General features: G+C 47.4%; 180 protein-coding genes and 1 pseudogene (2 of these 181 running past the window's edge). 90 read left to right on the top strand and 91 right to left on the bottom strand.

The window, feature by feature from the left end; translation table 11 throughout:
* The 5 genes and pseudogenes from FXO21_RS23640 to FXO21_RS23625 form a co-directional block, all read left to right on the top strand.
* Positions 1-272 carry the 3' portion of a Dps family protein gene (locus tag FXO21_RS23640; protein WP_149642390.1) on the top strand. The gene continues 208 nt to the left of window position 1, outside the view, so 272 of the gene's 480 nt are visible here — the last part of the coding sequence; its start codon lies off the left edge, out of view; the stop codon is at positions 270-272.
* A gap of 98 nt (positions 273-370) precedes the next feature.
* Positions 371-1,696, top strand: coding sequence for a cytochrome P450 (locus FXO21_RS23635; RefSeq protein WP_149642389.1), 1,326 nt, complete (start codon positions 371-373; stop codon positions 1,694-1,696).
* A gap of 3 nt (positions 1,697-1,699) precedes the next feature.
* On the top strand, positions 1,700-3,313 hold the full coding sequence (locus FXO21_RS23630; RefSeq protein WP_149642388.1) for a Na+/H+ antiporter: 1,614 nt from the start codon (positions 1,700-1,702) through the stop codon (positions 3,311-3,313).
* A 352-nt stretch (positions 3,314-3,665) separates the two neighbouring features.
* A pseudogene (locus tag FXO21_RS29245) lies at positions 3,666-3,779 on the top strand (hypothetical protein); the annotation flags it as partial.
* 30 nt (positions 3,780-3,809) lie between these two features.
* A complete protein-coding gene (locus tag FXO21_RS23625) occupies positions 3,810-5,498 on the top strand; it encodes a T9SS type A sorting domain-containing protein (protein WP_229245224.1) in 1,689 nt (562 codons plus the stop codon).
* A 70-nt stretch (positions 5,499-5,568) separates the two neighbouring features.
* Here FXO21_RS23625 and FXO21_RS23620 read toward each other — a convergent pair whose 3' ends face one another.
* Positions 5,569-7,155 carry a RagB/SusD family nutrient uptake outer membrane protein gene (locus FXO21_RS23620; protein WP_149642386.1) on the bottom strand — a complete coding sequence of 529 codons (1,587 nt, stop codon included), beginning with the start codon at positions 7,153-7,155 and terminating at the stop codon, positions 5,569-5,571.
* A gap of 15 nt (positions 7,156-7,170) precedes the next feature.
* Positions 7,171-10,755 carry a SusC/RagA family TonB-linked outer membrane protein gene (locus tag FXO21_RS23615; RefSeq protein ID WP_149642385.1) on the bottom strand — a complete coding sequence of 1,195 codons (3,585 nt, stop codon included), beginning with the start codon at positions 10,753-10,755 and terminating at the stop codon, positions 7,171-7,173.
* A 361-nt stretch (positions 10,756-11,116) separates the two neighbouring features.
* Here FXO21_RS23615 and FXO21_RS23610 point away from each other — a divergent pair, with 361 nt between their 5' ends.
* Positions 11,117-11,512, top strand: a complete 396-nt coding sequence (locus tag FXO21_RS23610) for a hypothetical protein (protein ID WP_149642384.1) — start codon at positions 11,117-11,119, stop codon at positions 11,510-11,512.
* A 41-nt stretch (positions 11,513-11,553) separates the two neighbouring features.
* Here the strand turns inward: FXO21_RS23610 and FXO21_RS23605 are convergent, their stop codons facing one another.
* On the bottom strand, positions 11,554-13,695 hold the full coding sequence (locus FXO21_RS23605) for a M43 family zinc metalloprotease (protein WP_225865834.1): 2,142 nt from the start codon (positions 13,693-13,695) through the stop codon (positions 11,554-11,556).
* Positions 13,696-13,853: 158 nt separating this feature from the next.
* Between FXO21_RS23605 and dinB the strand changes: the two genes are divergently transcribed.
* Positions 13,854-14,948, top strand: a complete 1,095-nt coding sequence (dinB, locus tag FXO21_RS23600) for a DNA polymerase IV (RefSeq protein WP_149642383.1) — start codon at positions 13,854-13,856, stop codon at positions 14,946-14,948.
* Positions 14,949-14,951: 3 nt separating this feature from the next.
* Here dinB and FXO21_RS23595 read toward each other — a convergent pair whose 3' ends face one another.
* Both FXO21_RS23595 and FXO21_RS28875 read right to left on the bottom strand, forming a co-directional pair.
* Positions 14,952-16,235 (bottom strand): putative sensor domain DACNV-containing protein, encoded by a 1,284-nt coding sequence (locus FXO21_RS23595; RefSeq protein WP_310586929.1) that lies wholly within the window; start codon positions 16,233-16,235, stop codon positions 14,952-14,954.
* A gap of 51 nt (positions 16,236-16,286) precedes the next feature.
* Positions 16,287-16,430 carry a hypothetical protein gene (locus tag FXO21_RS28875; protein ID WP_192579311.1) on the bottom strand — a complete coding sequence of 48 codons (144 nt, stop codon included), beginning with the start codon at positions 16,428-16,430 and terminating at the stop codon, positions 16,287-16,289.
* Between the two features lie 499 nt (positions 16,431-16,929).
* On the opposite strand from FXO21_RS28875, the gene FXO21_RS23590 reads away from it, so the two are divergent.
* The 5 genes from FXO21_RS23590 to FXO21_RS23570 all read left to right on the top strand — a co-directional run bounded on the left by FXO21_RS23590 (position 16,930) and on the right by FXO21_RS23570 (position 22,509).
* Positions 16,930-17,913, top strand: a complete 984-nt coding sequence (locus FXO21_RS23590; protein WP_149642382.1) for a glycosyltransferase family 2 protein — start codon at positions 16,930-16,932, stop codon at positions 17,911-17,913.
* A 114-nt stretch (positions 17,914-18,027) separates the two neighbouring features.
* A complete protein-coding gene (locus FXO21_RS23585; RefSeq protein WP_149642381.1) occupies positions 18,028-19,854 on the top strand; it encodes an ABC transporter ATP-binding protein in 1,827 nt (608 codons plus the stop codon).
* Between the two features lie 8 nt (positions 19,855-19,862).
* Positions 19,863-20,786, top strand: coding sequence for a glycosyltransferase family 2 protein (locus FXO21_RS23580; RefSeq protein WP_225865833.1), 924 nt, complete (start codon positions 19,863-19,865; stop codon positions 20,784-20,786).
* Positions 20,783-21,742, top strand: a complete 960-nt coding sequence (locus FXO21_RS23575; protein ID WP_149642379.1) for a glycosyltransferase family 2 protein — start codon at positions 20,783-20,785, stop codon at positions 21,740-21,742. Before FXO21_RS23580 ends, FXO21_RS23575 begins: the two co-directional genes overlap by 4 nt.
* On the top strand, positions 21,739-22,509 hold the full coding sequence (locus FXO21_RS23570) for a glycosyltransferase family 2 protein (RefSeq protein WP_149642378.1): 771 nt from the start codon (positions 21,739-21,741) through the stop codon (positions 22,507-22,509). Before FXO21_RS23575 ends, FXO21_RS23570 begins: the two co-directional genes overlap by 4 nt.
* Before the next feature lie 5 nt (positions 22,510-22,514).
* Here FXO21_RS23570 and FXO21_RS23565 read toward each other — a convergent pair whose 3' ends face one another.
* Positions 22,515-23,402, bottom strand: a complete 888-nt coding sequence (locus tag FXO21_RS23565; RefSeq protein ID WP_149642377.1) for a glycosyltransferase — start codon at positions 23,400-23,402, stop codon at positions 22,515-22,517.
* 117 nt (positions 23,403-23,519) lie between these two features.
* On the opposite strand from FXO21_RS23565, the gene FXO21_RS23560 reads away from it, so the two are divergent.
* From FXO21_RS23560 to FXO21_RS23545, 4 genes are all read left to right on the top strand, one after another.
* The gene (locus FXO21_RS23560; protein ID WP_149642376.1) at positions 23,520-25,475 is read left to right on the top strand and encodes a sialate O-acetylesterase; all 1,956 of its coding nucleotides are present in this window, start codon (positions 23,520-23,522) and stop codon (positions 25,473-25,475) included.
* Positions 25,476-25,526: 51 nt separating this feature from the next.
* Positions 25,527-27,641, top strand: coding sequence for an outer membrane protein assembly factor BamB family protein (locus FXO21_RS23555; protein WP_149642375.1), 2,115 nt, complete (start codon positions 25,527-25,529; stop codon positions 27,639-27,641).
* A gap of 134 nt (positions 27,642-27,775) precedes the next feature.
* Positions 27,776-28,423, top strand: coding sequence for a hypothetical protein (locus FXO21_RS23550; protein ID WP_149642374.1), 648 nt, complete (start codon positions 27,776-27,778; stop codon positions 28,421-28,423).
* A 127-nt stretch (positions 28,424-28,550) separates the two neighbouring features.
* Positions 28,551-29,183 (top strand): hypothetical protein, encoded by a 633-nt coding sequence (locus FXO21_RS23545; RefSeq protein ID WP_149642373.1) that lies wholly within the window; start codon positions 28,551-28,553, stop codon positions 29,181-29,183.
* 12 nt (positions 29,184-29,195) lie between these two features.
* Here the strand turns inward: FXO21_RS23545 and FXO21_RS23540 are convergent, their stop codons facing one another.
* The 6 genes from FXO21_RS23540 to FXO21_RS23515 form a co-directional block, all read right to left on the bottom strand.
* Positions 29,196-30,128: an aldo/keto reductase gene (locus FXO21_RS23540; protein WP_149642372.1), complete on the bottom strand. Its 933-nt coding sequence runs from the start codon at positions 30,126-30,128 to the stop codon at positions 29,196-29,198.
* 128 nt (positions 30,129-30,256) lie between these two features.
* A complete protein-coding gene (locus FXO21_RS23535; RefSeq protein ID WP_225865832.1) occupies positions 30,257-30,754 on the bottom strand; it encodes a hypothetical protein in 498 nt (165 codons plus the stop codon).
* 25 nt (positions 30,755-30,779) lie between these two features.
* A complete protein-coding gene (locus tag FXO21_RS23530) occupies positions 30,780-31,142 on the bottom strand; it encodes a hypothetical protein (protein ID WP_149642371.1) in 363 nt (120 codons plus the stop codon).
* A gap of 190 nt (positions 31,143-31,332) precedes the next feature.
* Complete coding sequence (locus FXO21_RS23525) at positions 31,333-31,671, bottom strand: hypothetical protein (protein ID WP_149642370.1); 339 nt, start codon at positions 31,669-31,671, stop codon at positions 31,333-31,335.
* A gap of 242 nt (positions 31,672-31,913) precedes the next feature.
* Entirely contained in the window at positions 31,914-33,794 is a 1,881-nt protein-coding gene (locus FXO21_RS23520; protein WP_149642369.1) for a RagB/SusD family nutrient uptake outer membrane protein, read from the bottom strand.
* A 9-nt stretch (positions 33,795-33,803) separates the two neighbouring features.
* Complete coding sequence (locus FXO21_RS23515; protein ID WP_149642368.1) at positions 33,804-37,016, bottom strand: SusC/RagA family TonB-linked outer membrane protein; 3,213 nt, start codon at positions 37,014-37,016, stop codon at positions 33,804-33,806.
* Between the two features lie 521 nt (positions 37,017-37,537).
* Here FXO21_RS23515 and FXO21_RS23510 point away from each other — a divergent pair.
* Positions 37,538-39,151 carry a tail fiber domain-containing protein gene (locus FXO21_RS23510; RefSeq protein WP_149642367.1) on the top strand — a complete coding sequence of 538 codons (1,614 nt, stop codon included), beginning with the start codon at positions 37,538-37,540 and terminating at the stop codon, positions 39,149-39,151.
* 99 nt (positions 39,152-39,250) lie between these two features.
* On the opposite strand, the gene FXO21_RS23505 is transcribed toward FXO21_RS23510, so the two are convergent.
* The 6 genes from FXO21_RS23505 to FXO21_RS23480 form a co-directional block, all read right to left on the bottom strand.
* Complete coding sequence (locus FXO21_RS23505; RefSeq protein WP_225865831.1) at positions 39,251-39,700, bottom strand: T9SS type A sorting domain-containing protein; 450 nt, start codon at positions 39,698-39,700, stop codon at positions 39,251-39,253.
* 63 nt (positions 39,701-39,763) lie between these two features.
* Positions 39,764-44,140 (bottom strand): M4 family metallopeptidase, encoded by a 4,377-nt coding sequence (locus FXO21_RS23500; RefSeq protein WP_192579310.1) that lies wholly within the window; start codon positions 44,138-44,140, stop codon positions 39,764-39,766.
* A 353-nt stretch (positions 44,141-44,493) separates the two neighbouring features.
* On the bottom strand, positions 44,494-44,763 hold the full coding sequence (locus tag FXO21_RS23495; protein WP_149642364.1) for a UBP-type zinc finger domain-containing protein: 270 nt from the start codon (positions 44,761-44,763) through the stop codon (positions 44,494-44,496).
* Positions 44,763-46,424, bottom strand: a complete 1,662-nt coding sequence (locus FXO21_RS23490; RefSeq protein ID WP_149642363.1) for a response regulator — start codon at positions 46,422-46,424, stop codon at positions 44,763-44,765. Before FXO21_RS23490 ends, FXO21_RS23495 begins: the two co-directional genes overlap by 1 nt.
* A 33-nt stretch (positions 46,425-46,457) precedes the next feature.
* On the bottom strand, positions 46,458-47,858 hold the full coding sequence (locus FXO21_RS23485; protein WP_149642362.1) for an ATP-binding protein: 1,401 nt from the start codon (positions 47,856-47,858) through the stop codon (positions 46,458-46,460).
* A 114-nt stretch (positions 47,859-47,972) separates the two neighbouring features.
* Positions 47,973-48,332 (bottom strand): hypothetical protein, encoded by a 360-nt coding sequence (locus FXO21_RS23480; protein WP_149642361.1) that lies wholly within the window; start codon positions 48,330-48,332, stop codon positions 47,973-47,975.
* A gap of 445 nt (positions 48,333-48,777) precedes the next feature.
* Here FXO21_RS23480 and ligD point away from each other — a divergent pair, with 445 nt between their 5' ends.
* A complete protein-coding gene (ligD, locus tag FXO21_RS23475; protein ID WP_149642360.1) occupies positions 48,778-51,486 on the top strand; it encodes a DNA ligase D in 2,709 nt (902 codons plus the stop codon).
* 260 nt (positions 51,487-51,746) lie between these two features.
* On the opposite strand, the gene FXO21_RS23470 is transcribed toward ligD, so the two are convergent.
* Positions 51,747-52,100, bottom strand: a complete 354-nt coding sequence (locus FXO21_RS23470; protein ID WP_225865830.1) for a DUF3592 domain-containing protein — start codon at positions 52,098-52,100, stop codon at positions 51,747-51,749.
* A gap of 156 nt (positions 52,101-52,256) precedes the next feature.
* On the bottom strand, positions 52,257-52,724 hold the full coding sequence (locus FXO21_RS23465) for a response regulator (RefSeq protein WP_149642359.1): 468 nt from the start codon (positions 52,722-52,724) through the stop codon (positions 52,257-52,259).
* Positions 52,725-52,882: 158 nt separating this feature from the next.
* Here FXO21_RS23465 and FXO21_RS23460 point away from each other — a divergent pair, with 158 nt between their 5' ends.
* Positions 52,883-53,275 carry a cupin domain-containing protein gene (locus FXO21_RS23460; protein ID WP_149642358.1) on the top strand — a complete coding sequence of 131 codons (393 nt, stop codon included), beginning with the start codon at positions 52,883-52,885 and terminating at the stop codon, positions 53,273-53,275.
* Between the two features lie 61 nt (positions 53,276-53,336).
* Here FXO21_RS23460 and FXO21_RS23455 read toward each other — a convergent pair whose 3' ends face one another.
* Positions 53,337-54,302, bottom strand: a complete 966-nt coding sequence (locus tag FXO21_RS23455; protein WP_149642357.1) for an MBL fold metallo-hydrolase — start codon at positions 54,300-54,302, stop codon at positions 53,337-53,339.
* A gap of 200 nt (positions 54,303-54,502) precedes the next feature.
* Between FXO21_RS23455 and FXO21_RS23450 the strand changes: the two genes are divergently transcribed.
* The 3 genes from FXO21_RS23450 to FXO21_RS23440 are packed head-to-tail and all read left to right on the top strand — an operon-like array spanning position 54,503 to position 57,010.
* The gene (locus FXO21_RS23450) at positions 54,503-56,137 is read left to right on the top strand and encodes an alpha-amylase family glycosyl hydrolase (protein ID WP_225865829.1); all 1,635 of its coding nucleotides are present in this window, start codon (positions 54,503-54,505) and stop codon (positions 56,135-56,137) included.
* 23 nt (positions 56,138-56,160) lie between these two features.
* Positions 56,161-56,673, top strand: coding sequence for a CinA family protein (locus FXO21_RS23445; protein ID WP_149642356.1), 513 nt, complete (start codon positions 56,161-56,163; stop codon positions 56,671-56,673).
* Between the two features lie 52 nt (positions 56,674-56,725).
* Complete coding sequence (locus FXO21_RS23440) at positions 56,726-57,010, top strand: hypothetical protein (RefSeq protein ID WP_149642355.1); 285 nt, start codon at positions 56,726-56,728, stop codon at positions 57,008-57,010.
* A 100-nt stretch (positions 57,011-57,110) separates the two neighbouring features.
* Here FXO21_RS23440 and FXO21_RS23435 read toward each other — a convergent pair whose 3' ends face one another.
* The 4 genes from FXO21_RS23435 to FXO21_RS23420 all read right to left on the bottom strand — a co-directional run bounded on the left by FXO21_RS23435 (position 57,111) and on the right by FXO21_RS23420 (position 59,939).
* Positions 57,111-57,572, bottom strand: a complete 462-nt coding sequence (locus FXO21_RS23435; RefSeq protein WP_149642354.1) for a ferritin-like domain-containing protein — start codon at positions 57,570-57,572, stop codon at positions 57,111-57,113.
* Positions 57,573-57,716: 144 nt separating this feature from the next.
* Entirely contained in the window at positions 57,717-58,313 is a 597-nt protein-coding gene (locus FXO21_RS23430) for a Crp/Fnr family transcriptional regulator (protein ID WP_225865828.1), read from the bottom strand.
* Positions 58,314-58,374: 61 nt separating this feature from the next.
* Positions 58,375-59,001: an alpha/beta hydrolase gene (locus FXO21_RS23425; protein ID WP_225865827.1), complete on the bottom strand. Its 627-nt coding sequence runs from the start codon at positions 58,999-59,001 to the stop codon at positions 58,375-58,377.
* Positions 59,001-59,939, bottom strand: a complete 939-nt coding sequence (locus FXO21_RS23420) for a ring-cleaving dioxygenase (protein ID WP_149642353.1) — start codon at positions 59,937-59,939, stop codon at positions 59,001-59,003. The genes FXO21_RS23425 and FXO21_RS23420 overlap by 1 nt, the downstream gene beginning before the upstream one ends.
* Before the next feature lie 373 nt (positions 59,940-60,312).
* Between FXO21_RS23420 and FXO21_RS23415 the strand changes: the two genes are divergently transcribed.
* Positions 60,313-62,298: a sialate O-acetylesterase gene (locus FXO21_RS23415; protein ID WP_149642352.1), complete on the top strand. Its 1,986-nt coding sequence runs from the start codon at positions 60,313-60,315 to the stop codon at positions 62,296-62,298.
* A gap of 67 nt (positions 62,299-62,365) precedes the next feature.
* On the opposite strand, the gene FXO21_RS23410 is transcribed toward FXO21_RS23415, so the two are convergent.
* Positions 62,366-62,689 carry a helix-turn-helix transcriptional regulator gene (locus tag FXO21_RS23410; RefSeq protein ID WP_225865826.1) on the bottom strand — a complete coding sequence of 108 codons (324 nt, stop codon included), beginning with the start codon at positions 62,687-62,689 and terminating at the stop codon, positions 62,366-62,368.
* Positions 62,690-63,069: 380 nt separating this feature from the next.
* Between FXO21_RS23410 and ytxJ the strand changes: the two genes are divergently transcribed.
* Complete coding sequence (gene ytxJ, locus FXO21_RS23405) at positions 63,070-63,402, top strand: bacillithiol system redox-active protein YtxJ (RefSeq protein WP_149642351.1); 333 nt, start codon at positions 63,070-63,072, stop codon at positions 63,400-63,402.
* Positions 63,403-63,561: 159 nt separating this feature from the next.
* Here ytxJ and FXO21_RS23400 read toward each other — a convergent pair whose 3' ends face one another.
* On the bottom strand, positions 63,562-65,169 hold the full coding sequence (locus tag FXO21_RS23400; protein ID WP_149642350.1) for an aminotransferase class V-fold PLP-dependent enzyme: 1,608 nt from the start codon (positions 65,167-65,169) through the stop codon (positions 63,562-63,564).
* 239 nt (positions 65,170-65,408) lie between these two features.
* On the opposite strand from FXO21_RS23400, the gene FXO21_RS23395 reads away from it, so the two are divergent.
* The 5 genes from FXO21_RS23395 to FXO21_RS23375 all read left to right on the top strand — a co-directional run bounded on the left by FXO21_RS23395 (position 65,409) and on the right by FXO21_RS23375 (position 72,357).
* Positions 65,409-67,829, top strand: a complete 2,421-nt coding sequence (locus FXO21_RS23395) for a TonB-dependent receptor (protein WP_149642349.1) — start codon at positions 65,409-65,411, stop codon at positions 67,827-67,829.
* A gap of 83 nt (positions 67,830-67,912) precedes the next feature.
* Complete coding sequence (locus FXO21_RS23390) at positions 67,913-69,265, top strand: sensor histidine kinase (protein WP_149642348.1); 1,353 nt, start codon at positions 67,913-67,915, stop codon at positions 69,263-69,265.
* Positions 69,266-69,539: 274 nt separating this feature from the next.
* Positions 69,540-70,883 carry a C10 family peptidase gene (locus tag FXO21_RS23385; protein ID WP_149642347.1) on the top strand — a complete coding sequence of 448 codons (1,344 nt, stop codon included), beginning with the start codon at positions 69,540-69,542 and terminating at the stop codon, positions 70,881-70,883.
* A 6-nt stretch (positions 70,884-70,889) separates the two neighbouring features.
* Positions 70,890-71,405: a hypothetical protein gene (locus FXO21_RS23380; protein WP_149642346.1), complete on the top strand. Its 516-nt coding sequence runs from the start codon at positions 70,890-70,892 to the stop codon at positions 71,403-71,405.
* 169 nt (positions 71,406-71,574) lie between these two features.
* Positions 71,575-72,357, top strand: a complete 783-nt coding sequence (locus FXO21_RS23375; protein ID WP_149642345.1) for a DeoR/GlpR family DNA-binding transcription regulator — start codon at positions 71,575-71,577, stop codon at positions 72,355-72,357.
* On the opposite strand, the gene FXO21_RS23370 is transcribed toward FXO21_RS23375, so the two are convergent.
* Positions 72,354-72,734: a response regulator gene (locus FXO21_RS23370; RefSeq protein WP_149642344.1), complete on the bottom strand. Its 381-nt coding sequence runs from the start codon at positions 72,732-72,734 to the stop codon at positions 72,354-72,356. The two genes, FXO21_RS23375 and FXO21_RS23370, sit on opposite strands and share 4 nt — an antisense overlap.
* An 83-nt stretch (positions 72,735-72,817) precedes the next feature.
* On the opposite strand from FXO21_RS23370, the gene FXO21_RS23365 reads away from it, so the two are divergent.
* Positions 72,818-73,048, top strand: coding sequence for a DUF4287 domain-containing protein (locus tag FXO21_RS23365; protein WP_149642343.1), 231 nt, complete (start codon positions 72,818-72,820; stop codon positions 73,046-73,048).
* A 36-nt stretch (positions 73,049-73,084) separates the two neighbouring features.
* On the opposite strand, the gene ypfJ is transcribed toward FXO21_RS23365, so the two are convergent.
* A complete protein-coding gene (gene ypfJ / locus FXO21_RS23360; RefSeq protein WP_149642342.1) occupies positions 73,085-73,933 on the bottom strand; it encodes a KPN_02809 family neutral zinc metallopeptidase in 849 nt (282 codons plus the stop codon).
* 131 nt (positions 73,934-74,064) lie between these two features.
* On the opposite strand from ypfJ, the gene FXO21_RS23355 reads away from it, so the two are divergent.
* The 4 genes from FXO21_RS23355 to FXO21_RS23340 are packed head-to-tail and all read left to right on the top strand — an operon-like array spanning position 74,065 to position 81,750.
* Positions 74,065-77,289: a DUF1553 domain-containing protein gene (locus tag FXO21_RS23355; protein ID WP_149642341.1), complete on the top strand. Its 3,225-nt coding sequence runs from the start codon at positions 74,065-74,067 to the stop codon at positions 77,287-77,289.
* Between the two features lie 3 nt (positions 77,290-77,292).
* Positions 77,293-78,804 carry a DUF1501 domain-containing protein gene (locus FXO21_RS23350; protein ID WP_149642340.1) on the top strand — a complete coding sequence of 504 codons (1,512 nt, stop codon included), beginning with the start codon at positions 77,293-77,295 and terminating at the stop codon, positions 78,802-78,804.
* A gap of 25 nt (positions 78,805-78,829) precedes the next feature.
* Positions 78,830-80,020 carry an esterase gene (locus tag FXO21_RS23345; RefSeq protein ID WP_149642339.1) on the top strand — a complete coding sequence of 397 codons (1,191 nt, stop codon included), beginning with the start codon at positions 78,830-78,832 and terminating at the stop codon, positions 80,018-80,020.
* A 17-nt stretch (positions 80,021-80,037) separates the two neighbouring features.
* Positions 80,038-81,750 carry a GMC oxidoreductase gene (locus FXO21_RS23340; protein WP_149642338.1) on the top strand — a complete coding sequence of 571 codons (1,713 nt, stop codon included), beginning with the start codon at positions 80,038-80,040 and terminating at the stop codon, positions 81,748-81,750.
* Positions 81,751-81,924: 174 nt separating this feature from the next.
* Here FXO21_RS23340 and FXO21_RS23335 read toward each other — a convergent pair whose 3' ends face one another.
* The 6 genes from FXO21_RS23335 to FXO21_RS23310 all read right to left on the bottom strand — a co-directional run bounded on the left by FXO21_RS23335 (position 81,925) and on the right by FXO21_RS23310 (position 85,714).
* A complete protein-coding gene (locus tag FXO21_RS23335) occupies positions 81,925-82,284 on the bottom strand; it encodes a DUF1304 domain-containing protein (protein ID WP_149642337.1) in 360 nt (119 codons plus the stop codon).
* A gap of 141 nt (positions 82,285-82,425) precedes the next feature.
* Positions 82,426-83,169, bottom strand: coding sequence for a ThuA domain-containing protein (locus tag FXO21_RS23330; RefSeq protein ID WP_149642336.1), 744 nt, complete (start codon positions 83,167-83,169; stop codon positions 82,426-82,428).
* Positions 83,170-83,282: 113 nt separating this feature from the next.
* On the bottom strand, positions 83,283-83,585 hold the full coding sequence (locus FXO21_RS23325; RefSeq protein WP_225865825.1) for a putative toxin-antitoxin system toxin component, PIN family: 303 nt from the start codon (positions 83,583-83,585) through the stop codon (positions 83,283-83,285).
* Between the two features lie 96 nt (positions 83,586-83,681).
* Positions 83,682-83,882: a hypothetical protein gene (locus FXO21_RS23320; RefSeq protein ID WP_225865824.1), complete on the bottom strand. Its 201-nt coding sequence runs from the start codon at positions 83,880-83,882 to the stop codon at positions 83,682-83,684.
* A 73-nt stretch (positions 83,883-83,955) separates the two neighbouring features.
* The gene (locus FXO21_RS23315) at positions 83,956-85,263 is read right to left on the bottom strand and encodes a BNR-4 repeat-containing protein (RefSeq protein WP_149642334.1); all 1,308 of its coding nucleotides are present in this window, start codon (positions 85,261-85,263) and stop codon (positions 83,956-83,958) included.
* 94 nt (positions 85,264-85,357) lie between these two features.
* Positions 85,358-85,714: a winged helix-turn-helix transcriptional regulator gene (locus FXO21_RS23310; protein WP_149642333.1), complete on the bottom strand. Its 357-nt coding sequence runs from the start codon at positions 85,712-85,714 to the stop codon at positions 85,358-85,360.
* Between the two features lie 80 nt (positions 85,715-85,794).
* On the opposite strand from FXO21_RS23310, the gene FXO21_RS23305 reads away from it, so the two are divergent.
* The 3 genes from FXO21_RS23305 (at position 85,795) to FXO21_RS23295 (ending at position 88,374) form a co-directional block, all read left to right on the top strand.
* Positions 85,795-86,685, top strand: coding sequence for an NAD(P)H-binding protein (locus FXO21_RS23305; RefSeq protein ID WP_149642332.1), 891 nt, complete (start codon positions 85,795-85,797; stop codon positions 86,683-86,685).
* 130 nt (positions 86,686-86,815) lie between these two features.
* Positions 86,816-87,874, top strand: coding sequence for a helix-turn-helix domain-containing protein (locus FXO21_RS23300; RefSeq protein ID WP_225865823.1), 1,059 nt, complete (start codon positions 86,816-86,818; stop codon positions 87,872-87,874).
* Entirely contained in the window at positions 87,871-88,374 is a 504-nt protein-coding gene (locus FXO21_RS23295) for a PIN domain-containing protein (RefSeq protein ID WP_149642330.1), read from the top strand. The genes FXO21_RS23300 and FXO21_RS23295 overlap by 4 nt, the downstream gene beginning before the upstream one ends.
* Before the next feature lies 1 nt (position 88,375).
* Here FXO21_RS23295 and FXO21_RS23290 read toward each other — a convergent pair whose 3' ends face one another.
* From FXO21_RS23290 to FXO21_RS23280, 3 genes are all read right to left on the bottom strand, one after another.
* Positions 88,376-91,819, bottom strand: a complete 3,444-nt coding sequence (locus FXO21_RS23290; RefSeq protein ID WP_149642329.1) for a PVC-type heme-binding CxxCH protein — start codon at positions 91,817-91,819, stop codon at positions 88,376-88,378.
* Between the two features lie 182 nt (positions 91,820-92,001).
* The gene (locus FXO21_RS23285; RefSeq protein ID WP_149642328.1) at positions 92,002-93,243 is read right to left on the bottom strand and encodes a GDSL-type esterase/lipase family protein; all 1,242 of its coding nucleotides are present in this window, start codon (positions 93,241-93,243) and stop codon (positions 92,002-92,004) included.
* A 90-nt stretch (positions 93,244-93,333) separates the two neighbouring features.
* Positions 93,334-94,617 carry an MFS transporter gene (locus FXO21_RS23280; protein WP_149642327.1) on the bottom strand — a complete coding sequence of 428 codons (1,284 nt, stop codon included), beginning with the start codon at positions 94,615-94,617 and terminating at the stop codon, positions 93,334-93,336.
* Positions 94,618-94,850: 233 nt separating this feature from the next.
* On the opposite strand from FXO21_RS23280, the gene FXO21_RS23275 reads away from it, so the two are divergent.
* Positions 94,851-95,546, top strand: coding sequence for a 3-keto-disaccharide hydrolase (locus FXO21_RS23275; protein WP_149642326.1), 696 nt, complete (start codon positions 94,851-94,853; stop codon positions 95,544-95,546).
* Between the two features lie 50 nt (positions 95,547-95,596).
* Here FXO21_RS23275 and FXO21_RS23270 read toward each other — a convergent pair whose 3' ends face one another.
* Positions 95,597-96,670, bottom strand: coding sequence for an alkene reductase (locus tag FXO21_RS23270; RefSeq protein ID WP_149642325.1), 1,074 nt, complete (start codon positions 96,668-96,670; stop codon positions 95,597-95,599).
* An 80-nt stretch (positions 96,671-96,750) separates the two neighbouring features.
* The gene (locus FXO21_RS23265; RefSeq protein WP_149642324.1) at positions 96,751-97,734 is read right to left on the bottom strand and encodes a helix-turn-helix domain-containing protein; all 984 of its coding nucleotides are present in this window, start codon (positions 97,732-97,734) and stop codon (positions 96,751-96,753) included.
* A 162-nt stretch (positions 97,735-97,896) separates the two neighbouring features.
* Between FXO21_RS23265 and FXO21_RS23260 the strand changes: the two genes are divergently transcribed.
* Complete coding sequence (locus FXO21_RS23260; RefSeq protein WP_192579309.1) at positions 97,897-100,359, top strand: TonB-dependent receptor; 2,463 nt, start codon at positions 97,897-97,899, stop codon at positions 100,357-100,359.
* A gap of 183 nt (positions 100,360-100,542) precedes the next feature.
* Complete coding sequence (locus FXO21_RS23255) at positions 100,543-101,736, top strand: sialidase family protein (protein ID WP_225865822.1); 1,194 nt, start codon at positions 100,543-100,545, stop codon at positions 101,734-101,736.
* Here FXO21_RS23255 and FXO21_RS23250 read toward each other — a convergent pair.
* The 3 genes from FXO21_RS23250 to FXO21_RS23245 all read right to left on the bottom strand — a co-directional run bounded on the left by FXO21_RS23250 (position 101,714) and on the right by FXO21_RS23245 (position 102,929).
* On the bottom strand, positions 101,714-102,193 hold the full coding sequence (locus tag FXO21_RS23250) for a hypothetical protein (RefSeq protein ID WP_192579308.1): 480 nt from the start codon (positions 102,191-102,193) through the stop codon (positions 101,714-101,716). The genes FXO21_RS23255 and FXO21_RS23250 overlap by 23 nt on opposite strands.
* A gap of 92 nt (positions 102,194-102,285) precedes the next feature.
* Positions 102,286-102,453, bottom strand: coding sequence for a hypothetical protein (locus tag FXO21_RS28870; RefSeq protein WP_192579307.1), 168 nt, complete (start codon positions 102,451-102,453; stop codon positions 102,286-102,288).
* A 107-nt stretch (positions 102,454-102,560) separates the two neighbouring features.
* Positions 102,561-102,929 carry a nuclear transport factor 2 family protein gene (locus FXO21_RS23245; RefSeq protein WP_149642323.1) on the bottom strand — a complete coding sequence of 123 codons (369 nt, stop codon included), beginning with the start codon at positions 102,927-102,929 and terminating at the stop codon, positions 102,561-102,563.
* A gap of 216 nt (positions 102,930-103,145) precedes the next feature.
* Between FXO21_RS23245 and FXO21_RS23240 the strand changes: the two genes are divergently transcribed.
* The gene (locus FXO21_RS23240) at positions 103,146-103,982 is read left to right on the top strand and encodes an alpha/beta fold hydrolase (protein ID WP_149642322.1); all 837 of its coding nucleotides are present in this window, start codon (positions 103,146-103,148) and stop codon (positions 103,980-103,982) included.
* Positions 103,983-104,144: 162 nt separating this feature from the next.
* Here the strand turns inward: FXO21_RS23240 and FXO21_RS23235 are convergent, their stop codons facing one another.
* The gene (locus tag FXO21_RS23235; protein ID WP_149642321.1) at positions 104,145-105,608 is read right to left on the bottom strand and encodes a Gfo/Idh/MocA family oxidoreductase; all 1,464 of its coding nucleotides are present in this window, start codon (positions 105,606-105,608) and stop codon (positions 104,145-104,147) included.
* Positions 105,609-105,754: 146 nt separating this feature from the next.
* Here FXO21_RS23235 and FXO21_RS23230 point away from each other — a divergent pair, with 146 nt between their 5' ends.
* A complete protein-coding gene (locus FXO21_RS23230) occupies positions 105,755-106,267 on the top strand; it encodes an O-acetyl-ADP-ribose deacetylase (protein WP_149642320.1) in 513 nt (170 codons plus the stop codon).
* A gap of 52 nt (positions 106,268-106,319) precedes the next feature.
* On the opposite strand, the gene FXO21_RS23225 is transcribed toward FXO21_RS23230, so the two are convergent.
* Positions 106,320-107,537: a hypothetical protein gene (locus tag FXO21_RS23225; RefSeq protein ID WP_149642319.1), complete on the bottom strand. Its 1,218-nt coding sequence runs from the start codon at positions 107,535-107,537 to the stop codon at positions 106,320-106,322.
* A 151-nt stretch (positions 107,538-107,688) separates the two neighbouring features.
* Between FXO21_RS23225 and FXO21_RS23220 the strand changes: the two genes are divergently transcribed.
* A complete protein-coding gene (locus FXO21_RS23220; RefSeq protein ID WP_149642318.1) occupies positions 107,689-108,384 on the top strand; it encodes a DUF2461 domain-containing protein in 696 nt (231 codons plus the stop codon).
* A gap of 9 nt (positions 108,385-108,393) precedes the next feature.
* Here FXO21_RS23220 and FXO21_RS23215 read toward each other — a convergent pair whose 3' ends face one another.
* The 11 genes from FXO21_RS23215 to FXO21_RS23165 form a co-directional block, all read right to left on the bottom strand.
* Positions 108,394-109,365 carry a hypothetical protein gene (locus FXO21_RS23215; RefSeq protein WP_149642317.1) on the bottom strand — a complete coding sequence of 324 codons (972 nt, stop codon included), beginning with the start codon at positions 109,363-109,365 and terminating at the stop codon, positions 108,394-108,396.
* 109 nt (positions 109,366-109,474) lie between these two features.
* Positions 109,475-110,047 carry a hypothetical protein gene (locus FXO21_RS23210; protein WP_149642316.1) on the bottom strand — a complete coding sequence of 191 codons (573 nt, stop codon included), beginning with the start codon at positions 110,045-110,047 and terminating at the stop codon, positions 109,475-109,477.
* A gap of 5 nt (positions 110,048-110,052) precedes the next feature.
* Entirely contained in the window at positions 110,053-110,556 is a 504-nt protein-coding gene (locus FXO21_RS23205; protein ID WP_149642315.1) for an RNA polymerase sigma factor, read from the bottom strand.
* A 104-nt stretch (positions 110,557-110,660) separates the two neighbouring features.
* Positions 110,661-113,219, bottom strand: a complete 2,559-nt coding sequence (locus tag FXO21_RS23200; protein ID WP_149642314.1) for a beta-galactosidase — start codon at positions 113,217-113,219, stop codon at positions 110,661-110,663.
* A 246-nt stretch (positions 113,220-113,465) separates the two neighbouring features.
* The gene (locus FXO21_RS23195; protein WP_149642313.1) at positions 113,466-114,092 is read right to left on the bottom strand and encodes a response regulator; all 627 of its coding nucleotides are present in this window, start codon (positions 114,090-114,092) and stop codon (positions 113,466-113,468) included.
* Positions 114,093-114,094: 2 nt separating this feature from the next.
* Positions 114,095-116,071 (bottom strand): tetratricopeptide repeat-containing sensor histidine kinase, encoded by a 1,977-nt coding sequence (locus FXO21_RS23190; RefSeq protein ID WP_149642312.1) that lies wholly within the window; start codon positions 116,069-116,071, stop codon positions 114,095-114,097.
* 9 nt (positions 116,072-116,080) lie between these two features.
* Positions 116,081-117,496 carry a S41 family peptidase gene (locus FXO21_RS23185; protein WP_149642311.1) on the bottom strand — a complete coding sequence of 472 codons (1,416 nt, stop codon included), beginning with the start codon at positions 117,494-117,496 and terminating at the stop codon, positions 116,081-116,083.
* A 32-nt stretch (positions 117,497-117,528) separates the two neighbouring features.
* A complete protein-coding gene (locus FXO21_RS23180) occupies positions 117,529-118,287 on the bottom strand; it encodes a MotA/TolQ/ExbB proton channel family protein (RefSeq protein WP_149642310.1) in 759 nt (252 codons plus the stop codon).
* 152 nt (positions 118,288-118,439) lie between these two features.
* The gene (locus FXO21_RS23175; protein WP_149642309.1) at positions 118,440-119,303 is read right to left on the bottom strand and encodes a hypothetical protein; all 864 of its coding nucleotides are present in this window, start codon (positions 119,301-119,303) and stop codon (positions 118,440-118,442) included.
* Between the two features lie 24 nt (positions 119,304-119,327).
* Positions 119,328-119,606, bottom strand: a complete 279-nt coding sequence (locus FXO21_RS23170; protein ID WP_149642308.1) for a hypothetical protein — start codon at positions 119,604-119,606, stop codon at positions 119,328-119,330.
* 19 nt (positions 119,607-119,625) lie between these two features.
* A complete protein-coding gene (locus FXO21_RS23165; RefSeq protein WP_149642307.1) occupies positions 119,626-120,354 on the bottom strand; it encodes a porin family protein in 729 nt (242 codons plus the stop codon).
* Positions 120,355-120,664: 310 nt separating this feature from the next.
* On the opposite strand from FXO21_RS23165, the gene FXO21_RS23160 reads away from it, so the two are divergent.
* The 5 genes from FXO21_RS23160 to FXO21_RS23140 all read left to right on the top strand — a co-directional run bounded on the left by FXO21_RS23160 (position 120,665) and on the right by FXO21_RS23140 (position 130,825).
* Positions 120,665-121,915, top strand: a complete 1,251-nt coding sequence (locus FXO21_RS23160) for an MFS transporter (RefSeq protein ID WP_149642306.1) — start codon at positions 120,665-120,667, stop codon at positions 121,913-121,915.
* Positions 121,916-122,047: 132 nt separating this feature from the next.
* Positions 122,048-123,547 carry an L-fucose/L-arabinose isomerase family protein gene (locus tag FXO21_RS23155; protein ID WP_149642305.1) on the top strand — a complete coding sequence of 500 codons (1,500 nt, stop codon included), beginning with the start codon at positions 122,048-122,050 and terminating at the stop codon, positions 123,545-123,547.
* Between the two features lie 51 nt (positions 123,548-123,598).
* Positions 123,599-126,790 carry a SusC/RagA family TonB-linked outer membrane protein gene (locus FXO21_RS23150; protein ID WP_149642304.1) on the top strand — a complete coding sequence of 1,064 codons (3,192 nt, stop codon included), beginning with the start codon at positions 123,599-123,601 and terminating at the stop codon, positions 126,788-126,790.
* A gap of 19 nt (positions 126,791-126,809) precedes the next feature.
* Entirely contained in the window at positions 126,810-128,243 is a 1,434-nt protein-coding gene (locus FXO21_RS23145) for a RagB/SusD family nutrient uptake outer membrane protein (RefSeq protein WP_149642303.1), read from the top strand.
* A gap of 47 nt (positions 128,244-128,290) precedes the next feature.
* The gene (locus FXO21_RS23140) at positions 128,291-130,825 is read left to right on the top strand and encodes a hypothetical protein (RefSeq protein WP_149642302.1); all 2,535 of its coding nucleotides are present in this window, start codon (positions 128,291-128,293) and stop codon (positions 130,823-130,825) included.
* 145 nt (positions 130,826-130,970) lie between these two features.
* Here the strand turns inward: FXO21_RS23140 and FXO21_RS23135 are convergent, their stop codons facing one another.
* Positions 130,971-131,315, bottom strand: coding sequence for a hypothetical protein (locus tag FXO21_RS23135; protein WP_149642301.1), 345 nt, complete (start codon positions 131,313-131,315; stop codon positions 130,971-130,973).
* A gap of 198 nt (positions 131,316-131,513) precedes the next feature.
* Between FXO21_RS23135 and FXO21_RS23130 the strand changes: the two genes are divergently transcribed.
* Positions 131,514-132,218, top strand: coding sequence for an SGNH/GDSL hydrolase family protein (locus tag FXO21_RS23130; protein WP_149642300.1), 705 nt, complete (start codon positions 131,514-131,516; stop codon positions 132,216-132,218).
* Here FXO21_RS23130 and FXO21_RS23125 read toward each other — a convergent pair.
* Positions 132,215-132,964: a GntR family transcriptional regulator gene (locus tag FXO21_RS23125; RefSeq protein WP_149642299.1), complete on the bottom strand. Its 750-nt coding sequence runs from the start codon at positions 132,962-132,964 to the stop codon at positions 132,215-132,217. The two genes, FXO21_RS23130 and FXO21_RS23125, sit on opposite strands and share 4 nt — an antisense overlap.
* A 150-nt stretch (positions 132,965-133,114) precedes the next feature.
* Between FXO21_RS23125 and FXO21_RS23120 the strand changes: the two genes are divergently transcribed.
* The 3 genes from FXO21_RS23120 (at position 133,115) to FXO21_RS23110 (ending at position 135,633) form a co-directional block, all read left to right on the top strand.
* A complete protein-coding gene (locus FXO21_RS23120; RefSeq protein WP_149642298.1) occupies positions 133,115-133,654 on the top strand; it encodes an RNA polymerase sigma-70 factor in 540 nt (179 codons plus the stop codon).
* Positions 133,655-133,736: 82 nt separating this feature from the next.
* Entirely contained in the window at positions 133,737-134,399 is a 663-nt protein-coding gene (locus FXO21_RS23115; protein ID WP_149642297.1) for a hypothetical protein, read from the top strand.
* Positions 134,400-134,412: 13 nt separating this feature from the next.
* Positions 134,413-135,633: a hypothetical protein gene (locus FXO21_RS23110; protein WP_149642296.1), complete on the top strand. Its 1,221-nt coding sequence runs from the start codon at positions 134,413-134,415 to the stop codon at positions 135,631-135,633.
* Here the strand turns inward: FXO21_RS23110 and FXO21_RS23105 are convergent, their stop codons facing one another.
* Positions 135,634-136,524, bottom strand: a complete 891-nt coding sequence (locus FXO21_RS23105) for an Rpn family recombination-promoting nuclease/putative transposase (protein WP_149642295.1) — start codon at positions 136,522-136,524, stop codon at positions 135,634-135,636. It lies immediately after the preceding gene.
* Between the two features lie 150 nt (positions 136,525-136,674).
* Here FXO21_RS23105 and FXO21_RS23100 point away from each other — a divergent pair, with 150 nt between their 5' ends.
* The 5 genes from FXO21_RS23100 to FXO21_RS23080 all read left to right on the top strand — a co-directional run bounded on the left by FXO21_RS23100 (position 136,675) and on the right by FXO21_RS23080 (position 144,586).
* Positions 136,675-139,068 carry a TonB-dependent receptor gene (locus tag FXO21_RS23100; protein ID WP_149642294.1) on the top strand — a complete coding sequence of 798 codons (2,394 nt, stop codon included), beginning with the start codon at positions 136,675-136,677 and terminating at the stop codon, positions 139,066-139,068.
* 38 nt (positions 139,069-139,106) lie between these two features.
* On the top strand, positions 139,107-140,312 hold the full coding sequence (locus FXO21_RS23095; protein ID WP_225865821.1) for a DUF4374 domain-containing protein: 1,206 nt from the start codon (positions 139,107-139,109) through the stop codon (positions 140,310-140,312).
* Positions 140,313-140,408: 96 nt separating this feature from the next.
* Complete coding sequence (locus FXO21_RS23090) at positions 140,409-141,539, top strand: PepSY-associated TM helix domain-containing protein (RefSeq protein ID WP_192579306.1); 1,131 nt, start codon at positions 140,409-140,411, stop codon at positions 141,537-141,539.
* Between the two features lie 39 nt (positions 141,540-141,578).
* Positions 141,579-144,029 (top strand): TonB-dependent receptor domain-containing protein, encoded by a 2,451-nt coding sequence (locus FXO21_RS23085; RefSeq protein WP_149642293.1) that lies wholly within the window; start codon positions 141,579-141,581, stop codon positions 144,027-144,029.
* A 134-nt stretch (positions 144,030-144,163) separates the two neighbouring features.
* A complete protein-coding gene (locus FXO21_RS23080) occupies positions 144,164-144,586 on the top strand; it encodes an SRPBCC family protein (protein WP_149642292.1) in 423 nt (140 codons plus the stop codon).
* A gap of 66 nt (positions 144,587-144,652) precedes the next feature.
* Here the strand turns inward: FXO21_RS23080 and FXO21_RS23075 are convergent, their stop codons facing one another.
* Positions 144,653-145,360, bottom strand: a complete 708-nt coding sequence (locus FXO21_RS23075; RefSeq protein WP_149642291.1) for a hypothetical protein — start codon at positions 145,358-145,360, stop codon at positions 144,653-144,655.
* Between the two features lie 727 nt (positions 145,361-146,087).
* On the opposite strand from FXO21_RS23075, the gene FXO21_RS23070 reads away from it, so the two are divergent.
* The 9 genes from FXO21_RS23070 to FXO21_RS23030 all read left to right on the top strand — a co-directional run bounded on the left by FXO21_RS23070 (position 146,088) and on the right by FXO21_RS23030 (position 158,191).
* Positions 146,088-147,155 carry a sterol desaturase family protein gene (locus FXO21_RS23070; protein ID WP_149642290.1) on the top strand — a complete coding sequence of 356 codons (1,068 nt, stop codon included), beginning with the start codon at positions 146,088-146,090 and terminating at the stop codon, positions 147,153-147,155.
* 46 nt (positions 147,156-147,201) lie between these two features.
* Entirely contained in the window at positions 147,202-150,261 is a 3,060-nt protein-coding gene (locus tag FXO21_RS23065) for a SusC/RagA family TonB-linked outer membrane protein (RefSeq protein ID WP_149642289.1), read from the top strand.
* Positions 150,262-150,375: 114 nt separating this feature from the next.
* Positions 150,376-150,801 (top strand): hypothetical protein, encoded by a 426-nt coding sequence (locus FXO21_RS23060; protein WP_149642288.1) that lies wholly within the window; start codon positions 150,376-150,378, stop codon positions 150,799-150,801.
* A 135-nt stretch (positions 150,802-150,936) separates the two neighbouring features.
* Positions 150,937-152,655 carry a RagB/SusD family nutrient uptake outer membrane protein gene (locus tag FXO21_RS23055; RefSeq protein ID WP_225865820.1) on the top strand — a complete coding sequence of 573 codons (1,719 nt, stop codon included), beginning with the start codon at positions 150,937-150,939 and terminating at the stop codon, positions 152,653-152,655.
* Between the two features lie 340 nt (positions 152,656-152,995).
* Positions 152,996-153,568 (top strand): hypothetical protein, encoded by a 573-nt coding sequence (locus FXO21_RS23050; RefSeq protein ID WP_225865819.1) that lies wholly within the window; start codon positions 152,996-152,998, stop codon positions 153,566-153,568.
* 103 nt (positions 153,569-153,671) lie between these two features.
* Positions 153,672-154,457 carry a hypothetical protein gene (locus FXO21_RS23045; RefSeq protein WP_225865818.1) on the top strand — a complete coding sequence of 262 codons (786 nt, stop codon included), beginning with the start codon at positions 153,672-153,674 and terminating at the stop codon, positions 154,455-154,457.
* 45 nt (positions 154,458-154,502) lie between these two features.
* Positions 154,503-157,181 carry a hypothetical protein gene (locus tag FXO21_RS23040; RefSeq protein WP_225865817.1) on the top strand — a complete coding sequence of 893 codons (2,679 nt, stop codon included), beginning with the start codon at positions 154,503-154,505 and terminating at the stop codon, positions 157,179-157,181.
* Positions 157,178-157,720 carry a hypothetical protein gene (locus tag FXO21_RS23035; RefSeq protein ID WP_149642286.1) on the top strand — a complete coding sequence of 181 codons (543 nt, stop codon included), beginning with the start codon at positions 157,178-157,180 and terminating at the stop codon, positions 157,718-157,720. The genes FXO21_RS23040 and FXO21_RS23035 overlap by 4 nt, the downstream gene beginning before the upstream one ends.
* Complete coding sequence (locus FXO21_RS23030) at positions 157,721-158,191, top strand: hypothetical protein (RefSeq protein ID WP_149642285.1); 471 nt, start codon at positions 157,721-157,723, stop codon at positions 158,189-158,191.
* A 9-nt stretch (positions 158,192-158,200) separates the two neighbouring features.
* Here FXO21_RS23030 and FXO21_RS23025 read toward each other — a convergent pair whose 3' ends face one another.
* The 6 genes from FXO21_RS23025 to FXO21_RS23000 all read right to left on the bottom strand — a co-directional run bounded on the left by FXO21_RS23025 (position 158,201) and on the right by FXO21_RS23000 (position 164,731).
* Positions 158,201-160,306, bottom strand: a complete 2,106-nt coding sequence (locus tag FXO21_RS23025) for an outer membrane protein assembly factor BamB family protein (RefSeq protein WP_149643602.1) — start codon at positions 160,304-160,306, stop codon at positions 158,201-158,203.
* A gap of 108 nt (positions 160,307-160,414) precedes the next feature.
* The gene (locus FXO21_RS23020; RefSeq protein WP_149642284.1) at positions 160,415-161,647 is read right to left on the bottom strand and encodes a hypothetical protein; all 1,233 of its coding nucleotides are present in this window, start codon (positions 161,645-161,647) and stop codon (positions 160,415-160,417) included.
* Positions 161,634-162,218 (bottom strand): RNA polymerase sigma factor, encoded by a 585-nt coding sequence (locus FXO21_RS23015; RefSeq protein ID WP_149642283.1) that lies wholly within the window; start codon positions 162,216-162,218, stop codon positions 161,634-161,636. The genes FXO21_RS23020 and FXO21_RS23015 overlap by 14 nt, the downstream gene beginning before the upstream one ends.
* Positions 162,219-162,260: 42 nt before the next feature.
* Complete coding sequence (locus FXO21_RS23010) at positions 162,261-163,214, bottom strand: hypothetical protein (protein WP_149642282.1); 954 nt, start codon at positions 163,212-163,214, stop codon at positions 162,261-162,263.
* 16 nt (positions 163,215-163,230) lie between these two features.
* Complete coding sequence (locus tag FXO21_RS23005; protein ID WP_149642281.1) at positions 163,231-163,899, bottom strand: hypothetical protein; 669 nt, start codon at positions 163,897-163,899, stop codon at positions 163,231-163,233.
* A 109-nt stretch (positions 163,900-164,008) separates the two neighbouring features.
* Positions 164,009-164,731: a 3-keto-disaccharide hydrolase gene (locus FXO21_RS23000; RefSeq protein ID WP_149642280.1), complete on the bottom strand. Its 723-nt coding sequence runs from the start codon at positions 164,729-164,731 to the stop codon at positions 164,009-164,011.
* 213 nt (positions 164,732-164,944) lie between these two features.
* Here FXO21_RS23000 and FXO21_RS22995 point away from each other — a divergent pair, with 213 nt between their 5' ends.
* Entirely contained in the window at positions 164,945-167,734 is a 2,790-nt protein-coding gene (locus tag FXO21_RS22995) for a vWA domain-containing protein (protein ID WP_149642279.1), read from the top strand.
* Positions 167,735-167,749: 15 nt separating this feature from the next.
* On the opposite strand, the gene FXO21_RS22990 is transcribed toward FXO21_RS22995, so the two are convergent.
* Positions 167,750-168,859 carry a fatty acid desaturase family protein gene (locus FXO21_RS22990; protein ID WP_149642278.1) on the bottom strand — a complete coding sequence of 370 codons (1,110 nt, stop codon included), beginning with the start codon at positions 168,857-168,859 and terminating at the stop codon, positions 167,750-167,752.
* 328 nt (positions 168,860-169,187) lie between these two features.
* On the opposite strand from FXO21_RS22990, the gene FXO21_RS29020 reads away from it, so the two are divergent.
* Together FXO21_RS29020 and FXO21_RS22980 are read left to right on the top strand one after the other, a co-directional pair.
* Positions 169,188-169,658: a DUF7678 domain-containing protein gene (locus FXO21_RS29020; protein WP_225865816.1), complete on the top strand. Its 471-nt coding sequence runs from the start codon at positions 169,188-169,190 to the stop codon at positions 169,656-169,658.
* A gap of 287 nt (positions 169,659-169,945) precedes the next feature.
* Complete coding sequence (locus FXO21_RS22980) at positions 169,946-170,266, top strand: hypothetical protein (RefSeq protein WP_149642277.1); 321 nt, start codon at positions 169,946-169,948, stop codon at positions 170,264-170,266.
* Positions 170,267-170,289: 23 nt separating this feature from the next.
* Here the strand turns inward: FXO21_RS22980 and FXO21_RS22975 are convergent, their stop codons facing one another.
* From FXO21_RS22975 to FXO21_RS22965, 4 genes are all read right to left on the bottom strand, one after another.
* The gene (locus tag FXO21_RS22975) at positions 170,290-171,867 is read right to left on the bottom strand and encodes a glycoside hydrolase family 43 protein (protein ID WP_225865815.1); all 1,578 of its coding nucleotides are present in this window, start codon (positions 171,865-171,867) and stop codon (positions 170,290-170,292) included.
* Positions 171,848-172,012: a hypothetical protein gene (locus FXO21_RS28865; protein ID WP_192579305.1), complete on the bottom strand. Its 165-nt coding sequence runs from the start codon at positions 172,010-172,012 to the stop codon at positions 171,848-171,850. The genes FXO21_RS22975 and FXO21_RS28865 overlap by 20 nt, the downstream gene beginning before the upstream one ends.
* A gap of 150 nt (positions 172,013-172,162) precedes the next feature.
* Entirely contained in the window at positions 172,163-173,311 is a 1,149-nt protein-coding gene (gene dgoD, locus FXO21_RS22970) for a galactonate dehydratase (RefSeq protein WP_149642276.1), read from the bottom strand.
* A 33-nt stretch (positions 173,312-173,344) separates the two neighbouring features.
* Positions 173,345-175,054 carry a PQQ-dependent sugar dehydrogenase gene (locus FXO21_RS22965; RefSeq protein WP_149642275.1) on the bottom strand — a complete coding sequence of 570 codons (1,710 nt, stop codon included), beginning with the start codon at positions 175,052-175,054 and terminating at the stop codon, positions 173,345-173,347.
* Between the two features lie 231 nt (positions 175,055-175,285).
* Between FXO21_RS22965 and FXO21_RS22960 the strand changes: the two genes are divergently transcribed.
* Positions 175,286-176,716, top strand: a complete 1,431-nt coding sequence (locus FXO21_RS22960) for a TlpA family protein disulfide reductase (RefSeq protein ID WP_149642274.1) — start codon at positions 175,286-175,288, stop codon at positions 176,714-176,716.
* A 114-nt stretch (positions 176,717-176,830) separates the two neighbouring features.
* Here the strand turns inward: FXO21_RS22960 and FXO21_RS22955 are convergent, their stop codons facing one another.
* From FXO21_RS22955 to FXO21_RS22930, 6 genes are all read right to left on the bottom strand, one after another.
* Complete coding sequence (locus FXO21_RS22955) at positions 176,831-178,495, bottom strand: FAD-dependent oxidoreductase (protein ID WP_409014782.1); 1,665 nt, start codon at positions 178,493-178,495, stop codon at positions 176,831-176,833.
* A 24-nt stretch (positions 178,496-178,519) separates the two neighbouring features.
* Positions 178,520-180,550: an FAD-dependent oxidoreductase gene (locus FXO21_RS22950; protein ID WP_225865814.1), complete on the bottom strand. Its 2,031-nt coding sequence runs from the start codon at positions 180,548-180,550 to the stop codon at positions 178,520-178,522.
* A gap of 97 nt (positions 180,551-180,647) precedes the next feature.
* Positions 180,648-182,321: a RagB/SusD family nutrient uptake outer membrane protein gene (locus FXO21_RS22945; protein ID WP_149642272.1), complete on the bottom strand. Its 1,674-nt coding sequence runs from the start codon at positions 182,319-182,321 to the stop codon at positions 180,648-180,650.
* Between the two features lie 20 nt (positions 182,322-182,341).
* Positions 182,342-185,674 (bottom strand): TonB-dependent receptor, encoded by a 3,333-nt coding sequence (locus tag FXO21_RS22940; RefSeq protein WP_149642271.1) that lies wholly within the window; start codon positions 185,672-185,674, stop codon positions 182,342-182,344.
* Positions 185,675-185,871: 197 nt separating this feature from the next.
* Complete coding sequence (locus tag FXO21_RS22935) at positions 185,872-186,993, bottom strand: FecR family protein (RefSeq protein WP_149642270.1); 1,122 nt, start codon at positions 186,991-186,993, stop codon at positions 185,872-185,874.
* Between the two features lie 117 nt (positions 186,994-187,110).
* Positions 187,111-187,719 (bottom strand): RNA polymerase sigma factor, encoded by a 609-nt coding sequence (locus FXO21_RS22930; protein WP_149642269.1) that lies wholly within the window; start codon positions 187,717-187,719, stop codon positions 187,111-187,113.
* 411 nt (positions 187,720-188,130) lie between these two features.
* Between FXO21_RS22930 and FXO21_RS28860 the strand changes: the two genes are divergently transcribed.
* From FXO21_RS28860 to selD, 4 genes are all read left to right on the top strand, one after another.
* Positions 188,131-188,286: a hypothetical protein gene (locus FXO21_RS28860; RefSeq protein ID WP_192579304.1), complete on the top strand. Its 156-nt coding sequence runs from the start codon at positions 188,131-188,133 to the stop codon at positions 188,284-188,286.
* A gap of 253 nt (positions 188,287-188,539) precedes the next feature.
* Positions 188,540-188,977 carry a rhodanese-like domain-containing protein gene (locus FXO21_RS22925; RefSeq protein WP_225865813.1) on the top strand — a complete coding sequence of 146 codons (438 nt, stop codon included), beginning with the start codon at positions 188,540-188,542 and terminating at the stop codon, positions 188,975-188,977.
* 7 nt (positions 188,978-188,984) lie between these two features.
* Entirely contained in the window at positions 188,985-190,025 is a 1,041-nt protein-coding gene (gene mnmH, locus FXO21_RS22920) for a tRNA 2-selenouridine(34) synthase MnmH (protein ID WP_149642268.1), read from the top strand.
* A gap of 7 nt (positions 190,026-190,032) precedes the next feature.
* Positions 190,033-191,067: a selenide, water dikinase SelD gene (gene selD / locus FXO21_RS22915; RefSeq protein ID WP_149642267.1), complete on the top strand. Its 1,035-nt coding sequence runs from the start codon at positions 190,033-190,035 to the stop codon at positions 191,065-191,067.
* A gap of 20 nt (positions 191,068-191,087) precedes the next feature.
* Here the strand turns inward: selD and FXO21_RS22910 are convergent, their stop codons facing one another.
* From FXO21_RS22910 to FXO21_RS22890, 5 genes are all read right to left on the bottom strand, one after another.
* Positions 191,088-191,981: an alpha/beta fold hydrolase gene (locus FXO21_RS22910; RefSeq protein WP_149642266.1), complete on the bottom strand. Its 894-nt coding sequence runs from the start codon at positions 191,979-191,981 to the stop codon at positions 191,088-191,090.
* A gap of 168 nt (positions 191,982-192,149) precedes the next feature.
* The gene (locus FXO21_RS22905; protein WP_149642265.1) at positions 192,150-193,619 is read right to left on the bottom strand and encodes a DUF1501 domain-containing protein; all 1,470 of its coding nucleotides are present in this window, start codon (positions 193,617-193,619) and stop codon (positions 192,150-192,152) included.
* A gap of 7 nt (positions 193,620-193,626) precedes the next feature.
* Positions 193,627-196,905: a DUF1553 domain-containing protein gene (locus tag FXO21_RS22900; protein WP_149642264.1), complete on the bottom strand. Its 3,279-nt coding sequence runs from the start codon at positions 196,903-196,905 to the stop codon at positions 193,627-193,629.
* A gap of 129 nt (positions 196,906-197,034) precedes the next feature.
* A complete protein-coding gene (locus FXO21_RS22895; RefSeq protein ID WP_149642263.1) occupies positions 197,035-197,718 on the bottom strand; it encodes a GNAT family N-acetyltransferase in 684 nt (227 codons plus the stop codon).
* A gap of 105 nt (positions 197,719-197,823) precedes the next feature.
* On the bottom strand, positions 197,824-198,681 hold the full coding sequence (locus FXO21_RS22890; protein WP_149642262.1) for a sugar phosphate isomerase/epimerase family protein: 858 nt from the start codon (positions 198,679-198,681) through the stop codon (positions 197,824-197,826).
* Positions 198,682-198,924: 243 nt separating this feature from the next.
* Between FXO21_RS22890 and FXO21_RS22885 the strand changes: the two genes are divergently transcribed.
* From FXO21_RS22885 to FXO21_RS22875, 3 genes are all read left to right on the top strand, one after another.
* Positions 198,925-199,650: an NUDIX hydrolase gene (locus FXO21_RS22885; RefSeq protein ID WP_149642261.1), complete on the top strand. Its 726-nt coding sequence runs from the start codon at positions 198,925-198,927 to the stop codon at positions 199,648-199,650.
* 116 nt (positions 199,651-199,766) lie between these two features.
* The gene (locus FXO21_RS22880) at positions 199,767-200,105 is read left to right on the top strand and encodes a type II toxin-antitoxin system RelE/ParE family toxin (protein WP_149642260.1); all 339 of its coding nucleotides are present in this window, start codon (positions 199,767-199,769) and stop codon (positions 200,103-200,105) included.
* Entirely contained in the window at positions 200,102-200,416 is a 315-nt protein-coding gene (locus FXO21_RS22875; protein WP_149642259.1) for a helix-turn-helix transcriptional regulator, read from the top strand. Before FXO21_RS22880 ends, FXO21_RS22875 begins: the two co-directional genes overlap by 4 nt.
* Here the strand turns inward: FXO21_RS22875 and FXO21_RS22870 are convergent.
* Positions 200,413-200,694, bottom strand: a complete 282-nt coding sequence (locus tag FXO21_RS22870; RefSeq protein WP_149642258.1) for a hypothetical protein — start codon at positions 200,692-200,694, stop codon at positions 200,413-200,415. The genes FXO21_RS22875 and FXO21_RS22870 overlap by 4 nt on opposite strands.
* A gap of 16 nt (positions 200,695-200,710) precedes the next feature.
* Positions 200,711-200,905 (bottom strand): hypothetical protein, encoded by a 195-nt coding sequence (locus FXO21_RS29015; RefSeq protein ID WP_225865812.1) that lies wholly within the window; start codon positions 200,903-200,905, stop codon positions 200,711-200,713.
* Between the two features lie 103 nt (positions 200,906-201,008).
* Here FXO21_RS29015 and FXO21_RS22865 point away from each other — a divergent pair, with 103 nt between their 5' ends.
* The 4 genes from FXO21_RS22865 (at position 201,009) to FXO21_RS22850 (ending at position 207,637) form a co-directional block, all read left to right on the top strand.
* The gene (locus tag FXO21_RS22865) at positions 201,009-201,608 is read left to right on the top strand and encodes a TetR/AcrR family transcriptional regulator (RefSeq protein ID WP_149642257.1); all 600 of its coding nucleotides are present in this window, start codon (positions 201,009-201,011) and stop codon (positions 201,606-201,608) included.
* An 85-nt stretch (positions 201,609-201,693) separates the two neighbouring features.
* Positions 201,694-202,875 (top strand): efflux RND transporter periplasmic adaptor subunit, encoded by a 1,182-nt coding sequence (locus FXO21_RS22860; RefSeq protein ID WP_149642256.1) that lies wholly within the window; start codon positions 201,694-201,696, stop codon positions 202,873-202,875.
* Positions 202,876-203,011: 136 nt separating this feature from the next.
* Positions 203,012-206,167, top strand: a complete 3,156-nt coding sequence (locus tag FXO21_RS22855) for an efflux RND transporter permease subunit (protein ID WP_149642255.1) — start codon at positions 203,012-203,014, stop codon at positions 206,165-206,167.
* Between the two features lie 48 nt (positions 206,168-206,215).
* Positions 206,216-207,637 (top strand): efflux transporter outer membrane subunit, encoded by a 1,422-nt coding sequence (locus FXO21_RS22850; protein WP_149642254.1) that lies wholly within the window; start codon positions 206,216-206,218, stop codon positions 207,635-207,637.
* Between the two features lie 84 nt (positions 207,638-207,721).
* Here FXO21_RS22850 and FXO21_RS22845 read toward each other — a convergent pair whose 3' ends face one another.
* From FXO21_RS22845 to FXO21_RS22820, 6 genes are all read right to left on the bottom strand, one after another.
* Positions 207,722-208,414 (bottom strand): DUF3823 domain-containing protein, encoded by a 693-nt coding sequence (locus FXO21_RS22845; RefSeq protein ID WP_149642253.1) that lies wholly within the window; start codon positions 208,412-208,414, stop codon positions 207,722-207,724.
* A gap of 7 nt (positions 208,415-208,421) precedes the next feature.
* The gene (locus FXO21_RS22840; protein ID WP_149642252.1) at positions 208,422-210,305 is read right to left on the bottom strand and encodes a RagB/SusD family nutrient uptake outer membrane protein; all 1,884 of its coding nucleotides are present in this window, start codon (positions 210,303-210,305) and stop codon (positions 208,422-208,424) included.
* A gap of 12 nt (positions 210,306-210,317) precedes the next feature.
* Positions 210,318-213,425: a SusC/RagA family TonB-linked outer membrane protein gene (locus FXO21_RS22835; protein ID WP_225865921.1), complete on the bottom strand. Its 3,108-nt coding sequence runs from the start codon at positions 213,423-213,425 to the stop codon at positions 210,318-210,320.
* A gap of 600 nt (positions 213,426-214,025) precedes the next feature.
* Positions 214,026-214,703, bottom strand: a complete 678-nt coding sequence (locus FXO21_RS22830; protein WP_149642251.1) for a hypothetical protein — start codon at positions 214,701-214,703, stop codon at positions 214,026-214,028.
* A gap of 426 nt (positions 214,704-215,129) precedes the next feature.
* Positions 215,130-215,495 (bottom strand): DUF4180 domain-containing protein, encoded by a 366-nt coding sequence (locus tag FXO21_RS22825; protein ID WP_149642250.1) that lies wholly within the window; start codon positions 215,493-215,495, stop codon positions 215,130-215,132.
* Positions 215,496-215,606: 111 nt separating this feature from the next.
* Positions 215,607-216,833, bottom strand: a complete 1,227-nt coding sequence (locus FXO21_RS22820) for a PQQ-dependent sugar dehydrogenase (protein ID WP_225865811.1) — start codon at positions 216,831-216,833, stop codon at positions 215,607-215,609.
* Positions 216,834-217,000: 167 nt separating this feature from the next.
* On the opposite strand from FXO21_RS22820, the gene FXO21_RS22815 reads away from it, so the two are divergent.
* The 6 genes from FXO21_RS22815 (at position 217,001) to FXO21_RS22790 (ending at position 228,114) form a co-directional block, all read left to right on the top strand.
* Entirely contained in the window at positions 217,001-218,281 is a 1,281-nt protein-coding gene (locus tag FXO21_RS22815) for a sensor histidine kinase (protein ID WP_192579303.1), read from the top strand.
* Between the two features lie 432 nt (positions 218,282-218,713).
* Positions 218,714-222,400, top strand: coding sequence for a T9SS type A sorting domain-containing protein (locus tag FXO21_RS22810; RefSeq protein WP_149642248.1), 3,687 nt, complete (start codon positions 218,714-218,716; stop codon positions 222,398-222,400).
* Between the two features lie 30 nt (positions 222,401-222,430).
* Positions 222,431-225,643, top strand: a complete 3,213-nt coding sequence (locus FXO21_RS22805; RefSeq protein ID WP_149642247.1) for a DUF6443 domain-containing protein — start codon at positions 222,431-222,433, stop codon at positions 225,641-225,643.
* A gap of 2 nt (positions 225,644-225,645) precedes the next feature.
* Positions 225,646-226,008, top strand: a complete 363-nt coding sequence (locus FXO21_RS22800; RefSeq protein WP_149642246.1) for a hypothetical protein — start codon at positions 225,646-225,648, stop codon at positions 226,006-226,008.
* Between the two features lie 54 nt (positions 226,009-226,062).
* A complete protein-coding gene (locus FXO21_RS22795; protein WP_149642245.1) occupies positions 226,063-226,875 on the top strand; it encodes a hypothetical protein in 813 nt (270 codons plus the stop codon).
* A 192-nt stretch (positions 226,876-227,067) separates the two neighbouring features.
* Positions 227,068-228,114: a hypothetical protein gene (locus tag FXO21_RS22790; protein WP_149642244.1), complete on the top strand. Its 1,047-nt coding sequence runs from the start codon at positions 227,068-227,070 to the stop codon at positions 228,112-228,114.
* 16 nt (positions 228,115-228,130) lie between these two features.
* Here the strand turns inward: FXO21_RS22790 and FXO21_RS22785 are convergent, their stop codons facing one another.
* Entirely contained in the window at positions 228,131-228,337 is a 207-nt protein-coding gene (locus tag FXO21_RS22785) for a hypothetical protein (RefSeq protein ID WP_225865810.1), read from the bottom strand.
* Positions 228,338-228,564: 227 nt separating this feature from the next.
* Here FXO21_RS22785 and FXO21_RS22780 point away from each other — a divergent pair, with 227 nt between their 5' ends.
* The 3 genes from FXO21_RS22780 to FXO21_RS22770 all read left to right on the top strand — a co-directional run.
* A complete protein-coding gene (locus tag FXO21_RS22780; protein ID WP_149642243.1) occupies positions 228,565-229,152 on the top strand; it encodes an RNA polymerase sigma factor in 588 nt (195 codons plus the stop codon).
* Positions 229,153-229,229: 77 nt separating this feature from the next.
* On the top strand, positions 229,230-230,318 hold the full coding sequence (locus FXO21_RS22775) for a FecR family protein (protein WP_149642242.1): 1,089 nt from the start codon (positions 229,230-229,232) through the stop codon (positions 230,316-230,318).
* A gap of 217 nt (positions 230,319-230,535) precedes the next feature.
* Positions 230,536-230,686, top strand: partial view of a SusC/RagA family TonB-linked outer membrane protein gene (locus tag FXO21_RS22770; RefSeq protein WP_149642241.1) — the beginning only. The gene runs 3,152 nt beyond the window's last position; only the first 151 of its 3,303 coding nucleotides appear in the window; its start codon is at positions 230,536-230,538; the stop codon falls past the right edge of the window.

The following is a 230,686-nucleotide window of genomic DNA, read 5'->3' as shown; positions in this document are numbered from 1 at the left end:
GAGTGCTGACACTCGGAAAGCCGCCGCACAGCCGTTTTGCGGACTACATCAGTGAATCAAAGATCAAGGAAATTGATACCATCGGGATGAAAGATCTCGATATGGTGGATGCGATCCTGGAAGATATGGCGACGCTGATCGGGCTGGAACGCGAGCTGCTGGAAGCTACTTCGCAGGCCAGCGACGATGGTTCCAATGATATGGTCAACCGTTTTATGCAGTTTAAAGAAAAGAATACCTGGATGCTGCGTTCCTTCGCAAACAAAAAATAACCGCAACAGCTTAATTTTTATCAAAACCATCCTTCAACCGGGTGGTTTTTTTGTTTGCAAATGGTTTAATTGTACCTGTCTTAAACATACCGGGAAGCATGCGCCCAATACCAGAATTCCGGATTGCCAGTTTCAGTTTGATCGGTGCGATCAAATTTGCGCGCGACCCGCTCCATTTTCTTAAACAGGGCTTTGATACCTGCGGGGATACTTTCAAAATCAGGCTGTTCCGTGAATTTGTGATCAGTCGCGAGCCAGGTTTTTTCAGGCATGTATTACAGCAGCATAGCAAAAATTTCAAGAAGGGCAGCTCATCCAAAATGTTGCAGCCAGTACTTGGAAATGGGCTTGTGACCAGCGAGGGCGACTTCTGGCTGCGTCAGCGCCGGCTTGTACAACCCGCGTTCCATCGGGAGCGTTTGCAGGAATTGTTCCTGACGATGGGCGGGCTTACCCGGGGTTTCCTGGACGAAATGGAGCAATATCGGGGCAAAGCCGCGATTGATATTGACGCTAAAATGATGAGCATTACCTCGGATATCGCCCTCAAAACATTGTTCGGCAATATGACCAATGAGGATAAGGCGCAGATATTCAAACAGGTAACGCGTACGCAAAAATACCTCGTTACCCGCGTGCGCCGACCTTACAGGCTGCCTTTAATGGCGATCAATGGGGAAGACAGGCAATTCAGAACCGACCTTAAATACTTCAATAAGCTCATTTTTGATTTTATCGAGCACCGCCGCCTCTCCGGGGAAGCGCCAAATGACCTGCTGCAACTGCTGCTGGATAGTATTGATGAAGAAACCGGAGCCCGGATGAATGACCTTCAGATCAGGGACGAGGCGATTACCATGTTTGCTGCCGGACATGAAACTTCGGCAACTGCATTGAGCTGGCTGCTGTGGGAACTGGCCCGACAGCCGGAAATGGTTGCGCGGATACGGCAGGAAAGTAAGCAATTTGAGACCGTGCCCACATTTGAGCAACTTATGCGCATGCCTTACACCAGGCAGGTTGTGGAAGAAGGATTGCGGTTATATCCGCCTGCCTGGACGATGACACGGGAGGCAATTGTTGACAATGATATCGAAGGTTACCATATCCCCAAAGGTACTTCTGTCTTCATGTCCGTTTTTGAGTTGCACCGTAACCCGCAGCTGTGGGAGAATCCGCTGGTTTTTAATCCGGATCATTTTAGTGCTGAAAATGTGAAGAACCGGGCCAAATTCAACTATCTCCCTTTCGGCGCGGGCCCCAGGATATGCATAGGGCTGCAATTTGCGATGATGGAAATGCAGCTGATCCTTTCCGCCTTGCTCAAAAGGTTCACATTCGAAAACGACCCTGCCCACGAAATTGGAATGCACCCGCAGATCGTGCTGAAATCGACCAACGGTATCAAATTATTTGTAAAATAACCTATGCACAACAACATTATTTTTTATATCTCCCTGATCGTCATTATCTTATTCCTGGTAATGCTCGCCCAGCGGATCAAGGTTTCCTACCCTATTGTGCTGGTACTTGGTGGTCTTTTATTAGGCTTCATACCAGGAATACCTACAATAGAGATTGACCCTGAACTGATTTTTCTGATCTTCCTGCCCCCGCTGCTTTTTGAGGCAGCCTGGCAAACCTCCTGGAAGGATTTCTGGAAGTGGCGGCGGATAATTGGTTCCTTCGCTTTTGGTATCGTCATTTTAACTTCCTGTGTGATTGCGTTCGTTTCCAACGCTTTAATTCCAGGGTTTACGCTTGCACTGGGCTTTTTGCTGGGCGGTATCATCTCACCTCCCGACGCGGTGGCGGCCACTTCAATCCTTAAGGATTTAAAAGTTTCTAAGCGACTTATCACTATTGCGGAAGGTGAAAGCCTGCTGAACGACGCTTCCAGTTTAATTGTGTTCCGCTTTGCGCTTACCGCCGTCATATCCGGGACTTTCATTTTATCGGATGCTGTTTCTAACTTTTTCCTGGTGATCGTGATGGGATTTGCGATCGGGATGGGTGTCGCGCTGATCTTTTACGCGATCCACCGCTGGCTGCCTACAACGCCCAGCATGGATACCATTCTTACTTTCGTGGCACCTTACACGATGTACATTGCCGCAGAAGAATTCCATTATTCAGGGGTGATCGCAGTGGTTACAGGCGGGCTTTTTCTTTCCGAACGCAGCCATAGCATATTAAGCCATCTCAGCCGGATCCAGGGTTTCAACGTGTGGGCAACTGTCGGCTTCGTTTTAAATGGGCTGGTATTCATGCTGATCGGACTGGAACTTCCGGTGATCGTCAACCAGCTTGGAAATATTTCCCTCTTTGCCGCGATTGGCTACGGGCTGATCATTTCCCTGGTCGTAATCCTGACCCGCATTGCCAGTACGCTCGGGGCGTCACTGTTTACTGTTTTTATCAGCAAGTTTATCAAAACGGCCGATAGCCGGCCAGGCTGGCGTGCCCCGCTTGCTTTCGGATGGACAGGAATGCGCGGGGTGGTTTCCCTGGCCGCCGCGCTTTCCATTCCATTAGTGATTCACGGTGGCCAGCCGTTTCCGCAGCGTAACCTTATTCTTTTTATCACATTCGTCGTAATCCTCGTCACACTGGTTTTTCAGGGTTTGACCCTGCCGTTTGTGATTAAATGGTTAAATATTGAGGAAATGGATTATGCGGTGCCTTCACAGGAGCAGGATGTGATGATCAGGAGGAAATTGGCCGAGGAATCTCTAAATATAATTAATGAACAATATGCAGACGAGATTCCGAGGAACGAGCTGCTGCAAAGTCTTAAATATAAGCTTGAAAGCGATATCGGCTTTTTAAACCACGTAAAAGAAAGCGATACAACAGACACCGGTCACGACTATATCACGAAATATCAATCCATTACCAAAGAGCTTCTCGAACGTAAGAGAACGCTTTTACATCAATTCAATAAACAAGAAATGTTCGAAGAAGAGGTAATCCGTCAGCACCTTGCACAGCTCGATCTGGAAGAGGAGAAAGTGAGGCAACAGTTTCTTCATATGGAATAGCAACCTTCCATTTAAAATCAAACCGTGTTCATAAACCGGATAAACCGCCATTGCTTTCCTGAATTTTTGTCAAATACAATGATCCGGCCACCTCAGGCTAATTCTCAAAGCCAGCCTGATTAATTATAGCGGGCTTTCTACTCAAATTCATAATCGTTTCGGGTGCTCACGCAAATGTGTGGGTATACCCTGCCGTTGTATCTATCCGAAATCCTTTGAGATTAAACATAGCACTTTTCTGAAATAAGCAAAGAACGTAAACCGACAAATAAAGGAAACGGGCGAATGGGACACTGAATGTCAAACCTTTGACGCTACACTGCTATTTTGATCTACACGAAAATCATTTCTTATGAGATCACTTATACTTTTGCAATGCATTCTGGTAATATCCTCACAAGTACTTGCGCAATCCGGTACGCTGGATCCGACTTTTGGTAATGGCGGCAAAGTAATTACCGATGTTGACCATTTCAGCAATGGCACAAATTCGGCTGTGGTACAATCTGATGGAAAGATTGTTGTGGTTGGTTACAGTTCTGAATTCAGTGACACTGGATATTTCAGCGTGATAAGGTACAATACAAATGGCACGATTGACTTGACTTTTGGGGAAAACGGCATTGTAAAAACTATTATCGGCCCCAATGAAGCTCTTGCCACTGCTGCTGCGCTACAACCTGACGGAAAAATAATTGCTGCCGGTTATTCATGGAATGGCGCCAGTTATGATTTCGCAATGGTCAGATATACCAGCGAGGGATTTAGGGATCTAACATTTGGTATAAGCGGCATCGTTACTTCGGACTTTGATGGTAATAGTGAAAAAGCTAATGCTATTATAGTACGCCCGAATGGCAAGATAGTCTTAGCTGGCTATTCAGATGATGCTGCCAATTTCGATATCAATTTTGCGATCGCTCAATACAACGCTGACGGTTCAATTGACACTGGGTTCGGAAACAACGGCGTATCTGTCATTAGTGTTGGGCAATTGGGACTTTGGCAGTCAGTCCGCGCTATCGCTGAGCAAGGTGACGGAAAAATTGTCGCAGCTGGCTTCTCAGAAGTGTTTGATGAAATCACTCAAAAATCATTCAACCAAATTGCTTTAATCAGATTCGGCACAGGTGGTTTACAGGATCCGACTTTTGGCGAAGAAGGTATCGTCACTACAAGAATTGGAGAAGATGATGTTGCAACGTCGATAGGTATTCAGGCAGATAATAAGATTGTAGTGCTCGGCCGGACAAGAACAAAAAAATACAGCTATCCAGACTTCATATTGGCGAGATACAGCTCTGAAGGTGATCTTGACAACACGTTTGGAAATGGTGGAATCGTAATAACTTCATTCGATAACACGGATGACGAAGGTTATGCAATGATCCTTCAAGCTGATCAAAAGATTTTGGCGGCCGGATTCAGCGCGATAAACAATGGTACAACCGTTGACTTCTCGCTCGCGAGATACTTGCAGAATGGATCTCTCGACAACACATTCGGAATTGGTGGAAAAGTTTTGACAGACGTCGGCGGGAATCTCGATTATGCATCGTTCGTGCTTTTACAAAAAAACGGCAAAGTGGTGGTCGGCGGCTATTCTAAGATTGGAAATGATTACGATATTTCACTCGTTCGATATCTGAATGACGCAACCCTGCCTGTTAAGTTACAAAGCTTCGATCTTCACAAAATCGACGCAGGAATAATGCTGAAATGGAAGACCAGCTTTGAGCAAAATTCCCACCACTTCGATATTCAAAAAAGTATGGATGCGAGAGCGTGGGCAACAATCGGCACCCTACCGGCTGGCTCAACGTCTGATTCTACATTGTCATACGAGTTCATTGATGCAGATGCCTGTAGTGGAAGAACATACTATCGGCTAAAAATGGTGGATTCCGACAGCACTTTCGCATACAGCGTTATCAGGAGCATTTTGGTAAATGACTTTACGGACAAGATTGCAGTGTACCCCAATCCGGCAGTTAATGAAGTAATTGTTAAAAGTGATTCTAACAAACCGGAGAGCTTCATTTTCATTGATAGCGCTGGAAAAGAATTTCGATTAATCAAATCTTCTTCTAATGTTATTGATATCAGTTCTCTCAAAAGCGGACTCTATACGATACTGTTGAATAAAGGGGAAAAAGCAGCGACCAAACTCCTGATTTCCAGATAATACACCTCACAAAAACGCCGGGCTCCCTGATTGGAAGCCCGGCGTTTTGACTTGTCAGTACTACCCAATTTTACCAACCCTGGTTCTGTACCAAATTCGGGTTGCCGTCAATCTGAGATTGTGGGATCGGGTAAATTTCCAGCCTTTCCGAATAAGGCAGCAATATATTGTCGACAATCTGATCTTCGCTCATGGCGGCGATCTCTTCCTTCAATGTACCCCAGCGGCGGATATCAAAAACAGTATTGAACTCGCCGGTCAGTTCCAGTCGGCGCTCTTTGCGGATTGCCGCGCGCAGGTCGGCGACGGTGGCTGTCTTGTATGCGGTGGCTTTTGCACGCGCCCGTATGCGGTTTACCAATAGCAGAGCTTCTGCTGTTTTCCCGGTTTCGTTCAGCGCTTCGGCCAGGCTCAAAATCACGTCCGGAAAACGCATTTCGATCATATCTGTGCTATATCCCTGCACCGCTGCGCCGGCGGGGCGGGGCACACGTGCCAGCTTTCCATAGGCAATTCCATATTTGAAATCGTCGTGTGCAAAGGATGTATTGGTACGTTTGATCATGTAGTTTCCAATAGTAGGATTGTAAATAATGCTGTCGCCAGGCTGGGCGTTTGCCCGCGCGGTTCCCTGAAAAACATACCTTGGCACGAGTGTAAAGTCTCTTCTCACGTCCGTTTTTTCATAAAGCTGATAGAAACTGTACAGCAAGCCGTAGTTCGTTTGCTCATCTCCATTGACCAACCCGGAAGGAAAGAGATTAAACGGCAGAATACTTCCGTTCGGTTGGGACGAATTGATAAAGTACCCGAACGAAAGTACTATCTCACGGTTTCTTTCATTTTCCAGAGAAAACACTTCTGAAAAATCAGGCAGGAGCTCAAAATCATATTTCTCCTCGTTCACCGGACCTACCAGCTGGCTGAACATATCCACTGCCTTCTGATAGTTCTCGGTCCTGTTGAGCGGTTTCCCCGCCATTGTCAGATAAACTTTTCCCAACAGCGCCTTCACCGTCCCGGCCGAAACGCGGCCCAGCTCAGCTCCTCCCCTGGAATCGGGAAGCCTGGTTTCAGCAAATGTCAGGTCGGCGATGATCGCTTCATAAACCTCCGCATCAGTAGATCGCGGCGCGAAGATCAGGTCTTCGCCTTCGAGCGAGTTGATCTCATCCAGGATCAACGGCACGCCGCCAAACAGTCTGACCAGATTGAAATACGCATAAGCCCTGAGCACGCGCGCCTCAGCAATGTAGGGGTCTGCCTCTTCCTCTTCGCCCGGCACCGCCATCGTCGCATTGGCGATCACCACATTAGCTCTAAAAATAATCTTGTAGAACCGGCTCCATACCGATTCAAATGCGGGCGACGTAGCATTGTGCCCGAAACGGTAATAAGGATCTGCTCCGGAACCCAAAATGCCGGCAGTAGCATATCTGTGGCCGGTTTCTGTGAGCGAAAAGCGATTGGAAATATCACCGAAATCCGGGGCTGTGTAGGCATGGTAAACACCTATGGTCGCCTGATTGAGCCCGTCTTCATCTTTGAAAACAACCTCCTTGCTCAGAGACGAATAAGGCGATTCTTCCAGATTGTCCTTGCAGGAAAACATTCCTGTCAGCAGGAGCAGTATTGCTATTTTAATATGACTTTTCATATTCGTCGATCGAAATTAGAAATTACACGAGAAACCAATGGTATACGAACGCTGCGTAGGATAGGCACCGTAATCAATCCCCTGCTGCAGCAGCGACTGGGCGTAAGAGCTAACCTCGGGATCGAAACCAGTATACTTTGTCAGTGTCCAGAGGTTGGTTCCGGTTACGAACAGCCGCGGGTTCTGGACCGGGCCCAGGCAAGGGAAAGTATAGGAGAGGCTCAGCATTTTAAGGCGCATAAAACTACCGTCTTCCAGCATAGTAGAATTGATGTCTCCCGACGGAATACCGCGCTGAATACCTGGATACTTAGGGTCATTGTGCGGATTCGACTCGGTGTAACGCTTGTTATACCATTCTTCGGATTGGTTGAACCCAACGCCGCTGTATTCCACTACCCCGTTCATGATGTAGAAATTGGTGAGGTTCAATACATCATTTCCAACTGAACCTGTGAAAAGCGCATTGACCGCAAAGTTCTTCCATGTCAGGTCGTTGCTCCATCCAAACGTGAAATCAGGGGTCGATTTACCAAGTACAGCCCTGTCATCCGCGGTGATGATATTATCCTTATTGACATCCTCATAAATCCAGGCACCATAAATCGGGGTGCCTTTGCTGCCGGCTGGTCTCGGACCTTCGAAAGTGGCGAAGGTTGGATTTCCGTCTGCGTCAAAATCAGTCGTTTGCGTCAGCCCCGCTACTTTAAAACCGAAAAACCGGCCTACTTCCTCCCCGGGAGTCAGTACCCCCATCACGCCGCCCAGCAGGTTTCCATTGAGAGATACGAAGTCAGACTGGGTCCTTTCTCCCAGATCGACCAGCGTGTTCACATTCCGGCTCAGGTTAACTCTGGTAGAGAACGTCACATTTTTTTTCTGGACGATATTTCCCTGAATGCTAAGCTCAAACCCGCGGTTTCGCATCGTACCATAGTTATCTATAATGGTACTGACGCCCGCCTGGGTAGGCACCCGTCTGGGTTGCAGGAGATCAGAAGTTACTTTGTTGTAATAATCAAAGCTCAAAACCAGCCGGTCTTTGGCCGTGTTGAAATCCACACCGAGGTTCAGCTGACGTGTCCGCTCCCAGGAAAGGTTAGGATTGGCGATGGTATTCGGAAAAATTCCAGTGTTGATGACCGCGCCGTCACCCTGCGGCCCCATTTCGTAAAAGCCGGAACCATATTGCGAAAGCGAAGAGTAAGGTCCGATCGCCTGACTGCCCGTTTCACCCCACGAGCCTCTGAATTTGGTATTGGAAATAAATGTGACCCCTTTCATGAATTCTTCCTGGTCGAGGTTCCAGGCCAGGGCGACGGAAGGGAATATACCGTACTTATTGTTCGCTGCGAATGCGGATGCACCGTCGATCCGGATCGAACTGTTCAATACGTACCGGCCTTTGAAGGAGTAGTTCGCCCTCAAAAATCCGGACTGCAGAATTCGTTTTTCCTTGAATGAACCGATAGCCTGGGACTGCGCACTGCCTATATTATCTATTCCAAAAAAAGGCACATCATAGCCCGAACCAGTGGTGTTGACGAATTCAACAGTCTGGTCGTTATATTCCACACCCAGCGTCGAATTGAGGTAATGGTCTTTTTTGAACGTTTTTTCATACTGCAGGTAAGCATTCACATTATAGCTGTATGTATTGGAAGTATTGTTGCTGCCTTTTCCCTTCACAGCATTTCCTTCCGCAGTGGACGGAGGCAAGAATACTTTTCTTCTCGTCAGATTCTGGTTTCCGGCCAGGCTGACCACCAGCTGCAAGCCTTCCGCCAATTTGAAATAATTCTCCACATTCAGGATAGAATAATCACTTTGCGTTACGTCCGTTTTCGACATCAGCTCATTCAGGGGATTGGAGAAATAGAACCCTGAATAGTTGGGAATACCCATACTGTTGTTTCCCAGGTAATCCAGTTCCAATGTAGGCGCAGCCCGCAGTCCGTCCATTAACCCTCCTGAACTCGGCCAGGCACGGGAAGCCGTGACCGCCCGGTTTGTCTTCTGGCGGCTGAAAGAAAACTGTCCTTTTACGTTATACCAGTTATTGATTTCATTATTAAGGTTGACGCGCAAACTCGCCCTGTTATTATCCGAATTCACGATCGTACCCTTTTCCTTCAAGTAATTACCTGAGATATAATACGAAGATTTCTCGCCGCCTCCAGATAAGCTCAGCGTAATATCTTCCCTGAAACTCGGCTGGGTAATAGCAGCTACCCAATCCGTGTTGGTGAACGCACTATCGAGGTTTCCAAACGGCGGATTACGGTCTGTCAGCGCGTAACTTTCGTTGATTATCTCGGCATACTGCCTGGAATTCATCATTTTAATCGGATTCGATACGGTACCGAAAGAAGTCTTGTTCACAAGCTCCACCCTGCCTTCTCCGCGCTTGCCAGATTTGGTTGTGATCAAAACTACCCCGTTCGCGCCCCTTGATCCGTAAATTGCGGTTGCCGAGGCGTCTTTGAGGATTTCCATACTTTCGATATCATTGGGATTAATACCGTATAAGCCATTTTGCGAATATGCGCCCGTGAAGTTGGCGCCAGCTTCCCGGTATGGGGGCATTGGAAAGCCGTCGATTACGTAAAGCGGTTCATTGTTGCCGCTCAAAGAGTTGTTACCCCGTATCCTGACAACAGAAGCTGCCCCCGGTTCACCGGAAGTTTCGGTAACCTGCACCCCGGTGGTCCTGCCCTGGATCGCCTGATCGACAGTATTGATGACAGCCGATTTGTACTCTGTTGAAGCTACCCTTGAAGTGGAGCTGGCCAGGTCACGCTTGCTTTGTGCTCCGTACCCCACTACCACCACTTCTTTCAATGCTTTCGACTCCGGCAGCAGCTGTACATTGAACTGAGTCTGGTTGCCCACGGGCGTTTCTTTAGTTGAAAAACCGATGAAACTGTAAACCAGTATCGCACCTTGCGCAGGTACCTTCATCTGGAAAGTACCGTCCGGCTCGGTGATCGCCTGTATCTTCGTATTTTTTACCAAAACACTCACTCCGGGCAATCCTGAGCCTTTTTCATCAATAACCTTTCCTTTTATAGATTTTGCGTCAGGCCCCAGCTCGGGCGTATCCTGGCCTGCAACTGCACTGTCGGCCGGTTGTGCGGCGGGTTGGCTGGCTGGCTGGGTTGGCTGAGGAGGGACTGCGTTACCTGTCTGAGGTTTCAGGTTAAGGCTGTCGGGCCGTGCCGTGGGAGTGGCTGTGGTATCTGTGGCGACAGCAGGTTTTTGAGTTGTATCGGGAGGGGTTGAAGGCTTGACCAGCGGATCAAAGTTCTGAGAGCTTTTCCCGGGGACGGTACCGGTGGCCGGCTTGTTTGCTGAGTCTGCCGGCGTTTTGATCGAGTCAGCTGGTATTTTAGTTTTGGGAAGGGTATCAGTTGCGGGTTTAATGACCGGTGCGATCGTAGTGTCCGGCCTGGCCTTGCGGCTTGAATCTGGAATCACCTGTTGTGCGTAAACGTCTGTTTTTAGAAAAAAGAATAGCAGCAGGAGAACCAAACCAATCCTCAGAAAAGTGAGCGTGCCCGAAACGGTTCTACGCCCACTTAATCGTCGAGTTTTTTGCATATTGATTTTTGGCTAAGTGGAAGGACATGGTCCCGAAAAGATTATTGAGTTAAACGGCCACGACAAAAATCGTACCGCTATGTTTCCAGCGGTGATAAAAAAGCCGGTTTGAGACCGCAAGTCGTCATTTTCCGGCAAAGACAAACAATCCGCCGTCAACTAACTGTCGTAACTATATGCAGGAAATTTGTGCAGGCAATTCAATGTATGCGGTATGTATTTTGTAGTTTCAGAAATATTGGTGAAACGCTCGCCATTATTTTTGGAAACAATAAGGTTCCGATTACATTTGCTAAACTCCCATCTCTTATTTGGGATTACATTGCTCTTCTGTTAGAGGATTAAAGAAAACAAATACCACATGCGCCAGGAACAACTGCTTACCGCCGATTATATTGATTCTCAGATAGGAAACGTCATTGAATATTACGTTCGGTGGGAATTTGAAGAAGATCCTTTCTACGGAAAGGCAAGAATAAAAGGCCTGGTTGACGGTGATTCGGGTGGTTTGAAGATTATTTGCGATGTAATTGAGGGAAGCGATCTCGAACTCGCGTACGAACAGGAAGAAGTTTTTATGCTGTCTGATAACCACCCCATTTACACCGGAGGACTCCCCGAAATTTATTCCGCGAACTGGGTCAGTACCGACGGGAAGAAGAAAAAACAGATCTTTATTGCCCCTGCAAACGAGAACGCAAAGGAATTCGCAATCACGCAGACCAATAGTAAAGTGATTGTCAAAAGGATATATTAAGTAAAAAAAATAGCCGGAGTTCGTTCCGGCTATTTTTTTGCTTAGTTCTTGATAATCTTTTTTGTCAGTACCCTGTCTTCAAATTCCGCTTTGACAATGTATAATCCGGAAGGGTAATTCGCGAGATCGAAATCATAAACATTGGTACTTACTTCCTCCGTTGCCACTTTTTCGGCAATTTTTTTCCCTCCGACCGTCAGGATTGAGACCGATTTGAGTCGCTCGGGATGCGGATAGAACTGAACCGAAACCATTCCGTCTGTCGGATTCGGCGTCACCAGAAACCCGGCTTCTTTCAGGTTTGGATTGATTGTGACTGTCCTCAGATTGATATCGTCCAGGAAAATATTGTTTCCGTTCCCACCGGAGTTAACAAATGCAACCAGGATCTTGCCCTGCCCGATAAACTCACTGATATCAATCTCCTCGCGTCTCCATTCGCTTGCATTGGGCGCAAATGCCACGCGCGTCGCTCCGCTCCTGGTCACCAGGCTAGATCCCCATTTTCTGTAAACACTTGTATAAGACAGTCCGCAATCTGTACTGATCATGACCTGCAAAGTGTCCCACACACTACGCTGTGAAGAATTTGTGTTTGTTGCCGCCGCAACCTGGAATGACACGAATGCGGAATCGGTTCCGGCGATATTCACAACCGGCATCCGCAGGTAATCCCGCTCACCTGTAACTTCGTTTTCAAAGTTCGAAATACGGACAGACGCACTGCCTGTTTTAGCTGCCTCCGTTGTTTTCTCCCAGGTTGTACCCCTGTCTGCATTGACAATATCCCAGCCCGTCGGGGGGAACAAGCTTTCAAAACTTTCGGTCACCGGCGCATCGACAGGCTCGTAGTAGATAAAATCAAGGGAAGCTGCGTCGTTGGAAGGATCCTCATCGGCGGCCCCGTTCGGGTTGGAGGTGGAGATACGCAGCACATGATTGCCTTCCGCCACTTCCAATTCCGACAATGTTACGGTTGCTTTCGCAAAGGTAGCCAGCGAGCCCGTCCAGGTGTAACTTCTTTCTGTACCATCATCAATGACAGCCCGGATAGTTACGGAAGTAAGTGTTTCAGCCCCACGGTTTTCCAGAATAACCTGCGGGGTAAATGTATTGTCGCAAAGCCGTTGCTCCGGCTGCGTAATGGATTGAATGGAAGCGTCTTTATTTTTTAAATTAACCGGCGTGCAGGCATTTGATGAAAGCAAAGAAACCCGGTTTCGAAGCAGCGCTGCTTCCATTGCGGCAACCTGCTCCCTCGTAAACATCAGCAGGCAGTTATCCGGCGTGTAATCCATATAGTTTTGATACATGATTCCGCTTCCACCGGGGGTGCACTGGTCAGTTTCAATGCCGGTAGGACAAATGGAGGTACTACCCTGTTGCCTCGGCGTATCAGCGATATCATCGTCTCCGGCGCAGGTATCATTGTCGTCTCCCCAGATATGAAACAGATTAAAATAGTGGCCAAGCTCGTGCGTGAGGGTTTTTCCACCGTTATAAGCGGCTAAATTTCCGCCGGGCAGACTCGAATAATCTACCACAACACCCTGTTCGTCGGGCACGCCGTCATCAGGAAAAGTTGCGTAGCCCAGTATTCCACCTGAAAGGTCACAGATCCAGATGTTAAGGTAACGATCCGGATCCCATGCATCCGATCCGCCCGATTCGGCGTGCTTTACCAGGTTAGTAGTATAGTCGAAAGCATTACGGGTAGTTGTAACCCGCTCTATTCCGGTCGTAGGCTTGTCGTCAGGCGTTCTCTGGGCAAGACAGAACTGAATACCTGATTGTCCGAAAAGTGATTTGAAATAGGACGGCACTTTTGCCAACTGGTCCTCCGTCCCCCGGTAATCTTTGTTGATCGTGTCAAGCTGGGCCAGAATCTGTGCGTTCGTTACCTGCGACTGATTACTGAGCACCACATGAAAAACCACTGGTATCACATTATCGGCGGCTGTTCTCAAAGATTTCCCAGTCCTTAACCTTTCATTGATAACTTCCTTTAAACGCGCATTTCGCTGCTCAAATGTCTGTTTGAGTGCTGGCTGATCGTTGAATCGTTTGTCAAGCAGGCCCATTGTTCCGCATTTTTCCTGGGCGTATGCGGTTGCGGGAAGAAAATTAAAAGCAAAAGCGAAAAGGAGCAGCAGATATTTGGCAGAACGTATAGTTTGTCGCATTATTTAGGTCGGAACAGTTGATAGAAGTCAGGCGCTTAAGTTTACAAATGGCGAAATCAATAGTGATTACGTAAAAAAAACCTTAAATGATGCGAATTGTAAGTTATTTAATTTGTTTTTAACCAGTAAAGCTATTCCAGTACACTCAAATTCCAGCTATGTCGGCGTCGCAAAGAAAGATCATTCATATCGATATGGATGCTTTTTATGCATCTGTGGAGCAACGTGACTTTCCCGAACACCGGGGAAAGCCACTTGCCGTAGGTGGCTCTCCGACCGGCAGGGGTGTGGTCGCCACTGCGAGCTATGAGGCCAGAAAATTCGGTGTGAGGTCGGCCATGTCGTCACGCAAGGCAATCCAGCTTTGCCCTCATATTATTTTCGTGTATCCCCGCTTTGATGTTTACAAGGCCGTATCCAAAAAAATCCGCGAAATTTTCTCCCGGTATACAGACCTGATCGAACCGCTCTCGCTCGATGAAGCCTATCTGGATGTTACCGAAGACAAGCTCAATATCGGTTCTGCCATGGAAATTGCCACTCTGATCAAAAATGCAATCCGTACAGAACTAAATCTGACTGCCTCGGCAGGGGTTTCAGTTAATAAATTTGTTGCAAAAATTGCCTCCGACCTCAATAAGCCAGACGGATTGACTTTCATAGGCCCTTCGAAAATCGAAAGCTTTATGAGCAGCCTTCCGGTAGAAAAATTTCACGGTGTCGGGAAAGTGACTGCGGATAAAATGAAGGGAATGGGCATATTCACAGGTGCCGATCTCAAAAAGTTAAGTGAAGAAGAGCTGGTGAGGCGTTTTGGGAAAACGGGCCATTTCTATTACAAAATCGTGAGAGGGTTGGACGACCGGCTGGTACAAACGCACCGGGAAACAAAATCGCTGGGTGCCGAAGATACCTTCACCTACGACCTGATCACGACTGAAGAAATGCACAAAGAGCTGGACAGAATAGGCGAAATCGTCTTCAACAGACTCCAAAAAAATCAGCTGCAGGGCCGGACGGTGACCCTAAAAGTAAAATTCAGCGATTTCACCCAGATCACGCGCAACCAATCATTTAACGAAGCAGTGACCGACATTGATTCAATTATCGACACTGCAAAAAACCTGCTGGGTAAAGTTGAAATGAGCGGGAAACCCGTCAGATTATTGGGTATTTCACTGTCTAATTTCCACGAACCCGAAGTCCGCAGCCGCAGGCCAAGAGATCCGGAACAACTGGAACTGTTTAATTGAACTTTACAAAAGTAATGCATCAACCCGGTGCGCCTGAACCTTTCCCTCGCAGGAAGACCAGGAAAAGATTGTGAAACGCCCGTCCTGAGAGGCGACCAACGCAATGGCATCGCGCTGATCGTAGACAAACTGCGCCGCCGACAAATGCCTCGTCCCCCCGGTTTGAACCGGATGTACCACCATGCCTACATTACCGATCACAGGTTCGGTCATAATTATTTCCTCAACTGGTATGCCATCCGCAGCCCGCCCGATCTTCGCCCCGAAAGCCAGCAGTTCATATTGATCGTTAATAATGGTCGCACCATCCACGGCAGTTAATCCGGCCAGATTATTGATCGCTGAGGCAAATTGCGTTTGCCAGGTAAGTGGATTGGGCTCTTCCAGATAACCTTTATAGAGCTCGGCAAGCTCCGAAAATGAAGGCTCGACCTGATAGGTGATCGGATGAATGATCGATTTCCGCCATTTTTCCTTTCCGGTAGGCACTACCAGCAAAATACCACCCCGTTCGTGGCTCCGCATAGAAACTGCAAGCTGTACTAATAGGTTGGGCGAGTTGTTCCATAAGGTAGGCGACTTAAAGCCCATCATAGAATTAACGACCGACGGGCAATCACGGTCCTTACCGCTTTCCTCGTTGACAACCTTTACCTGATCACCCTTCAAAACAGCCACATTGACAAATTTACCAAAGCCATCAACCCGGCGGTGTTTAACCACAAGCATCCCGGGCTCTATCACTTCCAGCACAAAGCACAAGCCGGGAATTACCCTGGTAGTGCCCCAAATGCAAAGTCCCTCGGCAGTTGGCCAGACGCCCAGATGAATTCCCGACCGCTCGACAGCCGGGGCCAGCTTTGTAAGTGTATTGGCAGTAAAAGGTAGTTTTTCGGCGAAAATAAGCGGATGCTCTGCATCTTCGGGGGAGAGGAATGCAATTGACACTTTCGGAGACCTACCCTCCTCCTTGCGCAGGCTTGCCCAAAAAGTTGTATCGATAATGGATTCAATCGTGCGCGCGTCCGGCCGCGGGGCCAGGTCCTGTTCGTAGTAGCGGCTTACGGCCTGGTAATGGCTCTCAAAATGGCGGGCTACATGATCTGCAACGGATGCAGCTGCCTTATAGGTGGTAAAAGAAGGTATTTCGCTTGCTTCGAAACGCAGTTCAGGATTGACCATTTTCAGGTGGTTTTGGTATTCGGACAAAAATCGCAGCTCGCAGTAATTGGGCTGGTTATTTCGTTTAACAAAGACGCTCCTGAAAAAGTTGAAAGACGAAGTCAATTAAACTCACTTTTAAACCTGCTGTTTTGGTTGAGTATTTTTTTTCACACATCACAAAACTTTGTTGCCCAAAATGTAAGTTTTTACCTCCTGATAATGAAGCATTTCGACAGAAATGCCGACCATTCCGGAGATATTTCCAACAAATTCCAACCCGAATTTCCAACCTTTTCCGGCGACCCCGTATCCTAGCATACATAAGTGAGAATATTAGCCATGAAAATTTTACTTTGAGTTTTAAGAGTATGAATAACGATCGATTTTTCAGATCTTGCCTGCTACAAACCCCTGATTTTTCTCGTATAGAACATCAAAACAGAAAAAATCAAGTTATGTGTTTGAATAATACAGGAAATCGGTTTGCTAACATTACAAACATTGCTGCGTTCCTAAATTATCCCCTTCTCTTCACTATTGACAGATTTAATTTTTCCGAAAATTTTCGAATCAAAATCTGATCAACTCATTCCTGAAACCGGCCAGCAAACAGTGCGGCGTATATGCTTTTCGTGAGAAGGCCGGATAACTTTTTATGATGGTTCAATTATTTAACGATTGCTCGACGAGTGCCAGAGACAATGAAACAAAGCGAGGTGCGTTTGAGAAACAGCCCGCCTGTCTGATTAACATCCATCAACATTAATGAAATCGCTATCGAAACACTATATACCCTACACTAAAACTGTAAGATTAAATGAGAAGCATCTCCGTAGTTATTCCGAATTATAACGGGAAACATCTGTTCGAAAAGTATTTTGAGAACAACTACAAAATATTGAAAGGACTCGGGCCAAATGTTCAGATTATCGTGGTTGACGACGCTTCTAAGGACGATTCGGTATCCTATCTGGAAGAACATTATGGCAACGATATTACGATCATCCGCAAGGAAAAAAATTCCGGGTTTGCAAACACCTGCAATCTCGGAATCCGAAAAGCAACAAACGATCTGATTTTTCTGCTGAATACCGACGTTACCCTGGAAGAAGGCTACTTCGAGAAGTTATACAAATACTTTGAGCTGGAAGACACTTTTGGTGTAATGGGAAGGATTATCGGCATGGAAGATGACAACATCCTGGATGCGGCACGTTCTCCCAAGATCCTGGGCAGAAAAATCAAGCCGAGCAATTTCTTCTATCTGAAAGATTCCGATACGCTGACCCCGACATTTTACCTTTCGGGAGCTATCGCATTGATGGATACGCGCAAGTTGAAAGCGATCAACGGCTTCAACGAAATGTTCAATCCTTATTATGGCGAAGACCAGGAAATGTCGATCAGGGCGTGGCGCCTGGGCTGGAAGTGTTATTACGAGCACAATGCGGTGTGCCGTCACGAAGTATCGGCCACAACCAAGGGGCACAAGGATAATTATTCTGTAAAGCGGATCTACTTCCGAAACAGATATTACATGCATCACCTTCACCTCCACGGCGCCGATCTCAACCTGTATCATTTGCAGGTGATCCTCAGTGACGTACTGCCGAGCATTCTCACGCTGCAATTTTACAAGGCCGAAGCCTATCTTGATTTCCTTCGGAATATGAATGAACTGAAGCAGAGAAAAACAGCTTTCAAGCGTCAGATGCGGACTTACAAATCCAACCTGGGCATCAACGACATTATAGAAAATATCCAGATCATGCTTAAGTACAAGCAGGTTGTTAAATTGTAATCTTAGCATTACTTTCACCTAATAACATTAATTTGCGCCCTGAACCGGAAATTGTGATGATTTCCGGCTATTTTACTTTCAGGTATATCCGAGCGGTTATACCATTCTTGACAAATGAAGACTTACTTCCGATTATTATCTTTTGCGCAGCCGATTTCAAGGTTTGCATTTCCGTATATTCTTTTTACAGTACTGGGAGTCGTTTTCAACACCCTCAACCTGGCATTGCTGGCTCCGCTTTTAAGTACTCTTTTTAACAATAGTAAAGAAGGTACTGCGCTGATAACCAAACCGGAAAGTGCATTTGACGTAACGGAATTTCTGAATTATTATGCACAGCAAGCTAACCTTGAATACGGGCCGCACGGAGCGCTTCAAATCGTGTGCGGTATTATTGTCGTATCGGTTTTGCTTTCGAATGTGTTCAAATATTTCTCTCAGCGGGTCATGGAAAATCTCCGGATCCATACCTTGCTCAATCTCAGAAAGACGGTTTTTAATAACGTAATGAATCTGCACGTGGGCTATTTCAGTAACCAGCGTAAAGGGGATATTATTTCAAAAATCGCTTCTGACGTGCAGGTTGTGCAGTTTTCAGTGACCGGTACTCTACAGGTTGTCTTCAAGGAACCTTTGCAGCTGATCGCCTACATTTTTATGCTTTTTGCGACTTCCGTAAAGCTGACCCTTTTTGCAATCCTGGTAATCCCGATCTCTGCGTTTTTGATCTCCAAGATCGTAAAAAGACTGAAAGAGCAGGCTACACAGGCTCAGCAGATGTTCGGGCTGATGATCAGTTACCTCGACGAAGCTTTGTCAGGGATTAAGATCATCAAGGCATTTAATGCGACGAACGATATCAAGGATAAATTCCACCAGGAGAACGTACGGTATTCGGATCTTGGCAAGAAAATGGCCAAACGCCAGCAGCTGGGCGCACCCGTTTCTGAGTTTTTGGGTGTGACGATGGTTGCGATCATCGTGCTGTACGGCGGCTCGCTAATCCTTGATAATCAGTCAGATCTTACTGTTTCGAAATTTGTTGCCTACATCGGTATTTTCTCGCAGGTAATGCGTCCCGCCAAGGCGATTACGGATTCTTTCAGTACCATCCACGCCGGTATTGCCGCAGGTGAGCGCGTTTTGGAATTGATAGACGAGCGTCCCGCGATCAAAGACAGCCCGGATGCGGTTGAAATTAACGCTTTCAACGAGGCGATAAGGCTCAATAACCTTTCGTTCTCCTACCCCGGCCGACCGGTTTTGCAATCTATTAACCTGACCATTCCAAAGGGGAAAACAGTCGCATTAGTAGGGCCGTCGGGAGGCGGGAAGTCAACATTGATGGATTTAATACCAAGATTTATCGAAGCGCACGAAGGTAACGTCACGCTCGATGGCGTCGATATCCGTAATGTGAAGCTCGAATCGCTATGGTCGATGATAGGGGTAGTCAATCAGGAGTCGATTTTGTTTAATGATACCATTTTTAATAACATTGCTTTCGGTGTACCGGACGCAACTATAGAGGAAGTGGAAGCTGCGGCGCGCATCGCAAATGCACACGATTTTATTATGCAGATCGACGAAGGATATGATAGTAACATCGGCGATCGAGGCGTAAAACTTTCGGGCGGGCAGAAACAGCGGATCTGCATCGCACGAGCGGTTTTGAAAAACCCGCCTATTATGCTTTTGGACGAGGCAACTTCTGCCCTGGATACCGAATCGGAAAAATTGGTACAAGAGGCACTGAATAACCTGATGAAAAACAGGACTTCGCTGGTCATCGCCCACAGGCTCAGCACGATACAGAATGCTGACATTATTGTGGTACTCGAAGACGGCCGTATTGTAGAGCAAGGCAACCATCCTGAGCTCATTGCAAATGAAAGACTTTACCGCCGGCTGGTCGATATGCAGCAATTTTCGGAGGCCTGATGGACAAAATGCCAGAAATATCAATCGCGTTGTGCACCTACAACGGACAGGACTTTTTGCCCGAGCAGCTCGATTCGATTCTTAATCAAAGTGTTACAGACTGGGAAATCGTAGTCATTGACGATTGCTCGACCGACCAGACCTGGTCGATTCTGGAGAAATACGCCGCGGCGGACACCCGTTTCAGACTTTACAGAAATGACGAGAACCTGGGCTATAACAAGAATTTTGAGAAAGCACTCATGCACTGCAAGGCTGATCTGATCGCGATCTGTGACCAGGACGACATCTGGCATCCGGATAAGCTCAGTACCCAGATAGAAGCCATGGAAGACCATCAATTGGTTTACCACGACTCCGAATTCATTGCGCATTCAGGTGAAAAAATGCATATCCGTATTTCAGATAAATTTAACTTTTACCGCGGGAACCGCCCTGAACCGTTTATTTTTTTGAACTGCGCCTCTGGTCACAGCATCATGATGCGAAGCGAGGTGGTAGCGAATGCTATACCTTTTCCTGACAATTTTCACTATGATCAGTGGCTCGCATTCGTAGCTGCCAGCAACGGTACGATAGATTACCTGAAACAACCGCTCGTACAGTACAGGCAACACCGGAAAAATAATACCGATATGCTTGCGCTGAATTCGGTGGCAAAGTCGAAGCAACAGAAGATCGCGGAAATGGAACGGGAAAAAGAGTGGCTTCGCTTATGCCTGAACAAAACGCACGATAAACCCAATGAGCTGATCGCCGAACTTTATGCAGCCTGCAGGAGACGTAACGCGTCCCTGCTAAGCATTTCCTACGCGATGATCATCTGGAAAAATAGGGATCTTCTGTTATATCTGTTAAAAAAACCGGAAACAAGTAAGTTCTTTTTCACCCTGCGTAAAATGTGGGGAATCTGGGCTAAAAAGTTGATATGAATCCACTGGTAAGCATCATTATCCCTTCCTATAACTACGGATTTATCATTGAGGAAACCCTGAGGAATCTTCAGGAGCAATCCTATCCTGCGTGGGAGGCACTCGTCGTTGATGACGGATCATCCGATAATACGGCTCAAATAGTCAACGAATTTGCAACCCGGGACAACAGGATACGCTTTTTTACTCAAAAGAATAAAGGTGTGTCCGTAGCACGGAATCTTGGCTTTGCACATTCGAAAGGAAATTACATTCAATTTCTTGACGCAGATGATTTGCTTAGCCGGGACAAGCTTGCAATCCAGGTTGCGTTCCTTGAGTCGCACCCGGAGGTGGACATTTCCTATACCGACCATCTGTACTTTGAGCACGAGAGGCCGGATATTGTGTATCCCGATTACGAAATGAATAACCATAACTGGCTTCCGAAAATTGATGCGAAGGGTTATGATGCCGTCAATACATTGATATACTCCAATATAGCGGTCGTCAGCAGCCCCTTGTTGAGGCGGGCGATTGTTGAAAAAGTGAATGGTTTTCCGGAGTTCAGTAATTACACCGAAGACTGGGAGTTTTGGTTCCAATGCGCAATTCAGGGTGCACGTTACACTTTTCTGGACAATGATCAGGCCAAAACGATGATCAGGATACATCACCGGAATACGAGCCGTAATATCCAGATCATGCAGGCGGGAGAACTTCAATTCAGGAAAAGGATTACCTCGCAGGTCCGCAATTCGCCTGTTTTGAATGCAGAAGAAAAAGAAAACATATTACAGCGTAATGCTGCGAGCACCCAGAAGCTGTATAAATACATGATGTACCATGCCAACCTGGGCAGCCTCCGTCAGTTGAAAATCCTTTACAATCTGGTTAGTCCGGGTACATTCGTTTCCTATTATTTCAAATCACTGAACTTCAAGCGGAAAGAGCTTTTTAAAAAGAAAAGAAGATGAACCAGGCACACGCGGCTTCACCTGTTGAGATTGATGTTATTATCTTGAGTTATGCACGCAATGAGGCGTTGCAAAAAGTGACATTGGACAGCATTGAAAGTCTGGTCGCGTCGGAAGACCCTACCAGATTTAAATTCAATATTGTGGTGGTAGAATCAAATAAAGGGCTGAAACCGTTCCAATATCCAAACAGTCGGACTGTATATCCGTGGCAGCGGTTTGGTTATCACCGCTATATGAACATCGGCATCAGGATGACCAAAAGTCCATTCGTATGCATCAGTAATAACGATCTGATCTACCATCCGGGCTGGGCAACCGAAATCATGAAGGCTTTTGAAGCAGACCCGGAGCTTTACAGTGTTTCTCCTGCATGCAGCGTACATCATCCCGAACAGGGTATTGCATTGAATACCGGCAACCTGTATGGTTATGAGGTAAGAAAAGAACTTGTAGGCTGGTGTATTCTATTTAAAAGGGATATGCTCAAAATAACCGGCAAGCTCGACCCTGCATTCAAGTTCTGGTATGCCGACAACGATTACAGTAATACATTGCAAAAGCATAAACTCAAACATGCTCTGGTTACATCTGCAATCGTAGAACACCTTGAAAGCCGGACGCTTAATACCAAAAGTGTAAAAGAACGCCTTGAACTGACCAGCCGGGAGCGCTTTTACTATGAATATAAATGGGAAGGACGGAGCTACTTTTCTTACCTGAACCGGCTGAGGAAATTTTACAAAGAGTTGAAAAAGATCAGGTAACGCAGCTATTGCTTCTTCATTTTCAGGAATTTGCGCATCAGTTTAAAAGGAAAAGAGAATGTCGCAACCCTTGATTTTCTTGTACTCCAGATCAGTTTCATAAGCTCCGGTTTCGGGTAATCCTCTGCATTAACCCGCTGTTGCAAAAAAACTTCCAGTGCGTCACGCTCGATCCTTTTCAGGTGTGTCTCAGGCAATTGGTCGACATTGACAGGCAGGATGCTGCTCCATTTCCTGTGCACTTTCAGGATTTCGTCCATCCACGATTTATTGAAATTACCTTCCGAAAAGTGTTTCAGCAAGACGTTAAATGTTACGATCGCTTCGTACTCCCGGCTGATGGCAATAGAAAAATCAAGATCGTAACCATGAAACCTGGTCAGTAACTTACTATCAAACGGGTATTTCAGGACAATATCTTTTTTGGTACAAAACCAACAGCCGTCAACGCAGGCTACCCTGGCGAATTGCTCGGTCCTGGGGTTGCGGTAATCATGCATTTCCGGTTTGCCCGTGTGCTTATAGCCCTGAATCAGGTTGCAATAGAAGCCTCCGTTTTCCTGCAAATAGTAATTATACCAGCTCGAAGGTGCCAGTGATTTGTACCCGCCACCGGCAATACCTATCAATCCAAGCCTCTCGTTTTGACCAAACAATTCCAGCACCTTACTACCCCACCCTTTCGTTTTCATTTCAATGTCCTCATGCATAAAGCACAGAACTGAATACTTCGCCAGGCGGGCACCCTCATTGTAAACTTCGCATATTCCTTTACCACTGAGCCTGTTATCGACCCCGATGATCTCATGCGGTACCCCGATCGTTTCCGAAATGCTTTTGCTGACCGCTTCGAGATCCGCCGGCTCCACCGAACAGATAATAACTGAAATCATATGAGAGTCACATTCGCGGGTTTTTCCTGTAAGTTTCGCAGGCTGGTAAAATTAACATATTAAGTAGAATCTGCCCCTTAAACGCATTTATTAAGATTCAACCATTGTCCCGCTACTATGAAGCTTTTGTATTTTGCACTCCTATTCCTGATTCAAACTTCCGCTTTCGCACAGGTCAAACTGGCCAGGCTTTTCTCAGATCATGTGGTATTACAGCGGCAAAAGCCGATCCCGGTTTGGGGTTGGGCTAAGGCCGGCGAAAAAGTAAAGGTTAATCTTGCCGGACAATCTGTTGATGTAAAAGCTGATAAATCAGGGAGGTGGATGGCCACATTCAAAGCGCTCGAAGCCGGCGGCCCGCACATACTTAGCGTCGCAGCTAAGTCGGGAAATGTGACTGTGAATGATGTGCTGATCGGTGAAGTGTGGCTTTGTTCGGGCCAATCGAATATGCAGTGGCCCGTGGCAGCAGCCAGGGACTTTGAGAAGGAAAAACAAAACGCGGATTTCCCGCAAATACGCCATTTCCACGTTGACCGGCAGGTATCGCTGAGCCCCGAAACAGATTTGAAAACGGGCGAGTGGGAAATTGCATCCAGCGAAACAGTGGGAGATTTTACAGCAATCGGCTTCTTTTTTGCAAGAGAAATTAATCAAAAACTCCATATCCCCGTCGGCATTCTGCATTCTTCCTGGGGAGGGTCCCAAATCGAAGGCTGGATTAGTAAGGAAGCAATGCTGGCCAGCAATGAATTGAATGCATATGCCCAAACGATGCCGAAAACCTGGGAAGAAGCGGATCAGGTAATGGATGTAAAACTCAGGGAGCAGTTGTTCAAAAGCGCAACTATCACACCGACTGCCGAGGGCGAGAACAAGTATATTTCCGGTAGTGCTAATTTTCAGACCTGGCAAAAAACAGCCGATGCCGTAGGGCAATGGGATTGGAAAGGACTGATGGGTTTTCGCGGTACCGGCTATATGGCGAAAGAAATTGAGTTGACCGGTGATTTTATATCGAAACAATCCGTTTTGTCAATTCCTGAAAACGATAGCCCTAACCGGATTTATGTCAATGGAAAGCTGATTTACGAAGGTGTTTCAAAAGGGGTCAGGAAAATCGAAATTCCTGCAAATACCTGGAAAGCCGGCAAAAACCAACTCGTGATACGGCTGGGGAACATGGTGGGAAATTCCTGGTTTGGTCCGGGGTTAATAGGGTCGGCAAATGATCTTTACCTGGAAGTGGATCAACAGAAAACCAGCATTGGAAAGGATTGGTACCTGATGCCGTCATTCACTGAAAAGCATGAATATGCGCATTTGATGAACAATGTGGGTACTTCTATTTACAATGCAATGATCGTACCGCTTATCCCTTTTGCGATACGCGGTACTTTGTGGTATCAGGGCGAAACCAATGCGCCAAGAGCATTTCAATACCGCCAGTCGTTTCCAATGCTGATCAATGACTGGCGCAAATTGTGGAATGATGAATTTTCATTCTACTGGGTACAGTTGTCGAGCTTTGGCAATGAAAACAGCAGTAATGAAGGCAGCAGCTGGAGTGAGTTGCGGGAAGCGCAGAACATGACCCTCAGCCTTCCAAAAACCGGAATGGCCGTCACTACCGACATTGGGAACCCCAAGGATATCCACCCCACCAATAAGCAGGACGTGGCGCACAGGCTTGCCGCCAATGCACTGAAACTGGATTATGGCCAAAACATCCCCTATGCCTCCCCCCTATTTGAGCGCGCGGAATTCCACGATGGAAAGGCGATAGTTTCTTTTAAAAATGCCGAAAACGGATTGACTGTAATAGATAAATATGGTTATCTGAAAGGATTTGAGATAGCAGGCGCCGACAAGGTTTTTCATTATGCTGCGGCACAGATCATCGACGGAAAAGTAATCGTCTCGCACCCCAAAGTCACAACACCGGTTGCTGTAAGGTACGGCTGGTCGGACGCTCCGGAAGATGCCAATTTATTTAACACCGACGGTTTCCCGGCAAGCGCGTTCAGAAGTGACGACTGGGCCGGTAAAACCGATCACGTCAAATTCAAGTGAGTCTGACCTCTTGTTAGAGAAACCCATTAAAACTCCTGTAAAATTCTTGTTATGTTAAAGCCAATTTTGGGAACTGTGCTGGCTTCCGTTTTTCTGCTGGGCTCGACTAATTTCTATCAGGAAAAGATCGCAGACGACAAAGAATGGCCGGAATACCTGGGCGGTCCCGACAGGAATCATTATTCCTCACTGACCCAGATAAATCCCGAAAATGTTAAAAACCTCAAAGTTGCCTGGACATATGCCATGCCGGATTCGGGGCAAACACAGGTGAACCCGATCATTGTTGACGGCATACTTTACGGGGTCACTTCAACAGTGCAGGCGTTTGCGCTGGATGCGTTTACAGGCAAGCAAATCTGGATGTTTGGAGACAAATCCAAAAATGGCTCCAATACAAGCCGGGGGCTGACCTATTGGAGTGACGGTGAAGACAAGCGGATCCTGCATGCAATGGGATCATTTTTATATGCATTGGATGCAAAAACGGGGAAGCCTATCACCAGCTTCGGCGATAACGGAAAAATAGATCTCCATACCGGCCTTCCCGAAATAGCGGCCAAAAAATACATGGTTTCCAATACCCCGGGCACGATCTATGAAGACCTGATCATCATGCCGTTGCGTTTGTCGGAAGAATCAGATGCCGCACCGGGCGACCTGAGGGCCTTCAACGTACGCACCGGAAAACTCGTCTGGACTTTCCATACCATTCCATATCCGGGCGAGTTTGGCTACGAAACCTTTCCGCCCGACGCTTACAAAAACACTTATACAGGTGCGGCCAACAATTGGGCAGGTACGGCGATTGACCGTGCACGCGGCATCTTGTATGTGCCGACGGGATCAGCGGGTTATGATTTTTACGGCGGAAAAAGAAAAGGTGCGAATTTGTTCGCAAACTGTCTGATAGCTCTTGATGCTAAAACAGGTAAACGGATCTGGCATTTCCAAACCATGCACCATGATATGTGGGACAGGGACCTGCCAGCACCGCCAAACCTGATCACGATTACCAAAGATGGTCAGCGAATCGATGCGGTAGCACAGGTCAGCAAGCAGGGATATGTATTTATATTTGACCGTGTTACCGGAAAGCCTGTATATCCGATCCGCGAGGTTACAGCCCCACAAGCCGCCCTTCCGGGGGAACACCCGTGGCCTACACAGCCGGTTCCTACCAAGCCGGCTTCGTTTGCAAGGCAAGCTTACACACTAACTGAAAATGATATAAGCCCCTATGCTCCCGACCGCGACTCATTGAAAATTAAATTCAAAAGCTATCAAAAAGCGCTTTTCGCACCGCCAACCAAAGAAGGGACGATTATTTTGCCAGGCTTTGATGGAGGGGCAGAATGGGGAGGTGCAGCAGCAGATCCCGATGACGGCATATTGTATGTGAACAGCAATGAAATGGCCTGGATCCTGACCATGAAGGATACACCGAAAGAAAGTGAATTGTCCAATCTAAGTCCGGGTGAGAAAGTGTATACTACCTACTGCACCACCTGCCACGGTCCGCAACGAAAAGGCAATGCAAAAAGCGGCTATCCTTCCCTGATTGACATTGGTTCGAGGCGCGACCGCGCTTTCGTAAATCAGCTGGTCACTTCCGGAAAAGGAATGATGCCCGGGTTTCCAATGCTGACAGCGGATGAAAAGCAGGCATTGCTCGCATTTCTTTTTGGAGACGAAAAGGTAGAAGCAGTTTCAGAAGTACCTGCGACAAATAAGACTATTCTACCTTATCAGAGCACAGGTTACAATAAGTTCCTGGACAAAAATGGGCTACCCGCGATCGCGCCGCCGTGGGGCACGCTAAATGCGATCGATCTGAATACCGGCAAGTATCTCTGGAAAATCCCGTTCGGCGAAACTGAATCCCTGAAAGCCAAAGGCCGGCCTGCTACCGGAAGCGAAAATTACGGCGGCCCGGTAGTTACAGCCAGCGGATTGTTGTTTATCGCTGCGACGAAGGACGGTAAATTCAGGGTTTATGATAAAAAGAATGGCAAACTTCTATGGGAAACAATGCTGCCTGCTGCGGGTTTCGCGACGCCGGCCACCTATGAAGTCAACGGCAAACAATTCGTCGTAATCGCTTGCGGTGGTACCAAGCTCGGAACAAAAAAAGGTAATCAGTATGTGGCTTTTGCGTTGCCGTGACGAACTCCTTAATAGAATACTATTTTCTTTCTACCGTCTGATAACCAAGGAAAGCCTATCAATAACTGTAATCCATGATAGAATGGAAATAATGCATGATTGTGCCTACAACCACTTACCTGCATTATTTCTTAATGTCAAACTTATCTTCAGATTTTAACGATCTTTTAAAACGCGCACCAAAAACATCCAAATATGATTTGCTTTTTTGTGATCAGTTGGAATTATATGAAAAACGTTTTAATACAACTCGGCATCCTTGGGACCTGATATTTTCGACAATGCCGGATCAAGACGAGTTGTCTCAGATATTGTGCAATCCCAACTTCGATGCCAGAATACGATTATTAGCAGCTAAAAAGTTAAGGCTTCTTAACTGCACTTCGGTAGCCAACCAACTACTTGCTGTCGTAATTGAAACCAACTTCGCCGAGGGAATGGAGGTGTTTGCCGCTTATAAAAATACCTGCGGTCTCTTTGTCCGAAAAACTGGAAAAATTTTATTCCAATCAACAGCGGCTGATGAATGTCTCGATCTATTGAACATTATTTTTCAGAAAAGTGATTCTTTTTTGCAAGAACATGGTCTTGAGAATATATTCAGAAACAGTCAGACAAGGTTAGGATCTTCCAGGATATCTTTTCTGACAATTCAAGGCATTTGTGCAATCGAAGCACCAATCATCGAGTTTTGCATCAACTCAGATTACAAAGATCTGGTTGAATCGATTTTCAGCCTCATGAACTTCATTATCGAAACTCACTTAGATCTCAAAATTTAGTAACGATGTTTTCAACTCCCAAATCATCTACGTTTACAAAGCCAATTTGACCATTCAATCATTTTATAACCAAAATACGGGACCAATGCACGATGTTTGAGCTTGCGCATTTCAAATCCGGTCTTTTATGTTTGGTGTTTCAAATAAATCCGTAACTGCGACTACGAGAGAATTGAGTTTCATCTACGAAATGCTTTTTTGCGATGAGCTTTCATTTTATGCTGAAACCCTGGACGATCTTACGCAATATCCCTGGTCAGTCCTGTTCAATCCAGCCGCTACTGCGGCAGACCTGTACGAATTGATCGATCAATCGGACAACTCACGGATCAAGTTACTCTGTTACAACAAATTAATGCAAGGACATCATCCTATATTAAAGCAAGAAGTCCTGGCAGTTGTGGTGGAAGTCGGTCTGCAAAAAGGTGCGGATGCGCTGGCCTGCTACCGCGACGGTACTGCCAGGTACATTAATCACACTGGCAAGATAGTTTTTTGGGAATCCGGTAATGAACATAGTACCGGACTGATCAACAGGCTGTTTGAAGAAAGTGAAAAAATGATAGCGCAACTTGGCCCCTGGCATTACGGAAGACTCAACCCTCCAAAATCAGGTCACGCCCGGATAACCCTGATGGCCTCCAACGGGCTTTACTTCGGCGAAGCACCCAGTGACATACTTTTCAGCGATGAGCTGGCAGCCCCGTCTTTACAGGCCGCAACTGCGTTTCTCGGCTACATTACTACAAAAGTCCTCTGAAAACCGGCAGCATTACAATGCTTCCATAGTTTTGACCATCATCTTCCTAGCATTGCTGTCCGGCAGCCGGCCAAGCCCGGCGCCCAGGTTATCGACCAAATGTTTCACATCGGAAGTGCCTGGAATTACACTAGTTACAGCCGCGTGGCTGACAATGTATTTCAGAAAAAACTGCGCCCAGCTTTTAATATCATATTCCGCCGCCCACCCGGGTAGCTGCTTTCCTTTTACCGCCCTGAATAATGCGCCCTGCTCGAAGGGTTCGTTGATCAATACTGCTACATCGTGATCTTTTGCAGCATTAAGTAAGCTCGTTTCCGCATTTCTGGATTTGATCGAATAATTGAACTGGACAATATCAACCGCTTTTGACTTCACGATCTGTTCCAGTCTCGCATGTGCAGAATCGGTGTAATGCGTGATCCCAATGTATCTTATTTTCCCCTCCGCCTTCCAGTCTCTGAGCGTTTTCAGATGCGTTTCCCAATCCAGCAGATTGTGTATTTGCATCAGATCCAGCCTGGTCCGTTTCATTTTTTTCAGCGACTCATTCATTTGGTCAACACCAGCCTGCCGGCCGCTTGTCCAGACTTTGGTAGCGAAGAAAAATTGATCATTAATTTGCAATTCGCTGGTGAGATCCCCGATTACCTGCTCAGCACGTCCATACATGGGCGAGGCATCAACGACTTTTCCTCCCATTTCTTTCATCTTTGACAGTACTTCCCGCAACGGATTTCGCTCTTCCTTCGAAGTCCCTACATCGAACTGCTGCCAGGAGCCCAGGCCAACGGCCGGGATCTTCTCCCCTGTTGCCGGTATCGTACGCTGTAATAACATAGGTGCTGCGTTGGTGGGATGGGCAGGAAAAGTGTCCAACAACATGGCAGCTCCCGCCGCTCCCATTCCCTGCAACATTTCCCTTCTTAACAATAATGCTTTCATGAAACTGGTGTTTTCAGTCAGTCAATTTACATAACAAAATGCATTGACGCTTTAAAACCGTCACAAATAGAAAAGGAGCCAGAATGTTCTGACTCCTTTTGCTAAAATTCACACCAAATTACAACCTTTTACTTTTTCTCTATAGTCAAGTCAACCTTGTAGTCTTCCAGTTTCGGCGCCTGGCTGGTGACGGGGTAAGGGGACACGTCGTTTACCCGCAAAATGTAGGTTATCTCACTCAAAGTGAATTCTTGAAAATCCGTCCTTTTGTCGCCCTTGAAGGTAGCCTTCACTTCCTTCTGATCTCCGCCATCGGAGATATTGAAACTCAACCTCGCATCGCCCATCTGGATGCATACCACATCTTTCGGGCAACGGCTGTCGACAACACCACGGAGCTCCACCGTAAGATTTTCACCGGCCGTAGAAACTGTGGTTGCCTTCCGATAGGGAACACTTGCCGACTGGATTTCCGGCTGCGGCGAAGCGTCGTCTTTTTTACTACAGGCAACGATGACCGCACAGATTAGCGCTAATAAAATTGTTTTTTTCATGGTTAATTGATTAAAGACGTTCAAAAGAAACATGGAATCAATAATTGGTTGCAAGCTTTCAATGCCGTTCAATATGTTTTATGAATCAAAAAACGGCTCAAACCTCAAATGGAAGTTCGTAATCCTTTGTGACCGGCCTGGAACTTCGCGTCTTAACACTCACTCTGGCTTTGAGAGGGCTACCTGGCAACAGGTAATATTTGATATATTCCTCTTCATTGCGCGCCCACGACTTTTCTTCAAGGAAATATTCGTCGGTGCCCAATTTCCCGGCTTTATATGCCCATTGTGCTACAATAGCCGGCTCGAAAGTGACGAACTGTCCCATACCAAGAATCTGAATGCCCGGAAGCCCTGCATTCCCGAGCTCGGTATTGTGTTCCACAGTCACATTTATAGAGGTGTTGTCTTCCAGGTCTTTGACAGACCATTGATCGATGATTGTCTTTTGATTTGCCATTTTACATGTATTTGTATGTTTGAAAAACGCTCAAAATACAGCCACACCAATCGATCAGGAAAATTGCTTATTTACAGGCCGGCGCTATTTAGTAGAAGGATTTTCTCTTAGATTCCAGAAGATAGGGCACGAAAAAAGCCGGAAAAAATTTCCGGCTTTTTTCACTTGAATGCAGGTTGTTAACTTACACTTACCCTACATTGTTTCCGTCTTTATCCAGTTTTACGCGGGCACTTTCACTGCCCTTCGCAACCTGTAATTCATAATATTGCTTGTTATCACCCTCTGTCACCAAAAAGGCCTTCTTTACAGTCCATCCTGTGAAATCATCACTCTTGATGGTTTTCTTGACACCTTCCGGCAAATCTTCCGGCTTTACCACCACCTTATCTTCCTTTGCACTCTTTTTCGTGTCTGCCGACGTTGTCGTCTCATGTTGGTGCGCAGCATCTTTCTGTGCAGTTTGAGCCTCTACCGAAGCAAAGGAAATCAGCGTTAAGGCAAATGCCGATACTATTAGCTTTTTCATAATCTTATGTTTGTTAGACAATTGATGTTTGAATCTGTGCATCCGCACTTGTAGCTTTTACTTTATTATCTCTGTGCCAAAATTCGTAAATTCCTGTATATAAACCAGTTAAATATATTACAATAATTTAATGTTGGTTAATCGACTCCACGTTTTGTAGGATTTGTCTGCAAACGCAGGCATTAAAAATAGAAAAACCCGCGCCGTCAGACGCGGGTTTTCATATTCCTGATCAGATTTTACTACTTATCGTAGCCAGGGTTCTGAATAAGCTTGGCATTCCGGTTCATCTCGTCGCGGCTGAAAGGACGGAAATACATTTTGTCCACCCAGGTTCTGTTCTCATGAGACTTCTCTTCCACCGGCGTATAAGTATAGTTGTACACCGTCGGGTCATAATGGTAAGGCTCCTTCATCGATTTGCCCGGTTTGAATTTACCTAATACCGTAATGTACTGAAGTGGGCGGCCCAAAGTTGCAGACGCGATCATCCAGCGTCTTGCATCGTGGTAACGTTGCTCTTCATAAGCCATTTCAATCCTTCGTTCGTGACGGTAAGCATCTCTTAATGCTGCGCCACTAGCCTTAATTGCAGGCATACCGGCCCGGAAACGGATCCTGTTCAGCCAGGCAAGTGCTTCCGCTTCCTGACCAAGTTCGATGCTTGCCTCGATATAGTTGAATACCAGTTCGGTAACCCGTAAGAATGGCCAGGGGATATTCTGCCTGTCCGTATTATCGTACAATGCAGGGTTAGGGTCAATAAATTTGCGCATATAATAGCCAGTGCGGCTTCCGTTCCAGTCTTCAATAGAGCTGCTGCGCGTGTCCAGACCCTTACGGTTGAACAATACTCCTTTATCGTCCAGCAGGTCGTAAGATCCGGTCTGGATTTGATTGGCGGGGTCGTTTGCATCGGAAGGGCGTGGTTTCCAGGGAGCACCATCGTACATAACGGTTGCATAAAGCCGCGGATCGCGATTCACGTAAGGGTTCGCTTTGTGAGTCGGATTTGTCCACGAAAAAGGAGTTCCGTCCATCATTTGATAATCATCCACCAGCAAACCAATAGGCGTATTACCTGCCCAGTTGTGGTAACCGTTTGGACCATTGTTCAAGCCCATCTGACGCGCAGCTTCGTTGAGACTTGGCACAAAATAGCGTCCAAAAATAATCTCATCGGCCCCCGACTGGTCTACTGTTTTGTCAAGGCTACCGCCTCCCATTGAAATAGCAATGTAGTTCAGCTTTCCCTGTTCAGCACTAACGGGCGCCGTCAGGTTGAGCTTATAACCTCCGCTGCTTGCATCCAGGGCCGCTTTTGCAGCTGTTTGCGCAGCCTGCCAGCGCGCTTTCCGGTCTCCCGAAACGTATCCCAAAAACTCAGGCTTAGGATAAGAAGAGATTACAGCAGATTTCGTTCTTGCCGTCGGAATATCGTGCAAATCGCTTGCTGCGTAAAGCAACATCCTCGATTTCAAGGCCAAGGCAGCATTTTCCGTTGCTCTTCCTTTTACTTCCGTCTTTCCTTTTAATAACAGGGCAGCACTATCGCAGTTCATAATCACAAACTTCACACATTCATCCCAGGTATTCCGTTCCACTGAATAATCTTCATTCAGATTATAAACCCGGTTGATAATGGGCACTGCGCCGTAGTAACGCAATAACTGCTGGTAGTAGTAAGCTCTCAGAAAGTACGATTCTCCAATCAACCGGTCTTTCAACGTCTGGTCTGTGAAAGTGGCGACCGGTAAATTCTGGATCGCAATGTTGGCAGCGCGGATACGCGTATACATAGGTCCCCAGCCATAGGTATCGTCGACCCAGCCCAGGTTGGACGGGCTCAAACTGCCTTCATTAACAGTATTAATGTTTCTACCGGTGTGGGTAAAAACGGCTTCGTCGGTCAATGAGGCAAGCATTTGCTCGCTAAATCCACCTTGTTGCAGTCCCTGGTAAATGCCGGTAACAAACCCCTCGGCAAGCGGGCCTTCTTTCCAGACTTCCTCACTCGGGATTTCAGTTGGAGGGGTTACATCCAAAAATTCAGTGTCGCAGGATACAAGCCCGGTTGTGGCAAGTGCTGCAAGAAATATCCAATTTTTATAACTCATTTTCATGATTGTTTCTTAAAAAGTTACACGTACACCAGCATTCAGCACGCGGGATTGAGGATAGTATTGACCGTTTGAAGAAGTCGCCTCAGGATCCCAGATCTTTATTTTATCAATGGTGAACAGGTTCAATCCGTTTACGTAAAGTCTCAGGTTACTCAAACCAACTTTTTTCCCCACTTCGGAAGGTAGGTTGTAACCAAGCTCGATATTCTTAAGACGCAGGTAGTTATTGCTTCTCAGGAAATAAGTGTTAGCGCCGGCAATGTCAAAGTTCGTATAGTAAGTGTTGTTCCTGTTGGCAAGACGTGGCTCCGTTGAACTCGGGTTATCAATGGTCCAACGGTTGTCGTAGGCATATTTAAGATAGTTACCAATATCACCCGACTCTGTTTGTCCGATGTACTGCAACCCACCCAGCGTTCCCTGAAACAGGAGCGACAAGTCGAATGCCTTATAGCCGAGGTTGATATTCATACCGCCCGTAAATTGCGGACGGTTGGTTTTTTCGGAACGTACTTTATCATCCGCTGTGATCTTGTTATCGCCGTTGATGTCCCTGAACTTCATATCACCCGGACGGATAGAGCCTGTGATCCCTGAGTAATCCAGTGGATTTGCATCAATTTCAGCCTGGTCGCGGAACACTCCGTCGTATTGATATGCAAGAAATGCGTTGTAGGGTCTGCCGGTAGTTTGCTGGTAAGAAGGCGCGCCGGGCGTTTCATCCCAATACTTGATTTTATTTTTAGCATAACCTCCATTCACACCAACTGAATACGTGAAGTCTCCCGCATTGCCATCGTAGCTCACTTTGAATTCCCATCCTTTGTTTTGTAGCTTACCCAGGTTTTGAGGAGGAAGCTTTCCGTCGATACCTGCCGAAGATGGAGTAGAACCTGCTTTCGGGATCAGGATATTAGAACGGTTGTTGATGAAATAATCAAATTCAAAAGCGACCCTGTCACGGAACAACGTACCCTCGATACCGAAGTTGGAGTTGTTGGCAACCTCCCAGGTGAAGTTCCTGTTTGCAACACGGGTTTCAAGAAGCGTTTTCGCAACCTGGTCATTGATGATGTAGGAACCAAATGCCATGGTCGACAGGTACTGGTACTCGGCCAGTGTTTCTGTGCCGATCAGATAAGGTTCGGCTCCCATTTGTCCCCACGAACCACGGATTTTCACATTATTTACGAAACGAATATTGTTCTTCCAGAAATCTTCTTCCGAAATTCTCCAACCGGCTGATACACCAGGGAAAAAACCAAAACGGCCTTCTTTCGGGAACACGTAGGAACCATCCACTCGCCACAAGAATTCAGCCAGGTATTTCTCTTTAAAATTGTAACCTGCACGACCGAAGTAGCTCAAACGAGCACGCTTGAACAGGTCGAAATTATCGATGTTCTGCTCTGCGGCAGCACCGGCGAACAGCTGATCCACAATCGGTGAAATGAAGTAGCGGCGGTAAGCAAAAAAACCATCCGCGTCGACAGTTTCGCGCTGGATACCGGCCATTACGTTGAAATTGTGATCATTAATGGCTTTTTCATAAGAAACCTGACCAGTAAGCTGGATCGACAATTCCTGAGATGCATTTTCGGTCAGCCTCGGATCGCTGAATGTAGAGCGGACAGAACCGACCAAAACAGGGGTCACACCGTCTGCTTCATAACTAACCTTATCCCAGTTATACAATGTCCAGGGTTTTTGGAAAGATTTCTGACGACGTAACTGCTTATCCAAAGCGGCCATCGCAGTTACCTTCAAACCTTCAACACCAGGAATAAGTACTTCCAGCGTACCATTTGTCTGAATATAGTCTCTCTTGTCGTTGTTGTAACCTGTTGCATTGGTCGTAATAATCGCCGGGTTCTGACCATTTTCAATATCACGGCCTGGGCGACCGTCGGGCCAGATTGCAATTTCGGTGGGCTTTCCGCGCATCAGCATCCGGAAAATATCACCGGCACCACCGCCATTCGGGAAGTGACGGAATTCTTCGCGCAGTGCAACACCGAGATTGGCACTTACATACTTGTTGATTTTTGTGTCGAGATTGACACGCATATCATATTGCTTATAGCCTGTGGCAGAATTGACATAATTACCGTCCTGATTGATATAACCCAGAGAAGCAAGGTACTTGATATTATCGCTTCCACCGGTCAATTGCAGGTTATGACGCTGCTGAGGTGACCATTTGCGGATCACTTCACTGTACCAATCCGTATTAGGATGGGTCAAAGGATCGGTTCCGTTTCTGAAAGCCTGAATATCAGCAGGTGTATAAACCGAGCTCAGTACATTCCCGTTGTCAGTCCTCGTATAAGCACCATTTGCATTAAAAGCCTGCAAAGCGCCGCCCCACTGCCCTACCGGTAAGTTGTCGTAAATCTGCAACTCGTTACGGATCGTCGCATACTCCGCAGCATTTGACATTTCGGGTAAACGCGTGGGTTGCGCGATACCCATATTCAAGTCATATGCCAGCTGCGGCTTGCCTGTTTTTCCTCTTTTTGTAGTGATCAGGATAACCCCGTTACCGGCGCGTGAACCATAAATAGCCGCAGCCGCATCCTTCAATACGGAGATACTCTCAATATCGGCAGGATTCAAACGGTCCAGACCGCCGCTACGGTTTGGAACACCGTCTACAACGATCAGTGCATTGCTGTTACCCAGCGAGTTAGTACCACGGATACGGATCGCGGAACCGTCGTAACCTGGCTCGCCGCTCGCCTGCACAGTGGAAACACCGGGCAAACGACCGCCAAGCGTGTTGGAAAGGTTAGCAGCGGGTGCCTTTTGTAACTCTGCACCTTTCACCGCTGTTACTGAGCCTGTCAGCGTAGCTTTTTTAGCAGTACCATAACCCACTACGACCACTTCATCGAGTGCTTTGGTATCCGCAAGCATTTTCACATCCAGGCTCGTTCTGTTTGCCAGCGGAATCTCCTGGGTTATGTAACCGATAAACGAAAATACCAGGGTAGCAGATCCTGGTACATTAACCGTATAATTTCCTTCGAGGTCTGTCACTGTACCAACCGAAGTCCCCTTCACAACCACACTCACTCCCGGCAGTCCCTGCCCTTGTTCATCATTCACTTTTCCCTTGACCGCCACATCCTGAGCGAACGCGCAGACGCTGACCAAAAAGGTCAATACAAGAGAATAAAAGCACCGTGTTAGGTTCCGGTCCCTTTTTTTAGAAATTCCCATAGGTTAAATTATAATTGGTAGATAATAAAAAAATAGTAAAACATTAAAGTTTGCTGTCACTCTGCGCCGTTAATCACCTCCTTCGCTCTGTGTCTTCTAAACACAATTAATTTAACAATTGGTTACAAATAGCATATATCCAAAGACGCTATCGCGTTTCAGAACAGTTAAAAATTAGAGTTGGGTTGAATCGATGGAAAGGAATACTCCAATCGAACTATCGGTTCTTCTTATTGTGCAAGACTATAACCGGGGTACAAAAAGATATGAAATAATTTACATAAACAAGGATTCCAGCTATCTGACAATGATTTCTTAGAAAATAACCATAGGTTACTTGACGTATAGTGGCAGTTGTCCGGTTGGTTGCAGCTTCATGTTGGTCCGATCCTAGTTTGCCCCTCGCGCTAAATCACCTTTGCCACCTGCTCATTAGTTTTCCGGTTCCTGCTCTGATACGATAACTTTAGAAGAAGCCGGCATATCGCGGGCATTTCCATCACTATTTAGTCAGAGCATAAATGAAAAAGCTACTTACAACATGCATTTTAAGTCTCCTCTGCCTCACTGCCAGGGCACAGAACGCACGGGACTTTTTTACTTTTCAGGGAGTCGCAAGGGATGAGCAGGGTCACATTTTAGCAAACCGGAACATTTCTGTACGTTTCGGTATTCACCCGTTTTTAGAAAACCATGTATACCGCGAAGAGCACAAGACGACGACTAATACGCACGGGGTATTTACAGTATTGATAGGCTCGGGCACGTTTATTAGCGGGAATTATAGCAGCATACAATGGGAGCATAATTATTACTTTCTGCAAATCGAAATCGATTCTAACGGTGGCAGCAACTACATCTCAATCGGATCAACCCAGTTGGTAAGCGTACCGTATGCCTTGCATGCCAAGCAGGCCGATAAATGGAAGAATAATGATCCGATTGTGCAAACCGGGGATTACGACTACGGACTATCACTACCTCTCCAATCACCGGGAATCAAATTGATATGGTATCCCAAAAAAGCAGCATTCAGAGCAGGGTATGCATCAGATAACAGTTGGGACGATGGAAATATCGGAATGTACACCACTGCGTTCGGCTACAATACAAAAGCCTTGCAGAATAATGCATTTGCTACGGGTTACAGCACATTAGCAAGTGGTTCGGCCTCCTTTGCGAGCGGGACGTTTAGCAAAGCCGCTGGCGCGGCCTCCTTTGCGGCGGGCAACGAAACATCGGCCAAAGGAGACAATTCGGTGGCCCTGGGCGACAGCTCGGTCAGCCACAGGCATAACAGTTTCGCCTTGGGATACAAAACTGAGGCGGGTGGAGATGCAAGTCTGGCCATGGGTGCCGGTGTCGTATCTAAGGCATACGCCGCCACTGCACTGGGCAGTTATAATAATGTGCAGGATAATCCGCAGGGGCCCACACAAAACCATGCAAGCGGAAGTGACAGAATTTTTCAGATCGGGAATGGATCAGATGAAAAAAGCTTGTCAAATGCATTTACAGTTTTAAGAAATGGAAATATCGGTCTTGGCAATGGTGCTCTCATTCCGCAATACATTCTTGATATCGGCGGCCGACCTCGCATCAGGCATTCAGCAGAGACAGCAGGGCTATACCTGGATAATTCCAACTTGGAACCAAAAGCTTTCATGGGAATGAAGACAGATGATCAGATCGGTTTTTATCTCGCGAATGCATGGCGTTTTTGGGTAAATGGTTCCGGAGGCGCAACCCTGATCGGTGGACTTGACCAGGTTTCCGACCGACGATTAAAAAGAGATTTTGCCAATTTGTCCAATAGCCTGGGTAAACTATCCCAAATTGATGGTGTTACCTATTATTGGAAAGACCAATCGCTTGCGCAAACGATCCAGACAGGCTTGATCGCGCAAAACGTAGAAACCGTCTTTCCGGAGCTTGTCACAACGAACGCAGAAGGCTTTAAATCAGTAAACTACATCGGCCTGATCCCCCATTTGATCGAATCGGTGAAAGAATTAAAGCAAGAAAATGCATCGCTCAAAAAGCAGCTGGAACGTATCGATGAACTCGAAGCGAAGCTGAATACACTTGCCGGAGATAGTACTTCAAAGGTGAGCATCTCGAAGGAAGTAAAATAGCATTCAACTCAGACAGGTGGAAACTTAAAGATTAACATATCAATGCAAAAATCCAGCCACCAAGAATAGGCGGCTGGATTTTTTGTTTTGGAATTGAGGCTATTGTCTTTTGACAATCAGCTTTTGGGAGAAGACCAGATCATCGCGCCGGACAGTGACGATATAGGTCCCTTCCGGGATCCTCGTTACATCCAGCCCCTGACCCGCAGACCAGGCCTGCTGATGCACCAGCCTGCCGTCCGTTGAATGGACCTGCAAAACGTATCCCTGCCCCACGGCATGGTCAGTCATATTCGTCACTTTCAGCTTGGTGACTGCCCAGGCAGGGTTGGGAAAGATTGTCAGCTCCCCTTTGAGCAGCGAGCGGGGCGCCGGCTGGTCGGGGTTAGCACGCTCACTCGGTTCAGCAGATAGCCTGCCACGCGATTTTTTTGCAGGATAACTAAGATTCGATGTGAATCCAATTCCACGCTCCAACACTGCACCTACATTTTCCTGGGCATAGGAGGAATGCCCGATAAGGATAGTGATAAAAAAGACAGTGATCAAACTAAGATACCTGTTGATATTCTTTAAACAATTTGCTAGCATAATTTCTCTATTGATTGGTGATTACTTCGTATACGTATACTTAAAAGTCGTTACCTGGCCATTTACGACCTGCCCTATCTCGGCCCCAACAAAGTATATATTACAAGGCACCTGGATATTATTACCGATTACCGCTTTTTCGTCCCCGTCTTCCAGTGCTTTGATGGTAAAGAATGCCGGACATTTGTTCGAATTGATTGAAAATATACGAACGGAAACTTCATAGAGACCTTCTTCGGGATCTGTAAAGAATGCAATATCTGGACCTGTACCATCTTGGGTATCTTGTACGTACTTGTCCGAATCAGTGAAGGTAAAAGTATAGCCGGAAGGTGTCCGGATAATCATATCAAAATCGTCTGTTGACAATTCCTCCAGCGTAAATGCCAAATCCGAATTAATTGGTTTGTTTTCTTTTTCTGGCTCAGCTTCCGTTTGGAAACTTGCAGTGACTGCCTTACTCAAACAAGCCTGGTCAGGGCTTTCCGCTTGAAGGGCCCAGGAGATATCATGGTCAAATTCAAGGTTTTCCAGCGTAATCTGGTTACCATTTACCATGAAGCCAGCAAGGGACTTCTGCGTATTTTCATCCCGGGCTACAAGACCTACCCTGGTAACGCCAGCAGGCATGTCCCAGGAAAGAAGCACCGAGTTGCCCTCCTGCAATGGGACTCCACTTACATTATTGGGGGTCAGGTTCGTAGGGCTGGGCGGAGTAATGCTATAATCCCCAACAGCCTCTGGCCCAAAGATCCATTCTCCGTTACCGCCCATAACACCGGCAGCCACTTTATAAATGTATTTATTGGGAAAAGTCGACATATTGGCCAGTTTGCCTCCCAGCTGCCCGGTCTGGTACGATCCCAGCTCTGCCTGGGTAGTCCCATTAACACCAGTCAATTTGTAGGTTTGCGCCCCTGCCACAGGCTTCCAATGCAGTACCGGCTCACTGCCAGCTTCCACGCAATCTATATTGTCCACCTCGGGCTTAGGCGCCAAATTCTTGGTAACAATAAATTGGTGCCATTTAGCTACTTCACCTTCTTCTTCCTCGACAATAAAAGGCGGCTCCGGCTTTTTGCGCGGCACGATCGCCCAGTGGTAGGCCTTTTTATCCTCAACACCCTGCAAGCCAGGAACATGGATAGCAAAGCGGGCAGAACCTACTTCCTCTGCGTTCGCGGGCGATTCATAAAAAGGCTCTTTCAGGTAAAACTGGTAGTAGTCGGCCACGTCCGGGCTGAGCCGCGTGGAACGCAAAACAACATCTTCGCCAAACAGGGGTATAGAATCCTGGTCAGCAGGGGATTTCAGCGTGATCGTCGGCATGTCGGTTTCAAATGAAACCTCCTCGGTCCAATCACTGTAAATCGTCGGGAACTGCTCTTTTTCAGCTTCCGTCAGCAGTTGCAGCAGCCCGCCTGGCAAGACATGTACCGCCTTTTCAGAGCCTAGTTTTTGCTTGCCCGCAACAGCATAGCTGTACGGCTTTTTGGCAGACAAAGCCAGCTTTTTCGTAACCGAACTTTGGTCGTCTTCGTCATAGGGTATATCAACAGCGATAGTATGCTCAGCAGCTGTACCCTGTGGGTCTTTCACATGCATATCATAGCCCATGGCGCCGGCCACACTGCCGAAGCTGAAAAAGCTCGACCATGCCGGCACCGTCTCCCCTTTCAGCGGCGAGATGGTTACCGGAGCCGGGACAGGCCCGGCAGTAAAAGGGTATGGAAGGGTCCACTTCTCTTTGCCCAAAAGCGATTCGCAGAACGCAGGGTCGTCCGAGGCTTCGCAATGCGCGCGCGAATCGGGGCCCTGCGCAAGGTGCGAGCGGACAAAATACTTGCCCGGTTCCAGGTTGATGTAACCATAGGTCATACCAGTTGCCAGATCAGGCGCGCTGCTGTTCACAAAACGGTAAACAGGGGCCACATTATCGTTAAAGGCCATACTTGTGCTCACCTCGAACAACCGGTAGCTTTCGTACTGCGGATATTCCGCTTCAACACCCACCTTCGCTGCCCAGGGATAAACCACCGCATCATCCTCAGGGAAATGCGCCAGTGTAGAAGCATAGTCCGGCAGGCCCAATACCGCTGCCCAAGCATCGTAAAACGCAATGTGCTCCTTGGATTTAGCGTGGTATTTAACAGGGTCCAACTTGTGAAGCTCCGACAGGGTCGCCATGCGGAATTCCTCGATGGTTGGGTCATAGGAGACAGTCCGTGACGCGTTCCATAGCACACGCAAAGCAAGCTCCCTGGGGATTTTGTTTACAAAATACGTCAGGCTCCCAGGCTCATCATTCGTGTATCCTTCTGCCCCTTCCGTGCCGTGCACAAGCAGATAATAGAAGAGCTGTAAAAAGCCTGCATTGTGCTTGGCATTGTTTGGTAACCAGTTTGCACCGTGATAAACGCTCGGCTGCCCATGCAGTTTTGGTTGTGAAAAATCAAGTATCTGCGTTGCGTCCTCCATTTCTTCATACAGTGTCCAGATATCCTCTGCCGCTGGATTTTGCTTGGCCCGTTCAAAATCCTTTTTGATTTCCAGTGCAAAGATGCCCGCGAGTCCCGCCTCTAAAATGTCCGCCTCTTCGCCATCCTCCGGATCAAAATTGAAAGGATAGTCCCGGCAGATACTGACAGCCCCCGCATATCGTCGAAAGATTTCATCCCGGCAGGCTACTATCGAAGAGAAATCATATTTCAGTTCCAGTCTTTTAAAAGACGACCAAATTTCGTGCTCTTTATTTATATTATTACCCAATGCATTCAAAAGACTAATTTCTCCTGCTCCGTCCATTCCTGTATGTCCAAACTTATCCCGGAACCAATCTCTCGCAATGCCGGAATGTGCGTGAACGCTGACGGCCATTTTGGATTTGACCGGATCATTATTTCTTCCGTAAATATTCAGGACAGGATCCATACTTGTGAAAGTCTGATAATCCTCCGCGTTAACTTCATCAATTTCAACTGTCTCGATATGATTTTCAGAAGAACAATCCACCAGCTGGGTGATTTTTGCACTACCGGGCTGCGGATTAACTGTCGTCTCCTTCGCGTTAAATGATATCGTTCCGTTTAGCAGACTTTCAGCGGACGCAGTTATGCATTTGCTATTGTACTCCGACTTTACATCAACAGCATCCCAGGCTCGTACAATCTGCCGATAAACATGAGACTCCGGCCCGTATCCCAGATCATTGGTCATTTGCAAAGTCGCCTCACGCAGGTCCGGGTAAGTTGCTTTATCATTATTCCCCAGTTTTTGTGTAAATGCGTTAAATAGTATCCTCAGAGAAAGCTTGAAAGTTTCTTCATTGTTTCCCGGGATCAGCGGTTCGACCGTGAAGGCACCTTTGGCGGGCTTGTCATCAACAAAACCCGACTTACCCTTATTGATCAGATAGAAAAAATACTGCATCACCGCTAGATTATGATGCACCCTGTAACCAGGCTCTGACTCATCTTTTTGCTCATAGAAGTCTCCGAAATAGGCCGAAGGATAGCCTTTCGCTTTTGGATTCCAAAAATGGACAGTCTTAGGCCCTTGAAGATACTCCCAATAGTATGACCAATGTGCCTCGGAGATACTAAAATTGGAAGGCCAGTGACTAAATGCAAAGCCAACAATATTGCAGATGCCTTCATTCAGTTCCTTTCTGGTTTGGCTCGCTAACGGATGGTTGTAACCGGTAAAATCGATGATCCCATGCGTCATTTCATGACCAATTGTAGCCTTAGCATACGATTTCGGAGAAAGTTTTGCAAAGTGGATCCGATCCTTTTCATTTTCGAAAATATCACTGGTCAAATCGTTGTTGATCATGCAAAACACTGGCACGTTTCCCTCTTTATCCCAACCGTTCCATCCCACGCCGTTCTCATCCGTTAAAATAGAATGAGAAAATCCGGTAAATTCCTGTGTATGTTTTAAAATTGTAAATGCCTGAATGTCTGTAGTTGTATTAGGTATAGTTAGGTTTTGATTTAAACCTTCGTATATTTTAACAGCACCAGCGTAGCTGTCTTTATCATTACCATACGGCACCGGAAATGCGACTGCTCCAAACTTATGAGCATTAAAATCTTCCCAAATCACCTGTACCGGCGCATAAAGACCTAGGCTAGGATCCTTTGGAGAAGCGATCGCGATATGTGTAGTGTAATGCGGCCCGAATAGTTTAGTCGGCTTGCTATTATCAAACTCTGTTTCAATATACGGGAGGAATGGTGTTGCATATACACTTTGATCTCCATACAGAACAATGGGCACATTGTTGATTTTTCTAGGCACCGCATTATACAAATTGCCGAGGATACCGTTGGGGCCCGCATTCCCAAACTGCTTAGGCTGATAAAAGAGCGTCTGAGCGACCAGAGAATCGGCCATCGAACCAAGAAGAATCAGACAGAATAGGATTTTGAAAAAGGAATTCGTCGAAAAGGGAGATCGTCGTCTCCAAGGAGGCTGTACATTTTTTCGCATAGTCAACTGATATTAGCGTTTAAAAACTCAGCGATAATACCTTGATATCTACACAAAAATTGCCCCAACAAACAAACGGCCTTAACCCGGTTATCCGCCGGATTAAGGCCTTGAAATAGTTGTATTTGTAAAAAAGAAGTTAGTTCATACCTGCTAAAAATAGCTTAGCAGATATTACAAAACCCTCCCACCTGTGACGTCTATACGTTGCACTCGTTTTACTTTGAAAAGATTTTAAATACAAAACATTATCCCTGCTAACTATACTGCACAAACGCCTCATCCGCATAACACCACAGCCACTTCTCACCGGGCTCGGCTGAGATGACTACAGGGTGCCCGGTTGCGTGGAAGTGCTGGGTCATGTGTTTAGCGGGCGAACTGTCGCAGCAGAGCGTTACGCCGCAGGTCTGACAAGTACGGAGGTGCAGCCAGCGGCCCTCTGCTTTTACGCATTCTTCACAGACGCGTTCGCCGGGTAATTTTAAGTCGGTAAGATCCTTGATATGCTCACAAATCTGGTCCATTATACTTCACTTAAATATTGATGTACAAAACTGATTGACATAGAGCCTTCGCCTACGGCAGAAGTTACGCGGTTCATCGCGCCGGCGCGCACGTCGCCGGCTGCAAAAATGCCCGGCGAGCTGGTTTCCAGCAGATAGGGGTCGCGGTCGGCTTTCCAGATCTGTTTGAAATTGTTATAACCCTTCATTTCCCGGCCGGTTTCAATAAATCCCTTGTTGTTTTTAATGATTTCCAGACCCACCCAATCGGTATAAGGCCGCGCGCCTATGAAGATAAAAAGTGCATCCGACGGCACTGTGCGCTCTTCACTGGTGTTCAGGTCAACCAGCTTCAATGATTCCAGGCGATCGCTTCCACCCGCTTCGACGATTTCTGTGCAGCCTAACACCGTAATATTGTCGGTACCCTTGATCTGATCTATCAGATAGGAAGACATGGATGAAGTCAGATCGTTTTTACGTATTAGAATGAACACATTACGTGCAAATTTAGACAAATACATGGCCGCCTGTCCGGCAGAATTGCCCCCTCCAAGTACGTAAACGTCTTTGTTCCCGCAGGAAGCCGCTTCAGTACTGGCTGCTCCGTAATAAATGCCTTTTCCGGTGAACTCCTCCACTCCCTTCGTTTCAAGTTTACGATAATCAACACCCGTTGTAATTACAACAGCTTTACCATTGACCTCGCTGCCATCGCCGAGCACAATCGTTTTATACTTATCCTTCAGTTTGATTTCCTTCACAAACTGAGGGGAAAGCATTTCCGTCCCAAACCGCGTCGCCTGCGTTACAGCGCGGCGCGTCAGTTCGGCACCGCTCAAACCGGTTGGAAAGCCAAGGTAATTTTCAATCCTCGAACTTGTACCAGCCTGTCCGCCGGGCGCTTTGCGCTCGATCAATAAAGTACTTAAACCTTCCGAAGCACCATATACCGAAGCAGCAAGTCCGGCAGGCCCTGCGCCGATGATAATTACGTCATAAATCTGCTGCTTGGTCTTTGCATTCAGCCCGATCCTTTCCGCTATATCAATCAGAGACGGGGTTTTCAACAGAGTACCATCCTCAAATATAACTGCCGGAAAATCAACGGGGCAAAGGTTATTCGTCGCGCTGATCTGTTTCCCCAGCTCATTCGACTCCGCGTCCAGCCAGGTATAGGGCATTAAATTACCGGCAAGAAAGTCTTTGATTTCGTGAGACTTAGGGGAAAATTGGTAACCTAACACTTTAATACCTTTAAAATCGGGACGATAGTTGCCCTGCCAATCGTGCAACAGCTCGTCTATTGCGGGATACAGCTTTTCTTCCGGCGGGTCCCATGGCTTCATCAGATAGTAATCCAGCTGCACGTCGTTAATTGCCTTGATCGCAGCTTCTGTATCGGAATAAGCGGTTAATAAAACTTTTTTGGCAAAAGGAAAAAGTACTTTGGCTTTCTCAAGAAAATCGACGCCCTGCATTTCCGGCATGCGCTGATCGGAGATAAAAATCGCTACTTCCTCGCCCTTGTTCTGTAATTCGAGCAGACTTTCCATTGCCTCAGCGACAGAAGTAGTGCTGAGTACCTTGTACTTATCTCTGTAATGTGATTTAAGATCGCGGCTGATTGCCCGTAAAACCTGAGGATCGTCGTCAATTGAAAATATAATGGGCAAACCCATAATAAGGAACGTTTTTATGATGCTGAAACTAAATTATCCATTAATCGGGAAACAAACCAGAAATTCGGTTTTCCCCGGCTCCGAGTTCAGGGTCACGGATCCGTGATGCTGCTTAATGATCCGCGTAACCACATCCAGCCCGAGACCGGTACCTTTCCCTACGGATTTGGTGGTAAAAAACGGATCGAAAATCTTGGAGCGGATTTCTTTTGGAATACCGGGCCCATTGTCGCAGATCGCCACTTTAACAAAATCCTTTTCGCGAAAACTCACAATTTTGAGCTCGGCCCCCGGCTGCCCTTCCAATGCATCTATCGCATTATCAATCAGATTTGTCCAAACCTGGTTCAGCTCGCCCACCATCGCCCTGATCTTCGGTAGGGTGAGATCAAATTCTTCGATGACCTTTACATTGGCTTTCTTAATTTTATAGTTGAGCATCACGATCGTATTGCGGATCCCAGTGTGAATATCGACCATCTCCCGCTCGCCCCCACGGTCCATATGCGTGAAGGTTTTTACTGAACCGACCAGATCTGCGATCCGCTTGGAAGCTTCCTGAATATCTGCTACCATTCGCTCAGTTGTCAGGTTATTGTTGATCCACAGCAAAATAGGCGACAAATCATCCTTATTGATTTTGCTTTTCAGTTCTTCCAGATCCTCTTCACTAATGCCAAATTCCACAAGGTTCTCGGCGATATCTTCACAACCGGCAATACTGTGTTCGTCCAGCCAATCCAATATTTCATCCTCCATTTCTGAACGTCTCATCATATTCAGCACCGGTCTTTCGGTTGTCTGCAAAATGGCGGTCATCTTATTATTGATAACATCTACCTCCTCGGGAGATAAATGAATGGATATCAGCTTTTTGAAATCGCCCGGCTGCATCAGCAGGTGCTTTTTAAGGGAGACCGACCCACGCACGATCGCCGCAGCCGGATTGTTCAATTCGTGTGCCAAACCTGCGGACAATTTACCCAGCGCCATCATTTTCTCATTCTGCTGTTCCAGCTCCGTAAATTCTCTCACGCGGGAAGTCATGACGATCACGAGCGCCTGCGTCAGCTCATAATTGGAAACGATCAGCTCCCGCATCAGCTCCTTCGGAAATGTCATTATCTGGGTCAGCTCGACACACTGGCCAAATGCAATGCCGATCTTGCCCCTGGAAAAAGGCAGCACACCCGTAATAGTCCCGGGCAGCAGCTCTGCAATGGTGTGTTTGGTATTGTTTTGAATGCGGTAAAGCTCAATCTTACCTGAAAACAAAATGTGAGTACCTTCCAGCTGATCACCAGGCCTGGACATGAAGTCGCCTTCCTGTAATTCGTAATGCCTGCTTTTGTCGATCATCCATTGGAGCTGGTCCTCAGGAACTTCCTTGAATACCTCTATTGATTGGAGGTCATTAACACTGATATCTTTCATAAAACGTTGGTATTGTCGTTTTGCCAGTCCCTAATTACGCTATAAAATCGCCAGGACAGGGAAAAAATTCACTGAACCTGACGAAAGCGACATCAAAAGTGTCCAAAAAGCAAGCTATGCGGCGCCGGACGATACAATGCGATTATAAATTTTGTATTCCGGAATTCCATGCAGCGGTTCGGCAAGACTGACTTCGACCCAATCGCGGTTATTCTGATGAATGAATGCGCCATTACACGTTGGAAAGAGCGATTTTAGGATTTCAACAGAATCCGGTTCCAGAATAATCTCCTCGTGGCCGAGGTCGCTGGCGTAGTAAAATCCCTTACAAAGCCCTATCGACGTTTCGAATTCCACCTTCACCAAACTTCCTGAGAGTTCCGGCTGCGCGGCTTCCACGACAATTTCCTCACGCAAATCCTCGGCTGTCCCCAGCGTCTCTTCCTGTTCACCCAGAATATCAATAACTCCCATGATTATAGCGGTCTGTTTAAATTCAATAGAGACTGTCATCGCAAAAACCATTCCCGAAACCTAGATCAATATGACAGCGGTATGATTATTTGTTCAGCCAAAATATGGAACAAGCACCTCATATTCACATCGCTACGTCCGGATTGAACTGCAAGTACCGGGCTGGTTTCGAATATCTTTTATCCGCCCGAATTAATACTGTGCCTCCTGGCGAAATATATTTTTATCCGTTTTCATGGCCCCAAAGAGTTGTACAGCTTTCCCCATCCGGAGAACGTCTTACAGAATTATACGAAGAAGTTTGTGGAATGAAAGCGACAGGGGCATGCTGCCGGGGTATTTTTTAACAATGACGTTAACAGGCATGCATTTAGGAACACAGCCTTGTCGCAGCGTTTGATTGATGACATTTCCTGATTCTATTTCAATCTGAACTTTGAAAATTATGAGCCTTTCAAAATACAATCAAAAGAGAAAGTTTGATAAAACACCGGAACCCAAAGGAGGCCAGACTCAATCGGAAGAGCTGATCTTCGTGATACAGAAGCATGACGCGTCGCGGTTGCATTATGATTTTCGGCTTGAAATGGATGGTGTCCTCAAAAGCTGGGCAGTACCGAAAGGCCCGTCGACCGACCCGGCAGTGAAGCGACTGGCAATGATGGTGGAAGATCATCCCTATGACTACAAAGATTTTGAAGGTATTATTCCGAAAGGCAATTATGGAGCAGGAACTGTTATGGTTTGGGATTTTGGCACATATGAGCCTCTTGAAAAGACCGGATCGAAAAAGGAAATGGAAAAGGAGCTTTTGAAGGAATTGAAATCAGGCTCACTGAAATTTAAACTAAAAGGAAAAAAACTGAAAGGCGAGTTCGCATTGGTCAAAACAGCTATGGAAGAGAATTCCTGGTTATTGATCAAGCATCGCGACAAGTTTGCCGATGAAAGTGATATTACCGAGAAAGACAGGTCGGTTTTGTCCCGCAGAACGCTGGAAGGAATTGAGAAATCACCTGAGCATATCTACGGAGAAGAAGACCCTGATCAGGATATTAAAAACGATAAAAAAGCAAAGCCCGCAGAGAAAAGTACAGCAAAGGCTAACGAAGCTTTGGAGAAAAGCAGTGAAGACAAGGACAGTGGAAAAGCAAAAAAAAAAGTAACCGCGATCCTGAAACAAGCGCCAAAAAGTAAGTTCCCGGAGACACTAATGCCCATGCTGGCGACGCTGGTAGACGGGCCTTTTGACGACCCGGGCTGGGAATACGAGGTAAAATGGGACGGTTATCGCGCGGTTGCGTACCTGAACAAAGGCGAGGCAGATCTAAAGTCCCGGAATAAAAAGTCGTTTAACGATAAGTTTTATCCCGTTTATGATAGCCTGAAAGCATGGAAAATCAATGCTGTGCTTGACGGTGAAGTAGTTGTGATCAAAGACAACGGACAGTCGGATTTTAATGCTCTGCAGAACTGGCGCAGTGAAGCTGACGGTCAGCTGGTTTATTATGTTTTCGATATTTTATGGCTTGATGGCAAAGACCTGACCGGTTTGCCCCTTTCGGAGAGAAAAGCTGTATTGCAAAGTATCATTTCGGAAGATGCCCCGGCAAAGCTAGGTTACAGCGTTGCCGCCGAAGGCACCGCATTCTTCGATGCGGCGAAAAACATGGGGCTGGAGGGTATCATCGCAAAGAAATCCGACAGCGTTTATTTTCCCGGCATCAGGACAAAGGATTGGCTGAAAATCAAGATTAATAAACGGCAGGAAGTGATCGTTGCCGGCTATACGCAGAATGCCGGATCATCGAAGTTGTTCAGTTCGCTGCTACTCGGTGCATACGAACATGGGAAGCTGCAGTATGTAGGTAAAGTGGGTACCGGTTTCAAAGACAAGCAGCAAAAGGAGATGCTCGCACAATTCAAGCCTCTGATCATCAAAAAAAGCCCGTTTGAAGAAGTTCCAGACTACAATAAGCCCTCGCGTTTCCGGCCAAATCCGCCCAAAGCAGATGCTACCTGGCTAAAACCTGAACTGGTGTGCGAGATCAGTTTTGCGGAGGTCACGGCAGACGGGGTTTTCAGGCACCCCTCATTCGAAGGTATGCGCGAGGATAAGGCGGCCAGGGATGTTGTCAGGGAAATAGAGAAACCTGCGGAGGAAGTCGTTGAAGATAATGACGAAAAAAATAAGGTGATCAGCAAGCCGGGGAAAGCGAAACGGAAGACACTCCTTAATCCCAAAGACGAAACTCAAACAAGAAAACTGAACGGGAATGAGCTTAAATTTTCAAACCTGAGCAAAGTATTCTGGCCGGAAGAAAAAATCACGAAACGCGATTTGATCAATTACTATTACCAGATTGCACCCTTCATCATGCCTTACCTCGAAAACCGGCCTATGTCGCTGAACAGGTTCCCGAATGGTATCAACGGGAAAAGTTTCTACCAGAAAGATGTAACCGGAAAGGTGCCGTCCTGGATTGATACTTTTCCCTATGAGGCTGACAATGAGAAGAAAAACTTCATGATTAGCAATGATGAAGCCAGCCTGCTATATATGATCAATCTGGGATGCATTGATGTAAACCCCTGGAATAGCCGCATTGAAACGCCCGATAACCCCGACTGGTGCCTGCTTGACCTGGATCCCGATACTTCCAATACGTTTGAGCAGGTGATACTTACCGCCCAGACTATAAAGCAGCTGCTGGATTCCATTCAGGTGGTCAGCTACTGTAAAACCTCCGGCTCCACAGGATTGCACATTTACATTCCGCTTGCCGCAAAATATACCTATGATCAATGCCAGATGTTCGCGAACTGGGTCGCATCCCAGGTACAGCAGGAATTGCCGGGCTTTACCAGTGTGGAGCGAATGACGAAAAACAGAAAAGGAAAGCTATATATCGACTATTTACAAAACAGGCCGAAAGCAACATTGGCCGCGCCCTATTCAGTCAGGCCAAAACCCGGTGCCACCGTATCCATGCCACTGCATTGGGACGAAGTCAGGAAGGGATTGCAGCTGAAAGATTTCACGATCAACAATGCGATAGAACGGGTCCGGCAGGAGGGTGATTTGTTTAAGCCGGTACTGGGAGAAGGAATTGATCTCGAAGAAGTGATCAGTAAAATTGAGATTGAAAAGTAGCTGTTGATTAGCTGAGAAAGGGAAAATTGCTTTAAACAAACCGATAGTTAACTGAATTTGACCTGTCAGTCAACAACTTTGTGAAAGCGGCCTAGAACTATTTTGTTTGTAACGGCTTAATAAAAGTGGGTATCACACACTATAACGTTAGACTATACACACACTTACTTTTTTCTTTACTCCGTTTTTCTGTCCGCAAGCTCCCCCATTTTTCCCAACGGACGCGCCCGGTTTTTCTTCAATCCTGATCTCACAGTCTTTTAATTGCAAAGAATTGCCCTCCTGACATATTCAGGATCATATTTTACCAATACACTGCTTCCCTGCCGTATCACTTCGTATCTGGAATAAGACAGTACCTCGGTCATTTCGGCCACAAATTCTTTTCCTTGCGCAGACTGTACTTTTACTTTTACCTGAAACTCCGGCTGATTGTTAAGGTACTCACCGGTAGGTTCGATTTTCAATACAGTTGCATTAGCTTCCACGCCTTCTTTGAGGATTTTCTTTTTTCTCTCTTCCCTGCGTCTTTTGCGGAAAGTGGAATAAATGGAGTACGCAACCATGCAGATCAGTATAATGGTGGCGCCAATTGCCCTGTCAGTGTCTTCCACAGCTTCTATAATTATGATTGTGTACCAAAGTAAGGTATAGAATACGCAAATTGGATTTTTTCACTTAGTGAACGGCTGCCGTTCTTATTTTTTGGTACAATTGGCGCGTAAAAGCACCTGTCGGACCATGTAAATCCCGCTAAACCCTTCGTACAATTAAATGATGTTCTCTTTTCTCGCCGGCATGGGCTGGGAATTGTAATCTATCCAGTAGTGACAGACCGTCTCGATCAGGAACCGAAGCTCTTCAAATTCTACCGGTTTAACTATAAACGAGTTGGCTCCGGCTGAATAGCATTTCTGAATATCCTGGTCCGAGGAACTGTTTGTGAGGATAATGATCGGCAGGGTTGACCACATTGTATACTGGTTATCCGGGGTTTTTCGAACAAGGCGTAATAGATCATAGCCGTTAATGTTAGGCATATGTAAATCCAGAATAATCAAACCTGGATGCCTGCCAGAATATTCGGGAGATGATTGCAGAACCATGAACTGGTAAAGTTCAGCGGCTCCCTGAAAAAAACGGACATGGTAATTAGGTAAAAATTCTTTGAAAATAGTGCGGATTAAAAGTCGTTGATCCGCTGAATCGTCGACCAGGTACACTTCACGTTTGTCCATGAATACTTAAAGTTATATTGCTATATTCAAAAAACAGCAAAAACCATACCATATACGCAGAATTTTATCCCGCAAGATTAATGATCGACTTTACCTTCCCTTAACTGGCACAGACTTTGAGCGAATCAGGTACCTGAACTTTCTAAATAGCTAATTCAATGGAAATCAAATCAAACCAATCAACTACCAACAGGCCCGACGGAGACAGGATCTTAAATGCTCCTTATGTTTTCACAGATATACCCATGTATCTGCAACAGCTTAAATCAGAGAAATCCTGGGAAAAGAATGACCGCAATGCGATCACAGTATTTAAATCGGATAAGATCACGATGGTTGTTGCTGCGCTGAGAGCCGGGGCTGTTGTGAATGATCACGCAATCGATGAATGCCTGACTTGCCAGGTATTGTCTGGAGAGCTAAAAGCAGAAACGGAGGGAAGAATATTTTACATCAGTGCCGGGCAGATGATGACTTTTCACGCGCACCTCGCCCATTCTATACAGGCTCTGGAGAATTCCGAGATCCTGATTACCACATTCAAGGGATAGGTTACTGGGGAAAAGTGTCGGTTGGATACGGCTACAAGTCAGCCGCATCCACCAGTTCACTTTAAACATAACTTTTTTGCATTTTATACCGGGAAAACAGCGCCCAGCCTAAGGCTGTGACCGCCGCAACTGCACTCACAGTCAGCAACATTTCTACCGGATTCGAACTTTCTTTCGGAAGTGAAACCACTCCGGAGCTGTCGGTAACCGCAGGCGACATTATATATCTTCCTCTTTTGGGTACGGCGAGTTGTTGAAAATAATAAGCCAGCTCCAACAATTCCTGCTGCATATCTTTTCCCGAAAGGGGCTTGCCGTGCCCGGTAGCAACTACATTCGGCAGCAATGATGCCAGTGTTTCCACAGAGCTTTCAGCCTTTAACCAGTCGCAGGTGAAGTATTTGGGCGGCCCTGAAATGATCTTGCTCTGGGTGAGCACTGAAAATACGGACTCTTGCGTCGTCGTGACAAATGCATCGCCGGCAATCAGAACTTTATCTCCTTCCCGCCAAAAACTCACGTGCCCCGGAGCGTGTCCCGGCGTTGGGATATAGGTCCAGTCGGGCAAAAACGGAACACTGGCATCAATACCCGGAAACGCCTCAACAAGTCCGGTCAAATCAATCGGATGCTTTGGATAGAATTCCGAAAGATAGGTCATCAAGCCACCTCCCACAGATGGATCTGGCGGTGGATACGCTGATTTGCCGGTTAAATAAGGCAACTCCAGATAGTGTGCATATACTGGTACATTCCATTCTTCTGCCAGCCGCTTTAAGGATCCGGTATGATCAAAGTGACCATGGGTGAGCAGTATGGCGGCCGGTTTCGCATTTTCCCCGAAGAGGCTCGCGGCCATTTTTTTGATCTTGGGATACGCTGTCTTTAAGCCGGCATCGATAAGGACCCACGAACCATCCGATTCGTTTTTGACAATATATACGTTTGTGAACATATCCGTCAAACCCCAGACCCCTTCCGCCACCTCAAAATAGGACTTATCCCGCTGAATCGCTTTTTGTTCCATTTTAAAAAAGTTTCGTATCAAGAATGTTTAGGCCGGTTTAAAAACCATGCCATAAAGCGGCTTCGAGCCGGGAAGATTTTCTGCATTCTCCTAGCACCCAAAATCCCTGTCTCATGTTGTTGTCAATCGAAAACGTTTCAAAACCGGTTAGGCGCGATTTTTGAGTGCCGAAATCAAATCATTGACCAAACAGCAAAGACATGATTGTGGAACAAACCATGAATGAGACACCCGAAGAAACCAGATACCTGTGGTGGCAGCACGGGGTAATATATCAGATATATCCGCGCTCTTTCCAGGATTCGGATGGTGACGGTATCGGCGACCTGAAAGGTATTATCAGCAGGCTCGACTACCTGCAATGGTTGGGAATAGATTGCATCTGGCTTTCACCGGTATATCCTTCCCCGATGGCGGATTTTGGATATGATATTTCCGACTACCGCGGCATTCACCCGCTTTTCGGTACAATGGAAGATTTTGACGGGTTACTGAAAGAGGTACATAGCCGGGGAATGAAGCTGCTCCTCGACCTGGTCCCGAATCATTCTTCCGACCAGCATCCGTGGTTCCTGGAAAGCCGCTCATCCCGCGATAACCCAAAACGCGACTGGTACATCTGGCACGACGGAGGCGAAAATGGAGAACTGCCCAATAATTGGCTCAGCGTTTTTGGGGGCCACGCCTGGGAATGGGACGAGAAAACAAGCCAATACTATTACCACGCGTTTTTGAAAGAACAGCCCGATCTGAACTGGCGAAACCCGGAAGTTCAGCAGGTCATGCTGGATGTAATGCGTTTCTGGCTTGATAAGGGGATTGACGGCTTCCGCGTGGATGTGATGTGGCACATGATCAAAGACAGTCAACTGCGCGATAATCCTCCTGCGCCAAATTCTCCCTATGACGCGAAAGATCTCATTTACGACCATTATAACCCGGTTTATTCTACCGATCAGCCGGAAGTTCACGCGATCGTCCGCATGATGCGGGAGCTTGTGGATGAGTACGATGAGCGTGTCCTGATAGGCGAGATCTACCTGCCCATTCATAAGCTTGTAACATATTACGGTCAAAATAACCGGGGGGCACATTTGCCATTTAATTTTCAACTGCTCACCCTTCCCTGGGATGCCCCGCAAATTGCGATGGCCATCGATGAATACGAAGGAGCACTGCCTACGGGGGGCTGGCCCAACTGGGTCCTCGGCAATCATGATAAGCCCCGCATTGCAAGCCGTGTAGGCCGGGCTCAGGCAAAAGTGGCCGCTATGATGCTGTTGACGCTGCGCGGCACACCGACAATTTATTACGGTGATGAAATTTGTATGCGGGATGTACCCATTCCGATGGATGAAATCGTGGATCCACAGGGGCTGAATATGCCGGACCTGAATGTGAGCCGCGACCCGGCCCGTACACCAATGCAATGGAGCAATGAAATCCACAGCGGGTTTTCGAAACATAAGCCGTGGCTCCGGCTTCCTTACAATTCCGGGCGAGAAAATGTTGATAACCAGCGAAATGACCCTCATTCGATGCTTTCATTTTATCATAAACTGATTGCAGCGAGAAAAGAATACGCAGCCCTGAATGTGGGAGCTTATAGCCCCTGCTATTCTGACCAGCAGCTCATATCTTATATCAGGGAATTTGGGGATGAAAAATTTCTGATCATTCTCAACCTCAGCCACCGTCCGGGTTATTTCAAACCACGCACAGGAAACCATTCGGGGACTGTCATTCTAGGCACTGAAATGGAACGGATCGGAATGAGCGTATCGGACGTGATTACCCTGAGTGGTGACGAAGGGCTGCTTATTAAACTATCGTAGTATACACTTTTCAATGATCAGATATGCCGTCAGAAATTGTAAAAGAATGCAGTAAAGCATTGGCAGAAAGAGGACTATGCATTGCATTTGCTGAAAGCGCAACAGCAGGACGCCTTTCCGCAGAATTTTCGCTTTGCTCCGAATCGGGTACTGTATTGAAAGGCGGGCTGGTTTGCTATGATGCCTTTTTGAAGCAAACTATTCTCCACGTGCCAGCTGATATGATCCGGACGTTCACACCGGAAAGCGCTGAGGTAACGCAGGAACTGGCCCATCGCCTTCAGACCTTCATACCCGCGGATATTCACATGGCTGTGACTGGTCTCACTTGCCCCGGAGGAAGCGAAACAGCCGAGAAGCCTGTCGGGACTGTCTTTTTGCATGTCTATATAAAAGGAAAGTCAATCGGTATCCGGGAAGTTTTTAAAGGAAATCCGGAAGAGATTGTTCTGAAGGCCGTCGACAGGGCTGCGGAGGCGATTCTTGCCGAGCTACCCAAACATTTTCAACACACTGATGATCAATTACTTATTTAGCAACAAAAAGCAAACTATTAAATCAAGTCTTACATCAACAAAAACTGAAATCATGAAAAAGATAAGAACTAAAGGTGCATTACTCGGGTTGGCTTTTTGCCTTTTCTTCGCATCCTGCGGAAAGAAAAATGATGACCGCGAAGGCAGCGCAGGGTCAGGGAGTGCTACGGAAACCACGCCAAATGATAGCAGCGGCGCTGAAAGCCGGAAAGCATTGGGAGTCGGCGAGGATAATCAGGACGATTCGCTTGGGTATCCATCGAATCAATCCAACCTCAACGCCGATTCGACGAAAGTAAAACACGATGACCATCTTCCCGCGGAACCAAAAAAATGATCACTTTCCGCATTCGTTGCGGATTCTAAACTAAACCAGACACAAAAAAGCCGGCTTGAAAAACCGGCTTTTTTGTGTCTGTTGATGATGAAGTTTAATATTAATGCACCTTCTCAGCGTCACGCAACCTCTTTACTGTGTCGTGGCCGGATCTCAAAGTGGCTTTTTGTTTGGTGATAAGCGAACGCAGGTCTGGCGTAAGTGCGTCTGATTTCAGCGCGGATTCGTAAGCTTTCTGCGCCGCATCTTCTCCAAATTCAGAATTTTCGAGCGCAGTCTGCCTGTTTTCACTGGTGAATGCGGACTTGATATCCATCCAGGCCCGATATATTTTACCTGATACCATTGTTCCGGTTGCCGGCTCGCCACCCAGGGCATTGACCTCGGTGGTCAGCTCGGATACGTTTTGCCTGCTATGATCAGCAAGGTTGCTGAAAAGCGATTTAAGGTCTGTATCGGAAGCATCTGTTTCATCAGATGCCTTTTTATACCCTTCTATACGATCGTTATTGATTAATATAAGATCATTCAGTACTTCTACAATTTCTGAATTTTGTGCCATGACTATCTTCATGATTGGTTATGCCTCCTGTCCAAAAACAATCATTCCAATGCCTGATACTTCGACACCCAAGGCAGCAGGTCAGGATTTGTGGAGCTTTTTGCGCCGTATATTCAAAATCGGTCCGTTCTACCGAAAAGGGCCTTACCTGGCGCTGAGTTTTCTTCTTACCTTACTCAGGAATTCAGGCGAAAATCCAAGATATGAAGCGATATAATGCTGGGCTACACGTTGGGGAATGGTGGGGTAACGGTTAAGAAAATCAAGATATTTTTCAACTGCACTTGTTGAGATCGTCCGAAACAGCCTCTCCTGCGTCTGCGCCAGGTTCCGTTGCACCATTAGCCGGAACATCCGTTCAAAACCGGAAACTTCTGTCAGCAGCGTCTCCTTACTTTCCGGCGTAAGCAGGAGCACCTGGCAATCTTCCAGTGTTTCAATGTACACATGGCTTGGCGTCTGGTTCTGGAAACTTGTGATGTCACTTACCCACCAGTCTTCAATCGCAAACTGAAGTGTCACCTCCGCACCCGTCCCATCGATGTAATAGGTACGTATGCAACCTTTGAGAATGTATGCTTCAAATTGACAAACCTCGCCTTCCAGCAACAGGAATGTCTTCTTTGGAAATGTTTTGTATTGAAGTAAGGAATCAAAAAATTCCAGGTCCTGAGCCGAAAAATGCATGCAGCGCAATGCATAATCATTGATTTTTTCAAACATGCCGTTTTTCTGTTCCATTGCCCCAAAAGTAAAAAACCCGGCCTTTAATCAAAAGGCCGGGTAATTCAGGAAACATATATCAGGCAAGTATATGCTGGTTAGCAAGCTTGATTTCGCCGGGCAGGATGGTGTGCGCCCTGCCTGGATAAATGTTATAGGTTACAAATGCATTCAGTCGCTCTAAAACCGCAATGCTTTCTTTCACCCGCGAAACCGGAACGTGCGGATCGGGATCGCCCGTAGAGACGAACACCGGCGTATTGGCAAAATCACCGGTGTAATTGCTTTCATCCAGTATTTCGCCGATCAGCCCGCCCGTAAAGGCAATCACGCCTCCATACCGTTTGGCGTTGCGTGCCACGTATTCCAGACTCAGGCAGGCCCCCTGAGAAAACCCGGCCAGGTAAATACTTTCTGCCGGTATTCCGCTCGCCTCGGCCGCCGCCACTGCCTTGCCCACCACTTCCAGCGCCGAGTCCAGCGCAGGCTGATTTTGAATTGCAGGAACCATGAAACTGTATGGATACCAACTGTTATTAGTTGCCTGAGGCGCCAGGATTGCCATTTCGTCCAGATTCAGGTTCCGGCGCAGGGAAATAATATCCTGCGCCGAGCCGCCCCGTCCGTGAAGCAATATGATCGCTTTTTTGGCCTCTGCCAGTGGAACTCCTGCTTCAAGGATATTCAGATTATGCGTGTACATCATTAAATCAGTTTTGGGAGTACAGCTTCGATTTTTGCTCTTCTTGATTCGTATTGCGGCGGAAGCATCAACCCTGAACCAAGCTCTTCCACGGTTTCGTCTGTTGCAAAGCCTGGATTATCGCTTGCTATTTCAAAAAGTACACCACCCGGTTCACGGAAATAAAGCGAATAGAAGTAATTTCTGTCAATCTTATCAGTGATCTGATGACCGGCTTCCAGCACTTTTTTCCTGAATTCCATTAAAATATCATCGTTAGCTACCCTGAAAGCCACATGATGAACTGAGCCCGCTGCCACATGCCCGGCCCTCTCGCCAGGTGCCTCGACCAGATCAACAATCGCCGCATTTTCAACTGCGTCGGTGACAAAACGATATCTGTTGACGTGCTGTTCAAGCAAACGGTACCCAAATATATTAGTCAGAATTTTCGCAGTTTCCTCGATTTTATTGCTGGTGATCGTGACATGATGAAAGCCGCGGGTTGCATGCTCGGCCTTAACCTCGTCAGTTTCCCAGGGAGTCCTGCTATCCGGTGTTTTTGGAACAGTCAACTCAAATTTCAAACCGTCGGGATCAAGGAAGGTCAGATATTGCTCACCAAACTTTTCAGCTGCCTTGTTATAGGTCACCCCATTGGCCTCAAATCTTTTAACCCAAAAATCCAGACTGCCTTCCGGTACGGCATAACCAATCTCTGTGACCTGGCGGGTCCCTCTCCTGCCCGCCGGCATTTGACTGCCCCAGGGGAAGAATGTCAGGATTGTGCCCGGTGTACCGTTTTCGTCACCGTAATAAAAATGATACGTATTAGGATCATCAAAATTCACGGTTTTTTTGACCATTCTCAATCCCAGAATGCGGGTATAAAAATCGTAGTTTTTTTTGGCGTCTCCTGCAATTGCAGTAATGTGATGAATGCCGTTGATCGTATTTTCCATTTTCTTATTTGTTTAGATCTGCTTCGTTTTAATGATACAAAGCTACCACCTCAGGCCAGGGCAAAGCATTGAACTAGGACAAGAAAAGCCTGCGACATAACTTTTTTATCGGTTCTCATAATGTCTACTACAAGCAGTTGCAATTTGTTTATGTTGCTCATATACGTCCGGATCCGCATAATAAAATTTGATTTACGTAGCCCTGATATTGCTTGCTTCTTTAATATCTTCGCGCAAGTTCTCTTCTGATCTCCATCCAACTTACTTCAAGCCAGGTGGCATTTTTTTGCAGTCGAAATCAGTGTGCTTTTCGCATTGTATTAGAGCGAACGAGTCTCAAAATCAATCCATTAACTAACTAAACATTTTCTAAATGAAGAAAAATTTACTCTTTATTACCATTTTCCTGCTACACCTTTCAAGCTCGGCATTCGCCCAGATCGTGGTAACGTTTCCAAGCGAAAGAGCTGTCTTTCAACGTAATAAGGCTAATACTGCCAATGTATATATAGGAGGTTATGTCACGCAGGGGTTTGAACGGATTGAAGCACGCTTCACACCCTGGGTTGCCGGCGAAGGTGAAGCTGCTCCCGGCGGCGATGCGTGGGCTACGATTGATAATTCGATCGAAGCGGCGCAGTTTTACGGTTCGATGTCCGTCAAAGGCGGGTGGTACCGCCTGGAAGTCCGGGCTGTCCGGACCGGCAGCGACCCGGTAATGGTCACTGTTCAGCGTGTCGGAGTAGGAGAAGTATTTGTCGTGGCGGGCCAATCCAATGCAACCGGCGGCGATTCCAATCCAAACGGTCCGGCCGCCCAGCATGATCAGGTGAATAGTGTCAACTTTCAGAATCTCAATTCCGGAACAATCTCTCCCTACCCTTCCCTCGAATTGCCTTGCCCTGAATATGTACATCTGGATGCCAATGTCAAAACGGCTCCTTTTGGAAATTATGCCTGGTGCTGGGGATCATTTGGTGACAAGATTTATGAGAAATTCCGGGTGCCTGTCATGATCTTTAATGGCGGATGGTCGAGTACGGGCGTGGAGAACTGGAAGCAGTCGATCGACCCGAACGCAACACCGACGAGTGCTTTCGGCTATGTATTCCCAGCCGGCCTCCCATTCGGTCACCTCCGGATCGCCCTCAACTATTATATTGCCCAGCTCGGCGTGCGTGCAGTTTTGTGGCACCAGGGTGAAACAGACAATTACATCGAGCAGCCAGGTGATAATACTTACAGCCGTTATCTTTCCAATTTGTGGGATGTGGTGAATGCAACCCGGTCGCTTACCGGAAAAAATGATCTGGCGTGGATGGTTGCGCGGGCATCGCGCTTTACAGTGTCCGGTGCAACGCGCGTTTCTGCCAATGTCGTAAATGCTCAAAATGAGCTGATTAACAACGACGGCTCTTATCCGCACGTGTACCAGGGGCCAGAAACAGATCCATATTACGACATCAATTACCGCGGTGATGAAATCCATTTCAGGGGAGACGGCGTAACGCAGTCGCCGGACGGAAACGTCTATTCAGGGTTGATCTACCTGGCCGGATTCTGGGCAGACAAAGTGACGGCCGACTTTATAAACCAGTCGGAACCTTACGCCGCAACAGCACCTCCGGCGGTTTCTGCCGTTTACTCATCAGGGGGATCACAGATCACGTTTACCGGGCCGTCTATCAATCCGGGTGGACAGTATAACTGGCTGGGAATTGATTGCAACCAGGTACAGAATACTTCCCAGCAATGGTCGGTTGGACCGGGTACATATAAGCTGAAAGTAGTTGACGCAAATCGTAATACGGTGTTTTCTCCCCAGCTTTATGTGTCCGGGTCAGCGCTTCCTGTAACATGGAAATCATTTACAGCGAAAACGACTGAAACCGGCCGCGTTCTTGTGGAATGGGCTACGACAAGCGAGATGAATGCTTCTCATTTTGAAGTGGAAAGAAGTGCGGATGCAATGGTATTCACAAAAATTAAATCCATCGATGCAGCAGGAAATTCGGAAAGCGAAATCAATTATCGTTATGAGGATGAATTTTTAATGCCGGGAAACTATTATTACAGATTGAGGCAGGTCGATGCAGACGGCAGTTTTGATTTTACCCGTATTGTACCGGTCAAAATTTCGGGCACCGAAACAATCAGAGCATATCCGAATCCTGTGGCAGACAAAGTCACTGTTCAATCTGCGCTGCCGCTCGGCACGGTCGAAATATTCAACGCTGCCGGGATACGGATTTACAATGGCAATACGACCGCAACCAGCACCAGGATCGGGCTCGAAAAATATCCGAGTGGTCTTTACACGATACTAGTGAATGGCAAAAGCATTAAAATAGTAAAATAAACTACGTGGTCCTTTCTGGCGTGTTGTACAGCGCAATACGCCAGATCGGCACAAAATGAAAAGGCTGCTAGGTAGTATAATTTGTATTCCTTGCAGACACCTCGATCAGTTTACTATCCATAATCTTTTCGAGCTTACAAATTGTTTCCAGCGTCAGATTTTCCGACCCCTTCACAATTTTATTTATGTATTGAGGTGAGCAGCTCATTGCCTTCGCAAGGTCCTTCTGGCTCATCTTACGTTCCCGAAGTATCCGCAGAATTGCCAGACCGATACGGAACGATATATCGAGCCATGCAGCATTCGCCTCACGAAACTCAGCTGCCTTTTGCCACTCATTATCAGCGACAGCCTCCCCGATAATCTTCTCCTTCATTTTTTGAATACTCATATTCGTTTTTGGTTAAAATAACTCAAATACACCAAACTCGTCTTCTTCATCTGTCCTCATATAATCGTAAACCATCTCTATCTTCCGCAGCTCCCTCAGTAAATGTGCACGCTCGTTCATTGTCCGTGTGAGCTTGATTGCATGTGTTCAATTAGACGTCGGCTTCTAGAATAAGTAACAGGACTAGCAAGAAAAAGACGGCTGGATCATGCACCTATAAAATTAATTAGCCTGGATTAGCAGCTACTTCCTGGTCTTTTCCAAGAAAAAAACTTGCTGGCGAGACAGGCGTCTTTACATTTTTTTACGGGCAAAGGGAATGAAAAAGGTCAGATTCGTTGTTGATCTGACAACAGAAAATTACAACGTTTCGAAAACCTATGAATTGGATTGCGATTAATAGTGAAGAGGAAGTGGCGAAAATATCTCAGTCGGCAGAGTATGCCATTATTTATAAGCACAGTCCGCGATGCATGACAAGCCTGATGGCTTATCGCCAGCTCAAAATGGACGTTAATGCCGCTTCAAACGTAGAAACGCCTATATATATCGTCGACGTCATTAGTAACCGCAGAGAATCTCTGGCGATTGCAGATGCTTTTCGGGTTCAGCACCAGTCGCCCCAAATCCTGGTGGTCAAAGATGGGAAGTGCCTGTACGATGCTTCCCACGAAGATGTTTCCCTTCATGATACAATGAAACACCTCAATTGAATTACTGATTCTGATCTAGTTTATCTGAAAAAATAAACTGCAAAAATTACATGGATTATGTCCAATAAAATGGAATAAGTCCATATATTTGTAATGTTATTATCGAACACTTCATCTTCAACGCAAAAGAGCAGCGCAGGGCTGCTCTTTTTGCATTTATCAGGTTGCCAGTGGCGGGCCAGAGGGAATGAATACCTTCTCCCTCTTGTATTTAAACTTGTATTTCTTAGCAGTAAACTTCGCAGTCATATATTCGCCCATATAGATTGACCCGGTCATCACATCGTCCTTTACGGTTCCCGAAAAAAGGAAAGTGATCGCGTCGGCCGGCTGCCGGTCGGTGCTCCGGATCTTGAATTCATTCCCTTCCACAGTCCCCTGCAATTCCCGTACGCTGAATTCCCCCTTATGTGAACCGTTCAGCCAGTTACCATCCTGCTCGATGATCAGGGTATGCTTGCTCGTACTTGAAAAAAATTCAATGTCAGCTTCCCAATGCCCTTTCAATGATATGGTTGCGGCCGCCATTTCCAGTTTTGGCGCCGAACGTTTTTGAGATAAAACCTCAACAAGGCGGTCGGATACAACTTTTTCATCTCCCGGCTGCATTTGTCCGGTGGTAATCGTAACAAAGGTTTCACCATCCCTGCTACCTCCTCCCAATGCAATGCGAGGCTTGGTACGACCGAAAAGCTCTGCAACTTCCTCACCGGTAATGTGCAATTTCGAGGCATCCCAGGTCACCCGCAGTACCGGCGTCCGGTTGGACAGGTCTTTCGGCTCGATAACCGTCGTTTTTACAGACTCGACACTTGAAACCCTTTTTGAAATACTGTCCAGCCAGGAAAGCCACCGCTTCCATTCCGCCGCATGGTCTCTTTTTACCCAGGCTTCCACCGCCGCAACCATCCCCATTGTTTCTTCCCTGCCTACCTTATTATCGCGGCCAGGACCATGGTGAGGGGCGCTCGCCTGCCAGGCAGACATCAGCAAATCTTTCCTTCCCAATACCAATCCGGCACATTGCGGACCGCATAGTGCTTTGCCACCGCTGTACACTACCACGTCCGCGCCCATTTTGAGGTGTACGTTCGGGATCGTCAGGTCCTCGGCAGCGGCATCGATCATCACCGGGATATTTTTCGGTTTGGCTATTTTGGAAATGGCTTCAAGCGACATCGGCCCGCTCATTGATTCCCTGCCTGCCATCAGGTAAATCATCGCAGTACGGGAGCTCATGGCATCCGATAGTTCTTCTATTGAATCAACTGTGATCAGCCTCACGCCCACATTGCGCAGGGCGTGATCGTATACATTTCTTGAATACCGGGGAATAATCACTTCGGTTTTTTCGAATCCGGAAAGATCAGGGATCCGGATCAGCTTTTCCGGATTTCCACCAGTCACACAGGCGACGGTCACATGCTTCATCCCGGCTGCGCAACCGGCCGATACCAGGCCCCATTCGGCACCGGTAAGTTCCGCGAGGCGCTTTCCTGCACCGAATGCCAGCTCATCATACTGGACAAAAACCTGCGCAGCCGCATCCATAGCAGCACGTACTTCCGGCCGCTCAATCGACCCGCCGATGATGGTAAACGTACCGCGGCAATTGATAATCGGCTCGACGCCAATGGCCTGGTAAATCTGCTTGCCGGCAGCGGCATCTGTTTCGGTGGAAAACTTTTGTGCGGATTTGGAGGGAAGAGCAATCCCGCCTGCCAGTGGCAGCATAGACAGATCCTTTAATGCATCTCTACGTTTCATTAATTTTTCAGGTAAAAGGTAGGATATAAGCTAGTGACTAAATTTTGCAGAAAGCCAAAAATACAATGGGATTGAGCCATTTATTTTAACAATATCCAAATATAATAATCCTTTGCGTGTACGATAACGAATTTATCAAAACCCTTCACTAAATCTCGTTAAAGCGAGAATATTTCGCAGCAGATGCAACGTAAAGCTATTTTCTCCCCCCTTATGCCAGTTTACAATAAATAACAGCCATGAAAAAAATTTTATTAGCCACATTACTTCTTTTAAATGCAGCCTGCGCCTTCTCTCAAACTTTCAGCGTAGGCGGTACTGTGAGAAACCAGCAAGACCAGCCGCTTTCCTTTGCCGCAGTTTCCGTTAACCAATCCAAAGATTCAACCCTCATCAAGGCCGATATTGCCGACGAAAACGGCGCATTCAAAATCGCCGGTATCGCACAGGGAACATACTTTCTGAAAATCTCAGCTGTTGGTATAAAAACATTTCAATCACCCGAATTCGGAGTAGTCGATTCTGACGTTACACTATCCCCCTTCCGGCTGTTATCTGACACAAAACAGCTAAATGAAGTGAAAGTCACGGCTGCAAAGCCACTGATCGAAGTAAAAAGCGACAGACTTATTTTTAATGTCGAATCCAGCATCAACTCCACGGGCTCCAATGCATTGGAACTTCTCCAAAAATCACCTGGTGTTCAGGTAGATAGAGACGAAAATATCCTGGTAAAAGGAAAAACCGGTGTGCGGATTTACATCGACGGACGCCCGTCACCGATGAGCGGGAAAGATTTGGCATCTACATTAAAGAGCATGAATTCGGCTGATATAGAGGCCATTGAAATTATCACCAACCCTTCCGCTAAATATGACGCGGCAGGCGATTTAGGCATTATCAATATCCGCCTCAAAAAAAATGTGAAGCTGGGGACTAATGGAAATGCGAGCCTGGGTGCGATGTTTGGCATTACACCTAAATACAACGCTAACCTTAACCTCAATCACAGAGACAAAAAGATCAACATTTTCGGCACCTACGGATTTAACCAGGGAGCCTGGCATAATACCACTTATGACAACCAGATTTTAAATCAGGTAGCGTATAACAAAGTCTGGCAGGGTATCTGGCGCGATACCACGCACAGTGGTAAAATCGGGGCCGATTACTTTATCAATTCGAAAAATACCATAGGGTTCAGCGCAAATGGGCGACTCAGCAACCACAATGGCGGCGGCTCCAGCGAAACGTTCATCAGCCGCAGGGGAGCGACTTCCGCAGATTCGCTCCTGCTCTCCTCCCGGACTTCCAATCCCGAAAAAAATAAAAATCTTAACCTCAATTTCAACTATCATTATGAAGACACGACCGGCCATGAGCTGAACATAGATGCTGATTACGGACGCTTTTCTTCACGCGGGATCAGTTATCAGCCCAATAAGTATTTTTTCAAAATGTCGGACGAAGTCCCGCTCGAAAGAAATTATGTGACTAAAACGCCGGTAGATATAACTATCAGATCCCTGAAAGCTGATTACGAGCAGAATGTAAAAAAAGGAAAACTGGGTTATGGTGTTAAATTTTCGGACGTAAAATCGGACAATACTTTTGATTTTTTCAATGTACTGGGTAATACCGAAGTGATTGATACCAACCGCAGTAACCGGTTCAAATATACCGAGCGCGTGTATGCTGCATATGCCAACTACAACGTTCCTTTGGGCAAAAAGTGGGATTTGCAGCTTGGCGTACGTGCCGAGCATACCAAATCGCTCGGCGACCTGACGAGCTTCAAACACAACGACCTCGACCGTGTAGATACCACCTACCTGAACTTCTTCCCGAGCGGCGCCATTTCGTTCAAGGCATCCAAGGACCACAATTGGAATATCAATTACAGCAGAAGGATCAACCGCCCCAGCTACCAGAATCTTAATCCTTTTGAATACCGCGTTGATGAGCTGGTTTATTCAAAAGGTAATCCTTTCCTGAAACCCGAATATGCTAACAGTTTTAAGCTGACACACGTTTACAAAGCCAAACTGACTACTGCGTTTGGTTACCGGCGTACGCGGTTTCCCGTAGTCGGGCTCAGAATACCCTATGACAGCAGCCGCACTTATTTTATCACTCAAAATCTGGACTATTCGCAAGGGTTCAGTCTGGATGTCAGCATCACTACCCCAATTACAAAATGGTGGGAGATTTATTTCAATGTGAGCGGTTACCACAATATCTGGAAAGCAGCGCTCGACAACGGCCTGATCATCAATAACCGGACAACTGCCGTTAATTTCAATGGACAAAATACATTCAAACTAAAAAACAACTGGACGATCGAGATGAGCGGCTGGTACAACTCACCCTACCGGAGGATCGATTACAACTGGGCGATGGGCATGATGGACGTGGGTGTCCAGAAAAAATTCTGGAAAGACAATGCGACGGCCAAACTTTCATTCAGCGACGTATTTGGTACTGCGCGAGGCGGCTACACTTCCAATTATGCAGGGATTGACACCCACCTCCGCTTTCGTTTCGAAGGCAGGATGTTGAAGCTGAACCTCAACTACCGATTTGGCAGCAAGGAGATCAAAGCTGCCCGCAGCAGAAGATCTGGATCAGAAGATGAGTTGAACCGTATCAAGGGTGGCTAAACGTCGGCAATCCATTAATATTAATTCTACTTTAATTTGACGGTGCCCCCGCTTATATTTGTGAGAACGAAAAGACTCACGTTTTGCCTTCTAAGCCGTATTTCTATCAAATTTGGGCCAAGCTTTCCGGAGATCCTAACCAGTTTCCTCTCAATGCCCGCATATTTCACTCCGTATGCCTGATTTCGATATTTGCACTTGGATATAGTGTTCCGTTCAATTATTTCATAGGGCTTCCAAATGTCGCGGTGGCAAGCTTTCTGGGCTTGCTCATCGCCTGCGGGGTTTTTTATGTATCCCGGTTCAAGAACCGGCCGGGAATAAGTATCCTGGCTGTGAACATGTCGGGACTACTTCTGTTCACATTCAATTACTTCCTGAATTCCGGCATCAGCGGGCCGACAGATCTGTATTTTCTGCTCTTCCTCCTGCTCAGTATTGTAATCAGCCCGGCAAATGAATATAAATTCTGGATCCCCGTTAACATTGGCATTTTCCTGATCCTTGGCGTGTCCGAATTTATTTCACCCGCGAATTTCCCGGATACCTATGATGACCGGTTTAGTAAATTCATTGACCACATGTCGTCCTATGTCGTCGTAGCGATGATTACTTACTTCTGCACGGATTATATCCGGCGCAGCTACGAGAACGAAAAGCTGATCACGGTAGAAAAAACGGAAGCTATTGAGAGACAAAACGAGCAGATCATAGAAAAGAACAATGAGCTGGAAAGGATCAATGCAGAGAAAAACAAGCTGATGTCGATCGTCGCCCATGACCTTCGTTCTCCGTTGGGGAGTATTCAGAACTTCCTGGAACTCCTTACCCAGCACGATCTGGAAGAACAGCAAAAACGGGATATTGAGAACGACCTTTTGAACGCTACCAAGAACACACTGGCCATGCTCAGCAAATTGCTCGACTGGTCCAAATCTCAACTCTACGGCGTTTCAGCCAGACTCGAAGCATTAAATCTGGATAAATTACTCAAGTCGACCCTCGAACTGGAAAAAGATATTGCGCTCGGCAAAGGTATCGTGCTGGATTATAACCTGAACCCCGCCCTCACCATTCTCGCTGACGGCGACATGATGCAGATCGTCCTTCGCAACATTATCGGGAATGCGATTAAGTTTACCAAGAGTGGTGGACTGATTCTCGTTCGTGCCAAAATAGTGGGAGATAATTGCGTGATCAGTGTTCAGGACGACGGTATCGGGATCTCACCGGAGAAAAGCCAAAGCATCTTCTCATTGCATGTGGAATCAACTTACGGTACCAAAAACGAAAAAGGGGTCGGTCTTGGATTACTGCTTTGCATTGAATTTATAAAAGCCCAGAATGGACGGCTATGGTTTGAAAGCCAGCTTGGCGAGGGCACCTGTTTCTACATCAGTATACCCACAACAGCTACCAGCAGTACTCCTGCGTAATACTGCATGAACGATCGGCCAGGCCGAAAGTTCGGTAAGATGCATTCGGATTAAGTCTGGCATCTCCTATCTTAAAACCTCATTCTTGATTTTTTGCACCAGTTCATAGGATGCTCTCCTATCACGGTATAAATATGAAAATTCACAAAATTTTCATATTTATACCCAATCATCCGCTGTAAGTAACCGACAAATAATTGTCTCGGTGGAAGTTTTGTCTACAAAAAATCAAGAAGTAAATTCAAAAACACAATCTTTTAAACCTAACTATTTTATGATGCACACTTGTAAACCACTACGATTATTACTTGGAATCGTCTTCTCTGTTTTAGCATGTTCCAGGGACGAAAACCCGAAGGCAGATCGCGGCGGGCTTGAAAAATTTGCGAACGATAAATTTATAGTTAGCCGGGACGAGGCTCTTTCCATGGTCGAGTACGCGCACAGAAACGCCCGGACATTAGATGATAAGAAAAAGAACAAAAGGGTTAAAAAAATAGAAGATTTTGTCGGTCCACAGGGAAAGACAATCTTCTACTCCATAACCTATGAAAACAATGAAGGTTTTTTATTAATGTCTGCGGATCGGCGAATGAAACCCTTGCTTGCATACTCAGATCAAGGAGCGTTTGATCTTAACACTGATAACCCTGGAATACAGCTTTGGAAGGACTTTATCGTTGAAAATGCAAAAGTGGCGGCAAACCTGGATACGGCCCACATCAACGTTGTCAACGAATGGAGGTTGTTCGAGCGAGGGGAAGGAGCCAATTTAAGAACGGCGGAACAACCCGTCTGGACTCCGGAAGCAAGCTGCGATTATTTCGTTAACCACCCGATTCCTGCAAATGTTACTGTTCAGCATTTGACACACGATGTAGCATTTTGGGGCCAGGGATCAGGTTATAATGCACATTGCCCCGATGGGATCAACACTCCTAATTGCAACGGATCGTTTGATTGCAGCAACGCACCGGTGGGGTGTGGCCCAGTCGCTATTGGTCAGGTCTTAAGGTATTACGCGAGAACGGTAAATATCGGAGGAACATCTTACACTACTCAAATGTTCAATGCAATGCCCAGGCTGCATTCGGGTACATGTGCTCCTGCCGACGGTACTCCTGAGGGAAACCTCTCACATTTATTACGGGATATAGGGAAGTCTGTTGACGCAACATATAATACGCTTGTACCGTTTTTAGGGATACCTATGTCTGGTTCCGGATGCCAAACCTGGAGCCAGCCCGGAAAGACCGATGACTTTTTTGCCACCCGTGGATTCACAGCATTTGACCTCGACTTTTTCAATGCATCTAACCAAACGACAATAAAAAACTCACTGCTGGCACGTAGACCAGTGATCGTATATGGGTCTAATTGCAGCACCTGTTTGCCAAACATGCATATTTGGGTTATTGACGGCGTTCAGGACCTTCATGCCATATATACGAACCAGCAGGGGTATTGCTACGAGCATTCTTCAGTTTTATATCAAATGAACTGGGGCTGGGCAGATGATCCTCAAAACAACGGTTGGTTCAGCTATACAGGTATCGTAGGAAGTGGCACACTATACAACAGTTCGAATATGAAGGCGTATATCATTACACCAAACTAAACTAACATGAAGGTGATTCTATTTGCTTTTCTAGCTCTGATTTCAGTAATCGGATGTGATAAATACCCGCCTGGCCCTTATGGAGATGTTTTTATGAATAATGCCAATGGGCAATGGATTTTAAAAGCCTATAAAGTAAGAGGTAAGGGAGTTTCTGCTGATCAGGTACCAGAAAAGCGCAGGCTAAACATTGAGAGAGCTCTTGTACAGGCGGACAGCAATTACGGAAGCAGTATTTTTGAAACAGGTCATACCTATTACACTTTTTCCTTCCTTGATTTAGATGGGAATAAAAAGTCATCATCCTTCTCTATCATGTACGGCACCGACTACAACCGCAAGAAAAAACAAGATAACCAGTGGTTCCGCATAAACGAGGATACAGGTTTTTTGGTGGCCGTCGAGTATGATGCACCGAGAGGGGTAACCACACGGATAGAGGTCAGTAATATTATGAAAGGAGAAAAATACAATCCTGACCTAGATACGCTGAGATACATTTATATCCCTAAATTTAATTAAGGACTGACCTGTACCTGCGTTAAACTAAATTTTGCCGCAGGATAAAAAAGAGAGACTTCTTAACCAGGAGTCTCTCTTTTTTTGCGTGGACCATGAGGCTGTTTCCATTTTCCTGTATGTAAGCCACTTTCAGCACATTTGATTAGTTTTGATCAAATATTGATCAAGAATGACTTTTCAGGAAAGGAAGAAAATAATAGTATCGGCAGTTTATGAAGCAGGCAGCCTGTCTGTTTTTGAACTGGCCGAAGTACTCGGAACCTCCCCGGCAACCATACGCCGCGATCTTCATGAAATTTCAGAAGACGGGCTGCTGATCCGAACGCACGGCGGCGCAATGAAACCCGAGAGCCAGGTGGTTACCAGCTTTGCAGGAAAGAAAGACCAATTTGACAACCGAAAAAGAATGATCGGCGAGGCGGCGGCTTCGTATGTGCAGGATGGTGATACAATTTTTATGGATTGCGGCAGTACCGTTTTCCAGATGTGCGCCCATTTAAAAAAGAAGGTAAACATCAGAATTATAACCAATTCATTGCCGGTTATAGCGGAGCTGATCGATATTCCTTCTATCCGCATTAACCTGGTTGGAGGAGAGTTGGATAAGTCCAGGAAAGCGGTCCACGGTGAAAAGGCGATCCAGCACGTAAACAGTTACCATGCCGCAAAGGCATTCATCGGCGTAGATGGTATATCACCCGAAAACGGCCTGACCGCACACAGCGAAGCTGAATCATCGATCACTACGGCTTATATCAAAAACGCAGATAATGTATTTCTGCTTTGCGACTCTTCAAAAATCGGCCGCAACAGCTATATCAAATTTGCGGCACTTAACGAGGTGTCGTGCCTTGTTACAGACGACCAGCTGGATAAACATGCCGTCCGGTCGTTAAAGGAAAATGGTATCGGTGAGATTGTGGCTGTTAGCCTTGCATTGCAGGCATTCTAAACAAATATTGTTTTCAGGATGCGGACGAGCTCGTCGTAGCTATCAGGCTTGGTGATAAAGTCGGCGGCACCAAGATCCTTGCTTTGCTGAGCAGTGCTTTGGCTGGCGGAGGTAGAAAGTACTATCACCGGAATTTCCCGCAAATCCGGCCTGCTTTTGATCTCGGCAAGAAACTCCTGCCCATTCATCAGAGGCATGTTCAGATCCAGGAAAATAAGGTCTGTTTTCAGTTCATTCCTGGTAAGCTTTTCCAGTGCAATAACTGCATTGCTTAATGTTACACAATTAACTGGATGTGAGACATTTTCAAGTGCGCTTAAAAATATTTCATGATCATCTTCGTCATCGTCAATGAGAAGAATATTCCTGTAAAGCATCGATGGGGGCGTAAAATCCTAACTGCAAATTAGTAATATCGCTAAATTTTATCAAGTGCTAACCAAGTCAAATCTTTTGGGATATGTCGTTTCAGGGGTATTTAAAAACCATCAAATCAAAAACGGGCAAAGAGCCTGCGGATTTCAGGAAAATTGCAGAAGAAAAAGGATTTACCACCGGCGGGGAAATTAGGCCCGAGGTTAAAGCCGGCGAGATTGTAAAGTGGCTTAAAGAGGATTTCGATCTTGGCCAGGGCCACGCAATGGCGATCTATGCTTTGCTAAAAGGACTGAAAGACGAAAACAGCGACTAGCTTACCGGGAAGAACGCATTCTTCCCGGTACCCTCCTCATTCAATATTCTCGTATTTCCCCTGGCTGAGATCGCCGGTTTCAAATCCTTTTTTGAACCAATACATCCGTTGTTCGGAACTGCCGTGCGTGAATGCGTCGGGCACCACGTAACCCTGCGATTCCTTTTGAAGCTTGTCATCCCCGATTGCATTGGCAGCTTTCAGCGCCGATTCCAGGTCGCCCGGTTCGAGGATATTTGCCATTTCCTGGGCACGGTTCGCCCAAACGCCCGCCAGAAAATCAGCCTGCAATTCCAGTTTTACCGAGAGCTTATTGTATTCTGCTTCGCTGATTCGACCGCGCTGCTGATGCAACTGGTCTGAAATCCCCATCAGGTTTTGTACATGATGACCTACCTCGTGAGCTACTACATAAGCCACTGCAAAATCTCCGGGCGCCTTGAAGCGGTCTCTCAACTGATCGCAAAACGAAAGGTCAATGTAAACCTTCTGATCGGCCGGGCAGTAGAACGGGCCCATGGCCGACGATGCCCCGCCGCAGCCGCTTTGAGTTGCATTTTCGAAAATCTGCAATTTCGGCTTTTGATATTGCGCGTCATTTTCCGCGTAGATATCACCCCAAACGTCTTCCGTACTTCCCAGTACCGCTGAAACAAAATCGGCAGTCCGGTCGTCGGGTCTCGGTCCTGGCGGGCGGCTTTGAACCTGTTCGCTTGTTTGAGTTCCCTGCAGATTCCCCAGGATTTCACCGGGATCCTGCCCTGTTAATAAGCCGATAGCGAGTACGATGATCATACCGATACCGCCGATCGCGATCTTGCCGCCACCGGACATGCCGCGACGGTCTTCTACATTACTGCTTCTTCGTAAATCCTGCCAGCGCATTTTACAGATCGTTTAAATTGATGACCGTTTTTTGCAATATATGCTAATTATGTGCCACTGTAAAAATAGAAATATGGTAATCTAAAGCGAATCTTAAATTATATTTATATGTAGAAGCACTTTACCTATTGATGAAAAAAGCAGCATTTTTTTCTTTTGCAGTGATATTCTCAGGCTTTTTCTACGCCTGTTCCCCTCAACTTCCTGATGATGTGGCGCTCGCGATGGAAGCGCTCCCGGAAAAACTCGACTATAACCAGCATGTAAAGCCAATACTTTCCGATAAATGCTTCGCCTGCCACGGACCCGATAAAGCCAAACAGAAAGGGGGTTTGCGGCTCGACATGGAGGAATCAGCATTTGCCAAATTTTCAAAAAACTCAGGACGTGTGGCGATAGCGCCCGGCGATTTGTCCGACAGTGAGTTTTTTCACCGCATTATCTCCCCCGATCCCGAATATGTAATGCCTACCCCCGAATCGCATCTTTCCCTCTCGGCGGAAGAAAAGGCGGTGCTCATCAGATGGATCGACGAAGGTGCGGAGTACAAGCCGCACTGGGCATTTGTAAAGCCGGAAAAATCGGAAGTACCCGAAATCCACCATAGTAACCTGGCTATTAATCCGATCGACCATTTTGTATTTAAAAAACTGGAAGACCAAAAGCTGCAACCGGCTGCCCGGGCTGAAAAAGATGTATTGCTGAGACGTGTTTCCCTCGACCTCACAGGCCTGCCTCCTACCCTGGAAGAAACGGACGCATTTCTAAAAGATAATAGTGCAAATGCTTACGAAAAGCAGGTCGACCGGCTGCTGGCTTCCCCGCATTATGGTGAAAAGATGGCGGTAGACTGGCTCGATCTTGCGCGTTTTGCGGACTCTCACGGCTATACAGTCGACCGCCTGCGTGACATGTCGCCTTATCGCGATTGGGTGATCAATGCTTTTAACAAAAATATGCACTACGATCAATTCATCGCCTGGCAGCTGGCGGGTGACTTAATGCCCAAGCCAACCCGGGATATGATGATAGCCACGGCATTTAACCGCAACCACCAGCAGAATATGGAGGGCGGGATTATCGAAGAAGAATTTCAGGCCGAATATGTGGTAGACCGTACCAATACCTTTGGTGACGCGTTTCTGGGACTTTCGGTAGGCTGCGCCAAATGCCATGATCATAAATACGACCCAATTTCGCAAAAGAATTATTACGAGCTTTTCAGCTTTTTTAACAATGTAAAAGAAGCCGGACAAATATCCTGGGACGACGCGCTGCCTACTCCTACCATGCTGCTGCCTACCGGTGAACAGGAGAAAATGCTCGCATTCATACAAAAACAGATCAAAAACGAGGAAGGAAACCTCGAAAAGGCGAAGCAGGAAGCAGAGCCGGGTTTTCAAAAATGGCTGACTACCGGCGCGTACAAACCTTTGGCCCAACAAGAAATCTCACAAAATGGCTTGCAGGCGCGTTTTTCCTTTGAAAATGGTTCACTCAAAAATTGGGTAAATCCGAAAGATGCCGGTGTCATGAAACGTGAATCAGGAAGTGCGGGCGGCGATCCTGAGTTCGTCGATAATGGTAATGGAAAGGCATTAAAACTGAATGGTGACGTTTTTCTGGATCTCAATCAGGCGGGTGTCTTCAAAAAATCAGAGCCTTTCAGCATTGGTATTCATGTAAAAATTCCGAAAAACTTAAAAGAAGGCGTGATTTTACACAAAAGTCAGGCGGAGCGGCTTTACAATTTCAGGGGTTATCATCTGTATTTAAAAAACGACCGGCTGGAAATCAATATGGCGCACACGGCTCCTTCCGATGCCATTACACGCATTTCGAAATCATCTGTCCCGCGGGATAAATGGATCCCGCTCACGATTACTTACGATGGGTCTTCACAGGCAAATGGATTTAAATTATACCAGGACGGCGTAGAACTGGCCATGGAAACCACGATGGACCAGCTGCGAAAGGAAATATTGTTCAGATCGGATGTGCAGCCCGGATTGCAGATCGGCGCATGGTGGCGGGGATTCGGACTGACGGATGGACAAGTTGACGACATTCTCGTTTACAACCGCGAGCTCTCGCCATTTGAGATTCAGATTTTGGCTAAAAAAGTAAGCTGGGCGACAATTGCCGGTAAAGAACCAGCCCGGCTTACCGGTACAGAAATGCAGATTTTGAAAAATTATTACCTCTCTGCTGTCAGCAAGGAAACCGCCCAGGCGCGACTCGCATTGCAGCACAAACGCGGCGAATTGACGGATTATACCGAAAACATCCGGGAGCTAATGGTGATGCAGGAAATGCCGAAACCCAAACAGGCACACATTCTGCTCCGCGGAAATTATGATGCGCCGGGTGAAAAAGTGTATCCTGCTACCCCCGCTTCTATATTGGCATTCCCCAAAAATTTACCCAAAAATCGCTACGGACTCGCGCAGTGGCTCACACAACCGGACCACCCGCTCACTTCCCGCGTGGAAGTTAACCGGCTGTGGCAGAACTTTTTCGGAACGGGACTGGTGAAAACGACCGAAGATTTTGGCAACCAGGGAGAAATGCCTACGCACCCTGAGCTGCTCGACTGGCTGGCAGTCACTTTCAGAGAATCAGGCTGGGATATCAAGAAAATGAACAAATTGATCGTCATGTCGGCAACTTACCGGCAGGATTCGCGGGCCACAAAAGAAACACGGGAGCGTGACCCGGATAACAGGATGCTTGCAAGAGGCCCGGCAAACAGAATGTCGGCCGAAATGATCCGTGACAATGCCTTGCTGGCGAGCGGGTTATTGAATACAAAGATCGGCGGGAAAAGCATCAAACCTTACCAGCCGGAAGGGTTATGGTCGATCAACAGCAGCAATTATGTTGCCGATTCGGGCGACGCAGTGTACAGGAGAAGCATCTATGTAATCGTCAAACGTTCGGTACCTCACCCTACCCTGTCGACTTTCGATGCAACTACCCGGAGCTTTTGTGTGGTACGGCGGCAGAAAACCAATACGCCGCTCCAGGCGCTGGTCACCTTAAACGATCCGACATTTGTGGAAGCGATGAAAGTGATGGGGGAACAAATGACGAAAAATCCGGATGATCGCCAGGCGGTTACAGTGGCTTACCGGAAACTGACGGGCAGAAAACCACCGGGCAAAGAAGTGGATCTGCTGCTTTCCCTGCAAAAACTGGAAAGGCAGAAATTTACCAAAAACCAAAAAAAAGCAGCTGGCTGGCTGGGTACCGGACAATATAAGGTCGATCCGTCGCTGGATGCGGCAACACTTGCGGCGAACAGCGTGGTAGCCAGTACTATTCTCAATTCGGAAGCCAGTTTAACCAAAAGATAAGCTATGTCACACCATCACGACGACGAGTTCAGGCTGCATTCGCCGGAATTTAACGAGCTGCACAAAAAGCTGGACAGGCGCCGGTTTCTGACCAAAACATCGCTTGGAATGGGTGCGCTGGCTGTGGGCTCTTTATTCGGGTTCGATAAGATCTACGGCTCGGCATCGCGGCAAAAATCGTCTTCCGGCGACATTGAGGCAGATATTCTGAAAGCATTGCCTCATATTGCCCCGAAAGCAAAACGGGTAGTATACCTGTTTATGGCTGGCGGGCCCTCGCAGTTTGAGACTTTTGATTACAAACCAAAACTCGTTAGTCTGGCGGGACAGAATCTGCCTGACTCAGTACGAAAAGGACAGCGTTTGACCGGAATGAGCGCCAGTCAGAGCGCATTGCCGATGGTACCTTCGATCTACGGATTCAATCAGCACGGAAAAAACGATACCTGGGTAAGCGACCTGCTGCCGCATACTGCGAAAGTGGTGGACGATCTTTGTATCGTTAAATCCATTTACTCCGAAGCGATTAACCACGACCCGGCTATTACGTTTTTTCAGACGGGAAATCAGTTGCCTGGGCGACCCTCCATTGGCAGCTGGGTAAGTTACGGGCTTGGTTCAGATAATAATAACCTGCCCACATTCATTGTTCTGGTTTCAAAAAATGCCCCGAAAGACCAGCCACTCTATGCGAGATTATGGGGAAATGGCTTTTTGGAATCACGGCATCAGGGTGTACAATTCCGTTCAGGCAAAGATCCTGTGCTATTTTTGAACAATCCCGAAGGCTACGATGGTGCCGACAGGAAGGAAATGCTTCAGTATCTGTCCAAACTAAACCAGCTGCAAAACGATTCTTACGGCGATCCGGAAATTAATAACCGCATTGCGCAATACGAAATGGCTTTCCGGATGCAGACCTCAGTCCCCGAAGTCATGGATACAGCCGGTGAACCCGACGAAGTATTTGAATTATATGGTCCCGACAGCCGCGACGCGGGCACGTATGCTGCCAACTGTTTGCTGGCGAGGAAATTACTCGAAAAGGATGTCAAATTTGTACAGCTCTATCACCAGGGCTGGGACCAGCACGGCGGGCTTCCAAAGGCCATAGCGAAACAATGCAAGGACACGGACCAGGCGACGGCCGCATTGATTATGGATTTGAAGAGGCGCGGTTTGCTCGAAGATACGCTGGTTGTTTGGGGCGGGGAATTCGGCCGTACGGTATATTCGCAAGGCAAGCTGACAGCCGACGATTACGGTCGCGATCACCATCCGAGATGTTTCACGATGTGGATGGCGGGCGCGGGTGTGAAGGCCGGGATCAGCTACGGAGAGACGGACGATTTTAGTTATAACATTCTGAAAGACCCTGTTCACGTGCACGATTTCCACGCGACTTTAATGCATTTAATGGGCGTAGACCACGAGCGGCTTACCTATAAATTCCAGGGCAGAAGGTTCCGGCTTACCGATGTGCATGGTAACCTTGTAAAAGATATTCTGGCCTGACAAACTCTTCCTATTACCTATTTAAATGAAAAAAATCAAATCGCTGCTACTGGTTTCTGCTATCATTTCCGCTACTTCCGCCAAGTTACTGGCGCAGCAGGCAAATGTTAACCTGGACTTTAATCCTCAAAAAAACACGCAAAACCTCGTGCCGTACGGAGGCAATGTGGTTTCCCCTGAAGTCCATGACGATCATAGGGTTACGTTCAGGGTAAAAGCACCGGATGCTCAAAAAGTGGCGCTGACCGGCGGGCCGATCCTGCTTGCATTGAAATCGAAAGAACCTGTTCCTTTTACCAAAAACGCAGACGGAATCTGGACGCTGACGGTGGGGCCGGTGAAGCCGAATATTTATGTGTACCGGTTGCTGATAGACGGCGTGGCGGTGGTGGATCCAGCCAATACATTGACTGGCGCCTCGAACCAGCCGGGTTACAGCAATTTGGTGGTGCATGATCGAGCGCCAGCTTATTACGATGCCAAACCGGTTCCGCACGGAAGCGTGACGCGGCATATTTATCACTCGGATGTATTGAATGGCGAGCGCGAAATGTTTGTGTACACGCCGCCGGGCTATGATCCCAAAAAGAAATATCCGGTACTATACCTTCTTGGCGGCAGCGGCGAGCTCGCAAACGGCTGGGAGCTCGATGGTAAAGCGAATCTGATCGCTGACAATTTGCTTTCGGAAGGCAGGATCGTACCGATGATCATCGCAATGCCCAACAACCAGGTTTTGCACCGGAATGACCCCAAACATCTTGAACAAACTTATAAATTGTTCGAAAGCGAGTTGAGAAAGCATATCGTCCCTTTCATCGACTCGCATTACAGCACCGCCAAAGACCGCAGGTCGCGTGCTATTTCCGGCTTATCCATGGGCGGGCGGCATACCCAGGCGGTTGGCTTTAATGCGATTGATCTGTTCAGTTCGTTTGGCATACTGAGCGCAGGAGATCTGGAACCTGAAAAGCTGAATCCTGCATTTTTCAGTGATCCCAAAATCAAAGATAAAGTGGATTATCTGCTCGTCGGACTAGGCAGCGGCGAGCTGGATTTTGTAGGTAAGAGATCCGAAGCGACGCATGAGGCGCTGAAAAAAATTGGTGTAGAACATGACTATTTCGTAGGCGGAGACGGCGCGCACGACTGGGGTACCTGGCGGCTCCTGCTGCACGACAAGCTCTTGCCCAATTTATGGAAAAAGAAACCCTAACCCTGTAATCGAAACAAATGGCAAATTTTAATATAGACGCAGAAAAGGCGCAAACCTACGATGCGATCGTGGTAGGAACCGGCATCAGCGGAGGCTGGGCTGCAAAGGAATTGACAGAGAAAGGTCTGAAAACGCTCGTCCTGGAACGTGGTAAGGATGTAAAGCATATTGTGGATTATCCGACGACGAATATGCTGCCATGGGAATTTGAACACCGCGGACAGCCTTCCCTGGCAATCCGTGAGGCGAATCCGATGGCGAGCAAGCATTACATTTTCAAGGAAGATGCGATGCATTTTGTGGTCAAAGATGCGGACCATCCCTACGTGCAGGAGAAGCCTTTCGACTGGATGCGCGGGTATCAGGTCGGCGGGCGTTCATTGCTTTGGGCAAGACAAACGCAGCGCTGGTCGGACTTTGATTTCGAAGGGCCGGCGCGGGATGGATTTGCTACCGACTGGCCTATTCGCTACAAGGATATTGCGCCCTGGTACAGCTATGTCGAAAAATTTGCGGGCATTTCGGGCAACAAAGATGGGCTACCGCAACTGCCAGACGGTGAATTCCTTCCACCGCACGAAATGACTTGCGTAGAAAAGCATTTCAGCGATCAGACTGCGAAGAATTACAAAAACACCAGGCCGATCATTATTGGTCGGGCGGCACATATCACCGATCCGAAGCCGGTTCATTTGGAACAGGGTCGTGCCAAATGCCAGCACCGGAATATGTGTCAGCGGGGCTGTCCGTTCGGCGGCTATTTCAGTACCAATTCATCGACCTTACCGTGGGCTGAGAAAACGGGAAACCTGACGCGAAGGCCACATTCCGTGGTACATTCTGTTATTTATGATGAGAAGAAAAAGCGCGCAACAGGCGTACGGGTGGTAGATTCGCTGACCAAAGAGATGACAGCGTATTATGCCAAAATTATATTTATCAACGCCTCTGCTATCAATTCAAACCTGATCTTGCTCAATTCAAAATCAAACCGTTTTCCCAACGGGCTTGGAAATGACAGTGGTATGCTGGGCAAATTCATCGGTTTTCACAACTACCGTGGCAGGGTAAGCGCGGAATTCGACGGTTTCCACGACCGTACTACTGACGGGCGCCGGCCGAATGGCTCCTATATTCCGAGATTCAGAAATGTGGCCAAACAGGAAACCGATTTCCTCCGCGGCTACGCAGTTTCCATGAACACTTCCAAATTGGGTAACCCCAATGCGGGCATCGGCGAGGATTTGAAAAACAGCCTTTTCGCGTCAGATACGAGCGGCTGGTCGATCGGTGCGCAGATGATGGGCGAAACTTTGATGAAGGAATCCAATATGATCAGCCTGCACCCTACCCTGAAAGACCAATGGGGCATTCCGCAGCTGCAAATGTCTGTCGTATTTGACGATAACGACATGAAAATGGTAGCGGATTTTTATACAGAACTCAGTGAAATGCTGTCGAAAGCAGGTTTTATCAATATCAAAACCTCAGATACCAAAAGAAACCCGGGCAGCGAAAACCACGAAATGGGCGGGATCAAAATGGGCAACGACCCAAAAACCTCTCTGCTCAATAAATGGAACCAAATGCACCACTGTGCCAACGTATTCGTCACCGACGGCGGCAGCATGGTTTCAACCGCCACGCAAAACCCGTCACTAACCTATATGGCATTAACTGCCAGGGCGGTAGATTATGCGGTAAAGGAAATGAAAAGGGGCTCGATTTGATTGGTTTCGGGAAGGAGGAGGAAGGTTGGAATACATTTGTCAGCCTGAATTTCATGATAAAACCAAGTGATCATGATAGGTTGCTTGATTTTATCATAAAAATCAGGATGACAAAAAGATGGAGCTCTGGGAATCAAAGTTTGGTCGTTGATGCAAAACAACCTTTTCCCTCTTCTAAAAATGCAAGACCACCAACGCCACAATCGCCGGCAGCGCCTGCACATAAAAAATCTTCCTGCTCGCAGTCACTGCACCGTAAATTCCCGCCACGATCACACAGGTAAGGAAGAAAATGGCTACGTGAAATGCCCAGTGACCGTCTAGAAAAAAGTACCAGATCAGACCAGCCGCCAGAAAACCGTTGTATAACCCCTGATTGGCGGCAAGCACTTTGGTAGGTTTGAACATTTCCGGGGCGAGGGAGCCTTTGAAAGTCTTTTTGCCAAGGGTTTCCCAGGCAAACATTTCTATGTACATGATGTAAAGGTGTTCGAGGGCAACAAGGCCGACGAGAATTTTGCCAAGGAGTTCCATGTTCAATGATTGAATGACCGGGTCGCCGGTGTGATGAATGACTGAATGATTGAATGTAGAAATGGAGGAAGGAGGAAAGGGAGGGAGGAAGAATTTAGTAAACTAGTTCCCTTTCCTCCTTCCTCCTTCCTCCATTTCCCCCTACTTCCCTTTCCCGGTCGCGGCCCAAAAAATACCGCCGTACAAATGATCCAAAAAAGATTGATCTGAGTAAACCAGCCCGATGTGGCCCAGACCTGTATAAAACGCGCGACCGCCATCGTAGTTATGGTACCACGCCATCGGATGTTCGGCGCCCATTCCGGTTCCCTGATTGGTTTTAGGATCGTAGGTCTTCTCGTCGATTGTGATCAGTATTTTAAGATCGTCGGCGTTGTAAGGCTTTTTATATTCGTACCATTCGTCGGTCCAGAGCATACGTTTTGGAAAACGTTCGAGGCCGGGGAAATTGCTGTCTTTTACGTCTAAAAACGCTGTTTGCTGTGCCGGATGCGTTTTGAAATACATACCGACGAGCTTTCCATACCAGGGCCAATCGTACTCGGTATCCGCGGCAGAGTGGATTCCTACCCAGCCTTTGCCGCTTTTAATATACTTTTCAAATGCGGTCTGCTGCGCTGCATTCAGGATATCTCCAGTTGTATTCAGGAAAATCACTACCTGATATTTTGCCAGATCTTTGTCATTAAAAACATCCGCATTCTCCTGCCAATCGACACTGAAACTGTGGCGGGAAGCCAGGTTACGAATCCCGGCTACACCTTCATGAATAGAAGTATGGTGAAAGCCAGCGGTTTTAGTGAATAATAATGCCTTGAATTGTTGTGCGTTGGCAGTTCCTGCAAGCAGCGTTACAAAAAGCAGAATTAGTAATTTTCTTGACATATTAAGTTGAATTGGAGTTACTGTTTCAAAAGTATTTTACCGCCTATTAAAACATAAAAGAGTAACAATATACCGTTGTGGGACAAGGAGCTTGGCAGACTTACTACCAGAAACTACGAAAGAAAATCGGCAATCGTTGAAATTTTAGTCACTTGAAACCTGCCAAGCTCGAGCAAATCTTTATCACCCGTCAGCAAGAAATCTGCATTACTATCCGCTGCCAAGGCCAGTAAAAAATTATCCTTTGCATCCCTGCACGTGTCAACTCTGGAATTTACCACCACAAAATCCGCGAACTCGTCAATGGTTTCTAGCAAATCCTCCACGTCTGATTGATTGAAGTATTTCCGGAATTTCGGTCTTTTCACGACTAACAAAAACTCGTCTAACAATTCTTTGCTAAAACGAGTTTGCATTGTCCCGAAAATAACATTGAATCCAGCCGCGAATAATCGTTTCGAATCAGAAAGCTAATCCAGAGATTGGTGTCAACAATAATTCTCAGAGGTTTCTCAGGCATGTCGCTTAGCTCTTGCCAACTCAACTTCGGAAGTAATTTCTTCTAACGTTGGTGCTGAGCTTGCCTTCGAACGGAGCTTTTTAAGGGCATCCTTAAATCCGTTTGAAGAAGGATTTTGAATTTCAATGAGCCTCCTGTCCGCCAGATCTTTTAAGAATCTGGCAGCTTTCGGATCCAATATGCTGATGCGCATTGTGTTCATATATCAAATATATTGAAAATGATCCATTTTCAATGTCTAATGGAAGCTCGCCAGAACCACTTTCCTATTCCAAAACCTGCCACTTAATACTCGTATCATAATCGGTGTAATGCACATACTTGCGGTTCTGCATCCAGAGCAGCACATTTTTGTCGGTCTTCTTCTTATATCTCGGCACAACCGGACGCACATTGTCGAACTCGGAATTCCGGGTCACGGGCGTAACATTCCACGTTTTTCCTGCGTTTCTGGTTTCGCCTTTCGAGATTTCGAAGACGTTGTCGATTTCATGTGAAAAGTAAATGATATCAGGATTTAGCGGATCAATGGTCAGACCGCCGGAGTAATTCTCTTCGCGCTCTTTTTTCCCTTCCGGAGTTTGCGGAAACCATTTTCCGGAATTGATAATGTGGTGATCGTTCCATTTTTTTCCATCAAAAACCGCATAGTGATATTGGTGCTTTTCGTTGGTCGGATAGCGCGTGTAAGCGACTACCGGCTGCCCTTTTTTATTGGTTACAATATCAAAAATCCATGCTTTTCCTGTTTCAGTATTTGCTTTGTAAATAACACTGGCGTCGGATGGATGAAAAGGCAAATGGTCCATATCCGCAATTTTAGAACCGTCGGCCCGCCAGAACGCATTTTTTTCATAATAACAATAATAAACCGAATTGAGCGGCTCTGCATTCGGGTGACCGTCGGTAAAGATCATGTGGATTTTCGATTTGCCGTCGGAATAGTACTTTACATAAGGTCGGTTGTTGGTATTCAATTCCTTCGAAGTGATCACTACTTTCGGATCTGACCACGTTTTTCCATTATCCGCAGAGGTAATTACATTGGGCTTAAAACCTACCCAGCGGCCAAAACTGTACACCTTATTATTTTCGGCACTGAGAATAAACGGATTTGCATAAGTGTAGGTCTCGCGTTTGAATTTGTCCAGCAATTCAGGCGTCTGTGGCTTGAAAACCAGCGCATCGGAAAATGAATTAATATCGCCCGGCTTTGCAGTAATGTGCTGGATCACACCCATTCCGTTCTTGCTGCCACCGTGCCACGTATATTGAGTAAGGATCTGCTGATCGGGTAATTCGAGGAAAGCCGGATTGTCGTGGTCGTCTATTTCCAGTTTACTGTAAAGTATTTTCTGCTGAATTCCAGCCGTTTGCGCATGGAGGGATGCTCCCACAATATCTCCCGATTTGGTCACCCAGCCGGTTACTATTTCTCCGTTTTTGGTATAAATAGCCCTGGGATCGCTGAACCAGCACCAGGCGCCGTCAGTGGTTATTGTTTGTTGTTTTTGGGCAAAAAGTGGGGTTGGAAAGCAAAAAAGCAGAAATAGAAGAGTGCTGATATGGTTCATGGTTTAGAAATAAAGCAGTGTACTTAAAGGCACAATTTAGCAAACTGCGCCGACTTCTGCCCGTATTGCATTAGCCGGATCAAATTCCTGCCGCCTATTGCCGGTTCATATCCTTAAATGCCCACGTCGACATTGCCTCGATCACCGTATCCAGTTCCCTGCCCGACTCCGTTAAAGTATAAGTCACATAGGGCGGCACAACTGGCTTGGCTTCGCGTGTCAGCAAATTATCGTTTTCGAGTTGCTTCAAATGCTGAATCAACATTTTTTCGGAGATGTGCGGCATGGCGCGTTTGATCTCGGAATACCGTTTGCTGCCCGAAAGCAAATGATATAAAATAATCGGTTTCCAGTGCCCCCCGATCTTATTCATCACATATGTAACCGGACATTGCTGCATTACAATTTCACGGTTCGCATTGTAAGTTGAGCTTTCCTTAATCTTTGTCATGGATACATACTTTGGGGTAAGTACTTGTCTAAAAGTAAGTACAAATATAGCTTTGTGCCAACAAAAAACAACTTACAACTATGAATTATATCATCACAGGATCACTTGGACACGTCAGTTTGCCAGTCACTAAAAATCTCATCGAAGCGGGACACGAGGTAACCGTCATCAGCAGCAATCCGGACAAAAAACATGAAATCGAAGCACTAGGCGCAAAAGCGGAGATCGGCTCTGTTACGGACGCAGACTTCATCAAAAGTACATTCAAAAACGCCGATGCAGCTTATCTGATGATCCCAAGCAGCTTTTCCCTTACGGATTATGAAAACTTCCAGCTCGAAGTTGCAACTATTTATCTGCAAGCATTGCAAGACAGCAATATCAAGCACGTGGTATTATTGAGCAGCCTGGGGGCGCATTTGCGCGAAGGTGCGGGGCCTATTGACGCCCTGGGCTACCTGGAAGAAAAACTCCTGGCAATCCCCGACCTCAACCTCGTTTTCCTACGCCCCTCCTACTTTTTCTCCAACCTGTTCAGCCTGGGCGGCTTAATACAAAATGCAGGAATCGCAGGTAACAATTTTGGAGATACCGACGAAAAACTGGTATTAACGGACACCGACCATATTGCGGAGGTCGCTACCGAGCAGCTTTTAAATTTATTTACCGGAAAATCCGTGATCAATATTGCGAACGACGAGCGTCACCCGAACGAAATCGCCGCAATCCTTGGAAATGCAATTGGCAAAGCAAATACGCCATGGGTAACATTTACAGACGAACAAGCCTACCAGGGAATGCTGGGAGCAGGTCTGAATGAAAGCTTTGCTTCCCTTTACCTGGAAATGGGCCAGGCTTTGAAAAACGGAAAAATGCAGGAAGAATACTGGAAAAACCGCCCCACCAGACTTGGAAGCTATAAGCTGGAAGACTTCGCGAAGGAATTTGCAGCAGCATTTGCGGAGGCTTAAATGCCCGATTTGATGCTTAAAGCTGAGCTAACATTAAAAAATAGATGGATTTTAATGTTAGCTTTTTTTTGAAATTTTGGTTGACAAACAATAGAAAAAATTTATATTTGTAAACCAAAACAGATTGATCATGAAAGAAGTATTCGCGGTTCGATTTAAATCAGCCCGTCTCAGAAGCGGGCTTTCCTTGCAAAGCCTGGCGGAGAAGCTGGGCAGCAAGCTCTCACGTCAGGCATTGCACAAATATGAAAAGGGAGATGTTCTTCCGAACAGCGAAATGCTAACCCTGCTGAGCAATGTGCTGAACGTTCGCCCTGACTATTTTTTCAGTGATCTTAAAGTTGAAATAGGTAGCGTTGAATACCGCAAAATGGCTAATCTCCCTGCCCGGGAAGAGCAAAAAGTCATTGAGCAAACCAGAGAATACTTATCCCGCTATCTGGAGCTTGAAGAAATTGTCGGCATGGAAAATGATTTCGCGAATCCACTCGGAGATATGGCGGCTGTTTCCAGCTTTGGGCAGGCAAACGCCGCTGCTGACTTACTCAGGGAGAAATGGAATTTGGGTGCGGATCCGCTTTATAATGTGTCCCAGCTTCTGGAAGACAAGCATATTAAAGTTGTAGAAATCGATGCAGACGTTGTTTTCGACGGAATGCAGACCTGGGCAAATGGCAAAATTCCGGTTTTAGCTATTAATAAAAATATCATCGGGAAACCAGACCGGATCAGGTTTACTCTTCTGCATGAGCTGGCTCACCTTTTGCTGAATTTTGAAAGTTTAGAAGAAAAGCAGAAAGAGAAGCTATGTCATCAATTTGCGGGAGCAATGCTTCTTCCTAAGCGTACTTTAATTGAAAAGATCGGGAAAAGGCGAAATCGTCTGTCGCTCATTGAATTGGGCAATATCAAAAAGCAATTTGGTATTTCGATCCAGGCAATCATTGTCAGGTCGTCAGAATGCGGCATTATCAGTGAAAATTACGCCAGGCAGTTTTTGCAACAAATCAAAGACGAAGGCTGGCGAAGCACTGAACCGATCGCGTACGAAGGCATTGAACAATCTGAACGCTTTGATCAGCTGATTTTCCGCGCGCTGGCAGAAGAACAGATTTCATTCAGCAAAGCAGCGGCGCTGAAAAACATGAAGCTGGCTGAATTTAAAAGCTTCGCTACTTTCAAAGAATGAAGGTTGCTGTTACCGATGCCTGTATTTTCATAGATTTAATCGGCTTAAATCTGCTGCATCAACTCTTCGACTTGCATCTGGAAATTCACACTTCCGCGGATGTTGTAGCGGAGCTTTACGATGATGGTGCGGAGCTGTATCAATTTGTCGATGCAGGTAAGTTGCAAATCCATTCAATCCAGGAGGCTGACCGCATTGTGATTTCGCAGGCCAAATACTCAAAAGCATTGTCTGAAAACGACAAGACTGTTTTGCATTTGGCAAATCAGATTAAGGCGACGGTATTAAGTTCAGATCAGGTTGTGCGAAAACACGCGGAGGCGCATGGGCTGGAATGTCGGGGAATGCTCTGGCTTCTCGATCAGCTTGTTGCACATCAAATCATTTCTGCCCCAATCGCTAAACAAAAATTACAGGCGCTTTTGGAAGCTAACGTCATGTATCGTAATAACATGAGACTGTCAGCAGAGATCCAAAAGCGCCTGCAAATATGGTCTTAGTTTATTTGCCCATCCTCAGCCTCGTCTGCGCTGCTCCCGGGTTATCTTTCAACTCGATTTTTAATGCACCTTTTACGGTATTGCGATCGATCATGAGCATAACCGGATGAATACCAACGGTTAAATCGGCTGTGAGATTTCCATCAGCGAGTTTCAGGTTTTTGCCGTCCAGCGTCGCTGAAATTCCATCTGCTGCATTTAAGCCCAGCGTAACTGGTCCTTTGGTCAATACTTCAATTTCAAAACGAACAATGCTGTAAGGTTTACCGCTTGCTGCTGCCAGCTCGGGTATCTCGCTCAGTGGCAACTCACCGGAAACCTTGCTGTAAACAGGCTGCCAGCTGGCCTTTGGAGCACTCTTCGCCGACGACGTTCCTTTATTCGCTTTCAATTCGGTAGAAGAAGTTTCCCAGCGTCTCACGAATCTGGTATTTGACACACGGAAATCGCCCGGTTCGCCCAGTTTTGTTAAAAATCCGACGAGGTTAATGAATTCAGTTTGATCCAGACTGGCGGTCAGTCCCGGAGGCATTAGTGAGCCTGGTACCTTTTCCATTACTTCCAGCTGACTTTTGGGAACCGAAACTTCCTTACCTGTGACATCGCGGATCACCACGTCATTCGCTCCATCTGAAGCGAGATAGCCCAGCAATTCGGAACCGTCTTTTTTAACAACCCGCTTCAAATCATAGCCTTCTTTAATGGACTCGCTCGGATAAAGCAGAGATTTGATAATCGTCTCCGCAGGCGAACTTGTCCCCAAACTGCTCAAATCAGGCCCGATTAATCCTCCCGCACCACCAATCGCATGGCAGGTAGTACAGCTGGATTCCACTTTCCGGAATATGAGCTCCCCTTTCGCAGGATCGCCTTTTTCACGGACCAGTTTCGCCAGACCAGCAATTTGCTGATCATTCAAATCCTGCGGCATTTTTTGAGTAGGTAATGTACCACCCGACGCTTCAAGTGCACTGACTAAAATCTTCATTTCATCAATGCTTTGCCTCGTCCAGCCGGCGCGCTGACGAACCAGTACCCGACCTTTTTTTGCAGCCGGTTCCGGGATTTTTTTAGCGGCAATAGCCTCGCCCAACGCGGCAGCACCAGGATTCGTTGAGATAAATGCCACGAACAGATCAGTCAAATCTACATCTGCTGGCAGTGTACGGATCAGGTCAGTCGCTAATGTAGCAGCAGCTTTGGGATCCACGGCAGCGAGTTGCGCAGCTGCGATCACACGCACTTCGGGCGCATTTTTCGGGCCTGCTAAATCAGTCATCAATTTTTGCGCCTTCGACTTATCTATCGCCGCCAGTGCGCCCAGTGCTGCTCTTTTCGTCTCTGGGTTTCCGGTTTGAACTAACTCGGTCAGTCGGTTATTCAGTGAATTCAGTTTCCACAAGCCTGCCAAACGCATCGCGCTCAAACTTACCGCCTCATCTTCACTATCAATTAGCGTAGCAATGCGATCTGCATTTTGATCCGGCTTCACATTGCGCTGGCGTGCAGCCTCTTCCAGCGCAGCCAGCTGAGCAGGAAGATTTTTATCTTTACTTTGAAGTGCCAGATCGAGCAGCATACTCAGGTCACCCGGCTGACCGGTGCGCGCGATTGAGCTTAATACATCTTTCTGATATTCGTCGGGTACCTGCCCTTTTTGATACAATTTCACCAGCAAATTAGCGGCGTCGGCACCTGTGGCTGACTTCAAAGCATAAGCAGTCTTTCTTGCATCTCCTAAAAACTGAGGATCCGATTTTGCCTTGGGCAGCCATACCGGCTCCAGTTCGCGGATCGTCTGCCACAATGCAAAGTCGAGAAACTCGTCCATTTGCGCATCCAGTGCGAGCAAGGCTGTTTTCGCAGCTTCCGGCGTTTTCGTTTTTCTTAGTGCAATAACCGCTTCAAGCCTTACCTGGGCATGCTCATCTTTAACAGCCTTGGCCAGTAATGCAGGCACATTCGCGATCTTGCCCGACCAAAGTTCCAGCGCCCGCAGTGCCGCAGCACGTGCATTATGCGTTTTTGCATTCAGCAGGCTGACAAGGATAGGCTCGTTAACCGTTTCTAAAGTTTGATATACCCATAAAGCTTCCAGCAGGTTGTGCTCGTAATTCACGTCGTTTTTGTCAAGAGCGGCTACCCATTTTTCCAGTGCAGGAATCACTTCTTTTGCTCCTTTTGCCTTCAACACCTGTTTCGCTTGAAGTCTTGTCCATTCTTCAGGTAATTTCAAAGACTCAAGTAGTTCGCCGGTTGTCGCTTTAGTTAGCTGCGGTTTCTTGACAAGCGGGCGGTTTTTAGCAACAATGCGCCAAATCCTTCCGTGCTGCTGGTCACGCCGAGGGTCATGAAAATCTACTTCGCCGTGCTGAATGATAGGGTTATACCAGTCTGCCACGTAAATAGCGCCATCGGGACCCACATTAATATCCACCGGACGGAATGCTACGTTATCTGTCCACATCAAATCGTCGGTTTGCTTGGACGCATAGCCTGCACCCTGCTCTTCGAGTTTGAAACTGTTGATCCTGTTCGCACGGAAATCATTCGTGATCATTCTCCCCTGCCAGGCATCAGGCAGATGTTTTCCTGAAACAACGTCCAAACCACTGTGCTTGGGCTGCCCCGGATTTAGTCCGCGCATGATGCGCGCTGCTCCCGGCGCCGTTACAAAAGTAGCGCCCGGAAATCCGTAGTTGATGCCTTCGCCACCGGCCCCGTCAGTCAAAAATGATTGTCCCCAGCGGTCAAACTGCAAGCCCCACGGGTTTACAAGACCCTTCAAATACACTTCCATATCAAGATTGCGCGTATTCAATGCCCAGGTACCTCCACCTTCCAGACGTTTGATCCCGAATGGGGTTTCTACGTGGCTGTAAATGTAAATAGACTGGTTGAAGTACATTCTTCCCTCTGGCCCCCAACGGAATGTATGGATCAAATGGTGGGTATCGCCTGTCCCGAAACCGTTCAGTATCCTGCGTTTTTTATCCGCTTTTCCATCTCCGTCGGTATCAGCAAAATGCAGGATTTCAGTTGAATTGGCCACGTAGCAGCCGCCGTCTCCCGGTAAAATACCAGTCGGCTGGATCAGTCCCTCTGCGAAAACGGTAGACTTGTCAGCCTTCCCGTCCCCGTCTGTATCTTCCAGGACAAATATCTTGTCATTAGCCGATTCCCCTGTTTTTAAATGCGGGTAAACCGTGCTGCTCACCACCCAGAGGCGGCCATCTGCATCCCAGTTCATTTGAATAGGCTTCGCTACCATCGGGTCGGAAGCGAAAAGCTGCACTTCAAATCCTTCCGCGACTTTGAACGAGGCAAGCTCCTTCTGGGGGTCCGGATCGGGATCTTCCTTTACATGTTGATACTGGCTGGAAGAGGTAGTCAGCAGGACCGCCGCAAAGAGCGTCGCTCCATATAGTAACCTGGTTGTTTTCATGTTCTGGCTTTCGGCTGTCGGCGACCGCTGTCGATCGCATGGCGCCGTTTGGGTTTAAGTATGTTATTATTTCTCAGATTTTTTGCTTTCACTATTGCTGGTGTTTGCCATTGCTGGTGTTGTCACCAGCAATATGCTTATCGCTTCAACTGTTGGTGACAACACCAACATAGGCTGATTTGTCAGTCAATTTTCCGCAATTCATATACCACTTCTTTTGGCTCGCTGTTGAGGATGATTTGTCCTTCCAACCATTTGATCAGAATGTTCTGCTCTTCCAGACCCTGTACGTGGCGGCCTTGCTCATATTTCCGGAATCCGATAATATATGTTTGGTTCAACGGCCGATATTGGAAGAAATGCAGTTCGTTCTTTTTCAAAATCATCGTTCTAACCTCTTCCGATTTCGCAAATTCCGGCCCTTGCTTAACCTCTACTCCTTTTTCCCACTGCTGCGCCGAGGCCGAAGCCACCAGATTGTTTTCAGAGGTCAATGCATAATAGCCTTTCTTCAACCCCGAAATCCGGATCGTCCGTGCATTATCACTGACATTGTCCGCAGATTTTGGCGAAGGTAAAGGCAGGTACTTACTTTCAACAGTAAATTTGGCAAGCGAATTTTCATCGTCTGCTGTCACCATTCTGGCATTTGACGCTTCGGATTTGCCTTTTGAAATCGTGATAGCCGTAGTGGCCTTCGCCGCATCCAGTCCCAACGCCTTTTCCAGGATCCCAGCCAGATGATAATAACCCAGCTCGTTCAAATGCACCGTGTTTTCCACGATATCTTCCTTCTTACTGATATTTAATATAGGGTTATAAATATCAATAAATTGCTTTCCACGCTGGGTAGCCACTTCCGAAATGACTTTGTAATACAATTCCAGATCTGCATTTCTGCGGGCAATCTGCTGGGTGGTGTCGCTGGAAACAACGGGAATCGTGGACAGTAAAACCGTTCTGGCCCCCAGCTGATCGATTTTGTCGAGCAGTTTGTTCAATCCTTCCTTGAAATGCGGCACACCAGCCTGCCCGTCCTGCGCTTCAACTCCCCCATAACCCAGAAATACAACCGTTGGCTGCGCCTTGGTAATGTCGTTCATCAAATGCTCATAAGGTGTAGGCGGGTTGGTGTAAGTACTCCGGCCTTCGCCCCACACATTATCTCCCGTCCATCCAAGGTTGCGGAAAGTGACGCCTTTATCCGGGAAACGGGTGGTAAGCGCGAGTTCCAGGTAACCGAACTGAAAATCGTTTTCAAAAATGGAGCTGCCCAGAAAAACGACCCGGTCTCCGTCTTTCAGCTCAAATTTGGAGGCTCCTGCATTTTTAGCGGCATCCTGGGCGCTGGAATATCCGCTGAGCAGGGTAAAAAACAATAAAATCACGTGACCGGCGAGAACCGGCACTTTCAAACTTCTCATGCACTTTGGGTTTAGGTATTAAAAATGTAAAAAGATAAGTTTGCGCAGAAATTAACCGCGCGACTACTAAAATAGCTTTCCTTGAGCAGCTCAATGATCAAAAGTCTTGATCTCTGCCGGAGTGACCATCGCCCGGACAGGCCCGGGAATGACTATAACGGTAATTACCGTTGCGAGCACAAGTGCCACCGACATCAATGTATAAGAAGCATTGAAATTTCCGGTCTCCGTATTGAGATACCCCACCAGGTACGACCCTGCAAATGAACCCAGTGCCCCCAGACTATTGATCAACCCGATCGCTCCGCCGGCCACGTTTTTAGGAAGTATTTCGGCAATCGCGGCGAAAAACGGACCGTAAGGCGTGTAAAGTGCCGCCCCTGCCGCTACCAGCAACGCATAAGCGAGCCAGAACTGATCCGGGCCCAGCCAAACGGCCCCGTATAAACAGATTGCGGCGATGAGCAGAAATGGCCAGACGAAGATTTTGCGGTTGCCGCTCTTATCCGAAAAATAAGAAGCGGAAAGCATTCCGATCACGGCAAAAAGGTAGGGAACCGATGACAACCAGCCGGTATTGACCATATTCATATTCGGCGCCGCTTTGATGATAGAAGGTAACCACATTACGAATCCATACACGCCCACACTCCAGAGCAGGTATTGGAGGCATAATAAAATGACTTTTTTGGATTTGAAAGCTTCCGCGTAGTTTTTGACAGGTTTAATACCCGCCTGCTCGGCCTTCAGCTTTTCTTCCACTTCTCTCTTTTCCTCTTCCGTGAGCCAGTTGGCGGCCATCGGCCTCTCATCGATCAGCCTCCACCAGATAAACGCCCAGACTATACCCGGTGCCCCCTGCAGGATAAACATCCATCGCCAGCCCATCGAATCGATCAGATAACCGGACAATACCGACATCCAGAGCACAGTAACCGGGTTTCCCAGGATCAGGAAAGTATTGGCACGCGAACGTTCTTCTTTGGTAAACCATTGACTAAGAAGGATGAGCATGGCAGGCATCACCGCACTTTCGACCACGCCGAGCATGAACCGGATGATGATGAGCGTAGTAGTATCATTGACCATCCCCGTTGCAGCAGCCAGCCCTCCCCAAAGTATCAATGATATGAATATCAGCTTTTTAGCAGTCCGGGTTGCAGCATAGTGCGCTCCTGGAATCTGGAAAAAGAAGTATCCCAGGAAGAACAGCGAGCTTAGTAAGGTAGAAGTATTGGGGGTAATGTTCAGGTCATCGGCCATTCCCCCCGCCACTGCGAACCCGAAATTGGCCCGATCCAGATATGCGAGGCTGTATGTGACAAAAACGACAGGTATGATACGGAACCATCTTTTCTGGGCCAGCGGCTTCATGGGAAGAAATTTGGTAAAGGAATATAATATCTATCCATTAAAACCTGACACAGGGTATTTCTACCGTAAATTCACTGCCTGTCATCTGTAATTTGACCGCTCAATTCAGCCCGCGATTCAAAAAAATTACCGCCGTAATGAATGAGAAAACACATAAATATACTTTTTAACAATAGGGACTGACTTCAAGAGCTTTGCCAAATACATCTTCTTACCACCAGACTCTGAAAAATATGAAACATTTTAAAATCGCCATTGCGGCATGTTTGATTTCGGGACTTGCAACCGCATTTGCACCCGGAGAATGGGTGACGCTCTTTGATGGTAAAAGTCTCAAAGGCTGGCACAGTTACAACCAGGAAACAGCTGTGGGCTGGCTTATTGAAAATGGCACGCTGACTTCCCAGGGAACCGGCGGCGACCTCGTTAGCGACAAAGAGTACGGAGATTTTGAACTGGAATTTGAATTTAAAATCCCCCCTGCAAGCAACAGCGGTATTCTGTACAAAGTCATGGAGAAACCGGAGATCAAACGGACGGTATTCTCGGCTCCCGAATACCAGATCATCGACGACACGGGCTACATATTAAGAGATGCTGCCGGCAAACAGACAGCCCTGAAACCTACCCAGCTAACCGGTGCCAACTACGACATGAACCCTCCTGCCGACGCCAGCGCGTACAAGCCAGCCGGCAGCTGGAATACGGGCAGGATCGTGGTGGAGGCTAACCGGGTAGAGCATTATTTGAATGGCAAGAAAGTGGTTGACTACCAGTATGGAAATGATACCTGGAAAGCGGAGGTGGCCAAAAGCAAGTTTAAGGACTGGCCCTACGCAGAGCCTCATCACAAAGGAAAAATCGCACTCCAAAGCCACAATCCGAAAGAGAAAGTCTGGTTTAGAAATATCCGGATTAGAGAATTATAGAAAATTACCCCGTCAACTGAAGTTGACGGGAATTTACTTTTGTGTTTTGGTTAAACTAGTGACAATTTTGGGTAGTCGGTGTAGCCTTTTTCGTCGGGGGTGTAAAAGGTATCATAATCTGGTTCGTTGAGTTCCCCTCCGGTTTCGATCCTGGTAACCAGGTCAGGGTTGGCTAAAAAGAGCTGCCCGAACGCTACCAGATCGGCGAAATCATCTGCTAACACGGCCTGCGCTGATTCCGGTGTCAGGCCGGCGCACTGGATAATGGCACCTTCGAAGTTGCCCCTGATCGCATAAAGTGCTTCCGGCAAAACATCCGGCGTCACCATAAGATGCAGATAAGCTATTCCCAGGCCGTTCAGTTTGTTTGCCAGGAACGCATAAGTTTCGGTTACCTCTCCCGCATCATAGGCCGGCAGGTCATTAAAAGTAGAAAATGGCGAAAAACGGATACCAACCTTTTCACGGCCAATCGCCGCAGCCACTTTTTCAACTACCAGTAACACTGCTCTTGCGCGATTTTCGATTGAGCCGCCATATTCATCGGTACGGTTGTTGGTGTGCGGGTTTAGAAACTGTTCCAGCAGATAACCATTTGCGGCGTGTAGCTCTATTCCATCGAAACCAGCCTCGATGGCATTCTGAGCTGCTTTTACATACCCTTCAATTACTTCCTCAACCCCAGTTTTTGAAAGTGGCTCCGGCTGGGAAAATGGCTGCATACCTTCCCCGTCCGTCCAGATCTGCCCTGCTGCACGAACGTCGGATACACCTGCCAGACGCGAACCTGTCGGCAGGTTGGATTCATGTCCTATGCGGCCCGTGTGCATCAGCTGCACAAAAATTTTTGCATCATTGGCATGCACAGCGGCAGTCACTTTTTTCCAGCCTTCTGTCTGCTCCGCGCTGAATATGCCGGGGATTCGTGCATAGCCGAGTCCCTCGGGAGCCGGAGAGGTACCTTCGGTAATGATCAGTCCTGCATTACTGCGCTGCGCGTAATACTCTGCCATTAATTCGTTCGGGATATTACCGATCGCCCTGGATCTCGTCATGGGGGCCATTACCACGTGATTTTTCAGTTGCAGGTTACTTTTTTCAAATTTTTCGAGAATCTTGCTCATCGTTTTTGTTCGTTACATGATGAGACAAAACTACCTTACCCGATTCGGTTAAAATATTCTCAAAAGACCGAAAAATAGCCCTATCCGGCAGACTGAAATTTCTTAGGTGTGTGCCCGTGGTGTTTTTGAAATAACCGGCTGAAATGGCTGAGATTTGAAAACCCAAGCTGGTACCCTACCTCGGAGACCGAAAGTTTATTTTGCTTTAAACGCAATGCAGCCTCTTCCATGCGCGCATTCTGGTAGTAGTTGTAAATACTGTCGCCAAAGACCTGTCTGAAAAGCAGCTTCATTTTCGTCTCGCTCATGTGCGCCAGCCTGGCCAGCGCGCTCAACTGGGGTGGGACGCTGAGATCTTCCAGTATCACGCTCCTGACCAGCATCAGGCGGGTGATATCTGAATTATTGATATTACTCTGTGGCTTATTTTCACGGAGGATCATTTTGGTGAAAAGCAGATAAAAAAGCTCCTGGATTTTCAGTTTATAAAAAAACAAACCTAACGGACCGGGTTCACTGTCTTCACTCAAATGCCGCAGGATTTTCTCAAAATCGGGGGTCATCGTGAAATGATAGAGAAACGTATTGCTTCCGTTTGTCACCGTTTCGATCACCCTGTTCGCATTCACTTGCCCCAGCATTTCGGCCAGCAGAGAAGCTTTGATCTCAACAGTAGAAAAATGGATTTCCAGCCCGGCAGGGAACCGTATTTCGGAGTTCAGGTCGTTGGAAGAAACTTCAATGCAGGAATTGTTAACTTTTTGGCATTCAAAGCTTGTCTCGCGGTTAGATAATGTATTGTTAGGTAAGGCCGAGCTGTGAAAAACCACAGTGACGAAGTCGCTCATTTCCGCCGGCGCTTTTCTTCGCAGCACGAAAGAGTCCCTGAATGTGCAGTGGTGGATCAGCAATTTAAAATCATCACTGAAATCGATTTTACGGATACTTCCCTCCCCCATTATATCCGGTATCAAAAGCTCATTGTCTGCTGCCAGGATACCGAACTGCTCCGAAAAGCTGGTCAGGAAGTCAAAATCAGGTTCTGCTGTGAATTCGAACGTCATGATTGTAGGCTTGTAATCAGCCGATATGCATTTTTAAACAACAAATACATAGATACGTTCCCCAAGTTCCCATTCACCTGGTATCATCCACCAAAAGCACTTATTCTTATTTGGATTTAATACAAACAGAGCATTTCTTTGCAGCCGCTTTAATCAGATACGATGGATCCTTTCTACAAAAAATACAGTACCAATTTATTCAGCAGAAGCCGGTTTGCACTGCTGCTCCTTTTTGTAACTGCAATGCCCGGCTTCGCGCAGCAAAATGTGAATGCTGTGGTAAAAGGGAAGATTGTAACATCCGACGGCCAGCCGGCTTTTGGAGTGAGCGTGAGGCTGCGCCCCGGCGGACTTGGCGCGGTTACCAATCCCGAGGGCGAATACCAGATCAGCCGGGTTAAAAAAGGCGCATATTCAGTTACTGCCTCGGCTGTTGGACTGAAACCGGCCCAGCAGTCGGTAGTTGTCGAGGCCGGAGATAGTTATGCAGTCGACTTCACTTTGACCATCAATGCAGAGGAATTGAAGGAGGTAGTCGTTTCCGCCCGGGTTTTGAACAAAGAAAATACCATCGTAGCCAAAATGCCACTGAAAAACCTGGAAAATCCGCAGGTTTATAACAGTGTTTCTTCCGAAGTCATGAAGCAGCAGGGGATTACGAACTACGACGACGCAATGCGGAATGTGCCCGGTATCAGCCGGACCTGGGAGTCGACCGGTCGTGCCGGCGATGGGGGCGCATATTTTGCATTGAGGGGATTTGATGCGCAGCCGAGCTTGTATAACGGGCTGCCTGGGCTTGTGAGCGGCAATCTCGACCCGGCAAATGTGGAAGAAATCCAGGTAATCAAAGGACCGTCGGGCACCTTGTTTGGCGGAAGTTTTTACAGTTATGGCGGATTAATTAATACAATCACCAAAAAACCTTATTACAAATTCGGCGGGGAAGTTGCCTATAATATCGGCAGCTTCGGGTTGAACAGGATTACGGCTGATGTGAATACGCCTTTAAGTAAGACAGAAAAAATCGCGTTGCGCGTCAATACCGCCTTCCATTCCGAGAATACTTTCCAGGACGCCGGCTTCAAAAAGTCGTTTTTCATAGCCCCGTCGCTGAGCTATGAGGTGAATGACAAACTTTCTTTCCTGTTCCATGCAGAAATTTTGGAGGAAGAAAGAGCCGTCCCGCCCGTATTTTTTCACTCCGACCGTCTATCTCCCCTGCCGTTCAAAACCATCGAAGAGCTCAACCTCAATAACAAACTATCGTTTACCAGCAACGACCTGACGATCAAAAACCCGAGGTATAACCTGCAAGGACAGATGGTTTATAAACTGTCGAACCAGTGGACATCGCAAACGGTGTTTTCGAGCGGAAATGTGAAATCAAATGGTATTTATACCTACATCTGGGATGATGTTTCGGGTGATAATGAATTCAGCCAATACTTTCACAAGGAACAGCAAACGACCAATACCATTGATATCCAGCAGAATTTCAACGGCGATTTTCACATCGGGCGGATGCGCAACAGGCTGGTTGTCGGCCTGGATTTTTTCAATCGTAATGTGATCGAAAACGGTTCGGGCTGGGGCTGGGCGAGAAGTGTTACCCCGCAGGGTGACGTCAACTATGTAGATCCCTTTACCGGTGATTCCCTGGCGCCTGTTTACCTTACGCAGCCTTCGGTCGACAACCTGCTGGCGGGCACAGGCAGCAGCAACAGCAATATTTCCAACAGCTCTTACAGCGCGTATATTTCGGATGTGATCAACATTACGCCAAATCTGATGGCAATGGCCAGCCTGCGTGCTGATTATTTTGATTCCAAAGGCGAAAAGAATACGTCGGAAGATGATTTCGATCAGTTCGCATTGTCCCCGAAATTCGGTTTGCTTTACCAGCCTGTTCTTGAAAAAGTGTCGCTTTTCGTGAACTATATGAATGCGTTTATCAATGTCGAGCCGAGACAGGTTGCTGATCCTGACGGGAACAATCCACGCATTAAGTCATTCAAGCCAGAGCATGCGGACCAGCTTGAATATGGTATCAAAACCAATCTTTTCTCTGACAAGCTGTTTGCAACGGTGTCTGTTTATGATATTAAGGTAACCAACCGGGTTACCGGCGACCCGGCCAATTTCTATAATTATCTGCAGGGCGGAAAGGTTGGCAGCAAGGGTTTCGAAATAGATTTGAATGCCCATCCGGTCAAAGGGCTGAGCCTGATCGCGGGATACAGCTACAACGAGACAAAGGTAATGTCGGGAGATGAAAACGATTTTTACGCACAACCCGGGCGAGCGCCCGGCGGTCAGGGGCCGCAAAATCTGGTAAATTTCTGGGGTACCTATGCTTTTTCCAAAGGTGCATTAAAAGATTTCGGATTGGGTTTTGGAGGAAATTATGCAGGCATTTATAAAGTGATCGACAATAGTGCTACCGGCGTGTTCGAGCTGCCAGCGTACACGGTGATGAATGCTACATTGTTCTATAGCTCCGCCAAATTCCGCATCGGCCTTAACATGAACAACCTCGCCAATAAGACTTACTATACTGGTTACTGGTCTGTAAATCCGCAAAAGCCCAGAAATGTGGTGGCAAGTTTTGCCTATAAGTTCTAGATTTATATAAAAATAAAGTAGCCGGTAAGCGTGCACCTGCATGTATACCGGCTATTTTTTGTGCAGTTCCCGGGTCAGTACAGCACAGGATGATGTTGCGGAATAGAAATGAAATTATTGAATTGTAATAAAAATTATTGATTAATTGATAATTTTAAATCTACCCCACAACGCCTACACACCATGAACCTAACAGTGATAAATAAGTTTGCACTGGCATTAAGCTGGTTTTTAATGCTTCCAGTGACAATATCGGCCCAGGGCTCCGACGGCGCGAAGGTGCCTGGCTCCATTGTTGCATATAGCCCTGCGGCATCAGGCCAGTATATCGGCTCACCCAGTATTGTGGTTATGCCCGACGGCAGTTACCTGGCCTCCCACGATTTTTTCGGCCCTAAATCGACCGAACATGTGAGTGCTGTTTCACGCATTTACAAGTCTGCCGATAAGGGAAAAACCTGGCGGCAAATAGCAGAGATCAATGGTCAATTCTGGTCAAAGCTGTTTTTTCATCAGGGTAACCTGTACCTATTCGGGACCAACCGGCACCATGGCAACACGATCATCCGGAAGTCGATCGACGGCGGCAGGTCCTGGACGCAGCCAACAGATGCCTCCCACGGGCTGCTGAAAGCGGGTGAATACCATTGCGCGCCCATGCCGTTTGTAGAGCACAAAGGAAGGCTATGGCGGACCATGGAAGATGCGGCGGGCCCTCCAAAGCAATGGGGAAAAAGATATAGTGCTTTTATGATGTCTATCCCGGTCAATGCCGACCCGATGATTGCCTCCAACTGGACCTCATCCAGTATAGTACGCTTCGACTCCACGTTTCTCAACGGCCATTTCGGCGGCTGGCTGGAAGGCAATGCAGTTGTGACGCCGGAAGGTACACTGGTAGACATACTGCGCGTCGACGACCGCTCTACATTGGAGGAAAAGGCCGCCATAGTCCGCATAAGCGGCGATGGGACTACTGCCAGCTTTGACCCGGAAAAAGACTTCATTAAGTTTCCCGGCGGGAGCAAAAAATTTACAATCCGTTACGACCCGAAATCCAAGTTGTACTGGACCATCGCTAATTACATTCCCGACGAAGTCAAGGCCGCAAACCAGGGAAAATCCCCTGCGGGTATCCGAAACACGCAGGGGTTATTCAGCTCGAAAGACCTGGTGAGCTGGGATTTTCGCAAAAAACTGCTCAGCCATCCCGATGTTATCAAACATGGATTTCAATATGTAGACTGGCTGTTTGAAGACAAGGACATCATTTTCCTGTCCCGGACCGCATTCGATGATGGATCAGACGGCGCCCACAATAACCACGACGCCAATTTTCTGACCTTTCACCGTATTAAAAACTTCCGAAAGAATTAACCAGGTTCTGGAGCTTTGGCTTGTTGCTGATGCCCCTGGCTACGACCGCGGCGGCCAGCCCGCCAAGCAGGTACCAGGCGACAGTCAGTACCTGTGTCTGAACAGTTTTGTTTACAGGCTCGTCATTCAGTCCAAGCGGCTTGGTGAGCGTTAATGCCCCTATACCTGCTGCGAGCCCGTAACCAGCGCCTCGCCACATGATATTTTCCTCCTTACCACTGCCCACCATGCTGTAAAACGCAGCATTGCTGAGCAGGTCGGTAGCGAGTGTAACCCCAAACAGCGTTTTACCTGTTGGCGGATCAATATTGATGGTTTTGAGCGACTTGGAAATAGCCTCCTCGCCTATTTTGTTGACTCTTGGCGCTTTTGAATAAAACTTTTTAGCACCCTCGTGGAGCAAGTTGAGGACGATCGCACCTGCTAATCCTGCTGCCATATTTTTTGTTGCATTCATAACTTCGGAATTTGATGGTTTTCCGGGTTATGATAAATATTTGTGCCAAAAACGCAGATTCTACAATTTACTCGGTGATTCCGAACAATGGCTTACTTTTTCAAGTGGCTCAAAGGAATGTAGCGCGACCGGAAATGCAGTACGCGGGAAATGATGTAGGGCTCATCAGGCTTTTTCGCCTGTATGTAATTTTCTGGAAACAACGTGTCCTTCACGCGTTGCCAGAAACTGTCTTTTGCTGGATTTTCGTTGGTTGTCATATCATGAAAAATTAAAAACGGTGGTTCCCTGGAAACAGCACCGAAGCCGCATGTTCATTCAGTGGGGTTTGGAGAAAGATATTCAGATTCAAACAACCTGACAATAACTAGCGCTTGGCTGGCGTGATCATCGTTGCCGCGCAGCGCCACGACTCACCCTGTCGCACGAATACATTGGTCGACCACTCGTAGAGATCAAAAGGCTGTCCATTAAAAGTCCCGGCACTTGTACCGCGACTGATTACTACCCCGGTATCTTCATAAATTCTTGCAATTACTTCGTCGGAATCCATCCGGTTATGAGAAACATGGCCCTGACGGATCGAATCAAGAAAGTCCTCCCGTGATGTAATTCCATCGGCACCCACGATAATCCAGTCGGCCGACATAAAGCGGCTGATCTGATCGACATCATTGGTTTCCATGGCCTTGTCCCAAAGCTGAGCAGTTTCTATCAGCTCTCTTTCTTCGTCCATTTTCTTCTGTATGAATCTGATAAGTGAGAAAGGGCGACCGTTTTAAAAAATACCCGGTTATGTAGTATCGGATTAAATTTCAATAGGCAAAAGTGGCCGTTGCTGAACTGTTGCACGAGATACCTCCCAGATCTTGTTCCTTATTAGTGTTATACTGAGGGCAATAGCGAAATTGGGGAAATCGCACTATATTAGTTCAGAATCAGCCTTTTTGTTATGCAGGTAATATTGTCCATCGCCATGCTTCTGGCTAGTTTGTGTTCAGCATTTTGCCAGGAAGGACTCATAAAAAGTCATCCGCAACTAGCTTATTGGAAACTCGGCAGCAAATCGGAAGTGGTGATAGTATTACATGGAGGGCCGGCAGCTCACCATGCGTACCTCCGACCGGAGCTTGATCTGTTAAGCGAAAGTGCTACTATCATTTACTACGATCAGAGAGGCTGTGGTAAAAGCGAGCGGGCTGACAGCTACACATGGCAGGATCATGTAAAAGACCTGCGACGGCTTATTATGACCCTAGCTCCCGGAAAAAAGGTATTTCTGGCAGGATCGTCGTGGGGAAGCTTCCTGGCATTACTGTATGTCCAGAGCTATCCGAAAAATATTAAAGGCCTTATTTTAAGTGGAACAATCAAATGGATGGGTCAGGGAAAACCTTACATACGGGATAGTGAATTTAAATATAACAAACCGCACAAACAGCCGATGCGAGAAAAGGCGCTTGCAGAATCTCCACAAGCTGATGGCACCATCGAATTGGACACCGTAGAAATCTCAAAGTCGATAGAAGCCGAATCCGGGATTCAATATCACGAGGCCATGGCCAGTTTAATCTCTGCGCCAATCGCCGACAGCCTGGCCAGAATTCAAGTCCCTATTATAATATTCAATGGAAAGCGCAGCTATCAGTATGATTGGGTTGACCACTACATGCTGCTATTTCAAAAAGCTGAACTACAAACTTTTGCCGTTGCCGGGCATGATCCCTGGCTTAGCGATCCCAAACAATTCGCAAAACGATGCAGTGAATTTATTCTCAAAAACAAATAGCTGCATCCACAACGCGGCAGGGAGGCCACAGCAATGAAACTCCATCATTCGTTCAGCCGAATCCGGGCCGTCATTGGCAGTCGGTCCTGCAACGTTCAATGTATTCCAAAAGCAAAAGCGGCAACCCGTTGAACAGGCTGCCGCTTTTGTATTATCAAAATCCTAAACACCCAGGCTCCAGCCTTCGCGGTAGTTCCTGCGCACCCACTGATTGACTTCATCGAAGTTGGTCACTTTCATATTCTGAGCGTCCCAAAGCATCTTCATGTTGCTTCCGGGATACGTAAAGCCTTTTCCGTCTTCCCTTGCCTTCGGCATATCCGCGCCTCTGATCGCCAGGTTCGCGCCGAGGATAGCTTCTGTCAGCGGACCAGCGAGTTCAAACGGCGAGCTGAGCTCCATTTTACCGTAACCGGCAATGCAGCCTTCCACCCACTGCGCATAATGCCCGTCGGCGCTTCCCGGCACACGCGCAAATTTTTGCTTTACCTTTACCTCCTCCATTCTGCTGAGCGGCAAAAGGCGTGGATTTGCAGCATATTCGCTTGCCATCATTTTCCCTTTCGAGCCAACAAACAAAATACCGCTGTTACCGTCGCCAAACAGTTCATTCGGCCCAAGTTCTTCCGGTCTTTCCGGCTTGATACCTCCATCCATCCAGTGCATGGTCACCGGGCCTTTCGTTCTCGGCGTTTTTGGGAACGTCAAAGTCGCGTGGCTGGATGGCGGGCAACTATCAGGGAATATCCCCCTTTTACCAAAACCTGTAAATACGCTTCCTACGCTGGCCTGCATATCCGTCGCATATTTCAGACCAAGTACGCGGAAGGGAGCTTCCATCAGGTGGCATCCCAGGTCACCCAATGCGCCTGTTCCGTAATCCCACCAGCCGCGCCAGCTTCCGGGGATCAGCCCTTCCACATAATCCTTCTGAGGCGCCGTTCCCAGCCAAAGGTCCCAGTTCAGTTCTTTCGGCACAGCAGGTTTATCAGAAGGCCAGGGAATGCCCTGCGGCCAGATCGGGCGGTTGGTCCAGATATATACGGTATCAACGTCACCGATTACGCCTGCATCATACCATTCGTGCAACTGGCGCACACCGTCACCCGATGATCCCTGGTTGCCCATTTGTGTTACCACTTTGTATTTCGCCGCCGCCTCGGTCAGTTTTCTTGCTTCCCAGATATCGTGCGTCATCGGCTTCTGCACATATACGTGCTTGCCCAGCTGCATAGCGGCCATGGCCACTACTGCGTGTGTATGGTCGGGGGTTGAGACAGAAACCGCATCGAAATTCTTGGCTTCTTTTTCAAACATCTCGCGCCAATCCTTGTAGTATTTGGCCTTCGGGTAAGTTTTGACCGTTTCTTCTGCGCGCCTGTCGTCCACATCACAGAGGTATCCTATATTGGCTTTTCCACTTTTGAAAAAACTTGCGATATCTGATCTTCCTTTACCGCCAACACCGACGCCGGCGACGGTCAGCATATCACTCGGAGCACGGAAACCCTTTCCCAGAACGTGGCGCGGGACGATCATAAATCCCGCCGCGGTAGCTGCCGAAGCCTTGATAAAGTCCCTTCTTGACGAAGCTGACTTGTCTTTTGGTGTATTCGTTTGGTCCATATTTTTTGGTTACAATTTGATTTCTGGTATTAAAAGGCAGAACTGACTTTATTTAATGTAGAATAATCGGGTAATTCCTGTTAAAGTGGTCCGCAGCCGCTGAAAAATCCTGCATTGAATATACTGGCATTCTAAAAAATGAGACTATGATACAGTTGAAACAAGGCGATATTACGGCAATGGAAGTTGAAGCCATCGTCAATGCTGCCAATTCTTCGCTGCTCGGCGGCGACGGTGTCGACGGAGCGATTCACCGGGCAGGCGGCAAAGCAATCCTCGACGCGTGCATTGAGATCAGAAACAGGCAGGGTGGCTGCTCAACCGGGGAAGCCGTGATTACAACCGGCGGTAAGCTGCCCGCACGTTACGTGATCCACACGGTGGGACCGGTTTGGAATGGCGGGAATCAAAACGAAGAAGCGCTGCTGGCTTCCGCTTATCGTAACAGTCTGAGACTGGCTGCCGAAAACCAGATTAAATCTATCGCATTCCCCAATATTAGCACGGGAATCTATCATTTCCCGAAACAGAAAGCCGCTGAAATAGCTGTCAATACGGTTCAGGGATTTCTGGCCAAATCCAATGCGATCGAGAAGGTGATTTTTGTCTGTTTTGATGCGGAGAATTACGGGATTTATGAAGAGATTCTGAGAGAATAACTTTTGCCGGAACTAGTATCTATTTTTTTACACAAAAATCTTTGCCAGGCTCTTAGAACCAATACCCAAGCGATAGTCCTATGGAGGTCGACCTTCCAGACAAATTGAAACGAGTGAAGAATGGCAAATGGTTTACCTTAGAGCCGCTTTCAACTGTTGGATAAATGAACGGCTGATACTTCAGAAAAACATTCACGACTATGTTGCTATTTATAAAGTAATCCAACCCAAGACCTCCATTGCCACCAACCATAAACCTCGGCTTTTCCGTACCAGATGTCCCTTCCGAATAATTTCCCTTCTGCAACTTTGCATGATATGATCTCAGTGAACCATGTAATGTATTTTGGTAAACTATTACGAAGCTTGGACCGATAAAAAGATAGGGACTGACCTTTCTTCTGAATTTATAAAAAAAAGTATATTTAACCGACCCATCCAGATTAATGTTTTTCGAATTGAACCGCAGCAGTTTTGATGTAAAAAGATAACCTGGGCTTCCGGACATTTCGAATACCAGGCTATCCGACAAATTCAGATGTGACATAGCGTTCTGATATATATCCATCTCAAAATCAATTGCATTCTTACCAGCCTGGGTAAACTTCAATCCAACAGACGATTGTTGACTATCATAGAATTTAGACTTTATCCCTGTTCTGTGCGGTTTTATTGCAATACTATTAATTCCTAAGGAAAAGTATGGAGCAACTTTGAAGCTTTGTTTCCTTCTTTTAAAGTTTTCTTTTTTTACAATCTGAGCGGTGTTTGACTTCTTGTTACTAAAGGTGGTCAATTTTTTTAGATAGGCGGCTGAATACCTTGGTTTTATATGGTAGAGAGAAACAAATTCATCAATTAAATCTCTTCCGAAAATGACTGGTAAGGCAAGGTTGATATGTTTTTTATTAATAATTTTTAAGGTATCATTTTGCTCAATATAAAACATGAATCTGTCTTGATTCAAAAGCAAGCTGTTTTTCCCTTTTATCAATTCGAGCATCAGGTCGGCCCGCCCATACAGCATTTTCTTTGTTAGTGTCCTTCCATTACTCAATTTAAGAGAGTCAATTTCATTAAATGAGATTTTTTGCTTTTTCGAGACCTTGTCCTTCCGAAAAAGTACTAAACCTTGCTTATAGTCGACATCAGCGTAGCCTTGTAACGATTCTTTTTGGTTTTCAAAAAAGATGATATCATGCCCGTAATCCTGTGCATTAGCGGCCAGGCAGACTAAAATAAATAACATCGTCGTAATAATATCGCGCATGAGAAGGGTTTAATTTACTGTCTTACTCCAGTTTGAATAACTTTCCCGAATATATTTTGATTTAATATAAAATCTAGGGAATTTCCCCGACCATTTTTTGTTTGCTCCTGATAACACTTTTCCGCATACATCCGATTAACAGCCTAATAATATGTCCGCACAAAACGTCACGATTCCAGCATCCGCTTTACAATTTTTAAAAACACTGAAAGAAAATAACAACCGTGACTGGTTCAATGCGAACAAGGATTTTTATCTCGATCAGCTGGGACATATTGAGCGGTTCGCAGATGCATTATTGGGGGAAATGAATGCGCATGATGTGATCGAGACGGTTTCAGGCAAAAAAAGCCTGCACCGCATTTACAGGGATACCCGCTTTTCGCAGGATAAAACACCGTATAAAACCAATTGGAGCGGCGGTTTTACGCGGGCGACGGCCCTGAGAAGAGGCGGCTATTACTTTAATTTTGAACCCGGTAACAGTTTCATCGCCGGCGGCTTCTGGGCGCCCGAACCGAAGGATATGAAGCTGATCCGCGATGACATCAGTTTCGATCCCAAACCGATCAGAGAGATTATTGGCAGCACTACATTCAGGGAAACTTTCGGATCTCTGCAGGGAGAACAGCTCAAAACAACTCCCAAGGGATTCGATCCGAATGATGAGGCGATTGACCTGCTGCGCTATAAACAGTTTCTGCTGCAACGACCATTCACCGATAAGGAAGTGACCAGTGACGGGTTCCTGGAAGCAGCAAATCAGACCTTTGTCAATATGCGTCCTTTTTTCGATTATATGAGCGAGGTTCTTGCCAGCAGCCCGGACGGTAGTTCGCTCACCTGAAAAGTACTGCTAATGCACGCGTCTGATGTAAAACTGCATTCCAGTAAGTTTTTCAACGTCTGATAATTTACGCTGTGTCTCCAAACTTCGCAACCCAAGTTCTTTGCGAAGTTCATTTGCTTTGATGGTCTCCGGCTGTGTCAGATCATTTTGCAGGATACCAAAGGCTTTTTGTTTATTCCCGCTCCTCACAGCGACATACCAGTCTTCCATAAAAGCGAATTCATACGGATTCATTTGTCCTTTACTGATGGCTGCCAGCAGTTGCGGCCGAATATAAGGATACAGCGTATCGGCAACCGTATGTTTTTCACTGATCGAATTGTGGTGAGAAATAATTACCGAAGCCCAGTTCTCCGTGCCGATCAGCCGCTCGCCCGGATAGCCGCAGGTTTTCATCATGGCTATCAGTTTATTTATTTGCTTTTTGCTGTGCGGCGCAAATTTCCTTTCTGCATACCTGTCCTGTGCAGCGGAAGTAAATGTAAATAGCGCGCCCAATGCCTTGCGCTGGTCTTTTCGAAACATTTCCCGCACAATCTCCCGGATCTCCGGGCTAATGCGTGTCAGATACACTGCCCGCAGCCGGGGATATTCAGCAACGGTTTGCTGCCAAAGCGGATGATTTCTGAATGATTTGGGCCACTTCTCCTTCCTTGCCGATTTCAGTTCCCAGCCATTCCTGAATCCTGATCTCAGAAAGTCGAAAGCCGCATCAGTTTCCCCCGCATGCAGTGCGACCTGCGTGGCGACTTTACAATCCCTCAGAAATAAAAAGTCGTAGGAATCAAAAACCAACCGATATACCTGAACTGCATCCGCATACCTCTGGTCCGCGATCAGTTCCTCAGCCTTCCTGATTTGCTGTTGATAGAAATTGTAATCTTTCTCCGTATCTGCGGAATTTTTTCTCGGGTTCAGGGAATTTTGGGCAGAGACATTCGTCGAGACCAGGAGCAACAGTAGTAAACAGATTTTCATTGCGATCGGCTAGCAGTAAAGCGAAGTAGTATCAATCATTACCGCCATTTATCAGCATTTGTTGCAGGGCTGTGGCTTACGAGAAAAGCAATAAAGAAGGCTTTGGGATTCAGATCATCTTAGCCATTTCATTTAGGATAGCGGCCTTTTGCTTTTCGATGCTGTTAAGCTGTTTTACCAGTTCCGGTTCGGTGTTGTAGCTGCCGATCGCCTCCTGTAGTTGTGCCGATGCGGCGTGGAGATCTTCAAACTCAGCGCTTAACTGTTTGTACTGGCCACTATTGCAGACAATGTTTTCCGTTTCACAGTAAGCTTTCAATTTTTCGTATTGCACATCGGTATCAAGCACGGGGCTGGCCTGCAGGCGCTGGTCTGCCTGGATCTGGGAATAGAGAACAGGCGGCTGCGTGTTCGTCCGCCATATCCAGATACCAGCAAAACCGGCCAGCAAGACTGCAGCCGCATAAGGCCAGCGAAATATCACTTTCCTCCCCGGCACCTTACGCTCGATCAGATCCCAAAGCTTTTCGTCCGGCTCATGTTGCGGCAGGTCACCGATAGCCGCCCGCAAAGGTGCCTCTGCCAGCTGCTCCTGCATAGCGTCCCATATTCCAGGCGCAGGGGTATATCCCGGCAGTCTGGCCAGGGCGTTTTTTAGCGTGTCATGATTTTTTTCTTCCATAATTGTCAGGAAAGCATGCCGCGCAGCTTCTTTTTAGCATAAAACAATTGCGACTTGGAAGTTCCTTCCGAGATATTCAGCATGCCCGCTATCTCGCGATGCGTATAACCTTCTACTTCAGCCAATACGAAAATCGTCCGGAATCCGTCTGGGAGAGAAAGAATGGCAGTTTCCAGGTGTGAAGCATTGATCTCTTCCTCACCCCAATTTACGCCTGCAAGCGGCATGTCGTCAATATTTTCCCAGATGACGATCCGCTTCTTTTTGGTCGAGCGCCGGACCACGATTTTCTTGATCCAGGCGCCCAATGTTGATTCGCCCCGGAACTGGTCCAGGTGACGGAATACGTCAAGGAATGAATCCTGCAACACGTCGTTTGCATCATCGAAATCCCCGGTGATCCGGTAAGCCAGGGTGTACATGGCATTTTTGTAGCGATCGTACAGTTGCCGCTGTGCGATCCTGTCATGCAAAAGGCAACCTGAAATCAATTCCGCCTCCGGGGCCATAGGAAATCCAATTTTACTTCAATGAGGCAGCAGGATCGCGAAATGGTTGTATCAGATCAAAATTATTATCGTTTTGGTCAAAATCTGTTTCGGCCCAATAATCCCTACTGTGCGGCTACCAGCACTTTATGCCTTACCTGGCGCGATCCGTAAGTGGCTGTCAGGATATACAGGCCGGGGTTAAGCTTTGTTCCTGCTTTTACAGCCAAACTGTTCGGTGCGTCCTTCTCAGTAGCTACGCGCACTTCCCGGCCACTCAGGTCTGTGAGACTGATAAGAGGTTCCTGACCTGCAAATTGCAGTCGGATTACCCCGGTAGTCACAGGATTTGGATAAAGGACCAATTCGGCCCCACCGTCCATCTTCACCGAAATAATTTTAGAGTAAGCAAAAGTGCTGTCCTGATCAACCATTTTCAGTCTGTAAAGATTGTCGCCTGATGCGGGGTTGGCGTCGTTGAACGAGTAGTTCTGATGTACCCTGCTTTCCATTGCCGCATTTACACGACCGATGTTCAGCCAGCTTTTTCCATCCATACTGCGCTGTACAGCAAAATGGTCACTATTCGATTCCTCGGATGTCTGCCAGCTCAGCTCTACCGAATTCTCCTGTTTTTCAGCAGTGAATGTTGTCAGTGAAACCGGCAGCGGGGCGGCTTTGTCGGCGGTGATGAAATAAGACGAAAGGCTGGTCGCGTTGAATGTAATTTTCCAAAGGCCTAATACACTGTCCCAGCGGATATCCTGGTCTGCAGGATCTATCGTGCTTTCGGCGGTACGCAAATTCGCACCTTCTTCACGCTGCCAGATACGCAGTTTGGATTTATTGGTGGCATCATTTGCGTTCAATGGAAGCTTTTGAGAACTCACTGCATTAAAAGCGTTGAATTCCGCCTGGCTTACATATAAAGTTACAGTTGCACTGGCACCATTAGAACCGGGCGTAAATTTCCAATGACGCTGGATGTAAGGCTGACCGTCCCTGCTTCTAACCTGATCTTCGATCGTTACCAAAGCCTTGAAAGGCCGGTTACCGTCAGACAATCCGCTTCCCTTTACCGTGCTGATCACACGGCAGTCGTCGCCGGTAAGGTGATAATCCACATTGTTGGGAATTACGCTTTCCGCTTCCTCCCCGTTGCGCGAGAGTTTCAGGTCTTTGTAAAAACATCCTCTCGTAGTCACATCATCATTCACGTAAATATTAACCGGCTTACCGCCCGAATTATCATAGGCACTGCGCCAGTTCTTATAGGCGTCACAATCACCCGACCAACTGTCGCGGTTCGTATAGCAGCCATCGCTGTTGATCATGTTGGACAATGCGAAGCTGTCGGAATTGGACGGAGCGGGTTTGGTGACTGATTTTCCTTTTACCCAATTGTTCGTCAGCGTTTTAATAGCGTTCACCGCCTCCTGGGATTTCATCGCATTTTCGAGGTAAAAGAGGGTAACTACCTGTGCGCCGTGCGTGTAGCTTTCCTCAGCCAATCTCACAACTGATTCAACACCAGTTACATAGGCCGCTTCGTTTACATATATCCTGCCCGGCAGGTTGGACCTAAGCAAGTCCATCGCGAACCGGTGGTCGTAGTGGATATCGTCGTTGACCTTGATACCGTCCAAATCCTCCCCGATCTCTTTGAAAGGCAGCGTACCTCTCGCCCGTGACAGCTTGTCGTAAACGGAGCCGTGGTGGCTGATCACTTTCACATTCGGGTTAACGCCTTTTACAGCTTCCTTGAAGATCCTGTTCGTTTCCTTCAGCGTGTGAGTCCGGAACAAAAACCAGTCGGTTCCGTCGGGCTGCGTGAAGGTACTGTTGGAAGGCTTTTTAGGATTTACATCATTGAAGGACGAATAACTTCTTCCCCAAACAGAATTCAGTGCCTCGATATTTCCGTATTTTCCTTTCAGCCACACCCGGTAAGCGGCCACCATTGGTTGGGAATAGTCTGTCAGCGCATTGGCCATATCCAATGCCTCTTCATAATGGTATTTGGTCGATCCCATTTCAAATTCACCCTCGCCCTGACGGGTATATACGAGGTTGACATACAGCAGATTGCCTCCCTGCTGAAGATATTTGTAACGCTCCATCACCTCCCTGGAAAAACTGGTAATCCTGTCTTTCGTGGACTGTGCCGCAAGCGAAGTCATGACAAATTGTAAACTGATATTCGGCCGTATCGGCCCGCCCCATTTTTGGAAAACGGCTTCTTCTCCATTGTAATTGGCCACAACCATCCGCTCTTCCTTTTTCCACCCGTCGCCTGTGGTGATCCCGTAGCGGTCAGAGGAACTGTTGGTCACATCATCGCCGGTGCTTACTGCAATATTTAGTGCCACCTTCATATTGAGTGACAGGGCCCGCTTGATCTGGTCATCGTACTGCTTCCAGACGTTATAACCACTACCATTTTCCTGTTTGAGGATCCTGGACACCTTTCCGTGAATGGCGCCCCATTGTACCGTCATCGCAATTGCATTACAGCCGACACTTTTAGCGTCATCGATCACATCCAGCGCTGGTTTGTCATTCTCGTTAACCAGCGAAACTGCGAAGTAACGTTGCTGTGCCGACAGAGTAAAAGCGCAAAAACAGAGGGATAAAATACAAGAAATCCTGAAAATACTTCTGTTGAAAAGTATCGGTTTTTTCATACTAAACTTTTAATAAATGTAAAAAAGTGATTACTGAACGAGGGATCCGTCGCGGGGGTAGATATATTTCTGTCGTAGCCAATCTAACACAATCCAAACTTACTTGTAGAAATTTTATACTAAATGTAAATTAATTTCTACCAAATAATATTTAAGACAAGTACAAAAAAGGTAACATTCTTCGAAAATTTATCTCGAAGTAGCGGAAAAGTCCAATTAATTGCCGGATTTTCTGGAGAGAGGAACTCAGTTTTGCATCAAACCAAACTCTGTAGCAAGCTTGATCACAGTTGCGGTATTGGGAGCTTCAAATTTTTCCATCAGGTTTTTTCGATGGCTTTCTACGGTATGCGTACTGATAAACAGGTCTGAGGCGATCTGCTGAGTGGTGTAGCCGCGCCCGATGAGTTCGAGGATTTCCTTTTCGCGGCGGGTAAGTCTGGGGACTTCTTTCAAATCGTTACCGGTACTGCTGTTCAGCACTTTCTGGGTACCGGCGCATAGAAAAATCTGTCCCTCCATAGCGGCGTGCAGGGCAGCAATTATATCGTCGCCAATGGCATTTTTCAAGACATAGGCACTCGCGCCGCTCTGCAGGATTCCCATAATCACCGTCCTTTCGTTATGAACGCTCAAAGCGACTACTTTGACCGCCGGGTAGCGCTGCCTGATCTTCTGGCAGAGAATAATGCCGCTCGTATCGGGCAGGTTAACATCCAGCAGGATCACATCCGGGACAGTCACAGCCAATGCGGCCAGTACCGTTTCGCCCTGGTCGAATACGCCGGTTACTTCAATTCCTTCACGCGCTTCCAGCAGGTTTTTTAATCCCTGCAAAACAATAGGATGGTCGTCGACGATGTATACTTTCATAATCAGATATCACATTCAACAGTCACCGAAGTACCATTTCCGGGTTTCGACTGCATATCAAATTTAGCATTTAAGAAATCGGCCCTCGCCTTGACATTTGACAATCCCGCACCAGCTTTTCCATTGATTTTTTCAGGATCAAACCCTTTCCCGTCGTCTTCAACCGTCACAAACAATCGTTCACCGCTTTGCTGGATAATCACCAAAATCTGCGCCGCAGTGGCATGTTTCACTGCATTGTTCACCAATTCCTGAATGATCCGGTAGAGCACGATCTGCTTTTCCTTCGGCAGCGAGTCCTTATAGTTGAAAACCTGGCAGACCAGATTAATACCGGTCTCTTTCAAATTTTTGCAAAATTCCTTCGTCGCCTCGGCCAGGCCGTAGTTCATCAAAATCTCCGGCATCAGGCTCCGCGCGATCCTGCGCAGCTCATTTACAGCATCGTCCAAATGTGAAAGTGTACGCCCCAGGCTCGTTTTCAACTTTTCGTCCGCCCCCACCGGCGCTTGCGACAGTTCTATCTTGATACTACTCAGCAAACCGCCCAGGCCGTCGTGCAAATCGCGCGCAAGCCGGGTACGCTCCTGCTCCTGCCCTTCCAGCATGGCGGACAACATCGAGATCCGGTAATCTTGCTTTATTTTCTGCATTTCCAGCTCGTGGAGCTGCTTTTCCTGCGTCCATAGCCGCTTATTATTTCGATAAAAAAGGAGAACCAGAACAGTTACTGCCATCAGAAAAAGACAAACCACCGCCAGAAGCCAGTTGAGCAGCCGGTTATTTTTAATGGTCAATGCATCCTTTTCATTTTTCGATTGGAGTTGATAGATCTTTTTCTCTTTTTCAGAAGACTGGTATTTTGCTTCCAGCGCAGCGATCTCGGTTTTCGAATTTTCCATGAAAGAGCTGTCCGCCAGCTCGGCATATTGGTTCAGCCATTTAAAGGCATTCGCCATATCGCCCGTTTTCGCGGTCGTTTGCGCCAGCTCGTAATAGTACAATATCCTGTTCTTGCTGCTTGGAAATACATCATCCTGCTGTACCAGCTGCGTGATGATCTTCAAAGCCTTCGGATAATCCCCCATCGCTTTGTAGGCAAAGTATTTTTGCAGCATAAGACCCTGATAATCATAGTCACGTTTTAGTCTTCGGGCCTGTGCCAGGCCCTTATCAAAGCTGCTCAGGGCTGCCTGAAACTGGCGCAGCCGCGCGTAGTACATGCCTTCCGTGAGGTAGTAATCTGTGTAATGCGGCAGGTCAGGGTTGCCTGCGAGCAGGATTTTCGCACTATCCAGCATCGGCTTTACGGGCGGGTAGTCTTTGAGGTATATATAATTTTTTGCGCCAAAAATGTAGGCATCCGCCAGTTCCAGTGACCCTGGATCAAGTCTTTGCAGCGCTACAATGGCCAGATTAATATATTCCTCGGCCTTTTTATAATCCAGCTGATTGGAGAAAATAATACCGAGGTTGCGATAGTTACTCACCACGCGGGCACTGTCGCCGGCTTGTTGGGCGAGCGGGATCGCATGTTCGATAAGGATCTCTGCATATCGCTTTTCATTGTCAAGCCGCTGTTCAAGCGCACCGAAATTATGCCACGCCCTCGACCTGAAAATCAACGCTTCCTTGTTCCTGAACTTACTGAAAAGCTGCTCTGCCCGCATATAGGCAGCTTTACTTTTTTCAAAATTGGTTTCAAAATAGGCGCCGGCCCTGTAAAATTCGACCATCGCTTCCTGGTAAGAGCCGGGTTTTGCCAGGGCCGCCGCCTGCCGTACATATTGCAGGGATACCGCCGTATCCTTGTCGCTGAAATGATCCGATAACAATAGCAACGTCCAGACCCGGCTGGTATCAGGAAGTTGTTTCTTCAATACATTTTTCAGACTGTCAGGATAATTTCCTGCCCCGCTTTGCGCATGTGCGAGACAGGAAATCCGGATCAGTAACAGCAACAAGAGGTACTTTTTCATGATTTAAAATCAGGGCATGTCACGCAGCATCCGTCCGTCGAGCGCGGCCGGGGTATCTTTCAGAGGCGCAGGGCTGGCGGTTTCCAGGTCTTTCGCCGCGCCTATCCGCGCATTGGGCCCGGCAGCTACTCCCATATGCTGCAATGCTGCATTTAATAATGTTTCATTTTCATCGCCAAAAGGCAAAAACGGCATCGACAAATCTTCTACTTTACGCGTGGGCGTAATTCCGTCAACCGTGCCATAATCCGACGCTCCGTCGGCATTGGTAGTCTGGCCGAGCATTATGTAAATACCATATTTCCAGCGCTTTTTCTCGTCGCCGATCAGGCTGCCGAACAGGTTTTTGCCCGCTGTATTGGCCCCGATCGTAACTACCTCCATATAAGGCTTCAACCCATTGATGATTAGCTCACTTGCGGAGGCGGTACCACGGGAAGTCAGCACGTAGACGCGATCGAGCCGGTTGCCAATGTTACTATTTTCCTGCGAAAATTTGTAATTCAATGCATCCTGGCCGTTTTTTTCTTTCCAATACTTGATATACTTATCGTTCCATTGTTCCGTATAAAAGACATCGGAGGCGCCCGCGTTACTGACGATCAGCGATCCCAAAGTAACCGCAGAAGTCATATATCCGCCCCCGTTTAACCTCAGATCGAGCACCAGCTCATTTACACCCGCCGATTTAAACTGGCCAAAAACCGTACGGAGCTCATTATCATATTTCTGCTTATCGGCGTCGGTACCGGGTACAAACTGCGTATAAACCAGGTAGCCGATCTTTTTACCACCCTTTGAAATCACACTGGAAAAAGCGACCGGATTGGCCGCAAGCGCCGCTTTCGAAATGGTAACCGTTGATTTATCCAATTGCAATATATTGTTTTCAATAGCCCCGAGCGTCATTTTCGCGGTTTCTTTGGCGCTCATCAGCGAGGCATAATTGTCCTTCGTGAGCTGACTGCCATCGATTTTCGTTATGATATCCCCCCGCTGCAAACCCGCTTTATCCGCCGGACTATCCTTCGCAACGTGGCTGACAAAAAGGGCAACGTTTTGTTTTCCCTCGTCAATATATGCAGGTACATAACTCACCCCGAATGCTTTAACTACGCCATTGAATTGCTGCTGCAATGCATCAATATCCGCAGTGAGCATGGAAAACCGGTCATAGGTTTGGGGTTGATAAACGAGTTTGCCGAAATATTCTTCCGGGCTGGCCGAACTGTCAAGCTCCTTTTGATCAGGCATTTCATCGTACCAGAAATAGGCGTCGGCCATCATACTGTAAATCCATTCGTTGACCGAACCTTTGTCGCCCAGCTTTCCGGTGAGGGTATCAATGCTCTCGGGCTGGCAGGCGCAGCAAAATCCGGTCAGGGCGATGAGTAGTATTGCGCTTTTCTTTCTCAATGTTTTCATGATTACCATTTTAGTTGTGTATGAAATGCAGATTATTGAGGGTGGTAAATGCGGCTGATCAGGTTGTCGATGATGTAGGATTTTGTTCTGGAATAAAAAGTATCAAGATCTTCGAGGTAGCGGTGGTAAAAATAGCTAAGCACCAAACCCAGGAATAATGCTATAAAAGTCGTATCGAACGACACATTCAGGCTTTGGGTAATGAGCGGCATTCCCTCCTCGGTTTTGGCCAGGTGAAAAAGCCCGATCGAGCTTGCCAAATGCAGGATCGTTCCTATAAAACCGAGCGACGCAATCGCATTGATCAAAAACCGCGCGATCTCCAGCCGCCCTTCCATTTCCGTTTTACTGTTATCGATTTGTGCCGTAAGCACGTGCAAAGTATCGCCAATTGACTGGTTATTACGGTATTGCGTACAAGCCCTTTTCACAAAATCAGTCAGCAAAAAACTGAAACCGTGCTTTTCCAGATCAATCACATTCAGCTTGATACGCGCCACTTCGTCGGGCGACAATACCAGCTGATCCTGCACAGGCAGCAGATTGAGTTTGAAACCTTCGTTCTGTTTTTTGAGATACCGCTGATATTCCAGTATTTCCAGTACCCCAAAAATGAATGCCATGTAAATAATAGCGTGGACAAAACCTCCGAAAGAGCCACCAAACGCCTCAAAAAAGCGCTTCAGGCCCGGCCCCGAGGTAATGGTCGCGAGCAGTATCAGAGCAAACCAGATCATGACAGCCGCCACTAAACTGATTGCGAGGTGATATAGTCTTTTGTTTGTGATCATTTTTTAATGAATGATTGATTGAATGATTGAATTACTGAATGATTGAATTACTGAATGACCTAATGACCTAATGACTGAATGAGTGAATGACTGAATGACTGAATGACCCGCCGTGGAACGGGGAATGACCCGCCGCAGAACGGTGAATGACGTTACTTTCTTTCCAGGTCGAACTGGCCGTTTTCCTGCATGGTAACGGTGGCTACCAGGGCTTTGGGAGCTTTTAGTTGTAAGGTGGTGGAAAATGGTTCGCCCTTTTCTTCTCCCTCAGGACTTTTTGAATAGACCAGCCCGCGGACGTAAACCGACGTATTATTCTTCGTGCTCTCTTTGAAAACCGCGTAGATCTGGTATTCGCCGGGCAGGATTTTGTCAAATTGCCGCACTGCTTCCTGGGTCGTGCGCAGGTCGCTTCCGAAGAATTTGGTCTTCGCTTTACCGCTGTCCCACTGGCCGATGTCTTTTATCTCCCGGGAGCCGCCGGAGACACATTTATTGTTTTTGCAAACCAGCAAATCCACATTATCGCCCAGGTCGCCCCAGCTGATCTCGAACGAAACCTTGCAAGGCACACCAGGCGGGTCGCCCTGGTATTTGCTTTTCTTAAAATCGTCGGGCTTTGTTTCCGAGGCAATGACTGGCCTGGTAGCCGAGTCCTTCCTCGGTTCGGTTTTTGACAAAGGCGCCGGCGACTTGTAATCCCCCGCACTGGCAACCGGCGCCGGTTCAGGACAATCTGCACATTCAGGGCATTCGGCAATGCCCGGTATTGGTTTGTAATCGGTAAGTACCACCAGCAGCGTATCTCCCGGTCGTTTTGCTTTTAAACTGTCGCTGATCGTCGCGAAAAACTGGTTGTGCACGGTATCATACGACATACTGACCTGCTGCTTCTTTCCGGGGGCCGAGCCACCTTTGGGAACCGCGATGAACAGAAAGATCACCGCCCCAAGCGCCCCGCAAATCACATCCAGAAATGATATATTAAAAATCTGAGGTTCCCGGTTTCTTGCCATGTTTCAATGGTTTATCGTAAATTTTCAGCCGGCTTTTAAGCTGCCGAGCACATAGGTTCTGTCCACAGGGAGGCTTCCTGCGTGTTTTGCAATTTCTGCGTTTCGCACCGGGAAGCGGCATTCCGGGCATTTGGGTAAATGAGCCCCGATCATTGTTCCGCAATTCAGGCATTGCCGCGCCGGTTTTTCCTGATCCGTTGATTCCGAATCAGGAGCCTGAGAGAACCGGTCATTGATCCGGCAATGAACGCATGCGCCGGCGCCGCTTTCGTTGATCGTGCCGCAATTGTTGCAAACGAGCATAATCGAAGTGTTTAGGCGGTTAATACTTGTCCCCGAAAGTGAAATGGTGTGTATAGCTTACGCTCAGAATAGTAGAAACGTTGGCCACTTTTCCATCCGCCCCTATCGCCGCGCTGCTTCTTGTATTGATCGCATTGAATCCCAGGTCCCAGATGATATTGACGGCAAGCTTACCCTTTTCGCCAACCGGCATCAGCATTCCCGGACTAAGTATGAAACCAGGTTGAAAACGGCGGTAAGTATCATTAATGCCGCTCCCGAACCGAACTGTCGAAGATTCGCTGCGAGACCCTACCCCGGCTACTTCCAGTTCCAGCCGCTGATTTCCCGCTAGTCCGACATTCAGGGAAGGCCCTGCAGAGGCAGTAAGCCCGAATTTCTCACTCAGGAACCGGTACCTGAAAAGAATTGGCACCTGTATAAAAGAGGTATTCTCGCGCCGCTTCACGAAGCCAACATAATCCCCTTCGATCCGGTAATTGTCAGTCTCCGACTTGGTCCCTTTCTGAATAAAATTGACCCCCGAAACGATCGCCATCTTATTCATTTCCACGCCGAAAACCAAGCCTCCATTTAATCCCGGCTTGGGTTTGGAACTGGTCCACACATCTGCGTAATCAGATGTATATGAATACATTGATAAATTGGCACCGCCGGTTCCTCCTATAAAAAAGGAGCTGCTTTGCGCATGTGCAGCAAAACTGGCTGCGAGTAAAAAAGCGATAACGAGCAACAATGGCTTTCTCATGTTTTTGATGTTTTATAGTGTAGCTTCAAACTGACCAGCACTCATCCCGTCCAACGGTGATATTCTGGTCTTGCAAATTTCAGGCAAAGGGAAAAAGCAAACCATCCCTGTTTTCAGCCATTTTTTCCTCCCCCACCCCCCTCAACGGGGCTATTCGTTGCTAACCAAGTCAAATTTAAAGCTCCCTTGAAGGGCTTTGGGGGGAGGAGGAAGGGCGGTTATTATTTTTTTGTAAAAAATTTCGAAACGCTTGCATTTTGCATTTTGCCATTTTATTTTTGACAAAAAGTAAGTTAGTGCGTTAACCTACATGAAATATAACCCTACCCGCTGGTTTGTTGTGATATTGGTCTTCATTGCCACTGGTCTGAGCTTTCTGGACAGGCAGGTATTGTCGATTGCGGTCATTAAAATTCAGCGGGAGTTCCATTTCACGGATGTGGAATACGGGTGGGTGAATACGAGTTTTTTATTGAGCTATGCATTGATGTTCACGGTCGGCGGCTGGCTGATCGATAAAATCGGCGCGAAAAAAGGGTTGGGTATTGCGGTCGGCGTTTGGTCGGTGGCGAATGCATTGCATGGTTTGATGACCAATCTGCCTCAGTTACTGGCATTTCGCTTTTTCCTGGGAATGGGCGAAGGCGCCTGCTTTCCGGGAGCGGCCAAAACAGTTTATGATTGGTTTGATAAAAAAGAAAGGGGCTTTGCAAACGGTATCGCGATCGGCGGCTCGGCGATCGGTGCGGTAATCGCACCACCGCTCACGATCTGGATTGCAGAGTTCTACGGCTGGCGCGCAGGTTTCGTCATCCCTGGCCTGATCGGAATTTTATGGGTAATCGTCTGGTTCATGATACCCTGGAAACAAAACACCCAGGTGCCCTCCGAAATCCTGCCAGAAACTAGCGAATCGGTGATTTCTTTTGCTTCTATTCTAAAAATAAAAGAGACCTGGGTATTCATACTGATGCGTTTCCTGCTGGATCCGGTGATGTATTTTATGATGTTCTGGATTCCCAAATACCTCAGTGAAGTGCGTGGTGTGTCGTTTGAAAGGATCGGAAGCCTTTTCTGGATCCCGTTCCTTGCTTTGGGCATTTCCAATATACTAGGCGGCTTTTTATCAGATCGTTTGGTCAAAAACAATGCGAGCGTCAACAAATCCAGAAAGATCGTCATGGGCTGTGCAGCTGCACTGACGCTGGCTGTTCCGCTCACTGAATACACTTCCTCAGTGGAAATGGCGGTCGGTTTTATGGCGCTGTATATGTTTGCACACGGCTGCTGGATCACGAATTACATTACTGCTATTTCAGATGTTTTCGGGCCGAAAGCGACTTCCACCGTAGTCGGACTTTCAGGAACGGCGGGCGCTATTTCCAGCCTGGTACTTAATCCGATGATCGGCAAAATCATCCAGGACTATTCCTATAAACCCCTGTGGATCGCGTCGGGCCTCCTCTATCCTATTGCATTCATCGCGTTCATGATTTTGATCCCTAAGATTAGATTTCTATTTGAGACAGAACATAGACCATTAACGATTAACAACAATTGACAATAAATGACCAGTGACAACAAATGACCGATGACCACAAATGACAATACCTGACCACACCTGACACAAAAAATTTTTACCAAAATATACTTAGTGCGTTAAGAAATCAAATAGAAACCATATACCAATTCCATGGGAAATCCATTACAGAGTGAAAACCACATTGAACAGCAAGCGATCATTGAGAAACGCCAGCCGACCCGGCCGCGCATAGGCGTTTTTGGTGTGGGTTATTATAAATACTGGGTGCAGTTTGACGGGCTGCTCGATGATATGCTGCGTAAACAAGCCGTTTTCATCGAAAAAATCCAGACCGGCTCCCACGCGGAGGTAATCGATTTTGGCCTCGTCGATAATGTAGAAAAAGCGTACGAGCTCGTACCCAAACTCAATGCCGCCAATCTCGACCTGATCTTCTGCGACATGGTCACGTATGCAACATCCAATACGTTCGGCACGGTGATCCGAAGTGTGAACGTACCGATTGTGCTGGTAGCATTGCAACCGGACAAAGCGATGGACTATACCCGCGCTTCCACTTACATGCAGCTTTACAATGACGACATTTGCTCCCTCCCCGAGTTTGCCGGCGTGGCTGCGAGAATGGGCAAAAAGGTACCGGATATGATCATCGGAACCCTTTATGACGATCCGCAGGCCGACGCGGAAATCGAAGAATACTGCCGGATCGCGGCTGTTTTGCACGATGTGAAAACGTCGCGCATCGGCCACATTGGCCACCCGATCGAGGCGATGCTGGATATGCATTCAGACTCTACGATGTTTACCGCTCACTTCGGCGCACATATTGTGCAATGCGAGGCGCACGAGATCGTGTCGCATTATCAGAAAGCGGAACGCGCGGAAATTGAACCGGTCAAAGAAAGGATCCTCGACTTTTTCGACACCCCTGACCCCGTTTCCGACCCCATTTCCGAAAAATTGCGCGACTCCGACCTCGAAACTGCTGCCCGCGTGACGGTTGCACTGGAAAAATTCATTGAAGAGAAAAAACTCGACGGACTCGCCTACTATTACGAAGGCCCGGACAATAGCGAAACCAGGACGGTCATGTCTAATCTGATCGTTGGCAACTCACTGCTGACCGGTGCCGGATTTCCGATGTGCGGGGAGTCGGATTTGAAGACTTGTTTTGCGATGCTGATCATGGAACGTTTAGGGATTGGCGGTAGCTTCGCGGAGTTTCACCCGGTCGATTTCAAGGAAGGTTTTGTGCTCGTTGGCCACGACGGGCCGCATAATGTAGCGATTGCGCAGGGAAAACCAGTTTTGCGCAGCCTTACCAAATACCACGGAAAACCCGGATTTGGTGCCGGCGTGGAGTTCAAGATCAAAGAAGGACCGATCACGATGCTGAGCATTAACTCTACTTTTGATGGTAAGTTTAAATTCGTAATCGCTGAGGGTCAGTCTGTTGAAGGACCAATCCCTCCTACCGGCAATACGAATACCCGCGGCTACTTCAAGCCCGACGTGCGGACATTTTTGCAGCGGTGGATGAAGGAAGGACCGACGCACCATTTCGCGCTCGGCGTCGGACATCACGCGAAAGCTATTGAAAAAATCGCCAATTACCTGACCCTGGAATCTGTGATTATCAGAGAAGACTGACTTTCAATACTATCCAAACCCTTTTTACGAACTAACCCAAATTCACTGCTTATGAAACCTATTTTATTCCAAAAGCCAGCGCTGTGGGTCGGCGCGCTGTTGCTGAGTTTGCTGCTCGGAGCCGGCGAACTTCACGCTCAAACGGCTTCGAAAGTGACCGTTTCCGGCAAGATCATTGCGGAAAATGACAAAGCGCCGCTGATCGGCGCGACGATCACGGAGAAAGGTACCAACAATGGAACTACTGCCGATGTGGACGGAAATTATAAAATATCCGTGTCGCAGGGAGCCAGCATTGTTGTCAGCTTTATTGGCTATATTCCTCAGGAAGTGTTAGTTAATAATCAGTCTGTCATTGATGTAGCATTAAAAGGTGACCAGCAGCAGTTGCAGGATGTAGTCGTGGTGGGTTATGGTACGCAGCGTAAAAAGGACCTGACCGGCTCCATCGCCAAGATTTCCAACGAACAGTTTATCCAGCCTTCCACCGGCAGCTTCGACCAGATGTTACAGGGAAAAGCGCCGGGGGTGCAGGTTAGTCAGACGACGGGCGCGCCGGGCGGAAATGTGAATATCCTGATCCGCGGCGTAAGCTCGATTACCGGTGGAAATCAGCCGCTTTACGTAGTCGACGGTTTTGCGATTGGCTCTGGCGGTGGCGGTTCGGATATGCGGAGTTATGGTTCAAACAGCTTTTCTTCCGCAGGTATGGCGAGTAATACAGGCAACCGCGTTAACCCGCTGGCGTCAATCAACCCTTCTGATATTGAGTCTATTGAAATTTTAAAAGATGCTTCCGCGACTGCTATCTATGGTTCAAGAGGCGCAAATGGTGTAGTGATTATTACAACCAAACGCGGCGCGCTGGGCAAATCCCAGATCAGTGTCGACGCTTCCTACGGATTTCAGGAAGTAGCCAATAAGCTGGATATGATGAATGCGCGGCAATATGCCGACTATCTGGTCGACGGGCGCGACAATGCGTGGGTTTATGCCGGCGGTAAACTGACCGACCCGAATGAAGTACGATCCGTAGCAACAAGGGTAAGGCCGGAGTTCAGAAACCCGGAATCCCTGACCACGGATACCGACTGGCAGGATGTGCTGTTCCGCACTGCGCCGGTCCGGAATGTGCAGGTATCTTCGACGGGCGGCACTGAAAAGACCAAATACTTCATTTCTGCGGGTTATTTTTCGCAGGAAGGTGTGATCATCAATTCCGATTACAACCGTTTCAATTTGCGCGTAAACCTGGATGCGCAGATCACGAAATGGTTGAAAGTCGGCAGTTCTACTTTTGGTTCGTATGGTTTTGGCAGGTTTGCTAATACCGAATCGCATTACGGAGCGGGCGGTTTGCTGGCGAATGTATTGGCTGCGGCGCCTACTATCCCGGTTTACGATGATAATGGTGGCTACTATTTCAATCAGGCTGACGTGACGGATGGTTTGGGATTTTTGCAGAATGTATTGGCTGTCGCAAACGGCCAGGACGATCGCCGGAAGATTATGGACGTGGTGACGAACAACTTTTTGGAATTCAATTTGTCCGATGATCTCACCTTTAAAACTTCTATCGGTGTTAATTACGGCTCAAACAACATCCGCCTCTGGCGCTCCTCGGCGGTACCAAATTTCACCACATTGAACTACCCAGCCTCGGCAGGAACTTCAAGAACCGAATCAATCAACTGGCTGAATGAGAATACATTGAACTACAATAAAGTTTTTAACAACAAACATTTTGTAGGTGCATTGGTCGGTTTCACTGCGCAAAAAAACAGTGTAGACCGCGTAACAGTCGGTGCTTCTGATTTCCCGACTGAATATGTGCCATTTATCACAGCAGGTATTGTGAATGCAGGCTCACAGAGCGTAAGCGAATGGGCATTGTTATCGATGATGGCGCGGGTAAATTATTCCTATGCAGGCAAATACATGCTGACCGCGACGGTAAGACGGGACGGAAGTTCAAGATTCGGTTCTAATCATCGCTGGGGCGCATTTCCTTCTGTATCTGTGGGTTATAATATTTCAGAAGAAGAATTCATGAAAGATGTGCGGTTTATAAATAACCTGAAACTGCGCGCGAGCTATGGTATTTCAGGGAATAATCAGATCGGCGATTACACACATATCGGACTTTTATCAACTACCAGATATATTAAAAACAAGACGCTTAACCCCGGCTTGATACCGGCAACATTATCGAATGACGACCTTACCTGGGAGAAGTCAAAGCAGGTCAATTTAGGTTTAGATCTGGGATTGTTTCAGGACAGGATTTCGCTCACAGCTGATTTTTATCGGGATCATAAAACAGATCTTTTGCTCGCAGTGCAGCTTCCCGCAGCTTCGGGTTTCAATAGTTCTACCCAGAATATCGGCGATATCGAAAACAAAGGGTTTGAACTGGGCTTGCAGACGATCAATGTGCGTTTCAAAAAATTCCAGTGGAGTTCCAATGCGACATTCAGCCATAACCGTAACAAGGTGCTCAAACTGGCGACCGAAGGCGGACGTATTTCCAATTCTGCCTACCAGATCACCGAAGTCGGCTCCCCTATTTCCAGCTTTTTCCTGCTTAATAAGCTCGGCGTTTTCATGAATAGCGCCGAACTGGACGGGGCTGCATTGCAACATCCGAAAACGCAGGCAGGCGACCTGAAATTCGAGGATGTAAACGCCGACGGCGTGATCAACCAAAGCGACCGCAAGATTGTGGGTACTCCCTGGCCGGATTTTACGTGGGGATTTGACAACAATTTTACATTCGGTAACCTCAATCTGAATATCGGTCTGGTTGGCTCTAAAGGCGCCTATACTTATCTCGACGCCGGCGCTTCGCTGCTGGGCGCGAACGGGGTACAGAACAACCTGGCGCTTACGGACAAAAGGTGGCGATCGGAAGAAAACCCGGGGGATGGTATCATGCCGCGCTCTATCAGAAGCAACCACGCGCTCGGGTTCGGAACTTCGTCGCATTACCTGTTCGAAAATTCCTTTACCCGGATCAGGAATGTGAAGCTCGGATATGACCTACCCAAAGACCTGGTCAATCGCATGAAACTGAACGCATTGAACGTGTATCTCAATGTATCCAACTTGTACACTTTCACCGATTACCCGGGTTACGATCCGGAATCGAGTATTTCGGGGGATAATGTGGTGAGCGGGGGTATTGATTACCTCAACTATCCGCTGCCGCGCACCTACACGATTGGTTTAAAAGTCACTTTTTAAGGTCTAAAAATCTGCTGCAATGAAAAAATTTATCATTTGCCTGTTCATAGGAGTAAGCGTAACCTCCTGTTCTGATTTCCTGTCCTTACAGCCTGCACATCAGATCAATGAAAATATATTTTACAAAACCCCCAAGGATTTCGAAACCGCGCTGGTCGGAAATTATGCGGGATTGCAGGGCTTGCATAATGCGTCTATCGTCAATATCGGCGATTTGATGACGGACAATGCCGAGATTCAATGGACCTCGCCGACGGTTTCGGAAACGGAATTTGACGAAATGAACCCGACACCTTCCAACGATTTTCTGAATACGGTCTGGAGTACCTGTTTCGCCACGATCGCCCGGTCGAATAATATCCTTTCCAGGCTGGAATCGGTGGAAATGCCCGACGCACAGAAAAAACAATTTCGCGGAGAAGCACTGTTTCTGCGTGCTTACGGCTATTTTTATCTGGTCAGATTGTTTGGAAACGTCCCGATCGTCGACGTCGCATTTCGTGGGCCGGGCGAAATCATGAACTTCGATATGAGCAGAAAACCGGTGAGCGAAGTGTACAATGTGATCACTTCCGACCTGACCGAAGCGGCAACTTTACTGACAGGCGTCACACTTCCTAGCAAATCCCAGGCTTCGACCGGCGCAGCGAAAACGCTTTTGGGCAAGGTATACCTGACTACCAAGCAATATGATCTTGCCAAAACAGCATTGAAAGAAGTGATCGATTCGAAAGCATATTCACTTCATCCCGACTACAAAAAGCTGTTTACGAACGGAAACGACGAGTTGCCGGAATCGATTTTTGAGATCAAATATATGTCGGGCAATGTGGGCGAGGGGAATCAGTTTTCCAGCATTTTCACCCCTGCCCGCTTTGATATGGCCATTTTTCCGGGCAATATGCAAGGTTCCGGCCGGGTATTGCCTACTCCGCAAGTGGCTAAATCCTACGAAAAAGGCGATCTCAGAAGACCTGCATCCATCGGTGATTCTGTTTTATTGAATACGGGTAAATATGAAAAAGAGATATACGGACTTAAATTCGTTGATTTTACTACCGGTATAGTCGGTGACGGCGGCATTAACTTCACTGCATTGCGCTACGCCGATGTGCTCCTGATGTACTCCGAAGCATTGAATGAAACGAATGCCACTGTCGAGGCACTTACCTATATCAATATGGTACGCAGCCGTGCGGGCGTTCCGGCATTGGCTGGTTTATCCAAAGCAAACCTGGCTCTGGCATTGGAAAAGGAGCGGCAGGTTGAGCTTTTCCTTGAAGGCCACCGCTGGTTTGATCTGGTCAGGACCGGGCGCCTGCAAACGGTAATGAACAAATATTTTCAGGATGCGGGGCTGAGCTTTACCGTCGCCGATCACGAAACGTTAATGCCCATTCCATTGCGAGAAATCGATATTAACCCAAATCTGGGACAGAATTCAGGATATTAACGATCCTCTCCGGTCTTTTGCTGTCACAAGGATTTACAGAAATCGATATGAACTTAAAAACAACAAGATTACCCTGGTTTCTCGGCTCATTCTGGCTGCTGCTGGCCCCTTTTTCGGGTTCAGCGCAGTTACAGCCGTCCACGCTTCGGGGAAAGAATTTCAATAACATCACCCTCGAAGCTTCTCTGAAACCTTTCAAGAAAAACGACAAAGCCTATATCCGGGAAGTGGCGAAGGAAATGTTCGTGCAGTGGCACTCTTTACTTCGGCACGCGGACACAGTTTCGGTCATGCTCTGGACGGGCGACGGTTCCGAAATCCTCGAATACAAAGGCGACCCGAAACAGCGGCTCGAATGGGCGCGCTACATTGGGAACCCGAATACCAAGCATCCCGTCGGCTCGGGGCCGAAGGAACTCTCTATCCACGAACGCGCCTATCTCTACCTCGAAAATCCGCCCGAATTCACTTATGGAGACCTGAAATTCATCGTGCAGACTTTGAAAGAAGAAGGTCGGAAAGTGACAGGCAAACCAATCCGTGTGGGTGAAACTTTCGATCCGGGGCCTGAGTTTGCCAAATCCGATTTCAAATACAAGCTTCATCCGGAGATCCTCGGCGGAAGCGCAATGGGGCATAATACGATGGTAAGCTGCTATGCTGTTTTGAAAGCGGACAAGGAATCCTACGCGGGTTTTCCAAATGGCATTCCGGACAAAACGCCTTTTGGTACTTTCCTCGGGCGGCAAAGCCAGCGACTTCTGGAAGATATGGGGTTTGATTACATCTGGCTGAGCAACGGTTTCGGTTTTGGCGTCGAAGGCTGGTCCTCCACGGGTGCGATATTCGACGGCAAGGGTTTTGATCAACCCAAACTGGCGGCTACCAAATCCAAGATCTCCGATTTCTGGAAGTATTTCCGGGCAGAATGCCCTGATTTCCAGGTTCAGACAAGAGGCACTAATTTGTCAACCGGAGCCGACCTGGCGCGTGACGGGGTAGATTTGAAATCAATTTATCAGGATAAAAATATTCTGCCGCCGCCCAATTCTCCCTGGGCCGCGCTGGACGGTGATTTTGGTCTGGAAATGGTGGGTTATATGTCAAGAATGGCCGAGCTGCCCGACGAGCGCTATCTGTTCCGCTACTATACCCACGACCCCTGGTGGATCAATAGTCCCTGGCTCGACCGCTATGGGCGCGAGCCGCATGATATTTACCTGCCGATGTCCGTATCACGCATTAACGCAAAAGGGGAAGTGCGACTGCCTACACATTTAAACTTCCTGAGCATCGACGATTCTTTCGGAAATATGCCCACGCAGGTGCCGGACGAAGTAACCCCGCATATTTTGAAAGCCCGCTACGACTCGCCGACCGCGCCCGGACCGCTGGTCTGGGTTTACCCTTTCGACGAATACCACAAGTGGGCTTATCAACACAAGGACCGTCTGCCCGAAATCTATTACGGAGACTGGCTCATCCGGCAGGCGATCAACAACGGCTTTCCATTGAATACGATCGTTTCGACCACTTCCTTTCAAAAGGTAATTCAGAGCGAACCTCAGAAGTTTAAGGAATCTGTCCTTGTAACTATTGTTCCTGAGGCGGGTTCTGCATTAGAGCAAGCTCTGATTTCCTTTGTTGAAAACGGAGGTAAGTTAATGGTTTACGGTCCCGCGGGACATGCTGGAAAAGCATTTTTAGACTTAATAAACCTAAAAAACGTCGCGCCGCTGGAAGGGGAGTTTGACATTACCTCTATCAATTCCGGGGATGTGATGAAAACCCCTTATCCCTCCAAAATAATCCACACAGCACTTTTTTCTGGCGGCGGCATCAGTACACAATTGGCCGACAGTAAAGACGCGAGTACAAAGGTCTTATCAAAAATGACGCAGAATGGTCAAAGCCGCGACGCTGCCTGGACGCGCCAAAAGTCCGACTGGAAAGGCGGAAAAGTGGCCTATATCCGCGGCACCAATTCCAGCAAATTCACCGGAGGCAAATTGCTTACGCCTGATAATCCTTCAAAACTTTTCACGGGGCCACTTTTGCTCCGCTATGTTTTGCAGGAGTTTGGGATCGATCTGGGTATTTCAAAAGAAGATCCAGGCATTAAAAACCCGGTTTTGACGGTTTCACGTAGCAACAATGCATTCATTTTTTCGGGTTATAATCCGAACACGACCATTGTCAACCATTTCAAATTTCCGCAAGGCGCCCCGCTACTGAACGGGCTGGACACAAAACTGGACAAGGGAAGCTCTGTCTATTCCCTGCCAACTTCCTGGAACCGTGATTCCCGCGTTTTCATCGAGCAGCAGGAAGGTATCGTTTCCTTTAAAGAACTGCATTCAGGTGAAATGGGTATTTCGAAGCGATTTCGGGTGAGTGGCCTGCAAAATGCGACAGTACGTATTTACGCCGACGAGCACACCACGGCCAAAGATTTCCATGCCTATCTAAATGCCAACTATCCCTGGAAAGAAGGCAAAATCGCGTTTAAGGAAGGTGACGCGCGGTTTGGGAAGCACTTTGTGGTGGAAGGGGTTACGGGCAGCCTGGTCGTGTCGTGGTAGGCTAGCCTTGCGCCGGTGCGGGTGTTGTCACCCGCAGCTGTGCGAGGATGCCGCGTCGTGCTGGTTGTTGGTGAAAACACCAACAATGGCAAAGGGCAGCCTGGTCCTATCATGGTGAGCTAGTCTTGCGCCAGTGCGGGTGTTGTCACCCGCAGCTGTGCCAGGATGCGGCGTCGTGCTGGTTGTTGGTGACAACACCAACAATGGCAAAGGACAGCCTGGTCGTATCATGGTGAGCTAGGCTTGCGCCGGTGCGGGTGTTGTCACCCGCAGCTGTGCCAGGATGCGGCGTCGTGCTGGTTGTTGGTGACAACACCAACAATGGCAAAGGGCAGACGACGGTTATGAAATCCCTTTTAGAGGCTTTTACATTAAAATAAATCCTGAACCTCATGAAAAACCTGCGGCTAGTATTAACATTTGCGCCGGTGCGGGTGTTGTCACCCGCAGCTGTGTCAGGATGCGGCGTCGTGCTGGTTGTTGGTGACAACACCAACAATGGCAAAGGACAGCCTGGTCGTATCATGGTGAGCTAGGCTTGCGTCGGTGCGGGTGTTGTCACCCGCAGCTGTGCGAGGACGCGGCGTCGTGCTGGTTGTTGGTGACAACACCAACAATGGTAAAGGGCAGACGACGGTTATGAAATCCCTTTTAGAGGCTTTTACATTAAAAATAAATCCTGAACCTCATGAAAAACCTGCGGCGAGTATTAACATTTATTTCATTTCTTTCAATTTCCCTCCCATCAATTGCACAAGTTGCCGACACGAGTTATCTGGCGGCTGTTAAAAAGGAACTGAATACGGTTTGGCCGAAGAGCAGGCGCATTAACCTGGTCTTTCACGGACATTCGGTGCCGGCCGGTTACTGGAACAACCACGAGGTACACACGCTGGAATCTTACCCAAACCTCGTCCTGAAAGCGTTGAAAGCTAAATATCCTTATGCGGTAATCAATGTGATCGTAACCGCCCTAGGTGGCGAAAATTCTTTGAAAGGTGCTGCACGGTTTCAAACGGAGGTTTTGGTACATCAGCCCGATGTTCTTTTCATCGATTATGCATTGAACGATCGTTTTTCACCTCTTGAAAAAACAAAAGAAACATTAGAAAAAATGGTCCGTACCGCTCAGGAAAAGAATATTAAAGTCATACTTGTCACCCCCTCGCCCGACCAGCGAATCGATATTTCCGACCCGAAAAACCCGCTTGAACCCTACGCAGTGCAGATCAAAGAGTTGGCAGTTCAGCATAAAACCGGTTTTGCGGATCCTTATGTCAAATTCCAAAAGATCGTGAAAGAAGGAAAACTGAAGGAAGTGATGTCGTCGGTAAATCACCCGAATGAAGCCGGGCATCAGATTATTGCGAACGAAATTCTCCCCTACTTTTAAGCGTCCTGGTAGTCGGGATTGGCGCTGATCGCGAATTTGTATTTGTCGCCGCGGTAGAAGGAGCGTTCTATTTCCACCACTTTATCTTCTCTGCAGATCACCGCGCTGTCGAGAATGAACATGGGTGTCGGGTGTGAAAGCTCAAAATTATTGAGGTCTGAATCCGGCGCTATAATTTCCGTGCTGAGTGTTTGCTTAACCTCTTCGATGCGAAGATGATAGGTATTTTCATAGACTTTGAAATACGAGATCTCCGTTGGCATCCTGTTGATCTTCGGACAAAGTTTGAGGGAAATATATTTGATTTCATCCTTGATAATCTCCTCGTCGGCATACCTCAGCTGATGAATTTTAAGCACGGGTCCATCCACGATAAAATGCTTCCCTCCTATTTCCGACGATATCCCGTCTTCCAGTACTATTTTTTCCAGCACGACATTGTGCGGCTCGAAGCCCTCTGCGATCAGACTTTCATGGAACCCGCGCCTGGTAGCATTGATGGATCCCAGGGTGCGGATCAGGTGATGCCCTACGGTACGGTTTAATACGAATGTCCCCTTGCCTTTAATACGCTTTGCCCAGCCCTGGTTTTCAATTTCCAGCAGACTTTTCCGGGCAGTTGTATTGCTGACCTTGTGATTCTTAATCAGCTCATTTTCAGATGGAATCTTGTCTCCGGGCTGTAACTCGCCGGATTTGATCCTGTTAATGATTTCATCACTTATGCTAAGAAACTTAGGTCTCATTCAATGGTGTCAGAGAGTTGATATAAAACTCTAAAATAGCAGATATTCTACAAATATTCTGTTTTTTCCTTCACACAAATTCCGATTTATTTGGACTTGTTTTAAATAACAAACTATATTTGCAGCTTTCCAATGTAGCGCATAGCAGGCATGAATCAGGATTTAGCCGATATAATTCCCATGCGGATCGATGAGACCACTTTCAGACAGATCTATCTGCTGCATTGGGAGAAAGTATTTGCTGTTTGCTACAACAATATCCGTGAAACGGAGCCGGCGAAAGGAATGGTTCAGGATATCTTCAAATCGCTGTGGGAGCGGAAGGATGAACTGGAAATTACGGTTTCAATAGAAAGATACCTGCTCCGCGCCGCCAAATTGAAGGTTTTTGAATATTTAAGAAATACAAAATCAAGGGCGGAACATAATGAATCGGCTTTTCGCAACTATTGCCATTCCAGCAACTGCACTGAGAACGAAGTATTTTATAATAACCTCAAATCGCAGGTCGAATGCCTGGTGGACACGCTTCCCTGCCAGTGCCGCAATGTATTCAGGATGAGCCGGGAAGAAGGTTTGACTAACCGGGAAATTGCCTCCCGGCTACTCATTTCCGAAAGGGCTGTTGAATACCACATTACCCGCGCGCTTTCGACGCTGAAAGCGAACCTCACCGAATATCTCGTTTAGTTTTTGTTACCCCGCTTACGGTAAAAGTTAATTTGTGCTACTTTTACCAAAAGCATTGTGCGAAAATTAAGCAAGCTCCTCCATGCGGGTCAGTAAAGAACTTATCGAACAATATCACGCGGGTCTGTGTACGCCGGAAGAGCAATTAGCCGTCGAGGAATGGCTCTTCAATGATGACACCGATGCGCTTTTTGCTTTGCCGGGGGGGGAAGAAAAGCACGGTGTCAGGGATGCGATGTGGAATGAAATAGCGGGTGCATTGCCAGCGAACAAAAGTTACCGGTACATATTCTTCAATAGTTTCTGGCGCCAGGCTGCGGCCGCGCTCCTGGTAGGACTAGCGGGTGTCTTACTATACAGCATTAACAATAAGCCGGTTACATCAGAAATCATCGTTATCAACAACGAATCCAACTCGATCAATAAGGATTTACACACGGGGAATTTCAACCTGTCCCTCGCACCGAAAAGCAATGTAGAGATTGACAGAAATAGCGGCAGGATAGATTTTTGCGGCGCGATGATGATCAAATCCAAAATGGACGTGGAATTTACAATACAAGGCACCTGCACGGATGAGAAGGAACACGGCGATAAGATAAAACTCAAAAAAGGCCTGAACTACATCGCCCTCAATTATGCAGGGCCGGGCGAGGCCACCGAGCTGCTGGTACTTGAAGAAAAATCCTTAATGGGGTTGCCGCCGCTCATGAAAAGGCAGCTCATGGACCGGTTTGATATTTGAAATTTCTCCATTGATGACTAAAAATACCTGGCGGATATCCTGGTACATGCTACTGGCGATGGTCGTCTTTACAGGCGGATGCGCGGAAAGGAAATCTGAAAAACAATCCCCATCTCATCAGAAATACAGCATTTATACGATGGCGAAGGACGGTCAGGAATATTTGCTGGCTGTTGATTCGCTGTCGGGCGGTAACACTGAGCCTGAGAAAACGGGAACGAAAGTAGTTCCGCAGCGGATCTTTTATGACCTGATTGTTCACAAGGGACATTACTACCGGCTCAATGCCAGGACCAGCGAATTTTTAAAAATCAGGATAGAAAACAATGCTTTCATTACGAAGGCAAAACTGAAACTTCAAGGCTTTTCAGCAATCGACAATTACAGCTGGATAACTCCGGATTCGCTGATGATTATCGGTTATGACGAAAAAAGATCGGCGGTAACATATGCCAAGATCAATCCCGACAAAATGACTGCCGTGCAGGGTATCTTACCATTGCCTGCTCCCACTGGTAAGTACAACTGGATGTCCGTCGGATTCTCGCAATTTTTGAATGGAGACCTGCTGCTCGGCTATACTTACCACGCTGCCCACGATCTGCTGGGCTATACTACAAGTGATACGATGTATGTGGAAACACTCAGCTACCCGGGGATGCAAGTGATTGATTCTTATAAAGACAATCGAACAACTTACCCCGGCGGTGTGAATACGAGGCAATCGCACTTTTTTACCGATGAAAAAGGTGATTTCTACTTCATAACCTGCCCTGGCATTGCCCTGGGGAATAACCCGGATAAGCCGACGGCAATCATGCGGATCAGGAAATCGGATGGAAAGATAGATCCCGATTATTTTTTCAATATTTCAGCATCTCCGATTCAAAACAACGGTTACGGATTCTGGTACATCGGAAACGGAAAAGCGATTGTGCGGACCGAGCGAAAGGATCTTTTCACCGGAATGAACGATCATTACAAGGTGCCTCATTTCGATTTTTTCGAGCTGGATCTTGCAACAAAGTCTGCAACCCGCATTGACCTGCCGCTAGACAAAGGCACAGCCAGACAATGTGTACTCGTTGAAAACGGAGTAGTGTATATTTCCGTAAATTCGGACGCAGCCGGAAACTACGTCTGGATGTATAACCCCGAAAACCGCACCGTTAAAAAGGGGCTACGGTTGCTAGGTGAAACAGACTACATACTGAGGATTGAGCGGCTTGATTGATTAAAGTGCGCCAATCTGTTCTGCGGACAGACCTGTAACGTCCATAATCAGTTCGTCCGACAAACCTTTCTGCTTCATTTTTCTAGCAGTCTCCAATTTTCCGGAATGAATGCCCTCCTCGATCCCCAGCTCTTTTCCTTGCTCAATTCCTGCTTTCAAACCTTCTTTGCGCGCATATTCAGTTACTGCGTACCAGTCTCTCGCCTGTTTCAGACTTGCATCGTATGCCATCTTCTCCTGCTTGTTTAAGTTGCTAACTTCCGCGATATCAAACAATTTTTTGAAAATCGGTCTTCTCAAAAACAATGGTAATTTATCAATATTATTCATGTGTTTCAACAAAAATAGCCAGTTGTCAAGTTCAGATTTGAGTTCTTCTTCCCGTTTAGTGAAATTGGGAATTTGAACATAAATGAATCCGAGCTTGTCGTAAAATGCCTGCCCGTTTTCGTCCTTCAGCGTCACCCTGGAAATGAAATCCAACTTGGTAGCACTATCAAAACAGAAATCCATAATACCGATCAAATACACCGGCTTCAATCTGTAATCCCATTTTTGCGTGGTGAGTGGTACCTGGTCCCGAATTAGCGAAGAGACGTAATACAGGCACCGATCTTTGAAAAACTCCTGCCGGATGCGCTGCATTTCGATAATAAACTGCTCTCCGTCAACTCCCGTGCAAAGCAAATCGAAAATCACTTTCCTGTCCGCCGACAGAGGCCCGCTTCGTTCGGTTCTGTCATAAACCAGGTCGACGATGCACTTTTCACCTTCAAAGAGCTGGTTAAGAAAATCGATCAGCAAATCCTTATTAGGCTCTGAGCCGAATATCCTCTTGAAACCGAAATCTGTGAAAGGATCTATGAAGCGGCCCGGCTTGAAAATATGCATGAATAGTATGTCTTTTTATCTTCTCAAAATTCACAAACTTTTTTTACGAACCACCTTCGGGAAAGGGGGTTTGGCGCTACTGGTTATCAAGCGGTGTTAAACGACATTTTGTCGACCACTTGAAAAACCAGCTTTTCTCCTATTAGAACAATGCGCTTCAGCAAATTACTTTTTTGCGGATTTTCAGTAATCCTCTGCACTTTATCTCCCCGGATCAATGCACAAACACGCTCTGTTTCAGGGAAAATCACTTCCAAAGACCACTCCGCACTTCCGGGAATTTCTGTTTCGCTAAAAAAAAGCAGCCACGGAACGACAACAGATGCCGATGGTTTATACAAACTGAGCGACGTTAAAACCGGCAATTATACCATTGAAATATCTGGCGTTGGTTTCACTACCATTACCCAAACGGTTTCTGTGAAAAGAGGCAAGCCGCTGACGCTCGACTTCACCATGCAGGAAAGCGAAACGGATCTCAATGAAGTTCAGGTGGTCGGCAAAACGCAAACGCAGGAGATCAGGGAGCTGGCGTTTGCCGTGAATGCAATTGAAACAAAACAATTTGCAAACACCACCGCCGACCTGAACCAGGTACTGAACAGAAGTGCGGGTGTGCGCATACGCGAGCAGGGCGGCCTGGGTTCCAACTTCAATTTTTCGATCAATGGGCTGTCGGGGAAAGCCGTCAAATATTTCATCGATGGCGTACCGATGGAAATCCTTGGCAGCGCCATGTCGCTCAACAATATCCCCGTTAACCTCGCCGAACGGATCGAGGTATATAAAGGTGTAGTGCCTGTTCAACTCGGTTCCGATGCAATGGGCGGAGCTGTGAATGTGATCACCAGTCAGAAACAGACCAACTACCTCGACCTCAGCCACAGCTACGGCTCGTTTAACACGCACCGTTCAGCGCTTACGGGACAGTACGTGCACAAACCTACCGGTATTACGGTCAAAGCAACGGGGTTTTTCAACTATTCAGATAACAACTATAAAATGAAGGGCGTAGAGATCCTGGAAGGCGGCAAAAGGAACGGCGACCAAATCACAGACCTGACAGGCGCTTCCTTTGTAATGACGAACACCCGCCGTTTTCACGACCAGTTCCGCTCTGCGATGGGACAAATCGAAGCGGGGATCGCCAACAAATCATGGGCTGACGTGCTACATGTAGGGCTGGGCTACACCGAAGGAAAACAGGACCTGCAAACAGGTTTTGAACAAACGATCGTGTACGGACAAGTCACCCGCAAAAGCAATGCATTGAGCGGCACAGTACGTTACCGGAAAAACAACCTGTTTGTCAAAGGACTCGATCTGAGCCTTTTCGCCTCTCAATCGAAAGACAAATTCGTAACCACAGACACGCTGATGCGCCAGTATTATTGGGATGGTTCGTGGACTGCGAAAGCTTCTGCGGAAATGGGCGGGATCAAGGCGATCGGCCACATTATCCGCCCCCGCACATTTGCCCGTGCCAATTTGAGCTATACGCTGAATGAAAAGCATTCTTTCAACATCAATTATATTTTTGATAAACTAAGAAATGAAAGCTACAATGAGCTGATCTCGGACAGCGACGATATGCCCGGTGTGATGAACAAGCAGATCCTTGGTGTTGCCTACCAGCAGGAACTGTTTGATAAAAAGTGGGTCAATACCTTTTTTGCCAAGTATTACGGACTCGGTTTGCAGCGGAAAAAGTATATGGACCTTGCCTATCAGGTCGTCGACAGCACTTTCAGAAACTACGGCTACGGCGTGGCTTCACGCTACAAAATCCTGCCAGATCTGGGTATTAAAATTTCCCTGGAACATGCCTATCGCTTGCAGGAAGTAGAGGAAGTGTATGGCGACGGTCTTAATATCCAGCCCAACCCCGACCTGAGACCCGAAAGCAGCGATAATGTGAACCTGGGCGGCTATTATGGTATCCGATTGAACAAGCACCGGTTTTTCCTCGAAGCTGCTGGATTTTACAGAAACGCAGTGGATTTTATCTATCCCGTTCCCGATCAGCGCTCGAAAGCTTTAAAGAATGAAAACAAGGCCAGCGTCCGCGTTACCGGTTTTGAAGCCGAGCTGCGGTATGATTATGCGGACCTGCTTTCATTTAATATCAACGCAACTTATCAGAATGCGGTGAATATGACCAAATTCGGTAGTACGACAAGCACGACCTACGAGGCTACTTATAAAAACAAGATCCCCAACCAGCCCTGGTTATTTGGCAATGCAAACTTGAGTATTGGCAAAAATGATGTGCTCGGGAAAGATTCACGCCTGCAATTCAACTGGTTTACCCAATATGTCAACTGGTTTTACCTCACCTGGGAAGCGTTTGGAAATGTGAACGGAAAATCGACGATCCCGACACAGGTAATCCACAATGCATCACTCAGCTATTCTTTCAAAAACGGCAGGTACAACGTATCCGGCGAGTGCCGCAACCTGACCGACGACCTTGCGTTCGACAATTTCAGATTGCAGAAGCCGGGCCGCGCTTTTTCACTCAAACTCAGGTATTTTCTAAAATAACCAAAACTCAATTATCCATTTATAACAATTTAGAAAAAATGAAAATAATGCGTTCTATGTCGTTGAAACCGCTTGTGCTAGGGCTGCTGGCTTTTGCTTTTACCAGCTGCGACGACAACAATAACAACGGCCCCGCCGAGCCGGAGGAAGAAGGTCAATACTCGGCAATTGTGTGCGTGGGAAGCTGGCCAAATACCGCTTACTACATCGCCAGCATACCCTCATTGAAAGAGGGGCAGATCAGCTTGCAGGGAAACGGGGCTGAAATGACCGGCAAAGTGTATGCGCAGGATATCATTCAGCGGGACGGATTTTATTATCACGCCAATTTCGGAAGCGGTCGTTTTGGTAAATACCATGTCGAAAACGGCGCACTGGTTGTTGACAAGGAGGTTCCTTTCACTCATTTGAATTGGAGCTCCTATGTCTGGGTAGACGATCAAACACTTGTGATTTTCGGAACCGGAGAAGGTGAGGCGCGGTACGCAATCGTCAAAGTTGCCGATATGACATTGACAACCAGTAAACTGAACCTGGAAAGCTTTCCCAAAGGATTTGATGAGTACGCGATCGGTTTTGCAGAGTACCGCGACAGCAAACTGTTCATCGGGTACAGCTTTACAACTTCTGCATATACACCTAATATGCCCGTTTACCAGAAGTTCGGCGTAGCAGTAGTGAATTACCCGGTGATGACGACCGAAAGCACGATTTCTGACACCCGCACTACCACTCCCGGCGGGCCAGTAGTGTATGCGCCTGCCTCTTTCCAGGACGAAAACGGGGACATTTACTTTATCACCGACCCCGTTTACAACTACGATTATAAGTCGCCTTCAATGGTTTACCGTATCAAAAAGGGTACTACCCAGCTCGATGCGACCTACAACTTCAATTTTTCTGCTGCGACCAGCAATGGAATGGGCGCTGCAATGTGGTACATCGGAAATGGGAAGGCAATCGTCCGGACACGAATCACTGGTGAGTCGATTGATGCTGACCATTCTTTCTCAGTGATCGATGTTAAAAACGGCACTTTTATCAAAAAGCTCGACCTGCCGGTTGACACAGGTGAGCGTATGGTGCAGGCAGTCATCGTTGAAGATGGCAAGGCATATATTTCCGTAAATGCGGCCGATAAGGATTACATCTGGGAGTACGACCCGGCCACCGAATCCTTGACAAAAGGAGCTGAGTTTGTGGGCGGTATTGATTTCATTCTTCGTTTGGAAAAAACGAAGTAAGGCCAATAGTCGCTTCCTCTAGTTCCTTTGCCACGCTGGGCGTACTTCACTTTGTTACGCTCAGCCCGGCAATTTTCAATATTCACCATCATTAAAATGCTAAAAAAAATAAATGCCTGGCTGCACCTCTGGCTGGGACTGGCGTCCGGGATTGTTGTTGTTATCGTTGCGGTGACGGGCTGTATCCTGGTTTTTGAGCAGGAACTGAAATCGCTTACCCAGCCCTGGACCCATGCCGAGCGGCCTGGTAATGCCGCATACCTGCCGCCTTCCGTCATTCGCGAGCATGTATCCCGGCAATTCCCGGGCAAGGAAATCGACGGCATCTGGTATTACGGACATGGAAAAGCGGCGAAAATGAGCATGCACTCGGATTCTGTGGTATTCGTCAATCCGTATACCGCAGCGGTGACCGGCATCGCTGATCAGGAAGATTTCTTCCATTTTATACTCGACGGTCACGTAGGTTTGTGGATCGAAGGAGATGTGGGCCACGCGATCGTTTCCTATGCGACACTGATATTTTTCGTTTTGCTGATCACCGGAATGGTATTGTGGTGGCCCAAAAAGTGGAACAAATCCGGGCGGAATAAAAGCTTCAGGATCAAGTGGAAAGCGAAATTCAAGCGGGTTAATTACGACCTCCACAATGTACTGGGATTTTATTCGCTCATCATCGCATTGATCCTGACGATCACCGGTTTGAATATGGGTTTCAGGTGGTTTAATGAAGGCTTTTATCTGCTTAACTCTGGTGGCCGGGAACCCGCACCTTTCGTCCGCGCTTTTTCCGATACTACCAAAATTTATCCGAATACCGTTTTGCAAAATGTCGACAAAGCATTCTGGAAGGGCATTACGGAGATTGGTACCTATAATAAAGATGCGATCATTATTTCTTTCCCGGAAAAAGCATCCGACCCCATAGATCTCTGCGTAGATATGTACAATGGATCGTGGCGTTACGTATATCTGGACCAGAATACCCTGGCCGAGCTACCTTCCACTCAGGTGCATATCGACGATTTGAAATGGGCGGACTGGCTTCGTCGTACCAACTATGCGTTGCATGTAGGCGCGATCGGTGATTGGCCCACCAAGATCATTTTCTTTTTGGTCAGCCTCATTTGCGCAAGTTTGCCAATAACCGGCTTTTACATTTGGTGGGGAAAACGCAAACCGGTAAAAACCAGCATAAAACGCTACGCAAATCTTAAACCGGCCTGAAATAAAATCGTATTTTTACCCGCCGCAACTTCATCTTCTATGAAAAACCCTTACACTGGCAAGCTTTATACGCTGCTGCTCTTCATAAACCTGTTTATCAATACAAATGCAGTATTTGCACAAAACCCCTCTCCTTTTCAGATCCGTGGGGTAGTAACGGATTCGAGTTCGAAAAAAGCGATAGAATTTGCCACGATCAGCATTCTTGACAGTGACAAGAAAGTAATCGCACTCACTTATACTGACGAAAGCGGCATTTTTAAATCCACCGATATCACTGCCGGCTCATTTTTCCTGAACCTTTCTTTTGTCGGTTACCGTCAAAAATTGATCCCGTTCACGATAAAACCGAATACACCGAACTTCGAATTCGGCGCGATTCAGCTGACTTCGGAGGTAAACCAGCTGAACGCGGTGACCGTCACCGGATCCCGCCAACTGGTTGAACAACAGCCAGGAATGCTCATTTACAATGCTGAAAAAGACATCAGTAACCAGGGAGGAACCGCCGCGGACGTGCTCAGAAAAGCACCTATCCTGAATGTGGATGCTTCGGGAAAAGTGACCATGCGGGGAAATTCTAATTTGCGGATCCTGATCAATGGAAAGTATTCCGGTCAAATGGCGCGTAGCCCGGGAGATGCTTTGAATATGATGCCAGCCAACTCGATCAAATCTGTGGAAGTGATTACCAGCCCCTCGGCGCGTTACGATGCGGAGGGCGCAGCCGGGGTTATTAATATTATTACAAAAAAGGGCAACCAAAGTACCAGCGGCACGATTGAGGTGGTCGGTGGAAACCTCGAACAGGCGATCAATCCCCGCATTGCGATCAACCGCGACAAATGGAATATGACCTCTACCCTTCACCTGCACCGTTTTCGCGACCGGGAGATTTCAGACCTGGACCGGATCACTTACGAAAATGGCGCCAGATCAGGCAGTATTTTACAGCATGTGGTGAAGGACAATGCCAAGCCGCATAGCTCCGGCGATTTGCAACTTGAGTACTCACCCGATTCCGCCAATCTTTTCAATTTTTCAGTCAATGGCTGGCTGGGAAGCTGGCCGCAGAATAGCGAGCAGTTCAACCAGCGTTTCAATGCAGACGGTATTTTGCTCAGCAAGTATCACCAGCGTGTTACTACCAAAGCGCCGAACCGGGGCATTGACCTGAATCTGGGCTACACACGAAAATTCAGGAAGCCGGGTGAGGAACTCTATATTATGGCCCAGCATAACAGTGCCAGCGAAGATTATAATTACAATGCTTTCCAGCGCGACGATGAAACGCTTACCTATCGCGAAAGAAACGACAACCGCACCGAAAACCGCGAATGGACATTTCAGACCGACTATATAATGCCCTTCTCCTATTCGTCTAAACATGCTTTGGAACTGGGTGCGAAAGCGATTTTGCGGAATGTGAGCAGTACTTACGATGTGGCAGCCAGCGACGGATATCAGCCCGAACTGCTGCAACCGGTACCGGCGCGGTCGGATGTGTTCGACTACCGCCAGGATGTCACCGCTGCCTATACCCAGCTCAAATTCAAATGGAGCAGCGGCTGGGCGATCCATGCCGGTGCACGCGTGGAAGGTACATTTCTGGAAGGAAATCAGCTCAGACTGGGCACGCATTTTACCAATACATTCTGGAATTTCGTACCGAGCGCGACAGTTTTCAAAAGGCTTAATCCGAACAATAACCTGACGCTAAGCTATACCAAACGGATCTCGCGCCCGTCGATCTGGGACCTGAACCCGAACCGCGACAGTCAGGATCCGCAGAATATTTTTATCGGTAACCCCGACCTTCGCCCGGAGGAAGTAAATCAGGTAGAATTCACCTATGCATTGCAAACCGACGCCGAGTTCTTTTTTAATGCTTCGCTTTTTGGTCGCCGTACCAACAATTCCATCGAAAGCATCGTCACGATCGATAACGCAGGAGCTGCTACAACCACGAAACAAAATCTGGCTTCGAACGAACAATATGGTATCAATTTTTCGACTGCAATCCCCATTTTACCGGGCTGGAAGATCAATAGCAATGCCAATGTGCGCCACGCCCGGTTCAGCAGCGGTGCACTCAATATCAAGAACGACGGAATGGCCTGGGGAGTGAATGTGAACAGCAGCTGGAAACTGCGAAACAATTTCAGTGTACAGTTTTATGGAGATTACAACGCGAAAGAAGTGACGCTGCAAGGCTACCAGAGTTCGTGGTTCTATTATAGTTTTTCGGCAAAAAAAGAGATCCCTTCGAAAAAACTGTCGATCACGCTTACTACCGTCAGTCCGTTCAGCAGCTATATTTCCCAGCAGGAAGTGGTACGATCCAATGACTTCACGTCTACTTTCAGGAATCAGTACCTGCAACGTTCTGTCCGGCTGTCGCTCAATTGGGAATTCGGCAATATGCTGGGCGGCGGAAAAAGCAGGAAGATCAACAATGACGATCTTAAAAATGCGAAGCCAAACGGTTAATAGGGCCGGTTTTTGATAGTATGGACGCATTTGACGCAATCCACCCTCAGGATTGTCACGATTGCCACCTGCTCGTTTCGGTAACTTGTGCCACCTTTGTAACATACTAATTCACAAAAAAACCGAAACAAAAAATGGAAACTCAAGCTCAAAAAATTACCGTAGAAACAACCGTTAATGCACCTGTTGGAAAAGTTTGGGAATATTTCAACGCGCCGGAGCATATCAAGCAATGGTGCTTCGCTGCTGACGACTGGCACGCCCCATTTTCAGAAAATGATCTGAAAACCGGCGGTAAATTCACCACCACCATGGCAGCCAAAGACGGCAGTTTCAGTTTCGACTTCGGAGGCGTGTATTCGAATGTCGTACCTGAAAGTCTGATCGAATACGGTATGACTGACGGCAGGACGGTTAAGGTTACCTTCGAGGATCATGGCGACAGTACTACGGTAACCGAGGTTTTCGATGCAGAGCAGACCAATCCTGCGGATATGCAGAAGGCTGGCTGGCAGGCAATCCTCGACAACTTCAAAAAACATGTAGAAGCCAATTGATTTAGCTGACATTAAAAACGCCCCCTCTCGTTTCGAAAGGGGGCGTTTTCAGTTTGCGTAAATATCCTAATTGGAAATACCGATCTGTAACTTCTCGTAGTAAGCCTCCACCACACTGCCCACATAAAAATAAGGAAGCGCAGTACGGTTGAATTGCAGGGTGGTCACATCATTATCAATAAAAAACGAAGTCGACCCAAACATGGCAGAAGGCCTGATCCCAAAAGAGCCTGCATCAACGATTGTGTAAGGAACAGACATAGTCACGGTAACGTCGCGGCTTTCCCCTATCGGCATATCGATGGCAACCGGCATCCCTAACTTGCTCCTTTCACCGTAAGTATCCCCCGCAAAACTTGGTGTATGCAATATGCGCTTACCCGACGCATTATTTGTGTACCCGATCAGATAACCTGCACTAACGGGAAAGGACGGTGCGGCTACCCTTTTCAGTGTAAACCTGAAATCGAATGTGGCAGAACCCGAAGAACCTACTACATTACCGGTATTGGTGTTCGCTTTGGCCAAAAACCGGGAGACTGAAAGCGACTGCATCGAGCCCGTGACAACACCTAATTCGGCCCCTCCGGCCCCCAGGATTGAAATCTTTTCGATGATAAACTCACAAGGATACAGCCGGTCGGACCCATCTGTGGCCTTGCACCTTGATTCAGGCAGATTTTCGGGAACGACGTGATCTGTGCAGGAAAGCGCACATGCCAGCAATGCGTAAACAAGCGGCAGACAAACTGGAGAAATTAAATGTTTTTTCATTATACAAGCCTGGTTTGGAATGAGTGCGTTGAATAGAACCTGTTGAAAGTCTGCTATCTATACTAAAATTAACGATTGTAGCAGGAAGACAATTTTAAACTTATTCAACGGAAACGAGGCGACGGTCGAAGGGCAGACACTCCGCTGCGGAGAAGTGGAGAAAAAGCATTCAAAAAGTGAGAAAGCCTTTTTTTATCAAAAATTTGCAGCAGTCATTTGTTTATTCCAAAACTATAAATTTACTTTGTCTATCAGTTTAATAGACTATGGCATTTGAACCACCCGAAAGCCATATTAAAAGCAACATTTTTCGCCAATGAAAGCGATGGTTTTACGTTATCCGCGCCGTGAAATGCGGGCGCGCAAGGTGGTTTACCTCACAACAGGCTTCCCGCAAAGCAGTTGTTGTAGTTGCTCCGACTCGATCTTGTCTTAATTAATTATCCGGAAATATCCCGGCTGGCAGTGTGCCGTCGGGTGAAGGTTTTCGGTGGTTGGGAATTTTCTGCCCGACAATCGCGCTGCCGCGGGATATTTCCGGATATCCTTTCTTCTCCCAAATTCAAATCCAGCATCCATGACGCAGGCTGACATTACCCTTTTGGTCAAAAAAATCGCGGTCGGCATCTTTCTGACACTTGTCCCTTTCCTGCTGATCGCAGGTGGAATCTGGCTTGCGTATACACTATTAAGTTAGGATAGAATTATCACAAATAACCGTTCTGGAATGAAAGCAGAAAAGGAAATTACGCAAAAAATAGCGCGCGACGCAGGTATCAGTGTATTGCTTTACCTGGCTCCTATTGTCCTGATGTTCACGGCCTTTTACATTACCGGCTACCAGCCCTGGGCCGGCGGCAGCGGATTGCCGTTCAAAGTTCCCGGCTTTCTGGACGCTGTTTTTAAAAACCTGAGCTCGTGGGGTTTACCGGTGATCGTCTTGGCGATCGGCGTCATCGAGTTTTTGGCTGGTATGTACGAAAACAAGTGGACGAAAAACGAAAGTACGCTCGATATTATCTGCTTTATTGTTCCAAAAATCGTGGTGAGACCAGTGGTTACCTATTACAGCCTGCAGCTGCTGCCGCAAATCCTTCCCGATGCGAAGGGAATATTCACCTGGGTACCTTTCTGGTGGGCATTTCTGATTATAGCCGTGGCCGACGACCTGACCCAATACTGGTACCACCGGCTGCACCACCAGCTGCCATGGTTGTGGCGTTTTCACCGTACCCACCACAGTGCACCTTATATGGGAATGGCGATGGCGAGCCGCCAGAATATCATTTACACGATATTCTTTTCACAAACCTATCTGACTGCCGCCCTGACGTTTGTGGGGCTGGGTTATGCTGCCCTTTTCGTAAAAGTGATCAAATCGCTGATCGTGACAGGAGCGCACTCAAGCATTCCCTGGGACAAGCCTTTTTATACTATTAAATGGCTTAATCCGATAGGTTGGGTATTGGAAAGACTGATCTCAACCCCCGCAACGCACCACGCGCATCATGCGGATTCCACGGATGACGGTATCGGCTATTACAAAGGAAATTTCGGCAACATGTTTTTCCTGTGGGACGTGATCTTCGGGACAGGAATTATCACCAGAAAATACCCTTCCTCATTTGGTATTAAGCACTATAAGGAAGAAGAATGGTACGCACAATTCCTGTGGCCCATTTTCAAATCGAAAAAAGACGGCAGCGAACTTTCCGCCGAAGGCCCGATGGTTGGCGACGAAGTCAGAGAGACAATCGTTGAGCCTATCCATCTGGAAACCCGTGCCGCGGGCTGAACAGGCGTATCCCCTATTGCCGCATTTACATTTTATTAAAATTCTGATGGATAAGAAAAAATTTTACCCTTTATGGTTATTGGGTGCACTCCTGTTAATTGTTTCCCAGGTTAAAGCGCAGGACGCCATTACCGGCGTTATAAAAGACGATACCGGCCAGGGACTTCCTGGCGCCACGGTTGTAGAGAAAGGTAGTTCGAGATATGCTTTGACCGACGTAGACGGCAAGTTCAGCATTGCCGCAGCCAAAGAATTTCCATTCACCCTGCAGATCAATATGACCGGCTTTCAGACTCAGGAGATCGAAATCTATGAACTGACGGCCGAGGCTGTGGAAGTCACGCTTAAAACGGCCAACCTGCTCGACGAAGTAGTGGTGGTGGGTTATGGCGAGCAAAAACGGAAAGACATTACCGGATCAGTTGCATCGGTTCCAATTGAGATCAAAAGCCAGCCCGTAGCCTCTGTCGAGCGTTTGCTGCAGGGCTCGGTGGCGGGAGCGGTGGTGACGCAGACTTCCGGCCAGCCTGGAGGCGGCGTGAGTGTCCAGATCCGCGGTAACAACTCCATCACAGCAGGGAGCGATCCGCTTTACGTGATAGACGGCTTTCCGATCAATAACGATTATTCATTAACCGACGCGGGAGTCACGAACGGTTCGAAGATCAACCCACTTTCCTCTCTCAACACCGCGGATATTGAAAATATCGATGTATTGAAAGACGCTTCTGCGACGGCGATTTACGGTTCCAGAGGTGCAAACGGGGTGGTGATCATCACTACGAAAACGGGCTCGAAAAACAAATCGTCTGTTAATTATGATGCATTTTACGGTACACAGGAAGTGATCCGGACGCTGCCGCTTTTAAACGCAGCCGAATGGTGGTCGCTGCGCAAAGATGCAGCAGCGAACTCAGGTAAAATAGCCACCATACCATCGGTTTCCGGCTATACGCTCGATACGACCGGCGCGGGTACCGACTGGCAGGCAGCCGCATTCCGAAAAGCCTCCCAGCAAAGTCACAACATTTCAATCCTGTCGGGCTCGGACAAAACGCGACTGGCGGTTTCAGGTAACTATTTCAAACAGAACGGAATTTTACAGAATACCGATTTCAGAAGATATTCGGCGCGTATCAATGTCGATCATCAATATAGTGACCGTTTCAGGATACTTGCGAATTTGAATGCCAGCAATATCAGGTCAAATGTAGCCCCGGCTAATATTGTCAGCAATCTTCTGCAAACCCCTCCTGCCCTGCCGGTTTACCAGAATGACGGTTCATTTGTGATCAACAGCCCATTTGAGTCCGCATTGCAAAATCCGATCAATTCACTGTACAACCAGCTTAACGAAACCATTACCAACCGTTTCCTGGGCAATATTTCAGGAGAATACACGATCACAGACGGTTTGAAAGCGAAGATACTGGTGGGCGCGGATGTGGTGGGTAACAAGCAAAACCGCTATCTCCCCAGCAGCACGGCGGAAGGTCAGGCTTTGAGCGGTAATGCAATAGTAGGAACCGTGTCAACTACCAGCTGGCTGAATGAGAATACACTGAGCTACGACAAGGACATTGATGATAAAAACAGGGTGAATGCGGTGATTGGGTTCACTGCGCAAACTTCGGAATCAAAAGCGACAATCGCGGAAGCCGCCGGCTTTGCAACTGATGCATTCAGTTACAATAACCTCGCCACCGGGATCACCAGCATTGCTCCCCGCTCTTCGGCAAACGACTGGTCGCTGGCTTCCTACCTCGGCCGGATCAATTATGCATTCGACGATAGGTACCTCGTGACTTTCACACTCCGGGCCGACGGTTCGTCCCGTTTCGGGGCCGGCAATAAATGGGGGTATTTCCCTTCTGCGGCTTTTGGCTGGAATTTGAACAATGAAAAATTCTTTCAGCAATTTAAAAAAATCAGTCTGCTGAAACTGCGTGTGAGTGCGGGGACAACAGGAAACCAAAGTATTCCGCCTTATCAGTCTTTGTCGCAGCTTGCCTATTTCCGCTACAATTTTTCCAATACCACTGTTTCGGGTTATGCGCCAAATACGGTACCGAATCCTGACCTCGGTTGGGAGAAAACCTTCCAGGTGGACGCGGGTTTCGACCTCGGACTTTTCAAGAACAGGCTCAATATCATTTTTGACTATTATTATAAAAGAACGTCGGACCTGCTGCTGACCAGGACTGTTGCGGGTACCTCTGGTCTGTCTGACTTCTACAACGGGCAGGCGTCTACCATCTACCAGAACATCGGCGAGGTAAGTAACCAGGGCATTGAATTGTATGTTAATTCTCAAAATACGACTGGTCCGTTTAAGTGGAATACAATCTTCATTTTCGCCCGTAATACCAACAAGATCCTCAGCCTCGGCGGTGGCGTGAACCAGATCATCCCGAATATCAATATGCCTTCGATCGCGAAAGTAGGTTATCCTCTCGGATCGTTTATCACCTACCAGGCCGACGGAATTATTCAGCAGGGTGAAACGCCCCTCACCCCGCAGCAAAATAAGAGCCCGGGCGGACAGAAATACAGGGATGTCAACGGCGATGGGATCATCACACAAACCGGCGACCGCGTGGTAATATCCAACCAGCCGGGCTTTACAACAGGACTTACCAACACTTTCGGCTTCAAAGGTTTTGATCTGACAATATTCTTTCAGGCCTCCATCGGCGGAAAACTATACAACCAGAACCGGGCAAACCTGGAATTAGGTACAGGTTATGTAAATGGTTCCAAAGTGCTGCTCAACCGCTGGACACCTACGAATACGAATACCGACGTGAAAGCTGCTTTCCAGGATCCGGCGATTACCATTTCCGACCGGTTTATCGAAGACGCGACCTATTACCGGCTCAAAAACCTGTCGCTTGGCTACAATATTCCCAAAACGCTGCTGTCGAAAATCCGCATCGAAACATTGAGGGTGTATGTATCAGCTCAAAATCCGGTCACGTGGACGAAATACACCGGTTATGATCCGGAGGTCAGTCTGAATGGGCAGTCGCTGATTAATAAGGGTGTGGATTCGGGCGTGTACCCGAATAATAAGTCTTACCAGGTCGGGTTGTCGCTTTCGTTTTAGTCCGGCCGCCAGTGTCGGCGTTGTTGTTGCTTGTGTTGGTGTTGTCGTTGCTTGTTGGTGTTGTCGTTGCCTGTGTTGGTGTTGTCACCGACACAATGCCTAACCGCCCCGTGTTTGCCTGTGCTGGTGTTGTTGTTGCCTGTGTTGGTGTTGTCATTGCCTGTGTTGGTGTTGTCACCGACACAATGCCTAACCGCCCCGTGTTTGCTTGTGCTGGTGTTGTTGTTGCCTGTTGGTGTTGTCGTTGCCTGTGTTGGTGTTGTCACCGACACAATGTTTGATGCCGCCCCCGTGTCCGCCTGTGCGGGTGTTGCTGTTGCCCTTGTTGGGATTGTCGTTGCCTGTATTGGTGTTGTCACCGACACAATGTTTGATGCCGCCCCCGTGTCCGCCTGTGCGGGTGTTGCTGTTGCCCTTGTTGGGATTGTCGTTGCCTGTATTGGTGTTGTCACCGACACAATGTTTGATGCCGCCCCCGTGTCCGCCTGTGCTGGTGTTGCTGTTGCCCTGTGTTGGTGTTGTCACCAACACGATGCCTGACCGCCGCCGTGCGTGTCCGCCTAGATTGGTGTTATTGTTACCTGTGTTGCTGTTGTTACCAACACAGTGTTTGTCGCAACATAAATTTCGTCTCCGCCTGTGTTGGTGTTGTCACTAACATATGTTTGTCGCAACATGATTCGCAGCATACTGCCGGTTGTTGGTGACAACACCAACAAGGGCGGGAGTTGTGACAACACCAACAAGGGCAGGAGTTGTGACAACACCAACAAAGGCCGGGCGACGTGCAAAGCTTTTTACTATCAAAAAAACTCAATAATTCAGATGAAAAATATCCGCTATATATTCCTCCTGCCCCTCGCCCTCGGACTTGCTTCCTGCGAGGAGTTTCTGAAAGAGGAACCCGAATCTTTTCTTTCGGAGGACCAGTATTATAAAACTCAAAATGACGCTGTGAATGCAGTCAATGCCGTTTACTTCTTCCTGAATGCCGGGGGAAACAATATTCAGACACCTTATAATACCCTTTTTAATACGGGAATGAATATGGCTGGCGACGACGAAGATCCGGGTCCCGGAGCTACAAATGCAGATGTTCGCTCCCTATCCGTGCTCGCACATTCGTCCGGCAACCTTCGTATCTACGAAATATGGCAGCAGCATTACGCAGCGATCAAAAAGGCAAACGTAGCGATTGAAAAAATCCCGGCCATTGAATTTGACAATGCATTGAAAGTACGACTGATCGGCGAAACTAAGTTTTTGCGGGCGTTATTCTACTTCAACCTGGTGAGACTTTACGGCGACGTGCCGCTGATCACGGAGTACCAGAAGTTCGTGGATGCAGGCGGTTACGAGATTGCCAAATCGCCTTCGGCGGAAGTATATGCACAGATTGAAAAAGATCTCACCGAAGCCGCAGCCGCACTTCCTGCAACCTACGCGTCCCCCAACGCGGGCCGCGCCAGTGCAGGGGCAGCCAAGGCATTGCTTGCCAAAGTGTACCTGACCAAAGCTTCCTACCCGCTGAATATCGCAGCTCACTATCAAGATGCTGTTGCCAAGGCAGAGGAAGCACTTTCTCCGGCAGACGGCGGGACCGGAAACTATAACTACGACCTGGTTGCCAACTACGCGGAGGTTTTTTTGCCTGCATTTAAAAACAACAAAGAGCACATTTTCTCTGCCCAGTTCAAATCCAATTCGCTCAACCAGGGAAACAATGAGTATCCACGGGGTATTCTGTCCGGTGTACCCGGCCTGAATGGAAATTATGCGCATATGGTGCGGTTTTACACCGTCGGAAACGATAAGTTTTTCAGCATTTACAAACTTTTCAAACCGACAGATAAAAGGCGCGATGTGACATTTGTCCGAAGCTTTACAAGTCCGAGTAACGGCAAAAAATATGCATTGCCAATCGCTAACAGCACTGTCCCCGGCGACTCCACGCCGTTCTGGAATAAATGGCTTGATCCTGCGAGTGCTGCGGTTACCAACCAGTCGGCTGCGAATGTGCCTATTTTGAGATATGCCGAATTGCTGCTCATCCATGCAGAAGCAGAAAATGAGGCCAACGGTCCTACTGCGAAGGCCTACAAATCTTTGAACCGCGTAAGAAACCGGGCAGGACTTCCCAACCTGACCCCCGGTTTGTCCAAAGAGCAATTCCGGGATTCGGTATACCTGGATCGCCGCCTAGAACTGACCTACGAATACCAGCGCTGGTTTGATTTGATCCGTCAGAAAGACGCGACTGGTAAACCGAGCTTCGTAGCCAACCTGCACAAAGTAGGTAAGACCAATGCGGCCGACAAACACCGGCTTTACCCTTTGCCACAATCGGAAATTGATAATAACAAATTACTGGTGCAAAATCCGGGCTTTGATTAATAAGTTTTCCAGCAAAAAAAGCAGGCGGCCGGATCGTATCCGGCCGCCTGCTTTTTTTGCTGCGTAGCTCCGGTTACCGCGACATTGTTAAGAAATCAACTTCTCACTGTAAGCTAATTGCACTTTTCAACATTTGTAACTTTTAAACACATGCAAAGTAGTTTGAAATAGGCAAAACGCCATTTTGATTATTTTGATGCACTTTAAGTGATAACCTTGACGGTCAAATGCTTATGAGAAAAAAAAATTTCCCATAAGCTTGAAAAATTTGTAATAATACTTCTACATTTGCAGTGTTTGTTAAAAACATTATAATTCCCATCCTCTATCATCATTTATTATGAAAACAAAATTCTTTACTTCCGCCTACCTGTGTGCCTTTTTTTTGACCTTCGGCGCAGTCGCTTCGGCATTTGCACAAGATGATGCAGATGACTCACATCAGATTATTGTTGAAATCCCGACAGTTGCATTGATTGACATCGAACCTGCCGGCAACAAAAATATCACCGCATCCTTTATCCAGGCAATACCCCTGGAAGCCGGTGAGAAAATCACCGCGCCCGCGAACAATAACACGCTCTGGCTGAATTACTCATCTATCCAGACAGGCGCAAAAACAAAAAGGGTGGACGTAAGCGCCGACGAGCTGGTTCCTGGTGTTGATATTCACGTAGTTGCTGCGGCTGCGGCTGACGCTGGCGCAGGTACAAAAGGAACCCAGACAGGCGGTTTTAACCTGACTACCGGTCCACAAATCCTGATTAATGGTATAGGAAGTGCATATACTTTATCTGGTAGCGGAAACGGTCACCAGCTGACATACTCATTTAGTGCTGACGATGCCAACTATGCAAACCTTCGGTCAGGCCCTAAAACAGTCGTAGTTACTTACACGCTCGCTGAAAACTAAGCACAAAACACGGATCTGACTTTCAAACTAAGCCAGGTTGGCCGGATTCCGGCATCCTGCCTGATAGGCCAACCTGCTTTTTCAAATTTCAGAAAGCCTCGAAATGATGAGATCAGCTATTGTAATCGTATTAACCGTACTGTTGCCGGCTTCGCTGCGCGCCTCCGTTTTGATTGTCAACGGTTTGTCACATGCACACACGCTTAACCAGACAAATGGAAAAGCGCAGGGGACGATCCGGGTGAAAAACGAGGGTGCCAAAGCATCGCGTATACTTATTTACCGTCAGGACATGATTGCTGCCTGTGAACAGCAGGTTCAGTATGTCCAGCCCGGATCTCAGCCCCGTTCGCTGGGTAATGCGCTGAAAACAAACGTGGACGAGCGCACAATTGCCCCGGCAGAGGAATATGATATCCGGTATTCGGTCGAGCCGGACAAAAGCCTGCCTTCGGGTACCTATTGGCAGGTTGTGATGGTAGAAGTAGCCGAGCCCGTGCGCGAGCAGCCGAAAAACGGTGTGCAGGTCGACTCCAAGGTACGTTATGCCATCCAGGTGATTGTGGACGTTGGTAATTTTGAGGGGCCTCAGCTATCTTATGAAAAAGTAGCCTACGAAAAGGTTTCCGATCAGCTATCGCTTTTAAAAGTCACTCTGAAGAATAACAGCGGTTTTGGAGCGCGTACCAATGTAATCGTCGAAATATACGATTCCAACGGAAACAAACTCAAAACGACGGAGCCAAATTCGCGAATGCTCTATCCTGGCTTTTGCAGCACTTTCGATGTTGCAATATCAGATTTGCCGAAAGGTAAGTATGACTGTGTAATCATTGCCGATACAAAAAAAGACCTGTTCGGCTCCAATATTGCCCTGCAAGTTGAGTAACCCTCCCCTATCAGTTTGATCAGGTTTGTATTCATATTGGTTCTGATGATCAACGTGAAAGGATTTTGCCAGGCGCAGATCCAGGTTACGCTGCCCAACACGCCCGGTCCAGTTGCTCCGGGGGGGCATTTTACGTTGTTTTTCACTGTAAAAGCGGAAACCGGGCTACCTGACACGCTATCAGAATCATTGCGGTTGCCTGAAAAATGGCAGCTGCTCTCGCAACGCAAACCTGAGCGGGCCGCCGGGCAGACGACACTTCGGTATTTTTTCGTCGTGGGGACACCAGAAAACACAGCTTCCGGCGACTATCAGGTCGCACTGGATATCAAATCCGGCAAAACTTCCTTTTCGACTCCGGTGACCGTTACCGTATCGCAGGTCAGAAAAATGGAGATATTCGTCGTTTCTCAGCCTGAATTTGTCCGGGAGGGCGACACCCTTCGGGTTACGTACCTGGTACAAAATTCAGGAAACAACCCTGAGAAGTTTGCATTAAAAACCACGCACGGTAAAATTGAAGAAGGCAGCGACAGTCTGACCATGCAGCCAAATGAAAAGCGCAAGGTAACTGTTACCCAAGCTATCCCGGTTACCGACAACAATGCATGGCAGGGCACTTCGGACCTATCACTTGAATTGGGCGGCACATTTCCTGCTGTTCACGAGGCTGTTTCTATCCCGGTGTTTTCTTCCAGAATTAAAAAGACAGATCCCCTTTTTCGCTTTCCGGTTGAGATTGGCGGAGGATATATGTCGTACCGATACGGAGGGCGGGCAGTCAACGCCTTTCAGTATAATGTAACCGGGAAGGGTTATTTGAATGAAAAAAACACACATTACCTCGACTTTACCTTACGTGGCCCCAATCAGTTCATTTTCCCGGCAGCAAGCAGCTACGACCAGTACTCTGTGGAGTATCAGTACAAGAAGACGTTTTCGTTTGTAGCGGGCGACTATATTTTGCAGCTTAATAACCTCATGGAATTCGGAAGGTTTGGGCGCGGCGCGAAGGTGGAACAGGAATTCCCGAAAGTCGGGTATACGGTTTTTTATCAGAAAGCACGCTTTTACCCCAATCAGAAAGAAGCTGCGGGTGGAAAAGTGTATTTCAAGTTCGGCCAGTCCTCTCAAATCGGTATTAACTACCAATCGAAATATGTAATCCACCACAATCAGGATTTCTGGTCGCATATGGTCGGGCTTTCAAGTAATATCCGCACCAATACGATTCAGGTAGAAACGGAAATAGCGGGCGGCAAGTCCGGATCACTTTTAGACTTTGGTGCTTATAACAGATTGACTGTTAACCGAAAATGGCTCAACTTTACCAGTACGCTGATTTACGCGGGTAAGGAATTTTACGGCTTTTACAATAACAGCCTGCTGCTTTACAACAACATTGGGTTCGCTATCACACCGAAACTCAGCATCGGGCTGACCAGCAATTTTTCGAATATCAACCCCAGCCTCGACGCCAATTTTTACAGTATTTCGCCCAAAGACAATAGTTACTCCGCATTCAGCGCCTACCAGCCCAACCGCCGCACCAGGCTTTTCCTGTATTATTCGGTACAGCAAAGGCAGGACAGACAAGCACCTGCTTCATTTAACTACACAGAAGATTTCGGCAATGTCTCCTACAACTTTTCCGGTGAACACTTCACTATGTTTTATCAGGGCAGGTACGGTCATACCAAAAACCACCTTGTGGCAGATAACAGCGGCAAAAAGCAGTCTTTTTCCAATATCCTGCAACCTGCGGTACGATTGCGCCCATGGCTCTGGATCGGCAGCTATTTCGAACACATGCACACCAGCAAATTCTCCGCAGCTGACGTTGTGGAGGACTTGTTTTATTACGGCGGAAATGCGCGGGTGAATGTGAAAAGAAATCTGTACGCCACTTTTATGTACCGCAACAACTACGCACCCGACGAGTTGTACGTCCGAAGGAGCTATCTTGACCTTTCGTGTGCACTTGACCTGCGGCGGCATTTATTCACCGTCGCGGGCGGCAGGTCCTACGTTCCCAATGTGCGGAACCAGGATCAGAATACATTGTTTTTTACGGTCAAATATGCATTGCGGCTGAATGTGCCGCTCGGCAAAAAGAAAAACATCGGGCGTGTTCATGGCAGGGTCACCGGCAGCGGCTTTTCAAAACAGGGTAACCTCATCCGGCTCGGCAGTCACCAGTTCCTGACCGACAGCACCGGCCGGTTCTATTTCGAAGGCATTGCGCCGGACCAGTATTACCTCAGCATTACTCAAAATGAGTCAAAAAATGACGGCGTCGTGCCTGCGTTAAAAATGCCCATGTTTTTAAATGTCAAGGCGGACAGTGTACGCATCGTAGACATACCACTCACGCGGACCGGCAGTATTGTCGGTAAAATAGATTACATCCAGCCTTCTAAGGCAGGACTTTCTACTTTATTAAGTGAAAAACCCGTGGTACTGATCAAGATCTCGAACGAAACAACCAGCTTGCTGACAGAGCCAAATGAAGAGGGCGCATTTTCATTCAGGGAAATCAAACCCGGTAACTGGAAAGTATCGGCATTCATCCCAGGTGACCAGGACCGGTTTGTTATAGACGACCACAGTATAAGCCTTGACCTTGCCACCGATCAAACGATGGAAATTGTGTTCAAAGTGAGGCCAAACGAGAAACGTATCCATTTTTCAGGTAAAAGTTTTGACCTATTGATAAAAAAATGAAACTGGCTGCGCTCCTATTGCTTCTGCTGAAAACCATCGGCGCACTTGCGCAGACGGCGAGTGTCAATGTGGGCCTGACAATGCCTTCTGTTGCGTTGGTCGATATTTTGACGGATGTGTCTCCCAATGTTAATCTGAAAATGACAGCACCTGCGGAGGCTGGTTCTCCGATTGTTTCCGGCGCAGCAAACTCATCTCAATGGCTGGTATTCACCTCCGCGGTGACACCTGGCGGCTCGCGCAACATCAGAGGGCAAGTAACAGGCTCGGTACCGGCAGGGATTCGTCTCAAACTGGTTGTTTCTCCTTATGTCGGTGCCGGCCAGGGTTTTACAGGAGGCAATAGCTATATAACAGGCAATACTTACCTCACGTCTACGCCCGCCAATTTTATCAGTAGTATCAAAGGGGCATTCACCGGGACAGGCTATGGCACAAGCGGTTTCAAACTCACCTATTCACTTGAAATAGAGAACTATGCCAATGTCAGGAGCGGTATCACCAATCTTACAGTTCTGTACACGATTGCCGACAACTAAATGAAAAACATCATTTGTATATTGATCCTGCTCAGCGGCCCTGTTTTCGGACAAAGTATTTCCATTAACAGCGGAAATACATGGACACTGCCTTCGCCATCAGTACTTGTAACCACGGCAGGAAAAAATTACGAACACATTGAGACGAGCCCCACTTCGCAAACGCTCATCAGGGTTACGTCGCTGCTATTATGGTCGGTAAGTGTGCAGATGACGAATACTTCCAACTGGGACCCGTCGCTTAAACTGTTCGTACGCCGCACGGGAGATGGCACGGGATCTGCGATATTGGGTGGTTCGAACAATTATATTCAGCTTACGACCGCCAACCAGGCATTCTTCTGGGGACTTCTCAGCCTCGGATTCAACCGCGACAATGTGCCGGTACAATACAAGATCGAAGGATTATCGGTAACTCTTCCGGTGAAAACCTATACAACCACCATCCAATATACCATTACCGGATTATAATCAGCACATTTACTCTTCTACGCTGAAAGCCACATACTTATCTCCCGACTTTGTTTTAAGCTTTCCTCCACCGCAGGCGATCACGACATATTGCCGCCCGTTCACAACATACGTACTCGGCGACGCATAACCCGCAGCGGGAAGCTGGCTCTCCCACAGCACTTTACCTGTTTTTTTATCGAATGCACGGATTTTCTCGTCCCTGCTGGCGGCCACGAAAATCAGGCCGCCTGCAGTTACCAGCGGGCCTCCGTAGTTGTCGGTACCGGTAGGCGGCAGCCCTTTTTTGATCAGTTCGGGATATTCACCCAGCGGTACCTGCCAGCGCCTCTGCCCTGTGTTAAGGTCTACGGCGGTCAACGTGCCCCAGGGCGGTGCGCTGATCGGGTAGCCATTTTTATCGTACCAGCGATTATAACCTGTATGCTGATAGGGAATGGTCAGTTTTTGAGATATAGCGACATTACCCTCGGTTTTTTGGTCAAATAAAAAATCCACGACGGCGTCTCTTTCCGCCTCGGATATATGCGAAAACGAAGGCATCATTCCTCTGCCTTTCAGCAATATTTCCTTCGCCTGATCCTGTTTCAGCCGGTTGCCAAGTTGCAGCAGCGAAGGGTACGAACCATCATGATTGCCCTTCTGATCAGCACCGTGACAGGCTGCGCAGTACAGGCTGTACAAACGCTTACCCGGCGAAGCTTTACCATCATTTGCCGCAACCTTCTTTCTCGGAATAAGTGTAGTGTACACCGGAATTTCCTTGGCCGGGATATACATGATTCCATCCGGGTCAGTTGCCGCCCCGCCCCATTGCGCTCCCCCGTCAGTGCCGGGAAAAAATATGGTTAATGTCTCCGTAATCGGAATATAGGGTTGTCCGGTTCTTGCTTTGCGGATCACTTTTGTCAGTGAATCCCTGTCGGCCACGAATGCATTCAAATCCTTTTCGGTAAAACCCTGCCGCGTAAACGGGACGGGAAGCTGCGGGATAGGCTGCGTTTGGCTAACTTTTTCACCGGCCACCGCCTCCTGAGGGAATGCCGTTTCCTTAATGGGGAAGATGGGTTTGCCGGTAACCCTGTCGAATACAAATATGTGTCCCTGCTTAGTGATAATGCTTACCACATCTATCTTTCTGCCATTTCGCGTGATTGTAAGCAAATTCGGCGGAGCGGGCGGGTCACGGTCCCATACATCATGATGAACGAGCTGATAATGCCACAGTTTTTTGCCGGTAGCGGCATCAAGCGCCAGCAGGCAGTTTGCATACAGGTTATCACCGATCCTGTTGCCTCCGTAAAAATCATATGCGGCGGAGCCGGTTGGGGCATAAATGATGCCACGCTGCCGGTCGATGGCCATACCCATCCAGGCATTTGCACCGCCCAGCCTTTCCCGCGGATTACCAGGCAACCACGTTTCATAACCGGCCTCGCCTGCCTGCGGGATTGTGCGAAATGTCCAGACCAGCTTGCCAGTTCTAGTATCGAATGCGCGGATATCACCCAGCAGCGCCGTTTCGCCTTCCGACAACCTGGAACCCGTTATAATCAGGTTTTTGAAAATCGTATTCGGTGTGTTGGCTGTCACATAATCATCTGCGCCCGGCCGGTCTATACCCGTTTTCAGATCAATGCGGCCTTTTTCGCCGAATGTTTCTATCAGTTGTCCCGTGCCCGCGTCCAGGGCGTGCAGCCATTTACCCGCACCAAAGAAAATCCGCCTGTCTTTCCCCTCAGACCAGTAACTTACACCGCGACTTAACGTTCCGCCCACATCTGTCAGACTGGATTTCCAAAGTTGCCTTCCGGTACCCGCTTCCAGCGCAAAAACTTGTATATCAGCCGATACGCCAAATAATATACCATCCACAATGATCGGATTACATTGCATCTGGCTGCGGCTCTGTGTCGTGTCTGCACCACCTGAAGCATAAGTCCAGGCAACTTTTAATTTGCTCAGATTTCCGGGATGTATTTGTTGCAACGGTGAGTAGTGGCTCCGCGCGCCGTCGCCGTTGTACTCCGGCCAGTCCTTACGAGTGTCCGATTGCCGGAATGTGAGCGCCAGGGCGAAAATCAGCGCGGTTGTGGCAAACAGCATTCTTGCCATCATATCCTGATCAGTTACAGTTTATCTGAAAAACTTCTTTGGATATTTAAGCAAACATTGGGTTAAGACTACTTGGAAAAACCGGCTGCCAGCCGGAAATGTGCCATATTATTTGAGAAACTTGTTTTTTAATATCACCGACAACCCTACCTGATAGGGTTTCACCTGAAATGCACCTTCTGCGCTCAGGAACTTTGTGAAACCATATTCAAGGTAAGGGCCAATTTGCAACGTTGTGTTTCTACCAATTCCCACTTGTCGCCCGATTCCTGCATTGAGCCAAACCATATTGCTTCCCTGTGTCAGTTCACGGCTGAATTCGGTACCGAGAACCGCATAAAAATCGCGAAAAGCCGGGGCCCGTGGCACAAATTGTTTCCGCACGCCAATCCCTGCCAGCTTCAAGACCCGGTCAGAGTCGATTGTACTAAATTTTCGCCTGATTTTGGCGTCGTTGGCGCTTCCGGGCACAACTTCAAACTCGTTACCGGCCTTTTCGTAGCGAACCGACTGTTTGTATTGTGAAAAGCTGACCACAAATTCAAATCCATTGTTAGCAATTCCTGCGTTCGCTTTAAAGCCCAGCGTTTCCAGCGAAGCAGAGCTGGGGAATCGGAAATTTTGGTAAATAAAACCGGGATTCGAGATCACATTCAGTACCTGGAAGGTTTTAACAGGTGTAACCCCAGCCAGGATTGTCCAGCCGCGGCCTGTAATATTCGGTCTTTCTTTATTTGAAACCTCCGCTGTACCAGGCTTCGGTACAGGCATTTCCAGGTTGTTGAAGTGAGCAGGCAGGTTGTCGAGGAGCACAAAGTCATTGTCCAGGATTACTTCCGTCCTTTCTTCCGCTTGCCCAGTCCCTATCAATTCATCCGGGCTTTTTTCATCAGCTTCCTGTAAATCGACTGTTGCCTCAACGGACCGGCTTAATTCCGCCTTTACTTTTTTCAGCGAAACCGCCTTACTTTTCTCTATCACCAACCTCACCGGCCCCGCGGGCGCGACTTCATTTGTATTAATACCCTTCGCATCGACTGCCGCCTCTTCCAATCCGGATTTAGTCGAAACTTTCGAATGTACGGAAACTAACCGGCCGGACGGTATTTGTTTGGCGACCGAATCCCGGGTTGTGCGGTAAAAAAAGGCTCCGGTCAAAAAAAGTACAAGTGTAAGACCAATGATCCAGTTCCTTTGAAAATTGTTGTCTTTCTGCCATATTTTCAATTCTGTGAAAATATTCTTTTTCAACGATGGGTCCGGCTTCATTTCGAAGTCGTCAAACCTTCGTTTTAAAGCGTCGCGCAATCCGTCATCTATATGGTCCTCAGGAGATTTCATATTGCGTAATTCCTTGTTGTTCTAATTTTTTGATCAGTAAATTCCTTCCCTTGAAAAACTGGGAACGCGAGGTGCTTTCCGTGATCTGCAAAAAGTCGCCGATCTCTTTGTGCGAAAAACCGTCGATCAGATAAAGGTTAACCACCATTCTGTAACCGTCGGGCAGGCTGTTGATGACATTCAGCAGGACTTCCATGTCCATTTGGTTGATAATCCGTTCGTGTTCCTCCGATCTGAACTCTATCAATACATCTTCCACACAGGAATTGAGCTGCTCCTTCTTTGTAGTGCGGTTATAATAATTGATAGCGGTCCGGATCACGATCGATTTTACCCAACTTGCTACCATATTAATATCCTTCAACTCGCCGAGATTTTTAAATACCCTGATCAGGGCCTCCTGGAAAATATCCTCTGCTTCGGCGCCCGTTTTCGCATAACGAAAGCAAATACCTAGCAGCTTCGATTTGTACAGATCGTAAAAAGCAGTCTGCGCGCTGGGATCCTGCCTTTGACAGGCTTTGACCAGTTCTTCCAGCGAGCTGTATTTCCTGCTCTTGAAAAGCCTCATTGAATTATTTTATAATTTGGATCGGGATGTTGAGTCGGTTATTCAATCTATGTATTTAGTGTGGACTGTCTCTAATTCCTTTGCATTTTGGTCCAATATTACTTCCAGAGTTTGCCGATTTGAGTTACTTAGGTAAATCCAATATCCGTTGTTAATCCGCATCTGATAACCCAGCTGAAAAGTAAACCCTCCTTGAGCATTCAGTCGGTCCAGATATTGCCTTACGCTCTCGGGTACTTCATTGGCGCTTGCGAAAGTTTTAGCCGGTTTGTAATTCGTTGAAATCAAATTCCCGTCCTTGTCAAACACATAGTCACCACCTGGCATTCCATCCCCGTTTGAAGCGCTGACCTGATACCTTCTTTCATTTTTTTCATTGATAAAAACAAGCCCTCCAACGTGAATGAATTGCTCGGAATCAATTACCGCAAGAATGTTAGCCGGCAAGTCAGCTCTCGAATTGATGGGATATTCAAATTTGTAAAAAGGTTCGCTTCGAATCATATACGAGCGGCTCCCCGCAACCCAGCCCATCAGGTATTCCTTATCCTGAGACCTGTACCTGGCAGTGTACATGTTATAGTTCCTGTGAAATGATTCCACCTCTTCCTGATAATTTGAAATCATAACCCCTGTCGCAGGCGCAGCATTGACGTACTGTTGGACCGAATCGGGTATCGAGCCCGCAATCAGCCTTGAACGTCTTAGTATTCTGTTCGAATCCATTCCGGCGTAAAAGCGCTGATCATCCACTTTGTAATTTACCTCCCAAAGCCGGTCCTTTTCAACGATCCTGATTGTTGTCTCAGTAGCATTCGGGAAGCGGGTACTAAACATTTTCACCACTTTTTCGGGTATCTCCGATAGTACAGGAGGTTCATTCGGCTCCACAACGCTATTGCATCCAAACAGGAAAAGCATACAGCCAAGGGCTGCCAGGACACTGTATTGAAAGGTGTGTGCAGGGAGAGTTTTACGTACAAGTCTGCGGTTCATACTATTTTAACTGAAATCAATACGTCACTTTGTGAAATGCCTGCCTGCCTCCCGGGGTAGTCTCCCTGATCCATGCTCCCCGTAAAGAGAGGGTATATTTCACTTTTCCCAACTGCGAATTCTCTTCATACAAAACCACACTGACACGTTCGGGAGATGCTGCCTGCAAGGCGTCACTCAATGAAGTGTACAGCAAAGGCTGAACGCTTTCCAGGTGGGCGTTAAGTGGCATAAACCTTTTTTGGGAAGCCGCGCGAATGATCGATCTTATACTGCCCGGAACTACCATAGTGACCGTCTGCTTCTGCTCGTCCCAGCCGCAGGTTCCGTCTTCGGTAAGCCCCATAACGGTCGACCACATGGTTCGGTTGGTCGGGTAATCCACATCTCCATAAGGCCCTGAACTGATGGTTTCCTTCACCGAACTGCCATAAAAACGCAGGCTGATATTGTGCACAGGTCCGTCGAGGACTTCCCATGGAATGGCTGTGATGGCGGTATCATGAAAATTAATTTTCGAACTCGAATCGCGATACTGGATTGTCAGGGTTTCAAATCGCCAGAACCGGTCGGTGGCATTTAGTCCTTTGAGAAAATTATCTTTATTGGCGATCAGCGCTTTTTCAACCTCTCCGTTCTTTTCGGGCGTATCGTCATCACAGCCGGAAAATAAAATAAGTAACAAAAAACAAAATGGTAATATCCTATACATGGGAACGTGACTAAGCTTACAACTAATCAGACACAAGTTACTGACTTCCCGCTGCCTTTCCGCCGACTTTTTTCGAGAAAACTTACAATTTGCGCAGCTTAATGTTCCTGTACCAGACTGTACTTCCCCAATCCTGCAATCCGAACCGGCCTTTGTAAACGCCTTTGCCGATCGGCGCTGCCTTCAATCCGCTGTTGGCCACCCTTTGCTTCCAGTTGGAGCCGCCCAGGTCGTGTTCCTGGACCATAAATTCGTTTTGATAAACGGTAAGCTTGCCTTTCTTGACGATGAAATGAATTTTGTTCCACTCTCCCTGCGGATTTCCTTCGCGGAGCCGGGCATTGGCGATCCCGAAAAAATCGCTCGCCCGGTGTGTATTTTCTTTGGCACCTTCATAGATTTTATCATCGATAACCTGCAATTCCAGCCCGGTATCGTGCATATTTTTGTTTTTCGGGCTTTCATCAACAAAAAAGAAAATCCCGCTGTTGGCGTACTTGCTTACTTTCCATTCCGCCTTGAATTCAAAATCGCCGGTAACCATTTCGTCCGAGACAATATCCCCGCCGTTTTTCGCCTTGTTACCCGCCCTTTCCGGCACATTCAGTTTCACGGCGCCGTCTTCGACAATCCAGGCCGAGCCGGGTGTTTTGCCATTATAGGCATGCCAGCCTTTCAGATTTTTTCCGTCAAAAAGCAATTTCCAGCCGTCCTTCTTTTCGGCGGCCGAAAGCACATTAAGGGACTGTGCGTGAGCGGCTGTAAGCAGTATCTGGAAAAGGAATAACAGAGCGGTCCGAAGCATGGTTGTGCAAGTTTTAGGGTTAGACAAGGACAAGCTGCAAGTATAAATAAAATACTGATCAGCCGATGTCAATTTTCCTTTTGACCCAGATCTGCCGGATGAAAAACCGTTTACTAATCCGCGCGGCGTGTCCGGCTAAATACTATCGAGTATTAAAGACAAATCACGAACTTTGAAAATGTACTCAGAATCAGGCCTTCACCAAGTCACACTATGAAATTTTCTTTTCTTATCATGTTTTTCCTTCCATTCAGTTCCTACCACGCAATGGCGCAGCAGGAGGCAGCGCCTACTGCCCTCAATCACTATGTAGACTTTCTGAGCCATTGTTCCAAAGTAGTTACCGAGCGCTTCGATATGCTCCGGAAATACCAGTCGGAGGTGGACGCTTATCGTCGAAAACCCGGTTTCGGACTCCGGTTGCCTTCCTCAGGCCCGCTGGAAGAATACTATTATAAAACATGCCTGGAAGGTAAAGGCCTCGATCCCGTCTCGAGACAAGAGCTGAACGCAGAAACCGGGAAGATTTGGAAAACCCTGAACGAACTGGACGAAGCTGCAAAGACACTCGAAACCTATGTCAGGCTGAATACTTATGAAAGTGACCAGTTCAAACAATCCGATGCCCACGTGGCGAAGATAGCGTCGCTTTTCACTGTTTTCAGGAACGAAAAAAATGATTTCTATAAGAAAATTCTGCAATCCTACCGCAAAAATCAGCCCTACAAATCGGCCGATCCTTTTTTGAGCACTGAGCGGGAAATGGAGCAGGTTATAGCCAGTCAGCAGGCCTTGCTGGATTCACTTCCCTATTATCTGAACGAAGGCACAAAGGCTGACTGGCCGGTTGCACGCATACAAAGGAGTATGCTCTCCGACGAAAAATGGCTTGCCAGCTTCGGAAAAGCGCAGGAAAAACTGCCCTACCCTGCTTCGAGCGCCGTGGGTGACTTTAAAAATGCGATCGCGTCCATGCAGGATGTCAAGCGGCGCGCGCTGGATGACCACAATTTCGCTGCAAAACAATCCGCGAAGCATGGCAATAGCGTCTATGTTTCCCTGCTGCAATATTTCAATCAGGATTTGCTGGTAATGCAAAAGTCATTTGTCAATTACAGCAAGTCGCTGAAAAAATTGCTCACTTACCCGTCAGACAGTCCTGTAATAACCCCCGAACCGACTCAGGATGAGCGTGATCAGAATCAGAAAACGAAACCTTTTAAGGATCAGCCGGTTCCCGCGTTATCAGTCAGCCGCGCGAAGGCACCAGCAGAAAAAGCCACTGTCCGGACATTAAACGGCTACATCGATTTCATCAACGAATCGCTCAGGCAAATGCATTTGCTGCAATTATTGACACGCAACTACCAATCCTCCGCAGAATATTATCGGGATCCCGAGCGTGCTGCAAAACGAGCCGATCTCACCTATTCGCATGCTGACTTCAAGCTGCCGCTATCTGCCTATCAGTTGCTTTCCAACGCTGCCGAAACCATCCCCCAGGCTTACCGTGCGCCTGTTGTTGCACAGGCAGAAGTATTGCTCCATATATTAAAGGAAATGGATGGATTGAGCATTGAGCTCGTCAACTACACCTCCGAAAAGCGCTATTTGAAAGACCAGCTCAAACGATCGGATGCAATTTTGGACCGGTATGCAATGCTTTTTGAAATTTTCGATCAAAAAAAAGAGCAGCTTTACAGGGATATCCGGCGTATTCACGAGAGCTTCCCTAATGCCAATCCCGCCAGCTCCTGGTATGTTTCGGGTAATGCATTGTTGCAGACGCTGGACGGGGATAAAGATATTTTGTTCGGGATCAGGTCATATCTGGGAGGCAAGTCTGACAAATTGCCTGAAACCTCCGGTGTGGAAGCAGGTGCAAAACAACTTATTGCCGACGAATACAAGAATATGAAGGGCTTGCAGCGATATGGCCGCAGCAATGGGCTTTGCCCCTACACACCCTATGAAGACCTGGCCGCCAATTCCCTGCGTTTTTCAGTAATGTCTCAAAAGTTGAAACCGGTCTCAAATGGTTTCTCCAATCACCCTTACCAATCGTTCTATTACCTCTATAATGGCGAGCTGGTGTACCTCTATAACAAATTTGTGGAGCTTGCCAATGCAGATTTACTGAAAGCAGTCAACCAGCCGGATTTGTTTGCTTTCCGGCGATTATCCGCAGAAAAAGGCACCGAAAAGCCCGCTGAAAAACGCCCTGAAAAACCCGCCGAAAAAAGTAAAACACCTGCTGATGTGGCTGAAAAGAAGCCAGTTGCCGATCCTGTTGTGGCACAAGTTGCATCCCCACGAAACGATGACAAAGAGGTTACCTTCGAAAACAATACCATAATCGAAAGTCAGCGGGATACCGTTTATGTGGAGCGCCTAAGAGTAGATACGGTATTTATTGAGCGAAATGCGCAGCAAAATGTCACCCGCTCGCTGGAAGGTTTTGCGGCAAATAACATGATCCTGCTGCTCGATGTCTCTTCGTCGATGAACTCTCCTTTCAAAATGCCCCTTTTGAAACGTTCGATTAAATCACTCCTCACACTTTTGCGGCCGGAGGACCAGATCACGATCGTATTGTATTCCGGCAAAGCGAGGGTAGTACTGAAACCGACTTCGGGCTCCAAAGCGACTGAAATTGCCCGAATGATCGATCTGTTGCAATCCGACGGCGATACGGACGGAAATGAAGGACTTCGGCTGGCTTACAAAACAGCCAATAAAAGCTATATCCGGGGCGGTAATAACCGGATTGTCCTGGCTACCGACGGCGAATTTCCGGTGAGCGATGAGGTGATGCAAATGATCGAACAAAATGCGCGACAGGATTTGTACCTGACGGTTTTCACATTTGGGAGGCATGCGCATACCGGGCAAAAGCTCAAAAAACTCAGTCAGCTGGGTCAGGGAACTTACGCGCATGTGACCGAGGAAAGTGCAGATCTGCAACTGATCATCGAGGCCCAGTCGAAGAAAACAGCCCGATAATATTAGCCAGAAAAATTAACCGATCGCCTCGTTAATAGATGGCATACCGAACCGGCGGAGGCTGGAAATATGTGATTTTAAAGCAGCGGTAAATGATTCATTTTCCAGGTAAGGCAGATCGAACTCTTCGGCCGTCTGCTTCACGATAACCGCAATTTTAGGATAGTGAACGTGACAGATCTTGGGGAACAGATGATGCTCGATCTGAAAATTCAATCCCCCCAAAAACCAGGTCAAAATACGGTTCCGAGGAGCAAAATTGACCGTCGTTTCCAGCTGATGGACCGCCCAGTCCTTTTCAATGTTTCCCTGACTATTAGCCACCGGATAATTAGTACCTTCCACCGAATGCGCCAGCTGAAACACGACTGTCAGTACGAGTCCGGAAGTAATATGCATCACGCAAAAACCTGCGAGCACATGTAAAAAAGGAATCCCGGCCACAAAAATCGGTAAGCCGAACAATACCATGAAATATGCCAGTTTCATTGCGATCAATCCCATCAACAGGCTGTTGTTTTCCTTTTTGCTCTGGCGGTTGACCCCGGACTTGATAAATTCATAATACTGTATAAAATCCTTGAAAGTGACCCAGTATAAAGTCAGTATTCCGTAAAAACCGAATGCATAAAACCACTGGAACCGGTGCAAGGCTCCGGTTGTGGCATGCGGCGAAAGTTTCACAACACCCCGGTCACGGATATCTTCATCGAGTGAAGCAATGTTGGTATACGTATGGTGAAGCACATTATGCTGTAATTTCCAGTTGGTAACTCCGGCGCCGGCGAGGTAGATCGTATAGCCCAGCCATTTGTTCACCCAGGGTCTCATTGAATAAGCCCCATGATTCGCGTCGTGCATGATACTCATCCCGATCCCGGAAATACCCAGGCCCATGAAGAACCAGAAGAAGAGGCTGACCCAAAACGGCGGAGTGAACAGCATCAGCGCTGCGAACGGAAGAATGTAAAGTGCGAGTAAAGCAATTGTTTTTACCACCATCGTCCCGTTGGCGTGGCGGGAAATTTCGTTGGCCACAAAATAATCTTCAATCCTGCTTTTTAAAGTAGGGAAAAACTGGCTTTTGACCTTTGGGGTGAATTTGATTCTTTCTTTGGGCTGCATTGAATTGATTCAGATGAGGGTTAGAACTAACTGGTCGAATGACCATTGGAGAGAGAAGTTATAAGCCTAATCTGCACAGGAAGCCTTTCATAGTAAATAACGGATTTTTTGGCGACACCGTATAGACTTCACCTATTGTTTTTTTATTAACATTCTAAATAAGGACGTAACAAACGAGGAAAATCAAAGCGGGAACCTGGCGCTTTTCCTTCAATCTATACTAAGAATAAATACAAATTTTATACTTCTGCACGCAAATCGGTAGCCGGCTGAAATAACCTCTGCGAAGCTGCGTATTTTTGATATCAAGCCAAGAAATTAGCCAGACATGCGGAAAGTGTTGCGTAAAAGTATTCGATTAAATGATCAGCAAATCAGGAAACTGGGCGACCTGAGCGCCTTCGACGGCTCCGATCCGATCGAACATGTGACCAGGGCGATCGACGAATATCTCAAAAAGCAAAAGACAGACGTGGGCATTCCTGCGGAAAAAGAAATCCACGCTGAAATTACCGAAAAAACGGGCGATCCGCTCAACCGGGGCGCATTCTGGATATCCGGGGTCGTAGACCGCTACGAATTTTCGGCACTCATCCTGAAAGAACCTTCCCGGTCAGGAATAGAAAAGGGACGCATTTCCAAACTGTCCATTCTCGACCCTACCATCCGCGAAAGCACCAATAGCTTCATTGATTCCTGTATTGTCAATTACGACCGGGGCTGGGATATCAAGCCGAGTAAACTGGCAGAGCCGTATTATAACAAAGTGCGGTCGATCCTGGATAAGATGGCAAAATAATAGCGGTCAGCACACACGCTCCCATCACCCCGATGCACATTTTGCCATTTACCATGAAACAGACGCCCCCCGAACATGTACTATTCAATTACATCGGGCAAATCGGCCAATATTTCCCTGACCCGGTCATTCAATTTTTCATCGTAAGGCATTAGCTATTTTTTAACTCAAATTACACCCTCAAAAAACCGTTAAATAAGTTTTCTCTAAACTAGTTGTCCCTGGTTTACTTTCGGACACAAAATATTTCGAATTTCAGGCCATTACTACCTAACCTGATTTGAAATATGCATCAGAATCCTTACTATCGTCAGGAATATATATGTCTTTTGAGGGAGCATTCACAGGAAATCACCAGACAGTCAGCGAACTTCCAGGAACAAAGAAAAGCGTTAAAACTCCTTCATAAAGAACAGATCAACACCGGCGATAACGGACCGGGATTTTTGAAACGCATTTTTATTCAAATGAGGCACATCAGGGAAATGCGAACCCTCAATGAAAGGATTGAAGCAAAACTGGCTTCGATCAAATCGGCGCAACAGAATGAAATACATGACCTTAAATCGAGCTGGCAGCTCCGGCACACCCTCAACGATGCGAACTAGTCCTGGTCCGGTGCATACCCGAATCAATCATATTTCATCCTGATCGCATTGATTTCGCTTTTTCCGTTGCCATTACCAGACACGTTCACGCCCACGCGCGGCGCACGGTCCCAGCGCGGCAGCCACGGCACCTCTACTTTGACAGTATTGGTAAGCGAATCGACTTTTTGCCCCTTTATTTCCCAGCTGAATTCATAAAACCGGCCAAATTGACTCCTTACTTTCAGATTCATATTCTTATACCGATCAGGTATCTGCTGCGATCTGATCACTTCTCGTTTTCCGTCCCTGATCTGCCACAGCTCCACCAGTTCCTCCTGCACGCCCAGTCCGACAGCATTTTCAGAATCGCCGTAAAGTACAATATTCTGCATCAGCTCATTCAGCCGCATCTCCGCTGAAAAAGTATAATTCCCGTTTTTCAACACCAAACCCAAAAAATTGCCGGCTGCATGCGTGGCACTGTTTTCAATACGAAGCGCGCCCCGATCTATGGCATACACCGGCCTGGGGAAATGAACATCGTAAACCCAGGGAGCCTGCAAAGTGTCCCGGTCATAATCAAGTGAAAAGCTTGGATTAGTGAGCATTGTGGCACCTGATGGTGCCTCTGCTTGCGCCGGGGTTGTTTTTCCATACCGGAAAGACGGCCATTTCGAGGTTTCGTCCCAGATCAGTTCACTCAAAACTCCTTGCCTGCCTGTGAATGTAAAGCCCATACCACTATAGGCATGGTGCAGATAGAAATAACGCTTATCAGCAGTTACGACCACCGTACCATGTCCCGGGCACTTCCAAGTATCATCCCCGAAAAGTACAGGATTACCCCTGTACTTGGTCCATGGGCCTTTCAGGTTTTCTGCTCTTGCAAAACCAACCTGATAGTCGCAATTTTCGCCGCAGCAGGCATTTCCGGAATAGAGCATATACCAGTAATTACCACGTTTAAATATGGCCTGACCTTCCGCCCCACCATTTTCCCATCCTCCCGGATCGGCTTTGATCATGGTGAACTCTTTGCCGGTCATTTTCAGACCGTCAGCAGAAAGTTCGGCGCCGAGTATTTCGATTCCCCTGTCCTTGTCGAGCCCGTACGCTTTCCAGGTTATAAAAAGTTGGTCCTTATCTTCCACGATAAACGCATCGATCGCTTCATTGGTCCACTCGATAATGACGCCGTGATCCTTGAAGCCCTTTTTCAGATCTTTTGTACTCGCTACGCCGATAAACGATTTTTTGTCCGATTTTCTGCGTGCGGTGTAATAGACATAAAAAGTACCGTTGCGAAAAAACAGTTCAGGCGCCCAGTAACTGCCCATGGTCCACTTCGGCAGCTCGTTAAAAACCGGACCCACGTACTCCCAGTCGACCAGATTTTTAGAAGTATAAATCGGATAAGCAGGTCCCCATTCTGAGGACGTGCCCGCTGCATAATAAGTATCCCCGACCCGTATCACAGAAGGATCGGCGAAATCGCCGGCAATAACCGGGTTGCGATAAGTGATCACCGGACCAGGAGGCACTTTCTGCGCATTCGATTTGATACTAAAAAGAAGCGATAACAGTGCAAATACAAGTGCATTAAACTTCATCTCTTTCATTCAATTGATAAACCAATGTTAAAATTGCTGTGCTGCCCGCCGGTGACAACACCGGCACTGCCGCCATTGTTGGTGTTGTCACCAACAACATGCCAGTTGCCCGGTCGCAACGGTTGCCGGTGACAACACCGGCATAGGAAGCCATTGTTGGTGTTGTCACCAACAACTTGCCAGCCGCCCGGTCGCAACCTATGCCGGTGACAACACCGGCATAGGCGGAAGGTCCGCCGGTGACAATACCGGCATAGGCAGCCGCTTCGCCATTGTTGGTGTTGTCACCGGCATTGGCAATTGCTTACCACTCGGCCGCGCTGCCGTCTTCGTGCTGCCAGAGCGGATTTTTCCAGTTGTGACCTACGGCTGCCATTCTGCGGACCTGATCCTCATCGACCTGAATCCCCAGGCCAGGGCCGGAAGGAATATTAACAAAGCCGGTTTCGTAACTGAACACCGATTTGTCTGACAGATAATCCATCAGATCGTTCCCCTGGTTATAGTGAATGCCAAGACTCTGCTCCTGAATAAATGCATTGTGACAGGTAGCATCGACCTGCAAACAGGCGGCCAGCGCGATCGGCCCGAGCGGACAATGCGGAGCGGCTGCGACGTCGAAAGCCTCGGCCATAGAAAGTATCTTTTTGCATTCGGTGATGCCACCCGCGTGCGACAGGTCGGGCTGGATAATGTCGGCGTAGCCCTGGGTCAGGAGGTTCTTGAAATCCCAGCGACTGAACATCCTTTCGCCGGTTGCGATCGGAATGCAGGTGTGGTTCGCAATTTCTCGCAGCGCCTCGTTGTTTTCCGGCAGCACAGGCTCTTCTATAAACATCGGGCGGAACTGTTCGAGCTCCTTGGCCAGCACTTTCGCCATCGGTTTGTGCAGCCTTCCGTGGAAATCTACGCCAATTTCGAGCCCGTACCCTACCGCCTCGCGGATTGAGGCCACGCGGAGCAGCACCAGGTCTATTTTTTCGTACGAATCGATATACTGCATCTCATCGGTCGCATTCATTTTAATCGCCTTGAAACCGCTGTCCAATGCCAGTTTGGCTGCACTCGCTACATCAGCCGGCCTGTCGCCACCGATCCACGAGTACACCTTGATCTTGTCCCGGCACTTTCCGCCCAGCAGTTCGTACACCGGCGCATTGAAAAATTTACCCTTGATATCCCAAAGTGCCTGGTCAATCCCTGCGATCGCGCTCATCAGGATCGGGCCGCCGCGGTAAAACCCGCCCCGGTACATCGTATTCCAATGCCCTTCAATGTCCATCGGGTCTTTTCCGATCAGCGTATCCATCAGCTCGATCACAGCTGCTTTCACCGTCGCCGCCTTGCCTTCTATCACTGGTTCGCCCCAGCCCACAATGCCTTCATCCGTTTCAATCTTCAAAAATAACCACCTCGGTGGCACCTGAAACAACTCGTAACTCTTGATTTTCATTTCGATATTTTTAATTAAATAAAAGACAATGACTTACTTGGTCGCCTCAACAAATGCATTTTTGATCCGTCGGATTTTCCCGTCGGGTTTCGTCATAATGTACATTTCCTTCGTTAGCCGATCATATTCTATCCTGACATCCACCCGTTTCGATCCGGTTATTTCCACCAAACTTTTATTTTTTCCTTCCACTGAAATACCCAGTTCATATATCGCCGGATCACTCAGTTTTTTATCCATATTGATGTAAAAGAGCTTGCCCGATGTAATATCCCCGAAAATATACTTGTTTTTGAGCGCGGCGATATTCCCGTCATACACATGCCCGCCGCTGATCGCATTGCCGTCATAATGATCGTATAATGCAAATGGCTTGATAAACTGAAGCGAATCAGGGTTATCAATTTTAAAAACATTTTTGAGGTCTTTGAAGGAAATTCCGTAATTCCCCTCGCGGATGTTCCATCCGAAATCTCCCCCTTTCACTACCACATTAATCTCCTCAAAGTTGGCTTCACTTACTTCCGCGCAGAATAGCTTGCCATTATACCAGGTCATACGGTGTGGGTTACGGAAACCGTACGCGTAAATCTCTTTGTAGATATCTCGGTCCTTTTTTGTCACAAATGGATTGCTTTTGGGAATTCCATACTGTTTATTCCGGCTGTTTCTCCCCAGCGGATCGATTCTTAAAATTGTTCCCAGCGGCGATTTCAATGTGTGACAGAGTTCCGGGTAACCGCTGATCGTTGAAGAACCGTCGCCTATGCCGATATACAGTAAACCGTAATCCGGGTGTTTCTTGTCTATCCCGGGCTGAAAAGCGATCTCCTGGATTCCGTGAACGGCGCCTGGTACATTGATACGCAGCAATTCGCGTCTCGTACCTTCGAAAACCGTACTTTTTACATCATTGATCTTCCATTCGGAAACGACCCACTGCATTGCTACTTTGATGGTGTCATTGAATTCGTAGTCGGCTGGCTTTCCTTTAAATGTTTCGGTATGGGTAATGTAAATCAACCCATTACGTAAATAATCAGGGTGAAATGCGAAGCTGCCTAGCCCGGTACCCAGGCCGGGCTCGTTGATAAAATCAGCTACCAGCGGACGAATGTCGAGAAACGTATTTATCTGTTTGTTCTGCAGTTTGTAAATGATCCCACGCTGGTCGCTCACATATATCGACCCGTCGGCCTGTGGGCCGGGGCGGGTAAATGCAATACGGGTACGAGGCATTTTCTCACTCGAAAAAGGGATTGTAACAAAGTCTTCCAGCTCGATCTTCAATCCTGACTTAGTAACAGGTGCGGCCAGCCGTTCGGGCTTTGCTACGGCTTCTTCCGTATTTACCGCGAGCGGTTTCAGGTCGAGCGATTTTGTTTCAGCGTCCAGGTAAGCAATGATGGATTTGATCTCCTCGTCTTTCAAAAAATCAAAAGGCGGCATGATCATTTTGTAGCGGCGTGCAAGCGCAGCGGCCCGTTTGTTACCTCTATCAATAACCGCACTCGGGTTTTTGATAAAGGTAACCAATTCGTCGCCTGAGAAAATCCGGGTTACCCCGCCTAGTCGCGGCCCTATTTCTTCCGCCTCCAAAGCATGACAGGAAGCGCAATAAGTAGTAAAAATTTCTTTGCCGGCGGTTGGGGAAACGGTCGTCGCCGGACCGACCTGACTGAAAGCGCTGTTAAAAAAACCCGCGGTAAATACAAGGGAAACGAGGTACTTCTGGATTATCATAACGATCGAAAACGGCCTTAGGAATTTGGAGCCGCTATATTAGCTAATATTTTCGATCCTGCGCGCGTATCGGTTTCAACAAGCGTTGGAATTGTTCTTAATTCACGAAATTACTTGAAAAGTATTCCAGTGTGCTAACACATTTATTTTCATCTAAAATTAGCGACAAAAAGACATTATTTATCAGGGACTTATGATTAAATTGGCTCATAGCAACGAAGACCAGAAGTCATGAAAAGATATATATTTCTCCTTTGGCTATGCGCCACCACTGCATTTTCTCAGCGTTCCGATTTTCTGGTCACTATCTCAGGTACGACAAATGATAGTACAATCAATGAGGTTGTTTTATCAAAAAATAATCCTTTTTTAGATATTTATCAACCCGTTATTATTTCTAAATCATATAAAAATAAGCGCAATGAATTTACTCTGAAATGTAATATCGAAAATGCGCAAATCCTCAACCTCTATGCAAACAGAAAGAGCTGGAAAATATTTGTTTCACCTGGCAGCAATCAACAATTTTCAATATTAAACGATGGCAAAAATAAGACGATCACATTCTCCGGAAAGGATGCCGGTAACTCTACATTCTTGAATGAATTGAATGACTATTTAAAAATAAATAAAATTAAGGCACCCTCATTTTCATTGGGTTCTGATGAAGGGGATTACCAAGTGAGGGTAGACAACTTTTACAATAAAATGAGTGATTTCTTAAAAAATTTCACTTCCGCTGCACCCATTAATAAAGCTCTGATAACAAAATTGTTGGCTTATCAATATCAATCTTTATTAGAAGCTCCACTACGAAAAAACCCGCAAGCAAAGTTATCGGCTGGCTATGTTAAAGACTTGCTCAACTTGCAAACGAGTGACAGTAAAATGATTGACTACGAATATTTTACAGATCTTTTACGTAGCAGATTCATATTATCCAAGTCTAAGCCAAGCGATATCCGTGCCAATTTCGGCGCTTTGCATAAAGATATAAACCAGCATACCAAAGGTAAAGCAAGAGATTTCCTGCTCTCTTCACTGATTGGTTTCTATGTGACAAATGCATCATCGACAGACACTTCTAAAATTTTTGAGAGTGTTTTTAAGAACGCGTTGGATACAATCAAAGACACGACCTACCACAATTATTTAGAAAGCAAATATATCGAGTACAGCTATTTGAATAAACAATTTCCGGATAAGGTTTTGGACGAAACAATTTTGATCAGGTACAGGGACAAAGAGAAAATGACGCTCAGGAAAGTGCTGAATGAATATAAAATGACAAGTGTATATGTCGACTTTTGGGCGAGTTGGTGCGCACCTTGCCGGTATGACATACAAGAATCCAAAGAGAGTAAAGCTTTCTTGGCGGACAAGAAAATACATTTAATTTATTTGTCAATTGATAAAGACCAGAAATCGTGGGAAAAGGCCGTGGAAGAAGAAAATATTATGGACAATCAATACCTAGTTCAAAGTGCTCTCAAATCTGAAATTGTAAACCATTACAGCATATACGCTATCCCCCGATATTTCTTTCTGGATCAAAATCATCTGTTGCAAAACGCATTTGCGCCGCGGCTTGGCAAGGCACATCTTGAAAGTGTGCGAAAAGCAGTGGAGAATGAGAAAATTCAAATTACAACCTACAAGTGAAGCAACTAATTATTTGAACAGATGCGCTTCCTCCGATTGATTGTAAATGAAGAGTAAAGATATACACATTAAAAAGGCCCGCCGTTGATAAAGGCGGGCCTGATTTGATGCCTGTTACTTCACCGGCGCTACATATTCAAGCCTTTGCTTATCCTTTAAAAGCTGCTCACGCAATTGGGCATAATCGACGTCCTGCACGGCAATATTCTTATCGATCGCCAATATCGCCGCGGAAGCTGCACTTTGTCCCAATATCATGAAGACAGGTTCCATTCGTATCGATCCAAATGCAATGTGCGAACTGGAAAGACAAACAGGCACCAGCAAATTCTCACATTCCTCCTTTTTCGGGACCAGCGAACCGTAGGAGATCGCGTAAGGCGTTTTGGGGTGAACGCCGATATCTCCCTCATTTTGCACAAAACCATCTTCCTTCACATACCGATGCGCATTATGCGCATCGAGCGAGTAAGAACCCATTCCTACGGATTCATTCACCGCTTTTTTACCCAATGTCTCGTTCTCGGTCATCACTTCCTTCCCGATCATGCGACGCGCCTCGCGGATATACAACTGATGCGGCCAGCCGCCATTATCTTTAAATTCGTCCTTAGGAAGTCCCCATTTCGACATTTCCTTGCGCACATCCTCGGGTACATTCTTATCATTGGTCAGATAATACATCAGACCTTTCTGATACAATTCGTGCTCTTTGATGATCTGCTTTCTCCGCTCGTAAGTCGCCTCGGGATAGTCGTAGTTCTGGCCGATGAAGTCAGTGCTGAACGGGCCGTGGTTGTTGGTATCCGTTTTTTTATTGGGGATCGGATCGTATTTGTCGAAAGTTTCTGTCCAGCCTGCCTTGTAAACCCGGGCCAGCAGCTCATATTTCGCAGGATCGTAACCCGCAGGCTTCTCGAAAGGAATGCGGTTGTCCGGGTTCATTGAAAGACACATCCGGAAACAGTAAGCCTGGATCTTGTTATCCCCCTCGCCATTTTTACCAATTTTCTCAGCAGAAACATAAGGCAGCAAACCGCTTTTCGGGTCGCCTTCAATTTTGTACGGACTTACATTCTTTTTAAAGTAATGTCCATGCTGAAAAACGCCCGCCTGGATACCATTCCACTTCTCATCATACACACTGTTAGCTTCCCTTCCGACGTGAAATTTAACGTCGGCAGCTGCCATCAAATCACCTTCATAGGTTGCGTCAATGAACATTTTACCTGTAAATGTCTTGCCGCTCAGCGTTTTGATGGAGACAATCTTACCGTCCTTTTTCGTCACCCCGCCTTCTCGGTCGAGCCACTCGTCGCGGTAGATCTTCACATTGTTTTCTTTCACGAAATCCTCAAAAACCTTTTCAGCAACTTTGGGTTCGAAGATCCACATGGTCCTGTCTGCACCGTCCATGGCCGGGGTTCCCTGGCCTTTATTGCCGTACTCCTCCTTTTTTTGCCACTGCCAGGCTTCCGGCGTGTCGTAGTGCATATAAACGCGGTGGTAAAACTCGCGGGCAAGTCCGCCGATCACCGATTTATTTCCGGTGTCTGTAAAGCCCAGCCCGCCGGAACTCAGTCCTCCCAGGTGTTTATCGGGTGACACAACGAGCACAGTCTTACCTTGTTTTACCACCTGAACAGCGGCAGTGACAGCGCCGGAGGTACCACCGTAAACGATCACATCGGCGGTATATTCATCGGTTTTTTGACCGTCCGACTGGCAACTGGCCAAAAAACCGGCCAGCAAGAGCGAAAAGAATTGTTTCATCAGCATTGTAAGGATTATAGGAAAAAGAAACTATTTTGAAACCGGGACCAGCAAAACGGCGTCTGCCAGGACCAGCCCGTCGGCATTTTTATTCGAAACTTCCACATAAGCAGATTTACCTGCGGGCAGATCGAAGGTGCCCAGTGAAACCCACTCGCCCGAAGTCTGCCCTACTACCTCGATGTCAGCGGTTTTGAGACTTACATCCTTCGTTGTCTTTCCGTTTGAAACAACAATCGGGTAATGCGAAGAAAGTCCGGCTAACTTAGGAAAGTAAAAGTAGGCTGCATATTTACCGCTCTTCGGCACATCCGGCGTGAACCTTACCGATTGAGGTGCCTTGTTTTGAGGATCTGATGAAAGTAAAGAAGGCCCATAGCTACCGCGTTTACCACTTTTCCAATCACCAGTCACTTTAACCTTGCTCTGGTCCTCATTATCAACCAGCAATTGCTGGATCGAACCATTCGCGAGCGGATCGGCGGCAAGTTTTTTGATCAGTTTCTGCGCATCAACCTGCTGTACGCTCACTTTTCCGTCGATCGCCATCACCGCAGCCGCTGCGGCAGACTGGGACAAAACCATAAATACCGGCTCCATCCGAATCGATCCGTAAGCAATATGGGTAGCAGACAAACAAACCGGTACGAGCAGGTTTTTGCATTCAGTTTCTTTCGGGATAATAGAACGATACGAGACCGGGTAAGGCCCAAATCCGCCTACTTCCACATTACCTTCATTTTTCGTATTCCCATTCACAATAATGCGCTGGATATTGTGCGAATCCATGGTGTAGGCGGCCATCCCAACCCCATCATTCACTTTTTCCTTTCCTTCGCAGTTCGCCTGCGTCATCACGTAGCTTCCTACCATTCTCCTCGCCTCCCGGATGTACAATTGCGGCGACCAGTTGCCGGTTTCTGTATATTCGTCTTTCGGGTATCCCCATTTCAGCATGGAGTTGCGCAGTTCCTCGGGTACACGCGGATCGTGGCCAACGAAATAAAGAAGACCTTTCGTGTAAACTTCGTGGTCTTTGATGATGCGTGCCCTCACCTCGTAGCTGCCGTCGGGATAATCGTAATTCATGCCGATCATGTCCGTCGAAAATCCGTTACGGTTATTGATATCCGTTTTGTTGTTGGGCATCTTGCTCCATATGAAGAAATCGTTCAGCGTTTTTCTGTTTGGCTGCTTTTGCATGAGCCTTACCAGCAGCTCGTAATGCGTGGAATCGTAGCCTTCCGGTCTTGTAATCGGTACCTGGTTGGCCGGGTCAGACGTAAGGCAAATGCGGTAATTATAGGCCTGCACCTTTTTATCGCCACTACCGGTAGCAGCCAGCTTTTCGTTTGAAATACCCCACAACAAGCCGCTTTCCGGCTTTCCGGGGACTTTATACGGATCAATACCATTGGGAAGCTGGTGACCGTCCATGAGCTGAACGCCGTTGATCGTTTCATTATATTCCGAATTTGCTTCCCTGCCTACTGCGTAAGAAACGCCTGCTTTCGCCATCAGGTCGCCTTCGTAGGAACAGTCGATGAACATTTTCGCTTCAACGCTGACATTTGTAGTGGCGTCAGGTTTTAAACTGTTTTCCAGACTGATCGATTTGATCGTGCCGTTATCCTTACTTGCCGAAACGATCCTGTGGTTGTAATCGACTTTAATCCCCGCCTCGTCCAGGTATTGCTGCAAATACTTTTTGGCGACTTTCGGCTCAAAAATCCATTGCTCAAATTTTCCGTAATGCTTGCCCAACCTTCTGTAAAAATCGAGTGATAATCCTGAAATAGCGTACTTATTACCGATATCAGTCTGCCCCAGCCCCCCGGAGGTCATTCCTCCCAGGTGCATGCCCGGCTCGATCAGCATAACCGATTTGCCCATTTTTTTAGCTGTATAAGCCGCGATCACGCCGGCCGCAGTTCCGCCATAAATGCAGATATCGACCGTTTTCGTTGCATTTCGAACCGGCGGTCGTTGAGCTGGCAGTACTGTTAGCATTACTACGGCCAGTGGCAGCGCCAGGATTTTACGCATATTGAGTGTTAGCATTTCTTTTTATTTAAATAAGAATCAAAAACAGGATTTCTATTGTCAGGGATGAATTGAAAAAGGCGCAGGCAGGTCGATTTTCTGCCTGCGCCGATGGTTAATAGTTTGGATTTTGTGTTAAGGTTGGGTTCACTTCCCTTTCCAACCGAGGGATCGGCCAAAGATTGTCACGCTCGTTACTATACGCCCGTGTTTCAATTACACGCATTTGCGACGCATTGGTTACATTCTCATAGTGCGGCGTCGCGTTTTCATCAATGCGCGGCGCATTCGACAAAAATGCATTCCGTATCCTTCCTCTCAGCGGCCCCTTCATTACATCCTCGCCGATGTTCCAGCGACGGATATCGAATAACCTCAGACCCTCACCGGCAAATTCCGATTTCCTTTCAAAACGAATGACCGACCGCAATTCTGCCTGCGTTTTACCGGCCGCAACCGGCGGCATGTTTACGGTTGCCCGCTGACGAACTGCGTTAATCGCCTCATAAACAGAAGCGTCGATCTGGTTCAGTTCGATTTTAGCCTCGGCGTAGTTGAGCAATACCTCGGCGTACCTGAACAGGATCAGGGGCAGTTCGCTGTTGTCGATTTCTGGAAAATCCGTAGCGTCCGCATACTTGCGCCACAAATAGCCGGAGAAGGTCGCATAGGCATGCGTCGCCTCCACATTCTGCACGCGGCGCGCGGGAGTCGTCGAATAATCCCAGGTCATCAGGCTGTCAGGGTGCGTTTCAAACATGTAATTGATGAAGCGCGTTTGCGGCAGGACCACCGTCTGTGTCAGCCTCGGGTCACGGTTGGCGAAAGGCTTTTTAGGATCAAAAAGGGGCGATTTATCGATCGGCAATCCGTCGGTACAAGCGTAGGAATCCACCAGCGCCTGCACGGGGATTTTATTGGAATGCCCCAGGGCAATGCGCGAGAAAAAGAATCTTGGCAAGCTGTGCACTTTGGTACCTTTCATATACTGGACAGAGAAGATAATCTCCTTCGAATCCTTTCCGCCGTATTGAAATAGCTGGCCAAAATTATTGTGCAGCGCGTAAGTACCGAGCTTCATCAGCTCCGAGGCAGCCTGTGCAGCTACTTCCCAGCGCTTGTTGTAAAGCGCCACGCGTGATTTCAATGCCAGGGCTGCCCCTTTGTTGACGCGGCCCTTATTGGTAGTACCTGTTTCGGCCAGCAGCGAAGGCATTGCCGCATCGAGTTCCGCCAATATAAAATCGGTCACCTCATCCCTGGTATTCCTCGGCAGCTGCGCTTCGCCCAGCAATACCGGCCTGGTCAGCAGCGGCACGCCGCCGTAGAGCTCGTTGATCAGCGAATAATAGTAAGCCCTGAAAAACCGCACCTCCGCAAGAACACGGTTGTACTTGGCTTCCGGTACGATCGCGGCAAGCGGTTCCGCTTTGGAAAGAATGTAATTGCACCGTGCGATCCCGCGGTAAAAACCACTCCAATAGCTGGAAATCGTTGAATTATCTGCGTTGGCAATACCCATTCCAAGATTCTGGAGAGAACTGGTATTCCGCTCCCAGCCGATGTCGGTAGCAGCATCGAGCATATGAAAAAACGGGCCGTTGACGTCTCCTGCGCCGCCAAACCAGAGCATATTATAAACACCCGTCACAGCAAGGTCAAGCTCTGCCTCAGTCCTGAGAAAAGTTTCGTCCGATGGGTTGTCGAGTGGAAATCTTTCCAGATAATCGTCGCAGGAAGTGCCGGCGATACAGCAAAAAACGAACAGTATATATTTTGTGAATTTCATTGTGTCAAAATTTTTAAATACTAAAACCTTACATCTATTCCCACTGTATACACTTTCATTTGCGGGTACCAGCCTGCATTTCCTATCGGCGCCTCCACGTCGAAACCAGGCCAGAATTTGTCGAATGTGAACATGTTCTGCCCGCTTGCATAAATGCGCATTTTCTGGATCTTGTTTTTCAGGATCGATTGTGGGATCGTATAGGCCAGTTGTATATTCTTGACCCGCAGATAAGCCGCGTTTTTGAGCCAGAATGAAGAGTTTTGAATATTGTTCGTTTCGTTAAAAGCGAGCCGTGGAAACTCCGCGCCGGTGTTGTCAGGCCGCCAGCTGTCGCGCTGACTTTCCTGAATGGTGCTTCCTTCGAAAAAAGGCATAATACCGTGGCCGGTCAGATAACCATCCACTTTTCCAACTCCCTGCAGGAAAACCGACAGATCGATACCCTTATAACCAAAATCAAAGTTCGCGCTGTAATTGTACCGCGGGATATTGCTGCCGATTACCTGCTGATCAAAGTTGTTGATAATGCCGTCGCCATTGAGATCGCGGTATTTAATATCGCCCGGCGCTACATTACCAAATTGCTTCGCATGTTCCTTTACCTCCGTTTCCGTCTGGAAAAAACCATCGGCCACATATCCATAGAAAGAGCCGATCGGGTAACCTTCGTTGTTCACCTGCAAACCAGAACGCTTCACGCCGCGCATATCGACCACCTTGTTTTTAACATCGGAGAAGTTCAGCGATACATTGTAGCTGAAATCGCCGACGCGGTCGCGATAGCTCATTGAGATATCCCATCCCTTATTGCTCACAACGCCTGCATTCTGGTATGGTGCCGTCAGGCCGATCATGGTTGGAATATCCAGACGGAGCAGGATATCGTCGGTCCGCCGCATGTAATATTCGGCGGTCACATTCAATTTAGACCACAATGTCAGGTCAAGGCCGAAATTGGTAGCGGTCGTGGACTCCCAACGGATCGCCGGGTTCGCCATTTCGTTGAGCGAAGCGCCGGTCGTGTTTTTTCCGTCAAAAATATAATTGCTGCTTCCGATACCAATAAAAGCTGCAAAAGGATAAAGCCCGATGTTCTGGTTACCCAGCTTTCCCCAGGAAGCCCTCAGTTTCATATCCGTAATTACATGCGAAAGATCGCTCATAAAAGGCTCTTCAATAATCCTCCATCCGGCAGAAAAGGAAGGAAAGATTGCATACTTATTGCCTTTCGCAAATCGCGATGAGCCGTCGTAGCGCGCATTCGCTTCTAAAAGATACTTTTCTTTGAAATTGTAGTTCAGCCTTCCGAAGTAAGACTGCAAAGCCCAATGTTCCGCAGAACCGCCTGTCAGCTCATTCTCACGGTTACCTGCATTGATTTCCTGGTAATCGGGCAGCAGAAACACTTCGCGGTAAACCGAAATCCAGGCATTGCGCTGGTCTTCACGCTGGAAACCACCCAAAACGGTCAGCTGGTGGCCGCCCTGAAAGGTTTTGTCGAAAGTTACCAATGCGCGAAGGTTGTTGTACCACTCCCGGCTCGAACCTTGTGAAAGTGAATTCCTGGCAGGGACCGCGTAGCTGGGTGAACCGTCCCAGCGGTAGGTTTGTATGGTATTGTTGAATTTTTTGTTGAAAGGCAGATTAAACTTTGGGGCATAGATCAGGTTCGCCGTCAGCCAGGAAGTGGGTTTGTAAGTAAGGTTAAGGTTGAGAATAGAGCTCAGGGAAGATTCCTGGTTTAGCCCACCGTCCTTTGCCCGCGCTAGCGGATGATCACCATTCCAGCCTTCTCCGTATTTGCCGGAAGACAATATCCCCGCCTGGTTTGCAGGAATGCGGCGCATCCAGTGAAATACATATCCGGCACCCGACGAAGGCTCCGTCAGGTCGGTCCGTCGCAGAAAGATGTCCATGGAAGTACTCAGCTTCTTCCCGATCTTCGCGTCCGTGTTGATCCGCAGGTTATAGCGTTTGAAGTTCGTGTTCGGGATAATCCCGTCCTGGTCCAGATAGCTGAACGAACCGAGCACCTTCACTTTATCATTCCCGCCATTGACCCCAATGTAGTGGCTTTGCATAAAACCGCTGTTTTTGAGGGTCATTTTCTGCCAGTCCGTATCGGGGAACTGGTCCCTGTCGGCTGGGCCTTTGGTAACGTAATCCTGAATGTATTGCTCGGTATACAGCGGGCTTCTTCCCGTATTGGTATATGCTTCGTTGATCAGGTTCATGTGATCGAGCCCGTTCACTTTGTCGGGTGTATCGGTCGGCGTCTGCCAGCCTGCGTACATATTGTAGTTGACGCTCATTCCCTTTTCGCTACCGCGCTTGGTAGTAATCAAAATCACCCCGTTTGCAGCGCGAGAGCCGTAAATAGCTGCGGAAGAAGCATCTTTTAGTATAGATATATTTTCAATTTCGTTCGGATCAATGTTGTTAATGGCAGATTCTACACCGTCGACAATGACCAGTGGGTCAGGATTTCCGGTTGTTCCTACACCCCTGATGCGAAGACCCGCGCCGTCACGTCCGGGCTGCCCCGACCGCTGGGTTACCGTAAGTCCCGGAACCACCCCCTGCAATGCAGCAGAGGTCTGGCCTACCGGCCTTCTGGTCAGCTCTTCCGACGTTACTACCGAAACCGAGCCGGTCAGGTTCACCTTTTTCTGCGTTCCGTAACCAACTACCACCACTTCCGACAGGCTTTTGTCCTCAGGTACCATATTCACGGTGAATGCGGTCTGGCCATCGATCGGCAATTCCTGGCTTGTGTAACCCACAAAGCTGAAAACCAGCATGGCATCTGCTTTCGTATCATCGGGGATATTAAGCTGAAAATAGCCTTCCGGATCAGTTGTAGCGCCGATCTGCGAGCCTTTCAAAACCACGCTCACACCAGGTAGCCCACGCTGCGTTTCGTCCAGTACCTTTCCCGAAATATTCTTTTTAGGAGCGCCATCCGGTGCTTTTTCGTCAGGGAAATTTCCTATTCTTTTCAGGATAATGATTTTGCCCGAAACTTCGTAATGCAGGTTCAAAGGCGTGAGCACATTGTCCAGCACCTCGTACAAGGGCTTTTGATTAACCTCAACTGAAACTTTTCGCGCAGATTTGATCAACTTGGAACTGAAAACGAACCGCACATCCGCCTGCTTCTCAATCTGGCTCAATACTTTCTTCACCTCGCTTCCGTTTGCGCTCACAGAAATCTTCTGACTCAGCAGCGATTGCGCATTTCCTTCACGTGCATAGCCGGTCCCCATAAATAACAGGGCAAAAATGAGTTGGGTAGCTGTTATTCTCATCGTCCACAACAGTACCTTACGGTACATAAAAGTTTTTTTCATAGATTTGATTGTTTTGTTAAGTAGAAATCAGGCAAAACAGACCCCTGCCTCCTTTGCGGAGGATACATGACGCCAATCATTCAGGGGGAGAATCCGGAGCCGGTGATGCGGGAACATTGCCGGCTCTTTCTTTTGGGGTTGGTTGAGTTCCTTTCTCGTATATGTTGTCAGTTTAAGTTAGATATGGTGACGGCATTTTAGTTCTTGCATCCTTTACTGTGAATCACAATCTGACCATCCAGTATTTCATAATTGGCCTCGATCGCTTTGCATATGATCGACAGTTTGTCGTGGAGCGGCTGGTTCTCGAGGGTCGCCGTCAACGGACATCCGCTCAGCAGTTCTTCATCAAAAAGGATATCAATTCCATATGCCCTGGCAATTGCGCCAAATGCCTCGCTCACAGGCGTATCCTCGAACTCAAACTGCGGAATGCGGGCTTTCGACACAATGATCGAAGGTCGCTCCACCAGGGTCTTTACCATTCTGACCTCGTTACGTTCAAAAATTAACTTCTGGTTAGGCGAGAGGATCACCCCTTCTGCTTCGCGGCGTGTGGCGGGATGAAGGCGGTTGGATTTTGCAAATACGGAAACCCTCCCTGTTTTCACTTCCACGGTCACTTCCCTGCTGGAAGGGTAAGCTTTAATCAAAAAACTGGTCCCCAAAACCTTCGTTACCAACTCATTGGCATACACAATGAATGGGCGTTCAGGATCTTTGGAAATGTCAAAAAAGGCCTCGCCGGTCAGGTATACTTCTCTTTGGGATGTTTCGAAAGTAGCTGGATACCGTAGCCTGCTTCCTTTGCTGAGTGTGATTTTGCTTTTGTCCGACAACCTGATCGTCAATGGCGCAGAGCCTGTATTGACCCTTTCTTCCATCGTTACAACCGGCTCTGCAGGTAGTATCGTATCGGGCACCACTTCGGTTACAGCAACCTGGACAGTCGGAGTGCGGTACATGCGCACCGTCCAGCCTATTGCAAGCAGAAAAACGAGTGACGCCGCAATGCGGAACCACCAGGACTGATAAAAGCGGGTTACTGAGGTATATTCATCTTCTTCGGAAGATCTGGACATCCGCCCTATTGTCTGGGCGATAGCGTCGCTGATTTCGCCGGCAGGCAGGTCTTTTTCACTGACCTTAAGTGCCAGGACCAGCTGCCTTGCCTGAGATACCCTGGCCGAACAGTCGGGGTTCGCGGCCAGCCAGGCATTCCATTCGCTATTCGACTCCCTTGTTGGTGCTAAAATCCATTGCCTGAAATAAGGATCCCAGACAAAATCATCAACCCCAAAATTTTTGTATTGTTCCATGTCAGTACTTGCGTCCGAATGGCTATAGACAAAACTGGGAGCCGGATACCAAAACTTTTTTAAATATTTTCTGAGAATAATATAAAACCCAGCTAACAATATGATTAACAGGCTATTTTATATAAACAAATGCATCAGGAAGAATATCGGAAGTGTGACACCCCAATAGTTTTTCAGCTGCTTGATAGCGATCTGAAGCAGGTTGGAGACCGTCTGCGGGGAAATGTCCATGATCTCTGAGATCTGTGACCGGTCCATTTCCTGAAAGAATTTGAGATAAATCACTTCCTTTTGCCTGGTGGGAAGCTGGTCGAGCAAATGTTTCAGTTTGCTGGCGAGTGCAATGGTGGATTCGTGCTCGATATAATCCTGTTCTACGGAGAAAGCGATCTCGAAATTTGCTTCCCGGCTATCCCCGGAAATGTCCAGCATAGGAAATCTGGCACTTTGGCTGCGGTGCATCAACCTCCGGAGCGAGGCCATCAGATAGGGTTTAACGGCTACATCACGGCCCAGGTTCTGCCGCTTTTCCCAAAGGATCAGGAACAGGTCCTGGATCGCGTCCTTCACAAATTCCCTGTCCCTTGAAAATTTGCTGCCATAGTGAAATAACCCCTGAAAATGAATGGACATCAGCTGCTCAAATGCATTCACATCGCCCTCAATAAAACGCTGCCAGATGCTATTATCGTCGGGTGCATCGGTGCGGTGAAAGGAAAGCTTCATGGAAAGTCCTGGGTTAGGGTTTCAAAATAAGCACAAAGAGCCTGAAAAACACAACATTTTTTATCAAATCATTTCAATATGAGCTAATGATTGAATGATCGAATGAATGAATGAATGAATGAATGACCCGCCATGAAACAGGGAATGACTAAATGACCTAATGACCTAATGACTTAATGACCTGATGACCTAATGACCAAAACCCCAATAACCTAATGACCAAATACCCCAACCAACGCCTCCTTACGGTTTGAAGTCAGTAATTGATTCGGTGTGTGCGGGACTGGTTTGGTCAGATAGATTGCGGGTGCTGCGTGACCCTGATGTTCGCGAGTGCAGCATGTCGGCGAGTTGGTCTATCCGCTCATTGGCCTGATCAAAATACTGCTGCTCATCCAAAAGCCCGGTTTCATGCATCGACAAGAGTTCATCGAGTTCATTTACGATCTGCATCCGGCGGCGTTTCTGGGATGGATTTTTCCGGAGAAGCTTCCCTACATACCGGAACACCGGCCTGAGGACGTCGAGCATGTGGCTGACCAGGCAACAGGTCAGGCCCAGAATTAGCACACCCAGAAGATCGAGAAGCAACATCGCGAAAGGAAGTTAAAATCCGGCCTCAGTATGACGGGGATGAAAAATACCCTTTTTATTCTTAAAAGAAGCATTTTTAGTACCGATTTCTACCAATATCACCGCAAAATTTCAGACAGGCACCGGATGCTGGTATTCCTGCCGAATAATCTATCTTGCTACTTCAAAAGGTATGGGCAGTATTGAAATGCCTATTTGAAGCTTATTTATCAAAAAAACAGATATCATGAAGACCCCAAAAAAACTTCCGTTTTTCCTGCTGGCGCTAAGCTTGTTTTGTGCAGGCTTCATTTTAGTCCGCGACGAACCCTGGAATCCGTTCCAGCTCATGGAGCCGAAAGCATTGGCCGATATCATCACCGACCCAACCCGGAACCAACCGCTGGTCATCAACATTGGTCCTTCGGGATCGATAAAAGGTGCAATCGACGCGAACGCTGCAAAAGACAAGGAGAATCTGACCAAACTGCGCGAGCGGCTGTCGGCAGAGCCAAAGGATAAGCAGATCGTGCTTTATTGCGGCTGCTGCCCATTCAAGGATTGCCCCAATATCCGTCCTGCATTCAGCCTGCTGAATGATATGGGATTCAAGAACCACAAACTGCTGAACCTGCCTAAAAACCTGAAAGTCAACTGGATTGATAAAGGCTACCCTATGAATTAATGCGGCGATGATCAGGCATATTACATTTGACGATTTTACAAGACTTAATATCCCGGTAGCCCTGGCCGACGTGCGCACGCCCGCCGAGTTTGAACATGGGCACATTCCCGGCGCGTTTAACCTCCCGCTTTTCAGTAACGAAGAACGCGTGATCGTCGGCACGACTTATAAGCAGGTTGGACGAGAGGCTGCGATCATGCTGGGCTTCGACCTTACCGGGCCCAAATGGTCGGAATTTATCCGGCAGGCTTTGGAAGTGGTCCCTGAGAAAAGGATCGGGGTGCATTGCTGGCGCGGCGGAATGCGAAGCGGAGCAATGGCCTGGGCACTTGATCTGTACGGATTTGAAGTATATCTCATCGAAGGCGGCTACAAAAGCTACCGAAGGTGGGCAATTAACCTGTTCGAAAAGCAATATCCCCTCCTGCTGCTGGGCGGCATGACAGGTTCGGGTAAAACCAGGATTTTGAAAAACCTGGCAAACCGCGGTGAGCAGGTGATCGACCTTGAAGACCTGGCGCGGCACCAGGGTTCCGCATTCGGTTCCATGAACAAATTGGTGCAACCTACGCAGGAGCAATTCGAAAATGAACTCGCATTCCGGCTCAAAGACATGGATCCGAAACAAACGGTATGGGTGGAGGATGAAAGCAGGAACATTGGCAAATTATCCGTTCCGGCACCTTTATGGCACCAGATGACCTCAGCGAAGATGATCGACCTGAAAGTGGATCCGGAAAGCCGTATTGCGTCGCTGGTAGCGGAATATGGTCAGCTTGACAAGGATTTTCTGGTTGCCTGCACCGAGCGGATCAGGAAACGCCTGGGGCCGGTGCAAACCAAAGATGCGATAGCGGCGATCAGGGAGCACAGAATGGATGAATTTATCAGACTTGTACTTGTGTATTATGACAAAACCTATCGCACCAGCCTTTCCAACAAACCTGCTGATCAGCTTTTTTCAATAGACGCGGCGAACCAGCAGACCGGTGACCTCGCTGAACAAATACTTCAACTTTCAATCACAATCCCTTCTTTCGGGGAGTAGGTAACAAATGGAGCAAATCAAACTCACGCAATATTCACACGGCGCAGGTTGCGGCTGTAAAATCAGCCCGGCGATTTTGGATAAAATCCTGCATAGCCCCGTTACTTTTCAGCCCGACGCGCGTCTGCTGGTGGGAAATGACAAACGTGATGACGCGGCGGTACTGGATTTAGGTAACGGAACTGCGCTGATATCAACAACTGATTTTTTTATGCCGATTGTCGACGATCCTTACGACTTCGGCCGCATTGCCTCTGCGAATGCGATCAGCGATGTGTATGCGATGGGTGGGAAACCGGTACTCGCGATTGCGATCCTCGGCTGGCCTATCGATAAGCTGCCTCCCGAAGTAGCCCAAAAAGTACTGGAAGGCTCGCGGGCGGTATGTGCGGAAGCAGGTATTACCCTCGCGGGCGGGCACAGTATCGACTGCCCGGAGCCTGTTTTCGGACTGGCCGTAAACGGGATGGTCAATATCCCGCACCTGAAACAGAATTCTACGGCGACTGCCGGCTGCCGGTTGTACCTGACCAAACCGCTGGGCGTAGGTATATTGTCCACTGCCCAGAAACGCGGACTTTTGACGAGTGAAGACGCGGCGGTTGCATTAAAAAGTATGGTAACCCTCAATAAGATGGGCGAATTGTTCGGGCAAATGGACGGCGTGCATGCGATGACCGACGTAACCGGTTTCGGGCTGCTGGGCCACCTTTCTGAAATGTGTGAGGGAAGCGGCCTTTCGGCGGTGCTCGAATTTGAAAAAGTACCCGTGATCGCGGGGTTGGATAAATACCTCGACCAGAAATGCTATCCTGGCGGCACGCAACGCAACTGGAACAGCTACGGCCACAAGATCGGGCCGGTTACGGATGAGCAGAAATACATCCTCGCCGACCCGCAGACCAGCGGCGGCCTACTGGTAGCAGTATCACCGGAAGCAATACCCGGTTTTGAAAAAGAAATTCAGCAAATGGGCCACCAATTTACTTCCTTTGGCCATTTGGAAGAAAAAAGCGGAGGCCCATTGATTCGGATTGTTTAGCGAATTGAGACAGCTGATAACTATTTTTCAATCCCTAAAAACTCATCCACCATCGGAGCGAACCAGTCGACCCGGTTGATGGCATTGATGTGTGAAGTATAGGGCAGGACAGCGAGACGTACATTCGGCATTGGGGTCAGGTCACCCATTACATTTCCGCCAAGCTTGGTGAACATGTCATTAATGTGATCCATCACCACCACATCGGAGTCCCCAAAGATCAGGAATAGTGGTTTCCTGATCTTTACATAATCTTTTTCCCAATCGTATTCTTTCATATCGAGTGCTTTCAACTTTTCCACGAGTACCGGAAATTTGGTCGAGTCGGGCGAAAGCTGGTTGTATTCGGTCTTCATCGGAGAGCCGGCGAACATATCAGCTGACATTTGCGGGATCATGGGTTTGAGCGAGGGTTGTACTCCTTTATCGCTGTACGAACCTGAAATGAGCACCGCTTTTTTCACGAGTCCGGGATGCCTTACGGCCAGTTGCAATGCTGCTCCGGCTCCCATACTGTAACCCATCACATCCGCACTGTCGATTTTAAGATGCCTCATTAGTGCCGCAATATCGTCGCCAAGCGACTCGTAGGTAATGGCGCGGCCGATATCGCCCGTCCGGCCGTGCCCCTGCAACTCAGCGAGGATAACTTTCCTATTGGGGGAGAGCTTTTCCGCCACCTTTTTCATTGGACCTTCCATGCTCATATATGCGCCATGCAACAGCACAATCGGCTCTCCCTTTCCGTGGATTTCATAATACATTCTCATTCCATTAACCTCGGCATAGCCCGTGGCCACCTTTGCCGCAGGTCCCTTTTTTTCGGTTTTAGCTTCGAAATCTGTCTTCTCTTTTCCTCCATTGCAGCCAAGCATGCAAATCAGGGCCAGAAGTGAAATAATTGTCGTTTTCATAGCGATCAAACTTTTTTAGTTTAAAATACAGCCCCGTAAGAGAACTGATGACGATGCAAAGTTTCAAAATCGCAGTGACGGAAAAAGGGTGTGATTACGCCAAAAAAAGTGGCAGATAACGCCAAAATGCGGTACCTGCCACTGCAATCGATATTTTGTGCAAAATTTTCAGGCGATGAGCGCCTGTACAACTTTACCGTGTACGTCTGTCAGCCGGTAGCGCCTTCCCTGGTGTTTGAAGATCAATTTCTCATGATCCAGGCCGAAAAGGTGCAGGAGTGTTGCCTGAAAATCGTGTACGTGAACGCCATTTTTCACTACATTATAGCTGAACTCGTCGGTTTCACCGTACACCTGGCCCGTTTTCACGCCGCCGCCCGTCATCCACATCGTGAAGCAGCCCGGATGGTGGTCACGCCCGTAATTATCCGCCGTTAACTTACCCTGCGAAAAGCTCGTGCGCCCAAATTCGCCTCCCCAAACTACAAGCGTATCGTCTAGCAGCCCGCGCTGTTTAAGGTCTTTAACCAATGCGGCAGAAGCCTGATCTACATCCTTTGCCTGTTTTGCAATATTTTTGGGCAAATCGCCGTGCTGGTCCCAACCCATATGGTACAACTGGATAAACTTCACATCCTTTTCGGCCATTCGTCTCGCCAGCAGACAGTTGGCGGCAAAAGTACCGGGCTTGCGCGCATCCTCACCGTACATTTCGTAGATATAATCCGGCTCTTTGGTAGTATCAACCGCCTCGGGGACGGAAGTCTGCATTTTGTAGGCCATTTCGTACTGGCTGATCTTCGATTGAATTTCAGGATCACCCCACAAAGTGTATTGGTGCTCGTTGAGCTCCTTAATGTGATCGAGCGCGCGACGACGATCATTCTGATGTACTCCGTAAGGATTTTGCAAATACAGAACAGGGTCCTTTCCGGCGCGTAGCTGCACGCCCTGATGGTGCGATGCCAGAAAACCGTTTGCCCACGCAGCTGTACTCAGCGGCTGGTCACTCACGCCTTTTGAAATCAATACCATGAAATGCGGCAGGTTCTCGTTGTCGGAACCAAGTCCGTAGCTGAGCCAGGAGCCTATCGACGGCCTGCCACTCTGCTGCGAGCCGGTTTGCACGAACATGACAGCAGGCTCGTGGTTAATTGCCTCTGTATAAACCGATTTGATAATGCAAAGCTCATCCACAATTTTGGCAGTATGGGGAAAAAGCTCGCTTACCCACGCTCCCGACTGACCGTATTGCTTGAAATCAAAAATGGATTGAACGAGCGGAAAAGTAGACTGTCCGGCAACCATTCCGGAATTACGCTGGGTACCGCGGATTGAATCGGGTATCTCCTGTCCATGCCATTTAGCCAGTGCAGGTTTGTAGTCAAACGTTTCCAACTGCGAAGGCCCGCCGCTCTGAAAAAGATAAATGATGCGCTTTGCTTTCGGGGCAAAATGCGAACCTTTGATAAAACTCGCCTGATCCATTTCCCCCTCCGCCATTTTACGACGCTTTTCACCCGCAGGCATCCCTGCCTGCAGAATGCTGGAAAGTGCAAACGAGCCAAAACCGAGGCCAGCTTTTGTCAAAAAATCGCGCCGGTTGAGCTGTGTCAGTACCTTTTTTATGTCTTCCATATTCCCTTTACTTTCGGGTATATCCCTCGTCTGTGTTCATGATCGAATTGGAAACGGTAGCGAGCGCGGCAATCTCCGCCGGTTTCAGCTGTTTGTCCCAATCGAGTTCGCCGGTACTCAAATAAGCCAGTGCATCGTCGGGTTTTGCATTGAAGCGTTCCAGCTCCTCGGTATAAAATTTAGCTAATATCCGCTTTTCGGTATTATCGGGTTGACGCCCCGTAATAAGCCTGAATACCTTATCGACAGGCACAGCCGGATCTTCTGATTTTTCACGCAGCACTTTCTGTGCCAGCACCCTGGCTGCCTCAATATGCTGAGGGTCGTTCAGTAACACCAGCGCTTGCAGCGGCGTGCTCGTCGAGCGGCGTTTGACTACGCACTCTCCCCGTTCCGGCGCGTCGAAAATAAGCATGGATGGTGGCGGTGACGTTCTTTTCCAAATAGTGTACAAACTTCTCCGGTAAAGTCCTTCGCCCGGCTCCTGCAAGTATTTATAGCGCCACGATTTATCGATCAGCTCGTCCCAGATACCGGCGGGCTGATAAGGATATACACTTTTTCCGCCCAATTTATTCACTAATAACCCACTGATAGCAAGTGAATTATCCCGTATCATTTCAGCTGTAAAACGAAACCTTGCGCCTCTGGCCAGCAGGATATTTTCAGGATCGTGGGCAATTAGTTTCGGGTTCGTTTTGGAGGTTTGCCTGTAAGTGGCCGACAACATGATCAGCTTGTGGAGCCTTTTGATATTCCAGCCGGAATTCACAAAATCCAAAGCAAGCCAGTCGAGCAATTTCGGGTGCGACGGTAAATTTCCCTGATTCCCAAAATCAGCCGCCGACTTTACGATCCCGTTCCCGAAATGCATCTGCCAGATCCTGTTGACAAAAACCCTTGCAGTAAGCGGGTTATCTTTATCAAAAAGCCACTGCGCCAGGCCCAGGCGATTTTGGGGATATTTACCTTCAAATGGCAGGACACTTTCCAACGCGCCTGGCGTAACCTGCTTTCCTGGCGCATTATAAACGCCTCTGTTGAGCAGATAGGTAGGCCGCGGCTTGGGCAGATCCCCCATCACCATCAGCTCAGGCACCGTATTGATCAATGCATTCTGGCGTTCCAGTACCGTTTTCAGGCTATCCTTTAAAGCTTTATTTTTTGTATTAAAATTGGCCAGATAAAATGCTTTCAAAGTTTCAGCCGCCTCCGGGTCCTGCGGGTTTTGCATTAATTTACCCGCTTCCGCCGGATTGCTGCCATATAGCACTTCCAGCGCGCTGAGTTCTTTGTTATAGATTTTCAGTTCATCCAGTCCCCCATCTTTAAAAGGGATCAGCAAATTGCGCTGGCCGAGCATAAAACCGTGAAAACCGTAAGTATGGATATCCTTTTCGTATAAAATGCCTTTGTAAAGGTTGTCGTAGTCGGTGATAAAATCGGCCCTTTTTCCATTGACGTAAATCTTCGCACCTGCCGCCTTGCTCGAACCGTCGTAGGTAACGGTAACCCTGGTCCATTTCTTCATGGGTACCGCAGCGACGGTACTCACCTGTATTGCATTCTGCGGATAAGAATGCGCGATTATAAATTCCAGTTTGTTGTTGGCCAACCGCAGCGAATAGCCTTTGTACCCTAACCGGATATCTTCACAATGGTAAAAAATACCTGCGTCGGGGTAAACTGTATTGGGCTTGATCCAGAGATCTACTGAAAAAGGTTCGGTACGCTCATGCCAGCCGATTTTGTGGCCAAGCTTTATTGAATTATAATCAGTTACAAAATACGCATTCCCTTTCACCCCCGGCTTGAAAACTGCCTCCTTGCATTGCGCCGGTTGTTTGCTGTTTAAAGCATTCGGCGTTGTTACTGTTTTGCCGGAGGTATTGGTTTTGTCAAAAGGATAATAGGCTACGAGTCCCGCATTCAACTGTTTTTCCAGCTGCTTTTCACTCAACCTGGCTGTTTTTAGCCAGTTGTTGAAATCGTTTTCCGCCGTAGCTGCATGCGCTGCGATTTTCGTTTGAAACGTTTCGCTTTGTTTGTCTATGAACCGGAGCAGCTTTTCATTTTCATTATTGGTCAATAAAAGCGCGGGACCGGGCGTCTGGTCGGGACCGTATTGAGGGCTGCCTATTTCATTGGTACTGTTGAAAAGGCCAAACATTTTATAGTAAGCCTCCTGACTGATCGGATCATATTTGTGATCATGGCAGCGCGCGCATTGAACCGAAAGCCCCAATATGCCCTGACTCACCGTTTGCACGCGGTCCGCGTTGTATTCCACCCTATATTCCTCAAAAACAATCCCCGCTTCTGTGCTCTTTTTGTGAAGCCGGTTGAATGCAGTGGCCAGGATACTTTCTTTGCTCTTATTGGGGAGCAAATCCCCCGCCAATTGCATGGTAATAAACCTGTTGTAAGGGATATTCCGGTTAAATGCACCGATCACCCAATCTCTCCAGGGAGAAAAATCACGGTGCTTGTCGTCCAGGTAACCATCACTGTCGGCATAGCGCGAAACATCCATCCATTCGCTTGCCATACGTTCTCCATAGGCGGGAGAGTGCAGGAGCCTGTCAATCAAGTTGTCATAGGCGTCGGGAGATTTGTCTGCCACAAACCGGTCAATGTCTTCCAGTGACGGTGGAAGTCCGGTAAGATCGAAGCTGGCGCGACGGATCAGGTCTTCGCGGCTTGCCTCTGCCGAAGGTTCCAGCCCGGCTTTTTCCAGTCTTTCCAAAACAAAAAGATCGATAGGCGATTTGGCCCATTTGGCGAGTTTTGGCTCTGGTAATTCAGGTTTTTGCGGTTTGATAAACGACCAGTGCGGTTTGTACCTAGCCCCCTGTTCAATCCAGCGGGTAAGTATCGCAACTTCTTTTACATCCAGTTTCAGGTTCGAAGCAGGCGGCGGCATTTTGAGTTCCGGATCAGTAGAGATCAATCTGGCGTACATGGAGCTCCCGCCCAAATCGCCCGGAACAATCGCGTGACGGCCTTCTGATTTTTTCAATGCTGCAAAAGCACCTTCTTCAGTATCGAGCCGCAAGCCTCCTTTCCTGTTTTTCTGATCGGGGCCGTGGCAGGCAAAGCATTTGTCGGACAGGATCGGTTTTACATCGTAATTGAAATCCAGTTCGCCCGACAGCTCCTCCATAGCTACCGCCACTTCCGCCGGCTTCTCCACCCCGCAAGCGAATAGCATCCCCAGACTAAGTCCGGAGAAAACGGCCTTGCCGAGTGCTTTGGAACACAATTTACTTTTGAGATACAACTTCATCTGACCAGTACCTGAGCATATTATATATTAAGGTGCCGATCAATTGTATATAATGGTCACATCCGTGAATTAGCTGTAAAAACTTTGAGATACCGCCAATTTTTTGGATTTACCAGAGAAATGAGAATGCTATGACTTTTTGGTAAGCGCGTAAAAATGAATTTCAGTACGAAATTTAAAACCCAGCGATTCATAAACCTGGATCGCCCGTAGATTATTAGCTTTTACGTGCAGAAAAGGAATTTCCGAAGCATCCATAATGCGGCGCACCTGCCGCATTACCAGCTGGCGCGCAAACCCTTTGCCCAAATAACCAGGGTCGGTACAGACTGCGCTGATCTCGGCGAACCCCGGGACATGAAGCCGCTGGCCCGCCATTGAAATAAGTTGGCTGTCATTAAAAATACCCTCGTAGTGCCCAAAATCAATAGTTCGTGGTAAAAATGGACCAGGATTTGTGAGCTGCGTGAGCGCCAGCATCTGGGGTACATGCTTTTCCTCCAATGCTACCGGCTCGCCGCCTTCCGCAGCCTGCGGATATTCTTCCTGGAACAGCATCTGGTGCCCGGGAATACGCAGCACATTGGCCCAGGGGCCGCCGATGCTCATTTTTGTATTGCTTACCAAGATCACCGTATTGTCAAAAGGTACGGCGAGGTACAAATTGAGCAGGTTCTCCGGGGTAAGTTCGGCGAGAGCTACGAAAGGCGAAACGGCGGGAGCAAAACAGGCGGCGGCTCCGGATATGTGGCCGAGATGACCATTTTCAGTTTCAAGCGCATGCCAGACCGGGTTGTCCAAAATATGTTCCATTGGGGTGTCAGCGTTAGTCAAAAGTCGATAAAACAAACGAATTCGAACCTAATAACAAAAAAGCCCGGCCAAAACTGACCGGGCCTGCGCAGACTTGAGAGCATATCAGTACCTCAGACTTTTCAGGTATGCCATCGTTTGCGGCACCTGCGTAGCGTAGCTCGGACTTTCGTCTTCAATATAATAATGTTCGATAGCCGATTTTTTAGCTGCTTTCAGGATACCCGGTATATCCAGCTGCCCGGTACCCAATGCAACGTCGTTTGTCACCGGCGTACCGCCCGAAAGATTGCCCTCCACTCCTTTTCGCAGATCCTTCATGTGCATGAGCTTGAAACGTTTCGGGTATTTCAACAACAATGCGGCAGGGTCTCCACCCGGAAAAAATGCCCAAAGCACATCCAGCTCAAAGCTGACGTATTGAGGGTCTGTTTTTTGAATGATATAATCCATCAAAGTACCGTTTTCATGCTTTTCGAACTCGTAGCCGTGGTTATGGTAACAGAATGTGAGCCCGAATTCGTCTTTCAGTTTTTTGCCGATCGTATTAAAATCTGCAATGGTTTTGTCTGCCATTTCCAGCGTGAAAGGACCTTTATGAGGGATCCACGCCACCCGGACAAACTTAGCGCCGAGCGTTTTCGCATTTTCCCCTACCTGCTGCGTTTTGTTGAGCGCATCCTCATAACTCACCCCGAAAGACGAGCATTTCATTCCGCGTTCGTCCAGTAACTTTCTGAGTTCTGCGGCGGTTTTCCCAAACAGGTTTGAGAATTCCATGTCTTTAATACCCAGTTTTTGCAGGGTATCCAGCGTCGCCGCAGCGTCTTTTGCAAGGCTGGCACGGTAGGTATAGGATACCATTCCCGGCATCTGCGGGAACAATGGCTTTCCTTTTTGTGCAAAAAGCTGACCGCTTAGGAAAAAAGCAGAGGCTAACAACAGCAGGTTTCTGATTTTCATTTGTGTTTTGGTTAAACTTCCGGTGCCCTTGCTACTTCAAATGGTAACCCAAGGCATATACTGGTCAAGACGGCGATACGGGCTGATTTCCCTTAACAGAACCCGCGATTTGCTATTTCATTCTTTTGGCAATAGCCTCGAAACTGTCCATTAGCCTTCCTTTCAGCTTACCTTTAACCCTTATCAAAAACCAATTCTAAACGGAATCTTACTAATTTCAGGCCTTTCCTTTACCCGAATCTTATGAATTCCCCCAGTGAACAGAATTATATCGAGCAGCTATCCATCGATTGCGTCATTTTCGGATATCATAATCGCCAGCTGAAAGTACTTGTACCAAAGCTTAACTTCCACGGAGATTTCCGGGCACTACCGAGCGGTTTTGTGACTCAGCATGAAGATATTGACGCCGCTGCCGACAGAATCACCCGGCAGAGAACAGGTATGCAGGATATTTATCTCGATCAGTTTCATGTATTCGGAAAAGCGGGCCGGAGCAATGAGGCTTTTATCAAAAGACTGATCGAGCTTAACCAGGAGAAGCTGGCTGCAAAGGGTTTGAATAAAAAGGAATATGACTGGATAACCAAAAGATTCGTTTCAATAGGCTATTACGCACTCGTAGATATTAATAAGGTGACACCAGAGAAAACGAACATCGACGCCTCGATCGACTGGTATGATATCCGGCAGCTGCCACCTATGATCATGGACCATAACGAGATCGTCGCGAAGGCACTCGATAATCTTCGGGTCAATATGGACGAAAAACTGATCGCATTCAGGTTACTCGGGGAGACATTCACGATGAAAGAGGTCCAGGAGCTGTACGAAACTGTCTTCGACAAACCCTTCGCGCGAAACAACTTCCAGAAGAAAATCCTCGATATGAATGTGCTGGAACGGCTTGAAAAAAAATTCACCGGAGCCGCGAATAAAGCGCCGTTTTTGTACAGGCTTAGAGCTTAGAGAAAAGATTGTTTTAATTTTTTCGCCCTCGGTTACCAATCAAAACTTCCTACGTCTAAAGAAGGATAAAAATTGAGAAACAATTGTTTCCCAATAAAGAAACTTATACCTTTGAAATGGAAAAAAGATTTGATGTACAATTGCTGCCGGAGGCTGTTGCATTCCTGGAAGAGCTTGACGGGAGAGCGAGGGTAAAGATTTATTACAACATCAGAAAGTCACAATGCATATCTGATGTGGAACTCTTCAAAAAGCTCGACAAGCATATTTGGGAGTTCAGGACAATCTATAAAGGAATAGCGTACAGGCTGTTTGCATTTTGGGATCCGACTGCTGCCAGAGATACTGTTGTTATAGCAACACATGGTATTTTAAAGAAAACCAATAAAACGCCTCAGAAGGAAATTGAAAAAGCAGAAAATATCAGGAAACACTATTTAAAGGAAAGACAATGAAAGAATCTAAAAAAATGCTCAAAACCGTGTCTCTGGACACAATGATCGACAAGCACATTGGCGCGATCGGTACCGAAAAACGGGATGCTTTCGAAAATGAACTGCGGATAGAGTTGCTGGGAAACGCAATCAAAGCCGCGCGGCTTGAACGCCAGCTCACCCAGGAACAGCTTGGAGAGCTGGTTGGGGTTCAGAAGGCACAGATTTCTAAACTGGAAAATAGCGTTACCAATGCCCGTTTTGAGACGATATTAAAGGTTTTTGCTGCGCTGGGTGCAAGGGTTAAGTTTTCGGTGGAGATGATTGATTAATCTTTGTAAGCCACGTCTCTGACCAGTTTTTTCCCAAATTTACTGACCTCCACAAAGTAATTTTGTTTGATCACTCCGCGCTCAATCCACTTGGAAACTACCTGGGTGCTGACATTATATTTTTCAGCATATTCGGAGATTGTCAGCCAGGCAGTAAGCTCCAACACCTTTCCCTCGCTTACAATAGAGTCTTTGCCTTCCTGAATGAGCTGGTCAGCTCTTTTCAAAACATCGTCTACTCTGACTTTCTCCTTTGCACTTAAATTCGAGCTGATCATAATGATATGGTTTAAATCAACTATCCAGTTTCCGAACGATTTCAAGCAGGAAACCCAGCCGGGCCAATAATCCGTTGATCTGGCTTTCTGTGAGCCCGGCATCGTCTGAATCACGCAGTGCCTGCCTTATTGCAGCGACTTGCATATGAATAGCAAAAAGTAACTGCTTTCTATACCATTGAATAGTGGTGTAACTGAATAAAGATGACAAATGACACGCTACGTGTCAAATTAAATTTCGACAAACGAACAATCTTCTTGACATTTATTGGAAACGCTCCTACCTTTGCTAACATCGTTAGGTATTTTGAGAGATGGGCATCACGGAAAGAAAGATCAGGCAGAAAGAAAATATGCGGACCAATATCCTGGCAGTTGCATTGCGGCTGGTGAAGGAAGAGGGTTGGCAATCGTTGTCTATCAGGAAAATAGCTGATGCCATCGAATACAGCGTTCCGGTTATTTATGACCACTTCGCAAACAAAGAAGATATCCTTTATGAGCTCTCCCTCGACGGTTTCCGCCTTTTGGAACGGATACTCGAAAAGAATAAGCGTAACATCCGTGACCCCCGGGAGCTGCTCAAAGCGCATGCTGAGTCTTACTGGAACTTTGCTTTCAAAAACCCGGAATATTACCAATTAATGTATGGCCTTGGAATGCCCTGCTCCGGATCCGGAAAAGTAAAGCCAGAGCTGAATTGTTTTCGAAACCACATCGGAGAAGCGATTGAAAAAATTGTTACCGAAAAAAAATCCACCGATGATGAAACTTGCTTCAAAATTCATGCGTTCTGGTCGGTACTACACGGTTTAATCTCCATTATGATGATGCGCTGCTCGGATATCGACGATTCTACCATGAACAAAAAAGTGATGGATGACACAGTAGAAGCATTCATCAAAAACCTATAATTTTTTTCTTTTTAAGCTAACACTGTTAGCAATAATAACCTCACTACCCAATATAGTCCACTTTTATCACCACATCTACATATCCATGAAAAAGAACCAGTTAAACTTCACGCAACAAATTATAACCGGCTTTTTGATCGCAGCGTCCGTGGGCGGGCTGTACAGCTGCGGGTCCACGACCGCGAATGCGCCCGCAACCCCGCCACCCGCACAAGCTCTGCCCGTATTGACGGTAAGCGACCACCAGGTTACTGCGTACCGCGAATTCACCGCTTCGATCGAAGGCAGCCGGGACATTGAAATCAGGCCGCAGGTGGACGGTTACCTTGACCGCATTTCGGTAGACGAAGGCGCCTATGTAAAAAAGGGACAAACCTTGTTTCATATTGACGCAAGGCCGTACCAGGAACAATTGAACACAGCCAATGCGAGTTTGCAATCAGCGAAAGCGGCTTTGGAAAGTGCAGCCATCAATGTAGAAAAACTCACGCCGCTGGTAGCCAACAATGTAGTTTCCGATGTACAGCTTAAAACGGCAAAAGCGGCCCAGGACGCAGCGAGAGCCAATGTTTTGCAAGCACAGGCGGCTGTGGACGCGGCGAAGATCAATGTCGGATACACGTCCATTAAGGCACCGGCTGACGGATATATCGGTACAATTCCATTCAAAACGGGTAGTCTGGTTGGAAAAAGCACGATGGAAGCGCTGACGGTTTTGTCGGAAACAAAAGATATTCACGTTTACTTTTCAATGAGCGAACTGGATTTTCTTGAATTCAAAAAACAGTTTCCAGGTAATACGATCGAGCAAAAAATCAAGCACATCCCGGCTGTGGAGCTGCTGCTGGCAGATAACAGCGTGTACCCGCAGAAAGGAAAAGTCGAGATCGTGGAAGGACAATTTGACAAAACAATGGGGGCAATCAATTTCCGCGCAACCTTCCCGAATGTGAACGGACTGTTACGTTCAGGCAATACCGGTAGGATCAAAATCCCGCGCGAGCTAACCAAATCTGTGCTTATTCCACAGGAGGCGACCTTTGAATTGCAGGACAAAGTATTCGTCTACACCGTGCTCGACAGCAACAAAGTGGAAGGCAGGCCTGTGACGGTATCCGACCGCAGCGGTCACTACTACCTGATTTCGAAAGGCTTAAAACCTGGTGAGAAGATTGTTTACAACGGTCTTGACAGGCTTCGTGACGGAATGGCGATTGCGCCGCAGAAAATGTCCATGGATAGTCTGCTGATTGCCAACCCGATCTGACCAAACGCTCTGTTTTTCAGCTAAAAGTATGATAACCAATTCCGTAGCATTTCAAAATGCTACGGACCGGTATCCTCTGCACAAATAAAATTAACACCACAAGTCCCTTTTAACACCGGGGCAAAACATAGACTTTATGTTCCAGAAATTCATAGAAAGGCCTGTCCTTTCGACGGTTATCTCCATCCTGATATTACTGCTGGGGATCATCTCACTCACTACTTTGCCCATCACCAAATTCCCGGACATCGCGCCGCCGACCGTACAGGTAACCGCCGTATATCCGGGTGCGAACGCCGAAGTAGTAGCCCGCGCGGTGGCAACACCGATCGAGGAGGCTGTAAACGGGGTCGAGAATATGACTTACATGACCTCGTCTTCCAACAATGACGGCACCATGGCGCTGAATGTCTATTTCAGTCAAGGTACCGACCCGGATATTGCAGCCGTAAACGTCCAGAACCGTGTTTCCAAGGCGATCAGCCAGATTCCCCAGGAGGTGGTTCAGGCCGGTATCTCTACCCAGAAGCAGCAAAACAGTATCATCATGTTCGTTGCGCTTTCGAGCGAGGATAGTACTTATGACGAGACGTTTTTGTTGAATTATATTAAAATAAATCTGGTACCGCAGCTGCAACGTATACCGGGGGTCGGTCAGGCGCAGCCGTTCGGTACGCGCGACTATTCGATGCGGATCTGGCTCAAACCGGACCGCCTCGCAGCTTACGGATTATCACCACAGGAGGTAACTGCGGCGATTCGTGAGCAAAGTCTGGAAGCGGCCCCGGGGCGGCTTGGCGAGAGCAGCTCGCAGGTTTTTGAATATGTTTTGAAATACAAAGGGAAGCTTACCCAGAATTCGGAATATGAAGATATCATTATCAAAGCGAATAGCGACGGGTCGGTGATCCGGTTGAAAGACCTGGCGAGGGTTGAGTTTGGCTCCTATACCTATTCCTCCAACGGAAAACTGAACGGGGACGCTTCTTCTGGTGTGGCGGTATTTCAGACTGCCGGTACCAATGCAAACGAGATCCTGATCCAGGCAGAAGCGTTACTGGCTGATTTTGAAAAAACCCTTCCAAAGGGAATGAAAACGACCATTATGTACAACTCGAAAGACTTTCTGGACGAATCGATCGGGCAGGTACGAACAACGTTATTCGAAGCATTTATCCTCGTTTTTATCGTCGTATTCATCTTTTTACAGGATTTCCGTTCTACCCTGATCCCTGCGATTGCCGTTCCGGTAGCGATTGTCGGTACGTTTTTCTTCATGCAGCTTTTCGGTTTTACGATCAACTTCCTTACCCTTTTCGCATTGGTACTCGCAATCGGAATTGTGGTCGATGATGCGATTGTGGTCGTCGAGGCGGTGCATTCCAAAATGGAGCTGACGGGACTGCCTGCGAAACAGGCTACCACTGAATCGATGAACGAGATTTCCGGTGCGATCATTTCTATCACGCTCGTCATGGCGGCGGTGTTTGTTCCGGTAGGATTTATGCAGGGTCCGGCGGGGGTATTTTACAGGCAGTTTGCATTTACATTAGCCATTGCAATTCTAATTTCAGCGCTCAATGCCTTGACGCTGAGCCCCGCCCTCTGCGCATTGTTCCTGAAAAACCCGCATGCAGATGCACATGACCCGAATCACAAAAAAGGATTTTCGGCGAGGTTCTTTGCAGCATTCAATGCCGGATTTCAGACGATGACCGACCGCTATATTAAAAGTCTGCAATTCCTGATCCGCCAGAAATGGGTTACTATCGCAGGTTTGGTGATTATCACAGGATCGACACTTTGGCTTACCCAAAAAACCCCGACCGGATTTATCCCGACCGAAGACCAGGGCTTCCTGCTTTACGCGTTGAACACACCTCCTGGAAGCTCGCTCGACCGTACGCACAAGGCGATGGCGCAGGTGGACAGCATTGTCAAACAGTCGCCCATTTCCGACCAGCGGTATATTGTGGAAGGGATGAATATTATCTCCAATTCCAATGCGTCACCTTATGGGGTTGGATTTATTCGCATGAAACCTAAGTCGGAACGCGGCGAGGTTCAGGATTTCGATCAGATCGTGGCAATGATGTCGCAGAAAGTGAGGGCTGTGAACGACGCGAATGCATTCTTTTTCACCTTCCCTACTGTGGATGGTTTCGGTAATGTGAGTGGGTTTGAATTCATGTTACAGGATCGTGGAAACGGTTCTCTGGAGAAATTAAGCACCACCACCAACGAGTTTCTGGCTGCATTGATGAAGAAAAAAGAGATCGCCTACGCATTTACTACTTTCGCGACAGCTAACCCGCAATATATGCTGGAAGTGGACAACGCGAAGGCGAAACAGTTGAATGTACCTGTGAATGAACTGCTTCAAACTTTGCAGATCTATTACGGCAGCAGCTTTGTTTCAGATTTTAACCGTTTTGGTAAATATTACAGGGTTATGGCGCAGGCAGATGCTTCCTATCGTGCCGATCCTTCCTCTCTGAACAATATCTACGTTAAAAATACCGAGGGTGAGATGGTACCGGCTAACCAGCTGGTGAAGCTGAAACGCGTTTTCGGGCCGGAAACTGTGACGCGCAACAACCTGTACAATGCAGTGGCGATCAACGGAACGCCGAAGCCGGGTTACAGTACGGGCGACGCGATCCGCGCCGTGAAAGAAACGGCGGACGAGGTACTTCCCAACAATTACAAAACCGAATGGACCGGTATGACGCGCGAGGAAATCAATGCGGGTTCGCAGATATTGATCATTTTCGTGCTGAGCCTTGTATTCGTCTATTTTCTTCTGGCTGCACAGTATGAGAGCTATATTCTGCCGCTCGCTGTGATCCTGACCATTCCGCTCGGCGTGTTCGGCGTCATGTTGTTTATCAATTTCTTTGGTATTGAAAACAACATTTATGTGCAGGTCGGGCTGATCATGCTGATCGGATTGCTGGCCAAAAACGCGATCCTGATCATGGAATACGCGGTACAAAGACGCCGCGCAGGAATGAGTATTATCGAATCGGCGCTCGAAGCTTCAAAGCTGCGTTTAAGACCGATTTTGATGACCTCATTTGCATTCATTGTGGGATTGATACCATTGATGCGTGCAACAGGCGGCTCCGCTTTGGGTAACCGTTCGATCGGCACAGGCGCAGTCGGCGGGATGCTTACGGGTGTAATTTTCGGGATTTTTGTGATCCCGGTACTGTACGTGATCTTCCAGTATCTGCAGGAAAAAGTTGTCCCGAGAAAAAAGGAGGTCGAAGTGGAAGTATTGCACGATTAACAGAACGCCACTTTCAAACACCACGATTTCAATACCAGAAAAAAGATCATGAAATATATATTGAGTTTTAAAAAATTAGCGGTTTTCCTGTTGCTGGCGGCGGTTATCGCTTCCTGCAAAGTATCGAAGGATTACCAGCGCCCCGAGGTTGCCTTACCCGAACAGTTCCGGGAAGTAACAACTGCGGACACGGCTACCATTGCCGATCTGAGCTGGAAGACGTTTTTCCCGGATACTACCCTGCAGCGGCTGATTGAGCGGGGCATTACCTATAATTATGACTTGCAGCTGGCCGTCAAACGCATTGAAATCGCACAGAGCCAGGTAAAACAAGCGCGTTTCCTGCAACTGCCCCGCATTGATTTGCGCGCCACCGGCCAGTACAACCGGCCATCGAGCAACAGTTTGAATGGGCTCAGCGCAACTAATTTCCTGAAGTCCAATCATATTGAAAACTACATCATCAGTGCCGATCTGACCTGGGAGGCGGATATCTGGGGAAGGATCCGCAGGCAACAAGAGGCGACCCTGGGCGGTTATCTGCAAACTTACGAGGCAAGAAAAGCAGTGCAAACCAGGCTTGTTTCGGATATTGCAAAAGGCTTCTTGAATTTGTTAATGCTCGATAAACAGCTTGAAATCGCGAAGAACAATCTGGCATTAAGCGATAACACCTTAAAGCTGATTACATTACTCAAAAATGCCGGTGAGGTAACTTCTCTTTCCGTGCAGCAGGCTGAGGCACAGCGTGAGTCGATCGCGTTGCTGATCCCGCAGCTGGAACAGGATATTACCATCCAGGAAAATTCTTTGCAGATCCTGACGGGGCAAATGCCTGCGGCCATCGCCCGGAATGTGAAACTTTCCGACATGCAGATTAATAACAGCCTGGCGACCGGCGTACCTGCCGCACTTTTGAGCCGCCGCCCCGACGTACGCAGCGCCGAAATGTCGGTCCTGATCGCGAATGCGCAGCTGGGTGTAGCGCAGGCTAATATGTACCCGACGCTGGCGATCACTGCGAGCGGCGGTATCGAATCTTTCAGGGCCAGCAACTGGTTCAATATCCCGGGGTCCCTGTTTGGCATTGCCGCCGGAACAATAGCCCGGCCGATATTTGCAAGAAGACAACTGAAAACCGCCGTGGAAGTGGCGAAAACGCAACGCGAGCAGTCGGTGATCGAGTTTAAACAGTCGATATTGAATGCAGTCGGCGAAGTTTCGAATTCGCTCGTGCAAACCGCCAAACTGACCGAGCAGGATTCTATCGCGAACCACCAGGTCGAGATATTGCAGCAGGCAATAACCAATGCCCAGCTTTTGTATAAAAGTGATATGGCCAATTACCTCGAAGTGATCACCGCGCAGGGCAATGCATTGCAGGCCGAGCTGAACCTGGCATTTATCCGCAGCCAGTCGATGGTGGCGCGTGTAGAATTATACAGGAGCCTTGGCGGCGGCTGGCAGTAAGATTTTTTCATCAGCAAACAAAAATCCCGGATGCAGGTTACCGCGTCCGGGATTTTTTAATAATACAACATTAAAAGGCAGCTGCTATTTCAGCATGATCTTCTGCGGCTTGCCAAAAAGCATTTCCCCTACCCCGGATGTTTTCACGCCAAGCCTGGCAAAAACATAATCCCGACCAGCCAGTGCCGGCGAAAGTGTGGCGGTCAATGTAATTGATTTCGACAGGTCGGTAATATTCGCGGCGACCTCCTGCGCATTGCCTGCATTATTATTCGGGTCGACAATGGTTGTTGTTCCAATGTACAAATTCACCCTTTCGAGGTTGCGCGTACTACTAACCTGTTTGAGGTTGAAGGTAGCAGAAATCTTGCCCTCTCCTTTGGAATAGGTATCGTTTTCAAACACAAAATACGGCTGTACCGGCACATCCAGCTCCTGTGTGCCACTCAGCTGCACGTCGATCGTGTCGGTATTATCTACCCAGGGACCGTTTCCGCGCAGGCGCACCAGCTTGTAGTTTCCATCAAAAAGAGAGGCCGAAAAAGTCCCGTCCTGGTTAATATAAACAGGTATTTTGGTAAATAGCTGGAATCCACGCTGCCAAAGTTCGAGCTGGACACCATTGGAGCGTAAGCCAACGGGTTCGCCGTTGAATACCACGCGCCCCTTTAAGACCGACTTCGGTTCGGCCCGGTTATCTTTTTCACAGGAAGCCAGCAGGCCCGCAAGTGCAAGCAGTCCGAGCAGCTGCTTGGCAAATATGTTTTTCGTTTTCATAGGAATATCAATGAAATGGGTTCCGGACGATTTTGGGATTATTATCTATGACGATCTGTTCGATGGACGAATAGTAATTACCCATCTGAAAGAAACGCGGCGCGCGGAAACGGGGCGCTACCAGCTTGTCGAACACGTATTTGTTATGCGTTGGGTGGCCGGGACGAATCACACGGTAAGGATATAGCGCATAAATCACCGCATCGGGATTCGAGACATTTCCGTTCCATACTTCGTGCGCAATCCTCCAACGTTTCAGATCCCACACGCGGTGGTCTTCAAAAGCCAGCTCCACGCGCCGCTCATTTTGCAGCCGCTCGATGGTCAGTGTTTTCAGGCTGTTTTCACCAAAACCCGCACGTTCGCGAACCATGTTTACATATTTCAATGCATTGGCAGTTTTGCCCGTTTCCAGCGCAGCTTCGGCTGCATTCAGATAGATTTCACCCAGCCTGAAACGCACCCACCACATATCACTGCGGATACCACGCGTGCTGGACATCGCAGTCTGGTCTACATATTTCCTCAGATAAAAACCCGAGTTAGTCACCTCCGTCTGCGAGCGCTGCGGGCCCGATGAACCTGTGAGCAAGCCTCCGTCGTCGTAAGTAGCCCCCAGCGTGTTAGATTCTACATTCTGAAAACTGTTGGTTGCATTGTTCCAAACTTTCACACCTGCCTGGATCTGTACCGGCGTGCCGCGGAATGAGGTTCCGGGATAAATAACAGTGCCGTACAACCGGGCATCCTTATTTGCAAAAACACCCTGCAAATTATCGTAATAAATATAATCGGTGTTCGCCGCGTTCCTGGTTTTAAGCGTACCGGGTGTTCCGTCAAGGTATTCGTAATCCTCTACCAGGTTCAGAGAAGGTGTGATGGACGAGGATGAAAGGTTGTCTTCACGGACATTACGGGCAACGTTGTCATAAGTAAACCCATGCCTTTTGTCTTTACTTACTAAAAAGTCCTGCGCCAGAATAACTTCCGGATTGGCCGATTTTTTGGTAATCGCATCGTAAAAGTTCTCGCCCAGGTTCGGGTTGGTTTTATAGAGCATATACTTGCCGCTATTGATAATTTCTTCCGAAGCAGCCAGCGACTTCGCGTAATAATCTGCCGCCCGGGAAGCCGGAATACCAACTTCACCGCCTGGAGTGGAGATCGGCGAAGCCATGAGGTTATTGTACTTGGCAATGGAACCGGCATAAAGCATTGCACGACTTTTCAGTGCCATCGCGGTGAATTTGTTGGCGCGGGTGTTGCTGCCATCGTTGCCCAGTTGATCCTTGATCGCGTCGAGCTCAGAAGCAATGAAATCGTAGACTTCCTCTTCTCTGGCGCGAGGCTGCTGCAAATAAGAAGGATCACCATTGTAATCGTAAATCAATTGCTTCGTAACCAGCGGCACACCACCCATTCTTTTAACCAGATCAAAGTAAACCTGAGCCCTGAGAAAGCGGAGTTCTGCCGAAAACTGTACTTTCTGACCCGCAGATAAGGACGTTCCAAACGTTTCGATGTTTTCAAGAGCCAGGTTAATGTCCCTCACCAATACATAATCCCAAAGCCTCCACCGGTTAAATGCGTAGTTAACGATGTTATTGCGGGCATCGTCATTGTTAGACCACATTGCTTCGTCATAGGCCGCAAAGTCCTGCCAGCCTTCCTTATTGGGAATGGTATTGTCCGTTGTGGAGCCATGGTTTAGGTCGGTATGATAGGGCAAACGGTCGTAGTAGTTTGCCAATAAGCCGGTGATCAGCTTGGGATCATTCCAGATCTGTTCTTCGAGAATAATATGCTGCGGCTTCCTGTCGAGCCACTGCTCTGCACAGCCCGAGAGGATCAGGACAAAGCAGGCCAGGATATATTTTGTAAATCGTTGCATAACAAAATCGGATTAAAAATTGATGGTAAAACCGGCATTGAACAAACGCTGCTGCGGGTACACGAGCGCATTTCCGGAGGATATTTCCGGGTCGATCTCATACTTTTTCACATTGTCGATCGAGAACAGATTGCTCGCATTGACATAAATCCGCAAACCATTGCTTCCCAGTTTTTTGAATATCTTCTGATCAAAACTATAACCCAGCTCGATGTTCCTCAGGCGAATGTAGCGCACATTCGTAATCCAGAAATCGCTCTTCCGGAAATTCACGTGGCTCGAATTGTCTTTGCGGATCGCAGGGTAAGTGCCTGGTATCCATTCGCTTGTCGGATCAAACGGATCGGCGCGGTGCCAGCGGTCTTCGAGCATGAAATGCGGGGAAGTACCGTTGTTCTGATACGGTATTTTCAACTCCCACTCACGCTGGAAGCTTTGCAGCGAGGCGCCCGCAAAGTCGAAGAACAATGAGAACCCTTTATAAGCCACGCTGCCGTTCAATGCAAAACTTACGTAAGGGTTGGCCCGCTCCGCATAGCCGATCGGGCGCTCGTCGAGGTTGTTGATGATCCCGTCGCCATTTACGTCTTTGTAAATAAAATCCCCCGGCAGCTGCGTACGGTTCCCCTGCTCGTCGTTGTTAATCGGATGACTTTCAATTTGTTCCTGAGATTGAAATTGTCCTACGACCTGATAGCCCCAGTTGATATTCCCCCAGCGGTCGACGTACGAATCGCGGTATTCATTGTAGGAATTTCCAAAACGCGGTTTATAAAAATCGAGGTCACGCCGGCGGGATAAGGTGGCATTTGCGCTGATCGTATAATCCACTTGCCCTACATTGCTTTTATAGGTAAGCACACCTTCCATACCCCGGTGCGTGTCGCTGTTGAGGTTTTCATTTGGTAGCCCGTAACCCACTTCCGAAGGCAGCAGAACGTCATAGCGCGCGGCCGGCAAACCTTCTCTTTTTCGCTCAAAAATATCAAACTGCCCGCTCAGCTTACCGCCCAGCAACCCGAAATCAATACCCACGTTGGTCGAAATATTGGTGATCCAGGAAAGTGTGGTGATCGGCAGGCCGCGCGGTCTTACACCAATATTATATTGTCCGTTAAAAATGGCGCTTCCCTGCAAAAAATTGTAGCCTGGAAGATAGCTGAAAGGCGATACAATGAAAGGCTCATTCACGACGGTCGCATTTCTGTCACTGCCGGTGCGCCCATAAGAAGCCCTGATTTTCAGACTGCTCAACACATTTTCCAGCTTTCCTTTAAAAAACTCCTCTTCCGAAATCCGCCACCCTGCCGAAACGCCCGGAAAAAAGCCGAAACGTTTGCCCGGCGCATACAGAAACGAACCGTCATAACGCCCCACTGCTTCCAGCAGGTATTTCTGCTTGTAGTTGTAGTTGATCCGGCCAATGTACCCGGCACGGGCCTCCGTACTCCATTCGTCAATGAGCAGGTCCTGGTTCGCAAATGACATAAGCGGAATATAATTGTTGGGAGGTACCGTATGCACAACCAGGTAAGTATTCACATTATCCGACTGCTCGTAAGCCGCCACAGCCGACAGTTCATGATCGCCGAAACTCTTGTTGTAACTCAGTTGAAACTGTGCAAAACGATCGACAATATTGCGTTTACGGCGCTCGCGCCAAGGATTCTGGTTACCGCCGCCGGTCACTACATTGTAAGTATCGGTAGCTGCATCGTAATTGTATGCGTCATACGTATATTCAAAACCGTCAAAATCAAAGTTGTGGTACTGGTAAGAATAGGTACCTTTTGCTTTCAGGCCGAATGCAAAATCGTATTCCGCATAAAAATTACCTTTCACAACGCGCGTAATTTCATCAATATAACCCGTAATATCCCGCTTGTAAGTGGCCGGATTTACGTTCACATTATGCGTCTGGTTGATGTATTTCGGATTGTCATTTGCATACGGACGCTCGGTGGGCCACATGGTGAAAATACTGAGGAAGGGGTTGAAATAATCGTCCAGCCCTGGCACTCCGATCTGAAAACGGTCTTCAATGCGCCCGCTGATCTGCGCCCCTACTTTCAGCTTTTTAGTCACATACGACTCTACATTCGCCTGCACGTTGGTACGCTTGAAATTATAATCCCGGATCAATGCATCCTGGTTCAAATGTCCCACGGAAAGGAAGTAACTGATCTTTTCGGTACCACCGGACACATTGGCGTTCAATGAATATTGGGGGACATTAGGCCGCATTACCATTTTGTAGTAGTCAAAACTCTGGAACCCTTTTTCGGTCCCTACCCGCCATTTTTCCAGCTCCTCGGGGGTAATGGAAGGGGTACGTCCCTGGTTTACATCCGATTCCACCAATCCGCGCATATGCTGATATGCACTCGCTGGTTTTGGGTAACGGGTAAAATTCTGCAAACCGTAGTAGGCATTGATATTGATTTTCGCCGGTCCGTCGCCCGCCTTTCCGCGTTTGGTAGTAACCAGCACAACGCCGTTTGCCGCTCTCAAACCATAGATCGCCGCGGAAGCGTCTTTCAGGATCGAAATGCTTTCAATATCATTCTGCCCGAGGTTATTAAAGTTGGCCGCGTCGGAAGGTACCCCGTCGATTACATACAGCGGCGTGCCCAGGTTACGGATCTGTATGGAAGTAGCAGCGCCCGGTCGTGCGTCCGCCTTGCGCGCCGTGATCCCCTGCACCCGGCCGACGAGTGCATCCGAAGTACCGATGGAAGGGGTGCGTATCAGGTCGCGCGCCTGGATATTGCTCACTGCACCTGTCACGGCAGCCGATGATTGTGTTCCGTAACCAACCACCACTACTTCGGTAAGCTCCTCACTGCCAGGCAACAATGTCACGGAGAAGGAGGATTGGTTACCGATCGCGATGTCCTGGGAAGTGTAGCCGATAAATGAAAACGTGAGTGTTTCTGCCGCATCGTCTACGGTTAAACTGAATTGTCCGTCTGTGCCGGTAGTAGTACCTTTACTGGTACCCTTCACAATAATGCTGACGCCGGGCAGCGGACTATTCTTTTCATCTACCACCTTACCTGTCAGGGTCTTATCAATTTTCTGATGAAGGTAAGTCGATGTCATCCCGGACACCGGCGTCATGGCTGCAATGCCATGGATTTGCAGTATTCCCGTTACCGACAAGGCACAAAGCATTCTGCAAAATCCCTGGCGGGGATTTCGTCTGATTAGGTTCATAAATTTTAGTTTTTGATTACTGGTGAGAAATAAAGATTTGCATGCTGATTTGTTTGTTTATAAAATTTGTCAATAAAATACCAAGTAAAATCGGGCGTAATAATGCTGTCAGGGAGATTTTGAAAATCTATCTGTCAAGTATCAGAACGCCTGAAACCAATTGTCAGGCAATAAAAAAGACAATGCTGAAACCTACCGCTCAGCAATAAACGCAAACTTTTACCACATTACTTCAATCACACTTCGTTGACACACGCGTCAAATTTGTTCGGTTTTCACGATACAATTTTAAAGCAAAATAATGCTAAAAACATTCCTTGTTTTGATTAGTACTGACTGTATTTTGACACGTTTCAGAGCCCAATTTGTCAATTTGTTGTAAAATACGTCCAGAATGCTGTTTTCGCTGATAATCGAGCCGAAGGCGTAACTGTAAACAAAAACGGGCGGGAAGGTCAACCCTTCCCGCCCGTTATATGGCAATCAAAATTCATGTTTGTTGCTTCAACCTTTATATCTCGCAACGATGAAATACTTAACCTTACCCTGTTCCAGATGAATTTGCACATCTTCATAAATCCCGGGCTGAGGCACGTAGCGGAAGTACCACTGCGGCGAGGCTGCCATCATCGGATCGAATGCGGTCGAAAGGTCTTTTGTCAACAGCGTGATGCGCTCAAACTTGTTGGCGTAAGATTTATCGCCTTTGATCTTATTTAGTTTTTGGTACAGAACATCTGCCGTATCGCCCAGCCGGATAGATGAAGAAGCATTTTTTTTCAGCGGCCACTGGTCCAGGTACCGCCCGCTGTTCAGGTGAAGGCTGCTCACCACTCCCGATTTTATACCGATTTGCACACCTGTGTCGGTGCCAACCTGCTCGTCGAGAAATACGTAAGCGTATAAGCTTAGGCGACCATCGATCTGGCTCAGGTCAGTAGCAATGTTGCTGACTATATTCGCGTACTCCACTCCCATCTTCCTCATTTCCTGAATGTTATCATAAGCACTGACAGCGTCCGAGTTGATCTTAAGCCCAAGATGCTCGCCAATGGTAATGCTGTCGCGGCTGACGAGCTCAGGCCAAACCGGATCGACGATGGGCTTCGGCAAATCCGGCTCGGCGTTCATACAACTGCCCAAAATGAGTGGAAACACAAATGCGGTGAAGACTTTTTTCATAGGTAAAGAGTTTCGGTAAATCAATACCTGGCAGATGTGTTTCCACTGCATTTGGTTGTAACCGGCGAGGTACTTTTGGATTTGGTGCTGGGTCGGAAGTGGGTCGGGATGGGTCGAGGTGGGTCGAAATGGTTCGAAATGGGTCGGGGTGGGTCGGAGTGGTTCGGGGTGGGTCGGGATGGGTCGAGGTGGGTCGAAATGGTTCAAAATGGGTCGGGATGGGTCGGGGTGGTTTAGAATTAACTGGTCGAATTCAAACAATAGCCCAACAATTCCCAAAAACATCGATCAACATCCTAACAAAACCGATCAACATCGAACAACATCGAACAACACCCATCAAAATCGAACAACATCGAACAACACCCATCAAAATCGATCAAAATCAAACAACACCCATCTACCCCGCCCCCCTACCCCGCTGCATCAACGCGCTTCCGAAAACCTCCCCAGCGCCTGTTCTACCGATTCGAGGAAGTTGACCTGCCTGGATTTATTACTTTCAAAAATAAAGTCCTGCACACTTTTGCTGCTGTAAACACTGAAATCCCCTATGAGCGCCAGCCCGACGCGGTAGTTTGAAAACTTTTGTAATACCTCTCCTGCTATTCCGTTTTTGAGGTCGAAAAAATCGGGAGAAACGTTTTTGACTGATAATATGATTTTATCGAAACCTTCATAATAGAGATTGCCAAGCAATTGGAGCCCGTCGTCGGCAGTTTTGAGAATGATTTCTTCTGAAATAACCTCGGCTATCTTCGTTTCATTGACTACATGTGTTTTAACCTGCATTTTTCAAGTGATTAGATTGATGGTTACCAGCGCCAAATCTACATAAATCGTCCCTTTTAAGCAGAAACGGATTTCAGCCGGCCAGCTTTGAAACACTGGCCGGCTGCTCTCCTATTGGCGGCTGACCCGGTAGATGACGCCGTTGGTATCGTCAGAAAATAGCAGTGAACCGTCCGCATGTACCGTCACGCCCACCAATCTCCCGAAGTGTGCCCGATTGTTGTCAACTATAAATCCGGTCACAAAATCCTCGAACCTCGCAGGCTTTCCATTCTCAAAATGCATACGTACGATCTTGTAACCCACCGGAGTGCTCCTGTTCCATGACCCGCGCATGGCGACAAACGCATCATTTTTGTATTCTGCCGGGAACATCACCCCGTTGTAGAACGCCATGCCCATCGGGGCCGAGTGTGCCTGGTAGGTAAGTGCGGGCAAGATGGCTTTTTGAAGATACTGGCTGTAGGTAGTGTCACCCTTTGGCCTGTCGCCGGGGTTATATTTCCCCTCTCCGTAAATGTAAGGCCAGCCATAATCCGCCCCCTGCTTGATTTGGTTTACTTCCTCCTTTTGTTCGTCATCGCCCAGCCAGTCAATGCCGTGGTCCATTCCCCACAACTCTTTTGTTTCGGGATGCCAGCCAAAGCCAATGGTATTCCTTAGTCCTTTAGCAAACACTTTTCTGCTCGACCCATCTTCCTCTGCGCGCAGGATCGTTGCATTTTCGGGATTGGGTTCGGGGCAGGAATTGCAGGTGCTGCCTACTGTCAGATACATTTTACCATCTGGGCCGAAACCAATCGTCCGGTTCGGATGCTGGCCGCCGTCCGGCAAATCGCTGATCAGCATTCGCGGCTGACCGAGGGTACCATCGCTATTTAAGTCCGCTACGTATACCTCGTTTACAGCCACCATGTACATTTTGTTTTTGTGGATGGTCAGTCCATGTACATGCTTGATATTCGCCACTGTTTTAATAATCTCCGCCATGCCGTCATTATTGGCATCATGCAGCATCAGCACAATGCCGGCCTCTCTATCCGATGCATAAACGTGGCCACCGGGAGCGGCTACAATGATCCTTGGCTTACCCAGCTTCCCGGCAAACTTGCTGATCCTGAAACCTGACGGAACTCTCAGCTGGGCAATATTGGCGTCGGTAGCTGGCTGAACTGCGGGATAAAAAACATAACCTCTGATCTCACTGGATGTAGGCTCTTTATCAGTTTCAGGGATTATCGATTCCCACAGGTCGTTGGCCTCCTTACATCCTGACAGCATAACTGCCGCCATGAAAGTCAGTCCAAAAAATGATTTGAAAGGATAGTTGGTTTTCATTTTGCTTCTCTTTCTGTTTGGTGATGATGATAATAAATGCAGGTGTTTCTAAAGTGACCGACCTGTTAAAAAAGGTGTACCAATGCAGCAAACTGAAATACGCTTTGCGCTCCGGGTGAGAGGTTGGAATGATCTTTTTGCCTCCCTGGTATATTCACCTTCAACAAATGGCTGCAAAAAAGAATATTGACAAAAAACAAGTGACAGCTTTCAGCGACTATCTGATGAGCCGGCGGGAAACATTGCTCAATAACTGGCGTCAGCGGTGCGCCCAGGACGGGCAGTTGACCAGCAAAAGCAGTTTTACGAGAGAAGAATTCAATGACCAGGTTCCCGTACTGCTCGATATTTTGACCCAAAGACTGAACGGCGAAAAGCCCAGGTACGACCCCATCATGACGGCCAATGAACACGGGCTGCACAGGTGGCAATCGGGTTACGAACTTCCCGACCTGATTGTGGAGCTGGAACACCTGTTCGCAATCCTGCATGAGGAAATAGATGCTTTTCAGCAAACCCAAACCGATTTAAGCCCCGCGGCACTCGCCAAAATATACCGGGAAATTCACCGGATCTATTCCGAGTCGTGCCGGGGTAGTATCGTCTACTATAACGAACTCCGGCAAACCACCGCAGCCGAGCAGGCGGCCCGGCTGCAAAATGCATTGGATCAGCTTCAGGAACTGGCAAAAGTCAGAAACGAGCATCTGAGACATAGTTCGCACGACCTGCGATCCAGCTTCAGCGTACTGCTCATGTCATCCCAGCTATGGCAGCTGAACGTAACCGACCTGGAAAGGACGGAGCTGATCGGAATGCTAAACAGGAACCTGACTTCGATCCGGGATATGCTTCTGCAGTTAACCGATTATGCAAGGATCGAGGCGGGACAAGAGACCCTTATTATCAAAAAATTCGATGTAGCTGCATTGATCGGAGAAACTGCAGAACTTATCCGGCCAACTGCAAATGCTAAAAAACTGGATCTGAATGCAGAGGGACCAGCGCCGTTTATGATTGAAAGCGACCGGGTACAAATACAGCGTGTACTTCAGAATCTGCTATATAATGCTGTTAAATACACAAAACAAGGTAGAATTAACATCACCTGGACGAAGGAAAACGATTCGCGCTGGGTCCTGAGCGTACAGGACACGGGCGAGGGATTTGCAGAAAATTCACCGGCGGGACTACTGGCCGAGCAGCTGAAACCCTCTGCCCATTCGACCGCTATTTATCAGCAGATACCCGAGAAACCGGCTCCGACAATGACCAGCGAGAACGAGAAAATCGACATGAAAGAAAGCGAGGGCCTCGGGCTTTTTATTGTAAAAAAGATCTGCGAGCTAATGAAGGCCAGTATGGACATTGAAAGCAACCCGGGATTCGGCACCCTTGTCAGGATTCGCTTCCAGATCAATCAGGAGCAGAACAAGCAGGTGCAGTGAGGGCTGCATTGCCGCTTGCAAAAAGTCAAATTACTATTGGAATTTGCGAATAATAAATATTGTAATAACTTGCCGCCACTTAGCTCGTCAATGAGCTGTATCTGCATAATTACCTTTTAGGTTTGCCGGATTTGGCAGCCATCGTCCGGTCAAACGGACTTACTCAAACTACTACGTTCTTCATAGCTTTTCTAACGGTTTCAGAATTACCGTTGGGATCGGCGTTTTGCATCGCCTGTTTTGCCTCAGCCAGGCATGGTGCCTGGTTGTAAACTATAATGCTATGAAAAAAGAACTTTACAAAATCTACCGTCTACTGCCCAGGCTTTACCCATCCTACACGCGTTCGGGCTGACATCTCCTATTTTCCTGATTATACACCTCCGGCATTTTCATGCTGGCAGCTATCACTATGTCTTAACAATACCTTCCATGAAAATGAAAATCCTTTCAGCATTTATTGTCTTTTCAATCGTTTGTTACACAACCAGCAGTTCAGCACAAATTAAAATACCCGACGACAGCGTCAAATATATTGGCAAGCCGATGTTTTCGCTATCTGCCCAGGAACACATTCCGCAACCTCCCAAGACAGTTCAGAGCCCCAACGCGGCAACATTAGGATCTTACGGCGAAATCGCAGTTTCGCCCTATACGGGCAAAGCCAATATTTCCATTGACTTGCATGCGGTGAGCGACGGAAATATCCAAATCCCCATCTCCCTGCAATATGATGCAGCCGGCGTCAGGCCTGACGTCCATCCCGGGTGGACGGGCCTCAACTTCGGGCTTTCAACCCACTATTCGGTTACGAGAATTGTCAAGGATGGTTATGATGAATTTATCCCAATTTTGGGAATAGAAGATCAGCCCGGTTTTATGAATGTCGGCTCCTATATTAATGGGAATACCTGGGCACTTCCTTCTGAAATTCAGAAAGTGGCGTCTATGCTTAAACCGCAAAACTGGTTCCTCGACACGGAACCGGATGAGTATGCTTTTAATGCCCCTGGGCTTTCCGGAAAATTTTATCGTGGAAGTGATGGAAACTGGAAAATCCAATGCGACAGACCTGTTGTCGTGGAAGTGATCGTAACACCAAATATTCACCTATATACACCTTTTACCGCACCCACTGGTATTAAAGATGGCAATGTCTGGGCTAACAATAATCTAGGCAGATACATGGAGCATTTCCAGGGGTTTAAGGTTACCGATGAATATGGCACCCAGTACATTTTTGGCGGCAGTGATATGACGTGTATGGAGTATAGTATCGACTTTTTTGATCAGGGAAAAGATACCTGGGTGTGCAATGCCTGGTACTTAAAATCGATTGTCAGGCACACTGGGCAAGTGATCAATTTCATATATGAACGCGGGGACTTTGTAAACCAGATGTACTTTTCGGTCTATAACAAAACGTCAGGTATCAACGGAGGCAACAAGTTTGGTTGTGAAAACTGGTCATCTCTCATCAACCAATATGGCCCATACACGGGAAAACTTATTTCACCCATTTATTTAAAGGAAATTTCTGCCGACAATTTCAAGGTTAAATTCCTTTCCACTGAGAGCACAGAACTTCGGTACACCAACGACATTTTTACTACCTATGAAAGCAAGAAAATCCTCGACGGATATTCCAAACTCGATTTTTTGACATTTCTCTATGATTGTTACCCGGCTAACTATCCGAATGGCTGTGGAAATCCTACACTGGCACAGCTGCTGGCCAAATTGAAGTGGCGTAAACTTGATAAAATACAGATCCAAAATGGCTCCGGCAGCACCATCAAGGAGTTTGAGTTTATTTATAATAATGTAGCAACCGAAAGATTAATGCTACTGAAAGTGCAGGAAAAAAGTGGCTATAATGCCTCGAAGCTGCCGCCTTATGAATTTGCATATTTTTCGAATGGCTTCACACTGCCCGGATATGGTAAGTCGCATACAGACCATTGGGGTTACAATAACGGGAAGCTGATCAATGTGGCAAGCGATTTTACCAATTTTGCTAGCTACGGCACCACCCATCGCAGCCCAGCCCAGCTTGAAGGGCATCTGCGCGTTGGATCATTGACACAAATCAAATATCCAACCGGTGGTATAACCAAGTTTCGGTTCGAACCGCACAAATACGCAAAGGAAGTAAAATTGAAGCGGTGGGAAGGCGAGGATCCTTTCGGTGCCAACCAAATAGCAGGTGGTCTCCGCATCAAGGAAGTGCATTCGTTTGATCCTGGGTTAGCAATCCCGACCGTCATCAAAAAATATTTCTATCTGGCCACTTTCAACGCGACGAATCCCGATACATCAGCTGCGGCTTTGTCCAGCGGCGTACTTGGCGGAAAAGCCCAGTATTACTGGCCCGATTACAAACCTCTTCCCGGTGATACTAATATCACGGTTGAAGAAGACATATTTTCTACCCAATCGGTCCTGCCCGCTTCGGAAAATTCAATGGGTTCGCATATAGGGTACTCGCAAGTGGTCGAGCGATCTTCTACGGAGGGCTGGATTGTCCATAAATTCTCCAATTTTGATAATGGATACCGTGACGAGGCCCCCTCAGGCTTCTTGCAGCCGAGCACGACTCCCTACCAGCCGTACAACAATAAAGCTTTCACCCGCGGGAAGCCACTTTCGGAAGAGCACTTTTTTCAAAATGGGAACATTGGCTCGAAAATAACACACCTTTATAATTTGGTCGGATCTATCAACGAGTACACGGCCAGATCAGTCAAAACGCAGTATACGCCACTTTGCAACACTGCAAATATTGTTTACGAAGGAACTGCCTATATCATCGATTGCAGAAAGTTTCTGCCCACTGAGATAGCCACATATCATTACGATCAGGACAATCCGGCGGCACTGGCAGCTTCCGTCAGAAGTTTAACTTACTGGCCTAACGGCCAATTGTACATTGCTGGTCAAAGCGACAGTAAAAGCCGAACAATCAAAACCTGGTACAAGTACGCACCGAATTTGGCCGATGCAATCAGTACTGCTATGGTTGCAAAAAACATCGTCGGTCCTGTGCGGGAGATTTTCAATTACACCGGTACCGAAGCTGCGCCGAACCCTATCAAAACCACTTCCATTGTATACGATCTCTTCTCCGGCGCTTACCAGCCGCAGAAAGTCATGACCAAACTGGCAAATGCCGCATTTTTCAATACGGATATCGAATTCCTTTCCTATGATGCCCGGGGTAATCTGCTGACCTATAAAAAACAAAACGGGCCTGTGAACAAGCTGGAATACTACGGGCCCGCAGACGCAGGAAAAGTGGATATGCTCAAGAAAAGTACCGTTGCCGATGGTATCCCCGTCAGCCAATCTTCCATATTCAATTACAAGCCGGCAATCGGTGTTGAGACCATCCAGGATGCGAACGGGAAAGCAATCTTTTATGAGTACGACAATTTTAACCGGCTGAAAAACGAGCGGTCCGCCAATGCCGCAGGTCCAGTGAGGGTATCCTATTGTTACAACTATGCCGGTCAGGTAGTGGACTGTGCATCCCTTTCACCGACCGGCGCAGTTGCTGCGCCACCGCTGGTTTTGATTGCCGAATCCGCTCTTCCGGTAACATTGATTGAATTTCTTGCCGTCGGCAGGGAAAACCAGGCATACCTGTCCTGGACAACTTCCACTGAAACCAACAGCGATCATTTCGATATCCAGCGCAGCGCCGACGGAAAACAATGGCAATCAATAGGCCATGTGCCTTCCCATCAAGAAAGCCTGACGGAAGAGACTTATTCCTTTGTTGACTACAACCCGCTAACCGGTGAAAATCTCTACCGACTCAAAATGGTCGATCAGGATAGCACATTTGCGTTCAGCCGAATTCAAAGCCTGTCTTTCGACGGTGATAGTAAAGTGAAGCTCTACCCAAACCCACTCACGGTGAGCAACATTTTAAACATTAGCACGGATGAACCGGAGAAAATAACCGGAGTAGCTGTCCATGATTTAAACGGGAAACAGGTTTTACAAACAAAATGGAAGCCTGCCATTGACATTCAAAATCTGGCTTCCGGGCTTTACCTGCTGCAAATCTCCTACACGGACGGCACCGTGAGCAGTCACCGGATCGTAAAGCAGTAAATTTTAAATACACACTAATGCTCCAAACCAATGAAAAAATTCTTCATTTCCATCGTTTTATGCACGCTCTACCTTTCTGTATCTGCCCAGCAAACCAATTCACGCAATTACATCATCAAAAAAACCTACAAACAGTTGGGCGCAAATCCGGACGACATCAGCAAAGTCCTGACGCAGGTCCAGTACTTCGATGGCCTGGGGCGACCAGTTCAAACGGTAACGGTCGGCCAAAGCCCTTCCGGACAGGACTTCATCGAGCCAGTCGAATATGATGCGGCCGGGCGGATGATTAAAAAGTACCTTCCATATGTTTCCGCTGGAAATGGTGCGTATCAATCCAATGCCTTCTCTGCGGCGGCTGGCTGGTACACGGCTAACAGTGCCGGCATTCAGGCGGCTGACCTCGGCAGGCCTTATGAAGAAACAGCCTTCGAGCTTTCGCCTTTAAGCCGGTTTTCAAGTCAGCGTGCCCCAGGTAACAAGAGCGTCGCTTCGACCGTCAAACACAAGGTCAACACAGCGTCGGAAGTAAAACGTTACGACTACAATCCCGCCTCCAACTCGATCGCGTTCATCGGTAATTTTGCTGCCGGTACACTTTTACGCAAACAATTCACAGATGAGCAAGGAAACGTTACCAATGAATACACCGATATGCTCGGCCAGATGGTGTGCCGGCAGGTCATTGCCTCAGCGCAGGCCACGCTTTCAACCTATTACATCTACGATGATTCTGGCTTGTTGAGGGCCGTGTTGCAGCCAAATTACCAGGATAACCCATCCATTACAGGAAATGCATTTACTTATGATTACGACGACCGCGGGCGGATGATCGGTAAAAATGTGCCGGGGGCTGGGAAAACTGAATATGTTTATGATCAATATGACAGGCTGGCTTTATCAAGGGACGCCAACCAGGCGAAACGCGGTGTCTGGGCATTTACAAAATTCGACGCGCTCGACCGTCCCGTGATAACCGGAGAGATCGTTTCTCCTGCGCTCAGGACCGAGTGGGCTGTCACGGTGGACGCGCTCACCCAGCATCATGAAGACCGCAACAATGCCGCGATCGCCGGGTACACGCTGAGCAATACTGCACCTAAAAACGCCTTGGAGAGCAATATCCTGACCATCACATTCTATGACGATTACGCATTTTCAAAAGCTGCCCATTTTGCCTACCACAATTTATTTATTCCTTCTTTTAACCAAAATGTCAAAGGCCAGGTGACCGGTGGGCGTGTCCGCATGCTTCCCGGAAATGCCGCGCAAGGCGGCTTTCTCACAAATGTCGTTTATTATGACGCCGAATACCGCCCTATCCAATCCACCCGTGACCTTTACGACCTCGGTGCCGGGCGGTATGAGCGGCGATATAACACTTACAAGTATGATATTGCTCCTGTTTTGGAAACAGAAGAAACCGTTCACTGGCATTCGGGAAGTGAAGGGTATGGACTAACCCGCACATTTGTTTACGACCATGCCGACCGTCTTTTATCTGTGTTTGAACAGGTTGCAAGTCACCTTGATGTGAATGATGCTTTCACAGCATCATACCGATATAATGCTTTGGGCAGCTTGCAAAGCAAATGGTTCTATAAGGTGAAAGACAACAAATACAGGTTGCGTACCGACTACACCTATAACATCCGTGGTTGGCTGACGGACGGTAAAACGGTCTACAAAAAAGACGAAGTCAGTCCAGACAAAGCATTTTTTGGTTTCGGGCTGGCCTATGCGAATGGTAACAATTACACGAATGGAAACATTAGTCAGATGCAATGGATGAAGAAAGATGATGCGGCATTCACCAAAGGGCTTTCATTCAGCTACGATGGAGCAAACCGTCTTACCGGTTCAACCGGATTGAATGGTTATTTAAATACCGAATCGGGGATTACCTATGATAAAAATGGCAATTTGAAAACCCTTGCCCGGGCGGGGGCTGCGGTCGACAACCTTACTTATGCTTACTCGGCCAATGACAACCGCTTAACTTCTTTAACCGATGGAAGCGGCAGCAATCTGGGCGTTAAAAATGGGGCGAGCAGTTACGCTTATGACGACAATGGTAATATGACGAGCGATGGGAACCGGAGTGCGACCATTACCTACAACTATCTCAATTTACCAAAAACCGTCACCATGAACGGCAAGACCCAGGTTTATGATTATGATGCGGCAGGTGGCAAGCATAAATATGTTTCCGATACGCTGGTATTGAAATACGAAGGGCCGTTTGAATACAGACAAGTCGGCGCCAGCAACATTTTATACCGGGTATCCCTGGCCGAAGGACAAGCCAGATTAAAGAATGGTACAGCGAGATTTGAGTATTATCTGAAAGATCATTTAGGGAATGTCCGCGTTGTTTTTGACGCTTTGGGGGCAATTAAGCAACAGACGGACTATTATCCGTTTGGGCTTTCCGTTAGTGGTGATCCGGCGGGAATTACACAGGCTACGAGAAACAGTAATAATCGACAACTATACAATGGGAAGGAATTGCAAGTTGGAAGTGGGTATCTGGATTATGGGGCTAGGATGTATATGCCTGAGATTGGAAGGATGAATACTGTGGATGGAGCATCAAATATGTTCTCAGATATGTCTCCGTACAGTTATGGATTGAACAATCCTCTTTTGAATATCGACCCTTCCGGAGACACCACTTTTAATGTCAATGATCTGGCAGATAATTGGAAAAAGTTTAACACAAAGCAGGACGATATTAATTTGGGCGAAGTAAGGGTAGTTAGACCGGGGTATCAAAAGCAGCACGATGAAATGTATTTTCAAGAATATGGGAAATTCAGCCCATGGCTTCCCGACGCATATGGTATTCAGGTTAACGCTTCCGCAAGCGGTATTTTTGGCGAAGCCGGTTTTAGTGCCGGAGTAGCAATGGATAGCCGAGGGATCGCACCGTTTGTTTCTGCCGGAATTGGACTTGGGGCATCTCCTCCCGGAATTGACTTTTCATTGCAAATTACAATGAGTAAAAGGGCAGATACCAAAATGACGCATACTAATTTAGACTTCGTAAATGGTGTGGATATAGGCAATTCATATGGCTTGGGATTTACTCTAAGTGAGTCTCAAACATCCTACCAGAACAGTGCTTCGAAAAGAGACCCAACAGGCTATAAAACTTACGGTTTCGGTACTGGGTTGTCATTTGGATATAAAAGAACGTTCAGTACTACAATTTCCTATCCCATTAACTTTATTCAACGTTAGATATGAAAACCATAGTCTTAATTTTAATTCAGTCGGTAATAACTCTTGCAGTTTCCTCATGCTATCAATTTAAGGAAGCCTCTTGTCAGGAAGTTGCAGATGAGTACAAGGCAGATCATCTTAATTTAGTTGTCAAGAAAAAACCTTACAGTGCGTACAAATTAAGGATTGATGGATTTGATCCTGCCAGCAAGGAAAATCGCATCTTCCGCAGACAAAATTATACCTGGGCACAAAGTTTCATACTCCAAATTGCAGTGGGCGATACTGTCATCAAACATAAAGGTGAACTCAAATTTTACATTCACAAGAAAGACACTGTATTAGTATTTCCATTTGAATGCGATGGAAAGGTTTATGAATAGTATCAAGAATTCAATTTCAAAGAATAAAAGAAACATTTAAACAAATAATCACACATGAAAAATAAATTATCACATTACACGCCTATTGTATTTATTATTACGCTCATCATTTTAGGATGCAATATGGATGCAGATCACGGCAGAGATAATGATAAATGCAGGCTTATTTCTTATCAGTCCAATGGTATTCCGATATACATGATATACGACAATGACAAAACACTAATTAGTGGAAACTATTTTAGCCCCGGCAATGCTGAAATTCGATATGATCACGATAATCAAGGGCATCTAACCAAAGTTGTTAGTCTTGGCAAACACATTATCGGGGATACAATTATAGCTGACTATACGTGTGATGGAAATCGTTTGCGAATACTCAAATACTATGACCGACAGTATGATATCAATAGCGGCCCCAGCGAGAAACGCATTCTGACTTGTAATTTTTACTACAACAAAAGCGATCGTCCCGATTCAATGCAAGTCGTCAAGTCCCGGGTCGATTCAACGGGAAGGGAATACATTTTCGAGCCTATACGCCTCGATAAATTCTTATTCGACAGTGACGATAACCTCACTAAACAAGAGACTTATATGCAGGAAGCTGATGGAAGGTTCGCGCCTGTTGCTACTAGTTATCACAGGTATGACAATAAGGCCAACTTCTTGAAACAATTGAAACAAATACACTTTTTGATCGATCAATCTATACCGTATATGTTTTCAAAAAATAATGTGGTGGCCACTCGTCGTGAAGTTTCCGGAAAACATGCCACCGAAATGGCTTTTAAAATCATTTATGATGGCGACATGCTGATAGATGACGGCATGGGGTTCGCTGAAATAAAGTGGTCCTGTGAATAATTGAAAGGCAATCTATCGACCTATAAACTGATCAAAACAAACCATTCTCTATCATTTTAATTTTGCACACTAATGAAAAACATTCCTATCTTCCCGCAGACAAATTGCGCCTATACACTTCACAAAATAACTATCCTGCCAATTCTATTTCTTTTGATTTTTGTTTCAAATCTGCATGCGCAAACTAAATTCATGAAGGGATATATAATCACTAATAACAATGATACATTGCGTGGACTAATTGAGTATGAAGATTGGGTCCGTAGCCCGGATAAAATTAGTTTTAAAGAAGAAAAGGCATTATCACAATCGTATTCATCAACACTGGTTAAAGAATTCGGAGTTGATTTCAATAGGTCAGTATACAAAAGCAGAAAAATTGGTGTTCTGGATATTCCATTGACGGCGGAATATCGGACAACTCCTTCCCTGGTAGCTGTCGATTCTGCACAGGTATTTTTAAAACAGTTAGTTTCCGGCAAGAATGCTTCACTTTATGTATATCAGAATCATTTAGAGATCCCGCATTACTTTTTAGAAAGAAATGACATATTCACTGAACTCTATTACTATCCATATTACAAAACTGTCGATACGAGAACTCATTTGCTTTCCATTGACAAATACAGAGACCAACTGAAAGAAATTACAGCTACCTCAACGCAATTCAGAGATTCAGTACCCCCGTATCAGGAGAAACATTTGAAACGGTATATTAAAAATTTTAACAGTTCATTCCCGGATCATGGAAAAATATACGAGTCAGAAAAAGAGACTTTCACTTTTGATCTGGATATTAATCTGGGTGTTGAGAGCTGGAATGAAAAACCTGTCGTTCTGAAAACAAAGTTCACTTATGGCATCGGGGCGCGTATCAATTTCCCTGGAAAATTCCATAACAGATATCTCAAAGCAAATCTATTCATTACACCCGACACCCGGATCGGTTATAACCGGGCATTTGAAAAGGTAGTCGAATTAAAAACGATTGAAGTGTCTGTCGGAAGCTATTTTGGAAAGCGTTCCTTACGTCCTTATCTAGGAGTTCATTACAGTGGAATTAGCAGCGGATACCGGCTTGATTTTCTCGGGTTTCAGGCGGGACTCAGTCTTAACCGGCACATCAATTTAGAAATAGGGCATTTTGCAAATCTTGCTTCGATAATCATGGAAACAAGGTTTTGGACACCACCAAGAATCAGCCTCCACTACCTGCCCAATCTAAACTTCAAACGCTAAATTTCCTATTAACCGTTCACCCACCTAATCCCAGTCGCTCACGTATTTCGGCTTCGGTGCCGCAGATGAAATGCTTGTCGTCATTTTTGAGGATGACGAGGGTGAAACGCATGTCTGCGTCGGGTATAATTTCAGCGATTTCGTCGGCTGAAATGAGTATTTCCTGATCGTCTTCCTTAGCTTTAAACTTCACCGTTTTCATGTATGTCAGTATTTGCTTCATTTTAAATTTCAGAACCTTATCCCGAGAAGTCGGCGCCTTCCATTCCTTTGCCTGCGGGCAGTTGAGGGGGCCAACCAATAGCTTAAATAACCGTACCGGTTTGCAAAACGTTGGGTTCTGGGCCCGCATGGCCCCGGATTACCTTTTTGCTACATTTTTAGCAGATAAATATTTTAATAACATTTATGGTTAATTTGCGAACGCTCCTTTAAAACGATTGGCATACAGTGAAAGCAAGCAACGGAGATCAGTTATGGAACAGCTTCAAATCGGGTGACAGGGATGCTTTTGCCAAAATCTATAACGCATATATCGAAGATCTGCTGAGTTACGGCTATCGCGTTACCTCCAACCGTCAGCTGATCAAGGACAGCATTCAGGACGTTTTTCTACATCTCTGGCTGCAACGCGAAAATCTGTCCGCCACAAACTCCGTCAAATTCTACCTCTTCCGCGCACTACGGAACCGGATCGTCCGGAATATCGAAACCCAGCACGAAAAGCCGACCGCTACCTACGACCCTCCACTCGAAAATCTGTTGGTGGATTTTCCCTTCGAGCAGTCGATCATGGAAACGGAAACGCACGAAGAGCAGATCAAACACTTGCGCGACGCGATCGGTAAGCTTCCGAAACGACAGCAGGAAGTGATACAGCTTCGTTTTAACCAGAATTTCAGTCTGGAAGAGATCTCCGACCTGATGCAGATCAGCAACCAGTCGGTCCGTAACCTGCTGCATCGTTCCCTGAGCGAGTTACGCCGGTTTTTCCAGGTTACGGGCTGGGTCATATTCCTTCTTTTGATGCTTCAATAAAAATTTATTTAATTTTTATTATAAAAAATGAGTACAAACTCATATCGCCCCGATTTAGGGGTCAGAAATGCATCGTTATGATTGAGAAATACAAAACCTATTCTGTCGAAGATTACCTCGCCGACGAAAAATTCATCGATTGGGTAAATAGCCCTGACCGCGAGGCAGATGCATTCTGGGCTGGCATAATTGCTGCCTACCCGGCTCAGAAACAGACCATTCGACAAGCGAAGCAAATCACCCGGCAGCTTTCCGAAGCCGCATCTTCACCTGTTGACAAAAGTGACGTCAGGGAAATATGGCAGCAAATCGATACTAAAATAGCCACACACCGGCCGGCTGGAAGGCAGCAACCAATGCCCCGCAGCCTCTGGCTTACAGCCGCGTCGGTGATACTGATGCTCGGTCTGGGCTGGGCGATTTACGATTCGGCTGTTTCTGAAAAAGCACTGGGGTATGAAAAGCTGGTCCGTACCGCTGAGAATCCTTTGAAGGAAGTGACCAATACCGGAGCAAAAACACTGGCCGTCACATTGCCCGACGGAAGCCGCGTTTTTCTTGCTACAAACAGTAAACTGAGCTATTCCAAAGATTTTACGCAAAAAACAAGGGACGTTTATCTGTCGGGCGCTGCGTTTTTTGATGTGTCCAAAAATCCTGAAAAACCTTTCATAGTTTATGCTAATGAATTGGTTACCAAAGTACTAGGTACCAGCTTTTCGATAAAAGCCTTCGATACCGACAGCCGCGTGACCGTGGCTGTGAAAACGGGCCGAGTGTCTGTTTTTGCGAATCGCCACCGAGCCGACGTTGATCCCGAAACAAAAGGTATCATCCTGATCCCGAACCAGCAGGCAGATTTCCAGCGCGAAAATGAAACGATCAGCCGGTCGCTGATCGAACAGCCAAAGATCGTCATCGCGAAGAAAGAGCTGGAAAAATTCGCATTCAACAATGCCCCGGTCACCGAGATTTTTGAAGCGATGGAAAGTGCCTACGGAGTCGATTTTCTCTTTGATCCCGAAATATTGTCTTCCTGCCGGCTCACCACATCATTATCCGAAGAAACATTATTCGAACGCCTGGACGTGATTTGCGAGGCAATAGGCGCCAGCTACAAAGTCGTGGACGCGCAGATCGTGATTTCAGGCAGGAAATGCAACTAAACTTAAACCCTTAACCCAGTCCGGATGATTAAAAACTAAACCCACAAAAAAGCCGGTAACGATTGCAGCGTTACCGGCTCAAAAATTCCTTTCATGTTTCCTGAACACAGCATCCGCTTTCGCGGATGAAAGGATCGTTGTTGCTTTTTCTCAAAACAAGAACTAATCAAAACTAATGAAAAAAGAGCTTGTAATCCAAAAAATCCTATACCCTGTTATGAAAATCTCGCTCATTCAGACTGTTCTGGCGGTGATTTTTACCGGACTGTCGATTGCCGGGTCGGCAGATGCACAGGATCTTCTCAATCAGAAAATTACGATCAGGGCAAAAAACCAGGAGCTGGTCACTATCCTGAAAAACATTGAGA

This window comes from Dyadobacter sp. UC 10, assembly GCF_008369915.1.
Lineage (GTDB): Bacteria > Bacteroidota > Bacteroidia > Cytophagales > Spirosomataceae > Dyadobacter.
This window is presented reverse-complemented; position numbering and strand designations above follow the sequence as displayed.

What these genes read in the sequence shown, in the direction of transcription:
- FXO21_RS23635 (WP_149642389.1), top strand. Translation starts at nt 371, where the DNA reads ATGCGCCCAATACCAGAATTCCGGATTGCCAGTTTCAGTTTGATCGGT.
- FXO21_RS23630 (WP_149642388.1), top strand. Translation starts at nt 1,700, where the DNA reads ATGCACAACAACATTATTTTTTATATCTCCCTGATCGTCATTATCTTA.
- FXO21_RS23620 (WP_149642386.1), bottom strand. Translation starts at nt 7,155, where the DNA reads ATGAAAAGTCATATTAAAATAGCAATACTGCTCCTGCTGACAGGAATG.
- FXO21_RS23615 (WP_149642385.1), bottom strand. Translation starts at nt 10,755, where the DNA reads ATGCAAAAAACTCGACGATTAAGTGGGCGTAGAACCGTTTCGGGCACG.
- FXO21_RS23610 (WP_149642384.1), top strand. Translation starts at nt 11,117, where the DNA reads ATGCGCCAGGAACAACTGCTTACCGCCGATTATATTGATTCTCAGATA.
- FXO21_RS23605 (WP_225865834.1), bottom strand. Translation starts at nt 13,695, where the DNA reads ATGCGACAAACTATACGTTCTGCCAAATATCTGCTGCTCCTTTTCGCT.
- dinB (WP_149642383.1), top strand. Translation starts at nt 13,854, where the DNA reads ATGTCGGCGTCGCAAAGAAAGATCATTCATATCGATATGGATGCTTTT.
- FXO21_RS28875 (WP_192579311.1), bottom strand. Translation starts at nt 16,430, where the DNA reads ATGCTAGGATACGGGGTCGCCGGAAAAGGTTGGAAATTCGGGTTGGAA.
- FXO21_RS23590 (WP_149642382.1), top strand. Translation starts at nt 16,930, where the DNA reads ATGAGAAGCATCTCCGTAGTTATTCCGAATTATAACGGGAAACATCTG.
- FXO21_RS23585 (WP_149642381.1), top strand. Translation starts at nt 18,028, where the DNA reads ATGAAGACTTACTTCCGATTATTATCTTTTGCGCAGCCGATTTCAAGG.
- FXO21_RS23580 (WP_225865833.1), top strand. Translation starts at nt 19,863, where the DNA reads ATGCCAGAAATATCAATCGCGTTGTGCACCTACAACGGACAGGACTTT.
- FXO21_RS23575 (WP_149642379.1), top strand. Translation starts at nt 20,783, where the DNA reads ATGAATCCACTGGTAAGCATCATTATCCCTTCCTATAACTACGGATTT.
- FXO21_RS23570 (WP_149642378.1), top strand. Translation starts at nt 21,739, where the DNA reads ATGAACCAGGCACACGCGGCTTCACCTGTTGAGATTGATGTTATTATC.
- FXO21_RS23565 (WP_149642377.1), bottom strand. Translation starts at nt 23,402, where the DNA reads ATGATTTCAGTTATTATCTGTTCGGTGGAGCCGGCGGATCTCGAAGCG.
- FXO21_RS23560 (WP_149642376.1), top strand. Translation starts at nt 23,520, where the DNA reads ATGAAGCTTTTGTATTTTGCACTCCTATTCCTGATTCAAACTTCCGCT.
- FXO21_RS23555 (WP_149642375.1), top strand. Translation starts at nt 25,527, where the DNA reads ATGTTAAAGCCAATTTTGGGAACTGTGCTGGCTTCCGTTTTTCTGCTG.
- FXO21_RS23550 (WP_149642374.1), top strand. Translation starts at nt 27,776, where the DNA reads ATGTCAAACTTATCTTCAGATTTTAACGATCTTTTAAAACGCGCACCA.
- FXO21_RS23545 (WP_149642373.1), top strand. Translation starts at nt 28,551, where the DNA reads ATGTTTGGTGTTTCAAATAAATCCGTAACTGCGACTACGAGAGAATTG.
- FXO21_RS23540 (WP_149642372.1), bottom strand. Translation starts at nt 30,128, where the DNA reads ATGAAAGCATTATTGTTAAGAAGGGAAATGTTGCAGGGAATGGGAGCG.
- FXO21_RS23530 (WP_149642371.1), bottom strand. Translation starts at nt 31,142, where the DNA reads ATGGCAAATCAAAAGACAATCATCGATCAATGGTCTGTCAAAGACCTG.
- FXO21_RS23525 (WP_149642370.1), bottom strand. Translation starts at nt 31,671, where the DNA reads ATGAAAAAGCTAATAGTATCGGCATTTGCCTTAACGCTGATTTCCTTT.
- FXO21_RS23520 (WP_149642369.1), bottom strand. Translation starts at nt 33,794, where the DNA reads ATGAAAATGAGTTATAAAAATTGGATATTTCTTGCAGCACTTGCCACA.
- FXO21_RS23515 (WP_149642368.1), bottom strand. Translation starts at nt 37,016, where the DNA reads ATGGGAATTTCTAAAAAAAGGGACCGGAACCTAACACGGTGCTTTTAT.
- FXO21_RS23510 (WP_149642367.1), top strand. Translation starts at nt 37,538, where the DNA reads ATGAAAAAGCTACTTACAACATGCATTTTAAGTCTCCTCTGCCTCACT.
- FXO21_RS23500 (WP_192579310.1), bottom strand. Translation starts at nt 44,140, where the DNA reads ATGGCCGATTCTCTGGTCGCTCAGACGCTCTTTTATCAGCCTAAGCAG.
- FXO21_RS23495 (WP_149642364.1), bottom strand. Translation starts at nt 44,763, where the DNA reads ATGGACCAGATTTGTGAGCATATCAAGGATCTTACCGACTTAAAATTA.
- FXO21_RS23490 (WP_149642363.1), bottom strand. Translation starts at nt 46,424, where the DNA reads ATGGGTTTGCCCATTATATTTTCAATTGACGACGATCCTCAGGTTTTA.
- FXO21_RS23485 (WP_149642362.1), bottom strand. Translation starts at nt 47,858, where the DNA reads ATGAAAGATATCAGTGTTAATGACCTCCAATCAATAGAGGTATTCAAG.
- FXO21_RS23480 (WP_149642361.1), bottom strand. Translation starts at nt 48,332, where the DNA reads ATGGGAGTTATTGATATTCTGGGTGAACAGGAAGAGACGCTGGGGACA.
- ligD (WP_149642360.1), top strand. Translation starts at nt 48,778, where the DNA reads ATGAGCCTTTCAAAATACAATCAAAAGAGAAAGTTTGATAAAACACCG.
- FXO21_RS23465 (WP_149642359.1), bottom strand. Translation starts at nt 52,724, where the DNA reads ATGGACAAACGTGAAGTGTACCTGGTCGACGATTCAGCGGATCAACGA.
- FXO21_RS23460 (WP_149642358.1), top strand. Translation starts at nt 52,883, where the DNA reads ATGGAAATCAAATCAAACCAATCAACTACCAACAGGCCCGACGGAGAC.
- FXO21_RS23455 (WP_149642357.1), bottom strand. Translation starts at nt 54,302, where the DNA reads ATGGAACAAAAAGCGATTCAGCGGGATAAGTCCTATTTTGAGGTGGCG.
- FXO21_RS23450 (WP_225865829.1), top strand. Translation starts at nt 54,503, where the DNA reads ATGATTGTGGAACAAACCATGAATGAGACACCCGAAGAAACCAGATAC.
- FXO21_RS23445 (WP_149642356.1), top strand. Translation starts at nt 56,161, where the DNA reads ATGCCGTCAGAAATTGTAAAAGAATGCAGTAAAGCATTGGCAGAAAGA.
- FXO21_RS23440 (WP_149642355.1), top strand. Translation starts at nt 56,726, where the DNA reads ATGAAAAAGATAAGAACTAAAGGTGCATTACTCGGGTTGGCTTTTTGC.
- FXO21_RS23435 (WP_149642354.1), bottom strand. Translation starts at nt 57,572, where the DNA reads ATGGCACAAAATTCAGAAATTGTAGAAGTACTGAATGATCTTATATTA.
- FXO21_RS23430 (WP_225865828.1), bottom strand. Translation starts at nt 58,313, where the DNA reads ATGGAACAGAAAAACGGCATGTTTGAAAAAATCAATGATTATGCATTG.
- FXO21_RS23425 (WP_225865827.1), bottom strand. Translation starts at nt 59,001, where the DNA reads ATGATGTACACGCATAATCTGAATATCCTTGAAGCAGGAGTTCCACTG.
- FXO21_RS23420 (WP_149642353.1), bottom strand. Translation starts at nt 59,939, where the DNA reads ATGGAAAATACGATCAACGGCATTCATCACATTACTGCAATTGCAGGA.
- FXO21_RS23415 (WP_149642352.1), top strand. Translation starts at nt 60,313, where the DNA reads ATGAAGAAAAATTTACTCTTTATTACCATTTTCCTGCTACACCTTTCA.
- FXO21_RS23410 (WP_225865826.1), bottom strand. Translation starts at nt 62,689, where the DNA reads ATGAGTATTCAAAAAATGAAGGAGAAGATTATCGGGGAGGCTGTCGCT.
- ytxJ (WP_149642351.1), top strand. Translation starts at nt 63,070, where the DNA reads ATGAATTGGATTGCGATTAATAGTGAAGAGGAAGTGGCGAAAATATCT.
- FXO21_RS23400 (WP_149642350.1), bottom strand. Translation starts at nt 65,169, where the DNA reads ATGAAACGTAGAGATGCATTAAAGGATCTGTCTATGCTGCCACTGGCA.
- FXO21_RS23395 (WP_149642349.1), top strand. Translation starts at nt 65,409, where the DNA reads ATGAAAAAAATTTTATTAGCCACATTACTTCTTTTAAATGCAGCCTGC.
- FXO21_RS23385 (WP_149642347.1), top strand. Translation starts at nt 69,540, where the DNA reads ATGATGCACACTTGTAAACCACTACGATTATTACTTGGAATCGTCTTC.
- FXO21_RS23380 (WP_149642346.1), top strand. Translation starts at nt 70,890, where the DNA reads ATGAAGGTGATTCTATTTGCTTTTCTAGCTCTGATTTCAGTAATCGGA.
- FXO21_RS23375 (WP_149642345.1), top strand. Translation starts at nt 71,575, where the DNA reads ATGACTTTTCAGGAAAGGAAGAAAATAATAGTATCGGCAGTTTATGAA.
- FXO21_RS23370 (WP_149642344.1), bottom strand. Translation starts at nt 72,734, where the DNA reads ATGCTTTACAGGAATATTCTTCTCATTGACGATGACGAAGATGATCAT.
- FXO21_RS23365 (WP_149642343.1), top strand. Translation starts at nt 72,818, where the DNA reads ATGTCGTTTCAGGGGTATTTAAAAACCATCAAATCAAAAACGGGCAAA.
- ypfJ (WP_149642342.1), bottom strand. Translation starts at nt 73,933, where the DNA reads ATGCGCTGGCAGGATTTACGAAGAAGCAGTAATGTAGAAGACCGTCGC.
- FXO21_RS23355 (WP_149642341.1), top strand. Translation starts at nt 74,065, where the DNA reads ATGAAAAAAGCAGCATTTTTTTCTTTTGCAGTGATATTCTCAGGCTTT.
- FXO21_RS23350 (WP_149642340.1), top strand. Translation starts at nt 77,293, where the DNA reads ATGTCACACCATCACGACGACGAGTTCAGGCTGCATTCGCCGGAATTT.
- FXO21_RS23345 (WP_149642339.1), top strand. Translation starts at nt 78,830, where the DNA reads ATGAAAAAAATCAAATCGCTGCTACTGGTTTCTGCTATCATTTCCGCT.
- FXO21_RS23340 (WP_149642338.1), top strand. Translation starts at nt 80,038, where the DNA reads ATGGCAAATTTTAATATAGACGCAGAAAAGGCGCAAACCTACGATGCG.
- FXO21_RS23335 (WP_149642337.1), bottom strand. Translation starts at nt 82,284, where the DNA reads ATGGAACTCCTTGGCAAAATTCTCGTCGGCCTTGTTGCCCTCGAACAC.
- FXO21_RS23330 (WP_149642336.1), bottom strand. Translation starts at nt 83,169, where the DNA reads ATGTCAAGAAAATTACTAATTCTGCTTTTTGTAACGCTGCTTGCAGGA.
- FXO21_RS23325 (WP_225865825.1), bottom strand. Translation starts at nt 83,585, where the DNA reads ATGCAAACTCGTTTTAGCAAAGAATTGTTAGACGAGTTTTTGTTAGTC.
- FXO21_RS23320 (WP_225865824.1), bottom strand. Translation starts at nt 83,882, where the DNA reads ATGCGCATCAGCATATTGGATCCGAAAGCTGCCAGATTCTTAAAAGAT.
- FXO21_RS23315 (WP_149642334.1), bottom strand. Translation starts at nt 85,263, where the DNA reads ATGAACCATATCAGCACTCTTCTATTTCTGCTTTTTTGCTTTCCAACC.
- FXO21_RS23310 (WP_149642333.1), bottom strand. Translation starts at nt 85,714, where the DNA reads ATGACAAAGATTAAGGAAAGCTCAACTTACAATGCGAACCGTGAAATT.
- FXO21_RS23305 (WP_149642332.1), top strand. Translation starts at nt 85,795, where the DNA reads ATGAATTATATCATCACAGGATCACTTGGACACGTCAGTTTGCCAGTC.
- FXO21_RS23300 (WP_225865823.1), top strand. Translation starts at nt 86,816, where the DNA reads ATGAAAGAAGTATTCGCGGTTCGATTTAAATCAGCCCGTCTCAGAAGC.
- FXO21_RS23295 (WP_149642330.1), top strand. Translation starts at nt 87,871, where the DNA reads ATGAAGGTTGCTGTTACCGATGCCTGTATTTTCATAGATTTAATCGGC.
- FXO21_RS23290 (WP_149642329.1), bottom strand. Translation starts at nt 91,819, where the DNA reads ATGAAAACAACCAGGTTACTATATGGAGCGACGCTCTTTGCGGCGGTC.
- FXO21_RS23285 (WP_149642328.1), bottom strand. Translation starts at nt 93,243, where the DNA reads ATGAGAAGTTTGAAAGTGCCGGTTCTCGCCGGTCACGTGATTTTATTG.
- FXO21_RS23280 (WP_149642327.1), bottom strand. Translation starts at nt 94,617, where the DNA reads ATGAAGCCGCTGGCCCAGAAAAGATGGTTCCGTATCATACCTGTCGTT.
- FXO21_RS23275 (WP_149642326.1), top strand. Translation starts at nt 94,851, where the DNA reads ATGAAACATTTTAAAATCGCCATTGCGGCATGTTTGATTTCGGGACTT.
- FXO21_RS23270 (WP_149642325.1), bottom strand. Translation starts at nt 96,670, where the DNA reads ATGAGCAAGATTCTCGAAAAATTTGAAAAAAGTAACCTGCAACTGAAA.
- FXO21_RS23265 (WP_149642324.1), bottom strand. Translation starts at nt 97,734, where the DNA reads ATGACGTTCGAATTCACAGCAGAACCTGATTTTGACTTCCTGACCAGC.
- FXO21_RS23260 (WP_192579309.1), top strand. Translation starts at nt 97,897, where the DNA reads ATGGATCCTTTCTACAAAAAATACAGTACCAATTTATTCAGCAGAAGC.
- FXO21_RS23255 (WP_225865822.1), top strand. Translation starts at nt 100,543, where the DNA reads ATGAACCTAACAGTGATAAATAAGTTTGCACTGGCATTAAGCTGGTTT.
- FXO21_RS23250 (WP_192579308.1), bottom strand. Translation starts at nt 102,193, where the DNA reads ATGAATGCAACAAAAAATATGGCAGCAGGATTAGCAGGTGCGATCGTC.
- FXO21_RS28870 (WP_192579307.1), bottom strand. Translation starts at nt 102,453, where the DNA reads ATGACAACCAACGAAAATCCAGCAAAAGACAGTTTCTGGCAACGCGTG.
- FXO21_RS23245 (WP_149642323.1), bottom strand. Translation starts at nt 102,929, where the DNA reads ATGGACGAAGAAAGAGAGCTGATAGAAACTGCTCAGCTTTGGGACAAG.
- FXO21_RS23240 (WP_149642322.1), top strand. Translation starts at nt 103,146, where the DNA reads ATGCAGGTAATATTGTCCATCGCCATGCTTCTGGCTAGTTTGTGTTCA.
- FXO21_RS23235 (WP_149642321.1), bottom strand. Translation starts at nt 105,608, where the DNA reads ATGGACCAAACGAATACACCAAAAGACAAGTCAGCTTCGTCAAGAAGG.
- FXO21_RS23230 (WP_149642320.1), top strand. Translation starts at nt 105,755, where the DNA reads ATGATACAGTTGAAACAAGGCGATATTACGGCAATGGAAGTTGAAGCC.
- FXO21_RS23225 (WP_149642319.1), bottom strand. Translation starts at nt 107,537, where the DNA reads ATGCGCGATATTATTACGACGATGTTATTTATTTTAGTCTGCCTGGCC.
- FXO21_RS23220 (WP_149642318.1), top strand. Translation starts at nt 107,689, where the DNA reads ATGTCCGCACAAAACGTCACGATTCCAGCATCCGCTTTACAATTTTTA.
- FXO21_RS23215 (WP_149642317.1), bottom strand. Translation starts at nt 109,365, where the DNA reads ATGAAAATCTGTTTACTACTGTTGCTCCTGGTCTCGACGAATGTCTCT.
- FXO21_RS23210 (WP_149642316.1), bottom strand. Translation starts at nt 110,047, where the DNA reads ATGGAAGAAAAAAATCATGACACGCTAAAAAACGCCCTGGCCAGACTG.
- FXO21_RS23205 (WP_149642315.1), bottom strand. Translation starts at nt 110,556, where the DNA reads ATGGCCCCGGAGGCGGAATTGATTTCAGGTTGCCTTTTGCATGACAGG.
- FXO21_RS23200 (WP_149642314.1), bottom strand. Translation starts at nt 113,219, where the DNA reads ATGAAAAAACCGATACTTTTCAACAGAAGTATTTTCAGGATTTCTTGT.
- FXO21_RS23195 (WP_149642313.1), bottom strand. Translation starts at nt 114,092, where the DNA reads ATGAAAGTATACATCGTCGACGACCATCCTATTGTTTTGCAGGGATTA.
- FXO21_RS23190 (WP_149642312.1), bottom strand. Translation starts at nt 116,071, where the DNA reads ATGAAAAAGTACCTCTTGTTGCTGTTACTGATCCGGATTTCCTGTCTC.
- FXO21_RS23185 (WP_149642311.1), bottom strand. Translation starts at nt 117,496, where the DNA reads ATGAAAACATTGAGAAAGAAAAGCGCAATACTACTCATCGCCCTGACC.
- FXO21_RS23180 (WP_149642310.1), bottom strand. Translation starts at nt 118,287, where the DNA reads ATGATCACAAACAAAAGACTATATCACCTCGCAATCAGTTTAGTGGCG.
- FXO21_RS23175 (WP_149642309.1), bottom strand. Translation starts at nt 119,303, where the DNA reads ATGGCAAGAAACCGGGAACCTCAGATTTTTAATATATCATTTCTGGAT.
- FXO21_RS23170 (WP_149642308.1), bottom strand. Translation starts at nt 119,606, where the DNA reads ATGCTCGTTTGCAACAATTGCGGCACGATCAACGAAAGCGGCGCCGGC.
- FXO21_RS23165 (WP_149642307.1), bottom strand. Translation starts at nt 120,354, where the DNA reads ATGAGAAAGCCATTGTTGCTCGTTATCGCTTTTTTACTCGCAGCCAGT.
- FXO21_RS23160 (WP_149642306.1), top strand. Translation starts at nt 120,665, where the DNA reads ATGAAATATAACCCTACCCGCTGGTTTGTTGTGATATTGGTCTTCATT.
- FXO21_RS23155 (WP_149642305.1), top strand. Translation starts at nt 122,048, where the DNA reads ATGGGAAATCCATTACAGAGTGAAAACCACATTGAACAGCAAGCGATC.
- FXO21_RS23150 (WP_149642304.1), top strand. Translation starts at nt 123,599, where the DNA reads ATGAAACCTATTTTATTCCAAAAGCCAGCGCTGTGGGTCGGCGCGCTG.
- FXO21_RS23145 (WP_149642303.1), top strand. Translation starts at nt 126,810, where the DNA reads ATGAAAAAATTTATCATTTGCCTGTTCATAGGAGTAAGCGTAACCTCC.
- FXO21_RS23140 (WP_149642302.1), top strand. Translation starts at nt 128,291, where the DNA reads ATGAACTTAAAAACAACAAGATTACCCTGGTTTCTCGGCTCATTCTGG.
- FXO21_RS23130 (WP_149642300.1), top strand. Translation starts at nt 131,514, where the DNA reads ATGAAAAACCTGCGGCGAGTATTAACATTTATTTCATTTCTTTCAATT.
- FXO21_RS23125 (WP_149642299.1), bottom strand. Translation starts at nt 132,964, where the DNA reads ATGAGACCTAAGTTTCTTAGCATAAGTGATGAAATCATTAACAGGATC.
- FXO21_RS23120 (WP_149642298.1), top strand. Translation starts at nt 133,115, where the DNA reads ATGAATCAGGATTTAGCCGATATAATTCCCATGCGGATCGATGAGACC.
- FXO21_RS23115 (WP_149642297.1), top strand. Translation starts at nt 133,737, where the DNA reads ATGCGGGTCAGTAAAGAACTTATCGAACAATATCACGCGGGTCTGTGT.
- FXO21_RS23110 (WP_149642296.1), top strand. Translation starts at nt 134,413, where the DNA reads ATGACTAAAAATACCTGGCGGATATCCTGGTACATGCTACTGGCGATG.
- FXO21_RS23105 (WP_149642295.1), bottom strand. Translation starts at nt 136,524, where the DNA reads ATGCATATTTTCAAGCCGGGCCGCTTCATAGATCCTTTCACAGATTTC.
- FXO21_RS23100 (WP_149642294.1), top strand. Translation starts at nt 136,675, where the DNA reads ATGCGCTTCAGCAAATTACTTTTTTGCGGATTTTCAGTAATCCTCTGC.
- FXO21_RS23095 (WP_225865821.1), top strand. Translation starts at nt 139,107, where the DNA reads ATGAAAATAATGCGTTCTATGTCGTTGAAACCGCTTGTGCTAGGGCTG.
- FXO21_RS23090 (WP_192579306.1), top strand. Translation starts at nt 140,409, where the DNA reads ATGCTAAAAAAAATAAATGCCTGGCTGCACCTCTGGCTGGGACTGGCG.
- FXO21_RS23085 (WP_149642293.1), top strand. Translation starts at nt 141,579, where the DNA reads ATGAAAAACCCTTACACTGGCAAGCTTTATACGCTGCTGCTCTTCATA.
- FXO21_RS23080 (WP_149642292.1), top strand. Translation starts at nt 144,164, where the DNA reads ATGGAAACTCAAGCTCAAAAAATTACCGTAGAAACAACCGTTAATGCA.
- FXO21_RS23075 (WP_149642291.1), bottom strand. Translation starts at nt 145,360, where the DNA reads ATGAAAAAACATTTAATTTCTCCAGTTTGTCTGCCGCTTGTTTACGCA.
- FXO21_RS23070 (WP_149642290.1), top strand. Translation starts at nt 146,088, where the DNA reads ATGAAAGCAGAAAAGGAAATTACGCAAAAAATAGCGCGCGACGCAGGT.
- FXO21_RS23065 (WP_149642289.1), top strand. Translation starts at nt 147,202, where the DNA reads ATGGATAAGAAAAAATTTTACCCTTTATGGTTATTGGGTGCACTCCTG.
- FXO21_RS23055 (WP_225865820.1), top strand. Translation starts at nt 150,937, where the DNA reads ATGATTCGCAGCATACTGCCGGTTGTTGGTGACAACACCAACAAGGGC.
- FXO21_RS23050 (WP_225865819.1), top strand. Translation starts at nt 152,996, where the DNA reads ATGAAAACAAAATTCTTTACTTCCGCCTACCTGTGTGCCTTTTTTTTG.
- FXO21_RS23045 (WP_225865818.1), top strand. Translation starts at nt 153,672, where the DNA reads ATGATGAGATCAGCTATTGTAATCGTATTAACCGTACTGTTGCCGGCT.
- FXO21_RS23040 (WP_225865817.1), top strand. Translation starts at nt 154,503, where the DNA reads ATGATCAACGTGAAAGGATTTTGCCAGGCGCAGATCCAGGTTACGCTG.
- FXO21_RS23035 (WP_149642286.1), top strand. Translation starts at nt 157,178, where the DNA reads ATGAAACTGGCTGCGCTCCTATTGCTTCTGCTGAAAACCATCGGCGCA.
- FXO21_RS23030 (WP_149642285.1), top strand. Translation starts at nt 157,721, where the DNA reads ATGAAAAACATCATTTGTATATTGATCCTGCTCAGCGGCCCTGTTTTC.
- FXO21_RS23025 (WP_149643602.1), bottom strand. Translation starts at nt 160,306, where the DNA reads ATGGCAAGAATGCTGTTTGCCACAACCGCGCTGATTTTCGCCCTGGCG.
- FXO21_RS23020 (WP_149642284.1), bottom strand. Translation starts at nt 161,647, where the DNA reads ATGAAATCTCCTGAGGACCATATAGATGACGGATTGCGCGACGCTTTA.
- FXO21_RS23015 (WP_149642283.1), bottom strand. Translation starts at nt 162,218, where the DNA reads ATGAGGCTTTTCAAGAGCAGGAAATACAGCTCGCTGGAAGAACTGGTC.
- FXO21_RS23010 (WP_149642282.1), bottom strand. Translation starts at nt 163,214, where the DNA reads ATGAACCGCAGACTTGTACGTAAAACTCTCCCTGCACACACCTTTCAA.
- FXO21_RS23000 (WP_149642280.1), bottom strand. Translation starts at nt 164,731, where the DNA reads ATGCTTCGGACCGCTCTGTTATTCCTTTTCCAGATACTGCTTACAGCC.
- FXO21_RS22995 (WP_149642279.1), top strand. Translation starts at nt 164,945, where the DNA reads ATGAAATTTTCTTTTCTTATCATGTTTTTCCTTCCATTCAGTTCCTAC.
- FXO21_RS22990 (WP_149642278.1), bottom strand. Translation starts at nt 168,859, where the DNA reads ATGCAGCCCAAAGAAAGAATCAAATTCACCCCAAAGGTCAAAAGCCAG.
- FXO21_RS29020 (WP_225865816.1), top strand. Translation starts at nt 169,188, where the DNA reads ATGCGGAAAGTGTTGCGTAAAAGTATTCGATTAAATGATCAGCAAATC.
- FXO21_RS22980 (WP_149642277.1), top strand. Translation starts at nt 169,946, where the DNA reads ATGCATCAGAATCCTTACTATCGTCAGGAATATATATGTCTTTTGAGG.
- FXO21_RS22975 (WP_225865815.1), bottom strand. Translation starts at nt 171,867, where the DNA reads ATGAAAGAGATGAAGTTTAATGCACTTGTATTTGCACTGTTATCGCTT.
- FXO21_RS28865 (WP_192579305.1), bottom strand. Translation starts at nt 172,012, where the DNA reads ATGGCTTCCTATGCCGGTGTTGTCACCGGCAACCGTTGCGACCGGGCA.
- dgoD (WP_149642276.1), bottom strand. Translation starts at nt 173,311, where the DNA reads ATGAAAATCAAGAGTTACGAGTTGTTTCAGGTGCCACCGAGGTGGTTA.
- FXO21_RS22965 (WP_149642275.1), bottom strand. Translation starts at nt 175,054, where the DNA reads ATGATAATCCAGAAGTACCTCGTTTCCCTTGTATTTACCGCGGGTTTT.
- FXO21_RS22960 (WP_149642274.1), top strand. Translation starts at nt 175,286, where the DNA reads ATGAAAAGATATATATTTCTCCTTTGGCTATGCGCCACCACTGCATTT.
- FXO21_RS22955 (WP_409014782.1), bottom strand. Translation starts at nt 178,495, where the DNA reads ATGCTGATGAAACAATTCTTTTCGCTCTTGCTGGCCGGTTTTTTGGCC.
- FXO21_RS22950 (WP_225865814.1), bottom strand. Translation starts at nt 180,550, where the DNA reads ATGCTAACACTCAATATGCGTAAAATCCTGGCGCTGCCACTGGCCGTA.
- FXO21_RS22945 (WP_149642272.1), bottom strand. Translation starts at nt 182,321, where the DNA reads ATGAAATTCACAAAATATATACTGTTCGTTTTTTGCTGTATCGCCGGC.
- FXO21_RS22940 (WP_149642271.1), bottom strand. Translation starts at nt 185,674, where the DNA reads ATGAAAAAAACTTTTATGTACCGTAAGGTACTGTTGTGGACGATGAGA.
- FXO21_RS22935 (WP_149642270.1), bottom strand. Translation starts at nt 186,993, where the DNA reads ATGGAACAATACAAAAATTTTGGGGTTGATGATTTTGTCTGGGATCCT.
- FXO21_RS22930 (WP_149642269.1), bottom strand. Translation starts at nt 187,719, where the DNA reads ATGAAGCTTTCCTTTCACCGCACCGATGCACCCGACGATAATAGCATC.
- FXO21_RS28860 (WP_192579304.1), top strand. Translation starts at nt 188,131, where the DNA reads ATGCATCGACAAGAGTTCATCGAGTTCATTTACGATCTGCATCCGGCG.
- FXO21_RS22925 (WP_225865813.1), top strand. Translation starts at nt 188,540, where the DNA reads ATGAAGACCCCAAAAAAACTTCCGTTTTTCCTGCTGGCGCTAAGCTTG.
- mnmH (WP_149642268.1), top strand. Translation starts at nt 188,985, where the DNA reads ATGATCAGGCATATTACATTTGACGATTTTACAAGACTTAATATCCCG.
- selD (WP_149642267.1), top strand. Translation starts at nt 190,033, where the DNA reads ATGGAGCAAATCAAACTCACGCAATATTCACACGGCGCAGGTTGCGGC.
- FXO21_RS22910 (WP_149642266.1), bottom strand. Translation starts at nt 191,981, where the DNA reads ATGAAAACGACAATTATTTCACTTCTGGCCCTGATTTGCATGCTTGGC.
- FXO21_RS22905 (WP_149642265.1), bottom strand. Translation starts at nt 193,619, where the DNA reads ATGGAAGACATAAAAAAGGTACTGACACAGCTCAACCGGCGCGATTTT.
- FXO21_RS22900 (WP_149642264.1), bottom strand. Translation starts at nt 196,905, where the DNA reads ATGAAGTTGTATCTCAAAAGTAAATTGTGTTCCAAAGCACTCGGCAAG.
- FXO21_RS22895 (WP_149642263.1), bottom strand. Translation starts at nt 197,718, where the DNA reads ATGGAACATATTTTGGACAACCCGGTCTGGCATGCGCTTGAAACTGAA.
- FXO21_RS22890 (WP_149642262.1), bottom strand. Translation starts at nt 198,681, where the DNA reads ATGAAAATCAGAAACCTGCTGTTGTTAGCCTCTGCTTTTTTCCTAAGC.
- FXO21_RS22885 (WP_149642261.1), top strand. Translation starts at nt 198,925, where the DNA reads ATGAATTCCCCCAGTGAACAGAATTATATCGAGCAGCTATCCATCGAT.
- FXO21_RS22880 (WP_149642260.1), top strand. Translation starts at nt 199,767, where the DNA reads ATGGAAAAAAGATTTGATGTACAATTGCTGCCGGAGGCTGTTGCATTC.
- FXO21_RS22875 (WP_149642259.1), top strand. Translation starts at nt 200,102, where the DNA reads ATGAAAGAATCTAAAAAAATGCTCAAAACCGTGTCTCTGGACACAATG.
- FXO21_RS22870 (WP_149642258.1), bottom strand. Translation starts at nt 200,694, where the DNA reads ATGATCAGCTCGAATTTAAGTGCAAAGGAGAAAGTCAGAGTAGACGAT.
- FXO21_RS22865 (WP_149642257.1), top strand. Translation starts at nt 201,009, where the DNA reads ATGGGCATCACGGAAAGAAAGATCAGGCAGAAAGAAAATATGCGGACC.
- FXO21_RS22860 (WP_149642256.1), top strand. Translation starts at nt 201,694, where the DNA reads ATGAAAAAGAACCAGTTAAACTTCACGCAACAAATTATAACCGGCTTT.
- FXO21_RS22855 (WP_149642255.1), top strand. Translation starts at nt 203,012, where the DNA reads ATGTTCCAGAAATTCATAGAAAGGCCTGTCCTTTCGACGGTTATCTCC.
- FXO21_RS22850 (WP_149642254.1), top strand. Translation starts at nt 206,216, where the DNA reads ATGAAATATATATTGAGTTTTAAAAAATTAGCGGTTTTCCTGTTGCTG.
- FXO21_RS22845 (WP_149642253.1), bottom strand. Translation starts at nt 208,414, where the DNA reads ATGAAAACGAAAAACATATTTGCCAAGCAGCTGCTCGGACTGCTTGCA.
- FXO21_RS22840 (WP_149642252.1), bottom strand. Translation starts at nt 210,305, where the DNA reads ATGCAACGATTTACAAAATATATCCTGGCCTGCTTTGTCCTGATCCTC.
- FXO21_RS22835 (WP_225865921.1), bottom strand. Translation starts at nt 213,425, where the DNA reads ATGACGCCGGTGTCCGGGATGACATCGACTTACCTTCATCAGAAAATT.
- FXO21_RS22830 (WP_149642251.1), bottom strand. Translation starts at nt 214,703, where the DNA reads ATGAAAAAAGTCTTCACCGCATTTGTGTTTCCACTCATTTTGGGCAGT.
- FXO21_RS22825 (WP_149642250.1), bottom strand. Translation starts at nt 215,495, where the DNA reads ATGCAGGTTAAAACACATGTAGTCAATGAAACGAAGATAGCCGAGGTT.
- FXO21_RS22820 (WP_225865811.1), bottom strand. Translation starts at nt 216,833, where the DNA reads ATGAAAACCAACTATCCTTTCAAATCATTTTTTGGACTGACTTTCATG.
- FXO21_RS22815 (WP_192579303.1), top strand. Translation starts at nt 217,001, where the DNA reads ATGGCTGCAAAAAAGAATATTGACAAAAAACAAGTGACAGCTTTCAGC.
- FXO21_RS22810 (WP_149642248.1), top strand. Translation starts at nt 218,714, where the DNA reads ATGAAAATGAAAATCCTTTCAGCATTTATTGTCTTTTCAATCGTTTGT.
- FXO21_RS22805 (WP_149642247.1), top strand. Translation starts at nt 222,431, where the DNA reads ATGAAAAAATTCTTCATTTCCATCGTTTTATGCACGCTCTACCTTTCT.
- FXO21_RS22800 (WP_149642246.1), top strand. Translation starts at nt 225,646, where the DNA reads ATGAAAACCATAGTCTTAATTTTAATTCAGTCGGTAATAACTCTTGCA.
- FXO21_RS22795 (WP_149642245.1), top strand. Translation starts at nt 226,063, where the DNA reads ATGAAAAATAAATTATCACATTACACGCCTATTGTATTTATTATTACG.
- FXO21_RS22790 (WP_149642244.1), top strand. Translation starts at nt 227,068, where the DNA reads ATGAAGGGATATATAATCACTAATAACAATGATACATTGCGTGGACTA.
- FXO21_RS22785 (WP_225865810.1), bottom strand. Translation starts at nt 228,337, where the DNA reads ATGAAGCAAATACTGACATACATGAAAACGGTGAAGTTTAAAGCTAAG.
- FXO21_RS22775 (WP_149642242.1), top strand. Translation starts at nt 229,230, where the DNA reads ATGATTGAGAAATACAAAACCTATTCTGTCGAAGATTACCTCGCCGAC.